Source organism: Nocardioides asiaticus, assembly GCF_040049175.1.
GTDB lineage: Bacteria > Actinomycetota > Actinomycetes > Propionibacteriales > Nocardioidaceae > Nocardioides > Nocardioides cheoyonin.
In genome coordinates this window covers 115344-327377 of record NZ_JBDZDM010000007.1, presented here as the reverse complement: position 1 = coordinate 327377, position 212034 = coordinate 115344, and the positions used below count along the sequence as shown (strand labels likewise).

Here is a 212034-nt window from a genome sequence, read left to right as displayed (position 1 = left end):
TCCTCGGTGTCGATGAGCTGTCCGAGGAGGACAAGATCATCGTCTCCCGGGCGCGGCGGATCCAGCGGTTCCTCTCGCAGAACACCTACGTGGCCAAGCAGTTCACCGGCATCGAGGGCTCGACCGTGCCGGTCTCGGAGACCATCGAGGCGTTCAACAAGATCGCCGACGGGGAGTACGACCACGTGGCCGAGCAGGCCTTCTTCATGTGCGGCGGTCTGGACGACGTCGAGCGGAAGTGGGCCGAGATCCAGAAGAGCCTCTGATCATGGCGGACACCCTGCACGTGGAGCTGGTCTCCGCCGACCGCACCGTGTGGTCGGGGGAGGCCGCCCAGGTCAACGCGCGGACGGTCGACGGCGACATCGGGGTCCTGCGTGGCCACACGCCCATCCTGTCCCTGCTCGTGCCGAGCGTCGTCGAGATCGTCCCGGCCAGCGGTCGGCGAGTAGTCGCGTCGGTCGACGGGGGCTTCATCTCGGTGGCCCACGACCGGGTGTCGATCCTCTCCGAGCACATCTGGCTCGGGCAGGAGATCGACGCCGCGCAGGCGCGCGCCGACCTCGACGCGGCCAGGTCCGCGGCGGGGGCAGGCGCCGACTTCGACCCCGCCGTACTCCTGGCCCAGGCCCGGGTCGACGCCGCGACCAAGACCTCCTAGCGCTGAGAGCGGCTCTGGATGGCGTGGTGGGAGTGGTCGCTGGAGGCGGCCGGCATCCTGCTCGCGCTCATCCTGGTGTACGCCGTCGCGCTCATGGTGCGACGGCGTCTTCTCAGCCGGCACGGCGGCACCTTCGAGCTGAGTCACCGCGTCCGGGGCGGCCGCCCCGGACGCGGTTGGCTGCTCGGGGTCGGTCGCTACTCCGGCTCGTCGCTGGAGTGGTTCCGCATCTTCTCGCTCTCGCCCCGGCCCAAGCGGATCTGGTACCGCCGCGAGCTCACCTACCTCTCCAGCCGCGCACCCGAGGGACTGGAGCAGATGTCGCTCTACCCCGACCACGTGGTGGTCGTGTGCCGCTCCGGCCCGCGGACGCTGGAGCTGGCCATGTCGCCGGAGTCCCTCATCGGCTTCCAGTCGTGGCTGGAGTCCCGCGACCCCGGCGCCGACTGGTCGCGCTGAGCGCGGAGCCGGCACCGGGGCCGAGGTGGGGACGCCTCAGTCGGTGACGCGGCCGCCCTCGTAGAGCCGCGGCACCGGGTGGTTGGCCGCGAAGACGCCGTACGGGTCGACCGCCGAGCGGATGCCCTTCAGCTGCAGCCAGGCGTCCGACCGGTAGGCGGTCTTCGTGTCGACCGGGTCCTCGGCGAAGTTGAGGTAGGTCCGGCCGTTGGCACACGGCGCCAGGGCGGCGACGACCCGGCTCGCCTCGGCGCGCATGAAGCCGCCGATCTCGGCGGTGGGCGCCATGCCACCCGCGAAGAGGACGAAGTCGCCCTCGAGGTGGCTCAGCACGCCCCCGCCCTCGGCCGGTCGGCCGACGGCGCCGCCGATCTGGCGCAGCTCCACCATCATGAGCGGCGTCTCGACGTCCGGTCCCGCGGCGGCGAGGAACGCGTCCACGCCCGCCTCGGGCAGGCTGCCGAGCATCGAGCTGTCGGAGGTGAACGGCGCGCCGCCCTCGGGGTCCATGTGGATCCGGGGGAGGGTGTGCACCGGGACCCGGCCGAAGGTGTCGAGCAGCGGCCGGTGCGCCCGCAGCGGCGCCAGGATGTCCCGGGCGCGCTCGTCGGAGCCGAGCACCGCGCCGTCGATGACGGCCAGGCTGCTGCCGCGGAAGCCCTCCGGGATGTCGGGTACGTCGGGGAGCCGCATGGCGCGGAAGGACGTGGAGGCCTCATCCGGGGCGGCGGCCGCCCAGGCGGCGTACTCCCGCAGGACGGGCTCGACCTGCCCGAGATCCCAGACCATCATCCCGGCGTACGCCGTCTCGATCGGGTACATGCGGAACTCCAGCGCGGTGACCACGCCGAAGCTGCCGCCACCGCCGCGGAGGGCCCAGAAGAGCTCCCGGTTGTGCTCGGCGTCGGCGCGCACGATGCTGCCGTCGCCGATGACGAGCTCCACGGCGGTGAGGCTGTTCGTGGCGAGGCCGAGCTGCCGGGCGTACCAGCCGAGGCCGCCGCCGAGGGTGTAGCCGGCGACGCCGACATCGGGGGAGGAGCCGTGCAGGACGGCGTGGCCGCTCTTGGCCGCGGCCTGGACGGCGGGGTCCCACACCACGCCGCCGCCGACGCGGACGATGCCGCGCTGCTCGTCGACGGAGACCTCGTCGAGCCGGCCGGTGCGCACGATGACGACGTCGTCGAGGCAGTGCGCGGCCAGCGGCCCGGCGTTGTGGCCGGTCGACTGCGGCGCGACGCGGAGGCCGGCGAGCGCCGCCGTACGGACGACCTCGCTCACCTCCTCGGGGCTGCGTACCTCGACGACTGCCGCCGGCCGTTGGTCGACGGCGACGTTCCAGGGGACCCGCGCGGCGTCGTAGCCGGGGTCGCCGGCGAGGTGGATGCGGTCGCTCCCGTTGCCGTCCCACAGGGTGCGCAGGGCGGTGGCGGGCAGGATGTCGAGCTGGTTGCTCATCGTCTGCTCCTCGTTCTTCTCCGCGCTCCGTCGCGCGGCTCGGGCCGGCCTCCTCGGTGTCAGGGCGCGGCGTCCTTCTCGGTCGAGGAGGCTGCCTCCCGCAACTTGGGGACGACTGGGAGCCGACTTGGGCCCTACAGTGCGGACGGTGGGGACCGTGGTACGGGCGCCGGTCCTGGCGCGCGTGCTGGGGCCGATCGCTGTGACGCGTGGCGGCGACGAGGTGGACCTCGGTACGCCGAAGCAGCGCGCCCTGCTCGCCGCGCTGGCGCTCTCCCGCGGCCGGCCGGTCTCCGTGGACGCCCTCGTCGACCACTTGTGGGGTGACACGCCGCCACCGGGCGTGGCGACGACGCTGCAGGGCTACGTCTCGCAGCTGCGCCGCGCGCTCGAGCCGGACCGGCCGCCCCGGGCGCCGGCGACGGTGCTCGTGACCGTCGGGGCCGGCTACGCGCTCGCGGTGACGCCCGAGGAGCTCGACGTCGCGGTCTTCGAGGGGGCCGCCAGCGACCAGCACCGCCTGCTGCGGCCGGTCGGGCCGCTCGGCCCCTCGCCGCTGCCGGCGGCGGCGCTCCAGGGCGCCGCGGACGCGCTGGACGAGGCGATGCGGCTCTGGCGAGGGATCCCGTACGCCGACCTCGGCGACGCCCCGGCGGCCGTGGCGGAGCGCGCCCGGCTGGAGGAGCTCCGGCTGCTCGCGCTCGAGGACCGCGCCGTCGTCGACCTCGCCCTCGGCCACCACGGGCCTGCGGCCGCGGAGCTCGAGCTGCTCACCCACGAGCACCCGCTGCGCGAACGGCTGTGGGCCCTGCGTGCCGTCGCGCTGACCCGGTCGGGCCGTCAGGCCGACGCGCTCGACGTTCTGCGCCGGCTCCGGGAGATCCTCGACGAGGAGCTCGGCCTCGAGCCGTCGGCCGAGCTGCGGGAGCTGCAGACCGCGGTGCTTCGCCAGGACCCACGGCTGGACTGGGTCGCCCCCGCGGCCGAGCCGGCCGCCGTCGTACCCAGTCCGCGGTCGTCGGCCCATGACGCTGCGGGCGCCGGCGGGGACGCCGGCGGGGACACCGCGAGGGCGGTGGCGCCCTGGCCGCTCGCCGGGCGGGACCGGCAGCTCGGCGCCCTCGTCGGTGCACTCGAGCGGGCGCTGTCCGGCACCCCGGTGTATGCCGTGCTGACGGGGGAGCCGGGGATCGGCAAGTCGCGGCTCGCGGCCGAGCTGGCCGTCGAGGCCCGCCGACGGGGCGCGCGGGTGGCGACGGGGAGGTGCTCGCAGGACGACGGGGCGCCTCCGCTGTGGCCCTGGAAGTCGGTGCTGGCCGGGCTGGGGGAGCGGCTCCCGGAGGTCGCCGGCGACGACACCGGCGCGGCGTTCCGGGTCTGGGAGCGGATCTGCGGCCAGGTCCTCGCCGCCACGGCCGAGCGCCCCACGGTGCTGATGATCGACGACCTGCACTGGGCCGACGCGTCCAGTCTGCGGGTGCTGCGGCTGCTGCTCGAGAGCGCCGCGGCCGTGCCCCTCCTCGTGGTCGTCACCTGGCGTCCGGACCCTGAGCCGACCGGACCGCTCGCGGACGTCGCAGAGGCGTTGGCCCGAGCCCACGCCGTACGCCTCGAGCTGGGCGGGCTCGCCGCTGCCGCCGCAGCGGACATTGTCGCGGCGGTGTCCGGCACCGAGGTGAGCGCCGAGCAGGGGCAGTGGCTCGTCGAGCGGACCGAGGGGAACCCGTTCTTCCTCGTGGAGTACGCCCGGCTGGCCGCCGAGCGTGGACTCGAGGACCTGCTCGCCGGCGAGGCGCCGCGCGCGGTGACCGAGGTGCTCGGGCGTCGGGTGGCTCGGCTCCCGGCGGAGACGGTCACCGTGCTCGGGACGGCGGCGCTCGCCGGCCGGGCCTTCGAGGCGTCCGTGGTCGGCGCCGCCACCGGTCACCACGTCGACGAGGTCCACGACCTCGTCGAGCCGGCTCTCGCGGCTGGGCTGGTGCGGGAGCGTGGGGTAGACGCCTACGTCTTCGCGCACAGCCTCGTCCGCGACACCCTCCGTGCCGGCCTCTCGGTCGCGCGCCGTGCGCGGGTCCACGCCCGTCTCGCCGAGGCCCTCACCGGCCGCCCCGGCCGCGAGACGGAGATTGCGAGGCACTGGCTCGCCGCTGGCCCGTCGTACGCCGGCCGGGCCTGGCTCGCCGCCGCCGCGGCGTCCCAGGTGGCCCGCCGGCTGCACGCGTACGTCGAGGCGGCGGACCTGCTCAAGGCGGCGCTGCGCGCGCTCGAGGACGACCCGGAGAGCACGCTCGAGGACAGGTACGACGTACTGATGGCGCTGATCGAGTCCTACCGGTGGGCGGCGCTGCTGCCGCCGCTGGTCGAGGCGGCGGAGGAGGCGATCGAGGTCGCCAAGCGGATGCGGGACCCCGAGGCTGTGGCGCACGCGGCGTTCGCCGCCACCCAGTCGGTCTTCTGGCGCTCGGCGGAGCCCGGCGCCGTCAACGACACGGTGGTCGCTGCCTTGCGCGGGACCCTCGACCGGCTGCCCCCGGGCGACAGCGGGCTGCGGGCGAGCAGCCTGCTCGCGCTGGCCAACGAGCTCGGCGAAAGCGTCCCGCTCGACACGCGCCGCCGGTTGGTGGAGGAGGGCATCGCGATGGCCGAGCGGGTCGAGGACCAGCGGCTCGTGCTCGGCGGCTGCCTGGTCGGCAACGTCGCCCTCGGCTCGCCGGCAGACGCCGAGCAGCGGCTCGCCTGGGTGACGCGCGCGGTGGCGCTGGCGCACGAGACCAGCAGCGTGAGGATGCTGCTCGTCTCGGGCGTCATGCGCGCCGGTGTGCTCGCCGAGCTCGGCCGGCCGCACGAGATGCTCGCCGCGGTGGCCGATGCGCGGGCGATCGCCGAGCGACTCCGGATCATCTTCGGGCTCGTCATGCTGGACCAGATCGAGCTGCCGTGGCTGGCGCTCGCCGGGCGGCTCGACGAGGCCGAGGAGCGGCTGGCGGTCCTCCGGTCGCGGGTCCGCGAGCTGTCCCACCCGCACGCCGACGAGGCGGTGCTCTCCACGCTGCTCTGCGTGCGGCTGTGGCAGGGCCGGGCCGGGGAGGGAGTGCCGGTCGTGGTGGAGTTCGACGCCTCGCCGTACCCCTTCGCGGCGAGCGTCGCCGTCTACCTCTGGCGCGCCGGCGAGCACGAGCGTGCCCGGTCGTACGCCGCCGAGCGCGGTGCCCTCGGCGAGGCCACACTCGACCACGAGAACGAGGTGTCGCTGCTCGCCTGGTGCCATGCCGCCGAGCTCGCGCTGTACCTGCGCGACGACGAAGGATGGGACGAGCACGCCGCGGCGGCGTACGACCGCCTGCTGCCGTACGCCGGGCGAAGCTGCTCCACCACCGGTGGCGCGCTCGCGCTCGGGCCGGTCGACGCCTACCTCGCGATGGCCGCCGCTGCCGCGGGGAAGGCCGAGAGCGCCCGCTGCCACGCCGACGCCGCGCTCGCGCTGGCGCTGGACTGGGAGATCCCGGCGTTCGGGGACTGGTTCGCGGGGCTCCGCGCGGCGTACCGCATCTGACGCCGCTCGGCCTTTCGGGCCGACGGGGCACGGACGCCCGAGATCTGGTGGGATGAGCAGGTGACGTCCCCGCTCGCCCGCCCGGTCTCCGAGCGGACCGGCGTCACGCTGGCCTTCACCCTCAGCGGTGTGCTGCTGGCGAGCTTCGTCTCCCGGCTGGCCGACATCCGCGCGTCCCTCGACCTGACCAACGGACAGCTCGGACTGCTGCTGTTCGCGGCGTCGGCCGGCTCGGTCTCGGCACTGCCGCTCGCCGGTCGGGTGGTCGAGCGGTGGGGCACCGCCGGCGCCGTCCGCGGAGCCTCGTGCGCGTCGGCGGCCGCGATGCTCGTGGCCGGGGTCGGGGCCACCGTCGTCGACCTCGCCTGGCTGGCCGCGGCGGGGCTCTTCGTCTACGGCGTCGGCTTCAGCCTCTGGGACGTCGCCATGAACGTCGAGGCCGCCGAGGTCGAGCGGCGCGCCGGGCGCACCCTGATGCCGCGCTTCCACGCCATGTGGAGCGTCGGCTCGATCGCCGGCAGCGTCGTCGGCATCCCGTTCGCGGCCGTCCCCGTACCCGTGGTCTGGCACCTCGCCCTCGTCGGCTTGGTCGTCGTCGGCGGCGCGCTCCGGGGCTCCGCGGCGTTCCCCACTGCGGAGGGCGGCGCGGAGGACGGCGCAGAGGACGGCGCGGCGCCGGATGTCGGCGCGCCCGGGCCCGAGCCGGTCGGCGTACGCGGCCGGTCGGCGTGGCGCGAGCCGCGCACGCTGGCGCTGGGCGTCATGGTGCTGACCTTCGCCGCGGTCGAGGGCAGCGCGAACGACTGGCTGACGCTCGCCGTCATCGACGGGTACGACACCGCGCACTGGGTCGGCGTCGCCGGGTACGCCGTCTTCGTCTGCTGCATGACGCTGGGACGCTGGTTCGGTGGGCTGGCGCTCGACCGCTACGGCCGGGTCCGCACGCTCTGGGCGACCGCCGCGGCCGCGACGGCCGGCCTCCTCCTCACGGTGTACGCCGGCCACCTCGGGCTCGCTCTCGTCGGGGTGGCGGTGTGGGGCCTCGGCGCGTCGCTCGGCTTCCCGGTGGGGATGAGTGCCGCCGCCGACGACCCCGCACGGGCGCCGGCCCGGGTCGCGGTCTTCTCGACCATCGGCTACACGGCGTTCCTCACCGGGCCGCCGGTCCTCGGCTGGCTCGGCGACCACGTCGGCACGCTCCGCTCCCTGCTCGTGGTCGCCTGCCTGATGCTGCCCGCGGCCGCGGCGGCGCTCGCCGCGCGTCCCGCGCCGGGGGCGGCCGGCCGGGTGCGGACGGCGGGCGAGGTCACTCCTCGAACAGACGCCTGATGTCGTCGGCGTCGATGCCGGCGCTCATCGCCCCCTGCCCGTCGACCACCCGCGCGAACAGCTCCGCCTTGCGGCCCTTGAGCTCCATCACCTTCTCCTCGATGGTGTCGGCCGAGACCAGCCGGTAGACCATCACGTGGCGGGTCTGGCCGATCCGGTGCGCGCGGTCGACCGCCTGCGCCTCGGCCGCGGGGTTCCACCACGGGTCGAGGACGAAGACGTAGTCGGCCTCGGTCAGGGTCAGCCCGACGCCGCCCGCCTTCAGCGAGATCAGGAACACCGGCGCCTCGCCCGCCCGGAAGCGCTCCACCACGGCGCCGCGGTCGCGGGTCGAGCCGTCGAGGTAGGCGGTCGCGACGCCCTCCTCAGTCAGCCGCTCGCGGGCGCGGCCGAGGAAGGAGGTGAACTGGCTGAAGACCAGCGCCTTGTGGCCCTCGGCGGTGACCTCGGCGAGGTGGTCGACCAGGGTGTCGAGCTTGGCCGAGCCGACGCCCTCCTGGTCGGTGTCGACGAGCGCCGGGTCGAGGGCGAGCTGGCGCAGCCTGGTGAGCGCGGAGAGGATGGCGACGCGGTTCTCGTCGAAGTCGTCGAGGAGGTGCAGGATCCGCTGCCGCTCCTTGGCGAGGTGGGCGTCGTAGAGCTTGCGGTGGCGCGGTGACAGCTCCACCGTCATCACCTGTTCCTGCTTCGGCGGCAGGTCGGCGGCCACCAGCTCCTTGGTGCGACGCAGCAGGAACGGCCTGATCCGCTTGCGGAAGCGGCGCAGCGCGCCCTCCTCGCCGTTCTTCTCGACCGGCACGACGACCTGCTCCCGGAACTGCCGCGGGAAGGGGTAGAGCCCCGGAGCCACGATCGACAGCAGCGCCCACAGCTCCATCAGGCGGTTCTCGAACGGGGTGCCGGTGACGGCGAGCCGGAACGGCGCCTCGACCCGCCGGACCGCGGAGTAGGTCTTGCTCTGGTGGTTCTTGACCTGCTGGGCCTCGTCGAGGACCAGCCCCGCCCAGGGCAAGGAGGCGAACTGGTCCTGCTCGAGCCGGAGGATGGCGTAGGTCGTCAGGACCAGGTCGGCCCCCGCCGCTGCCGCGGCCACGTCGTCTGTGCGGCGCTCGACGGTCGCGACCCGCAGTCCGGGGGCGTGGCGCTCGGCCTCGGTGCGCCAGGCGCTGAGCACGCTGGTCGGCGCGACGACCAAGAACGGCCGCTCGCTGCCGCCGGCCACCGCATGGGCCACCAGCGCCAGCACCTGCAGCGTCTTGCCGAGCCCCATGTCGTCGCCCAGGATGCCGCCGAGGCCGTGCTGGTGGAGGAAGGCGAGCCAGTGGAAGCCGTCGAGCTGGTAGGACCGCAGCTGCGTCGCCAGCCCGACCGGCTCGGGCCGGGGCAGGTCGATCAGGTCGCGGAGCGCCTGAGCCCGCTCGACCCACTCGGCCGCCTGGTGGTCGACCACGCCGAGCTCGGCCAGCTCGGCCCAGACGCCGAGGTCGACCTTGCCGACCCCGATCCGGCCGTCGGCGCGCTGGTGCAGCTGCGCGGCCGCCTCGACGACGTCGCGCAGCTTGGCGAACTCGGGGCGGTCGGTGCTGAGGTAGAGCCCGCTCGGCAGCACCAGGAAGTCGGCGCCCCGGGTGAGCGCGGCCAGCACGTCGGGGAGCGGGACCGGCTCGCCGTCGACGGTGATGACGACCTGGAGGTCGAGCCAGTCGGTGCCGAGCTCGGGCGGCTCGACCAGCTCGAAGCTGATCTCGGGGTCGTCCTCGGCCTCGCGGAAACGCGGCCGCTCCCGCTCGACGACCTCGACGTCGGGCAGCTCCCGCAGGTCCGGCAGGTCGTGGATGGCGAGCGCGAGGGCGTCGCCATCGGAGGCCTCGGTGAGCGTCAGGAGCCCCGACGGCACCTGCTCCCTGATACGGGTCTCCGCGTCGGCGTCCCGCAGCAGGGCCAAGTCGTCGGTCGACCCGACGGCGTAGACCCGCTCGCCGTAGATCCACTGCCATGCCAGCGTCGCGTGGGTCGCGCTGTCCCACGTCACGGTCAGCCGGAGGACCGGCGGCGGAGTCTCGGGGACCGTCACCGACTCGTCCGGGGAGAGCACCGGCACCAGCCGGGCCAGCGGGCCGAGCAGCGACTCCAGTCGGCCGGTCTCTTCGTCGGGCACGCTCAGGGGCGCTCCGGCGGTCACCAGCGCCTGCGCCTGCTCGGTCAGGCGGTGCTCGAGCCGGCCGAGGAGCAGCGTGCCCTCGTCGGCGACCGCCACGCTGTGGGCGGGCCGCCCGAGGGGCAGCACGGTCGGCCCGGTGAGCAGCCGGTCGGCGTAGGCCAGGCCGAAGCGGAGCTCGGTGCGCCCCTCGGCCCTCCGGACCTGAGCCGACAGGGCGACCGGGGCGTCCAGGACCTCGACGGCGTTGACCCCCGGCCCGGGCAGGAGCGTGACTCCGCCGGCGGAGGCCTGGCCGAGCAGCTCGACCCCGCGGGCACCGAAGTCCTCGAGGGGGACCGCCGACCCGCCGTACCAGTACAGCCGCTCCTGCTGCATCGCCCGGGCGAGCTCCTGCATGGGCCGCAGCTGCGCCCGCGGGAAGTCCTTGCCGGGGATCGCCTTGGTGAGGTCGGGCCAGTCGGCCCCGGTCTTGACCCAGCGCCCTCGGTTGCCGAGCCGCAGCGGCCTGATCCGGACGCTCGGCGGCATCTGCCTGGCGTAGGTCGACCGACCGCTCTCGAGGGTCACCTCGACCGCCAGGGGAGTGGCGTCGGTGTCCGGTCTCGCCTCCTCGGCCAGCTGGGTGAGCAGGCCGCGCAGCTGCTCCTCCCACGCGGGGCCGGTGGACTCCTCCTCGAACGGGTGCGCCAGCGTCACCGCGAGCGCCGCGCCGTGCTTGCAGTCGCGCCGCACCGGGCAGCTGCAGGAGGTCATCAGCCACACGCCGCCCTCGTCGGTGTCGGCGGTGAGCTGCACCCGGTAGGGCACCGGCCGGCTCCCCGCGACGTTGGCCGAGGCGGTCACGAACGTCTCGCCCATGCTCGTGATCCGCGGGCTCGAGACGCGGCCCTCCGCGGCGTAGTCCCGACCGCGGTGCAGCGTCAGCGAGTCGAAGGACTCGCGCAGCACCGCGTCGGTGAGCTCGTCGAGGATGGCCATGCCACGAGTCTCCCAGCCGGTCCCGACAACTTCGAACCCTCGACGGCCCGCCTGTGGAAGACGGTGGCAGGGCGGCCTCAGGGTGATCCCCGATGGTGGCGGGTCCGGCCCGGGTCCACGATCGAGGTATGAGGACGGCCAGCAGCGACTATCGCGCAGGCGACGCCGACCGCGAGACGCTCGTCGACCGGCTCAAGGTGGCGTACGCCGACGGCCGGCTCGACCGCGACGCCTTCGATCTCCGGCTGGAACGGGCGATGACGGCGAGGACCGCCGGCGAGCTGTGGGCGGTCGTGTACGACCTCGACCGACCGGCCCCGACGCGGCCGCTGAACCCCGACGGCTCCCCGCTCGCGCCGCCGACCGACGACGAGCGGCTCATCGGCGCGCTGGCCCAGGCCACCGGCGTCGTACCCGTCCTCGTCGGGCCCGCGCTCGTCCTCGCCACGGCGGGCCGTCGCTCGGCCTTCGTACGCCATCACGCGGCCGGCGCGCTCAACTTCCAGTTGACGCTGCTGCTGGTCGCGATCGTGACGTTCGGCCTCGGCGCGGTGCTGTACGCCGTCGCCTGGATCGTCGCGGTCGTCGCCGCCGTCGTCGCGCTCACCGGCTCGACGTTCCGCTACCCGTGGGTCCTGCGGGTCTTCGGACGGCGCGGCCCCTACCCGACGACGTAGGCGAGAATGGCCGCGTGCCCGCGCGGATCGTGATCACCTACTGCACCCAGTGCAAGTGGTTGCTGCGCGCGCAGTGGTACGCCGGTGAGCTGCTCCAGACCTTCGCCGACGACGTGGGCGAGGTCGCGCTCGCGCCCGGGAAGGGCGGGATCTTCCGGATCGACGTGACCGCCGACGGCGCCGAGCACGCCGTGTGGAACCGCAAGCGCGACGGCGGGTTCCCCGAGATCACCGACCTCAAGCGCCGGGTGCGCGACCTGGTCGCTCCGGAGAAGTCGCTCGGCCACGCCGACGGTCAGGGATAGGGGCGCGGCGTCGCCCGAGCCGGCACGTACAGCGGGTGCCCGGGATGCCCGCGCTTCGTGAGCCGCAGGCAGGACAGCACGGTCCCCGCCTCCTCCAGCATCCGGCGTACGACGACGTCGCGGCCGCGCCAGGCGCCGTGGTCGCCCCAGGCCGCGACGACCAGCCCGGCGTCGCGCGCCGCTGCGAGGACCGCCTCGTCGTTGCCCGGCCCGACCGGGTCATCGGCGTACCGCAGGGCCGCGGGCACGGTCGCCCGCAGCCCGAACACGTTGACGACGTCGACGCCGCCGTACCCCCACGACCCGGCGAAGGAGGCGCAGCGGCGCACCGTCGGGTCGTCGGTGGTCGCGTCGGCGGCCGACGGGTTGAGCATGACGAAGCAGCAGCGGGGGAGCTGCCCGGACCAGACCCGGGAGAGCAGGTAGCGGTAGCGGCCGGTCGGGTCGAAGACGGCGCTCGCCGAGACGCGGCGGCCGCTCGCCGTGGGCACTCTCGTCACGGGCCCATCCTCGCGCGGAGGCACGGGGGCCGAAATGGAAGGCACCGCTCCGGTTCGAGCGGGGGGATTCGAACCGAAGCGGTGCGTTCGCATCAGTCTGCCGTAAAGCCGTCAACTAGTCAGGACTAGGATGCTGGCGGGAATGCGCAGTGTCGTATTGCTGCCACCTCGAACCGGGTCGACGCGCGGCTCCGAGCCATCGAAGGAGCGCAGGATGTTGGACGTGCTGGGACTGCAGGGTGCCGAGGAGCTCGCCTACCGGCACCTCGTCGGGGTCACCTCCAGCAGCACGCCGGAGCTGTCCGAGGCGACCGGGCTGGACGCGCTCGAGGCGGCCCGAGTGCTCGCGTCCCTCGAGAGCAAGGGCCTGGTGGCGCGGGCGTCGGCAGGCCGCGAGCGGTACGTCGCGTCCCCGCCGGCCGTCGCGCTCGGCGCGCTGCTCGTGCAGCGCCAGGAGGACCTCCGCCGGGCGCAGGTGGAGATGGCCGAGCTGGCGGGTCTCTACCGCGGCGCGGTCGCCCGCCGCGAGGTCGCCGACGTCGTGGACGTCGTCCACGGCCCGGACGCGATCGCGCAGCGGTTCGCCCAGCTGCAGTACTCCGCGCGCAGCGAGTTCCAGACCCTCGTCCGCAAGGAGGCGGCGGTCGTGACCCGCGAGCAGAACGACGATGCCGAGCGCGCCGCGGTCGAGCGCGGGGTCCGGTTCAGCGTCGTGCTCGAGCGGTCCTCCTTCGAGGAGCCCGGCTTCTACCGGAACGCCGAGATCGCCCTCGAGATGGGCATCGAGCTGCGGGTGGTGCCCGCCGTACCCCTCCGGCTCGTCATCGTCGATCGTGAGCTCGCGCTCATCCCGATGACACCGCGCGACGGCGAGGAGCCGGTGCGCGACGCCCTGCTCGTGCACCCCAGCGGCCTCCTCGACGCGCTGTTGGCGGTCTTCGACTTCGTCTGGCGCAGCGCCTCCCGGATCGTGCCGGCCACCACCGGGGTCAGCGAGCTCGGCGCCGACCGGCTCGAGCCGCTCGACACCAAGGTGCTCTCGCTGCTCCTCGCCGGTCTCACGGACGCCTCGATCGGCAGCCAGCTCGGGCTCTCGCTGCGCACCGTCCAGCGCCGGGTCCGGCAGATGATGGACCGCGCCGGCGTCGACACCCGCCTCCAGCTCGGCTTCGAGGCCGGCAAGCGCGGCTGGGTCTAGCCAGCGCCGCCTGACGGCGCGTCTGCGGCGTTCTCGTCGCTCGACGGCCCGCTCCGCTCAAAGGCCGCCTTCGCTCCTCGGCCTTGCAGCCGCGCGCGTCAGACGACGCTGTGGCCGTTCACCGGTCGCCGCCGGGGACCCAGAGGACGTCGCCGCGCTCGCGGTTGGCGTAGCGGGCGAGGATGAACAGCAGGTCCGAGAGCCGGTTGAGATAGGTGATGGCGAGCCTGTTCATCGTCTCGCCGTGCACGGCGTACGCCGCCCAGGCGGCCCGCTCCGCCCGGCGTACGACGGTGCGGGCGACGTGCAGCTGGGCGGCCGCGACGGTGCCGCCGGAGAGGATGAAGGAGCGCAGCTTCGGCAGCGACTCGTTGTAGTGGTCGCACCAGCCCTCGAGCCGGTCGACGTAGGCCTGCTCGACGCGCAGGGGCGGGTACGCGGGGTCGTCCACCACCGGGGTGGACAGGTCGGCGCCGACGTCGAAGAGGTCGTTCTGCACGGTCGTGAGGACGGTGACGACGTCCTCGTCGAGCCCGCCGGCGACCGCCGCCTGGGCGAGCGCGACGCCGATCGCGGCGCCGGCCTCGTCGGTGGTGGCGTACGCCTCGAGCCGCAGGTCGGTCTTCGCCGTCACGCTCATGTCGCCGAGCCGGGTCTCGCCGGCGTCGCCGGTGCGGGTGTAGATCCGCGTCAGGTTGACCATGACGGCAAGCCTAGGAGATCCCGTAGGCGGCAGACTGGCCCGCGTGAGTCCGCCCGACGTACGCCCCGCGCTCGTGACGATGGTCGGCGTGCTGGTGACGTGGTACGCCGCCTGGCCGATCGAGCGGGCCGCCGGGCTGCACCTCGACGTCGTCGTCCTGGCGACCGTCCTGGCCCTCACCCTCGCCCGGGTGATCAGTCGGGAGCGGGCCTGGGGCGGGGGCCGGCTGGTGGCTCGGGCGGTCGCCCTGCCGCTGGTCGCGCTCGCCGCCACGGAGGTCGGCCGGCTCATCGCCGACCATCGCTGGCTGGGCGGCGCGGTGTTCTGCCTGGTGCTCGCGCTCGCCGTCTGGGTCCGCCGCTTCGGCCGCGCCTGGACGGTCCTCGGCAGCCTCGTCGCTCTGCCGTTCGTCTCGCTGCTCGTCGTGCCGGTCCCGGTCGGGCCGGACACCGCACGCTCCCTATGGCCTGCCGCGATGGCGCTGCTCGCGTTCGCCGTCGTCGGCGCCGTCCACCTCCTCGCCTGGCGCACCGGGTTCGTCGACCCGCCGCTGCACGCGCCGTCGCCGCAGCGCCCGACGACCAGGCGGCTGCCGGCCAGCACCCGGATGGCGGTCCAGCTCCTGGTCGGCCTCGCGGCGTCGTACGCCGTCGGTCGCTGGCTCTTCCCCGACCACTGGCCCTGGCTGGTGCTCAGCTGCTACGTCGTGTGCAGCGGCAACCGGGGTAGGGGCGACGTGCTCCACAAGGGCGTCCTGCGGCTCGCGGGTGCGCTGGTCGGCACGGCGTCGGCGACGCTGCTGGCCGGCGCGTTCCCGGCGGGCGACCGTACGGCGATCGTGCTGCTGTTCGTCGTGATGGCGCTTGCGCAGTGGCTGCGGCCGCTGAGCTATGCCTACTGGGCAGGGGGTGTGACGGCGATGCTGGCGCTGCTGCACGGCTACTTCGGGATCGGCGGCACCGGCGAGCTCGGCGACCGGCTCCTCGGTGTCGCGCTCGGGGCGGTGGTGGCGGTCGCCGTCTCGTGGTGCCTACTGCCGGTGCGCAGCAACGACGTCTTCCGGCGGCGCTGGGCTGACGCGCTCGCCGCGCTGAGCGGGCTGCTCACCGCCCTCCGCGAGCGCCCCCACGACGCCGCGACCGAACGGGCCGCCTTCGCGACGGCGGCCGGACAGGTGGAGCAGCTGGAGCCGGCGTACCGCTTCCACCGCCGCACGCTCCACCAGCTCCTCGCGCCGCACGCCGACGCCCACCCCGCCGACCTCGCGACGCTGCTGCGGTCCGTCCGGGACGCTCTCGCCGCCGTCGGGCCCGAGCGGCTCGGCGACCACCGCGCCACCCTCGTGGCGTGGGCGCGCCAGGTGGGCGGCGTACGTCGGCGGATGCGCGGCGAGCCGGGTGGGCCGACCCGGGCGGCGGCCGCCGGGGACGCCGCGGTGGACGAGGTGAGCGAGGCCCTCGCGCTCCTCGACGCGGCATTCACCCCGGCCGTCTGGCAGCGCCTCGGCGGCGCGCCGCCGGCGCCGCCGGCACCGTCCGGGGCCGACGAGGCCGAGGAGACCGTGCGCGGCGGATGAAATTCGTCTGCGCGGCATGAGATGTCGCTGGTGTGGTGCAACCAAACTCCGGGACCGTCGCGTCATAGTGGTTGGTATCCGGCGTCTCGACGGGTACGAGGACCAACGAGGCTCCGGCGGCGTCACTCTCGGGGGAACGGGGGCAGGGCAGATGGACATCCAGACTGTTGGACCGACGCTCGTGCTGAGTGGGGACTTCGACGTGCGCAGCACGTGGGAGGTCCGCAACGCGATCTACGACCACCTGGAGAGCCACCACGACGAGGACGTCGTCGTCGACCTCTCCGCTGTCACGACCGTCGACGTCACGGCACTCAAGGTGCTCGCCGTGGCCACGCGACGCGCCCTGGCCCAGGGACAGCAGCTGACCGTGCGCGGGTGCGGTCCCGCCGTACGCCGGATGCTGCACCTCTCGCGGCTCTATCCGGCGCTCCACCTGGAGTCCGGCCTGATCAGCGCCTGATCCGGCCGAGTGGCATTTTCCACAGCGATGACCGGTTACCAAGTGGTAACCGAGGGCCTACGCTCGCCCGTATGACGGAAGCCACAGCGAAGGACCGTCCGTGGGTCATGCGGACGTACGCCGGCCACTCGACCGCCGAGGCGTCCAACGCGCTCTACCGCACCAACCTCGAGAAGGGCCAGACCGGTCTCTCGGTGGCCTTCGACCTGCCGACCCAGACCGGCTACGACCCCGACAGCCCGCTCGCCCGCGGAGAGGTCGGCAAGGTCGGCGTGCCCGTCCCGCACCTCGGCGAGATGCGCACGCTGTTCGACCAGATCCCGCTCACCGAGATGAACACCTCGATGACGATCAACGCGACGGCGATGTGGCTGCTGGCGCTCTACCAGGTCGTCGCGGAGGAGCAGGCCGGCGTACCCGAGGGGAGGGCCACGCCGGAGGAGGTGGCCGCCCAGCTCGCGGGCACGACACAGAACGACATCATCAAGGAGTACCTCTCCCGCGGGACCTACGTCTTCCCGCCCGAGCACTCCCTGCGGCTGATCAGCGACATGATCGCCTACACCGTCCACCAGATCCCGAAGTGGAACCCGATCAACGTCTGCAGCTACCACCTGCAGGAGGCCGGCGCGACGCCGGTGCAGGAGATCGCCTACAGCCTGTGCACCGCGATCGCCGTGCTGGACGCGGTGAAGGAGTCCGGGCAGGTGTCCGAGGAGGACTTCGGCAAGGTCGTCGGCCGGATCTCGTTCTTCGTCAACGCAGGCGTCAGGTTCGTCGAGGAGATGTGCAAGATGCGCGCCTTCGTCCTGCTGTGGGACGAGATCACCCGGGAGCGGTACGGCGTCACCGACGAGAAGATGCGCCGCTTCCGCTACGGCGTCCAGGTCAACTCCCTCGGCCTGACCGAGGCGCAGCCGGAGAACAACGTCCAGCGGATCGTGCTCGAGATGCTCGCCGTGACGCTGAGCAAGAAGGCGCGGGCTCGCGCCGTACAGCTCCCGGCGTGGAACGAGGCCCTCGGCCTCCCGCGGCCCTGGGACCAGCAGTGGTCGCTCCGCCTGCAGCAGGTGCTCGCCTTCGAGTCCGACCTGCTGGAGTACGACGACCTCTTCGACGGCTCCCCGGTCGTCGAGGCCAAGGTCGCGGAGCTGGTCGAGGGCGCCAAGGCGGAGATCGACCGGGTCCAGGCGATGGGCGGCGCGATCGCCGCCGTCGACTCCGGCTACATGAAGCAGGAGCTGGTCTCCTCCCACGCGCGACGCCGCGCCGCGATCGAGTCCGGCGAGGAGACCATCGTCGGGGTCAACAGGTTCACGACCACCGAGCCGTCGCCGCTGACCGCCGACCTCGACACCGCGATCATGGTCGCCGACCCGAAGGCCGAGGAGGCCGCGCTCGAGTCGGTACGCGCGTGGAAGGCCCAGCGTGACGAGGCCGAGGTCGCCGAGGCGCTCGCCGCCCTCGCAGCCGCCGCGAAGACCGACGAGAACCTCATGTACCCCACCCTCGCGGCAGCCCGTGCCGGCGCGACCACGGGGGAGTGGGCGCAGACCCTGCGCGGCGTGTTCGGCGAGTTCCGTGCACCGACCGGCGTCTCCGGCGCCGCCGGCGGCGTGTCGCAGGGCGGCGCGGCCGGCGCCGAGCTGACCAAGGTGCGCGAGCGGGTCCGGCAGACCGGCGAGGAGCTGAGTGGCCACGGCGGCGGGCGGCTGCGACTGCTGGTCGGCAAGCCCGGTCTCGACGGCCACTCCAACGGGGCCGAGCAGGTCGCCGTACGCGCCCGCGACGCCGGCTTCGAGGTCGTCTACCAGGGCATCCGGCTCACCCCGGAGCAGATCGTCTCGGCCGCCGTCGCCGAGGACGTCCACTGCGTCGGGCTCTCGATCCTCTCCGGCTCCCACATGGAGCTGGTGCCGGCCGTGCTCGAGGGCCTCCGCGAGGCCGGGATGGGCGACGTACCCGTCATCGTCGGCGGGATCATCCCGGACTCCGACGCGAAGCGACTCGTGGAGCTCGGCGTCGCCGCGGTCTACACCCCGAAGGACTTCGGCCTGACCGAGATCATGGCCGACATCGTCGAGGTGATCCGCAAGGCCAACGGACTGGAGGACTGACCCGGCCGCTGAAGTCCGTGGACCGGTCGGAGGTAAGGCTGCCCTAATCCGGTGCTAGGGTCTCGGCCGTGGGGAAGAGGAAGCCGCCCAAGCTCGAGTGCTGCGTGTCGAAGAAGCGGTGCAGCCGGTGTCCGATCAGGATGCTGAAGGAGGGCACGCTGCCCGACGGGTATACGGTCAGGAAGCGCAAGCTCGTCAGGCTCGACGGCAGACCGGTCTCGAAGAAGCGACTCGCCGCAGTCTGACCCTCACGCGACTGGAGCACCCCTTGCCCGCCGACCGCTTCGTCAAGCAGCTCAACACCCAGATCGGCAACGAGCTGGCCTCCCACAACCAGTACCTCGCCTGCGCGGTCTACTACGACGCGCTGACGCTGCCCCAGATGGCGGCGTTCTTCTACCGGCAGGCCGCCGAGGAGCGGGACCACGCCCTGATGATGGTGCAGTACCTCCTCGACACCGACGCCCGGGTCGAGATCCCCGCCGTGCCCGCCGTGGTCAACGACTTCGCCGACGTCGTCGCGCCGGTCGCCTTGGCGCTGGAGCAGGAGAAGCGGGTCACCGAGCAGATCAACGATCTCTACCGGATCGCCCGCGAGGAGGTCGACTTCGCCTCCGAGCAGTTCATGAGCTGGTTCATCAAGGAGCAGGTCGAGGAGGTCTCGACGATGAGCGACCTGCTCAACGTCGTGACCCGCAACCGTGACGACGTGGAGCAGATCGAGGAGTACGTCGCCCGCGAGGCCGGCACCGAGGCCGCAGACCCGACCGCGCCGCCGGTCGCGGGGGCCTGAGCGTGGCCGAGGAGCGGGCCGTCGCGCCCGATGCCGGGCCGCGGGTCACCGTGGTGGGCGCCGGCGTCATCGGGCTCAGCTGCGCGCTGCGCCTCCTCGAGGAGGGGTACGCCGTCGGCGTACTCGCCCGCGAGCGCACCACCGCGACGACGTCCGCCGTCGCCGGCGGGTTCTGGTTCCCCTATCTCGCCGAGCCGCGCGAGCGGGTGGCGGCCTGGGCGACCCACTCCTTCCACGAGCTGGCCCGGCTGGCGCAGGAGGCGCCCGAGTCGGGGGTCCGGATGGCGCGCGGCACCATGGCTGCGCCCGAGGACGACCTGTGGTGGGCGGCGCCCGTCACCGATCTGGTCCGGCACGACGGCGGCATCACGTTCACCTCCCCGGTGGTGGAGATGCCGGTCTACCTGGCCTGGCTGGAGCAGCGGGTCCTCGACGCCGGCGGGACGATCACCACGGCCACGGTGAGCGACCTCGACGCCCTCGACGGCGACGTCGTCATCAACGCCACCGGGCTCGGCGCCCGCGAGCTGGTGGGTGACGGCAGCGTCTTCCCGGTGCAGGGGCAGGTCGTCGTCCTCGACCAGTGCGGACTCACCGAGTGGCTGGAGTCCGACACCGCGGACGGGCCGGTCTACGTCTTCCCGCGCGGGGGCGACATCCTGGTCGGTGGCACGGCCGTCGAGCACGCCGAGGAGTTGACGCCGGACCCGGTGGTCGCCGACACGATCCTGGCCCGCGCCGCCGAGGCCGTGCCCCAGATCGCCGACGCCACGGTGCGGACGCACCGGGTCGGGCTGCGCCCGGCCCGGCCCTCGGTCCGGCTGGAGCGCGAGGGCCGGGTCGTGCACTGCTACGGCCACGGTGGCGCCGGGGTCACCCTCAGCTGGGGATGCGCGGAGGAGGTCGTCACGCTCGTGCGCGAGGCAGCAGCCTCGTCAGCCCGGCGATGACGAGCATGACCGCGGCGAGGAGGTACGCCGTACCGGCGAACCCGTCGGCGCCGCCCCAGGACAGGTAGATCGAGCCGACCACTGCGGAGCCGAGTCCGAGGCAGGCCTGCTGCGTGGTGATGAGCAGGCCGCTGCCCAGGCCGGCCATGTGGCCGTGGACCTGGCTCAGCACGATGCCCATCAGCGGCGGCATCACCAGGCCGAGCCCGAAGCCGCCCACCAGCATCGGCACGAACTGGTCGCCGAGGGTGAACGAGCCGTCGGTGTGCGCGACGGTCCAGCCGACCGCGGCGTACCCGAGGACGGCGATGACCGAGCCGACCGTGAGCACCGAGGCGCCGTAGCGCGGCACGAGTCGGCCGGCGAGGAGCGAGGCGGCCAGGAAGGCGATCGACATCGGCAGCAGGCTCACGCCAATCCGCAGTGGCGTCATCCCGGAGACCTGGGCGACGAGCGAGTAGATGAACATGAACCCGCCGAAGGCGACGAAGAACGGTGCCGCGATGCCGAGCCCAACGCCGATGCTGCGGAAGCGGAAGAGCGTCGGCGGGACGAGGGGGAGACCGCCCCGCCGCTCGAGCCGCGTCTGCCAGCCGACGAGGGCGACCGCGACGGGCACGAAGGCACCGAGGCAGATCCAGGTCCAGGTCGGCCAGCCGAGGGCGCGGCCCTCGGTGAGCGGGAGGATGAGCAGCGTCATGGCGCCCCCGAGCAGCGCGGCGCCGACCAGGTCGAGCTGCGACCGGCTCGGAGCCTTGCTCTCGGGCAGGTAGCGCGCGATGCCGACGAGCACGACGGCGGCGATCGGCGCGTTGATCCAGAAGATCGCCCGCCAGCCGAGCGTGGAGTCGGAGAGGCTGCCGCCGAGCAGGAAGGCGAGGCTGGTCGCGATCCCGGCGGTCGCGCCGAACCACGCGATGGCGCGGTCGCGGTGGTGGCCGTCGGTGCTGGCGTGGATGGTCGCGAGCACCTGCGGCATCACGAAGGCGGCGGCGACGCCCTGGACGAACCGGGCGCCGACGAGCTGGATCGGGCTCTGGGCGGCGGCGCAGAGCAAGCTGGTCAGGGCGAAGAGCACCAGCCCGACCATGAGCATCCGCTTGCGGCCGAAGGAGTCGCCGAGCCGGCCGCCGATGACGACGAGCGAGGCGTAGACGACGCCGTAGGCCGCCACGACGAGCTGCAGCATGCCGGCTGACGCGTCCAGCTCGCCTCCGATCTCGCCGAGGGCCACGTTGACGCTGAAGAAGGACATGACCGGCACCATCACCGCCATAAGTGCGGCGGCGAGGGCGACCGGGTGCATCCGGCGCGGCTCGGCCGCGGTGGCGGCGGAGGCGCCGGGGAGAGTGAGGTCGGTTGCCATGTCATCCACGATCCGCGCCCTCGCATCCTGGTGGTGAGAGCCTGGTGATCCTGGTACTGGCACTACCTGGAAACCGTCTCCGTTTAGGGTGACGATAGTGGCATGACGTCCAGTGCCACCGCCCGCAGGACCGAGCTCGCCGACTTCCTGCGGACCCGTCGACAGCGGATCACGCCCGACGACGTCGGCCTCCCGGCCGGAGGCCGGCGTCGTACGCCGGGGCTGCGCCGCGAGGAGGTCGCGATGCTCGCCGGCGTCGGGGTGACGTGGTACACGTGGCTCGAGCAGGGCCGGGAGATCAACGCCTCCGTGCAGGTGCTCGAGGCGATCGCCCGGACCCTCAAGATGGACAACCAGGAGCGCTGGCACCTCTTCCAGCTCGCCGGCGTGACCGTCGTCGGGCCGACGAGCCAGTGCACCACGATCAGCACCGCCGGCGCGGAGATCCTCGACCAGCTCGACCCGTTCCCCGCGGTCGTGCTGTCGCAGCGCTACGACATCCTCGCCTACAACCGCGCCTACAACCGGATGGCCGGCGACCTGGACTCGATGGAGCCCGGCGAGCGCAACCACGCCTGGCTCTTCTTCACCCACCCCTACTGGCAGGACCTCTGCCTCCACGGCAAGCGCGAGGAGGCGGCGACCCACCTCGTCGGCACGATGCGGGCAGCGATGACCCAGCATCTCGACGACCCGCTGTGGACCGAGCTGGTCCAGCGGCTCCGCGAGGCGTCGGAGGAGTTCGACGCGATCTGGCGCCGCCACGAGGTGGTCGACCGCGCCGTGCCGGCCAAGGACTTCAAGAGCCCGGTCGGCGACCTCCACCTGACCGCCACCCGGTTCGCCGTCGGCAACGACGGCTTCACCCGGATGACCGTCTACTCCCCGCGCGATGAGGAGACCCGCGCGCGGCTCGTCCAGCTGGTGGCCTACGACGACGCGCAGAGGCTGCGTGCGGTCTGAGCGGCGTACGCCGGTGGGACCGGGCCCAGCCGCCTCAGGCGTCGAGCCTGATCAGCAGCTCGGAGAGGTAGCGGGTGAGCGCGTCCAGGTGGCGCTCGATCGCCTCGATCCGCGCGTCGGTGGCGTCGATCTTGCGGTCGACGCTGCTGACCCGGGCCTGCACGGCCCGGAACTCGGCGATGTGCATCTGCTGCATCGTCAGCAGGTGCCCCATCATCTCGTAGACGGCGCTGACGTCGTCCTCAAGTCGGCGTACCCCCATGCCTGACCCGCTCCCGTGGGTTGACATGGGCGGAAGTGTGACACGGGCTCAGAAGAGCCGGTCGCTGGGGTCGTCGAGACCCCGCAGCGCGTCGTAGTCGACGACGGTGCAGGTGATCCCGCGGTCGGTCGCGAGCACCCGGGCCTGCGGCTTGATCTCCTGCGCCGCGAAGATCCCGCGCACCGCGCCGTTGACGGTCAGCAGCGGGTCGCGGTTCAGCAGCGCGAGGTAGCGGGTCAGCTGCTCGACGCCGTCGATCTCCCCGCGCCGCTTGATCTCGACCGCGACCGAGACGCCGTCGCCGTCCCGGCACATCAGGTCGACCGGACCGATCGCGGTCGGATACTCACGGCGTACGAGCGTCAGGCCCGGCGCCAAGGTGGTGGGATGCTCGGCGAGCAGCTCCTGCAGGTGCTTCTCGACGCCGTCCTTCTGCAGCCCGGGGTCCACGCCGAGCTCGTGCCAGGTGTCGTGGTGGATCTCGTCGATGAGGATCCGCAGCGTGTCGTCCGGCCCTCTGGTCGAGCTCTGACTCGTGACGGTCCACTCCACCCGGCCGTCCTCCGCGGTGCCCTCCTTGAGCGTGCACGGCGGCGACATCCAGTTGAGCGGCTTGTAGGAGCCGCCGTCGGAGTGGACGAGCACCGACCCGTCGGCCTTGAGCATCAGCACCCGGGTGGCCATCGGCAGGTGGGCGGTGAGGCGTCCGGCGTAGTCGACCTGGCACGTTGCGACGACGAGTCTCACGCGGCCTGAATCTACAGTGAGCGCCGTGACGTTCGTACGCCCTCCGACGCGTGCCGACCTCCTCGTGCTCGCCGAGATCGAGGTGGCCGGCGACCGGCAGTTCGCCGACTGGTTCGGCCACGACCCGGGCTGGGACCCGCCGCCGTCGGGGGAGCACCGCGCCGCCGAGCCGGGCTTCCTGCTGGTCGCCGCCGAGAAGGCGGGCGGGCCGGCCGTCGGCTTCGTCCACGTGCTGGAGCTCGAGGGGTGGGCCCACCTCGAGCAGGTCTCGGTGAGGCCCGAGCGGCAGCGGCGCGGCCACGGCCGGACGCTGGTCGAGGCCGCCAAGGCCGGGGCGGCGGAGCGCGGCCACGAGCGGATCAGCCTGATGACGTACGCCGACGTCCCGTGGAACGCCCCCTTCTACGCGACCTGCGGCTTCGTGGAGGCCGAGCCGGCCGCGCCACTCCACCGCCGGCTGGTCGAGGTGGAGCGCGCCCTCGGGCTCGACCGGCACGGCCGTCGGGTCCTCATGGTGGCGCGTCTCACAGCCGATCGGGTTACCAACGAGTAGCAAATTGCGGCACGCTTCCGCAGCATGAGCGCACTGACCTCCGGCCCGGTCGGCCCTCGTCCGGCCTCACAAGGTGAGCCCCAGTCCACCGCCGAGGGAGCGGTCCCGAGGGAGTACGCCGCGGCTGCGCGTGGGGGCGGCCGCGGCGTACGACCGATGTGGCGGGTGGCATAGTGCCGGTCATGAGCGCGCGCACCTTCTCCACCGTCGGCGTCGTCGGCCTCGGCACCATGGGTGCCGGGATCGCCGAGGTCTTCGCCCGCAACGGGTTCACCGTCGTCGGCGTCGAGCAGAACGACGAGGCCGTCGACCGCGGCCGGGCCCACCTGCAGCACTCCACCGACCGCGCCGTGAAGCGCGGCAAGCTGTCCACCGGGGACCAGCAGACGCTGCTCGGCCGGATCAGCTTCGCGACCGATCCGACGGCGCTCAAGGACGCCGACTTCGTCGTCGAGGCGGTCGTCGAGTCGCTCGAGGTCAAGAAGTCGATCTTCGCCACGCTCGACGACATCGTCTCGCCCGAGACGATCCTCGCCACGAACACCTCCTCGCTCTCGGTCACGGAGATCTCCACGGCGAGCAAGCACCCCGGTCGGGTCGTGGGTGTGCACTTCTTCAACCCGGCACCGGTGCAGAGGTTCGTCGAGATCGTCCGCACCGTCGTCACCGAGCCCGACGTCCTCGACGACGCACGCGCCCTCGTCGAGAAGGTCGGCAAGAGCCCCGTCGTCTGTGGCGACCGAGCCGGCTTCATCGCCAACACGCTGCTGTTCGGCTACCTCAACCACGCGGTCTCGATGTACGAGGGCCACTACGCCACCCGGGAGGACATCGACGCCGCCATGCGGCTCGGCTGCGGCTACCCGATGGGGCCGCTGGCGCTGCTCGACCTGATCGGCCTCGACACGGCCTACGAGATCCTCGACACGATGTACCGCCAGGGCCGCGACCGCCTGCACGCGCCGGCCCCGATCCTCAAGCAGATGGTCACCGCCGGGATGCTCGGCCGGAAGACCGGCCGCGGCTTCTACACCTACGAGGCGCCGGACTCGCCGATCGTCGTCGACGACGCGCTCACCCCGGCGTCCGGGGCGGCCCACGACCTGGCCCGCCCGGTCTCGACCGTCGGCGTCGTCGGCACCGGCACGATGGCGACCGGCATCGTGGAGGTCTTCGCCAAGGCCGGGTACGACGTCGTGTTCGTCGGCCGCTCGCAGGCGAAGGTCGACGGCGTGGTGGCGACCGTGACCAAGTCGCTCGACAAGGCGATCCAGCGCGGCAAGCTCGAGGAGGATGCCAAGCCGGAGATCCTCGCCCGGCTGACCGGGACCACGCGGCTCGACGACCTCGCCTCCGTCGACATCGTGGTCGAGGCGATCGCCGAGGAGCTCGGCGCCAAGACCGCCCTCTTCGAGAACCTCGACGAGATCTGCAAGCAGGGTGCGGTCCTCGCGACGACGACCTCCTCGCTCCCGGTCATCTCCCTCGCGAAGGTCACCAAGCGGCCCGAGGACGTCGTCGGGATGCACTTCTTCAACCCGGCGCCGGTCATGAAGCTGGTCGAGGTCGTCTCGACGGTGTCCACCTCGGAGGAGGTCGCGGAGACGGTCCGCGGGCTCTGCGAGAAGGTCGGCAAGCACCCCGTCTCGTGCGGGGACCGGGCCGGCTTCATCGTCAACGCGCTGCTGTTCCCCTACCTCAACGACGCCGTCAAGATGCTCGAGGCCCACTACGCCACGGCCGACGACATCGACACCGCGATGAAGCTGGGCTGCGCGCTGCCGATGGGTCCCTTCGAGCTCCTCGACGTGGTCGGCAACGACGTCTCGCTCGCCATCGAGCGGGAGCTCTACAACGAGTTCCGCGAGCCCGGCTTCGCGCCCGCCCCGCTGCTGGAGCACCTCGTCACCGCCGGCTACCTCGGCCGCAAGACCGGCCGCGGCTTCCGGGACTACAGCCAGCGCTGACCGGCGTACGCCGGCCGGCACGTGCCCGCGCCTCGGGCCGGGTACCGGCTCGGCATGAGTGTCGAGACCGGCCGCATCACCACCGACATCCCCGCGCGGCTGGACCGGTTGCCGTGGGCGCGCTGGCACTGGATGGTGATCGTCGGGCTCGGCACCGTCTGGATCCTCGACGGCCTCGAGGTGACGATCGTCGGCTCGATGTCCGACGCGCTCCGCTCGCCCTCGACGGGGCTCGGGATGAGCAGCTGGGACGTCGGCTTCGCGGGTGCGGCGTACGTCGCGGGGGCGTGCCTCGGCGCGCTCGTCTTCGGGCAGCTCACCGACCGGTTCGGTCGTAAGCGGCTCTTCCTGGTCACGCTCGGCGTCTACGGCTGCGCGACGGTGCTGACCGCCTTCGCGCCGGCACCGTGGTGGTACTTCACAGCCCGGTTCCTCACCGGCACCGGGATCGGCGGTGAGTACGCCGCGGTCAACTCCGCCGTCGACGAGCTGATCCCGGCCCGTTACCGTGGACGGGTCGACGTCACGATCAACGGGTCGTACTGGGTCGGCGCCGCGCTCGGGTCGCTGCTGACGGTGCCGCTGCTCGACCCGACGATCGTCGACGCGGCCTGGGGCTGGCGGATCGCGTTCGCGCTCGGGGCGACGCTCGCGGTCGGCATCCTGCTGGTCCGGCGCAACGTGCCCGAGTCGCCGCGCTGGCTCTTCATCCACGGCCGCGAGGACAAGGCGGAGCGGATCGTCAGCGGGGTCGAGCAGCGGGTCGCGGAGGAGACGGGGGAGCGGCTCCGCGGGGTCGACGAGACGATCACGATCCGGCAGCGCCGCTCGATCGGGTTCGGCACGATCGCGCGGACGGTCACGACCCTCTACCCGCGCCGGACCGTGCTCTGCCTGGCGCTCTTCATCGGCCAGGCGTTCCTCTACAACGCGTTCTTCTTCACCTACGGCGACACGCTCACGACCTTCCTCGGGGTGAAGCAGGCCGGCTGGTACCTCGCCGTGTTCGCGGCCGCCAACTTCGCCGGGGCGCTCGCTCTCAGCCCGCTCTTCGACCGGGTCGGCCGGGTGCGGATGATCACCGGGACGTACGTCGTCTCCGGGCTGCTCCTCGCCGTCACCGGCGTCCTCCTCGGCAGCCTGTCGGCGATCACCCTCACGGTCGCCGGGGCCGTGGTCTTCTTCATCGCCTCGGCCGGCGCGAGCTCGGCGTACCTCACCGCCAGCGAGGTCTTCCCGATGGAGACCCGGGCGCTGTGCATCGCGTTCTTCTACGCCGTCGGCACCGCGGCCGGCGGCATCTCCGGCCCGCTCTTCTTCGGCTGGCTCATCGACCGGGCCTCGGCGAGCAGCGACATCACGGGGATCGCGGTCGGCTACTTCGTCGGCGCCGCGCTGATGGTCACAGGCGGGATCGCCGAGGCGTTCCTCGGCGTACGCGCGGAGGGGCGCTCGCTCGAGAGCATCGCCCAGCCGCTCACCGCCGAGGACGCCGGCGACTCGCGGGACGGCGCCCAGCCGGCCCCCGCCGGCGCCGGCTGAGATCATCGGGGCATGCAGAGCAGTCGCCTCGAAGCGTTCAGCGACGGCGTCCTCGCCATCATCATCACGATCATGGTGCTGGAGCTGCACCTGCCCGACGAGCCCACCTTCGACGCGTTCGTGCACGAGACCGGCCTGCCGCTGCTCACCTACCTGCTGAGCTTCATCTATGTCGGGATCTACTGGAACAACCACCACCACCTGTTCCAGATCGTCGAGCACGTCGACGGCATCGTGCTGTGGGCCAACCTGCACCTGCTCTTCTGGCTCTCCCTCTTCCCGCTGTCGACGGCGTGGATCGACGAGGAGCACGTGACCCGTGACCCGGCGATCCTGTACGGCGCGAACCTGCTCGGGGCCGCCGTCGCGTACTACCTGCTCCAGCTCTCGATCCAGCGGCTGCCGTCGGGCAAGCGGCTCGCCGAGGCCCTCGGGCGCGACGTCAAGGGGAAGATCTCGCCGGTGCTCTACCTGTGCGGGATCGGTCTGGCCTTCGTCGCCCCGAGATTCTCGATCGTGCCCTACGTGCTGGTGGCGCTGATGTGGCTGGTCCCGGACCGGCGGCTGGAGCACTGGCTGCAGGAGAACGCCGCAGACTGACGGCCGGGCCTCACACCCCGACCGGCGGCTGCCACGGCTTGACCCACGGCGTCTCGGGCCAGCCCTCGCGGCCGGCGAGGAGCTCGATCATCTGGGCGCCGTCGATGCCCTCCCGGATGATGTCGGCGTGGCCGGCGTGGCGGGCGAGCTCCTCGAAGAGGTGGAACCACACCCAGCGCACCGACCAGGCCTCGACGTCCTTCGGGAACCACGGCGCGTCGGGCACCGGCGCCGGCGTGTCGAGGTCGAGCGTGCGGACGGCGTCGAGCACCCGGCCGCACACGTCGTCGTACGCCGCCAGCGCGGCCTCGAGCGTCTCGTCGTCGCCCCAGCGGAACGCCGCAAGCCACTCTTCGTAGGCCTCCTCGCCGGAGTGCTCCAGCGCCTTCTCGGGTGCGGCGAGGGCGATGGCGAGCCAGTCCTCGGAGACGAGAGTGAGGTGCTTGACGAGCGTGCCGATCCGGAGCTCGCTGGGCGAGGACTTCATCCCCGCTTGGGCATCGGTGAGCCCGTAGGCGGCGTTGCGGAACGCGTCCTGCTGCTGGTGGAGGAAGCCGACGAGAGCGGAGCGCTCGTCGGGGGCGACGGGGGCGTGTGCGGGCATGTCAGAGGGTCCTTCCGCTGGTGTGGAGGTAGAGGTCGCGCAGCAGCGCGACCTCGGACAGGTGGTGGATCGCTTCGCGGTTGATGTGGAGGACGAGGGCGGCCTTGGGAAGCTCGGCGAACGCACCCTCGGCCGGGCCGATCGGCTCGACGAGCCGGTCATCGCCCCAGTCGGCCACGCCGGCGCTCCAGCTCGCCAGCTGGGTCTCGAGCTGGTCGAGCGCCTCCTTGGCGGTGCCGGCGTACTCCCATGTCTCGTACGACGCCGACGGGCCGCCGAAGTGCGACGCGTTGCGCGCCGCGAGCACGCCGACGACGACGTGGCCGAGCCGCCAGGCGATGGTGGTCACGGGCGCGGGCTCCGGCTCCGGGAAGGCCCAGTCGATGGTGTAGTCGCCGCCACCGGCGGCCATCGGAGCGGTGGAGGTCCCGCGGGGACGGACGTTCCAGGCGCCGGGGACCGGCTCCCAGAAGTACTCGTCGTCGGTCAGGCCCTCGAGGCGGGGCCTCAGCTGGTGGGTCCAGTGCCACTCGAGCTGCTCGCGCAGGAGTGCGTTCCATTCGGTCATGGGCCCAGTCAACCTCCCTTAGCGGACAGATTCGGTCCGCTAGCTGTGACAGGCTGATGGTATGAGCGAGACGGGTACGACGGAGCGGGTGCTGCGCCTGCTCGCGCTGCTGCAGCAGCGACCGGTGTGGACCGGCCCTGAGCTGGCCGAGCGGCTCGGGGTGACGACGCGCAGCATCCGCCGCGACGTCGAGCGGCTGCGGTCGCTCGGCTACCCGGTGAACGCTGCCCAGGGCGTAGGCGGGGGCTACCAGCTCGGCGCCGGCAAGGCGCTGCCGCCGCTGCTGCTCGACGACGAGGAGGCCATCGCGACGGCGGTCTCGCTGCGGCTCGCTGCGGGAGGCACCGTCGCGGGCGCCTCCGAGGCCGCCGTACGCACGCTCGCCAAGCTCGACCAGGTGCTCCCGGCCCGGCTGCGCGCGGAGGTGCGCGCGCTCCACGACGCGATCGCCACCCTCGAGGGCGCCCGGATCGAGGTCGACGCCGATGCGCTGCTCCAGCTCGCCAAGGCGACCCGGGACCGGCTCCGCGTCGAGTTCGGTTACGACGCCCGCGACGGAGCGGCCACCGTCAGGCGGGTCGAGCCCTACGCAATGGTCGCGACCGGCCGGCGGTGGTACCTCATGGCGTTCGACCTCGATCGCGACGACTGGCGCACGTTCCGGCTGGACCGGCTGCGCGACCTGCGCACCTCGACGCTGCGCTACCGGCCGCGCGACCATCCGGACCCGGCGCAGTTCGTGCAGCGGGCGATCAGCTCGTCGTCGTACGCCCATCCCGCGCGGATCAGGCTGCGCGCCCCGGCCGCGGCGGCCCGCGAACGGATCCCGGCCTGGATCGGAGGCATCACGCCCGAGGGCGAGGACCACTGCGTCCTCGAGACCGGCGCGCACGACCTCTGGGCGCTGGCCCTCCACCTCGGCCTCCTCGGGATCGACTTCGAGGTGCTCGAGCCGGCCGAGCTGGGCGAGTACGTCGCCCAGGCCGGCGCCCGGATGACGGCGGCCGCCGGGCGACCACCGGCACCGTAGGCTGTGGCCATGGGAAGCATCGTCCTCCTCCTGGTCGTCGTCGCCGCCGTGGTGGCGATCGTGATGGCCAACAAGCGCAGCAAGGCCAACGCCCTGGAGCGGAAGCGCCAGGCGCTGGAGCCCGTCAAGAGGCTCGCCTTCGAGGACGTGACCGCCCTCGGTGAGGAGCTGCAGCGGCTCGACCTCGAGCTCGCCGGGACCGAGCTGGACACGGCGGCCCGGGCCGACTACCAGCGCGCGCTCGACGCCTACGAGGCCGCCAAGCAGTCCGGCGACGCGATGGCGAAGCCGGAGGACATCTCCCACGTGACGAGCATCGTCGAGGACGGTCGCTACGCGATCGACTGCGTGCGCGCGCGGGTGAAGGGCGACCCGCTGCCGACCAAGCGGGCGCCCTGCTTCTTCGACCCGCGCCACGGCATCTCCAAGACCGACGTGTCCTGGACCTTTCCGGACGGCACCGTGAAGCAGGTCCCGGCGTGCGCCCTCGACGCCGACCGGCTGCGCGTCGGCGCCATGCCCGACATCCGGCAGGTCATGGTCGGCCCGCAGCGGGTGCCGTACTGGCAGGGCGGACGGCAGTACCAGCCGTACGCGCGCGGCTACTTCTCCGGCTTCGGGCCGATGGAGTGGCTCTTCGTGGGCATGTTCGCCGACGACATCCTGTGGGGCCTCGGCGGCCTCGCGGAGGGCATCGGTGACGGGATGGGTGACCTGATCGGCGGCATCGGGGACGGCATCGGCGACATCGGCGACGGCATCGGCGACCTCTTCGACGGGTTCGACTTCTGACAGAACCGGACGTGCGGTGAGCGGCCCCGTCTGCTTCTGTTGACCGGTGACCCCACTACGCTGACGGGTGTGACCCGGCCCTCCCTGCACACCCTGACGATGGGGGAGTCCGGGACCAGGGTCGTCTTCCTCCACGGCCTGTTCGGGCAGGGCCGCAACTGGACGACCATCGGCAAGGCGCTCGCCGACCGTCACCGCGTCCTCCTCGTCGACCTGCCCCACCACGGACGGTCGCCGTCGTCCGAGCGCTTCGACTACCTCGACGTCGCCGACCACGTCGCCGAGCTGGTGGAGGCGCAGGGGTCCGAGGACGACCCGGCCGCGGTGGTCGGCCACTCGATGGGCGGCAAGGTGGCGATGCTGCTCGCCCTCACCCATCCCTCGCTCGTCGAGCGCCTGGTGGTCGCGGACATGTCGCCGGTCGCCTACCCGACCGCCCGCGACTTCGTCACCTACACCTCGGCGCTCCAGTCGCTCGACCTCGACGCCGTGACGCGGCGCGAGGACGCCGACCGGCTGCTCGAGCCGGCTGTGCCGGACCCCACCATCCGCGGCTTCCTGCTCCAGAACCTCCGCCGCCACGGCGACTCCTGGCGCTGGCAGCTCAACCTCGACGTGCTCGCCCGCGGCCTGGCCGAGATCGGCGGCTGGCCCGAGGACCGGCTGGCCGGCACCCCGCCGTACGACGGGCCGGTGCTCTGGCTCGCGGGGGAGCGGTCGGGCTACGTGAAGGACGAGTACGCCGACGCCATGCGGCGCTGGTTCCCGCACTACCGCAAGGTCACGATCAAGGGCGCCGGCCACTGGCTGCACTCCGAGCGGCCCGACGTCTTCACCGCGGCCCTGCGTCAGTTCCTCGGCGACTGAGTCGAACCCGGCTGCCACAAACGCTCGCGCAGCGGCGTCAGTCGTGCGTGGATGTGGGTGTGACGGAGCGACCGGCGACGGCGCCGAGCTTCGACCAGTGGGTCGAGGCGCGGGCGCCGGCGCTGCTGCGGTTCGCCTACCTCGTCACCGGCACCCAGGCCGAGGCGGAGGACGCCGTGCAGTCGGCGCTGGAGCGCGCGTACGTCCGCTGGGACCACGTCGTACGCGCCGACGACCCCGAGGCCTACGTCCGCCGCATGGTCGCGAACGAGCACGTCTCGCTGTGGCGCCGAGGCCGGCGCCGGGAGTGGCCGGTCGCCGACGTCAGGGGCTCGGACCCGCGCGGCCAGGGCGACGGGGACCCGGCCGAGGAGGTCGCCCTGACCGAGGCCGTACGCCGCGTGTGCGACGGCTTGCCCCGCCAGCAGCGTGCCGCGGTCGTGCTCCGCTACTACGAGGACCGCGACTACGACGAGATCGCCGACCTGCTCGGCTGCTCCGAGGCGACCGCCCGCTCCCACGTCCACCGTGCCCTCGTCGCCCTGCGCAAGGAGCTCTCCGATGACTGAGCCGACCGACCAGCAGCTCGAGCAGGTCCTCCGGGCAGGCCTCCAGCACCTCGCCGGCGAGCCGGACGTGACGGTGCCGGTGGCCGACCGCGCCCGGACCGAGGCCGTACGCCGCCGACGCCACGCGCGCCGCTCCCGCCTCGTCGGCGGCGCCGCAGCAGCCGCCGTGGTCGCTGTGGTCGCTGGGACCCTCGCCGTCGTCGACGGCCGCGACGACGGGTCGCCGACCCCCGCGGCGAGCGAGCCGGCCGATGCCGGCCCGGCCGGCTTCCGGCTCGAGGTCTGGCACGACGTGATGGTCTACGTCCCCTCCGACTGGGGCTGGGGAGCGGCGCCGCCGGCGTGCGGCGTCGACGAGCGGGTCGGCGCGGACGGCCACCGGCGTACGCCGGGCGAGGCCGTGCACGGGTATGTCGGCCGGCCGGTCTCGCAGATCCCGCGCTGCCCCACCTCGACCCCCGGCACCCAGCCGCTGCCGACCGCGCCGTACGTCTGGCTCGGCTCCAACCAGCCGACCGGCACGGTCGAGCTCGGCGGCGGCTGGACGCAGGAGACCATCGCGGTGGGCGACGAGACGGTGACCGTCGCGACCCGCGACGACACCCTGCGCCGCCAGATCCTCGACTCGGCCGCCCCCGCGCACGGCCAGTGCTCCGCGCGGCTCGACTCGCCGCCCGTCGTCGGCAGCAGCGCCGAGGACGCCCCGCTCTTCTCCCCGCAGTCGATGACGGTCTGCGCGTACGCCGCGGACGCGAGCATGTCGCACTACGACCTGCTCTACGAGCAGAGCCTCGAGTCCGGTCCGGCCAAGCAGCTCGCCGACGCCGTGGCGGCGGCCAAGCCGCTGGGGGAGTACAGCTGCTACGCCGCGCGCGGCGGTGAGTGGGCGCTGCTCCGCCTGAGCAGCGGGCCCGCGCACCGCGACTACGTCGTCGACCTCAGCTGCCCGAGCATCGCCGCACCCGACGGCACGCAGCACGAGCTCACCGCCGCGGACGTCCTGCCCTGGGCCGTCGACGGCGTCAACGCCGTGCTCCACGCCCCGGCCGGCGTGAAGGTGCCGGGCCGGTTCGTCCCGTCGTACTGAGCTTCGCGATGAGGCCGGTCATCCGGCGACCTTGCGCGGCGGCTCGCCGACGACCTCCGGCTCCGGCAGATCGCGCGGGGACGGGCTCGTCAGCCGATCGGCGAGCACGACGCCCGCCGCGACGAGGCAGGCGAGGAGGCAGCCGGGCCACAGCAGCGCCGGCGCTGCGGCGTACACCGCCGTGCCGATCGGCGCGGCGAGCATCGTGCCGCTGGTCGCGGCGCCGGTGTAGAGGCCCTGGTACTGCCCGACCAGGTGGTCGGGGGCGGCGTCGAGGACGTGCGCGGTGGCCGTGGTCTTGTAGAGGATCTCGCCGGCGGTGAGGACGACCATCGCGAGCGTCGCGGTGGCGACCGAGACCGGAAGCCCGAAGCCGACCATGCCGAGGCCGACCAGCGCGTAGCCGGCGGCGATGATCGGGTACGCCGACCGCCGTCGCAGGCGGAGCGCCACCGGGACCTCCAGGGCGAGGATGAGGCCGGAGCCGAGTGCGATGATCGCGGTGTAGAGGCCGACCGGCTCGCCGGCGTCGCGCAGCCGCAGCGGGACGGTCGTGTAGAGCTGGCGGTAGACGACGTCGGCGAGCACGACGGCCGGCAGGAAGCCGAGCAGCGCCCGGTCGGCCCTCAGCGCCTGCCACATGCTCGGACGCGGACCGGCGGGCGCGGGGCGGGTCCCCGCCTCCCGCGGCAGGGCGGGGACGGTCGCGAAGCGGACCGCGAGGGTCAGCGCGCCGTCGACGACGAAGAGGGCGCCGTAGGAGTGGGCGGCGATGACCGCGCCCAAGGGCGGACCGAGCACGAACCCGGCGTTGGAGAACGCCCGCCCGATCGCCACCGACGTACGCCGGTCCCCGCGCTCCACCGCGAGCGCCGACATGGCGCCCGAAGAGACCGAGGCGGTGGCGGCGAGGTACGCCGATACCGGCAGCACCACGGCGAGCACGCCGACCGGCTGCCAGGGGACCGAGGCCACGCCCACTGCGGCGGCGGTCGAGCACCACACGAGCACGCGCCGGTGCCCCAGCCAGTCGCCCCAGCGACCGCCGGTGAAGCTGCCGAGCAGCATGCCGACGCCGTATGCGCCGGCGAGCAGACCGGCGAGAGGCGCAGCGAGGTCACGCGGACCCGTCAGATACAGGGTCAGGAAGAGCATCAGGAAGGAGGACGCGGAGCCGAAGAAGCGGCCGACGGCCAGGACCCAGACGGTTCGCGGCACGTCGCGCAGGTCCACCGTTTGCTCCTCGGAGTAAGTTCCTTTTCGAAACTAACTCTTACCATGGCAGGGTCGGAACGATGAAGGGGGCCTCGGTGCGGGACGTGGAGGCGGTCGACCCCGACTGTGCGATCGCGCAGGCTCTCGGGGTCGTAGGGGACTGGTGGACCCTGCTGGTCATCAGGGACGTCGCCGGCGGTCTCCACTGGTTCGACGCCCTCAGGGCCGACCTCGGGATCAGCCGCAAGGTCCTCGCCGAGCGGCTCCGCGCGCTCGAGTCGGACGGGGTGGTGGAGCGGCGGCAGTACTCCGCTCGGCCGCCACGCTTCGAGTACCACCTCACCGAGAAGGGCAGGGGGCTGCTCCCCGTCCTCGTCGCGCTGCAGGACTGGGGGACCCGCTACGTCCTCGGCGACGGGAGCCTCGACGCGAGCAGCGCTCCCGACTCGGGGGAGGCGCGCCGCGCGCAAGGTCTCGTCGGGCGCGCCGTGCCGCAGCTCCGTCCCGATCCGCTCGCGCACGCCGGCTCGACGGTCGTGTACTTCTTCCCGGGCGCCGCACCGCCGGGCACGCGGTTCTACCCGCCCGGCTGGGGCGACATCCCGGGCGCCGCGGGCTGCACCCTCGAGGCGACCACCTTCCGGGACGCGTACGCCGAGTTCCGGGACGCCGGCGCGCAGGTCGTCGGGGTCAGCACCCAGCGCCAGGACCAGCTCGACGCGCTCGCCGACCACCTCGGCCTGCCCTTCCCGCTGGTCTCGGACGAGCGGCTCGACCTCGCCGCCGCGCTGCGGCTGCCGACCTTCCGTGCCGGCGGCGAGTCGAGGTTCAAGCGGCTGACGATGCTGGTCGGCCCCGACAGGGTGATCCGCGAGGTGCTGTTCCCGGTGACCGACCCGGCCGGGACGGTGAAGGACGCACTGGACCTTGTGCGGACGGCGACGGGATAGGCCGGCCGGGCCGGCGGACGGTCAGTCGGCCGACGCGCCCGAGCGCGGCCGGGAGAGCGCGGTGGCCCCCTCGACGACCAGCTCGCCGAGCTCGGCGAACCGCTCTTCGGGCAGCCGGTGGCGCGGGCCCCAGATGCTGAGCACCGCGAGCGGCCGGCCGGAGCGGTCGAGGACCGCCGAGGACACGCCGTACGCCGTCACCTCGTACTCTCCCCGGCAGACGCTGTAGCCCCGCGCGCGGTCCTCGCCGATCACCGCCCGCAGCTCGGCCGGGTCGGTGATCGTCGTCGGGGTGAACCCCTCGAGCGGCATCCGCAGCGCACTGTCCACGAAGTCGTCGCCGGCGTACGCCAGCAGCGCCTTGCCGGTGGAGGTGGCGTGCAGCGGCACCGTCCGGCCCTTCCAGTGGACCGAGACGATCGAGGCCGGCTCGACCTCCTCGATGTACCGCAGCCGGCCCGCGGCGGGGAAGGCGATCGCGGCCGTCTCGCCGGTGTCTCGCGCGAGCTGCTCGAGGACCGGCCCGGCGTCGCGCACGAGAGTGTCGGTGTCGTACGCACCGACCAGGTCGAGCAGGCCCGGGCCGATCGACCACTGCCCGGTCACCCGGTCCTGGCGCACCAGCCCGTCGGCCTCGAGGGTGGTGAGGATCCGCCAGGCGGTCGCCCGGTGGAGCCCGCACGCCTCGGCGAGCTCCCGGACGGTGGTGTCGCGAGGGCACGCGGCCGAGGCGACGGCCCGCAGCAGCGCGGAGGCGCGCTCCACCGACTGGACCCTTCCCGAGCGGCGGGCACCCTCGTCGGCCATGTCGGTGAAACCTCCTTTTCACCGGTCGTTGGCCCTTGACCCCGCCGACGACCGGCCAATAGGTTCGCATCGCGCGAAAGGTGCTCGCATGACGAACCGACGCTCAGAATACGCATCCCAGGCGCAGTCCGGGAAGCAGATCTCGCGCCGCGACGCACTCCGGTGGACCGCCACCGCGGTGGGCGGCGCGGCCGCCGCGCGAGCCCTCACCGCCTGCGGCGTGCAGACCGCGCCGGTCGACGCATCCGCCCCGCGCAAGCGCGGGGGCGTGCTGAGCCAGGGCGCCACGGGCGGTGGTCTCACCGATACCCTCGACCCGCACTTCCCGGTCACCAACCCCGACATCTCGCGCTGCAACAACCTCTACGAGCCGCTGCTGCTCTGGGACGCGAAGTACCAGGTGTCCCCGGGGCTGGCCACCGAGGTGACGCCGAACGGGGACGCGACCGTGTGGACCGTGCGGCTCCGGCCGGACGTCACCTTCCACCACGGCAAGGACCTCACCCCCGCGGACGTGCTCCACACCCTCAGTCGCGTGACGGACCCGAAGAACACCGCGCCCGGCGGCGTCGAGCTGGCCGCGATCCTCGACCTCAAGAACGCCAAGGTCCGCGACAAGCGCACGATCGAGCTGCCGCTCAAGTCGCCGTACGCCGTCCTCGACCAGCTGCTCGCGGAGTACACCGTCGGCATCATCCCCACCGACTTCGACCTGAAGAACCCGGTCGGGACCGGCGCGTTCAAGTACAAGTCGTTCACGCCCGGGCTGGTCTCCCGCTTCGAGCGGTTCGACGACTACTGGGGCGAGCCGGCGTGGGTCGACGAGCTCTACATCTACGACTTCAGCGACGACGCCGCGAAGGTCAACGCGCTGCTGGCCGGTCAGGTCCAGGTGGTCGACAACCTGCCGACGTACCTCGTCGACGCGATCCACCGGCAGGGCGCCTCGCCGCTGATCTCGGAGACCGGCGCGTGGGTGCCGTTCACGATGCGCGTGGACGTGGCGCCGTTCAAGGACGTCCGGGTCAGGCAGGCGCTGCGGATGGTCGTGGACCGGCAGCAGATGATCGACCAGGCGCTCAGCGGCTACGGCATCCTCGGCAACGACCTCTACGCGCCGTTCGATCCGGCGTACGACAAGAGCCTCCCGCAGCGCCACCAGGACATCGACCAGGCGAAGTCGCTGCTGCGCCAGGCGGGCCACGCCGACCTCCAGGTCGAGCTGGTCACCTCAGACGCCGTCGGCAGCGGTGGCGTCGAGTCGGCCAACCTCTTCGTGAGCCAGGCGCGGCAGGCCGGCATCGACGTACGCCTGCGGAAGACCGAGGGCAGCATCTTCTACGGCGACCGCTACCTGTCCTGGAACTTCGCCCAGGACTTCTGGAACACCCGCAACTACATCCCGCAGGTGGCCCAGTGCGCGCAGAAGAACTCTCCCTACAACGAGTGCCACTTCCAGAACGACGAGTTCGACGCGCTCATCGCCCGGGCCCGCCGCGAGCCCGACGAGGCGAAGCGCACCGACCTGTGCCACCAGGCGCAGAAGATCGAGTACGACACCGGCGGCTACATCATCTGGGGCTTCCGGCGCCAGGTCGACGCCTACTCCAACCTCGTGACGGGGCTGACGCCCCACCGCTACCTGCCCTGCTCGTCGTACAAGTTCCACAAGGTCTCGTTCGTCTAGACCCCTGCCGCTGAGCCCACCGACACCAGGAAGCCACCGTGACCGACACCGCCACCGCCGTCCCGGCACCGACGCCGACCGCGCCTGCGCGGTCGGCGCCGGTCGGCGGCGCCTGGGTCCGCTGGGTGCTGCGGCGGATCGGGCTCGCCGTCCTCACCCTCTGGCTCGTGTCGCTGCTCGTCTTCGCCGCCACGACCGCGCTCGGTGACCCCGTGCGGGCGATCCTCGGCCGCGACTACGAGGCATCGCCGGGCCGGGTGGCGCAGCTGCGCGAGCAGCTCCACCTCGACTGGTCCTGGCCGCACCGCTACCTCGACTGGCTCGGCGGCCTCTTCACCGGCGACCTCGGCACCTCGGTCTCCAACAACCTGCCGGTCAGCAGCCTCATCGGCGACCGGATCGTCAACAGCGCGGTGCTGGTCGCGGCCGCCGCGATCGTCGCGATACCGGTCTCGTTCGGCGTCGCCCTCCTGTGCGCGCGGTTCCGGCAGGGCAAGCTCGACCAGGGGGTCCAGGTCGGCCTGCTCGGGCTCGCGGCGCTGCCCGAGTTCGTGATCGGGATCCTGCTGGTGGCGCTGCTGTCGACCACCGTCCTGCACTGGTTCCCGGCCGTGACGATCAGCGAGGGCGGCTCCGCACCGTGGCACCACCCGGTGTCGATGGTGCTACCGGTGATCACGCTCGTTCTCGCCGTCGCGCCGTACATCATCCGGATCCTGCGCGCGACCCTGCTCGAGGTGCTCGACAGCGACTACGTCGAGCTGGCCCGGCTCAAGGGGGTCCCGGAGCGGGTCGTGCTCCGCCGGCACGCCCTGCTCAACGCCGTCGTGCCCGGCATCCAGGTCATCGCGCTGCAGCTGGCCTGGCTGGCCGGAGGCGTCGTGATCGTGGAGTACCTCTTCTCCTACCCGGGCATCGGGGCCAGCCTCGTCGACAGCGTCACCAACAGCGACTTCCCGATGGTCCAGGCGCTGAGCATGGTCATCGCCGCCGTGTACGTCGTCGTCAACCTCGTCGCCGACGTGCTCGCCATCCTCTTCACGCCGAAGGCGAGGACGGAGATCTCGTCATGAGCGTCATGACCGCTGTGAGCGGAGTCGGCGGCCGGGTCAGGCGCGGCCTCGGCCAGCCGCGGCTCGCCGTCGGGCTCGCGATCACCCTCGTGGTCGTCCTGGTGGCCGTCGTCGGGCCGTGGGTGGCGCCGTACGGCGAGCAGACGATCGTCGGCAGGCCGTTCACCCACGAGGGCTCCTGGCTCGGCACCGACTACCTCGGCGAGGACGTCTGGAGCCGGGTGCTCCACGGCGGCCGCTCGATCCTCGTGATCGCGCTGCTCTGCACCCTCGTCGGTATGGTCGTCGGGGTGCTGATCGGCATCATCGCGGCGTACGTCGGCGGCTGGCTCGACGAGCTGATCATGCGGCTCAACGACGTGGCGCTCGCGTTCCCGCAGATCCTGCTCGCCCTGCTCGTGCTGGCCTCGGTCGACGAGCCGAAGTGGTGGATGATCGTCGCGATCGTCGGGATTTCCCATGCACCGCGCGTCGCCCGGCTCGCACGCGGCGTCGCGATCGGGCTGGTCGGCCGCGACTTCGTCGCCTCGGCCGAGGCCCTGGGCGAGTCCCGCACCCGGGTGCTGCTCGCCGAGATCCTGCCCAACATGACCGCGCCGCTGCTCGCGGAGGCCGGGCTGCGGCTCACCTACTCGATCGGGATGGTCGCCGGCATCGGCTTCCTCGGCTTCTCGACGAACCCGTCGGCGGCCGACTGGGGCCAGATGATCAACGAGAACCGGCTGGCGCTGCTCGTGCAGCCCTGGGCGGTCCTCGCCCCGGTGATCATGATCGGCATCTTCGCGATCGGGACGAACCTGATGGCCGACGGGATCAGCCGGATGGCGGCGACGAGGAGCGACTCATGACGACGACCGAGCCCGTCGAGGAGACCACGCCGGCGTACGGCGTCAGCGTCGAGGGCCTCCGCGTGGGGCTGACCGCTCGACCCGGCGTCGACGTCGTCGACGACATCGACCTGCTGCTCTCGCCCGGCGAGGTGGTCGGGCTGGTGGGCGAGTCCGGCTCGGGCAAGACCACCGTCGGGACCGCGATGCTCGGGTACTGCCGCGACGGGGCGATCGTCGAGAACGGCAAGGTGCTCCTCGGCGACCGGGACATCCTCGGCCTCGGGACGAACGAGGTCCGGATGGTGCGCGGCACGGAGATCGCCTACATGCCGCAGGACCCCGCGTCCGCGCTCAACCCGGCGATCCGGATCGGCCGCCAGATCGTGGAGCTCCTCGAGCTGCGCGGCATCGGCACCGCCCAGGAGCGCGACGAGCGGGCCCGCGCGGCGCTGGTCGAGGTCGGCCTGCCCGACGACGACGGGTTCCTGCGCCGCTACCCGCACCAGCTCTCCGGTGGTCAGGTGCAGCGGGTGGCGCTGGCGATGGCGTTCCTGCCCAGGCCGAATGTGCTGGTGCTCGACGAGCCGACCACCGGCCTCGACGTCACCACCCAGGGCATGGTGCTCGACAGCATGAACCAGCTCTGCCGCAGCCACCAGGTGGCCGCCCTCTACGTCACCCACGACCTCGCCGTCATCGCCAACATCGCCGACCGCGTCGCCGTGATGTACGCCGGCCGCATCGTGGAGATCGGTCCGCGGGAGGCGATCTTCACCGACCCCCGCCACCCCTACACCCGCGCCCTGCTGGACGCGATCCCCCACCTGTCGCAGGCACGGGCTCTCGGCGGGATTCCGGGCAACACGCCGTCGCCCGGGAGCAGGCCGACCGGGTGCCGCTTCCGCGACCGCTGTGCCTACGCCCAGGACCGCTGCGCCGAGGAGCCGCCGCGCCTGATCATCGGCGACGCCCACGTCGTACGCTGCGTGCGCGCCGAGGAGCTGCCGCCCTGGGACATCAACGTCGGCCGCGTGCCCGACGCCGATCCCGAGCGGGTCCGGGAGGCGGTGCTCAAGGTCGACGGTCTCGATGTCTTCTACGGCCGCAAGCAGGTCGTCTTCGACGTCGGCTTCGAGATCGCCCGAGCCGAGTGTGTCGCGCTGGTGGGGGAGTCGGGATCGGGCAAGACGACGATCTCGCGCTGCGTCGGCGGGCTCCACAAGGACTGGACGGGCACGATCGACTTCGACGGCCACCCGGTGGGGCACGGGTCGCGCCGGCGCTCGGCGGAGGACCGCAAGCGGATCCAGTACGTCTTCCAGAACCCCTACCAGTCGCTCAACCCGCGGCTCACGGTCGAGCAGATCATCCGCCGCCCGATGGAGCTCTTCGGCGTCGCCAAGGGGCGCGCCGCCCGCGACCGCGTCGCCGAGCTCCTCGACGCGGTGGCGCTGCGGCCCGCAGTCGCACGGGCCAAGACCCACCTGCTCTCCGGCGGCGAGCGGCAGCGGGTGGCGATCGCCCGGGCGCTGGCCGCCGAGCCCGACATCCTCGTCTGCGACGAGATCACCTCGGCCCTCGACGTCTCGGTCCAGGGCTCGATCGTCGCGCTGCTCGAGGAGCTGCGGCAGAGCCGCGGCATCTCGATGCTCTTCGTGACCCACAACCTCGCGCTGGTCCGCTCGATCGCGGCCCGCGTCCAGATCCTCAACGCGGGCCGGATCGTCGAGTCCGGCCTGGTCGCCCGGGTGCTCGACTCCCCGCAGGAGGACTACACCCGCACCCTGCTCGCCAACAGCCCCCGCATCGACGTCGTCGACCGGTAGCGCACCAGCCTCCGCGCCGGCGTACCTGCACCAACAGCACAACCCCAGGAGGTCTCCGGTGAACCGGAACGTCATCATCACCTGCGCCCTGACCGGGGCCGGCGACACCGTCGGCAAGTCCGAGCACGTCCCGGTGACTCCCGAGCAGATCGCCGAGTCCGGCATCGAGGCGGCGAAGGCCGGCGCCGCCATCGTCCACGTCCACGTCCGCGATCCGCGGACCGGCCAGGGGTCCCGCGAGGTCGGGCTGTACGAGCGGGCCGTCGAGCTGATCCGCGCCAGCGGCGTGGACGTCGTCATCAACACGACTGCGGGGATGGGCGGCGACCTCTACCTCGACCCGGCGGACCCGACCACGATCCTGCCGGGGACCGACCTCGTCAACGGCGTGGAGCGGCTCGCCCACGTCGGTGTGGTGAAGCCGGACATCTGCACGCTCGACTGCGGCAGCCTCAACTTCGGCGAGGGCAGCCTGGTCTACGTCAGCACCCCCGACATCCTGCGCGACGGCGCCAAGCGGATCCAGGAGCTCGACGTCCGCGTCGAGATGGAGATCTTCGACACCGGTCACCTGTGGTTCGCCCGTCAGCTCGTCGAGGAGGGCCTCATCGACCCGCCGCCGATGTTCCAGCTCTGCATGGACATCCCGTACGGCGCCCCCGCCGACCCGCGCCTCCTCGCGGCGATGGTCGACCAGCTGCCGGAGGGGGCGGTGTGGACGTCGTTCGCGCTCGGCCGGATGCAGCTGCCGTGGGTGGCGCAGTCGGTGCTGCTCGGCGGCCACGTCCGGGTCGGCCTCGAGGACAACCTCTACCTGGCCAAGGGGGTCAAGGCGACCAACGCCCAGCTCGTCGAGCGGGCCCGCACCATCATCGAGTCGATGGGTGCGTCGGTCGCGACGCCCGACGACGCCCGCGAGATCCTCGACCTCGCCCCGCGGGGTGCGCTGTGACGGGCGGGGCGATGGCCCCGTCCGAGATCACCACCGTCACCTGCGTCGGCGCCGGCGTCATCGGCGGCGGCTGGGCGGCGTACTTCCTCGCTCACGGCTACCGGGTCCGGGCCTGGGACCCGGCCGAGGACGCCGAGCCGCGGCTGCGGCACCTGGTGTCCAGCGCGTGGCCGGCCCTCACCGAGCTGGGTCTCGCCGATGGGGCCTCGCTGGACAACCTCAGCGTCCACGCGGACCTCGCGGAGGCCCTGGCCGGCACCGGGTTCGTGCAGGAGAGCGCGCCGGAGGAGCTCGAGCTCAAGCGGGACCTGCTCGCCCGCATCGACGAGCTCGCCGAGCCGGACGTGGTCATCGCGTCCTCGACCTCGGGCTACGGGATGTCGGAGATGCAGGTGCGGTGCGCCCGGCCGCAGCGCACCGTGGTGGGGCACCCGTTCAACCCGCCGTACCTCATCCCGCTGGTCGAGGTCGTCGGTGGCGAGCGTACGTCGGCGGCGACGGTCGACTGGGCGGCGGCGTTCTACCGGGCGGCCGGCAAGTCGGTGATCACCCTGGACCGGGAGGTCCCCGGCTTCATCGCCAACCGGCTGCAGGAGGCGATGTGGCGCGAGGCGCTGCACATGGTCGCCGCGGGGGAGGCCACGGTCGAGCAGATCGACCTGTCGATCACCGACGGGCCGGGGCTGCGCTGGCCGATCCACGGCCCGTGCCTGACCTTCCACCTCGCGGGCGGACAGGGCGGCATGGCCCACATGCTCGACCACTTCGGGCCGTCGCTGAAGTCGCCGTGGACCCGGCTCGAGTCGACAGAGCTGACCCCGGAGCTGCGCGCCGCGATGGTCGGCGGCTGCGAGGCGGAGGCGGACGGACGCAGCATCGACGACCTCGTCGCCGAGCGCGACCGGGGCGTCATCGCGATCCTCCGGGCGCTCGGGCGTGCCTGACCCGGTCGCGGCCGACCCGCTCGCCGTCCACCGCGAGCCGGTGCGGCCGGAGTGGATCGACTACAACGGCCATCTCAGCGAGGCCTACTACGTGCTCGTCCTGGGCCACGCCACCGACGCCGTGATGGCGGCCGTCGGCCTGGGGGAGGAGCACCGGTCGGCGTACGACGCCTCGCTCTACACCGTCGAGGCGCACGTCAGGTACCTCGCCGAGGTGCCCGCCGGCGTCGATCTCGAGGTGCGCTCCCGCGTCATCGGCGCCACCGGCAAGCTGCTGTGGATCTGGCACGAGCTGTACGCCGAGGGGCGGCTGCGGGCGACCGAGGAGATCCTCGGCGTCCACGTCGTCGCCGGCCGGTCGGCGCTGTTCCCCGAGGACGTCGCGGCGCGGATCGCCGCCGTGCTCAGCGAGCCGCCCGAGGCGGCCGGCGGGCGGATCGGGCTGCCTCAGCCGGTGGAGCGCCGGGCGCGGTAGGCGGCGACCGCGTTGCGGTTCGTGCAGGCGGTGGAGCAGTACCGCTTCGACCGGTTGCGCGAGAGGTCGAGCACGATGCCGTCGCACTCGTCGTCGGCGCAGATCCCGAGCCGGGACAGCTCGTCGTCGCGGATGACGTCGATCATCGCCATGGCCGTCTCGACCGCGATCCGGCGGGCGAGCGGATCCTCGGGCGAGGTCGCGTGGATGTGCCAGTCGTACGCCGTGTGACGGACGAGCCGCGGCACCGCCTGCGCCTCGGCGAGGATGCCGTTGACCAGGTCGACGGCGTCGTCGCGGTCGCTGGTGAGCAGCGTGCGCAGCGGACCGCGCAGCGCCCGCACCTCGTCGAGCTCGGCCGACGTCCGGTCGTGCCGGCCGGTGTAGTCGAACCGGTCGAAGAACGCGTCCAGCTCGGCGACCGACGTCAGTGTGTCCGGGGACACGGCCGAGTTGACCAGCGCCGCGGCGGCCTGGAGCCCGACCTCCACGTCATGAGCGAAAACCATGTTGACAGATTACACCCGCCGACTCTAGCGTCACTTGCCATGAGCGCTATTGCCGATGACGTGACCGAGATCCGAGTCGCCCGCGGGGACGGCGCAGGCCTCCTCGCCGCGCTCGTCTCGGCCACCAGCTTCGGGCTGTCAGGGCCGCTCGCCCGGGGCCTCCTCGACACCGGCTGGAGCCCCGGCGCCGTCGTCCTCGTGCGGGTCGCGCTCGGGGCGATTGTGCTCGCCCCGCTCGGCGTCGCGTCGCTGCGCGGCCGCGCCGCCGCCGTACGCCGCAACGTCGGGCTGGTCCTCGTCTACGGCGTGATGGCGGTGGCGGCCTGCCAGTTCTGCTACTTCTCCGCGGTCCGCCACATGCAGGTCGGGCCGGCCCTGTTGATCGAGTACGCCGCGCCGCTGCTCGTCGTGGCATGGATGTGGCTGCGCCACGGCCACCGGCCCGGCCGCGTGACGCTCCTCGGTGCGGCGCTCGCGGTCGTCGGCCTCGTGCTCGTGCTCGACCTCGTCGGCGGCGCGAGCGTGAGCGTCGCCGGCGTCCTGTGGGCGGTGGGCGCGATGGTCAGCGTCACGGCGTACTTCGTCATCAACGGCGACGACACCACCGGCCTCCCGCCGCTCGCGCTGGCCTGGCTCGGCCTCGTCGTCGGCGCCGCCGGGCTCGCGCTCCTCGGCGTGACCGGGCTGATGCCGCTGCACGGCGGCGGGGGAGAGGTCGCCTTCGCCGACGGGCGTACGCCGTGGTGGCTGCCGCTCCTCCTGCTCGGCGTCGTCACGGCGGCGCTGTCGTACGCCACCGGCGTCGTCGCCGGCCGGCGACTCGGCTCGCGAGTCTCCTCCTTCCTCGGGCTCTTCGAGGTGCTGGCCGCCGTGCTGTTCTCGTGGCTGCTGCTCGGCGAGCTCCCCGGACCCGTCCAGCTCGCCGGCGGCCTCCTCGTGCTGGCGGGCGTCGTCGCCGTCAGGCTCGGCGAGAGCGGCGTGGCCGCGCCGGGCACGCCGGAGGCCACCGGATCGGCGTGAGCGGGGACTGAGCCCTATCCGGCGAGGATCGCCGCTCGGTCGAGACCGAAGACGTCGATCGCGATGTCCTGGAAGAACGCCATCTTCTCGGCGTCGCTCAGCGGTAGGGCGTCCTGCATCCGGACCTCGTCGGCGACGTACTCATAGGGGTAGTCCATCGCGTACATCACCCGGTCGGCGCCGAGCACCTCGCGGCAGAACATGATCGGCGGCGCCCACGGCATGCCGCTGGTGGTGATCCAGATGTTGCGGCGGAAGTACTCCGGGATGGTGAGCTCCAGCGGCTTCATCGCGTCGTACCTGTTCGAGACGACCTGCCCCCGGTGCATGTAGTCGAGCCGGTAGAGCCAGAACGGCAGCGCCTCGCCGAGGTGGCCGACGACGATCCGCAGCCGTGGGAACCGGTCGAGGACGCCGGAGGTGATGATCCGCAGCAGGTGCATGCCGGTCTCGACCGCGAACCCGTAGATCGCCCCGTCGAGGCCCGACGCGGTGAGCGTGTCGATCATCGTGTCGTTGGGGGTGTTCGGGTGGAGGTAGAGAGGTACGTCGAGCGCCTCGGCCGCCTCGAGGATCGGGGCGAACTGCGGCTCGTCGAGGTAGTGGCCGCGGATGTGGGAGTTGCAGATCAGCCCCTTCAGGCCGAGGTCGCCGACGCCGTGCTGGAGCTCCTTCACCGCTGACTCGGCGTCCTCGAAGCCGACCGCCGCGAGCCCCGAGAAGCGGGCGGGGTGCGCGCGGCAGGCCTCGGCGAGGAGGTCGTTGGAGAGCGTCGCGATCTCGCGGGCGGCGTCCGGCTCGAGCACCTGGGTGCCGGGCGAGGTGAGCGCGAGGACCGCGTGGTCGATGCCGGTCGCGTCCATGTCGGCCAGCCGCTGCTCGCCGATGTCCTGCAGCCGGTCGCGGACGAACCGCGGCCGCTCGGCGTCGCTGGCGAGGTAGTGCCCCATCAGGCTGTGGAACCCGGTCCCGCCCTTCCGCTCGTCGAGCAGTCGGCGGTACAGGTCGAACATCTCGCGCGGCCCCCAGGCCTCCTCGGTCGCGATCCGCCGGTAGCCGGCCGAGCCGCCGGTGGCGAGGGTGGTCGGCGGGGTGTCGGTGGTGGTCATCGTGTCCTCTCGTCTGGGGTCGTGCGGGTCCGGGCCTCAGTGGTCCGGGGCTTCAGTGGGCGGTGACGCCGTCGGGAGCGATCGCGTCCGGCGCCGTGGCGGGGCCGGGCAGCGGGATGTCGGGAGCGCGGACCGGCGTACGCCGCAGCGCGAGGGCGGCCATCGTGGCCGCGCCGAGCGCCGTCGCGACGCCGATCGCGACGAAGACCAGCCAGGTGCGGCCGTCGGTCCAGTCGAGGATCCAGCCGATGAGGTAGGGACCGAGGATGCCGCCGACCCGGCCGACGCCGAACATCGAGCCGGTTCCGGTGCTGCGCAGGTGGGCGGGGTAGCTCTGCGCGGCCAGGGTGTCGAGGACGGCCTGGCCGCCGATGATCCCGAAGCCGGCGAAGCCGACCATGACCAGGTCGCCGTCAGCGCCGGTCCCGATGCCGACGAGCGCGACCGCGACGGTGGCGATCCCGAGCAGGATCGCGATGCCGGCGGGGAGGCCGAGCCGGGTGCGGTCGCAGAGCACGCCGATGACGATCCCGCCGACGATCCCGGCCGTCTGGAGGATCGTCAGGAAGGCGAACGACGCCGCGAAGCCGTTGCCGCGCTCCTCCATCGCCTCGGGGAGCCAGCCCGACAGGCCGTAGATGCAGAACAGCACCATGAACGCGCAGACCCACAGGCCGATGGTGGTGCGCAGGTAGTTCGCGCTGACGAGCGTCCGGAGCATCTCGCCCGTCGCGGCGCGCTCGCGCGGTCGGGCGAAGACGGCGCCGTCGTACGCCGCGGCGCGCTCGGGGCGGATCCGGGCCAGCGTCCGCGCGATCCCGGCATGGTCGCCGTGGAGCACCTGGAACTGCACCGACTCGGGCAGCACCGGCGCGATCAGCGCGGCCAGGAGGACGGAGCCGCCCCCGATCCAGTACAGGACGTGCCACCCGTGGTGCGGTGTCGCGTAGATGCCGACCAGCGACGCCGCGACCCCGCCGAGGCAGTAGCCCGAGATCGCGATGATGACGACCCGGTTGGCGGAGCGGGCGGGGGTGAACTCGTTGATGTAGGCCGTGCCCAGCGGCATGATCACGCCGAGGAACAGCCCGGTCAGGAACCGCAGCGTCACGAACGATGCGAACCCGTCCGCGAGCGCCGCGGTGAGCATGCTGAAGATCCCGGAGCCGACCAGGGCGGTGAGCAGCACCGGCCGACGGCCGACCCGGTCGGCGATCGGGCCGTGCGCGAGCGCGCCGACCAGGAACCCGATCAGCCCTGAGGAGACCAGGAAGCCGGTGTTGCTGTGGTTGAGCCCCCACGGCCCGGCGACGAAGTGGATGACGTACGACGGGTTGAGCGTGTCGTACCCGTCGAAGAGGGTCGCGAGCATGACGGCGGCGACGAGCAGCACGTGGAATCGGCCGAAGCGTGCCGTCCGCAGCTCCTCGACGGCGTCCGTCGGGGCCCCGCGGCGCTCGGACCGGCTCGGACCGGCCGTTGTCGACATGCTCTCCTCCTGGTGCAGTGGATGTGACCCCCGTCTCACTGAAGAGCACAGCACGCCCGTTCGCCCAAGCGGAACCGTTGGCGCCTACGATTCCGCTATGCCGAAACGACCCCATAGCTCGGTCGACAACGCCCTCCAGCTCGTCAGGCTGCTCGTCGAGCACCGCGCGCTGCGGGTCTCCGAGGTCGCCGACCTCCTCGGCGTCGCGCCGTCGACCGCGCACCGGCTGCTCGGCTCGCTGTCGGCACAGGGCTTCGCGGAGCAGGCCGCGCGCGGCGCGCCGTACCTCCCCGGGCCGGTGCTGCGCGAGATCGGTCAGGCAGCGCGGAGCGGCTTCGACCTGCGCCTCGCCCTGCGTCCCGCCCTCGAGGCGCTCGCCGCCGACACCGGGGAGACGGTGAGCGCGTGCGTGCTGGAGGGCCACAACGTGAGGTTCATCGACGGGATCGAGAGCGAGCAGGTCGTCCGCGTCGCCGACCGGGTCGGCGTGCTGATGCCCGCGCACGCGACGGCCGCCGGGAAGGCGATGATGGCGCACCTCTCGGACTACGAGCTGGAGCGTCGGCTCGCCGGGCGCGGGCTGGAGCGGCGTACGGGCAACACGGTGCAGAGCCGGCAGCAGCTGCTCGACGAGCTCGCCGACGTGCGCCGCGCGGGCTTCGCCATGAACGTGCGCGAGGGCACCCACGGCGTCAGCGCCGTCAGCGCGGCCGTCACCGACACCGTCGGGGCGCCGGTGGCCTCGATCAACGTGGCGCTGCCGTCATCGAGGATGCCGACGAAGAAGGTACGCCGCGACCTGGTCGCCCGCGTCCTCAGCGCCGCCGAGCAGGCGTCGGCGTCCGTGCGGGCCTGGCACTGAGGGTCGGGCTACCGCTCGTCCTGCGCCCTCACGAAGACCTCGCGCACGAGCATGAGGATCGCGGCGGCCGTCGGGATCGCGAGCAGCGCGCCGACGACGCCGAGCAGCGACGCGCCGACCAGCGCGGCGATGACGGTGACCACGCCGGGGACGTCGACCGAGCGCGACATCACCCGGGGGTAGATCACGTAGTTCTCGACCTGCTGGTAGGCGATGTAGAAGATCACCGCGATGATGCCGGTCTTCACGTCGGTGGCGAACGCGATCGCGCACACGATGACCGCGCCGATCGTCGCGCCGATCATCGGGATGACGTCGGTCAGCATGACGACGAAGGCGAGCGCCACGGCGTACTCGCCCATGCCGACGACGAAGAGGAACACCAGCGACGAGAGCCCGGCGCAGAGCGCGACGATGAACGCGCCGGACACGTAGCCGCCGATGCCCTCGAAGATCCGCTCGCCGAGCTTGCTGACGCGGTCGCGTCGGGACGCCGGAGCGAGGCTGAAGAGCGCCTTCTTCGTCTTGTCGTACGACGCGATGAAGTAGAGCGTCAGGACCGTGATGACGAAGGCGTTGAGCACGAAGCCGAGCACCGCCAGGCCGACACCGAGCACGCCGCCGAAGAGGGAGCTGACGAAGTCGCCGTTGGTGACGAAGTCCTTGATCTTGTCGAGGACGTGGTACTCGTCGTCGAGGTCCTGGATCTTCTGGTTGTGCTCCAGCCGGTCGAGCCAGTCCGGGACGTTGTCGCTGATCCGGGCGACCTGGTCACTGATGACCGGCACGAGTGCCACGACGAAGAGCGCGACCACCGCCAGGACCACCACGATGACGGTCAGGACGGCGTACGGCCGCCGCATGCCGCGGCGCTCGAGGAAGACGACCATCGGGTTGATCCCGGCCGCGATGAACAGCGCGACGACGACCTGGACGATCACCCCGCTGATCGCCATGACGATGTTGCCGATGGCCCAGGCCGTCAGCAGCCCGAGACCGGCGAGCAGCCCGACGAGGTACGGCGCCCGTCGTGAGAACGGCGGCCCCGGCGTCCCGAGGACCTCCGCGTCGGTGCCCGGCCCGACAGCCTCGTCGGCGGGCTCTCCGCCGGCGGCCGTCCCGGTCGTCTCGGACGGCTGGGACGGCTCGGCGGTCTCGTCGGCGGATGCCGCCGGGTCACTCACTCGGTGGTCTCCGCGGAGGCCTTCGCGTCCTCGGCGGTCTCGTCGGTGGTGTCGGTGTCGGCGTCGTCGGCCTCGGTCGCGGCGTCGTCGGCCGCCGGTGCGGCGGCGGTGACCTCGGCCGACGCGGCGTCGGCGTCGTCCGAGTCCGCCGTGGAGGCCTCGTCTTCGTCCTCGGCGTCGTCGTTGCGCCCGAAGCCCGCGACGAGCTCGGTCAGCGAGGAGAGCTGGACGGCGATCGCGTCGCGGCGCTTGGTGAGCCGCTGCAGCTCGGCCTGGATGACGGCGCGGGCCCGCTCCGCCTCGAGCGTGGCGGTGGAGGCGATGTGGTCCGCCTCGGCGCGGGCGGAGGCGAGCAGCGACTCCGCGTCCCGCTTGGCCCGGCTCAGGAGCCCGTCGGACTCCTGCTGGGCGGCGGCGCGCTGGTCGGCGATCTGCTGGGTCGCGACCCGGGCCCGCTCCTCGGCGGCGGCCGCGCGGGACTCGGCCTCCTCGACGAGCCGGCGGGTCTCGGCCATCGCGGCGTCGTGGTGGTCGGCCGCCTCGCGGGCGAGTCGCTCCTTCTCGACGCTGAGCATGCGGCGGGCCTCCTGGACCTCGCGGTCCGCGCCGGCCCGGGCCTTCTCCACCTCGCGCTGGGTGGCGGTGCGCAGCTCGGTGACCTCCTGCTGGGCGGCCAGCCGGAGCTGGTCGGCCTCGCGTCGCGCCGCGGCGATGTGGTCGTCGGCCTCGCTCAGCGCGAGCTGGCGGGTCTGCTCCGCGTCGGCGGTGACCTTGGTGCGGTGCTCGTCCATCTCGCGGTAGTGGGAGGCGCGCAGGGCCTCGATCTCCTTCTGCGCCGCGGCCTTGGTCGCGGCGGCCTCGCGCTGCGCCTGCTCGCGGATGACGGCGGCCTCCTTCTCGGCGGCCTCCTTGACCTCCGCGGCCTCCTCCTCGGCCAGGCGCAGCATCGCGCTGGCGCGGCCACCGAGGCTGGCGTACGACGGGCTCTGCGACTCGGCGAGCTCGGACTTGAGCGACTCGACCTGCTTCTCGAGATCGGCGACCCGCTGCTGCGCCGCCTTGAGGGCGTTGGCCGCGGAGGCCTGGGCAGCGGTCAGCTCGGAGATGCGCTGGTCGACGGCGGTGGTGTCGTAGCCGCCGCGCCGGACGACCGGGAGCGGCGACTGGGAGGCGACCGGGGCGGTGACGCGCGGGAGAACCTGAGTCTCCGTGTCGTCGGCCGACGGCTTCCTCGGCTCGTCGTCGAAGATGGACAGGCCCTGGTTGGTCATGACTGGGGGTTCCTCTTCCGTGTGTTTCGTGGCGTACTGCTGCTCGGTGGCTCACGCCCATCCTTGCCGGTAAGCGTCGCACAACCCAGCCCCCCGTCGGCTCAGGATCGCTCGTGCCGCCGCGTCCGTGGGGAGAGCAGACGATACGAACGCGGCGGCACGAGAGGGCCGACGGTCGCTCGCTGGCGCTCGCTCGTACCGTGGCGCCCTTGTGAGAACGACGACAGGGCCGGCCACGGGTCACCCGCGGCCGGCCCCGGTCCGGGCCTGCTCAGACCCCGCGGAAGCGGTTGATCTCGTCGAGGTGCTTGGCCCGCATCTCCTCGTCGCGTACGCCGAGGCCCTCGTCGGGGGCGAGGCACAGGACGCCGACCTTGCCCTGGTGGAGGTTCTTGTGGACGTCGAGGGCGGCCTGGCCGACCTCCTCGAGCGGGTAGGCCTTCGAGAGCGTCGGGTGGATCTTGCCCTTGGCGATCAGCCGGTTGGCCTCCCACGACTCGCGGTAGTTGGCGAAGTGGGAGGAGACGATCCGCTTGAGGTTCATCCACAGGTAGCGGTTGTCGTACTCGTGCATGAAGCCCGACGTGGAGGCGCAGGTGGTGATGGTGCCGCCCTTGCGGGTCACGAAGACCGAGGCGCCGAACGTCTCCCGGCCGGGGTGCTCGAAGACGATGTCGATGTCCTCGCCGCCGGTGAGCTCGCGGATCCTCTTGCCGAAGCGGAGCCACTCCTTGGGGTTCTGCTCGGTGCCGTCCTCGTTCCAGAACCGGTAGCCCTCCTCGCGGCGGTTGATGATCAGCTCCGCGCCCATGCTGCGGCAGATCTCGGCCTTGTCCTCGCTGGAGACCACGCAGACCGGGGTGGCGCCGCCGTTGAGGGCGTACTGCGTCGCGAATCCGCCCAGACCGCCGGACGCACCCCAGATGAGGACGTTGTCGCCCTGCTTCATCGCCCCGCCGTTCTTCGAGACCAGCTGGCGGTACGCCGTGCAGTTGACCAGGCCGGGGGAGGCGGCCTCCTCCCAGGTCAGGTGGGCCGGCTTGGGCATGAGCTGGTTGGCCTTGACCAGCGCGACCTCGGCGAGCCCGCCGAAGTTGGTCTCGAAGCCCCAGATGCGCTGCTCGGGGTCGAGCATCGTGTCGTCGTGGCCGTCGGGGCTCTCCAGCTCGACCGAGAGGCAGTGGGCGACGACCTCCTGCCCGGGCTTCCACAGGTGTACGCCGGGGCCGGTCTTCAGCACGACGCCGGCGAGGTCGGACCCGACGATGTGGTAGGGCAGGTCGTGCCGCTTCGCGAGCGGCGAGAGCTTGCCGTACCGCTCCAGGAAGCCGAAGGTGGGGAGCGGCTCGAAGATCGAGGTCCAGACGGTGTTGTAGTTGATGGCGCTCGCCATCACCGCCACGAGCGCCTCGCCCGGTCCGAGCTCGGGGAGCGCCACGTCCTCGACGTGGAGCGACTTGCGCGGGTCCTTCTCCTTGCTCGGCATCCCCTCGAACATGTCGACCTCGTCCTTGTGGACGGTCGCGGCGCGGTAGTGGTCGGGGATCTCGAGACTCGCGAAGTCCTCGCTGCTCGCGTCGCCCGCGAGGATGGCGTCGAGAATGTGCTGCACGTCGGCTCCTGCGTCGTTGAGGGTCGACCCGGCGTACCGGGCGTTGAACGGTGCTGTGACCGGACATTACTCAGCGGTAACAGGGAGTGTCACCCGCTGTGACGGAGGCCACTTCGAACGCTCCATCCTCGCGCCTCGAGGGGCGGTCCGGTACCCCACCCGGTTTGCGAAGGGACGTCAGGTCGCGTAGGCAGGTGGCACATGGATGCGACAGCAGAGAACGCGACGAATCCTCAGGACCCGCCGACCGGCCTGCTCCGCAGGGCCACCGCCGGCGCAGCGATCGGGAACGCGACCGAATGGTTCGACTACGGCGCCTACGCCTACGTCGCCACCCAGATCACCGACAACTTCTTCCCGAACGCCGGCTTCGTCGGCACCGCCCTCGTCTTCGCGGTGTCGTTCGTGCTGCGCCCGCTCGGCGGCCTCTTCTGGGGCCCGCTCGGCGACCGGATCGGGCGGCAGCGGGTCCTGGCGATGACCATCGTCCTGATGGCCGGCTCCACGTTCCTGGTCGGCTGCCTGCCGACGTATGACACCGTCGGCGCCTGGGCCGTGGTGCTCCTGGTCCTCCTGCGGGTCGTCCAGGGCTTCTCCACCGGCGGTGAGTACGGCGGGGCCGCGACCTACATGGCCGAGCACGCGCCCGACCGGCGGCGCGGCTTCTTCGGCAGCTTCCTGGAGTTCGGGACGATCACCGGCTTCACCGCCGCGATCGCCGTCGTCTCGCTGACGCAGGCGATCTTCGGCGACGCCGCGATGACCGACTGGGGCTGGCGGGTGCCGTTCCTCATCGGCGGCCCGATCGGGCTGATCGGCCTCTACGTCCGCATGAAGCTCGACGAGACGCCGGTGTTCCAGGAGCTCGAGGAGGCCGACGCGGTCGAGGAGGGCGCGACGACCGCGCTCAAGGACCTCGTCGTCGGCTACTGGCGCCCGATCCTCACCCTGATGGGCCTGGTCGCCGCGCTCAACATCGCCAACTACACGCTGCTGGCCTACATGCCGACCTACCTCACCGACCATGCGGGCTTCTCGGCCGGACAGGCCGACCTGCTGGTCATCCTGGGGCAGGTCGCGATGCTGCTGTTCATCCCGATCGCCGGCGCGCTGTCCGACAAGGTCGGGCGCAAGCCGATGTGGGGCGGCTCGTTCGCGCTGCTCGTCGTGCTCGCGGTGCCGATGTTCCTACTGATCGCGCAGGGCTTCTGGCCGGCGGTGGTCGGCTTCGCCGTCCTGGGCATCGTGTACGTCGCCCAGCTGGCCACGATCAGCGCGACGTTCCCGGCGATGTTCCCCGCACATGTGAGGTACGGCGGGATGGCGATCGGCTACAACATCTCGACCGCCCTCTTCGGCGGCACCGCGCTCTACGTCAACGACTGGCTGATCGACCTCACCGGCGACGACCTGATGCCGGCGTACTACATGGTCGCCGGATCGGCCGTCGGCCTGGCCGCACTCATGTTCGTCATCGAGACGGCGGGGAAGTCGATCCGCGGGACGGAGGTGCCGGGGACGCCGGAGTCCGAGGCGGAGGTCGAGGAGCTCGAGCCCGCCGGCTGACCGGCGCGGGCGTACGCCGAGCTCGTCGAGGCACCCCGACGAGCTCGGCGTACGCCTCACGCGTCACGCGTCGCGGAGCTCGCGGCGCAGGATCTTGCCCGTCGTGGTCTTGGGCAGCTCGTCGAGGAGCTCGATCGAGCGGGGGTACTTGTACGCCGCCATCCGCTCCTTCGCGAAGGCGATCAGCTCCTCGGGGCTGACCTGCGAGCCCGGCTTGAGCGAGACGTAGGCCTTGACGGTCTCGCCGCGGTACTCGTCCGGGACGCCCACGACGGCGGCCTCGCGGACCGCCGGGTGGCCGTAGAGCACGTCCTCGACCTCGCGCGGCCACACCTTGTAGCCGGCCGCGTTGATCATGTCCTTCTTGCGGTCGACGAGGTAGAACCAGCCCTGCTCGTCCATGAAGCCGACGTCGCCGGTGTGCAGCTCGCCGCCGGGGATCGAGGTGGCCGTCGCCTCCGGCTTCTGCCAGTAGCCCGGGACCACCTGGGGGCCGGAGGTCACGATCTCGCCGACCTCGCCCACCGGAGCCTCCTTGCCGTCGTCGTCGAGGATCCTGACGACGGTGTTGAAGACCGGCACGCCGACCGACAGGGCGCCGGAGGTCGGGTCGACCGGCGCGCGCACGCCGAGCGGGACGGCGTGGGACGGGCTGTTGGTCTCGGTGAGGCCGTAGATGTTGTGGATGTAGAGGCCCGTCTTCTCCTCGAACTGGTCGGTCACCGCCGGTGCGATCGGCGCCCCGCCGGAGTAGACCTTCGCGAACGACGCCCAGTCCTCCTTCGAGGAGATCCCCGAGAGCGCGATGAAGACGGTGATCGAGCCGACCGTGAAGGTGGGCCGGTGCTCGCGGATGGCGTCGAGGACGACGTTCGGCTCGAAGCGGTGGGCGAGCACCAGCGGGCAGCCGACCAGCATCGCGACGGCGACGTGGCCGACCAGCCCGGTGATGTGGAAGAGCGGCGCCACGCCGAGCACCCGGTCGCCGGGGCCGAGCTCGATCCAGTCGCGGTAGGTCTGGGCGTTGAAGGCGAGGTTGCCGTGGGTGTTCATCGCGCCCTTGGGCACCCCGGTCGTCCCCGAGGTGTAGGTGAGGATCGCGACGTCGTCGCCGGTCTTCGTGACCGGGTCGGGCCGGCGGCCGGCGTACTCCTCGAAGAGGCCGGCCAGGTCGAGGGTGCCCTCCTGCGGAGACCGGGTGACCCCGGCGAAGAGCCGCTCGTCGTCGCGGGTCTGCTCGTCGAGCGCGGAGTAGGTGACGACGGTCGTCACCCGGGTCTCGCCGCCGGCGACGACGTCGCGGGCCACGTCGGCGTACAGCTCCTCGAGGCAGAGCAGGGCGGTCGCGCCCGAGTCGGCGAGCAGGTAGGTCAGCTCGCGCGCCTTGTTCATCGGGTTGACCGCCACCGCCGCGCCACCGGCCTTCCACGCCGCCAGCAGGCCGATCACGAACGCCGGGTCGTTCTGCGCGTAGAGGGCCAGCCGGTCCCCGGGCGCGAACCCGCGGTCGACCAGTGCCGACGCGAGCGCGTCCGAGCGCGCGTCCACGTCGGCGTAGGTGAGTGTGCCGTCGAAGTAGTGGATCGCGGGCGCCTCGGGCGATCGCGCGACGGTCGCCGCGAGCAGGTCGAGCATCGAGGTGAAGTCGGGCGTGATGTCGCCCGGCTTCCCGGAGGGATAGAGCGCCAGCCAGGGGCGTTCGGTGTACGTCGTCACGGGCGGGTCGCCTCTCACTTGATCGCGATCGGGTTGACCGGGGAGCCGCTGGCGCGGTGGACCTTGAGCGGTGCCGCGGCGTAGAGGAAGGTGTACTGCCCGTCCTCGGCGCAGTGGTCGGCCAGCTTCTCCAGGTCGCAGATCTCGGTGAGGGTGACCCCGAGGTTGCGCATCAGCGCGCAGTGGAGCGGGAGCGCGGTGCCGTTGTTGGGGTCGGTCGTCACCTCGTTGGCGATCGTGTCCGTGACGAGGTTGGGGATCTCCATGTCCTGGAACCACGCCACCAGCTCGGGGCTGTAGACGAGCCCGGGCTCGCAGAAGCCGTCGTAGAAGGCGTTCCCGAGCTCGAAGAAGAGCTGGAGGAAGTTGGTGCGGATGACCAGGATGTCGTGCTTCTCGATCTTGGTGCCCTGGGCCTCCGCGCAGGCCATCAGGTCCTCGTGGGTGAAGGTCTCGGCCTTGTCGAGCGCCTTCTTGCCGCGGTGGCGGGCCATGTCGAGCAGGATGCCCCGACCGGCGACGCCACGCTGGGCGATCGGCTCGACGCTGGCCCTGTCCAGTCCGCCGACCGTCGTACGTGCGTCGTAGCCGTTCCAGATCTGCCCGCCGTACCAGACGTGCCCGAGGGCGTCGTACTGCGTCGAGCCCTGGAGGAACGCGTCGATCTTGTCGTCGGCGTAGTGGAGGCCGCCGGGGAACGCGGGCGCGTCCTCGCCGTCCCAGGAGGACTCGTCGAGGATCATCGTGCGGGTGGCGGGGGAGCGGCCCGGCCACACCGGGTCGCCGGCCGGGTCGCCGATCAGCCGCTGCAGGGTGAAGACGGACCCGCTCCTGATGCTCTGGACTCCGCGCAGCACCTCGCTGTTGTCCAGGTAGTTCAGGGCGCCGACCTCGTCGTCCGGACCCCACTTGCCCCAGTTGGTCGGGGCGTCCTTGAGCAGCTCTTCCATCGCGGGCGCTTCGGTCATCGTCGATCCTCCAGGCAGGTAGATGCACGTCGGTGGGCGGGTCGCGGCGGCGACAGAGCGATCGCTCGGCTCGCCGGGCGAGACGGTGATCAGCGTCACACGAGCGAGTGGCGCTGTCAACGGTCAGATCGGCCGTCCGTCTGCGCATCTCGGTGACCCGCTGCCCGGAGACGCGGTGTTCGGCTAGGCTGAACACCATGGATCTCGCGACGACGGAGGCGGACGGCACCGGTCGACTGGTGCGGACCCGCCGCGAGGCGGCCGGCGTGTCGCTGCGGCAGCTCGCGACCAGGCTCGGCGTGAGCCCGGCGACGATGAGCGCGATCGAGCGCGGGCGTACGCCGGTCACCGTCGACCGTCTGCGTCGCATCGCGGAGCTGCTCGACACTCCGCCGGAGGAGCTGCTCGGGAGCCGACGGCGCGCGATACCGGCCGCCGCGTCGACCGTCGCATCCCCGACCGGGCACTGGCGCGACTTCGCCCCGCTACCGGTGCCGGCCGTGCTCCAGGGTGCGATCCGGGCCTTCGTCGCGGTGGGCTACCACGGCGCGAGCATGCGGCTGATCGCGCAGCTCGCGGAGATGAGCGTGCCGGGGGTCTACCACCACGTCCCGAGCAAGCAGGAGCTCCTCGTCCGGGTCCTCGACCTGACGATGGACGACCTGATCTGGCGGCTCGAGCAGGCGCGCGACGAGGGCGGCGAGGGCCGCGAGCGACTGGCGCTGCTCATCGAGGCGCTGGCGCTCTTCCACGCGCGGCGCAACGACCTCGCGTTCATCGGCGCGAGCGAGATGCGCAGTCTCGAGCCGGCGTCGTACCGGCGGATCGCCGCGCTCCGCAACCGGGTCCAGCGGATGCTCGACGAGGAGGTCGAGTCCGCCGAGGCGGTCGGAGTGATCGAACCGCCGTCCCCGCCCGACGCCGGCAAGGCGATCTCGACGATGTGCACCTCGCTCGCGCAGTGGTTCCACCCCGAGGGGCCGCGGACCCCGGAGGAGATCGCGGCGGAGTACTCCGAGCTCGGCCTGCGCATGCTCGGGGTCAGGCGCTGACGTCCCTCAGTGGGCGGTGCCGGCCGGCTCGACGAGCTCGACGAGGACGCCACCGGCGTCCTTCGGGTGGACGAAGTTGACCCGGCTGTCGGCGGTGCCCCGGCGGGGCGCGTCGTACAGGAGGCGTACGCCGCGGTCGCGCAGGATCGCGCTGACCTGCTCGACGTCGGTCACGCGGTAGGCGAGCTGCTGCAGGCCGGGGCCGTTGCGGTCGAGGAACTTCGCGATCGTGGAGCTGTCGTCGAGCGGCGCGAGCAGCTGGATCATGTTGTCGGAGTCGCCGACCGCGATCATCGCCTCTTCGACGCCCTGCTCCTCGTTGACCTCGCGGTGGGCGAGCCTCATGCCGAAGGTCTTCTCGTAGAACGTGATCGCCTCGTCGAGGTCGGGCACGGCCACGCCGACGTGGTCGATCTGGGTGAAGAGGTGCTCGGGGATCTGCACGGACGTCATGGGTCCACTCTGGTCCGGCCCGCCTGAGCGCGCGAGACTGTGTGACCATGGGCACAGTCAGGCCGGGCCCGAGCCCCTCCCGCTCGCGGTTAACGCTCGTTACCCTCGGCCGTACTGCCAGCGTCAGAGCCTTTGGAGGCGACCCAGCATGTCCAACACCGTCGGATCCGTCATCGTCGCGGGAGCGCGCACCCCGATCGGCCGCCTGCTGGGCGGGCTGAAGAGCCTGTCGGCCGCCGAGCTCGGCGGCATCGCCATCAAGGGGGCGCTCGAGAAGGCCGGCGTCGCGCCGGACAAGGTCGACTACCTGATCATGGGCCAGGTCATCCAGGCGGGTGCGGGCCAGAACCCCGCCCGCACCGCCGGCGTCGCCGCTGGCCTGCCGCTGAACCTCCCGAGCATCACCATCAACAAGGTCTGCCTCTCCGGCCTCAACGCCATCGCGATGGCCGACCAGCTCATCCGGGCCGGTGAGGTCGAGATCGTCGTCGCGGGCGGCATGGAGTCGATGACCAACGCGCCGCACCTGCTGCCGAAGTCGCGTGAGGGCTTCAAGTACGGCGACACGGCGCTGGTCGACTCGATGGCGTACGACGCGCTGTACGACCAGCTGACGAAGCAGGCGATGGGTGGCCTCACCGAGCAGGTCAACGCGGAGGGCGTGAAGCTCACCCGCGAGGAGCAGGACACCTTCGCCGCGACGTCGCACCAGCGCGCGGCCGCCGCCCAGAAGAACGGCCTCTTCGACGACGAGATCGTCCCCGTCGAGATCCCGCAGCGGAAGGGCGACCCGATCGTCGTCTCCGCCGACGAGGGGGTCCGCGGCGACACGACCGTCGAGAGCCTCAGCAAGCTGCGCCCCGCCTTCTCCAAGGAGGGCACCATCACCGCCGGCTCGGCCTCGCAGATCTCGGACGGTGCCGCCGCCGTGGTCGTGATGAGCAAGGCCAAGGCCGAGGAGCTGGGACTGGAGTGGCTGGCGGAGATCGGCGCCCACGGCATGGTCGCCGGCCCGGACTCCTCGCTGCAGCACCAGCCCGCCAACGCCACCGCGAAGGCGCTCGAGAAGGAAGGGCTGACCGCGGCCGACCTCGACCTGGTCGAGTTCAACGAGGCGTTCGCCGCGGTCGGCATCGAGTCGACCCGCAAGCTGGGCCTCGACCCCGAGATCGTCAACGTCAACGGCGGCGCGATCGCGCTCGGCCACCCGGTCGGCATGTCCGGCACCCGCGTGGTGCTGACGCTCGCCCACGAGCTCAAGCGCCGCGGCGGCGGCGTGGGCGCGGCCGCGCTCTGTGGTGGCGGCGGCCAGGGCGATGCCCTGATCGTGCGGGTCCCACAGAGCTGAGCTTGCGGCGTACTGACCCAGCCGCTGTCGACGAACTGGTCGCGCGGGCCCGGGGCGGGGAGCCCCGGGCGGTCGCGCGGCTGGTCTCCCTGGTGGAGGACGCGCCCGTCGGTGGGGGAGACGCGCTCCGCCGCGCGATGGCGGCCCTCGCCCCGCACACCGGCCACGCCCACGTCGTCGGCCTGACCGGGGCCCCTGGCGTCGGCAAGTCGACGACCACCTCGGCGCTCGTGACCGAGCTGCGGGCGGAGGGCCGCCGGGTCGCCGTCCTCGCCGTCGACCCGTCGTCGCCGTTCTCCGGCGGGGCCCTGCTCGGCGACCGGATCCGGATGGCCGAGCACGCCACCGACGCCGGGGTCTTCATCCGATCGATGGCGTCCCGCGGCCATCTCGGCGGCCTGTCGTGGAGCACCCCGCAGGCGATCCGCGTGCTCGATGCGGCGGGCTTCGACGTCGTCCTCGTCGAGACCGTCGGCGTCGGCCAGTCGGAGGTGGAGATCGCGTCGCTGGCCGACTCGACGGTCGTGCTCGTCGCCCCGGGCATGGGCGACGGGATCCAGGCCGCGAAGGCCGGGATCCTCGAGGTCGGGGACCTGTACGTCGTCAACAAGGCCGACCGCGACGGTGCCGACCGGGTGCAGCGCGACCTGCGCAGCATGCTCCGGCTCGCCGACCGGAGCGCCGATGACTGGCAGCGGCCCGTCCTCGCGACCGTCGCGCAGTCGGGCACGGGCCTCGCCGACCTCGTTGCTGCCCTCGACCGGCACCACGAATGGCTGTCGTCGAGCGGGGAGCTCGCCCGTCGGCGTACGACTCGGGCGCGGGCGGAGATCGAGGCCGTCGCCGTCGAGACGCTCCGGGCCCGCTGGACTCGCGTCGGCTCGGCCGACGCGCTCGACGTCCTCGCCGCCGCGGTCGTCGCCGGCGAGCAGGACCCGTACGCCGCCGCGGACTCCCTCCTCGACGCCTGAGTGGGGATCGGACACGGTCCGCGTGCCTCCCGCACCCTGCGGGAGGCCTTTGTCATCATGTCGGCCATGAACCTGAAGAAGGTCCTGTTTGCCGTGCTCGTGGTGTTCCTCGGGTTCTGGCTGTTCACCGATCCCCACGGCCTGGCGGTCACCGCCAAGGACGTCGGCGGTGCTGCCTGGGTGGGACTGACCTCGCTCTTCACCAAGGTCATCGACTTCATCGGGTCCCTGTGAGCAGGACGCAGTGAGCCGTGCCGGTTTCGGCGCTCCCGACATCTCCCGCCACCTCCTCCGCGACGAGGGGGAGGTCGTCGTCGACGAGGTGGCGCACCACTGGGTCGCCTTCATCCGCCCCGTACTGGAGGGGGTCCTCGGCCTCGCCCTGCTGATCCTGTCCGCGGTCGTCTCGCTCACCATCGGCTGGCTCTTCGTGCTCCTCTCCTGGGGCCTCCTCGTCCACGCGGGCTGGGGCGCGCTGCGCGAGCAGCGCGACCGCTTCGTGATCACCAACATGCGGATCTTCCGGATCCACGGCGTCCTCTCCTCCAACCTCGCGACCATGCCGCTGGCGAGGGTCCTCGACATCACGGTGCAGAAGCCGTTCATCGGCCGGGTCCTCGGTTACGGCCACTTCGTCTTCGAGTCGGCCGCCCAGGAGCAGGGCCTCAAGGCGATCAGGTACGTCGGCCGGCCGGACGAGCGCGACCTGACCATCCAGCGGGTCGTGCAGCGGGCGGGTCTCCGCGGCCAGCTGCGGTGAGGCCGGACGTCGAGCCCGTCGAGACGATCTCGGTGGCTCCGACGGGCTCGGCCGACGGATGATCGGGACATGGTCACCGCGGACGACGTACGCCGCGTCGGGCTCGCGCTTCCGCGCGCCTATGAGCGCGAGGTGCGCGGTCGCTGGAAGCTCAAGGTCGGCCAGATCGTGTTCGTGGCGTTCTCGCGCGACGAGGAGTCGATGGGGTTCGGCTATCCCAAGCTGGAGCGGGACGGGCTGATCGCCTCCGACCCGGACACGTTCTTCCTGCCGCCGACGGCGGACCTGCGCTACCAGTGGGTCTGCGCGCGGCTCGGCCGGCTCGCCCAGGACGAGATGCGCGAGCTGGTGACGGATGCCTGGCGGATGTGTACGCCGCGGATGCTGCACGACCTGCCCGACCTCCCGGAGCCGACCGCGCGGGCGTGGTCGCTCATCGACGGGGGCAGGCTCGGCGACGTACGCCCCCTGCTCCACCCCTACCTCCGCTGGACCGACGGTGAGATCTCGGTCCGCGGTCGGGTGAAGGTCCTGGCCCACCTCGCTGACCATCCCCGTCCCCGACCGCCGGCGTACGTCGAGGTCCGCGACGGGCAGATCTACCGATGGACGCGACCGGATCGACGGTGATCCGGGGCTGCTCGGCGTACGCCGCCGTCAGTGGACGTCGGCCAGCTCCGCCCTCTCGACGAACGCCGCGGTGTGCTGCCGGCCGCCGAGCATGACCGCCGCGATCAGGGCCGCCAGCAGCGCCGAGAGGCCGCAGATGAGGAATCCGAGGGAGTACGCGTGCGACAGCGCGTGGAAGGCGACGTCCTTCAGCGGGTTCGGCGGGTCCGGGATCGCGTTGGCGCCGAGGGGACCGGAGTGGACGGCGCCCTTGACGGCCGGCGGGATGTCGCCGGACGTGTCGAACTGCTTCACCGCGCTGGCGAGCGACCCGGACCCGGCGATCTTCGCACTGATCGCGTTGGCCGCGTTGGTGAGCGCGACGGCGCCGACGATCGCCGGACCGAGGGTCAGGCCGAAGTCGCGGAGCATGCTGGTCGCGCCGCTGGCCATGCCGGCCTTGGAGGTGGGGACGCTGTTGACGGCCACGACGGTGATCGAGGTGACGGCGGTCTTGAACCCGGCCCCGACGACGAGCAGCGGCACCGCCACGGCGGCCAGGCCCAGGTGGGTGGCGGGGATCGCCGAGATGACGACGTCGCCGATCCCGATCAGGGCCATCCCGACCGCGAGGACCCAGCCGGGGTTGAACCGCTCCAGCATCTTGCTGCTCACCGGGAACAGGACGACGCCCATGATGTTGAGCAGGACGAAGCCGACCGAGGTGGTCAGCGGCGAGTAGTTCTGGATGGCCGAGAGCCGGATGCTGGTGGCGTACGCCGTGCCGAGGTAGGCGAACATGCCGAGGATCGTCACGATCGCCGAGACCGTGAACATCCTGTTGGCGAACAGCTCGAGCCGGATCAGTGGCCGATCGACCCGGAGCTCGACGGCCACGAAGAGCGCCAGGAAGACGACCGCGACGACGAAGCTGCCGATCACGGTGGCGCTGGCCCAGCCGTCGTCGGCGCCCTGGATCACGCCGAACAGCAGGGCGAACAGCGCGATCGCGACGGTGATCTGGCCGGGCCAGTCGAGCGAGCGCCCCTGGGGCGCGGAGGAGTTCTTGGCGACCGCCAGGGTGATGACCACGCTGGCGAGGGCGAGGACCGCCTCGGCGAGGAAGGCGTAGCGCCAGCTGGCGTGCTCCCCGCCGGAGTGGTGGATCCTGGCGAGCAGTCCGCCGACCACGGGCGACATGAAGCCGCCCGTCGTGAGGGCGGCGGCCCAGAGCGAGATCGTGTGTGCGCGGTCGCGCACGGTGTGCGTGCCGGCGGCGAGCATCGCCACCGAGGTCGGGAAGAGCGCCGCGGCCCCCAGGCCGCAGATCGCCTGGCCGACCAGGAGGACGCCGACCTTGCCGGAGGGGGTGAGGAAGGCCATCAGCGCCCCGGCCGCCATCAGCACGCCGCCGATCCAGAGCAGCCGCTTGCGGCCGAAGAGGTCGCCGAGCACGCCGAAGGTGAGCTCGAAGAGGGTGACGGGCACCATGAACGCGTCCGAGACCCAGGTCAGCTGGGTGGGGCTCGGCAGCAGGTCCTCGTTCACGTAGCCCTGGATCACGGCGGGGATGCTGACCCCGAACTGCGCGACGAAGCAGGCGAAGACCGAGGCGACGAGGGTGCCGGTGGCCAGCACCGGCAAGGCGCGGGAGGTGTCCTGGGTGACGGAGGTCTCACTCATGGAGCCAAGACAATCATGTAGGAATCCTGTTGGACAGGATCTCTAACAATTTCTCAGACAACGCCCGCTCCGTCGGACGCGGTGGCTCCGACCACGTCGGGACCGACCTCTAGGATTGGCCTCATGTCGCAGCAGCCGTTCACCCGTCCCGGTGCCGTCGACCTGTCGGCCCTCAAGCGTCCCGCCCAGCCCGCCCCCGGAGGGCCCGGTGCCCCCGGCGCACCCTCGGGCGGCGGAGCGACCGGGTCCTACACGGTCGAGGTGAGCGAGCAGAACTTCCAGTCGGTCCTCGAGTCGTCGATGACCGCGCCGGTCGTCCTGGTCTTCTTCTCGCCCGGTCGCTCGCCCGAGAGCGCCACCTTCGCGCGCGACGTCTCGACCGTCGCCGAGGAGTACGAGGGTCGGTTCCTCGCCGGTCTCGTCGACATCGACGCCTCGCCGCAGATCGCCCAGGCGATGCAGATCCAGCAGATCCCGCTGATGTACGTCCTGCTCGACGGCCGCCCGGTCACCCAGCCGATCCCCGGCGCGCCGCCGATCGACGAGCTGCGCGCCTTCTTCAACCAGCTCGGCCAGCAGCTCACCGCCCAGGGCATCAGCGGCCGCCACAAGCCGCAGTCCGCCCAGACCGCGGAGCCCGCGGCGGAGGGGGAGGAGCCCGCGACCGACCCGCGCTACGCACCCGCCGAGGAGGCGCTCGCGTCGGGCGACGTCGACGCCGCCATCGCGGAGTACCAGAAGCTCGTCGACGCCAACCCCGCCGACTCCGAGGCCGGCGTGGGCCTGGCCCGCGCCCAGCTCATCAAGCGCACCCAGGGCGCCGACCTCAATGTCGCCCGCGAGGCCGCGGCCGCCAACCCCGACGACGTCGACGCCCAGATCCTCGTCGCCGACCTCGACCTCCTCGGGGGCCACGTCGAGGACGCCTTCAACCGCCTAGTCGACCTCGTCCGGCGTACGACCGGCGACGACCGCAACGCCGCCCGCGAGCACCTCGTCAGCCTCTTCGCCGCCGTCGGCAACGACGACCCGCGCGTCCTCAAGGGACGTCAGGCGCTCGCCAGCGCTCTGTTCTGACCCGGGTTGAGTCGCGGCTTTCGGTGGCTTCAGTCGCGACCTTTGGCGGGCTGAGTCCGGCCCTTGCTGCGCCGGCCCTTTCGTCGCCTTTGCTATCCAGGATTCCTTTTGCCTCGCTAATGTGCCTGAGTAAAGACGACGATCCAGGAGACATTCATGGTCGAGGAGTCGTGGCAACAAGCGAGGCTGATTCCGACCTCGGGGATATCCGGTGCAGAGGAGCAGGAACGTCGCGCGGCGTCCGCGTTCCTCGCGGTGCTGCCGGCGGTGAAGGAATTCGGCAGAAGCCTGTTGTCATCAGTCGGGGCGCCTGCGGGCGCCATCGAAACGTACGTCGAGGTGCCGTTCAAGCACGGTGAGAAGACGTGGCGGCCCGACGGACTGATCCGGGTGACACGTGGAAAGCGGGCTTGGGTCGGACTGGTCGAGGTCAAGACTGGCAAGAACGAACTCACCGTCGAACAAGTCGAGGCGTACTTGGACGTGGCCCGCGAGCAAGGCTTTGACGCGCTCATAACGATCAGCAACCAGATACCACCGAGCCCGAATCAGCATCCGACAGCAGTCGACAAACGGAAACTGAAGAAGGTCACGCTCCATCACTGGTCGTGGTCTTCGGTCGTGTCGAAGGCGATTCTCCAGAAGGAGTATCGGGGCGTGTCGGATCCGGACCAGGCGTGGATTCTCGGCGAGTTGATCCGTTACCTCGAGCACCCGAGGTCCGGTGCACTCGAATTCGAGGATATGGGCCCGGACTGGGTGCCGATCCGTGAGCAAGTGTCAGCCCACACTCTCCGAGTGAGTGACAAGGGAATCCCAGGCGTTGTCGCACGCTGGGATGCCCTTCTCACCTTTGCCTGCCTGCAGCTCGGCCGCAGACTCGGAACCGACGTGTCACTCCAGTTGTCACGCAAGGAGCAAGCGGATCCGACCATTCGCGCGTCCGCGCTGAAGGCGTCTCTGGTCGAGAACGGCACACTGACGGGCACGTTGCGCATACCGGGGACCGTGAGCGACGTCGTCGTGACAGCCAACCTCCGTGAGAGCAAGGTGACATGCCACCTCGACATCGAGGCACCGAGGACTGGTCGTGCCAGCACCCGCGTCAACTGGCTGACTCGGCAGCTTCGAGATGCTCCGGACTCCCTACGGATCGAGGCGTTCGTCCAGAACCAACGGGGCTCGACCATGGCCGACCTGCTCGGCAAGGTGCGAGAACAGCCCGAACTCCTGATCAGCGACCCTAAGAAGGAGATCCGCTCCTTCCGAATTGCGCACACGGTCTCGATGGGCTCCAAGCGCGGGCGCGGGCGTGGCGCATTCATCGACTCTGTACTCACGGCGATCGACGACTTCTACGAGCCGGTCGTTCAGCGACTCAAGGCCTGGGTGCCTTCGCCACCGAGGCTACGCAGCGAGCAATCGCTCGGTGCTGATGAGTTGGAGACCTCGGCGCTCTCGTCCCAGGACGAGCCCGCAGCAGCACCCGAGGCACCAGCCCGTACGCCAGCCTGACACGGGGGCGGGCAGGAGATGGACTGATCTCCTCCTCAGGAGACCTTGAGTGTGTGTGGCTCTTCGGCCGGAGCACGGCTCTCAGCGGGACTCGCGCCGGCGAGGGCGGCGAGCACCGCCGCGACGGCGGGGGAGGCGGCCATGCTGTGCCGGTGGAGGGCGATGATCTCGCGGACCGGACGCGGCTCGGCGGCGGGGACAGCGACGAGGTCGTCGCCCAGGGCCGAGCGGCCGAGCCGCGGGATGAGCGCGATGCCGAGACCGGCGCGCACGAGCGCGAGATGGCTCTCGAACTCCATGGAGACGTGAGCGATCCGGGGAAGCCGGCCGGTGCCGTCGTACATCCTCGTCAGCCACTGCCGGCAGATCGTGCCCTCGGGCGTGGCGATCCAGCCCTCGTCGACCAGGTCGGCCGGAGTGACGACGGACCGGCCGGCGAGCGGGTGGTCACGGTGCACGATCACGTCGGCGACGTCCCGGGTGAGCGCGGTGGTGACGAGATGGCCGGGGATCTCGAGGGGCACGTCGCCCCAGCTGTGCACCACGCCGAGCTCGGCCTGTCCCGTGGCGACCTCGTCGATGGTCTCCCAGGGCTCCTGCTCCGTGAGGGTCAGGGAGAGGTCCGGGTGGGCGGCGAGCAGGTCGCGGACGACCGGCGCCACCAGCCCGCGCATCGCGGTGGAGAAGGTCGCCAGTCGCACCCGCCCGGCGACCGCGCCGGACTGACGGTGCAGGCCCGCCTCGAGCGCCTCGAGGTCGGTGAGCAGCCGGGCGCCCTCGTCGACGAGGTGCCGGCCGGCGTGGGTCAGCATGACGCCGCGGCCGACCCGCTCGAGGAGGCGTACGCCGGTCTGCCGCTCGAGCCGCTTGACCTGCTGCGACACGGCGCTGGGCGTGAAGCCGAGGGCGGCGGCCGCACCGACCACCGAGCCCTGCGTCGCGACGGCGCGAAGCGCCGCGAGGGCATCAAGATCGATCATGAACGGATGCTACCTGATCAGGTGCATGACAATTCGATGGTCCTTCACAGTCGCGACCCGCAGGCTTGATCCCATGAACCGCCGCGACTCCCTCCTCGCCGTCCTCGTCGCCGCGCTGTGGGGCTTCAACTTCGTCGTCATCGACTGGGGACTGGGCGACCTCCCGCCGCTCCTCTTTGCCGCGGTCCGGTTCACGCTCGTCGCGGTCCCGGCGGTCTTCCTGCTTCCCCGGCCGGCCGCGCCCTGGCGGACGATCGCCGCGGTCGGGGTGTTCATGAGCCTGGGCCAGTTCGGGCTCCTGTACTCGGCGCTCGCCGCCGGCCTCCCCGCCGGGCTCGCCGGGCTCGTCCTGCAGGCGCAGGTGGTATTCACGATCGTGATCGCGTCGGTCGCGCTGCGCGAGCGCCCGACCACGGCGCAGGTCGTCGGCGTCGCGGCCGGAGCCGTCGGCCTGGTCGTGGTGGCGCTCGGGCGCGGCGGGCACGTTCCCCTCGGCGCGCTGGCGCTGTGCGTCGTCGCGGCGCTGTCCTGGGGGATCGGCAACGTCGTCTCCCGCGCCGCACGCGTCCCGGGGGGCCTGTCGCTGACGGTCTGGTCGGCGAGCGTCGTGCCGGTCCCGCTCGTCCTGCTCTCCCTCCTCGTCGACGGGCCCGGCGGCGTACGCGACGCGGTCGCCGGCTTCGGCTGGCAGGCGGCGCTCTCCACGCTCTACACGGTGGTGCTCGCCTCGTTCGTCGGGTACGGCGTCTTCAACTCGCTGCTCGCGCGCCACCAGGCCTCCTCGGTCGTGCCGTGGATCCTGCTCGTCCCGCCGGTGGCGATCGGCTCGGCCTGGCTGCTGGCGGGGGAGCAGCCGAGCCCCGGCGAGATCGCCGGCGGGATGCTCCTCGTGGTCGGTGCGCTCGTCGCGCAGGGCGTGCTCGGCCGCGTCCGCCCGCGCCGCGAGGCCTATCTGCTCGCGCGCCGCCCGGGTCAGCGACCGGACTCGGTGTAGCCCGGCCCGTCGCCGCGTACGCCGGCCAGCGCCGCCTCGATGCGACGCGCGGTGAAGTCCGCCGCCCGCTCGCGGACCTGCTCGACCGTGCAGAACTCCGCCGACCGGATCTCCCGGGCCTCGTGGACGATCTTCTCCGTCAACGACGCGTCGTGGACACCGCCGTCGAACACGAGGCAGACGGCGTCGTCCCAGCCGCTCCACGCCGGCAGCCAGTCGGTGAGCAGGAGCCCGCCCGGGTCGAGGGTCAGCGCGAGCTCCTCCTCGACCTCCCGGGCGACGGCGACCCGCGGCGACTCGCCGACCTCGACCACGCCGCCGGGCAGGTCCCAGTCGCGCTTGTAGGTGAGCTGGCACAGCAGCACCCGCTCCTCCGGGTCGCGCACCAGCATCTGGCTGATCGCGCGCTTGCGCGGGAGGAAGGAGTTGAGCAGCGCCCTGAAGCCCTCGGGCTGGTCGACGGGCACGTCGGTGGCGAGCCGCGCGTACAGGATCCGGTCGACCGGCTGACCCTCGATCGTGACCCCGCGCATCACGCCCTCCCGGTGCAGGCCCGCCCAGGTGGCGGTCCGCTGCGCCTGCGCGTCGTCGGGGTCGACGAGCGCCTCGACGCGGGTGTGGGTCAGCAGCGCGGCAGCCACCTCGTGGCGTACGACGTCGATCGGCTCGCCAGGCTCCCAGCTGATCCGCGCGACGCCGTCCGCGATGGTCGTCACGGTCGTCTGCGCCTCGGTCACGCGGTCCACCCTAGTGGCCCGACGGGCGCGTGCACGGTGCGTCGGCCGGTGTCACAACCGGAGCGTGACCGGTGTCTCCTGAGCGAGAAGGATTTCCGGACAGCAGGAGGCACGAATGCCCAGCACCAGCAGGTTCCGCATTCCCAAGGCCGAGATCACGGGTCTGTACGGCGCGCTCGTCAAGCGCTTCGCGAGGAAGATGGTCGGCGAGGTGCCGGACGGCGCCTACGTGTACTTCCACAACAAGCCGGTGCTCAAGGCCGTGCTCGGCTTCGAGGGCAAGGTCGAGAAGTGGGACGCCCTCGACCCGACCCTGAAGTCGTACGCCCAGCTCGCGAGCGCCGCGGCGATCGGCTGCAGCTGGTGCCTGGACTTCGGCTACTTCAAGGCCCGCAACGACAGGCTCGACCTGGCCAAGATCAGCCAGGTGCCGGTCTGGCGCGAGTCCGACGTCTTCACCGAGCTCGAGCGCGACGTGCTGGAGTACGCCGAGGCGATGAGCGCCACGCCGCCGACCGTGACCGACTGGATGGTCGAGAAGCTGGTCGACCAGCTCGGCGCGCCCGCCGTCGTGGAGCTGACCCAGATGATCGCGCTGGAGAACATGCGGTCGCGGTTCAACTCCGCCGCCGGGCTCTCCAGCCAGGGGTTCTCCGACGTCTGCGAGATTCCGCTCGCGCAGCCGCCTCTCCGCGCGGTGGAATCGTCCGCATGACCGCAGAGTCGGGGCCGGACCGGGCGACGGACGCGTTCGTCACCCACCGCAACCTCCTCTTCACCGTCTCCTACGAGCTGCTCGGCTCGGCGGCCGACGCGGAGGACGTGCTCCAGGAGACCTGGCTGCGCTGGTCGGAGGTCGACACGAGCGAGGTGCGCGACGAGCGGGCCTACCTGGTGCGCATTGCGACCCGGCTCTCGCTGAACCGGCTTCGGACCTTGGCGCGCCGGAAGGAGTCGTACGTAGGGCCGTGGCTGCCGGAGCCGCTGCTCACCTCGCCCGACGTGGCGGAGGACGCCGAGTTGGCCGACAGCGTGTCGATGGCGATGCTGCTCGTCCTCGAGACGCTCTCACCGCTCGAGCGGGCGGTCTTCGTCCTGCGGGAGGTCTTCGACGTCCCCTACGACGAGATCGCCGCCTCGGTGGACAAGTCGCCCGCCGCCGTACGACAGCTGGCGCACCGGGCCCGAGAGCACGTCGCCGCCCGGCGGCCGCGGGAGTCGGTCTCGCAGGCCGAGGCGCGGCGCGCGCTGGAGGGCTTCCGCCGGGCCGCCGAGACCGGCGACCTCCAGGCCCTCCTCGACGTCCTCGCCCCCGACGTCGTGCTCGTCAGCGACGGCGGCGGCGTCAAGCAGGCGGCGCTGCGGCCGATCGTCGGCGCCGACAAGGTGGTGCGCTTCCTCGCCGGCGCCTCCCGGAAGGGCGGTCCGGTCCAGATCGCGTTCACGTCCGTCAACGGCGCTCCCGCGCTGGCGCTGCGACAGGACGGCGAGCTCGACGGCATCGTCACCGTCCGCGTCGAGGGCGGACTCGTCACCGGGCTCTACTACGTCCGCAACCCGCACAAGCTCGCCCGCGCCGAGGTCGAGACGACCCTCACCCGCTGAGCCGCCGGAACCGCCGACTCGACGCGCCACAACTGGCGACTCGACGCGCCCGAACCGGCGACTCGACAGGCCACAACTGGCGACTCGACGGGCCACAACTGGCGACTCAACCCTCGCGCTTGCGGAACCAGATGGTGGCGAGCGGGGGCAGGATGACGGTGGCCTGGGCGGGCTGGCCGGAGACGCCGCCCTCGACGGCGGTGAGGGCGCCGTAGTTGCCGACCCCGGAGCCGGTGTAGACCTCGGCGTCGGTGTTGACGACCTCGTCCCAGACACCGGCCGACGGCAGGCCGAGCGGGAAGCTCTCGTGCGGGACCGCCGAGAAGTTCGAGACGCAGACCAGGTCGGGTCCCTCGCTGCCGCGACGGATGAACGAGTAGACGTTGTGGTTCGCGTCGTCGGCGTCGATCCAGCTGAACCCTGCGGGGTCGCCGTCGAGGGACCACAGCGCCGGGGTGGCGGCGTACGCGCGGTTGAGGTCGCGGACGAGGTCGTGGACGCCGCGGTGGTCCGGGTTCTCCAGCAGCCACCACTCCAGCTCGCGCGACTCGGCCCACTCGGCGTCCTGGGCGAACTCGCCGCCCATGAAGAGCAGCTGCTTGCCCGGGTGCGCCCACATGTAGGCGAGGTACGCGCGCAGGTTGGCGAGCTGCTGCCACCGGTCGCCCGGCATCTTGCGGATCAGCGAGCCCTTGCCGTGGACGACCTCGTCGTGGGAGAGCGGGAGGACGTAGTTCTCCGACCAGGCGTAGGTCAGCGCGAAGGTCATGTCGTGGTGGTGCCACGAGCGGTGCACCGGGTCGTACCGGAGGTAGCCGAGGGTGTCGTGCATCCAGCCCATGTTCCACTTGAAGCCGAAGCCCAGCCCGTCGTACGCCGTCGGCCTGGTGACCCCGGGCCACGAGGTGGACTCCTCGGCGACGGTGACGATGCCCGGGACCCGCTTGTAGACGGTGGCGTTCATCTCCTGCAGGAACTGGACGGCCTCGAGGTTCTCCCGGCCGCCGTGGACGTTGGGCGTCCACTCGCCGGGCCCGCGGGCGTAGTCGAGGTAGAGCATCGAGGCGACGCCGTCGACGCGCAGCCCGTCAGCGTGGAACTCCTCGAGCCAGTAGATCGCGTTGGCGACGAGGAAGTTCCTGACCTCGCGCCGGCCGAAGTTGAAGATGTGGGAGCCCCACTCCTTGTGCCAGCCGCGCTGCGGGTTCGGGTCCTCGTAGAGCGGCGTGCCGTCGAAGCGGGCCAGCGCCCACGCGTCGGTGGCGAAGTGGCCCGGCACCCAGTCGAGGATGACGCCGATGCCCGCCTGGTGGAGCGCGTCGACGAGGGCGCGGAAGTCGTCGGGGTCGCCGTAGCGGGAGTCGGTGGCGAAGTACGACGTGACGTGGTAGCCCCACGACCCGCCGTACGGGTGCTGCATCACCGGCATCATCTCGACGTGGGTGAAGCCGAGATCGGCGAGGTAGGGGACCAGCTCCTCGGCCAGCTGCCGGTAGCTGCGGCCGCGGCGCCAGGAGCCGAGGTGGAGCTCGTAGACCGACATCGGCTCCGACACCGGCTGCTTGGTGGCCCGCTCCGTCATCCACTCTCCGTCGCCCCAGGTGTAGGTCGACTCGAAGACGACCGAGGAGGTCTGCGGCGGCACCTCGGCGAACGCGGCCATGGGGTCGGCCTTCTCGCGCCACTGGGCGTCGGCGCCGAGGACGACGAACTTGTACTGCGTCCCGGAGCCGACGTCGGGCACGAACAGCTCCCACACGCCCGAGGTGCCGAGCTGGCGCATCGGGTGCTCGCGGCCGTCCCAGTGGTTGAAGTCGGCCTTCACCCGGACACCCTTGGCATGCGGCGCCCACACGGCGAACGCCGTCCCGGTGACCGGCGGCGCCCCGATGCCCTCGTAGTGGTGCACGTGGGCGCCGAGCACGTCCCAGAGCCGCTCGTGGCGGCCCTCGTTCACGAGGTGCAGGTCGAGCTCGCCGAGGGTCGGCAGGAAGCGGTACGGGTCGTCGAGCGCGATGGTGTGCCCGTCGTACGTCACCCGGACGCGGTAGTCGGGGACCTCCTCGACGGGGAGCACGCCGACCCAGATGCCCTCGTGCTCGTGGGCGAGCTCGACGTCGGTCGTCTCGCCCGTCACCGGGTCGGTGTAGCGCACCTCGACCGTCCTGGCGAGCGGCTTGAGCACGCGCACCGTGACGCAGCCGTCGCCGGGATGGGGGCCGAGGACGGAGTGCGGGCTGCCGTGCCGGCCGCTCGCGAGCAGGTCGAGCTCGTCGACGGGGACCTCGAGGGGGCGGAGGGGGATGGTCATGACGCTCCAATGCGGGCGATCGCGGCGAGGGGGATCTCCAGCCAGGCCGGGCGGTTGCGCGACTCGTAGACGCACTCGTAGACCGCTTTGTCGGCGACGTACGCGTCGAGGAGCACCCGCTGGTCGGGGGTGAGTTCGCCGCCGGCGTACGCGACCACGAAGAAGTTGCGGTTGCGGTTGGCCCACTCGACGGCCCGCAGCCGGAGCTGCTCGGTCTCCTCGCCGGACGTCATCTGGTGGATGACGGCGTTGGGGGCGTAGTCGAACGATCGCAGCATCCCGGCGACGTCGCGCCAGCGGGAGTCCGGCCGGAGCCGCTCGGCGAGCGGCTTGGCGGGCTCGCCCTCGAAGTCGACGATCTTCCAACCCATCGACGTCCGCAGCGTCTGGCCGAGGTGGAGGTCGCCGTGGATGGTCTGGACGGTGAGCTCTCCGAGCTCCGCGACCCGGGCGTACGTCGACCGCAGGCCCTCGGCATGCTCGGCGAGCTGCGGCACGACGGCGAGCGCCCGGTCGAGCCGCTCGGTCATGCTCGCGGCGAGCGCGGAGGTCGCCTCCGCGCCGAGCGTCTCGACTGGGAAGTGGTCGGCGAGGGCCTTGTGGACCTCGGCGAGCGCCTCGCCGAGCCGGCTCGACTCACCGGCGAAGTCGCCGCCCGAGTCGGTCGCGTGCTGCTCGGGCTCGGCGAAGAGCGTCCGAACGCTGGCGAGGGCGAGGTCCCAGCCGTCGCTGGCGGTCCGTAGAAACGCCTGCAGCATCGCGAGCTGCATGGTCGCCCCGCCCTCCACGGAGGTGTCCGGGAGGACGACGTCGAGCCAGCCGTAGAGCGGCGCGACGTGCTCTGAGCCGGCGTTGGTGAGCACCTCGTGGATCTGGATGTCGGGGTTGACCCCCGGCGTCACCTTGCGGAACACCTTCATCAGCGAGTCCTCGCCGAACGCCACCGAGGAGTTCGACTGCTCGCCGGAGAAGAGCGTGGAGTGGGCCTCGAGGTCGAGGTCGTGGCCCGGCAGCCGGTGGAAGGCGAGCACCGACTCGGGGTCGATCTGTCCGTCGGCCGCTCGGGCGAACGAGCGCAGCCAGCACGCCATCGCCTCGCGGTCGTGGAGGGCGTCGTACGCGTGCACCCAGCCGTACGCCGGGTCCTCCCACCAGCCGATGAACGCGTGGTCGAGCCGTCCCTCGGGGTGCTCGTAGAACGACAGCGGGACCTGGTAGAGCTCCTTGTCGATCGTGGCCGCTCCCTCGGCGTACGTCACCTCGACCAGGTAGATGACCACGTGGGGACTGGTCTCGACCCGGCCGGGGACCTCGCCGATGGCGATGATGTCGGTGACCTCGAAGGTGCGACCCTTGCCGCCGAACCAGCGGGTCCGCAGCAGGTAGTCGTGGAACAGGTCGCGGTCGAGGTGGGTCGTGCCGCCGCTCGGGCCGCCAGGGGTGGTCGTCACAGCAGCGCTCCCTCCTCGCCGAGCCCGGCGTCGACCGGCTGGGTGAGCCGGAACCAGTAGAACCCGTACCCACCGAGCGTCAGGAGATACGACAGCTCGCCGATCCGTGGGAACGGCACCCGGCCGATCACCTCCACCGGCACCATGCCCTCGAACCTCCGCAGGTCGAGCTCCACCGGCTGCGGGAACCGGGAGAGGTTGTTGACGCAGACCATGATCTCGGTCGAGCCGTCCGGGAAGGTGTGCTCGCGCGAGTACGACAGCACCGACGGGTTGGACCCGCCGAGGTCGTGGAAGCTGCCGAGCCCGAACGCGGGGTGCTGCTTGCGGGCGTGGATCATCCGGCGGGTCCACTGGAGCAGCGAGGACGTGTCCTCCAGCTGCGCCTCGACGTTGACCGCCTGGTAGCCGTAGACCGGGTCCATCACCAGCGGCCGGTCGAGCTTGCCGGGGTTGGCGGTGGAGAACCCGGCGTTGCGGTCCCCGGACCACTGCATCGGGGTGCGTACGCCGTCGCGGTCACCCAGCCAGATGTTGTCGCCCATGCCGATCTCGTCGCCGTAGTAGAGCACCGGCGAGCCGGGCAGCGACAGCAGCAGGGCGGTGAAGAGCTCCATCTGGTTGACGTCGTTGTCGAGCAGCGGCGCGAGTCGCCGGCGGATGCCGATGTTGGCCTTCATCCGCGGGTCCTTGGCGTACTCGTTCCACATGTAGTCGCGGTCCTCGTCGGTGACCATCTCGAGGGTCAGCTCGTCGTGGTTGCGCAGGAAGATGCCCCACTGGCAGCCGCTCGGGATCGGCGGGGTCTGCTCGAGGATCTCCGAGACCGGGAAGCGGCTCTCCCGGCGTACGGCCATGAAGATGCGCGGCATCACCGGGAAGTGGAAGCACATGTGGCACTCGTCGCCACCCACGGAGAAGTCGCCGAAGTAGTCGACGACGTCGGCCGGCCACTGGTTGGCCTCGGCGAGCAGGACCCGGCCGGGGTAGTTGTCGTCGACGAACTTCCTGACCTTCCTGAGGAAGTCGTGGGTCTCCGGGAGGTTCTCGCCGTTGGTGCCGGGCCGCTCGTAGAGGTAGGGCACGGCGTCGAGCCGGAACCCGTCGAGGCCCATGTCGAGCCAGAAGGTCATCGCCTCGAGCATCGCGTCGTGGACCTTCGGGTTGTCGAAGTTGAGGTCCGGCTGGTGGGAGAAGAAGCGGTGCCAGAAGTACTGCTGCCGGACCGGGTCCCAGGTCCAGTTCGACGGCTCGGTGTCGACGAAGATGATCCTCGCCTCCTGGTAGAGCTCGTCGTTGTCGGACCAGACGTAGAAGTCGCCGTACGGCCCGTCCGGGTCGGAGCGGGAGGCCTGGAACCACGGGTGCTGGTCGCTGGTGTGGTTCATGACGAAGTCGATGATCACCTTGATGCCGCGCTCGTGGGCGGCGTCGAGGAACTCACGGAAGTCGTCGACCGAGCCGACCAGCGGCAGCACCCCGGTGTAGTCGGCGACGTCGTACCCGCCGTCGCGCAGCGGGCTGGGGAAGAACGGCGGCAGCCAGAGGCAGTCGACGCCCAGCCACTGGAGGTAGTCCAGCTTCTCGGTGAGGCCCTTGAAGTCGCCGGTGCCGTCGCCGTTGGAGTCCTTGAACGACCTGACCAGGACCTCGTAGAAGACGGCCGTCTTGAACCACTCTGCGGCGACCTCCGGAGAGTCCTCGAAGCTGCTGTCGTCGCTGGCCGGCTCGACGGTGACGGTCTGCTCGGTCAACTGGTCCTCCTGACGGTGAGCACGTGGGCGGGTTCGTCGCCGGGGTCGAGCCTGACGTAGTTCTCGCTGCCCCACGTCCAGTCGGCGCCGGTGATCTCGTCGTGGACGGCGTACGACTCGGTGCCGGGCGGCAGGCCGAGCGCGACCGGGTCGAGGCGGACCATCGTCTCCCTGGTCGCGTGCGGGTCGAGGTTGACGACGACGATGACCGTGTCGAGCGGATCCGTCGTGCTGACCGGGGGGACGCCGTCGTCGTACGCCGGCGGCGCCGTGGTCTTCGAGTAGCAGATGATGTGGTCGTCGAGCGTCTCGTGGACCGTGAGGTTGCGCAGCCGCTGCAGTGCCGGGTGGTCGCGGCGGACCTGGTTGAGCCGGGTGAGGTACGGCGCCAGCGAGCGGCCCTCCCGCTCCGCGGCGGCCCAGTCGCGCGGCCTGATCTGGTACTTCTCCGAGTCGAGGTACTCCTCGCTGCCCGGTCGTACGGCGACGTGCTCGAACAGCTCGTAGCCGGAGTAGACCCCCCAGCTGGGGGAGCCCGTCGCCGCGAGCACGGCGCGCAGCTTGAACGCCGCGGGGCCGCCGTACTGCAGGAAGGCGTGCAGGATGTCGGGGGTGTTGACGAAGAAGTTCGGCCGCATCAGGTGGTCGGACTCGTGCGACACCTCGACGAGGTAGTCCTCGATCTCGGTCTTCTCGTTGCGCCAGGTGAAGTACGTGTAGGACTGCTGGAAGCCCACTGCGCCGAGCCCGTGCATCATCGCCGGCCGGGTGAACGCCTCGGAGAGGAAGACGACGTCGGGGTCGGTCGCGCGGACCTGCGCGAGCAGCCACTCCCAGAAACCGAGCGGCTTGGTGTGCGGGTTGTCGACGCGGAAGATGCGTACGCCGTGGGACATCCACAGCCGGACGATCCGCAGGACCTCCTGCGCGATGCCGGACGGGTCGTTGTCGAAGTTGATCGGGTAGATGTCCTGGTACTTCTTCGGCGGGTTCTCGGCGTACGCGATCGTCCCGTCGGCGCGGGTGGTGAAGAACTCCGGATGCGTCTGCACCCATGGGTGGTCGGGGGCTGCCTGGAGGGCGAGGTCGAGCGCGACCTCGAGCCCGAGGCCGCGCGCCCTCGCGACGAAGGCGTCGAAGTCCTCGAAGGTGCCGAGGTCGGGGTGGATGGCGTCGTGGCCGCCGTAGCGCGACCCGATCGCCCACGGCGACCCCGGGTCGCCGGGCTGCGGGTCGAGGGTGTTGTTGGGGCCCTTGCGGTTGACCTCGCCGATCGGGTGGATCGGCGGCAGGTAGACCACGTCGAAGCCCATCCCCGCGACGGCGTCGAGCCGCTCGGCCGCCGTACGGAACGTCCCGGAGCGGAGCCTGCCGGTCTCGGGGTCCGGGGTCGCGCCCTCGGACCTGGGGAAGAACTCATACCAGCTGCTGAACAGCGCCCGCGGTCGGTCGGCGTACGCCGGGAACGGGCCCTCGACGGTGACGAGCTCTCGCAGGGGGTGGGCGTGCAGCACCTCCACCAGCTCGGGCGACTCGAGCACCGCGAGCCTGGCCTCGGGCGGGCGGCCGGTGTCCTCGGCCGCCTCGATCCCGGCCTGGAGCGTCGCGGTCTCCTGCGCCGTCGGCTCGGTGTAGGAGTGGGTGCCGTTCCCCTTCAGGACGCGCTCCAGGAGCAGCCGGGCCTCGGTGAACATCAGCTCCACGTCCACGCCGGCCCGGATCTTGATCGGCCCGTCGTGCAGCCAGGTGCCGAGCGGGTCCGACCAGGCGTCGACCTCGAACGTCCACGGCCCCTCGAGGTCGGGCACCACCCAGGCCTCGTACCGGTCGGTCCCCGGAGCGACCTGCACCATCCGCAGCGGCGGCCGGCGTACGCCGTCGGGGCCGGTCGCCACCACCTCCGCACCGAGCCGGTCGTGGCCCTCACGGAACACCGTCGCCCTCACCGGGAACGGCTCGCCGAGCGTCGCCTTCGCAGGGAGGCGGCCGCTGTCGACGACCGGGTGCACGTCCATGACGGGGATGCGTCCGACCATGGGGACCAACTTATCCAGATCGCGAGTCCGCCATGCGGGCAGGCGGCTCCGGCTTACGAACGATCCAAGATCTCGCTAGCGTCTCGACCATGCGCGCCATCCGACGCTTCACCGTCCGACCGGTCCTGCCGGAGCCGCTGCACGCGCTCAGCACGCTCGCGGGCAACCTCCGCTGGGCCTGGCACCCGCCGAGCCAGGACGTGTTCGCCGAGATCGACGGCGACCTCTGGGAGGCCACCGGCCACGACCCGGTGCGGCTCCTCGGCGAGGCCGACCGCGGCCGCCTCGACCGGCTCTCGACCGACGAGCGGTTCCTGCGCCGCCTCGCCGAGGTCGAGGACGACCTGCAGCGCTACCTGACCGAGGACCGGTGGTACCAGCGGTCGGTGCCCGACGGACCCCGCGCCATCGGCTACTTCTCGCCCGAGTTCGGCGTCGCCGCGGCCCTGCCGCAGTACTCCGGCGGTCTCGGCATCCTCGCCGGCGACCACCTCAAGGCGGCCAGCGACCTCGGTGTCCCGGTCGTCGGCGTCGGCCTGCTCTACAAGCACGGCTACTTCAGCCAGTCCCTGTCCCGCGGCGGCTGGCAGCAGGAGAGCTACCCCGTGCTTGACCCCGACGAGCTGCCGATCTCCGCGCTGCGTGAGGCCGACGGGTCGCGGGCCACCATCTCGATCGCCCTGCCCGGCGGGCCGCCGCTCGTGGCCCGGATCTGGGTGGCCTCCGTCGGCCGGGTGCCGCTGCTCATGCTCGACACCGACGTGGAGGGCAACCCCGACCACTACATCGACGTGACGGACCGGCTCTACGGCGGCAACTCGGAGCACCGCCTGCGCCAGGAGCTGCTCCTCGGCGTCGGCGGCATGCGCGCCCTACGCACGTACTCCCGGATCACCGGCGCCCCGGCGCCGGAGGTCTTCCACACCAACGAGGGCCACGCCGGATTCCTCGGCATCGAGCGGATCCGCGAGCTCACCGCGGCCGATGACGGACCGAAGCTGGACCTCGACAGCGCGCTCGAGGTCACCCGCGCCTCCACGATCTTCACCACCCACACGCCGGTCCCCGCCGGGATCGACCGCTTCCCACGCACGCTGGTGGAGCAGTACTTCGGCGGCAGCTCGGGGGAGGCCGGCGCGGCCCCCGGCGTACCCGTCGACCGGGTCCTCGCCCTCGGTGCCGAGACGTACGACGGCGGCGACCCCAACGTCTTCAACATGGCGGTGATGGGATTCCGGCTCGCGCAGCGCGCCAACGGCGTCTCGCTGCTGCACGGCCACGTCAGCCGGGAGATGTTCAACGGGCTGTGGCCGGCCTTCGACGAGGCCGAGGTGCCCATCGGGTCGATCACCAACGGCGTCCACGCGCCGACCTGGGTCGCCCGCGAGGTCTATGCGCTCGCCGAGCAGGAGGGCGCCGACGAGAGCGACCCGGACAGCTTCTGGGCCGCCGTCGACAAGGTCCCCGGCGGCCAGATCTGGGCGGCGAAGCGGGCCCTGCGCGACCGGCTCGTCCAGGACGCGCGGCGGCGGCTGCGGGCGTCCTACCTCAAGCGCGGGCTCTCGCCCGCGGAGCTCGGCTGGATCGACGACGCGCTCGACCCGGACGTGCTGACGATCGGGTTCGCGCGGCGGGTGCCGTCGTACAAGCGGCTCACGCTCATGCTCAAGGACCCCGAGCGGCTCAAGTCCCTGCTGCTCCATCCCGAGCGGCCGATCCAGCTCGTGATCGCGGGGAAGGCGCACCCGGCCGACGACGGCGGCAAGAAGCTCATCCAGGACATGGTCCGCTTCGCCGACGACCCCGAGGTGCGGCACCGGATCGTCTTCCTGCCGAACTACGACATCGCGATGGCGCAGCCGCTCTACCCGGGCTGCGACGTCTGGCTGAACAATCCGCTGCGGCCCTACGAGGCGTGCGGCACGTCGGGGATGAAGGCGGCGCTCAACGGCGGCCTGAACCTGTCGATCCTCGACGGCTGGTGGGACGAGTGGTACGACGGCGACAACGGCTGGGCCATCCCGTCGGCCGACGGCTACGACGACCCCGACGCCCGCGACGAGCTCGAGGCGGCGGCGCTCTACGACCTCATCGAGCACGAGGTGGCTCCGCGCTTCTACGACACGGACGGGGAGGGCGTGCCGCTCAGGTGGCTCGAGATGATGCGCCACACCCTGAAGTCCCTCGGGCCGAAGGTGCTCGCCACCCGGATGGTCGGTGACTACGTCACCCGGCTCTACGCCCCGGCCGCCGCGAAGGCGCGCTCCCTCGACCCCGACTACCGCGGCGCCGTGGAGCTGGCCGCCTGGAAGAAGCGGGTCCTGGCGGCCTGGCCCGGCGTACGCGTCGAGCACGTCGAGGGCGAGGGCATCGGCGACGTCCCCCAGGTCGGCGACACCCTCGCCGTCCGCGCGTACGTCGCCCTCGGCGACCTCACGCCCGACGACGTCGAGGTACAGCTCGTCCACGGCCGCACCTCCGCCGAGGACGAGCTCGTCCGCACCGCCTCCACGCCGCTCACCGTCGTCGAGACCTACGACGGCGGACGGTACTGCTTCGCCGGCTCCGTCACCCTCGCCCGCTCCGGCCCCTTCGGCTACACGGTCCGCGTCGTCCCCCGCAACAGCCACCTCGCCTCCATCGCCGAGCTCGGGGTCGTCGCCGTCGCCTGACCGCCGAGTCGCCGGCTCCGGTCGGTCGAGTCCCCGGCTCCGGTCGGTCGAGTCGTCACCGCTGGCGAGGTCGAGTCGCCATCGACCGTCACCTGCGCGCTGCAGCGTCGTTCGATGGATAGGGCCCGAAGTGGTCGGGTCCACTCCCGGAAGGTGGCATCGTGCTCCGACGCTCTGCCCTGCTCCCGCCGGCCGCCGCCGGTGCCCTCGTCGCCGCCGCGCTGACGATCTCGTCCGCGCCGGCCACCCACGCGAGCGCCCCGGCGACCGAGCGGCCGGCACTCGCCTCGACCCGCAACGTCCTGCCCGGCCTCGCTCGGGCCACCGACCTCGGCGCCGTCCCCGCCTCGACGCGGATGCATCTCGTGGTGACGGTCCAGCGACCCGATACCGCGGCCGAGAAGGCGTTCGTGTCGGCCGTCCACGACCCCTCCAGCCCCGACTACCGGCACTTCCTCACCCCGGCGCAGTTCCGGGAGCGGTTCGGCGTCCCGGCGGAGCAGCGCGACGCCGTACGCGACTTCCTCTCCTCCGGCGGCCTCACGGTCGACTCGGTGTCAGCAGCGGGCGACGTCTTCGGCATCCACGGCACGGCGGCGCAGGTCGAGTCCCTCTTCGGGACCTCGATCCGCTCCTACTCCTACGGCGGCAAGCGCTTCCTCGCCAACACCGCCGCTCCGACGTACCCGGCCTCGCTCGGGATCAGCAACGTGGTCGGCCTCAACACGCTGCAGCAGTTCAGCCTGCCCTCGAAGCTTCACCACGCCCAAGGTGACTGCCTGCCGGTGGTGGGCTGCACCGGCGGTACGACGCCGCAGGACCTCTGGTCGGTCTACGAGCGCCCCGACACCGCCACCGGCACCGGCCAGGGCGTCGCGGTCTTCGGCGAGGGCGCGACCGACGATGTGGTGAGCGACCTGCGGCAGTTCGAGGACAAGTTCGGCCTCCCCCAGGTGCCGGTCACGGTCAAGCATCCCGAGGGCGACACCGACTTCAGCGACGACTCCGGCCGGGCGGAGTGGAACATCGACACCCAGGCCTCCACGGGGATGGCCCCGGACGTCGACGACCTCACTCTCTACTTCGGCACCGACCTGTCCGACGCGGACGTCGCCTCGGTGTTCAGCGAGTTCACCGACGACCCCGACGGCCCGCTGCAGGCCTCCGCGTCGTACGGCGAGTGCGAGACGATCCCGTATCTCTCCTCGGCCCTCGCCGACGTCCCGCTCGTCGGGCTCGGCAACAACATGGATGCCACCCTCGACCAGATCACCCGCCAGGCAGCCGCGGAGGGCAAGTCGATCTTCGTGTCCACCGGTGACACCGGTTCCTCCTGCCCGGTGGTGGCGCTACCCGTGATCGGGGCGGGCAACGGCCTCGTCAACCAGGGCCTGCCGGTGACGAACTCGCCGGCCTCGCTGCCGTACGTCACGGCCGTCGGCGGGACCGTCCTCTACACCGACGGCGAGGGCAACCGCTCGCGCGAGTACGGCTGGGCGTTCGGGGGCGGCGGCTCGACGCTGTTCACTCCAGCGCCCGACTACCAGCAGGGCGTGTCGGGCGTCGACCTGCCCTGCGTCACCGACCCGTCGGTCACCTGCCGCGGGATCGCCGACGTGGCCGCGCAGTCCGGCGACGTCGTCGGCAACGGCTACGACATCGTGATGGAGGGCAGCTACACCGAGGCCGGCGGCGGAGGTACGTCGCTCTCCGCTCCCCTGATGCAGGGGCTGTGGGCCGACGTCCAGACGGAGGCTCCGTCGGGCGGGCTGGGCTTCGCGAACTACGGCCTGTACTCCGCCGGGAAGACGGACGAGGACCAGTCGTACTTCGATGTCACCTCGACCGACACCGAGACCGGACTGCCGGCGACCAACGGCCTCTACGTCACCAAGCCGGGCTGGGACTACGTCACCGGGTGGGGTACGCCGAAGGTCGGCGGGCTGATCTGCGTCCTCGACCAGACCGGCTGCTGAGCCGTCCGGCTCAGTGCCGGGCCGCGATCCGGTCGACCACGGTGTCGAGGTCGCCCGGGTCGAGCGTGGTCGACAGCGGCCGGTCGTCGCGGCGTACGAGGACCTGGCCCCAGCACGTCGGCTCCAGGCGGTAGGCGAGGGCGCCCTCGTCGGTGTGGAAGGTGACGACGTCGGTCTCCCGGACGTGGCCGGCCGGGCACTCCCGGTAGCCCGTCACCGTCGTGCTCCCGGCCAGTGCGTTGACCGCCTCGGCCAGCGCGGCGACGTCGGCGGCGTCGGCGGTCGCGGACAGGTGCACCGTCGGTAGCGGCCCGGCCGCCCGGTCGGTGCTGTCGGTGCCCGCCGACCGGACGATGTCGACGGTGCTGACCCGGCCGGTCACGTAGCTCTCCGCGCCCCGGACGAACCGTGACGTGGTGTACGTCGACGCTTTCAGCAGCGTGCGGCCGCCGAGCGCGCGCCACTGGAGGAGCAGCTCGACGGGGGAGTACGCCGCCGGCTCCCGCGCGCGTGGCTCGGCGTACGTCAGCGTCATCGAGCCGTCGGGCCCGTGGCTCACGTCGTCGACCTGCTCCATCCCGGCGGGCGTGTGGGCCGCGAGGTGCACCCCCAGCCGGAGCGGCGTCATCGGCACGACGTACCACGCCGTCCGGCCCAGGAGTGGGTCGTGCCCGCTGAGCGCGAGCCAGTAGTGGCCCCACGCGGCCGGCGGTTCGGAGGGCCGCCTGACCGACCCGGCGGGCACGTCGACCAGGCCGAGCACGCGCTCGGACTCGCGCGCGGCCAGCGCGCGGTTCCGGGCGTCCGACCCGGTGGGGACCGGGGCGACCAGGCGGGGCAGCGGGGTCGGGGTGCGGTCGTCGCCGTTCCGCGAGACGGCGTACGCCGCCCCGGACCCGAGCAGCATGATGACCGCCACACCGGCGACCGCCGCGGGCCACCGCCTCCTCGGCCGCGCCTGCGCCCCGATCCGCTGTGCGGTGAGCGGGTCGGCGAGCCCGGCCCGGGACGCGAACGTCTGCTGCAGCAGGCCTCCGAGCTGCTCCTCGGTCCAGGATGTGCCGGCTGAAGCGGCCGAGTCGGTCGCGGCAGTCCCGCCGACCGTCGCGCGCAGCGCGTCGAACGCGCGGTCCAGGTGTTCGCGGACGGCCCCGTCGTCGCAGCCGAGCAGCCCGGCGGTCCCGGCGACCGACAGCGCCTCGTGGAAGCGCAGCACGAGCACCGCCCGCCGCGCCGGCGACAGGGTGTCGAGCCACTGCCACACCTCGTCGCGCAGCCCGCCGCCGGCCGGCGGCACGGTCGCCTCCACCAGCTCGATCCCGGACACCTGCCCGGCGCGGCGCAGCCGACGCGCCCAGGACACGTGCTCGCGCACCATCAGCGCGCGCAGCTCCCCGACCGGCCCGCCCGGTGCGGTGGTCGCGGCGATCCGGTCGCCGTGCCGGGCCGCGTGTCCGAGCGTCGAGCGCAGCAGCTCCTCGCCGTCGACCGCCTCGCCGGTCAGCATCACGGCCAGGCGCAGCAGGGCGGGAGCGTGCTCGGCCACCACGGCGGCGTACGCCACCGGCGGTCCTGCCGTCACCGGCCGGGTGATCGCACCCATCTCCACGCTCCCGCGGGACGCGCGGCATCGTGGCCCGCGTCCCTTCCGACAAGGATGCGCCGCCCGCGGACGGTTGGCTATGTCAGCGGCTCTGGATGACCACGAGGGCGTGCCGCCCGACGGTCATCCGCTCGCCGGCCTTGACCTCGGTGCCGACGGGGAGCCTGACGTCGGTGGAGAGGACCACCGTGCCGGCGGTGACCCACTCGTTCTCGGGCAGGACGACGGTGAGGGGCTTGTCGGAGGCGTTGGGCCAGATCACGAACGACGCGTCGACGAGCTGCTCGCCGTGAGGGCCCGGCGTCCGCAGCGGGGCGCCGGAGACGAAGGTCCCCACCGACTTGAGCGAGGTGTCGGCCCAGTCCGCGTCGGTCATCTCCCGGCCCGACGGGTGCAGCCAGGCGAGGTCCTTGGGGCCGCCGACGATCGTCGGTGCGCCCTCGAACCAGTGCCGCTGCCGCAGCGCCGGGTGCTCGCGACGCAACCGGAGCGCGGTCTTGGTGATCTCGTACAGGTCCAGCCAGGCGTCGTCGGGCCGCCAGTCGACCCAGGAGATCTCGTTGTCCTGGCAGTAGGCGTTGTTGTTGCCCCGCTGGGTCCGGCCGCGCTCGTCGCCGGCGGTGATCATGGGGACGCCGTTGGAGAGGCAGAGGGTGACCATCAGGTTCGCGGCCTGCCGCCGTCGGAGCCGGACGATCGCCTCGTCGTCGGTCTCGCCCTCGACGCCGTGGTTCCACGAGCGGTTGTTGTCGGAGCCGTCCCGGTTGTCCTCGAGGTTCGCCTCGTTGTGCTTCTGGTTGTAGGACACCAGGTCGCGCAGCGTGAAGCCGTCGTGGGCGGTGACGAAGTTGACCGAGTTGTAGGCCGAGCGGCCGTCGTCGGCGTACAGGTCGCTCGACCCGGCCAGCCGGGTCGCCACGTGTCGTACGCCGTCGGAGCGGCCGCGCCAGAAGTCGCGGATCGCGTCGCGGTACTGGTCGTTCCACTCCACCCAGGGAGCCGGCATCCGGCCGACGAGGTAGCCGTCCATCGAGACGTCCCACGGCTCGGCGATGAGCTTCACGTGGCGCAGGATCGGGTCCTGGCCGATCGCGATGAGCAGCGCGTTGTGGAAGTCGATGTCGTAGCCGGACCGCGTCAGCGCCGACATCAGGTCGAAGCGGAAGCCGTCGACGTGCATGTCGGTGACCCAGTAGCGCAGCGAGTCGAGGATGAGCCGCAGCGCGAGGTCGTTCCAGGTGTCCACGGTGTTGCCGCAGCCGGTGACGTCCCAGTAGGTGTCGTCGAACTGCGTCCCGCCCGGCCCGTCGAGCGGCAGCCGGCGCTTGTAGAAGCCGCGGTCGTCGAGCCCGCGGAACGAGATCGTCGGCCCGTCGGGTCCCGCCTCGGCGGTGTGGTTGTAGACCACGTCGAGGATGACCTCGATCCCCGCCCGGTGCAGCGCCTTGACCATCTCCTTGAACTCGGTGACCTGCTGGCCGCGGTCGCCGGAGGAGGAGTACGACGCGTCCGGGGCGAAGTAGGAGACCGAGTTGTAGCCCCAGTAGTTGACCAGGCCCTTCTCTAGCAGGCGCGGCTCGGAGAAGAACTGGTGCACCGGCAGCAGCTCGACCGCCGTCACGCCGAGGTCCTTGAGGTAGTCGACGACATGGGGCGTGGCCAGGCCGGCGTACGTCCCGCGGAGGTGCTCGGGGACCCGGTCGTGCAGCTTGGTGAAGCCCTTGACGTGGAGCTCGTAGATCACCGTGTCGCGCCACCGGGTCCGCATCGGGGTGTCGCCATCCCAGTCGAACGCCGGGTCGACGACCACGCTGCGGCCGGTGACCGGCGCCGAGTCGGCCGTGTCGGGCCTGCACGGGTCGTCCCGGTCGTAGCCGAACAGGGCCGGCTCGTTGCGGATCGTCCCCGAGGTCGCGAGGCCGTACGGGTCGAGCAGCAGCTTGTCGACGTTGAACCGGTAGCCGTTGGCCGGGTCCCATGGCCCGTCGGCGCGGAAGCCGTAGCGCTGCCCGGGCTCGATGTCGGGCAGCGCGCCGTGCCAGATCCCGAGCGACTGCTGGGTCAGCTCGTGCCGGGTCTCGTGCTCCACGCCGTCGGCGTCGTCGTCGAAGAGGCAGAGCCACATCGCCGTCGCGTTCGGGGCATAGACCGCGAAGTTGGTCGACTCGGGCGTCCACGTCGCCCCCAGCGGCCAGTTCCGACCCGGCCAGACCGGGGCGGTCTCGCCCAGGTAGCTCCACATACCGCGTTCCACGCGCGGCATTCTCCCCGAAAGACCCCGCTAGGGTGCGATTCATGACGACAGCCGAATTCATCAGCCTCGAGGTCGACGATGGCGTCGCGACCCTGCGGCTCGACCGCCCCAAGATGAACGCGCTCAACGTGCAGGTGCAGGAGGAGATCCGCGCGGCGGCCCTGGAGGCCACCGAGCGTGACGACGTGAAGGCGGTCGTCCTGTACGGCGGGGAGCGGGTCTTCGCCGCCGGCGCCGACATCAAGGAGATGGCCGACATGTCGCACACCGACATGGTGAAGCGCTCCGGCCCCCTCCAGTCGGCGCTGACCGCCGTCGCGGAGATCCCCAAGCCGGTGATCGCGGCGGTGACCGGCTACGCCCTCGGCGGCGGCTGCGAGCTCGCGCTGTGCGCCGACGTCAGGTACGCCGCCGAGGACGCCGTCCTCGGACAGCCGGAGATCCTCCTCGGGATCATCCCCGGCGCCGGCGGCACCCAGCGGCTGTCCCGGCTCGTGGGGCCGTCGAAGGCGAAGGACATCATCTTCACCGGCCGGTTCGTCAAGGCCGACGAGGCACTCGCGATCGGCCTGGTCGACAAGCTGGCGCCCGCACCGGACGTCTACGCCGAGGCGGTCACCTGGGCGCGGCAGTTCAGCACCGCGGCGACGTACGCCCTGCGGGCGGCGAAGGAGTCCATCGACAAGGGGCTCGGCGTCGACCTCGCCACCGGGCTCGAGATCGAGCGGCAGCAGTTCGCGGCGCTCTTCGCCACCGAGGACCGCACCATCGGGATGCGCTCGTTCATCGAGAACGGCCCCGGCAAGGCCGTCTTCGAAGGGCGATGACCGTGAGCGAGGAGGGGGAGCGGAAGTCGTCGACCGCGCGCGACGCGGCGGCGGTCGCCAAGGCCACGGTCTCGAAGGTGCGCACCTACCTCGGCCGGCTGATCTGGCTGGTCTGCGTGCTCGCCGCGCTGGCGCTCGCGATCGGCGCGCTGATGGTCGCGCTCAAAGCCAACCAGGACAACGGGCTGGTCAAGGGCGTCCTCGACCTGGCGGACACCGCCGACCTCGGAGTGTTCTCGCGGACCAACGGGATCAAGGAGTTCTCCCCGCCGGACGCCGACATCAAGAACGCGCTGTTCAACTGGGGGATCGGGGCGCTCGTCTGGCTGGTCGCGGGACGCATCTTGGTGTGGGTCGTGCGCCCCCGTTCCTGACCCGCGAGACCGTGTGACATTCTCAACCGAGGGACCGGTACCACTCGTTGTGACTCACGGGTAACATCGGCGGGCGAACTACGACCATTCAGGAGGGGCCGTCCAGGCCGACCACCATGAACATTGTTGTGCTTGTGAAGTACGTCCCGGATGCCACTGCCGACCGGCAGTTCGAGGAGGACAACACCGTTGACCGGGTGAACGTCGATGGTCTTCTCTCCGAGCTCGACGAGTACGCCGTCGAGCAGGCGCTGCAGATCAAGGAGAAGCGCGCCGGTGCTGAGGGGGGTGAGGAGGTCGAGGTGACGGCGCTGACTGTCGGTCCCCAGCCCGCCGAGGCCGCGGTACGCAAGGCGCTGCAGATGGGTGCCGACAGGGCGGTCCATGTCGTCGACGACGCGATCGCCGGCTCGGATGCTGTCGCCACCTCGCTGGTGCTTGCGAAGGCGATCGAGAAGCTGGGCTCGATCTCTGGGAGCTCCCCGGATCTGGTGGTGTGCGGGATGGCGGGCACCGACTCGATGATGAGCGTGGTCCCGGCGATGCTGGCCGAGCGGCTCGGGGTGCCGCAGGTCACGCTCGCGTCGGTGGTGGAGACCCAGGGCAACCAGGTCCGGATCAAGCGTGACGGCGACACCGCGACCGAGGTGATCGGCGCGACGATGCCGCTGGTGCTGTCGGTGACCGACCAGTCCGGCGAGGCCCGCTATCCCTCGTTCAAGGGGATCATGGCGGCCAAGAAGAAGCCGCTGGAGACCTGGTCGCTCTCGGACCTCGGTGTCGACGCCTCGCAGGTGGGTCTGTCGGTGGCGTGGAGCGAGGTCGAGGAGACCGCCGCCCGCCCGCCGCGCACCGCCGGTGAGATCGTCAAGGACGAGGACGGCTCGGGCGCCAAGGCGCTGGCCGAGTTCCTCGCGTCGAAGAAGTTCATCTGAGCGCCGGGTCGGGAAGAGGAGACATAGACATGGCTGAAGTACTCGTTCTCATCGACCACGTGGGCGGTCAGGTCAAGAAGCCGACCTTCGAGCTGCTCACCCTGGCCAGGCGGCTCGGTGAGCCCTCGGCGGTCTTCATCGGCGCCGCCGACCAGGCCGCCGGCGCTGCGGAGGCGGTCAAGAAGTACGGCGCGGAGAAGGTCTACGTCGTCGACGACACCGAGATCAAGGGCTACCTGGTGGCCCCGAAGGCCGAGGCGCTGGCCCAGCTCGCCGCCCAGGCGGGCGATGGGTCTGGGCCGGCTGCGATCCTGCTGCCCTCGTCGGCGGAGACCAAGGAGATCGCGGGCCGGCTGGCGATCAAGCTCGAGTCCGGGCTGATCACCGACGCCGTCGACATCGCCGACGGCGGTGTCACCACCCAGTCGGTGTTCGCGGGCAACTTCACCGTCAAGGCCAAGGTCACCAAGGGCACCCCGATCATCACGGTCAAGCCGAACTCCGCCGCCCCGGAGGAGGCCGCCGGCGCCGGCACCGTGGAGCAGGTCGCGGTGACCGTCTCGGATGCGGCGAAGACCGCCCAGATCGTGGCCTCCCAGCCGCGCAAGGCCTCGGGCCGCCCGGAGCTGACCGAGGCGGCGATCGTGGTCTCCGGCGGCCGCGGCACCGGCGGCAACTTCGAGCCGATCGAGCAGCTGGCCGACGCGCTCGGTGCCGCGGTGGGAGCCTCGCGGGCCGCGGTCGACTCGGGCTGGATGCCGCACAGCTTCCAGGTGGGCCAGACCGGCAAGACGGTCTCCCCGCAGCTCTATGTGGCCAACGGCATCTCCGGGGCGATCCAGCACCGTGCCGGGATGCAGACCTCCAAGACCATCGTGGCGGTCAACAAGGACGAGGAGGCCCCGATCTTCGAGCTCGTCGACTTCGGTGTCGTGGGTGACCTCCACACCGTCCTGCCGGCGGTGACCGAGGAGATCAACCAGCGCAAGGGCTGACGAGCGGGCGCTCGCGATCCGCGGGACGTCATACGGTCGGGGACTGCTCCCCGCGAGGGCCGGATGACGTCCCGCGGCGCATTTCGGGAGGATGGCGGTCGTGGAGTTCGCATCGCTGGAGCCGCTGGAGGGCGGCTGGTCGGGTGAGACCTTCGTCGCCGAGGCGGCGGGGGAGAGGACGGTCGTCCGGATCTTCGCCGACCCACGCCACCACCCGCAGGCCGCGGAGATCCAGGAGGCGCTGCTCCGGCTCGTACGCGGCCTCGTGCCGGTGCCCCGGGTGCTCGAGCTGCGGCACGCCGACACCGCGACGGGGGCGCCGCCGCTGCTCGTGACGGAGTACGTCGCCGGCGTACGCGGGGATCTGCTGGTGCCGACCCTCGACGACGCGTCCCTCGGGGTGCTCGGGGAGCGGCTCGGCCGGATCGCCGGCACGCTCGCCGGCATGCCGCAGCTGGTGGCCGGTACGTTCGCCGACGCGGAGCTGCGCGTGGAGCCGTTCGCACTCGACCTGAGCGACTGGGTGGCCTCCCACGAGGAGCGGCTGGAGTGGTCGGAGGCCGATCTGGACGGTCTGCGCGCGGCCGCCGCCACCGCCCAGGACCTGCTCGACACCGTCGGCCGCACGTGCCTCGTCCACAGCGACCTCAATCCCAAGAACGTCATCGTCGACCCCGACTCGCTCGAGGTGAGGGCGCTGCTCGACTGGGAGTTCGCCCATGCCGGCAGCCCCTACACCGACCTCGGCAACCTGCTGCGCTTCGACCGCGTTCCGGCGTACGCCGACGGAGTGCTGCGCGGCTACACGCTGCTGCGCGGCGGGGAGCCTGCAGAGGCACTGGAGCTGGCCCGCTCGGCCGACCTGGTCGCGCTCGTCGAGCTGGCGGCCCGCAAGGACGCCAACCCGGTCGCCGCAGGAGCGCACGAGCACCTGCTCGCCATCGCGCGCACCAGCGACCCGCATGCCGTACCCTGACGGCCCGGCGCGCCCGTTCGTCAAGGTATGCAGGCGAGTGGTCACTCCCCAACCGGAACTCCGCCAGGGGAGTGCACCTTCGGCTGCATACCTTGACCAACGGCCGGTCGCCGATGAAACGCCCGCGCGGGGCCTGCGCGACCGCTCTAGGCTTGGACCCATGAGTGCCGAGGTCGAGGTCCGAGAGGTGGCGCTGCGGGCGCGCGAGGCGAGCTACGAGCTCGCGGTCGCGACCCGGGGCGTCAAGGATGCCGCGCTGCACGCGATGGCCGATGCCCTCCTGGCAGGCGAGCCGGAGATCCTCGCCGGCAACGCCGAGGACGTCGCCCGGGCGGAGGCCACCGGCAGCCCGGCCAACATCATCGACCGGCTGCGGCTGAGCCACGACCGCCTCGACGGCATCGCCACCGCGCTGCGCGAGATGGCCGCGCTGCCCGACCCGGTCGGCGAGGTCGTCCGCGGCAGCACGCTCGCCAACGGTCTCGAGCTGCGCCAGGTCCGGGTGCCGTTCGGCGTGGTCGGGATGATCTACGAGGCCCGGCCCAACGTCACGGTCGACGCGGCCGGCATCTGTCTCAAGTCCGGCAACGCGGTCCTGCTGCGCGGCTCCTCCGACATCGCCGCCAGCAACGCGGCGATCGTCGCCGCTCTCCGCGGAGCAGTCGGGTCGGTCGGGCTGCCCGCCGACGCGGTCCAGCTCGTCCCCGGCCGGGGCCACGACGGCGTCAAGGCGCTGATGCGTGCCCGCGGCCTCGTCGACGTACTCATCCCGCGCGGCGGAGCGGGGCTGATCCGCAGCGTCGTCGAGGAGTCGACGGTCCCCGTGATCGAGACCGGCGTCGGCAACGTGCACGTGTACGTCGACCGGGCGGCGGACCTCGAGAAGGCGCTCGCCATCGTGGTGAACTCCAAGACCCAGCGCACCAGCGTCTGCAACAGCGCCGAATCGCTCCTGGTCCACCGCCACGTCGCCGAGGAGTTCCTCCCGAAGGTGGTCGCCGCGCTGCAGGAGCACGGCGTCGCGATCCACGGCGACAGTGCGTTCGCCGCCTTCGACGGCGTCTCGCCGGCCACCGACGACGACTACGCGGCGGAGTATCTCGCGCTCGAGATCAGCGCCGCCGTCGTACCCGACCTCGAGGCGGCCATCGCCCACATCCGGCGCTGGTCGAGCGGTCACACCGAGGCGATCGTCACCGAGGACCTCACGGCGGCGCGACGGTTCACGGCCGCCGTCGACAGCGCTGCGGTCATGGTCAACGCGAGCACGCGGTTCACCGACGGTGGCGAGTTCGGGTTCGGCGCCGAGATCGGGATCAGCACCCAGAAGCTGCACGCCCGCGGCCCGATGGGGCTGCCGGAGATGACGTCGACCAAGTACGTCGTCACCGGCGACGGGCAGGTGCGCGGGTGATCGGCGCCCACCGGTAGGATCGCGCCCATGTCGACTCCACTCGTCACGCGCATCGCCGCCGAGGCCGCCGAGCACTCCGAGAAGGTCAACCACTGGATCATCGGCGTGGCGGCCCTCGTGATCCTGCTCGGTGCGCTCCTCGCCCTGCTGTTCTTCGCCGGTGGTCGCGAGCACTCCTGAGCCCGGTCTCGAAGGACTGACGGGCAAGCGCCGGGTCGGGGTGATGGGTGGCACCTTCGACCCCATCCACCACGGCCACCTCGTCGCCGCCTCCGAGGTCCAGTCCTTCTTCGACCTGGACGAGGTCATCTTCGTGCCCACCGGGGCGCCGTGGCAGAAGGCCCATCGCGAGGTGTCGCCGGCCGAGCACCGCTACCTGATGACGGTGATCGCCACCGCGGCCAACCCGAGGTTCACCGTCAGCCGCGTCGACATCGACCGCGGCGGGCCGACGTACACCATCGACACGCTGCGCGACCTCGCTGCGGCGCTCCCGGAGTCCGAGCTGTTCTTCATCACCGGTGCGGACGCGCTCGCCGAGATCTTCACCTGGCGCGGCGCGGAGGAGCTGTTCCAGTACGCCCAGTTCGTGGGCTGTACGCGCCCCGGCTACACGATGGACGGCGACGTGCTGGCCAAGATCCCCGGCGACCGTGTGACGATGCTGGAGATCCCCGCGCTGGCGATCTCCTCGACCGACTGCCGTGAGCGGCACCGCCGCGGGGAACCGGTGTGGTACCTCGTCCCCGACGGCGTGGTGCAGTACATCGGCAAGCACGACCTCTACCCACCCACAGACTCCACGGATTGACGCAGGTATGACCGCCACCGAGCATGCCCAGCAGCTCGTCGTGACCGCCGCCCGGGCGGCGTCGGACAAGCTGGCCTCCCAGATCATCGCCTTCGACGTGAGCGACCAGCTCGCGATCACCGACGCGTTCCTGCTCGCCTCGGCGCCCAACGAGCGCCAGGTGCAGTCGATCGTGGACGAGATCGAGGACAAGCTCCGCGGCGCGGGCGCGAAGCCGCTACGGCGCGAGGGCCAGCAGGAGGGCCGCTGGGTGCTGCTCGACTACGGCGACATCGTGGTCCACGTCCAACACGAGGAGGAGCGGCAGTTTTACGCCCTCGAGCGGCTGTGGCGCGACTGCCCCACGATCGACCTGCCCGCCGACGTCGTCTCCCACGAGCGCTGAGGTGGCCATGTCCGTTCGACCGCGACGCATCGTCCTGCTCCGCCACGGGCTGACCTCCTGGAACGCCGAGCGCCGGTTCCAGGGGCAGACCGACATCGAGCTCACCGAGACCGGCCACCTGCAGGCCAAGGCCGCCGCGATGGCGCTTGCGGCGTACGAGCCGGCCGTGCTGTGGTCGTCCGACCTCTCCCGCGCGCTCCAGACCGCGGAGTACGTCGCCGAGGAGACCCAGCTCGTCCCCGTCCTCGACGAGCGGCTCCGCGAGATCCACGTCGGCCGCCTGCAGGGGCTGACCAACGACGAGGTGACCGAGCGCCACGGCGAGGGCCCGTGGGTGTACGCCGAGCACGGCGGCGAGTCCGAGGCCGAGGTCGCGGCCCGGATGCTGGCCTGCATCGAGGAGATCGTCGACGGGCTGGAGGAGGGCGACACGGCCGTCGTCGTCTCGCACGGCGCCGCCATCCGGCTCGGCGTCGCCGCCCACCTCGGCTGGTCGGCCGAGACGCTCGCCGCGCTCGGTCCGCTCGACAACTGCGGGTGGGTCGAGCTCGCCGAGGGACGCAGCGGCGTGCTCGCCAGCTCGCCGTGGCGGGTGGCGGCGTACAACCGCGTGGCCCCGATTTCCTGAAGTCACCGGCGGTCGGCTAATGTTCTCGTCGTTGCCGAGGGAGCATCCCGGGGACACCACGCTGGAGCGATCCGGCTTGGGGCTGTGGCGCAGCTGGTAGCGCATCTGCATGGCATGCAGAGGGTCAGGGGTTCGAGTCCCCTCAGCTCCACCAAAGGTTCCTCACTGGAACCCCTGACATCGGCAAGGCCGAGATAAGAGACACCGCCGGGCTCCTGAGGGCCCGGCGGTTCTGTTTCTTCGTCCTGGAGGCTGTGCTCCGCGAGCTTGCGAGCGGCCTGGAGCGCTTCGGCGAAGACCGTGCGCTCGGCTTCGGTCATGGGCGGCTCATCGGGGTCATCCGGGATGGTGTCGATGTAGATGCGGGTGAACCAGGCTTGGTTGAACCTGCGGCGGTCGGCATCGCAGAGCTGCTGGTAGGTCGGCGACGGCTCGGTGATGAGGTCGAGGACGGCGTCGAGGGTGGCCCGGGTATCGATCCCGGCACGCTCGAGGGCGTCGAGTTCGGCTTCCAGGGCGGCAAGCTGGCGGGCGAGCTGCTCCTGCTTCTCGCGGGCGATGTCGGCTGGTACGACACCGTCCATGGCGTGCTCGGCCCACTTGTACCGATCGCGGCGGATCTTATCGATGCGCTTCTGGAGGCTGCTGCTGTCCTTGTGAGCACCCTCCTGGAGCGCCCGCAGTTGCTCGTGGAGCCGTTCGCGGACCTTCGGGGTGACTTCGGTGCGCCATGGCTTCTGCTCGGCGTCCCAGAGCGCTCCGATGGCCGCTTCGACCCGGTCGACGGCGATGTAGGGCGCCCGGCAGTCGTTGGACTTGGTGTGGTGTCCGGAGCAGACGAAGTACTCATAGACGCCACCTCGTCCACGGCTCTGGCTGTAGATCATGCGGGAGTGACAGTTCCCGCAGTAGAGGCTGCCGGTGAGGTAGTGGAGGTGCTTGCGTTCGCGGTTGCCCGCGGCCCGATTTCCGGCCAGACGCGCCTGGACGGCACCGAAGAGCGCATCGTCGACGATCGGCTGGTGGGTGCCGGGGTATTCGACGTCGCGCCAGGTGACGTATCCGGCGTAGTAGCGGTTAGTGAGCATGCGGTGAACCTGGCTGCGGAGCAGCGGCCGTTCGGATTGCTTCTTGGTGGCCTTGATGGTCAGTCCGCGGGCTTCGAGGAGCTCGGTTATGCGGGTGAGCGTCATGGTGGGGTCGCCTGCGTAGGTCTCGAAGGCCCAGCGGATGTGGTGGGCACGCTCGGGGTCGAGTTGGATGACGCGTGCCTCCCGGCCGTTGATGACCGTGCGGACGTTGAGATAGCCGACCGGTGCCCTCGTCGGGGTTCCACCCTGGCGGACCTTCTCTTCCATGCCCTTGACGACCTCCTGGGCGAGGTTCTTGCTGTAGAACTCGGCCACCGAACTGAAGATCCCGTGAACCAGCTGGCCCTGGGGCGTCTCGTCGACGTTCTCGGTAACGGAGATGAGTCGGGCGCCGGCCTCGCGGATGGCGAGGTTGATGGTGACGTCGTCGTACCGGTTGCGCGCGAGCCGGTCGAGCTTGTGAACGATGACGTACTGGATCCGGTTGGCGCGGATATGGCCGAGCATCTTCTGCAGCTCGGGGCGGTCGGCGGTCTTGGCGGATTCGCCAGCCTCGACGAACTCCTTGACGATCTTGGCGCCGATCGCCTCAGCCTTGCCCCTGATGGCGGACCGCTGCGCTGGAAGAGAGAGTCCTTCTGCCAGACCGCCCCGGTGGGCCTGTTCCTTGGTGCTCACCCGGATGTAGCTGACCGCGCTGGCTGCGAGGCCTTCGGACTGCAGGGCCGACATCTCATCCTCGTTTCGTTGTAGGAATCGCTGGAACAGGTTCATGCGGCAAGGTCTCCACGACCTTCCTGGTCATCAGCCTCGGCCTGGAGGCGCTGATACAGCTCACGGATCAGCCATTCGGTGCTGTGGTCGTGCGGACAGCTGGCGTGTGTCTTCGCGAGGTCGACCGCCGAAAGCGCTTCGGTGAGGCGAGCGCTGAATGCAGCATCGTGGGTAGCAACGTCACCGGCTTTCTGCAGAAGCACGGTGTCACCGGGAGCCGACCGCTCCCCGATTTCGTCGTGGTTGACGGCAAGTCTGACGGCAACGTGTCCGAATCGCTGCAACGTTGTACGAGCCTGAACACCGCTGTTTACGGTGGTGGGGCAGCTGCCCACACTAGTCTCTGAGCGTCCTGAAGAGCCTTGTGTCCCCAGTTCAAGTCTGGGAGGAGCCACCAAAGAAACCACCGACCCTACCGGGGTGGGTGTTTTCTTTTTCCCGAAGTTTGAATCTGAGGATCTGGCCTCATTGGGGGTTTGACGGCAAATTTGACGGCAACGCCCACTGTCATCGGCTTCCTTGAACAGCAATTCTTCCACCTTCTCCAGGGCGGCGCGCTTGCTCGCTAGGTCGACATGCTCATATATGCCGGTAGTACGAACGTCACCGTGGCCGAGGATGGCCTGAATATCGCGAGAGTGCACCTGTAGGCTCTTTTGTGCCGTGGCATTGCTATGGCGCAACCCATGGATGGTGATGCGTCGTAGACCGTTCTGCTGGCAGATTCGGAAGAAGGAGCGGGCGAGGTTGTGGGATTCGACGGGACGCCCACTCCTGGTAGTGAAGACCAGCTCGTTGTGGTCTCCGGTGCCGTGCCAGTCGCTGCCCGCTTCGGATCTCGCTTGGTCTTGCAGATGACGTTGGGCAAGGAGCACCTCACGAGCTTGGAGGAGCAGCGGCTCGTCGCGTCTGCTCGACTCCGTCTTGAGCCCTACCTGCTGCAAGCTGCCGTCGATTCGCTGGATCTGCTGGCGGATATGCAGCACGCCGTGCTCGAAGTCCACGTCGCGCCACCGAATGCCGAGGACTTCACCACGACGCAGGCCGTAGAGCGCCAGCAGAAGGAACGCAGCGTGCAACGGGTCGGACTTGGTGGCGTTCAGGAACCGGACGAGTTCGTCGGGGGTCCAGTGCTGCGCTTCCTGCGGGATATAACGGGGAAGTTCCACCAGGCGGGCGACGTTTCGCATGACGATCTCTTGTCGCATCGCGTACGTCAGGGCCGAACTCAGCACCTTGCGAACCTGATGAATCGTTGCGATCGAGGTGCCGTTCGCCAGAAGGTCATCGAAGAAGCCCTGAGTCATCCGGACGGTGAGGCTGTCGAGGCTATGTCGTCCAAGCGCTGGCTTGAGGTACCTGCGAACGATCTGCGCATGCCGCTTGATCGTAAGAGGGCGGCGCTTTTCGCGTTCAAGCCAGAAGTCGAGGTATTCATCAACCCGCCAGTTCCGTTCAAGTGCGAGTACCCCTCGGCGTGCATCCTCGATTATCCCCGTCAGTTTCTCGTGCGCTTCGCGACGTGTCCTCGTGTACACGCGCATGCGCTTCCGCTTGCCGCTGGCGGTCAATACAGTGACAGCGCCCTCGTACCGGCCGTCAGCGCGCCTATAGATGCTTCCTTCTCCGTTGGCGCGCTTGCTAGATGTCATCGCGACCTCCTTGCCGGCGGCTGGCGATGAGCGCGTCCAGGTCAGCCTCGGTGACGAGGCGTCGGCGACCGATTTGGACGGTGACGAGTTCACGGTCGTTGATCAGCTGCCGGAGACCCCAGCGGCTAATACGAAGTCGGTCGGCCGCTTCCTCCAGGGTCAGGAGGCGAGAGTGCCCCTCCTTCGGCTCGGCTGCGCCGGTGGTTGCTTGTTGTGTGGATATGGTCATTTCTTGCCTCCTTCCATTTATGTCAGTTGGCTGCCCGCAGTTGGGTGACTCTTTCCCTCGGATTCAGATATCTCGATCCTCGGTTTTCGCCCCATCTCTATTGAGAATAAAGGATGTGCCGCCGGAATCCAATAGGAATTGACTTAAATACATCGGATATTCGGAGATTCCTCATCCCAACTGGTCGATCTCTTGAAGATGTGCTTTATCGTTTGTCGAATAATCGGTGGACGACATGCCTGGTTACTGGGGTCGGTCACTTGTTGAACAGGTAGAACCTCCCCTGGTACGCGACGACGTCGTAGGCCTCGCGCGCCAGGCGGAGCACCTTGGCGGGGTCGATCGAGGCGAAGTAGTCGACGTCGGAGTCGGCCAGGGCCTGTTCTAGGTCGAGGGACTCGATGGTGTCGGCGATCAGCTGGCTGGGGTCGGCGAACGAGGTCACGTACGACTCGTGGAACAGGTCGCGGGCGTTGTCCTCGGTGATGTCCGGCAGGCGCAGGAACGCGGCGAAGGCCGGTCCGAGCTCGCGGATGGCATCGAGGGTCTCCTGGCGGTACTGCCCGGTGATCGAGTTCGCCGGTGATGGGCCGCGCAGCTCCTCGGCTCGCCGGACGATGTAGGTACCGAGCCAGTTGGCCCACTCGGCCGCTTCGACGCTGAGGCTGCGATCGGAGAAGACCCTCGCCAGCTCATCGGACATCGGGCCGAAGTCGGCGTTTGCGGTGACGGCGAAGTGGTGGAGCGCGGTGCCCTGGTCGCCGAGGTAGTCGGCCAGATACCGAGCGATGGCCCGGGCCCCGATGTTGCTGATCTCGCCGCCGTGCCTCTTGGCGGCCTCGATGGCCTCCTCGACAGTCTCACGCAGTGCTCGGTAGGTCGGCGTCGCTCCGGTGAAGTCCAGTTCGCCTGGGTTGAGCCGCTCGGCGGGTGGCCCGGTGAAGCGGTGCTCGTCGTCGGGCTGCTCTGGCGGGGTGTTAGGCCGTTCCATCGTCGGCCTCCGCTTGTGGGTCGATGGGCGTCGCCAGGCAGCGCAGGGTGAGCTCGCGCCAGACGACGAGTCCGTCGGCCTCATCGTCGTCGGGCTGCTCCTGGTGTTTGAGGTATTCGGCGAGCAGTCCGGTGCAGGCGGCGACGGCGACGCGGCTGTCGTTTCGCACCGCGAAGCCGACCAGCTCATGCGCGAGTCGGCTCAGGTCGGCCCGTCCGGTGACAGCGAAGTGGTGCAGCGCGGATCCGGAGGCGTCGAGGTTGTTGGCGAGGTAGCGCGCGAGCACACGGGCGCCCCACTCGGGGATCTCGCCGCCATTCGCCTGGGCCTCGATGAGCGCATCCGAGATGGCGTCGAAGAGCGGGCTCGGATCTCGGTTGACTCCGGTGAGGTCGATCTCTAACTCCGGGAGGCGCTCGGCGGCCGGCACGTGGCGCTGCCAGTCGCCTTCGTTGGGGAAGCGGTTAGGCCCTTCCATCACCGGCCTCCTCGGCGGCACTGGCCGTTCTCAAGTAGTCGGCGAGGGCGCGGCGCCAGGGTTCGGGGATCGAGCCGTGCGGCAGCGCCTGCAGCTCGGCTTCGGCGCCGTCGCCGACGTGGCCGGTGGTCGCGAAGCGCTGCAAGGGGCTATCCGGGCCGCTGTGGACTGCGGCGGCGATGAGCCGCGCGGTGGCTGTGTGGATGCGCGTGCCGTGCTTGTGGGCGCGTTTCGTGGCGCGGACGATCCGGCGCCATGCGAGCCGCTCTTCAGGCGACTCTGGCCCGCACAGCAGCGATCGGGGGGTGATGCGGACGCCAGGCAGGCTGGGGTCAATTGGGGTGGTGCTCATGAATTCCTCCTTTCGAGAAGTGTTGTAAATGTTGCAATATACGAATAGGCGAAGCTCATATATACTCTGAGTATGCATATGACGCATCGATTATGGCGGCCGAAGAGGATTTGTAAGTCATTCTGTCTAGGTGTCTTCGGATTCATGTTGGTCGTTTCGATGCTTCTCCCCGCCAATGTAATTCAGGCTGCTGATTCATCACAGGCTGCTGATTCATCGGAATCTAACGACTGCGGAACTCCAACGGCTTGTGCTTTAGAAGGAGTGCGTACTGCTGGAGGGGTTGACGAGGATGGGCTTGACCAGAATGGAAAAGAGCCGACGACCCTTCCGGAGTATATTCAGATTGTAGTCAACGTACTGCTATTCATCATTGGTGCTATTGCCGTCGTGATGCTGGTAATCGGCGGTCTCCGATATGTCCTCTCGCAAGGCGACGTCAATCAGGCGAAGTCTGCGAGGGACACTGTGCTTTACTCCGTCATCGGCATCGTTGTTGCACTCTTGGCTTATGCGATCGTTAACTTCGTGCTGACGCAATTCGTGGCCAAGGACTAGGGCGGAACGCCTTCACTCGCGTGATTCGCGATGATTGCGGCGGTGAAGTCGCCTAGGAGCACGACGCGGTGCACTCCAGGCGTCAGGCCTGAGGTGTGTGCGATGGTTCGCTCCAGTGCGGCGCGCCGCGGTTCGTCATCGACGACCCACAGCACGCTGGGGAAGATCCCGTGCTCGTCCTGGTAGGCGCCGGTCGCGTAGTAGCGCTGGTAGACCTGCGCCTTGCGGGCAATAGCGGGACCGTGCTCGCTGCCGAGATCACGCTCCAGGAGCCAGTGGTTCTCGAACTCGCCGGCCACGGTGATCGCGCTCAGGTCGGGCTTGAGGATCTCGGCCCGCCCATACGGGCCGAGAAAGCGACACCAGTTGTCCGGTTCGCTGTTGAGCGAGACCTCCTCGAGCTGGCCGGCTCTTACCGCCTCATGGAGGCGCACGGCCAGCTCGGTGACCGCGACGCCATGCGAGATGAACGCCCGTCCCGGCTCGACGTAGCGGCGGCGGTGGTCGCCATCGATGACTGAGAGCAGTCGGTCGCCCGTCGTGGCCAGCTGCCAGACGATGCTCTCGGCGCCGCGGCGGGCGCCGCCTAAGCGTTGTGAGAGGCGTGCCAGTAGGCCGTGGCGCTCCAGTCGGGCGAGAACTCGCTGGCAGCTGCGGAGCGATGCCTCGTCGCTGGTGAAGCCGTCGACGAAGTGCCAGCGGCGCAGCTGCTGGGTCGTTGCCAGCCGATGCGTCCGCAGGGTGCGTAGGACGGCGAGGTCGCGCGGCCCGAGCCTGCCGCGCAGCCAGCGGACATCGACCCGCCTCATGCCGTCCTCCGGAATCTGTCGGTGACACGACTGCTGGCGGCTGGTAGGTGGTGGTGCTGATCGTTCCGGCGATCGTTCCGGCGATCGCTGCCAGCAGGCACACCTCGCTCGAATCTGGCCCACGACCGGCGATAGCGTCGGTGTTCCAGATGGGACTGACCCGCTTTCAGCGGGTCTTCTTCGGCCCCTCTTCGGTCGACAGCTCGTGTCCCTCCATCTGCCTGTCCTCCAGCTGCAGCTCGTTCCTGTCCTGGCCTCATCGCTGCCTCCGCTTCCGCCCGGTCGGCGGCGCGTCGGCGCCCGCCCCCGCTGCAGCTGTGGGGAGGGCGGCTGCCGCCTGCGCTCCGTCGGGCGCGCTGGTGGCCGTTTGCGGCGCCTTCGGCGCGACACCCGGCCCAGGTGCCGGTGCCGGGGCTTCTGGCGCCGCTGCGGCCCACCTGGCGCGGCTGTGCGCCCGCATCCGTGCCGCGTCGCTAATCGGCTTGCTCGGCGGCAGCGTCCGGATCAGCGCCCAGCCTTGCGGGTGGCCGTCGGCGACCAGGTTGGCGTAGGCCTCGTACTTGCCCAGCGACATGAAGTCCTCACTGGTCAGGTCGCGTACGCCGCGAGCGAAGTGGTTGGCGTCTTCGTACTCGGTGCGGAAGACGATCTTGCTGCGGGCGTTCATGTCGACCGCCGAGCGCATCTCGGTGGGGAACTGTCCGGCAAACTGCGCGGCCAGGAACCAGCCGACGCCGAGCGAGCGGCTGACGGCGAGCGCGTCCGCAAGGCTCGCCGGGAGGTGCAGGAAGCGCGGTGCCTCGTCGACGTAGACGACCCCAGGGCGCTTGTCGGGGGAGGTTTCGGCGGCGCGCTCCTGGATGGCGAGCCACAGGTCGGCTACGACGAGGCTGCCGAGCATGCTGGCGGTCCCGGCCCCGATGAGTCCCTCGTTGAGCGGCACCAGGACGATGAGGTTGTCGCGCCAGATGTTGCGCAGCGAGAACGTCGTCTCTCGCTGGTCGAGCATGCGCAGCAGGGCGGGTCGCAGCAGCAGCTGCCGCAGTCGCGACAGTGGCGCGGCGATGGCTGCCGCCTGGGCGGCGGGCGACTGGTTGTCGTACCAGGCCCAGAAGCTGGCGAGGCTCTCGTCGTGCTGTAGGTGGCCCATGACCTCGCGTCGGAACGTCGCGTCGGTCAGGATGCGGGGAACGTCGGCGAGAGTGGCGGGTACCCCGGTGGCGACGCTGGCCCGCGCCAGCGAGCGCAGCGCACCGGAGAAGATGTCGAGCGTCCGCGGGCCCCAGCCGCCAGCGAACAGATCGCCGAAGACGGCCATGATGCCGTCGACGATGACGTCGGGGTCACGGTCGCCGACCCAGAGCGGATTGAAGCCGGTGGAGTCTTCAAGCACGACGAGCTGGTCTCGCCGCTCAGCAGGGATGCGGGCCAGGACGTCGTCGACGAGCTGACGTTTCGGGTCGAGCACGACGACGGGCCGTCCCTGTCGGATGTCCTCCTCGATGAGGTGCAGCATCGCGGTGCTCTTGCCGGACCCCGAGGGCCCGTAGGCGACACCGTGGAACAGGGCGTCGCTGGCCGAAACGCCGACCAGTCGGTCCTCACCGAGTACCGCCGAGCGGGCGAACACCCGGTCGTCACCGTGCACCGCGGCGCTCGGGCGCAGCGGCTTCGGATGCGGGCTCGGGATACCAGGAAGCTCGTCCTCTCCCAGCGGCCAGGCCAGCAGTCCGACCAGCTCGGCGCAGCTGAGCTCGAGCGCCATACGCGAGCGGAGGTGGACGGTGGTCAGGGCGCGCGGGTTGTCGCGGAGCAGGTCCATGCGGAGGCCGGGGGTCCTGGCGGTCGTGACGGCGCCGAGCAGGTGCCGGATGAGCCGGTGCCGACGGCCGGGTTCCGGTGAGGCGCTACCGAGGCGCACGGTTGCCGCGAAGCTCGGTTCCTCCGCTCGTACCCGCAGCGCCTTTCGCTCCTCGGAGTTGGCTGGACGCGTTGAGCCGGTGAGCAGGTGCCACCAGCTTGCGGCCGGGGGCGGGGTGTCGGCAGGCAGCAGCCTCGGTGACTGCGGTTTCCCGAGCACGATCTGCACGACGACCGCTTCGGCTTCGTGCAGGGGCACGTTCGCGGCCGAGAGCAGCGCCCTGGTGATCGAGCGCGGCGCGTCTGTTCGCAGCGGCAGGCCCCGTGGTCGCAGATCCAGCCGGCCGGCCAGATCGACGGACTCCCGTCCCGGAGCCGCAGCGAACATGACGCCTGGCAACTCGTCTCGAAGCAGCCGCTTGACCGTGTGCACCGCGGTGCGATCGCATCCGAGCAGGTGCACTAGCCCGGTACGGTCACCGCGCAGCTCGAAGACCACCGGCGTGCCGAGCCGCTGACTGGCGAGCCCCACCAGCAGGGCATGGACGCGGTCCTCGTCGAGCGGCCGAGGCAGATGCAGGCGAGTCCAGACGAGTTCAGGCTGAGGCATCTGGATCCTCCTCGGCGCGACCGACACCCTCCTCGACATCCGGACGCGCCGTCGGCGTCTGTGACTTCAAGTAGTGGTTGAGCGTGGTCTCGGTGATGCGCGAGATGTCGGGGGACACGCGACGTACACCGCGGGCGACGACCCGGAAGCTGCGCTGGCGCCGGTTGCGGCGCCGGAAACGATTGGTCATGTCAGATCACCTCCTTTCGATCTGGTTAGGGCGCCCGCGTCGAGCACGAGCTGGTCATGAACGCCGAGCCCGGCCTCACCAGCGACGCTTGGCGTCATAGAGCCGCCAGGCGACGTAGCCGCCGCCGGTGACGAGCGCGAGGCCGGCGATCCACGGCAGCACGTCGGCCAACAGGGCGAAGGCCAGCTGCAGGGCGATGGCGACGCCAAGGACCATGAGGGCAGCATTGAAGAGCCACTGGACGGGATCGCGCACCGGCTTCTTCTCCGGCTCCCTGGACCTGCTCACGACGCTGACTCACTCGGCTCATCGGTGCGACGGACGCGGTCGGTGTAGACCGGCACGGGGAAGCCGGGAATCTCGACGTCGCTCGGGACCTGGTTGCCCCAGACGCTCCAGTCGGAGCTGGAGAGCGGCCGGCGCCGCGCGAACAGCTCGAGGTACGGGCCGGGGGAGACCCGCTCGATGAGCGCGAACTGCTCCTCGGGCTTGTGGCTGTGGTCGCTGACCGGGGCGTTGATCCAGGTCGGCTGCGCGCGGTACTGCACGGGTGCCTTGCCGCGGGTGGCGAAGAGCAGGTGCTCGGTGCTGTTGCGCAAGTAGTTGCCGAGGCCGAGCTTGAATTTGACCCAGGTCAGCGGTGAACGCACCGTGAACCCCCACGCCTCGGCAACGTTGTATCCCTCGCGCAGCGTGGCGTTGGTGACCCACAGCCACAGGTGGGCGTCGTCCTCCATGAGGTCGGCGATCGGCATCTGCTTGATCCGGTCGAGGGTCATGAGGTTGTAGTGCATCTGTGCACCGCGGGCGCCCTTCTGCTGGATGTCCCAGGGCGGGTCGGCCAGCAGGGTCCTGAACTTCCTTCGGGGCTGGGCTCTCTTGTTTTCGGTCATGGTCTGTTCCTCTTTTCGGGTTGGTAATTGGGATCGCGGAGCCGCATTAGACGTAGGGATCTACGCCGGCGTCATCGCGGGAGCGATGGGCCGGACGATCTGTGGGTGTGGGCGCCGCCCGCCGGGCCGGGGTCAGCGCGGCGGGCGGCGCTGGTTCACAACTCCCTGATGGGTGCTGCTTCGATGACGTCGAGACCCTGGTCGTTGAGCCACTTGACGTACTCATCGGCCAGGGGAAGCTCGACCTCGGTCCAGCACAGGTGACGCCGGTCGACCACGTAGAGCCGGGTCAGGCCGTGAAAGCGCGCCATCTCCACGATCGCGACGGGGATTGAACGGCCTTCCCAGACCTTCTCCTTCTGGTCGTTGCTCAACAGAAGACCCTGGAGGTCCTCGATCTTCGCGGCAGTGAGTGCTCGCTCGACCGTGGCCTCTTGGTCCTCCAGCGGCTGACCACCGAGGAAGTCCGGGGCGTTCGTTTCCGTCGCCGACCGTGTCCTGACGAGGAACAGGCTGTCCCGACTCTCCTGCCATTCGGCGTCCTCATGGTTGATGTGTCGGTGCATTGCGTGTCCCTCCTTTCGGGTGCGGGCTCGGGCTATGCCGATTCCGCATTAGTTGTGATGTCCCCTTGCGGGGTCCTGCTCCGGCCACTGCGAGGCGCCGGAAGAGCACGGGATATATGTCGACTGGGTGGGCGGGGCAGGCACCATGCGAGGCAGCTGCCCCGCCCGATGGGCGCTACGACTGCTTGTCGTGCGGGCAACGCAGATCGAAGACGTGGATCGTCTTGTCGATGCGCACGAATCGCCGACTGGTCGTGACCGTGTCGAAGAACTCGCGCGCGAGGCGGTCGGGATCACCCCCCTCGGCAGACTTGCCGTCAGCGGCCAGCTTCGCCAGCGCCACCGCCTCCTTGATCGTCGCGGTCCGAGCCTGCTCCCAGCTGTCGTAGCTGCCGAAGTAGCTGTGGCTGAAGGCCTTCTGGTGCTCTTCGTCTGCCGGTATCAGGTCCTTCGGTCTCGCTACGGCCGCCAGGTAGGCAATGGCTGGAAGCCCGTGACGTTGGTAGAGCTCGTGCGCCGCGTACGCGATCACTGGTCGCGCCATGAGCAGCGTCAGCACCGTCAAGATGCGATTCGACGGCTCGGTGACGACTGTCTCCGGCAGGACACTGCGGTCCTTGATTGCGGTTTCTGCTTTCATGAGTGATTCCTCCTTCCCGTTTGCTTGTTCTTCGCCGGGCTGCCTCGGGAGGCAGCGCGCCCGGACTGTGGGTGAGAAGGCGAGTCGGAGCCTGAGGCGAACTACTCCGCGAGGTTCCGCCAGCCCTGCTTCGCCCGGACGTTCATCTCCATCCGCGCCTGCCGGTGCTTCGCGGCCAGCTGCTGGTCGGCCCGAAGAACCGCTACCCGGGCAGCCGCGCGCTGCTGCTCCTCTCGGCGCCGACGCTGCGCATCGCGAATGGCGGCGACGACGCTGTTGGCCACCACGACCCCGCCCGTGCCGATGACGGCCACCGTCAGCAGCACGCTGACCACCGTGCCCAGCGCGTTCACCGCGCCTCCTCGAGCCGCCGCAGCCGCTCCCGCAGCTCCGGGTCACCGTCAGCCAGCGCATCGGCGTACTCGCGCAGCTGCTCGTGCACCCGCCTGGAGTGCAGCGCGAACTGCCCGGCGATAGACCTCTCCTCGGCCTCACTCAGCTGGTGTGCGTCCACGTCGGGGCAGAGCCTGCCCCGCAGACGGAGCCACACCGCTCCGCCTGCGAGCAGCGCCCCAACAACGCCGCCGGCCAACGTCAGCCCGGAAAGCGTCACGGTGTCCATCGCGATCACCGCGGGAAGGCACTGCCCAGGTGCCGCTGGATCGACAGGACGGACTGCGCGTAGTTAATCTCGACCTGCTGCAAGATCGCGTCGAGGACTTCGTCATTGCCGGCGAGGGCCTTTCTGAGACCGTCGAGATCCACGATCCTTTCCATTCCCCTGGCGGCCACCGCTGCTCCGGCGTCCGCCCACAGCCCGGCGATCCGGGCCTCGCTGACGATGGCCGCCCGCTGGGCGTTCTCGGCCCGCTCGAGCTTCGACGGGAATCTCGCACCGCCACTCGCGAAGGTGGCGAGGCTGTTGCTCGGGTTCATGTGCTTGGCTCCTCAAGCTGGTCCGGTAGCGGGAGGGGTTCCTCCACTGCCTCAACCTTCGGGACCGCAGATGCGACCCGTCAGCCCATGCGCTCTCCCAAATCCGCCCACCGCGTCCGAAAGAATTGGGGAGGATCTGGGATTGCAGCGCGACCGCCCGGTCGTCGACGGCGGAACTAGAGAGGTGTGTAGGTGACGAGCAGCGATGAAGATCTTGAGCGCCTGACGGCTCAACTACTGGCGCTTCGTACCGGCCCGGGCATCACCGCCGCGCGGGTGCCGCGAGATGCCGAGATGCTGCTGAAGTTGCCGGTGACCACGATGACCTTGAAGGAGGGCCAGCGCCGAGGTGTCTACCCACGAGGCAAAGGCACTGCCCACCTCGCGCACGCTGCCGTGGAGGCGACGCGGTGCGCTATTGGACGGGTCCGTTCGCTCCGCTATCAGGTCGTGCTACGTCACACGCTGAGTTTCGAGGCGAGCGGTCTTGACCTCGACGCGAGACGTGGCGCCGCCGGGGCGGTGATCAATCGGACGATCAAGACGGTCATCGCTGACGAAGGCGCCGCATACGCGGAACTCGCGGACTATCTCTACTTCGCCTCCGAGCCGCCCTGCTTCAGCGAGCCGAAGGCCGCTGAGCGTGCGGAGTCGCTCCAAACCATCGTGGCCGAGGTGAAGCAGGCACTCCTGGCCGAAGTCATGGCGTGGCTCGGCAGCCAGGCAGACCCGACGCAACGCGAGTTTGCGTTCCGAGCCGTCGAAGAAGCACACCTGCCTATCGGGGCGCGGATCGTCAGAGCTGCGCGCCCTGGCCGCTCGTCGCCCTTCGCGCTGGTGACGTTGATCGAGTTCCTGCGCTCCACCGACTACGACGAACGCGAGAAGTGGGCGCACGGCTTTCCGCTGCTTCCCCTCCGAGCCCTTGCGACATTCATAGCCAGACCTCGCCCGGCCGACCACCTAGATCTTGCCCGGAGCCTCGACGAGGAGCATAGCTACGGAGGCACGCACCTCAACGTCGAGCAGAGCGCTCCAGGATGGCTCTTCTGGAGCGAGATCGGTCGCAGCCTGCGCCCGCTCGCGACCGAACTCATCTTGATGGAAACTCGCGGCTGGCCCGGACTCCGCGAATGGCTCGACGCACCGCCACAGCCAGCACGTCGGGTCACGCCGCGGCGGTAGCGGTCAGGCGGTAGAAGACCGGTGTCACCTCGTTGCCAATTCCACAACACTCAAAGCGGGGGGGTGCGGTAAAATTGAACTAGCTACAAACCATAAGCAGGAATACCATGCGTGCGCCTACCGACACCCGCTTCACCTCCCCAACAACGATCTAGACTCAACGCCACTGGCTTCACCCTCGTCGAGCTTCTCATCGTCATCGTAGTAATCGCGATTCTTGCAGCGATTAGCCTCGTGGCGTACAACGGAATTCAAGACAGGGCCCACGATGCCGCTATTCGATCGGATCTAGCAAACTTTCGCGAAGCAATTCAGGTACACATGTTGGAGGTTGGCGCGTCGATACCGCCACCGACTAATGGGCTCGGAAGCAGTTTGACCACCGAGCTGGCCAGTCTTGGATGGAAGGCGACGCAGAGCGCGTATGACACGAGCGTGGCACGCAATGTCATTTACTGCTATTCCGAAGGAACGGCCCCCGATGAACAGCGTACGCACTATGCGCTTGTCGCACTCAGCAAATCCGGAAACGCCTTCTATGTGACCGACACAACGGGTCCCACGACCTACAGTGCGTCCGTCTCTCTACCGTTCGACGCCTCGGAACAGACGTGCTCGATCTTATCAAGCAACGCCACGAGTGTGGAATACACCAATCGATTCAATGGATGGTTTTCAAGCGACACGACCACTGGGCCTTGGCGTGCATGGACCAGCGGAGTTTCTCAGACCTGATAGACACGCAGAAGGGCGCATCGGTCATGTCTTGTGATTCCGCGGCACGGCAGTTGCTCCACACATCTCTCAACGCCTCGTGTGACGTAAAGAACGGCCAGCAGCCAGTCCGGCACTGGGGCAGTGACACGCGGCGCGACAACCTCGGACTCACTCCGTTCCCAGCACCGTGTCCGCGAACGCCTCGGCGATCGCGGCGTACTGCGAGTCGGTAAACCCGTTCGCACCAGGCGAGAGGCGCTTCGGCAGGTCGAGGTGGTGCTTGATGGCGGCGACCGCTGCTCGGACTCGATCTTCCGGTCCGAGCTCCTCGTGGACAAGGATCGCCGCTTCTCCATCGGGGTAGTAGAGCGCCGCGCTTGGCGTCGGCAGGTCGGGCGTGATGCTGATCGGTGTGCCGATGGCGTCGGCCAGTCGGTCGAGAGTCGGTGGTCCCTCACCGGCGAGCTGGAGCGAGAGCAGCACCGCCTGTTGGCGGGTGCAGTGGAGCGCCCATTCGAGGTCGCCGGGTGGCGTTGACTCCACGCCGCGCATGACGTCGAGCAGCGACAGTTCCGGTCGTTGCTCTGGTTGATTGTGATGTCGTTCGATGTGTCTACCCTCCCTTCGTTGGATAAATGCGTTGATGAAAAGGGGCGGGAGCCGAAGCACGCTGATGCAGCTGCGCCGGCTCCCGCCCGTTCCCCGTTGGTGCCGTCAGGCGAGTGGCCCGACAGCGGCGTCACGTTTGGACGGCGACGACCCGCAGGTCCTCGATCTCCCGACGCCGCATCGTCAGCTGGAGGCCCCATTCGGCGGCCGTGAAGAGGTCGTCGAAGGAGACGTCTTCGCGGTGCCACCTGCTGGAACCAGTGACGCTGACTTCGACGGCGAACCTGGTCCCGACAGGGAACAGGAGCTTTCGAACCGTCTCAGGGACATCTTGTGTGCGTCCCTCCTGGTCGGTGGGGCCGACCAGGACCGCCGGTCCGTTGATCCAGTCCACACCTCTGGCAGGCGGCAGATTTAGCCACCACAAGAGCGTGGCGCGCATGTTGATCGGCGTGCCGACCAGCTTGGCCTCGTCGTGCGCGAACAGCGTCATGCCGTCGCGTCCGACGTCGATGGCCTCGATGTAGCCGCCGACGGCTCGCTGGTAGTCCTCCAGCTTGTCGAAGCGCATGAGGACGAGCGGCTCTCGCTCGTCGAGCGGGATCAGGATTCCCAAGGGCATGGGACGTTCACCTCTTTCGTAGGCGCGGCTCTCCAGTCGGGGATGACTGGAGAGCTCGGCCAGCGAGGAGAGAGCGGCGAATCCGGCTCGCAGCAGAGTGTCTGCCGGATTCGCCTATTTGGTCGCCGCGGCGCGAGGCGCGGTTCCTCATCCGAGTTGGTGATGCGGACGAGGGCACCCATGCAGACGGCTGTCTGCACACCTCGCTCGTAAGCGTGGTTCTCCAGTGAGTGCTCACTGGAGAGGTCTGCCGACGAAGGGCGAGTCGTCCAACTTCGGTGGAAGCCGCTACCCCCGATCTATGTGTAGAGGCGGGCAGCCTGGGGGTGCGCTTCCACCGAGGCGCCGCGAGATTGAGTGCCTGCGGCGCGCAATGGATACGGTCCACGAGACCGTGAGAGATGATTCCGGACCAGGGTCTGAACCCTCCAGTCAGTGGCCGGAATCGTGCTCGACCTCCAAGCGGAGCGGTCGGGCTAGCGGCGTCGCTGCTACCGGGTCGTGGACGGTGCTCCCCAGCCATGACTGATGTCGCTGGGGAGTGGCGGGCACGACGGCGTCGACGCCAAGGAGGTGGCGGAGCCCCGGTGCGGTGTCGAACCACCTGCACCGGGACCCCGCGTCGGCTCCACTACGACGAGCGCTTGGCGCTCGAGCCGGTGGAACGGGAAGAGGGGGACTTCCCCCGGAGGAGCCATCCCCGCTGAAGATCGCGGCGATGGCGTTGCGGCGAGTCTGAGCCTCACGTTCGATGTCGGCTCGGACCGCTTCGGCCTTCTTGAGCACCTCCGGATCGCTCTTTGTCTTGGCGATCCAGTGCTCGATGGCCAGGCGGATCTCTTCGGTAGCGCTGCGACCGGTGAGCTGGGCGATGATGTCCAGCTGGGCACGCAGGTCTTCCGAGATCCTCACCGCCAGAGTTCTCATCTGGCTGGCGCCACCCGAGTTGGGCGGCGGAATGGTGTCGCTCATTGGCGACCAACCTCCTCGGTGAATTGCGGCTGATCACGGTATGTGATCGGTGAGGCCGCAGGACTCCGACGAGAAGCTCCCTCCTTCAGCGAGAATGCGTCTAAACGCCGTTCGCTGATAACGATTCGGATTATGAACAAAGATTGACAAATTGTCAATAGTTTTGGTGCATATTGCGGCAATCGCGATGCATTTGCCGACCGCGACGGTTGAGTGTAACAGTGGTCAGGCGCTCCGCGACCCAATATTGTGGAATTGACAACGATAAGCGCAGGACAACAAAAAAGCGCCTCGCGGACGGGGCGTTGACTGAGCTCGTAGTGAAGAAGAATTTGGTAAGCGGAAAATTCAGGGAGTGCCCGTGAGTCGGGAGAGCCACGTTGCTCATCCGACCCACGGGTTCGGTCACTCCTACTACTTGTGGCATCCGTGGGGAGCCACCGCGTGGCCCGTCAGGGCAAGAAACGCGGCATCCTCGAGCACGAGGAGTGTGCAATCCACAACCGACATCAACGATGTCAGCGTCCGGCGCGCCAGCTTTGCCAGGCTGCCCGACACGTGCCATATCTGGTGCATTGACCGCTCGAGTACCAACGCGGCGGCCGTGTCCAGGACTAGTGTCGTGCCAGGGTCATTAGCGACCCCTGCCGTCTGTGCCATGTCGAGCCCGATGACGAATGTCGTCACGAGCGCTGCGGTCAGTGCGGCTGTGAAGCTGATGCGTAGTGCAATCAATGAAGAGACTCGCTCTCACCGAGATCCGATGGATAGGTCCACGATCGGGATTGGTCGTGAACCGTCACACCACGTACTGCTGATGGGTGTGACATCAGCGAGGGCAAGCGCGTCACCCGAGCTGATGCCACACCGCTGCGGATCTCAGTTGAGGATGCGCCGCAATGTATAGTAGAAGCGTTGTCTGGGGCGTGCTTCCGCGAGCGATCATCGCTTCAAGCGGGAGCCTCAAGAACCCACACGACTCTATTGTGTGCAATTCGAGTTGGTTTCCACTCGAATTGTCACAATAATACAACAATGGGAACAATAAGTCAACAATATTGCTCGACTTTGAGAAGCGAGATCGGCCGCTCCGCTCCACTGCTACGGCGTCTCCGGCCAACCATCGTCGCTCGGTACAAGCGAGCCATCGTGGAGCATGACGTACCGCCGCACGGGACGGTCGTTCGTCAACCGGCTCTGAAGATCAAGGGCAGCTCTCGCACCCTCGATGCTCCGTGCCTCGCCAACCTGGCGATACATCTCTTGTTCGCACGCGCGGATGACCTGCAGCAACGATTCTGGTGACGTCACGATCTCGCACACGGCTGCAAGGTCGCGCGGGTCGAACCGTGTCCGGGTTACTTCGACTCCGTTCTCCTCGTGTACTTCAAGCACGGCCGAAGCGATGGCCCTCTGCACGCGGCGGGCAATCTCTGTTGGTGCCATGCGAGAAAGCATGAACCATTCCGGTGTGGAAGAGAAGACTTGGCGTAAGGTTTTTGTAAGTCATAATCCAATTGAGGAAATATCGACGTCTTTGGCACATCGAGTCCCCAAAAAGATTGCGTCACTTGAAAGACGATCTCAGCCGCCAAAAGGTGGCAACTAGGCATGGCTTCGCACCTCCCGAAGTCTTGAGAGAGCGAGAGATTGGGAGGGCGCATCGCTCGAGTACGAGGCGCCGCGCGTGAAACGGAGGCTTGCGTGTCGGTACCGGACGCGTGACGCGGCTTCCGGCGATCAGGTGGCGCTTGCGGTGCTCCTCCGCGGCGGGACGGTCCGGGTCCCCACGGCTGAAGGCCGGTGCCGCTGGTCGACTTGGGGTGATCGTGAGCTGGCTGGGTGCGGGCTCACGCGTCCCGTTGTCGGATCGACCGTCGGCGCAACCTTCAAAGCCACGCACGGGTGTTCGGGGGTGAGTAGCGATGCCAGACGCTCTACGCTGCGGGCGTGACCCTGACGGCTGATCAGTGCGGCGTCATTGCCCAACTGCTTCCGGTGTTCCTGCTGGCGATTGTCATCGAGCAGCGGTCCGTGATCGCGCGGTGGCGCGTCGGGCGGTGGGACCGCAACACGCTCTCAGCCCCGATCTACACCGCCGTGGCGGCTGGGTTCCTCACCAATCTCATGGGCATTGCGGTCGCCATCGTCGGGGTCGCGAACGGACTCGACGGCATCTGGGCGCTCTGGCTGGTCGTCACGACCGTGGGAAGCGGCACCTTGCTGGGTGTGTTGACGGTGTTCGTCACATTGGTTGAGCAGTCGCGGCCCGACGGCGACCAGCCGTAGGTTCGAGACCCGCGGGTCGGTCCGAGGCAAGGGCCCGGGCCCTAGGCTCGGAAGTTCGCTCGCAAGCGTGCATTCCGTTTGCAGGATCCGGCAGTGGGACTACCATTTGCCTTTCTGGGCCTTGCTATCCCGCCATTCTCTGCCTACCTTTGAATGCTGCAAGGAATGTTCGGGCCAGCGTCCGAACTGGCCAGATTGTTGAACTAGGGAAAACGCAAGAATTAAGGCTAGTGATTCGCCGCCTGTTGCTTCGTAAGTGAAGCGGCAGGCGGCTTCTCGCATCTTTCGGAACAAAACTAAGCGATTCGTGTCGCCGTTCTTAAGGAGAACGAGCGCGGCAGCAACGAGAAATTAGCAATTGGAGAAGATAATGTTTAACGTTAAGGAGCGGCCGTTCACGGCTTGGCTACGAGAGCTCTACCACCGCGGCGGGGCCACCTATGCCTCGGTGTCTCGGCAGTGTGCTCATGCCCGCAGTGCAGACTGGATCGGTCGGCTCATCCGCAGTCGTGAGCCGTGGGCAGTGAACCCCCCGACGAAGGAGACGTTCGCTGGGTTTGCACGAGCCTTCGGCGTGCCAGAGGAGGATGTGCGAGCAGCCATTGCCCGCGAGTGGTACCAGGTCGGCACTGTCGTCCCGCCAAGCCCAGATGAGATCGGGGAGCTCTACGGCGAACTCACAGCCGCGAGGCAGGGGCTGTTCGCGGCGTTCGCGCTCGAGCTCGTGGCGAATGCGAAGGATGCGTCCACGCCGGACGACGGGGAGGCCGCGTAGTGCCGCCTGTCGACGGGCCTCGCTAGCGAGGCTTAAGGCCTTCGCGTTCGGGCGCCCGATGCAGGGCCCGCCGCCCACGCCGGCGACACCCATGCGGGTCTGTGGATGCTGTCGACCTGCCGTTGACCGGCGGGAGCGGTGGGCCATACTCGCCGAGCGGGTGAGTCACCCTCACCCAGTTGCGCAGTTCTGGACTCACCAGCACGAACAGAGACAAAGCACTCGCTGGCCTCGATTGTCCTTGGCGGCTCAGTAGCGCCAGAACCATGCACGGCTGGAACGGGCCAGTTGCTGAAACGGCGCCGGTCTCGAACGGCTCGCAGTAGCATTCGAGCGTTCGCGCGGAGGAGGGTGACGATGGCGGACCCGTATCGCAGCTCGAAGGATGCATATTTCCGCATCGTCGATGCCCTCGCCGGGCAGGGCCTGCGGTTGTCCGAGCAAGACCTCAGGCGACTGCAGCACGTGTTGAGCCGCGCCTTTTCTGAGAAGGCGGAAGGGCTGAAGGACCCCGACGGCCAACGCGACCGCGCCATTGCAAGTCTCTCAGGGGCTCTCATCGCCGGAGCAGCCTCGGTGACTGTCGGCGGCGACGTGAAGCCGTCGGAGGGCGAAGTGCTGGAGCTCCCCGCTGGCTACGTCGACTACGTCATGCGGTCCTTGTGCCCGCTCTGGCCCATCTGCTAAAGGCTGGACATGGCCGACTGGAGCGAGCGCACCTTCGACCTGGTTTCGGAGATAACCAAACAGGTCATCACGCTGTCCACTGGTGTAATGGCGTTGACGCTGACCTTCTGGAAGGACTTCGCGGGCCATACCTCCGGCGTAGCCCGCGTGGTGCTCGCGGTGTCCTGGCTCCTGTACATCCTTTCCATTCTGTTCGGCTTCCTAACGCTGATGGCCAGCGCTGGCGTCCAGGATAGGAAGGGCAAGGCGCTAGCCGTTGCGGAAGCCAGCCGCAGCGATAACGAGAAGGCGGCCGGGGCAGCAAGCATCTACTCGGATAATCTCCGGGTCTTCGGCGCGATCCAGCTTGCTTTCTTCTTAGTCGCGATCGTTCTGACCGTGATTGCCGGCGCTATCGCGCTGTAGCGTGCCGACATGCTCGGGCCGGGCGAGATTCACTTTGTCGCCAATTCCACAACAACCAAAGCGGGGGGGGGTGCGGTAAAATAGGAGTCAGATAGAAACATAAGCAGGAAAACTATGCGTGCGCCTACCGACACCCGCTTCACCTCCCCAACAACGATCTAGACTCAAGGCCACTGGCTTCACCCTCGTCGAGCTCCTCATCGTCATCGTAGTCATAGCGATTCTTGCCGCGATTACGCTTGTGACCTATAACGGCATTCAGGACCGAGCAAACGACGCGGCTGTACAGAGTGACTTGCAGCAGTTCGTTACCGCTCAGGAGATATACCGTCTCGACAACGACCGCTATGCCTATGGGAACGAAACAACCGCTAGTCTTAAGTTCAATGCGACAAAACGCGCGTACATGACGAACGTGTGGAACCTACTTATCTGCATATCGCCTGATGCGGAGGACTACGAGATCCTCGCGGTCAGTAAGAGCGGCAAGCAGTTCCACGCGAATCCGAGCGGAGTGCACGAGTACACGGGTGACGCTGTGTGGCCGAGCCTTCAACTTGCAAGTCTTTGCGCCACCGTGCAGAACGGTCACGGTGCCACACTTTCGTCGAATGGCGCTGGTTACGGGACGTCTGACAGCGGCGCGACCTGGGGCTGGCGCGCATGGGTTGGGGGCGACTCATGACGACGCTTACAGTTCCAGGGAGATAGCCACTCAGGCGGCGATGGCGAGACCGAATATTCTTCTGCAACATGAATGGCAAAACAGGCTGGTAGTCCTTCGTGCATGTGTAGTCGCAGCCGGTCAGCGAGGCGTCGCATCGCTAGCCGGTTCGCAGCTCCATGTCGGCGAATCGGATCGTGCAAGAGCCCGTAAGCAGCCGGGCCGACCTCTACCGGAGGTTCAGCGTTCGAAGAGCCGTTCTGAACTGAACCGGCGGGTGCCGCGGCCGAGTTGGTTGCGACAACGTCGCCGACCCGTGGCGGCTACCGGGCGTTGTCGGTGGCAAGTGGTGCAATCGGTTCGGAGGTGCATGCCGGATGCTTCGTTGGAGTGGATTGGACCCGCAGCGGTTTGAGCGAGCCGCGCAGCTGCTACTGCGTCGCCTGTACCCGGGCTGGTGAGCCTCGACGGCGGCGGCGGAGACGGTGGTGCCGACGCACGACTCGTCACTGAAGACGGCCTCACCGTCTTCGAGTGCAAGTACTTCCATGATCGACTCAACAACGGTCGTCGTCGCCAGATCGAGTCTTCGCTTCGGACGGCAGTGAAGAATGCCCCGAAGATGCGCACCTGGGTGCTGGTGGTGCCGCTGAACCGCACGCCGTCGCGTGCTGGATCGAAGTCGAGCGAGGAGGCGTGGTTCACCGGGAAGCTCCAGGCGTGCGCGCCCGGCGTGCAACTGGAGTGGTGGGGCCAGGACTGGCTCGACGGTCAGTTCGCCACGCATCGCGATCTGCGGCGCTATGTCGAAGGAGAACAGGCAGAGCTGCTCGAGTTGGCTGGCGCCTATGGTCACGAAGCAGCGGTTCTTTCCTCGGGTGGGCAGGATCTGGCCGAGCGCAACCGAACTCTGAGGCGCGCCATCGATGAGATCTCCCCGTTCTGGACGCTGGATTGGACGGAGGAACGGGGGACCACCATCAACACCCTGCGGGCTAAGACGCCGGACGCCCCCGAACTCGATCCTGTTCATCTGCTCACGACGTTCCGCTTCGACGCGCCCGGCAGTACGGCGCTTCGAGCCAAGTACGAGGAGGTCGTCAGGTTCGGTGGCTCGGTGACGCTGCCGTCAGGCACCGTGGATGTCCGTCTGGACGCCTCATCTGAGGTGCGGCGCCTGCTGAGCGGGATTGAAGGGTCGGGGGAGGTGCAGGTCAGGAGCGCCGTCGAGACGCTGGACAAACCCACTCGCGGACAGGTGCAGATCCTGAGCGAGGTTGAGGATCGGGTGATCGCGTCGGTCGACGTGTACCTGCATCAAAAGATGAGCGGCAGCCATGGCGCGACCCTCATGGGCGGTGATGCGGGCGGTGCCCTGTCCGTGACCGTTCAGCTCCCACGGCCGGACAACCTTGGGGAGCCGCAACTTCTCCCCGGCGGTGGGCTGACGCTCAACTTTGCAGCCTTCGCCAACTTCGATCTGGCTACGGTTGTGCCGCTGCTTGAGTTCCAGGCGGCAGCGACCGAAGGTCGGCGCCTTCGATTCCGGGTGCCGGGCCTGGTGTCGCAAGCTGAACGCATCGATGAGTCGGCGTTCGGGTCGGTCGATCGCCTCGCGCGGGCGGCACGGCTGCTGCGTCGACTCGAGGAGCTGCTCGACCTGACCCTCCGAATCCCGCTGGAGTTCGCTGGGCGTGACCTCCAGATGCTGCAGGCTGCAGTCGACGCGCTGGAGGACAAGCAAGGGGAGACGCCCTATGACGACTTCACGGCCACCGTCATTCCCGGCAAGCAGCGCGAGTTCGTGGCGCAGTTGACGGCAGACCCCTTCGGCATGCGTTTCACGCGTGAAGACTTCGTGCTCGACTTCGGCGATCTTCATATCCCCTACGGCCTGGTGGTGTTCTATGCGCCCAGGGTCACTCTCGCCAACCGCGACGAGTTGCTCTCAGGCAAGGGAGTGACTAGCGCGCGCTTCAGGTCCGAGGACGGCCCGTTCCGGCTTCTGCCGCGATCTATGGCAGCTGAGGTTCACTCTGCCGACCTCAAGAAGCAACTGAGCGCGTAGCGGCTCCGAACGGGTGCTGGCCGGTCCGCCAATCTTCCAGCGCCCTCGGGAAGCAGCCGTCGTGCGGAAGCGGCGTGATGTCCGGTCAATGTCGGAGTCGGCTGCCATGCTTGTCTTCGCCGCAGACCTACCTCTTGTCGACAAGAACGTCGCACATATGTTCGAACTTTTTGGTAAAATGAGGACACGATGAGAAGACCTGTCAGCACCCGACGCATGGACGCCTCCGTGGGAGAGGTTGCTTGATGCCGCCCGTCACGAAGGAGGGTCAGCGCGCGGAGCTGCACAAGACGATCTGGCGCATCGCCAACGACCTGCGCGGCAGCGTCGATGGCTGGGACTTCAAGAGCTACGTGCTGGGCACGCTCTTCTACCGCTTCATCTCCGAGAACCTCACCGCCTACTTGAACAAGATGGAGCGGGAGGCCGGCGACACTGACTTCGACTACGCCAAGCTGAGCGACCGCGACGCCGAGTTCGGTCGCAAGGACACCGTGGAGGAGAAGGGCTTCTACATCCTCCCGAGCGAGCTGTTCGTCAACGTCCGCAAGCGCTCCGCGAGCGACGAGAACCTCAACGAGACGCTCGAGTCGGTGTTCAAGAACATCGAGGGCAGCGCGGTCGGAACCGACTCCGAGGACGACCTGAAGGGTCTGTTCGACGACCTCGATGTCAACTCCGCCAAGCTTGGCAACACCGTCGCCCGGCGCAACGAGAAGCTGGTCAAACTGCTTAGCGCCATCGGTGACCTCAACCTCGGTGACTTCAACGACCACGCGATCGACTCGTTCGGCGACGCCTACGAGTACCTGATGACGATGTACGCCTCGAACGCTGGCAAGTCTGGGGGCGAGTTCTTCACCCCGCAGGAGGTCAGTGAGCTGCTGGCGCGGATCACGGTGGTCGGCAAGAACTCGGTCAACAAGGTATACGACCCGGCGGTCGGCTCAGGATCGCTGCTGCTGAAGTTCGCCAAGGTGCTCGGCAAGGACAACGTCCGTCAGGGCTTCTTCGGTCAGGAGATCAACCTGACCACCTACAACCTGGCGCGCATCAACATGTTCCTGCACGACATCAACTACGAGAAGTTCAATCTGGCGCACGGCGACACCCTGACCGACCCGGCGCACTGGGACGACGAGCCGTTCGAAGCCATCGTCAGCAACCCGCCGTACTCGATCCAGTGGGCTGGCGATGGTAATCCGCTGCTGATCAACGATCCACGGTTCGCGCCGGCGGGCGTACTCGCACCGAAGGCGAGAGCGGACCTCGCCTTCACCATGCACATGCTGTCGTGGCTGGCCGTCAACGGCACGGCGGCGATCGTCCAGTTCCCTGGAGCGCTCTACCGGGCCGGAGCAGAGCAGAAGATCCGGCAGTACTTGGTCGACAACAACTACGTCGACACTGTCATCGAACTGCCGCCTGACCTGTTCTTCGGTACAACGATCTCGACCTGCATCCTGGTGCTGAAGAAGTCGAAGAAGGACAGTTCCGTGCTGTTCATCGACGCCTCGGCCCAGTTCAAGCGCCTAGGCAACAAGAACAAGCTGCTGCCGGAACACCAGCAGAAGGTTCTCGATGCCTTCGTCGCTCGCGAGGACGTCGAGCACTTCACCAAGCTTGTGGCGAACGAAGAGATCGCCGCCAACAACTACAACCTGACGGTGTCGTCGTATGTCGAGGAGGAAGACACCACCGAGGCGATCGACATCGCCGAGCTGAACGAGCGGATCGCAGGCATTGTCAAGCGACAGACCGAGTTACGTACGCAGATCGACGCCATCGTCGCCGACCTCGAGGGTGGCGCATGAGCCGGATCGATCAGCTCATCCAGGAGCTCTGCCCGAACGGCGTTCCGGTCAGGTCGCTCGGTGATGTAGGCGAACTCGTGCGCGGAAACGGACTCCCCAAGACAGATTTTCAAGACTCGGGCGTCGGGGCGATTCACTATGGCCAGATCTACACCTATTACGGCACGTGGGCCACGGAGACGATCTCTTTTGTAGCGCCTGATGCTGCAGCCAGGCTTGCGAAAGTCGATCCGGGCGACGTCATCATCACGAACACCAGCGAGAACCTGGAGGACGTTGGCAAGGCAGTCGCGTGGCTCGGCGCCGAACAGATCGTCACGGGTGGCCACGCCACTGTCCTCAAGCATCATCAGGATCCGAAGTTCATCGCCTACTGGCTCCAGAGCCCAGGCTTCCAGATCCAGAAGAAGAAGCTCGCAACTGGTACAAAGGTTATCGACGTGTCGGCGAAAAGCCTCGCGAAGATCAACATTCCAGTGCCGCCTCTCGAGGTGCAGCGCGAGATCGTCAAGGTACTCGAGACGTTCAGTGATCTTGACCTGGAGCTGAAGGCCGAGCTCCGAGCTAGGAATCGCCAGTACGCCCACTACCGGGACTTCCTTATCGGCTCCTTGGATGCGGACGTCCCGAGGTTGCCCCTAGGCGAGATCGCAACCATTGTTCGCGGCGCATCGCCGCGGCCTATCCAGGCATTCCTAACGGATGCTGAGGATGGCGTGCCGTGGATCAAGATCGGAGACGTTGCGGCGGGCGGCAAGTACATCACGACGACCGAGGAGCGGGTCACTCCCGCGGGCGCGGCGAAGTCCCGACGCGTCTATCCGGGTGACTTCGTGCTCTCGAACTCCATGAGCTTCGGCCGCCCGTACATCTCGAGGATCGAGGGTTGCATTCACGACGGTTGGCTCGCGATCAGTGACTTCGCGGAGTCATTCGTTCATGACTTCCTCTATCATCTGCTTCGCTCAGCTCCGGTTCAAGCGGAGTTCATGCGCCGCGCAGGCACTGGCGCCGTTAGGAACCTCAACGCGAACATAGTTAAGTCGGTTTCCGTCCCCGTCCCTCCGCTCAATGAGCAGGAACGTATCGTGTCGATCCTCGACAAGTTCGACTTGCTCGTAAACGACCCAGAATCTGGGCTACCGGCCGAAATCGGCGCCCGTCGCAAGCAGTATGAGTACTACCGCGACAAGCTACTCACGTTCGAGGAGTTGCCGGTATGACCGAGGGCACCGCGACACGCTTCGAGCCGATCGCCGCCTCCGCCGAGAGCACGGTCGTCGCCGAGTTCATCCCCGATGCTGTTGGCGCGACCGCGTATCAGTCCGAGGCCGAACTAGAGCGGGAATTCATCAAGCTCCTGCAGTCGCAGGAGTACGAGTACCTCCAGATTCACTCGGAGGCGGAACTCGTCGCGAACCTCCGGAAGCAGCTTGAGGTGCTCAACGACCTGACGTTCTCGAAGGCTGAGTGGGAGCAGTTCTTCAGCCAGCGGATCGCCGGGGAGCGGGATGGCATCGTTGAGAAGACCGTCCGCATCCAGGAGGACTACGTACAGGTCCTCAAGCGCGATGACGGCACCACGAAGAACGTTCGCCTCATCGACAAGGCGAACGTTCACAACAACAAGCTGCAGGTCATCAACCAGTACGAGGTCGGTGCGGGGGAGGGCGGTGCCAAGCACGCCAGCCGCTATGACGTGACCGTGCTGGTGAACGGCCTCCCGATGGTGCATATCGAGCTCAAGCGCCGCGGCGTCGACATCCGTGAGGCGTTCAACCAGATCCGGCGCTACGACCGGGACAGCTTCTGGGCAGGCTCAGGCCTCTTCGACTATGTGCAGCTGTTCGTGATCAGCAACGGCACGCTGACGAAGTACTACAGCAACACCACCCGCCGCCAGCACGTCAATGAGGCGACGGGCAGCAAGCGTGTGCGGAAGACGAGCAACTCGTTCGAGTTCACCTCATGGTGGGCGGACGCCACGAACAAGCCGATCCAGGACCTGACCGCCTTCGCGACCACCTTCTTCGCGCGCCACACGCTGCTCAACATCCTGGCGAAGTACTGCGTCCTCACGGCCGATCGCATGCTGCTGGTGATGCGCCCGTACCAGATCGTGGCGACCGAGCGGATCCTGCAGAAGATCGAGATCTCGACCAACTACAAGAAGCTCGGCACCGTCGAGGCGGGTGGCTACGTCTGGCACACCACCGGCTCGGGCAAGACGCTGACGTCCTTCAAGACGGCTCAGCTCGCGTCCAAGCTCCCGGACGTCGACAAGGTCCTCTTCGTGGTCGACCGCAAGGATCTCGACTACCAGACCATGCGCGAGTACGACCGCTTCGAGAAGGGCGCGGCCAACTCGAACACCTCGACGCGGGTGCTCAAGAAGCAGCTCGAGGACCCGGGCGCCAGGATCATCATCACCACGATCCAGAAGCTCTCAACCTTCATCGCCGCGAACAAGGACCACCAGGTCTTCGGCGGCCACGTGGTGATCATCTTCGACGAGTGTCACCGCTCGCAGTTCGGCGACATGCACACCGCCATCACCAAGGCGTTCAAGCGCTACAACCTGTTCGGCTTCACCGGCACACCGATCTTCGCTGTGAACGCCGGCAGCGGCGGCAACGTGCAGTTGCGCACCACCGTGCAGGCGTTCGGCTGTTACTGGCATGGCGACCCACGGAACTGCCCGCCCGAGGCGCACGCAACCGCGTTGCACACCTACACCATCGTCGACGCGATCACCGACAAGAACGTCCTGCCGTTCCGCATCGACTACGTCAACACCATCAAAGAGCGAGAAGGCATCACCGACCAGCAGGTTTCGGCCATCGACACCGAGCGGGCGCTGCTGGCGGAGGAGCGCATCACCCAGGTAGTTGGCTACATCCGGGAGCACTTCGACCAGAAGACCCGGCGCGCTGAGCACTACTCGCTCGGCGAGCGCCGCGTCCACGGCTTCAATGCGCTGTTCGCGACCGCCTCGATCGATGCGGCGAAGCGCTACTACACCGAGTTCAAGGTGCAGCAGGAGATCCTCTTCCCGGATCAGCGGCTCAAGGTCGGGCTCATCTACTCCTACGCCGCCAACGAACCCGTCGAGGACGGCGCACTGGAGGAAGAGGGCTTCGAGACGGGCGCGCTTGACCAGTCGTCTCGCGACTTCCTGGAAGGTGCGATCCAGGACTACAACGCCACGTTCGGGACGTCGTTCGACACCTCCGCCGACAAGTTCCAGAACTACTACAAGGACCTCTCGCTCAAGCTCAAGCAGCGCGAGATCGACCTGGTCATCGTGGTGAACATGTTCCTGACCGGCTTCGACGCCACGACGCTCAACACCCTCTGGGTCGACAAGAACCTGCGCGCCCATGGGCTCATTCAGGCCTACTCGCGCACCAACCGCATCCTGAACTCGGTCAAGACCTACGGCAACATCGTCAGCTTCCGGAACCTCGAGGACGCCACCAACGACGCCATCGCGCTGTTCGGCAACAAGGACGCTGGCGGCATCGTGCTGCTCAAGCCGTACGCCGAGTACTACGAGGAGTACGCCGAGAAGGTCACCGAGCTCTTGCAGCAGTTCCCGCTCGATCGGCCGATCGTGGGGGAGAGCGCCCAGAAGGCGTTCATTGCTCTGTTCGGGCAGATCCTGCGGCTGCAGAACATCCTGACGTCGTTCGACGAGTTCGCCGGCAACGAGATCCTCACCGACCGCCAGGGCCAGGACTACCGCAGCGTCTATCTCGACCTGTACGCCGAGTTCCGCCGCGATCAGGATGCCGACAGGGAGTCGATCAACGACGACGTCGTCTTTGAGATCGAGCTGATCAAGCAGGTCGAGATCAACGTCGACTACATCCTCATGCTGGTGCAGAAGTACCGCGAGGCGAAGGGCGACGGCGAGGACAAGGAGATCCGGGCAACCATCTCCCACGCCATTGACGCCAGCCCGAGCCTGCGCAACAAGAAGGACCTCATCGAGGAGTTCGTCGACCGCGTCTCGGCCACCGGCGACATCGACGAGGAGTGGCGGAGCTACGTCGCTCAGCGCCGCGCATCGGAGCTCGACAAGATCATCAATGAGGAGGGTCTGCGGCCAGACGAGACGCGCAAGTTCATCGACGCGTCGTTCCGCGACGGCGCGATCCAGGCCACCGGCACGGCAATCACCAGGGTGCTGCCGCCCGTCTCGCGCTTCGCCGCCGGCGGCGGCCACGGTGAGAAGAAGCAGCGTGTGCTGGCTCGGCTGGGTGAGTTCTTCGAGCGGTTCTTCGGACTGGGTGCTAACGGGAGCGAAGAGTGACTGGGGTGGCCGGAAGCGTTGATACCAGCCGCGCGCCGAAGGGGGAACTCGCAGCGAGAGCCCTCATCGACTCCGTCATCGCGACCGACGACCGGATCGAGCGGCACTACCTGGAGATCAAGAGCACCCTCGACCTAACCACCAAGAAGGACCAGGCAAAGCTCGCCAAGTTCATTCTGGGGGCGGCGAATCGGATGCCTGACCAGGCAGCCAATGCCTTCGAGGGCTACGGCGTGCTCGTGATCGGCGCTTCGGAGGGATTGGCCACAGGTGTTCCGCCGATCGAAGCCTTGGATCTCCAAAAGGCAGTCTTGCCATTCATCGGCGCAGACGGACCGCGCTACGACCTCGTGCGCGTCCCCCTGGACGGCAGCGAGAACGAGGTGTTGGTCTTCCTTGTCGAGCCGCCCGAGTGGGGCCAGCCTCCTTTCATCTGTCACAAGGACGGGGATGAGAAGCTTCGAAACGGTGCGGTTTTCGTTCGCGCCGACGGCGAGACCCGTGAAGCGCGCGCGGACGAGCTACAGCAGCTCATCCAGCGTGGGCAGCGTTCGACCATGCCTGTTGACTTCGCCGTCCGAGTTATCGGGACGGTCCGGCCGGTAGAACTCGACAACGAGGCAACACTTGAGGAGTACATCTCGCTCCAGCGAAATCGACTCCAATCGGCGCTTGAGCGTGACACTGCCGCAGCAGACGATGGCTCGATAACTGATCCCATTACCAAGGCGGTCATGCCAACTCTTGCAGCCATCCAACAAGCGCAGTCCGCGATGCGCGCCTTCAGTGAACCCGAACATCGGAGCGAGGAGGAGTACCTTGCGTCGATCGACGACTGGGAGCGGCATTTCCGTGCGGCTTGGCCGGCGGCGGTGCTCCGCCTCATCGGCGGGTTGGCAGATCCGGTTGAAGTAGAGGTGAACAATCGTGAGAAGACCTTCTTCCACGACGTCGAGCTGAAGGTACACCTCGATGGGAATGTGTACGGCGCGGGAAACTGGGAGCCGAGTGACGACGACATAGATCTGCGTGACTTGGGCGACTTTCCCGCACCACCTCGCCCGTGGGGCCCAACGAACAAGCTTGGCCTTGGTGGTGTCACCATGCCGACAATCACGCCTGCCTGGCACTACGCGCCATCGGCGATCGACTTCCCGTCGCGAACAGCCTGGCAGAACTCCGGGTCCGTCGACTGGGTCTATTCCGTCGGTGATCTCCGGCCAAAGGGGAACGACGTTTCCAATGACGAGGAGTTCGTTCTCTACACGCTTGACCCGTCGATGACCGCTGTCGACGGGACGTGGCAGATCACGGCTCGGGACCACCACGACGTCTACACAGGCGACCTCCAAGTCGAGATTGGTGAGACGCTCGACCTGACGCCCGAAGTCAGGCGCATCCTGGGCCTAGAGGAGACACCGGCATGACAACGGCCGAGTCATGGCTCGCTGACTTAACCAGCCTCTTCACCCCAACGTCGACGCAGTTCGACGCTGCCAGAGGCCACCGGTATTCGATAGAGACTCGGCTAGACACGTACCCGAGCAGGGTGAGACTCCACTTGGGATGTCGCAACCGTCACCGAGTCTGTCGGTGCTCCGCTGCACACTTTGGTTCAGGTCGTCACTGTGGGGGCGGGAGTAGGCATGTTGCGTCGGTTCGAGTCCATCAAGGACTGCGGGATCTTTGAGGACTTTCGATGGAGCGTGTCGGCCCCGGACTTCGAACGCATCAACCTCATCTACGGCTCCAACGGAGTTGGCAAGACGTCTCTCGCTCGCGCGCTCGATCGGCTGAATGCCGAGAGTGGCGGCTTCACCAGCGTCTCCATCCGGATGAGTAGCCCCGACAAAGCCAACGAGCGAGCGAGTGTCCAGCGGCACGATGACGAGTTCGACCGCGTCCATGTCTTCAGTGAGGCGTACGTCGACCGGAGCCACGACTTCAAGGACGGAGCTGAGGTCGAAGCAGTCCTCACGCTCGGCGAACGAACCGTTGAAGATGAGGACCGGATCGACGAGTTGAAGCAGCTGATCGACTCCACTAGCGAGCAACTGGACGCCACTACTCGTGCTGCAGCTAACGCAGATCGCGCTCTCACCAATGAGTACACCGCCATCCGTGACCGAGTAGTCAGTTCGCTCCGCCGCGCTGGCGGGCAGTACGCATCGAACTCGAATTACAGCGTTCGCACGGTCCAGAACCGGTTCGAAGACTCACATGACGCTTGGAAGTTGCTGAGCGACGAACAGAAGGATGCCGACCTCAACACCGTCAACTCAGACGAGCGTCAAACAGTCCCGACGAGGTCCTACTCGTTCTCTGTCAGGGCTGGCTTACGCGAAGAGGCTACCGCGGGGCTCGCTACGTCTCCGGTGTCGGTTGTCCTCGACACGCTCCAAGACCACCAGGGGGCGTCGAGCTGGGTCGACCAGGGTCGTCACCTCCACGAGGGACTGAACACGTGCGTCTTCTGCGGCGGACAGCTCACCAACGAGCGAAAGACTCAGATCGAGCAACACTTCTCTGACGAGGTCGAGGCCGCACAACGATCTGTCGACGGCCTCATCGAAGAGGTTAAGGCGCGTCAGGAGTCCCTCCACGGACTGCTTGGTGACGGCGCGATTGCGGGTTCCCTTTTCGACGACCTACGCGACGACTTCAACGCAGCCCACGCCGATGCGACTACTCAAGTGCGCAAGTTGGACGAGTGGCTCGAGGGGCTGCTGGACGCCCTTACGAGGAAGCGCGCCAACGTACTATTGCAGGTGGACTACGAGATCGCCGGTCCGCCGGCGGTTGATGGCACCGGCATCGAGCGTGCATTGACAGCCCACAACGAGCGGGTGGCCCGGCACGCCAGTCTCGTGCGCGAGGCAACCAGGCGCGTCGAACTGCACATACTCAAGGAGTCGGAGGCGAAGGTTGCTCAGCTGGTCGAGGCAGCCGAAAGAGAACGGCAGTCCAAGCTGGATCTGGAAACGACTCTCCGTGACTACCGCGAGGAAGTCGCCTCCCTCGAGAACGTCGAGGGTGACCCACTCCCGAGTGCCGAGGTGATGGCAAGGGAGCTGACCCGAATCCTCGGGCGCAGTGAACTGTCCTTCGAGTTACTTCCGGATGGTAAGCACTACCGTGTCACGCGCCACGGTGAACCCGCCCGGGACCTAAGTACAGGTGAGCGCACGGCTATCACGCTGATTCACTTCCTGGAGCGTGTGAAGAGGGCCGATACGACCAGCGGCAAGCCCATTGTCGTCATCGACGATCCGGTCTCGAGTCTCGACGGCAACGCCTTTACAGGAATCTCGACCTACATCTGGAGTGAGGCCGTCTCTAAGTCACACATCGAGCAAGTTTTCCTGCTCACACACAACTTTGAACTATTCCGACAGTGGGACATCCAGCTCGGCGGACTCCCTGGAGCGCGCGGCGCGACCAACGGTAGGGGCTTCACTTCCAACTGCTACGAACTCGTCGCGCCGCACAAGACGGTGCGTGGCACTTTAAAACGAGTGCCCGAGTTCATGACGTGGCCGCCGAGCGAGGAGGCTCGCGTTAAGGTCCGCTCGACCTACCACCACGCATTCATCACTGCGGTGCGTGCGCAGACCGCTCTCCGTGAGGACGAGACGATGGAGAAGAAGCTCGACGCCCTTCTTCTCTACCCGAATGTGCTGCGCCGGATGCTCGAGACTTTCCTCGCGTTCAAGAGTCCGACTTCGGCTGGCGACTTCACAAAGGCGATGCGTGACGTCGGCAACACGCTTGAGGAGCTCGGCTACGAAGGTGATGCGGACGCGCTACGACTTCAACTGACACGCTTTACACACTCCAACTCGCACGCCGAATCGCCAGAGACAGACGTCGCGGTGAGTCCCGACGAAATCGGGACGATCATCGCCGCGGTCTTCACGTTCATGAATGCCGTAGATCCCAAGCACTTCGAGGGCCTCTGCGCGGTGATTGGCGTCGATCCGTCGAGTCTCCTCCTGCAGGCCCCACCAGTCATAGAGATTCCAGCAATGCGCAAAGTAACCACTTCGGCAAGTGAGCGGCTGTCGTCGGCACATGTTCGCGTGAAGACCGGACCTAGTGCCGAGGGCTGACTCAGAACAGCTGGCGTACCACTGCCAGAAAGAGCAAGGTTGAGACCTATGGGGCTCAGAGCGACACAACCTCAACAAACTGGCCCTCTATCACCTTGAAGGCGGCAGGGTCCCTTTCGCTCGACGTACCCGAAAGCTGGATGCGCCCCTAGCATCTGGCGTCTAGCGGTGTGACTTCGTCTGGATGCCGTAAGGGCCGTTGCACCGAGGCTTCGGCGGCCAAACTCTGTAATATATGCTGCACTGCGAAACAAGCATTCACTGGGAAGGAAATTGTCGTGGCTCAGAAGGTGCAGATTCTTCTCGAAGACGACATCGACGGCGGCGAGGCGACGCAGACGGTCACGTTCGGCTTCGACGGCACGACGTACGAGATCGACCTTAATGACAAGAACGCCGCCAAACTCCAGAAGGCGCTGACGCCCTTCATCGAGGCGGGCCGCAAGGTCAGCAAGACGGGCGGTCGTGCCAAGAAGGCCACGACTGGAGGAGCTTCCGCCGCGGAGATCCGCGCCTGGGCGAAGTCGAACGGCTACGAGGTTCCGGATCGCGGCCGCATCCCAGCGGAGGTGCGCTCGGCCTTCGACTCCGCGAGCTGATCGCGCGATCGCCTGACAGTGACGTTGCCGTCAGGCATACTCGTTTACAGAGCCCCGCCGGTGACCCGAGACGCTGGCGGGGTTCTTCCTGTCTGGCGGGTACTGCAGGCGTGGCAGATGCCCCATTGACGGCGCCTCGAACAAATGTTCGACTACTGCCGTGGGCGCATCTGATCCTGACAAGTTGTTCCAGACCGGCTACGCGGACGCCAGGGCGGTCTGCCTCACGATGGGACCCGAAAGTGCTCGCCGGTGGCTCACGGAGCACGCATCACCCGTTTCTGACCTATACGTCGCAGGCTGGGCGAATGGGGTGGCTGACTACCTCGACGCGAACGGCCTCCCGGCGGTGGCCGAGACGGAGTGGAGGCAGCGGTGGGCGTGAGCAGGCGGCGCCCGGGGCTCGAGCCTGACAAGGCGCTCGAGATCGCCCTAGATGGCGCGGCGGTTCGCCTTCAGAACGGCGCTATGAGTCACGACGAGATCGTGGCCGAGCTACGCCGTTTGATAGGGGAGCGGAGCGACCTTGCGGCCTTGGCCGGAGCGCGTCATCTCGCGAACGTCCTGGCGGGAGTGCCGCGGGCTGACAGTCTCTATGCCGCCGCATTGCTCGCGCAGGCCGGCGCTCAAATGGAGGTGCTGCGTGACGAGGCGCTTACGGTCTCCGCACGACTACGGACAGGCCGATACACGTGAGCTGGCCAGGTCGGACACCACGAACGCTCAATGTTCTTGAGCTATCAGGTCGCTGGACGGTTGCGTCGGATGATCGCCCGCACCGTCTCTACGTGGATGCCGTATGCCTCGGCCAGTTCCCGTTGGAGCGCCCCGTCTCGGTGGCGTCGAACTAGCTCTTCCTGCTGCTGTCCCGACAGGCGGACTTGCTTCTGCTTCGGCTTGGGGGGGTTCTCCTCGGGCAGATGGGGTCTGACCTGCGGCTTTTCGATGCTGAGCAAACCGGCCAGTTCAGGCGAGGGGTTCGATAGTTGTCCTGTTAGGTCCACCAAACGTGCAGGTCGGGGCCGTGTTCTGAACCCGAATGAAGGGGTTCGAGCATGGCCCGGTCTCATTGAGGCAGCACAAAACAATCCACTCTCGGTGGTTCGCCGACCCGTCTCGGGTCGTCTCGCCGCGGTTCGGCGGGCTTCGCACACGGAGGAGGACGCCGCACGGCACGGGGCGATGTACCGGTGACCGGCCGGCCGCGCACCTCCATCGGCACCTACGGGACGGTGAGCATCCGGCGCACCGGGACTCGGGCATCAGCCCGCGCTGGTGTACCGCTGCACCGGTGCCACGGTGCTCGCCCGCGGTGTCGGGGTCGACGCTGCCGCGACGCATCTGGGGCACACCTCGACCGCGATCACCGAGCGGCGCTACATCGAGCCCGACACCAGCATCGACTTCGGTCCCGCGAAGGTCTCGAGCTCACCCTGCGGCCGGTCGACCCCGACCTGACGCTGCTCGCCCAGCCCGTGACGGACGAGGAGGAGGCCGTGACCGACGACCTCCTCTCCGCCGACCAGCAGGACGAGGGAGGCGATTCCGATGCCGCCTGAATGCGACGAGTTCCGGCTCTTCACCGGGACACTTCACGACCTCGAGGCCGAGGTGGGCCGGCGGGCCTGACCCGCGCTGGTCGGTCCGTAGGCCGGCTCGGCGTACTACGAATTGTTCTGCGGTAACGCAGAGCGTCCACTCTTGGCGCCGCGACACGGCCTCGGCGCCTTCGTGAATTCGATGCAAGCGACGGCGCCCGAACGCATCCGTCTTAGTCGTCTGTGATTCGGCATCGGCTGACCCAGCCGTACCGACGCGCGCTTCCGCAGCAGGACGAGGGCCGGGACCGTGGCCCACAGCGCTAGTACGGCGGGTGCGGCGATCCTGCCGAGTTGGTCGGCGAGGTCGGCGACCGGGTTGGCGAGGCCGAGGCGGGCGCCGAGCCAGCCGAGGGCGGCGACTGCGGTGGCGATCGCCGCGGCGACGCGGAACCTGCTGTAGCCGCGGCGGCGGGCCAACACGATCAGTGGCGGTAGCACCAGGGCGACGACGATGAGCTGCATGGCTTCGATGCCGAGGTTGAATCCGAGCAGCGCCAGCACCAGGTGGGTCCCGGACAGGTCGAGAGCGCGGAGGGTCTCGGAGAACGCGAGGCCGTGGACGAGTCCGAACGCGGCGGCGACCGCGGCCTCGCGGCCGGGGAAGAGGGGTCTGATCGCGTGGGCGGCGGCTACCAGGATGCTCACCGCGATGGCCGCCTCGACCAGCTGCTGGGGCACCGGCACGCCGAGCGCCCCGAGGGCGAGGGTGATCGAGTGGCCGAGCGTGAACGACATCGTGATCGCGGTGATCCGGTGGATGGCGCGTCGGGCCGAGACGGCTGTGGACCATTGGCGGTTGCGGGCCAGCAGGGGCGCCGGGAGCAGCAGGGTGAGCAGGAAGAGCTGGTGGTCGGTGCCCTCCTTGATGTGGCTCATTCCGAGCTTGACCATGTCCATGACCGCGGACTCGCGGCCGCCCGAGCCGAGGTCGATGTGGAGGCCTTCGACCTTGTTCGTCACGGTGTCGCGCTGGACGGTGCCGACCTCGTAGGCGCCGTCGAAGTCGGCGTCGGTGGCGTCTGAGGCGACAGTGACGATCACCGTATGGGTCGCGACCTTGTCGACGATCGCGTCGTAGCCGAGGTCGAACGAGCTCTCCTCCTCGGTGGCGTCGGTGCCGGCCGGTGGTGTGAGCGTGAACGTCGTCTCGAGCTCGTCGTAGATGCCGGTGGTCGCGGCGTTGCCGGCGCTGCCCACCGTGAGCGAGCCCTCGGTGACGGTCCAGGCCTGGCCGTCGTCGCTGGTCGGTGTGAAGTGCCCGAGCAGGTAGGCCTCGATGGCCTGGGCGTGGGCGTCGATGTCGGCCTGGGTCTCATCGGCGAGGTCGAGGCCGGTGGCGGCCTCGAGGTCGGAGAGCGGGATGTCGACCGTGGCCACGATATGGGCGTCGGTCACCGCGAGCTGGATGGTGGAGGTCGGTACGACATGGGCCGACGCCGCGGTCGCCATCACCACCACGGCGACCAGGGAGGCCACCGCGACGGCGACCAGCGCTGCCAGCCGGCGTACGGCGCGGACCATCAGCTCTGCGTGCCGCCGTAGTCGGTGGTGCGGTCACGCCACACCGAGTGCGGGTGGTTGCCCGAGAGGACGATCCCGGCCTGCATCGAGAACTCGATCCACACCGAGGGACCGTCGATGCGGATGTAGTCGTTCTTCTCGGTCAGCGCAGTGGTGCCGGAGTAGGCGAGGTAGGTGTCGTCGAGCCCGGACTTGTACCTCTTCAGGATCGTGGCGGCGTCGGCGTCGGCGATGTCGTTGACGTAGGTGGCGATCGTGGCCAGGACCAGCTTCTTCTGTCTGGCGGAGAGGCTGGAGACCTGGATCCCTTCGTGATCGGTGGGGAAGGCCCAGTCCTTGCCCGGACCGAGCACGAGGTCGGTGTAGACGTCGGACAGCTTCGCGGTCGCGAGCTGGTCACTGGACAGGCCGGCCAGGAGCGCGGTGAACGCGGCTTCCTTGACCCTTAGCGCGTTGTACTTCACGCCGTCCTGTGTGAAGTCACCATTGGGCTCGATCCCGCGGAAGGACGGGGTGGCTCCGACCAGCTTCCCGTCGATGTAGGTGTTGGCCACCGCGAGGTGGTGCCCGCCGAACTGGAACTCCCAGGTTCCGCTGTCCTGCGGACTGCCCAGGAGCGCGACATAGAAGTTGTCGCGGCCGTAGGTGTCGCCGCCGCCGTGGGCCTCGAGGTAGTCGTCCGCGGCGAGGTGGGCGGTGACCTCGGCGTACCCGAGTCCCGTCGCCGTGCCCGTGGCCGCCTTCAGCAGCTTGTAGAACGCCTTGAGCTGCTTGTCGCTCAGCTCGCCGAGGTTGATCCCCACCCGGGCCTGGCTACTGCCGCCGGTGCCGCTGCTGGTGCCGGTGGCCGCTCCGCCGCTGCTGTCACTGCCGCCGCCACCAGGAGCACCGCTGGGCGGCGTGCCGCCCGCGGAACCGCTCGGAGGGGTACCGCCCGACGCACCGCTGGGCGGCGTGCCCCCGCCACCGGTTCCGCCGGTGCCGCCGCCCGTGATCAGCCCCTGCGGCAGGTTGGACCACCGCGCGGCATTGCTGAGGCTGTACTCCAACAGCGTCGTCGCCTTCTGGTCATCGTCCAGCGTCGCATAGAACGCCTGCGCCAGCGCAGCGACGGAGCCTGCCGCCGCAGCTCCGGTGGCGCTCAGCGAGCCGGAGGCGCTCGCCGATCCGCTGCTGCTGGAGCTCGATGATGAGCCGGAGCTCTCGGAGGCGCATCCGGTGGCCACCAGGGCCGTGGCGGACAGGCCGGCAAGGAACCAGCGGCGCGAGACTGCTCGGCGGGCGAGGGAGGCGTTCTCTGTCATGCCGAGGAACCTAAGGAGCGTGCTTGGACGGACTCAGTGGGTTGTCTGTGAGGTCTCTGTGCTCGCTGACCGGGGTCGTTGCGTACGGATTCGCCGCTCTTCGAGCGTGCGTGCGACCGCGAGACCAAGGTTCGTCGGGCGCCGAGCGTTGGCGGCGAGGATGATGCCGGCGCCCCGGACTCGTCCAGCAGCAGAGTGATCTCACCCTCGAGGACGATGCCATGGTCGATCGAGGCCGTTCGGTGTACCCGGGGGACCGGCGGCTGTGTACGTCCAGGTGGCCAGGTGCGAACTCGTCGATCCGGATCCTGGTCCCACCCTTGGGCGGCGGCACTCTCACGTCGTGCCGGGTGACCACACTCCAAGACACCGCGGGCTCGGAAGCCGTCATCGGTGGGGTCATCCCGCCACCTTCACGATGATGGGGTCGCCGTACCCACCCGTGATGGTCTTGCCGACCAACTGGTCGGGCGTGTAGGTCGTGCCGCCCTGGGTGATGGTGACCTTGCCGCCATGGCCCACGATGCGCGAGTGCTGATCGATGGTCAGGCTGGTCAGGTACGACGTTCCGGTGACTCGCCACGTCGAGCCGTTGGCCAGGTTGACGATGACGCCGTTGTTGACCGGGGAGGAGACGGTGTTGGTCACCTCACCGATGTTCTTGTAGCCCTGGCCGTTGTCGTAGGAGATGGTCGGCACCTTGTGCACCGAGGTGCTTGAGGAGATGACCCCCGTGACCGCCGAACCGTCGAGGTTCATGACCATGTTCTTGGGCACGGTGTTGTAGACGGCGTTGTAGAAGTTGCCCGTGGTGGTCAGGTCGGTCAGATTCAGCGTCGCCGGCTTGTTGCTGCTGGCCGTGTTGGCCAGGTCCCAGCTGGTGTCCCGGGTCGCAGTGACCCCGGGGTGGCCGTAGACCGGGTCGGTGTAGACCGAGGTGGTGCTCAACCCTCCGGGGTCGTCGCTCTCCATCAGCTGGAAGATCACACCGGTGCGACTGGTGACCCTGGCGCCGTGCGAGCCGTCCAGGTTCAGGGTGACGCCGTTGGCCTTGTCCTGGAACGTGGTCTCGCCGGTGTTAATCCGCGTCGCGCCGCCGATGTCGACCGTGCCGGCGTCGATATCGCTGGTGCCGCCACCGTGCCACATGATGCCGAAGCGCCCTGAGTCGATCGAGGTCGCCCGGCTGGTCACGCTGGCGATGTCGGCGGCGGTCAGACCGAGGTTGTCGGCGCTGTTGAGCGCCCTCACGGCCGCCTTGCTGGCGTCGCCGATCCTGATCGTGCCTCCGGTGCTGATCACTCCGTAGTCATCGACGTCGAACCTGGTGCCGAGGAAGGTGTCGGTCACGCTCGCGCCGTCGGCATAGGAGCCGTAGCCACCGTTCACCGTGGTCACCTTGGTACCGATCGAGGTGAGGAAGCTGTTCGATGTCGAGTCGGTGGACAGCACACCCCAGTTGGTCGAGGACACGTCATCGTTGAGGTAGGTGGCCCGCGTGCCGCTTCCCACCATGTTGGTGGCACGGACGTTTCCTGTCAGGCCCAGCGCCCAGGGGACGGCGCGCATGTTGGGAGGTGGCGAGAGGGTGTAGTCGCTCGGCAAGGTGCCGTCGTGCGTGGCGATGGTGGAGTTCTTCACCACCGCCGCGGCGCCGTCGGTGACGACGATCCCGGAGCGCACGGCGCCGGAGTTGTTGATCTTCGCGCCGTCGACGCGCACGTTCGTGCCGGAGTTGGCGATCCTGATCCCGGCGCCGATGCCGGCGAAGTCCAGGCGACCGTTGCCGCGCAGGGCGATGCTCGGACGAGTGATGGCGTAGTCGCCGTCCTCGACATCGATGCCGGCCATGCCGTCGCCCTTGGACCTGATCGAGACACCGGCGGCGCCGGCGCTGTTGTAGGTGCCGCCCGACACCGCCTGGGTGACCGAGGCGGACCTGTCGAGCCCGGATGAGCCCACCTCAAGGGCCTGCCGCAGGGGGAAGGTCAGGCCGAACATCGAGTACTGGACCGCGGAGGTCACGACCAACTCCACGCCGGTCCTGCTCCTGCTCGAGTAGGTGCCAGGCACCAAGGCGGGCGCGGTGACGTTTCCCCCGTCGTAGGCCTGGCCGGTGTCGGCACCATCGACGACGATGCTCAGCACGTCGCCGTCGGGGACCGTGATCTGCGAGGTGTCGTCGGTGATGACGAGCTTCTGCAGGCTCGTGGTGGCGCTGACCTCGCAGGTTTCACCGGAGCCGACCGTCAAGGTGCCGTGCGAGAGGGAGTCGCCGCCGTCGCAGGTGATGTTCTGCGCGTCGGCGCCGAACCCGGCCGGCGCCTGGAGCACCGGCAGTACGAGCGCTGCCAGCCCGGTCGTGAGCAGGGCCGGGTATCGACGTCGAAGCCGGCTTCGCCATGGTGTGACCGAAAGGCGCATAAGGGTTCTCCTCGTTCGTGGGTCGAGCTCCGGCGAGCTTGACGCTTCCCGAGAGTCCTATCCCGCCGCGTGTGTGACCAAGAACACATCTTCTGGCATGCCTGTCATATGAACCGACGATGCGCCACGCACACCTCACCGCGAGTGTCGGCAAAGCGGCGTCCGCAGCTGCGCCCATCAACGCCGGTCGACGATTGACCCCCTTGGTGTCATGCTTCTTCGGTTGTGATGCCTGGGGACGCGGCCCAGGTCGCGGTTCTTGAGTCGGTAGGAGTCGCCTTCAAGGCGACGACCCCGGCGCGGTGGACGAGTCGGTCGTCATGGCTGCGGCTACGACGTCGCCGCCGAAGACCGCGCCCCAGCGGCCGAACGGCTTGTTGGACGTGACGATCAGGCTGGCCCGCTGGTAGCGGCTGGACACGAGCTGGAAGACGAGGTTGGCGCACAGAGTGGTCGCGGGCGAGCGTTGCCGCCACCGAGGAGACCACCTGCTGCAGACCTAGTCCCTCGGGCCGCCGTGCATGAGCCCGGCCAGGCCGTCGGGCAGCGTGGGGGTGAGGGCGTCGTCGAACGCACCGTCGACGAGCACGAAGACCACCTTCGCGGTGACGTCGCCGCGGTTGGCCCACGCGTGGCTGGTGCCGCGCTGCACGATGACGTCGCCGGCGCGCAGCGTCACCTCGGTGTCGTCGAGGATCAGGACGATCTCACCCTCAACGACGATGCCGTAGTCGATCGAGGCGGTGCGGTGCACCGGCGACTGCAGGCCATCCTCGTCGAGGAACCCCGGCGCGAACTCGTTGATCCGGATCTTGGTTCCGCACGGCGGCGGCGGTACGGCGAGGGTCCGCTGTGTCGGCTCGTCGGCCTCGACGGCGGTGATCCGCGCCGGGGCGCCCTCGGTGTTCCAGATCTCGTGGAAGTGGACGCCGTCCTCCGGCAGGTGCCGGCTGACCGGCACCGGCCCGTCGGAGACGACCACCGAGACGCCGTCGGGGGTGTGCCCGGTGACGACGCGGCGCGGGGCCTGGTGCTCGGTGCTCATGCGTGGGCTCCGATCGGCCCGCCGTGCAGCGCGAGCATCTCGGTGATGACGCCGCAGTTGTTCACCATCCAGCCGCCCTCGGGCTGGATGTAGGCGCACACGCCCGTCGCCAGTTCCCGCAGGTGCGGCGTTCCGTCGTCCCAGGTCACGCTCGGTTCTTCCTCTCCGTGGCTGCGGTCACAGTCAGCCCGAGAAGGGCACCTTGCGGCAAGGGGGAGGGTCATCGCCAGGACCGATCACCGGCATCGGCGATCGCAGACGCCGCTCAGGAACGCTCGTCCTCCACAGTGACGGCCACGTCATACAGCAGCCGGCGCAGCCAGATCACCGAGGGGTCCTTCTCCCGGCGGGGGTGCCAGTGCGCTGCCTCGGTGATGTTCACCGGGCCCAGGGGGGTGCGGGCGGGAGTGAGGTCGAGTACGTCGAGGCAGCGTCGGGCCAGCCGCGACGGCACGAAGCAGCACATGTCGGTGCCGGCGACCGCGAACGGGAGGGTGAGCAGGCTGCGCACCCGGACGAGCACGTTTCGGTCCTCGATACCGTGCCGCTCCAGCTCGACCTCCAGCGGCCGTCGCACGGCGCCGGCGGCGGTGAACTCCGCGACCGCGTGCGGCATCTCGTGCAGGTCCTGCAGCGTCAGCGCCCCGTCACGCAGGCGGGGATGGTTGCGGTCGACCAGGCAGACCAGCTCGTCGCTGGAGACCGGCTGGGAGCGGCCGGGGAAGTCGAAGCCGAGCGGCGCGATGATGAGGTCGCGACGCATCAGCTGGGTGTCCATCTGCTCGCGGTCCAGGTCGAGCGGGTCGAGCGTGATCGTGCAGCCGGGCGCCTGCTCGGTGAGGATCCGGGCGAGCGGCTCGGCGAGGACGGTCATGGCGTACTCCGACATGCTCACCGCGAACCGCTTGGCACTCGTCGCGGGCGCGAAGGCGCGCTCGTTGCCAAGCAGCGCCTCGGCCGCCTCGACCGCGTCGCTGACCGACGGCCGTAGCCGCTCGGCGGTGGGGGTCAGCTCGAAGCCGCGGCCCGACCGTACCAGGAGCTCGTCGTTGAAGTGCTTGCGCAGTCGGGTGAGGGCGCCGCTCATCGCGGGCTGGCTCATCATCAGCCGTTCTCCGGCGCGGGTCAGGTTGCGCTCCTCGAGCAGCGCGTGCAGGGCGAAGAGGAGGTTGGCGTCGACCTCGCGCAGTCGCTCACGCGTCGCGTGCTCGTGTGTGACCATGGCCATGGCACTGTAGTCGCCACCGCTGAGAGTGGAGGCTGAGCAGGGCGCTGGACGAGGGCACTGAGCGAGGGCACTGAGCGAGAGAAGGGTGCGCCATGGCGTTGGGCGGGACAGACCTCAACCTGCTGCTCCCGTTGAAGGTGCTGCTGGAGGAGGGCAACGTCACCCGGGCCGGGCAGCGACTCTCCCTGAGCCAGCCCACGATGAGCGCGGCGCTGGCGCGGCTGCGTCGCCGCTTCGACGACGAGCTGCTGGTGCGCGCGGGGCGCGAGTACGAGCTCACCCCGTTCGCGCGCGATCTGTTGCCGGAGGTGCAGCAGGCGGTCCGGCTGGTCGGCGTGGCCCTCGACTTGGAGGACGCGTTCGACCCGAGCACCAGCAAGCGCACGTTCCGGCTGGTGATGAGCGACTACGCCCTGGCCGCGATCCACGAGCCGCTGGTTCGGCTGGTCGAGGCCGAGGCGCCCGGGGTACGGCTGACCGTCGGCAACCTCGGCGCCGGCGCCCATCTCTCCGAGCAGCTCCTGGTGGACAACGACGCGCTGGTGGCGCCGATGGGCTTCGGGTTCCACGGGGTCTCGCGGCCGCTGTGGACGGACCGGATGGTGCTGCTCGCCGACCGGAACAACCCGCGGCTGGTCGACGGCCGGCTCACCCTCGAGGACCTCAGCGAGCTCCCGTATGCCTCGGGCACGTTCGGCGCGGGCGTGCTGACGCCAGCCGATCGGGTCTTCGGCGAGTTCCACATCAGTCACCGGCCGGTGCTGCAGGTCTTCGGCTTCCTGCCGCTGCCGTTCGTCATCGAGGGCACGGACATGTACGCCGTCGTCCCTGAGATGCTGGCGCGGCTGCACGCCCGACCCGGCTGCCCCCTGGTGATGGTGGAGCCGCCGTTCGGCGAGGCGCTGCTGGCCGAGGGCTATTGGTTCGCCGAGCACCGGCTCTCCGACCCGGCGTACCGCTGGCTCTTCGGCCGGCTCGAGGCGGCCAGCGCCGAACTCTCGCTCGGCGCCGACCCGATGCCCTGAGCCGCCGCTCAGCGCGGTGGTGTCACAGCCAGTGGTTGGCGTTCGTGGCGCCGTCGGCGCCGGCGAGGTAGCCCACGAACAGGTCATCGGGGTCGCGCTCGGCCCGGATCTTCTGCAGCCGCTCCCAGGACTCATCGGAAAGGAACCGCAGCTGCCGGTGGGAGAGGTCGCTGTCGCCCAGGTACTGGCCGACGGTGACCGGCTCCAGGTCCGCCATCGCCCGGTCGAGCCAGGCGCGGTGCTGCGCGTCCTCGGCGGGGTCCTCCCACAGCACGTACGACGCCAGGTAGATCTCCGACTGCACCGAGAAAGCCATGTCGGGCAGCTCGCGCAGCGGCGCCATGCTGAACCAGATGGTGAACGCCTTCTCGTTCGGAAGCGTGGTGTAGGCGCGGCGCATCGCCGGCACCACCTCGGCCGCCGTCCCGGAGAGCCAGGCGTTGTCGACGACCCAGCGGTGCCCCTCGGGGTTGGCCCGGACCTGCTGGGCCCGCTCCGCATCGAACGTCGTCGGCTGCGCGTCCACCACGAGCAGCGCCCGTACGAGCGCCGGGTTGTCCCGGAACGGCGCCAGCGCGGCGTCCGCCTGCTGCTCGTCGTCAACCATCGCCACCCCGGTCACCAATAGCACCGGGTCGGGGGAGATCTGCGGGTCGGTCATGGTGAGTGCCACGATCTCGACGCTGTCGGCGATGCTCCCGTGCGTGTCGTGCAGCCAGGTCATCACCTCGTCGAAGTCGTCGAGCCGGAAGGCCTGGACGGTGTGGGCAAGGTAGCCCGGGTGGGGACGCGTGCGGAGGTGGAACCGGGTGACGACGCCGAAGAAGCCCGGTCCAGCGCCGCGAGCGGCCCAGTAGAGGTCGGCGTGCTGGGTGGCGTCGGCACGGACCAGCTCGCCCTCGGCGGTGACCACGTCGATGGCCTCGACATACTCCGCCGCCCAGCCCCAGCCGCGCGCGTTCCACCCTTGGCCGCCTTGGAGGAGGAAGCCACCGATGCCGACGGTGGGGCAATGGCCGCCGACGAAGAACCGGCCGCGCTCGGCGAGGTAGGGGCCGAGTTCGCTGCCGCCCTTGACCGCCGGGGAGGCGGTGACGATGCCGGTGGCCTCGTCGTAGGCCATCTCCTTGAGCGCGCCCAGGTCGAGCACGAGCGCGTCGTCGCGCACCGACCACTGCGCCCAGCTGTGGCCACCGGAGCGGACCGCGACCTTCCAGCCGCGCTCGCGGGCCAGGCGCACGCCGTTGACCACGTCGCGCTCGCTGGCCACCCGCAGCACGGCCGCGGGGGAGCGATCGGTGAGCCGGCGGTTGAAGATCCGGTCGACCCGGGCGTCCCCGAACCCCGCGTCACCGCGGAGGAGAAGCTCGCCGTCGAAGCTGACGTCGACGTCGAGGGTGGGCCGCGCGCTCACGCCGTCGCCACCAGAGCATCGAGCGTCTCGCCCATGAGGCGGCCCGGGTCGGCGCCAGGCGTCTCGGGGTGAATCTCCCACTCGGCGAGGATGAGACTGTTATCCAGCACCATCTTCACGCGGGGGAATCGGCGCTCCCAGAACGCCGGCAGCACCTCGTCGACCCTCTGCCCGTCGGTAAGCATCTCGGCCAGGATCACCGCGTCCTCGGCGCACATCGCCGCCCCCTGGGCGATCAGCGGCGGGCAGGCGTGGGCGGCGTCGCCGATGATGATCGTGCGGCCGCGGAACCACGGCTCGTCGACGCAGATCGCCTCGATCCACTGGTAGTTGACGACCGCGTCGTCGGTCAGGCTGTCGCGCACCTCGCCCCAGGTGCCGCCGTACCCCTGACCGTGCTCCTTGAGCTCCTTGCCGCGCGGGCCCTCGCCCAGGTAGGAGCGGTCGAGGTTCTCCTCGAGGAGGAACGCGTAGCAGAGGTCCTCGGAGATCGGCGTGTAGCCGGCCTTGTACTTCGGGCCGCCGTAGTACATCTCCGAGCAGTCCATCTGCGGGGGCCGCTTGGCAACGGTGCGCCAGATGCCCATGCCGACAGGCTTGGGCTCGGTCGCGATGCCGATCATGCCGCGCACCCTGGACCGGATGCCGTCGGCGCCGACCAGCAGGTCGACGGTCTCGGTGCTGCCGTCGGAGAGCGTGACGGTGACGGAGTCGCCGTGGTCCTCGATCGCGGTCAACGTCGTCCCGAGCCGTACGTCGACGCCCGCGGCGACGACGCTGTCGGCCAGGATGTCGGCGATGTCGCCGCGCACGGCGCCCATCGTGCCGGGCAGGTCCGGGCCACCCATCGGCGGGGTGGCGATCTCAGCGATGAGGCTGCCGTCGGCGCCGCGCAGGCGCAGCTTGTTGAACGGGTACGCCCGCTCGGCGAGACGGTCGTAGATCCCGACGCTGCGGAACGCCTTCAGGGCGTTGCCCTGCAGCGTGATGCCGTGACCGACGCCGCGCAGGGTCTCGCGCAGGTCGACGAGCACAACCTCGACGCCGCGCTGCGCCAGCGCGAGGGAGAGTACGCCGCCGGTGATACCTCCACCGACGATCAGGACCCGACTGATGCGGGACTCGGACATGGGGCCTCCTTTGTGTCATCGGTCACAGGAAACAGGCCCGTCCGCGGCTCGGGAACCCCGTCCTCGCTGATGCCAGCCATCGTCCGCCGAGGTCCAGGCTCGGACGAATGGTTGGCATTCGTAGCGGTGTTTTCCCCTCTGCTGCGACGTGCGTCACGCTCCATCAGTGACCTCAGTCACACGGTCTCGGATGGGAGGCGGCGACGCGTGCCGTCCGTTCACGAAGGAGCAGAAATGAGCCAAGACCTCAGCGCAGACAGCCGCACTACGCGGCCGACCTGGCTGCGGAGCGGCCGCCGGGCGGGCAAGCTCGTCGCCGTCGGCGCCGTCGTCGCCCTCACCGGTGCGTCGCTGATCGGCTGCGGCAGCTCGGGCTCGGGCTCGACCGACGGCGACACCACGTCGAACAGCCTCAGCCCGGCGGCCCAGCAGGCATTGGACACGGCGTACAAGGGGCTGGGCTCGGACCTGGCAGACCTGCCCGCAGTCACGCCCAAGGCGGGCGTCAACTTTTACGTCATCTCCTGCGGCCAGTCCGTCTCGAGTTGCTCGGCACCTACCGAGGCGATGATGGCCGCCGCCAAGGCGGCTGGCTGGTCGGCCCACATGGCCGACGGCAAGCTCAGCCCCGACGGCTTCGCCGCCGCCATCCGCCAGGCCATCGCCGGCGGCGCGGACGTGATCGTCCCGGTCGGCTTCGACTGCCAGGCCGCGCAGGCCGCCTTCCAGGAGGCCAAGAAGGCCGGTATCACGGTGGTCGGCGGCGGCGGCCCCGACGACTGCAAGCCGCAGCTGTGGGCCTCCGAGCGCCCCTGGGTCAGCGGCTACACCGGCGTCGAGGAGTGGAACACCTTCGGCAAGTTCGGCGCCGACTGGGCGTACGGCCAGAACGATGGGAACGTCAAGGCGATCACCCTGACCGCCTCCACCAACAGCTGGGGCCAGTGGATCACCGACGGCTTCAACGCCGAGCTGAAGAAGCTGGGCAACAGCACTGTCGAGCAGAACATCGACATCTCCGACCCGGAGACGGCTGACGGCTCGTTCGTCCAGAAGGTCACCACAGCGCTGCTGGCCCACCCCGACGTCAACGTCCTCCAGGTGCCGGTCGGCGGCTGGCTCAACGCCGGCCTCTATCAGGCCATCGTCTCCTCGGGCCGTACGGACCTAACGATCGTCGTCGGCGGCCAGTCGGACGCCTCGACGATGGACCTGATCCGCAAGGGCACCCAGAACGGCATCAACCTGGGCGCCACCCCGCAGGCCCAGGAGTGGGGCGCCTGGGGGTCGATCGACACCGCGATCCGTGTACTTGCCAACCAGAAGCCGGTCGACATCGGCGAGGAGATCCAGGCCGTCGACGCCGACCACAACCTGCCGAAGTCCGGCGCCTACCAGGGCAGCATCGACTGGAAGTCCGCGTTCCTCAAGTCGTGGGGCAAGGCCTGATCATGGGATCGACGACAGCGCACCAGGCGGCAGCCGGGGGTACTCCCTCGGCTGCCCGCCGGCCCGACCTGCCCGGCGACGTCGCACTGCGCGTGGCGGCGCTGAACAAGAGCTTCGGCTCGGTGCACGTCCTCAAGGACGCCTCGCTCACCGTTCGCCGGGGCACGGTCCACGCCCTGCTCGGCGGAAACGGGTCGGGCAAGAGCACCACCATCAAGATCCTCGCCGGAGTCTATCAGGCCGACGCCGGCGACCTCGAGATCGGCGGCCGGTCCTACGACCTCGACGGCTACGCGCCGGCGACGGCCGAGAAGGCCGGCCTGCGGTTCGTCCACCAGGACCTGGGTCTCTTCGACCAGCTCAGCATCGAGGAGAACTTCGCGCTCGACGCAGGCTACCCGCGTAATGCCGCCGGAGGCATCGACTGGAAGTCGCTCCGCAAGCGGGTTGCCGCCCTGATCGAGGCGTACGGCATCGAGGCCCGCCCGCGGACGCCGGTGAACCGGCTGCGTCCCGCCGACCGCACGCTGGTCGCGATCGCTCGAGCGCTCCAGGACGACGAGTCCGGCGAGTGCGTGGTCGTGCTCGACGAGCCGACGGCCTCGCTGGGCAAGAAGGAGTCCGAGGAGCTGCTCGGCCACGTGCGCCGTCGCGCCGACCTCGGCCAGACCTTCGTCATCGTCAGTCACCGCATGCAGGAGGTGCTGTCGGTGGCCCAGGACTTCACCGTCTTCCGCGACGGGGCCGTCGTCGGCGAGCTCGTCGACGCGCACCCGACCGAGGACGAGATCGTCGCCATCATGGCCGGGCGCACGGTCGCGGCGCTGCGACCGACCGGCTCCACCAGCCACGCCACCGCCGAGCCGGTGCTGGAGCTGCGCGGCATCGGCGGCGGTCCGGTGCACAGTGTCGACCTCACCGTGCACCGCGGGGAGATCGTCGGCATCGCCGGGCTCGCCGGATCCGGGCGCTCGACCCTGCTGGGCATGGCGTTCGGAGCCCTACGCCCCGCGTCGGGAACGATGCTGCTGGAAGGACGGGCGTTCGCGCCCCGCTCCATCGACGAGGCCATGGGGGCCGGCATCGCGCTCGTGCCCGAGGACCGCGCCCACGAGGCCGCGTTCCCCGACCTGACCATCGACCAGAACCTCTCGATGAGCGTGCTTCACCGGCTGTGGCGCCGCGGCCTGATCCGCCGTCGCGACTCCCGTTCCAACGCCGAGCGGCTGATCCAGAAGTTCGGGATCAAGGTCGCCGGCCCGGACGCCCTGTTCAGCTCGATGTCGGGCGGCAACCAGCAGAAGGTCGTCCTGGCCCGCTGGCTACAGCGCGACCCGAAGGTGATCCTGCTCGACGAGCCGACCCAGGGCGTCGACGTGATGTCGCGCGCGGACATCTACGGCGTGATCCGCCAGGCCGCGGGCGAGACCGGTGCCTGCGTGCTGATCGCCTCCAGCGACCTCACCGAGCTGCACGCCCTCTGCGACCGGATCGTCGTCCTGGGTGGCGGCCGGATCACCCGCGAGGTGGTGGCCAGCGAGGTCAGCGTCGACGACCTGACGGCGCTGGTCCTCAAAGCATCCAACACCCCTAGCCACACGGAAGGCAGTCCGGCATGACCGACACCTCGCAGGCCCACACCGTGCCTGCACAGAACAGCCCGTCGGCACCGACGCCCCCCACCGGCCGGAGCGCCTCGTCGTCGACCCTCGGTGCCGCGAACGTGATCCGCTTCCTCGAGAGCTACGCACTGGTGCTGATCACGGTCGCGGTGGCGATCTTCTTCGCCGTCATGCCGCCGGCCGACGTCGCCTTCCCGACGATCAACAACGTCAACGTGGTGCTCGGCAACAACGCCGTCGTGCTGCTGATCGCGCTGGCCGCGCTCTTCCCCCTGGTGAGCAGCTTCTTCGACTTCTCCCTCGGGTCGACCGCCGTCTTCTCCTCGGTGCTGTGCGCCGGGCTGCAGACCAAGTCGGGACTGCCGCTGGTCGTCGCGATCATCATTCCGCTGCTGGTATCGGTCCTGATCGGCGTGGTCAACGGCCTGTTCGTCACGAAGTTCAAGATGAGCCCGTTCGTGACCACGCTGGGCATGGCGACCCTGCTGTCAGGCATCACGATCTGGTACTGCAACGGCCGCACGTTCGTGCTGGACGGCTCCTCGGCGCTGATCTCGTTCGGATCCTCGCGCTGGTTCAACCTGCCGGCGGTCTTCTTCGTGGTGCTGATCGTGGCGGCGGTGGTCTGGTACTTCTTCCGGCACACGCCCTACGGCCGCTCGCTCTACGCGATCGGCTCGAACGCCGCCAGCGCGCGGCTGGTCGGCGTACCGGTGGACCGCAACGTGTGGACCGCGTTCGTGGTCTCAGCGCTGATCGCGGGCCTGGCCGGCATCCTCCAACTGGGCCGGCAGGGGAGCGCGACGGCCGTGGACGGCGGCACGCTGCTGTTCCCGGCGCTGGCAGCGGTCTTCCTCGGCGCGACCGCGATCATCCCCGGCTTCTTCAACGTGGTCGGCACCGTGATCAGCGCGATCTTCGTCTCGATCGCGGTCAGCGGCCTGACCCTGATGGGCGCCAGCGGCTGGGCCACCAACGTATTCAACGGTGCGGCGCTGCTCGTCGCCGTCGGCCTGTCCACCTACCTCGGCCGACGCAAGCTGAAAGGGAAGGACTGACGGATGGACAAGGCCTCCTTCGACGACTACATCACCCGCTTCAAACGCCGCGACACCACCGCCTTCGAGGACTACCTCGCCGACGACATGCACATGAAGAACGGCACCCTCGAGTACGACGGCGTCCAAGGCATGAAGGACCGGTTCACCGCCGAGAGCGACGATCCGGAGTCGCTGTTCGGCCCGGTGCTCGAGGGGAGACCTTCGAGTTCCGCGGGGTCATCTCCTACCGCCTCGACGAGGACGGCCGGTTCGCCGACATCCTCGTCGCCTACAACTCGTTCACCGGCACCAGACGCGACGGCAGCACCATCGATCTGGGGCTCCCCGCACTGATGCCAACCATCGCTCGAAGCGCGTTCCGCCGGGCATCGCCCCGTCCTAGCGTGAACCACACCCCCCACCTCTCCCGGGTCGCCGCCGGCGCCCGTTCCCTTTATCCCGAAGACCTCTGAGGAGAACTCCCATGGCCTACGTTGTCAGCGCTACCTGGACCGCCCAGCCCGGCAAGGAGGACATCGTCCGCGACGCGATCGAGAAGCTCACCCCGCCCTCGCGGCAGGAGCCGGGCAACCGGTTCTACCAGGCGTTCCAGGACCCGGCCGAGCCGCTCGTGTTCCGGCTCTTCGAGGTCTACGACGACGAGGAGGCCTACGTCGCCCACGGTGCCTCGGAGCACTTCGCCGAGTACGGCCACGGTCTGGCCATCCCCGTGCTGGCCAACCGCGAGCGCGCCTTCTACGAGACGATCGGCTGACATGCGATGAGACTGGCCGCTTTCCGCCGTGCCGACGACCCGGCCGGCACCCGCCGCGTCGGGCTCGTCGTCGGCGACCGCTCGGGGTGGTGGCTGCACCCGTTCGGAGAGGGCGCCGACCTGATCGCCCTGCTCGCGGCCCCGGTCGCCGAGCGTGAGGCCGCCGGGGACGCGGCCGCCCAGGGCGACGGCCTGCACCCCGACGAGGTCAAGCTGCTGGCCCCGGTCTACCCGAGCGCGATGCGCGACTTCCTCACCTTCGAGGCGCACGTCGACGGGATGGAGCGCGGGCACGGCAACCCCGGTCCACCGGGGGAGTGGTACGACGCGCCGGTCTTCCTGTTCATGGCTCCGCACGCGGTCATCGGCGCGTACGAGGACGTGCCGATGCCGCCAGACACGGAGCGTTTCGACTTCGAGCTGGAGATCGCCGCCGTCATGTGCCGCGACGTCCGCAACGCGACGCCCGACGAGGCCCGCGAGGCGATCGGCGGCTACTGCATCATGAACGACTGGTCGGCGCGAGACGTGCAGGGCAAGGAGATGAAGCTCAACCTCGGCCCGTCCAAGGGCAAGGACTTCGCCACCACCATCGGGCCGTGGGTCGTCACCGCCGACGAGCTGGAGGACTGCCGCGACGCCGACGGGTTCCTGGATCTCGAGATGACCGTGAAGGTCAACGGCCGGCAGGTCGGTGCGGACAGCTCAGGCAACATGGGCTGGTCGTTCGAGCAGATGGTCTCGCACGCCTCGCGTGCCTCGTGGGTCAAGGCCGGCGAGGTCTTCGGCTCCGGCACCTGCGCATCCGGCTCGCTGGCCGAGTCGTGGGGCCGCAACGGCACACTGACCCCGCCGCCGCTGCAGGTGGGCGACGTGGTCGAGATGTCGATCGAGCGGCTCGGGACGATCCGCAACCTCATCACCCCGACCCAGGCGACCGTCGCACCGGTGGCGCCAGCCCGCCGTCGTACCCGTCTGGAGGAGTCGGCATGACGCACACCCCGAACCCGGTCGTCACCCGCAACCCCGCCACCGGCGAGGTCCTGGCGACCTACCCCGCGCACGACGAGGCCGGCATCGAGCAGGCGATCGCCGAGACGTACGCCGCCGCGCAGGTCTGGCGCGACACCGCCCTCGAGGACCGGCTCGCGCTGCTGCGCAGCGTCGGCAAGCTGCTCAGCGAGCGCCGTGAGGAGTACGCCGCGCTGATCACCGCCGAGATGGGCAAGCCGATCACCGAGGCCCTCGGCGAGATCGAGAAGTGCGTCTGGAACTGCGAGACCGTCACCGAGAACGCGCCGCAGTGGCTCGCCGACCATGAGCTGGTCTCCGGTGCCACCCGCTCCTGGCTCTCCTACGAGCCGCTTGGGGTCGTGTTCGCCGTAATGCCCTGGAACTACCCGTTCTGGCAGGTCATCCGGGCCGGCGCCGGCGCCATCGCCGCCGGTGACGCGTTGCTGCTCAAGCACAGTCCCGACGTCACCGGCGCGGCCCTGGCGCTCGAGCAGCTCCTCGCCGATGCCGGTGCGCCCACCGGTCTCCTCCGGTCGCTGGTCGTGGCGCCCGAGGACGTCGCGGCGGTGTCCCAGCGCGTGGTGGACGACCCGCGCGTCGCCGCCGTCACGCTGACCGGCAGCGAGCGGGCGGGCTCCTCGCTGGCGTCGCTGGCCGCGGCCCAGATCAAGAAGTCGGTGCTCGAGCTCGGCGGGTCGGACCCGTTCGTGGTCCTCGCTGACGCCGACATCGAGGCCGCCGCCACCGCGGCCGCCAGGTCCCGCTTCGGCAACGTCGGTGAGAGCTGTGTGGCCGCGAAGCGGTTCATCGTCCACGAGTCGGTCGCGCACGAGTTCGTCACCGCCTTCCTGGCGCGGGTCGCCGCGCTGGAGGTCGGCGACCCGACGCTCCCCTCGACCACGCTGGGTCCGATGGCACGGATGGACCTGCGCGACGGGCTGCTGCGCCAGATCCGCGAGACGGTCGCGCAGGGCGCCACCCTCGTCTCCGGGGGCGAGCCGATCGAGGGTCCCGGTGCCTTCATCCAGCCGACGGTCCTGGACCACGTCACCCCGGGCATGACCGCCTTCGTCGAGGAGACCTTCGGCCCCGCGGCCGCGATCGTCCGCGCCCGCGACGACGACCACGCCGTCGAGCTCGCGAACGACACCGCCTTCGGGCTCGGCTGCGCGGTGTGGGGCGAGGCCGACCACGCCTTGGCCATCGGCCGACGGATCCGCTCCGGCGGCCTGTTCATCAACGCCATCGTGGCCTCGGACCCGCGGCTGCCGATCGGCGGCATCGGCCGCAGCGGCTACGGCCGCGAGCTGTCCGCCGAGGGCATGCGCGAGTTCACGAACGTCCGCACCGTGGTCGTGGCATGAGGCTCGACCACGTCGGCCTGACCGTCGCGGACCTTCCGGCGATGAAGGCCTGGTACGCCGAGGCCCTTGACCTGGCCGTGGAGTTCGAGTTCAAGCTCGACCACGTCGACTTCACCGGCGCGATGCTGCGCTCGCAGGACGGGTGGCGGCTGGAGCTGCTGCACCGTCCGGAGGGCAGCCCCGGCCTCCAGGCTGGCGGCCCGGTCGAGGCGGCGTTGACCCACGGCTTCGGCCACGTCGCCCTCGACGTACCCGAGGTCGACAGCGCGTACGAGGCGCTGCTCGTCTCGGGTGCGAGCGAGCGGATGTCGCCGCGGCCCTCGCCGGAGCCCGGCGTCCGGATGGCCTACGTGGCCGACCCAGAGGGAAACCTGATCGAGCTGCTCGACCGCACGACCGCAGGAGCAACCACATGAGTGGACGTCTGGAGGGCAAGGTCGCCCTCATCACCGGGATCGGCGGCGGGATGGGCCGGGAGGCGGCCCGTCGGTTCGCCGCCGAGGGCGCGAAGGTCGTGGGCTGCGACCTCGACGTCGAGGGCCTGGAGGAGACCGTCGCGCTCGTGCGGGCCGAGGGCGGGGAGATCACCGGCAGCGCACCGGTCGACTGCGGTGACGCGGTCGCGGTGGAGGAGTGGATCAACGCCGGCGCGCAGGTCCACGGCGGGATCGACATCCTCTACAACAACGCCTCCATCCAGCGCTTCGGCGCGATCGACGAGATCTCGGTCGAGGACTGGGACTTCGCCATCGACATGGAACTCAACATCGTGTTCTACGCGGTGCGGGCGGCGTGGAAGCACCTCAAGCAGCGCGGCGGCGTGGTGGTCAACATCGGCTCGATCGCGGGCACCCGCGGGGTGGAGTTCATGCCGCAGAACGCGCACGGCGCGGCCAAGGCCGGCGTGATCAATCTGACCCAGCAGCTGGCGGTCGAGGGCGGCCCGCACGGGATTCGGGCGGTCTGCATCTCGCCGGGCTTCGTGCAGACCCCGGCCACGAAGTTCCTGGTTGACGACCCGCCGCCGGCGATGAAGGCGACGTGGGACCGGATCCCGCTGGGCCGGGTGGGGCAGCCCGAGGACATCGTCAGCGCCGCGGTGTTCCTGGCCTCCGAGGAGGCCTCGTGGATCACCGGCATCAACCTCGTCATCGACGGCGGCGGCTCGGTCCTCGGCTGACCGCCTCATCACCATCAGTAAGGAAGAACCCATGAGCAGCCACCTCAACGAGCACGGCATCACGCACTTGCGTCACGTCGACCTCGCCGTCCCCGACTTCGAGAAGCAGCGGACGTTCTACAAGGGCACCTGGGGGCTGACCGAGGTCGGCACCGACGGCGACCTGTCCTACTTCGCGGCCGAGGGCTCGCCGGAGCAGTACATCGTCCGGCTGCGCAAGGACGCTGAGAAGCGCCTCGACCTGATCTCGTTCGGCTCCGAGAGTCCCGAGACCGTCGACGCGCTCGCCCAGAAGCTGGCCAGCCAGGGCATCCAGCTCGTTAACGAGCCCGACAAGCTGCAGACCGCCGGCGGCGGCTACGGGTTCCGGTTCTTCGACATCGACGGCCGCACCATCGAGATCAGCTCGGACGTGGAGATGCGCGCCTTCCGCGAGATCGAGGAGAAGGAGGCCATCCCGGTCCGGCTCTCGCACGCGGTGATGAACTCCCAGGATCCCAATCGGACCCGGGACTTCTACGCCAACGTGCTCGGCTTCAAGCTCTCCGACACGCTCTGGGGCGAGCACATGGGCGAGATGATGCACTTCATGCGGTGCAACGACTGGCACCACAGCCTGGCCATCGCCCGCGGCCCGCACACCGCCGTGCACCACGTCTCCTTCGAGATGCGCGGCCTGGACGAGTACCTCTACGGCACGGGCCGGGTGATGCGCGCCGGCATCAAGAAGATCTGGGGCCCGGGTCGCCACCACGCGGGCAACAACACCTTCACCTACTTCCTGGACCCCAGCGGCAACACGATGGAGTACACCACCGAGCTCGAGCGGCTCACCACCGACCAGTGGCACCCGCACGTGTACGACATCGCGGACCCCAACACTCAGGACCTGTGGGGCATCGCGGACCCGATGAGCGAGTTCATCGCCCGCGATTCCTTCAACGACCCCGACAAGGGCGTCTTCGTCGCGCCGCCGGTTTGATCGACACCGTCACCACGCTGGTCGAGGTGCGAGCGAAGCGCGCTCCGAGACCCGAGACAGACAGGAAGCCATGAGACTGCAGGACAAGGTCGTCGTCGTCACGGGTGCGGCCCGCGGCCAGGGGGCGGAGGAGGTCCGCGCACTCGCCGCCGAGGGCGCATACGTCGTCGCCACCGATGTGCTTCCCTTCGATCCGCGCGACGAGGCGTGGGACGGCGGCCGGGTCGTCGAGCGGCACCTCGACGTCACCGACACCGACGGCTGGGCCGAGCTCGCCGAGTGGATCCGTGCCGAGCACGGCCGGGCCGACGCGCTGGTCAACAATGCCGGCGTCGCGGCCCGCGAGCGGCTGCCTCACGTGTCGCTGGAGGGCTGGCACCGGGCTTTCGACATCAACGTCACCGGCCCGCTGCTCGGCATCCAGGCGCTCGCACCGCTGATGCCGCAGGGGTCCAGCATCGTGAACATCTGCTCGGTGGCGGCGATCTCGGGCCACGCCGCCGCGGCGTACACCGCCAGCAAGTGGGCGCTGCGAGGCCTGACCCGCTCGGCCTCGCTCGAGCTGGGTCGCCAGGGCATCCGGGTTAACGCGGTGATGCCGGGGCTCGTCGACACCCCGCTGATGGCAAACGCATCTCCGGCGTTCAAGGACGCCGCCCTGACCGAGATCCCGCTCGGCCGGGTCGGCGTGCCGGCCGACATCGCACCGACGATCGTCTTCCTCTGCTCTGACGACTCGGCCTACTACAACGGGGCGGAGATCGTGATCGACGGTGGTCTGACCGCTCACGTCTCCCACAAGCACATCGCCGATGCGACGAGGTCACCGGCATGAGGCTCGCCACCGTGAGTCGTGCTTCGCGGCGCTTCGCCGCGGTCGTCGATCAGGCTGCCGGGACGATCCACGAGATTGCCGACCGCCAGCTCGACGACCTGGTGCGCGCCGGCTTGAGCCAGGCGCTCGAAGCAGGAGAGCGGGCGTTGGCCGAGCCAGGCATCCCGCTCGTCGACGTGGCGCTGGAGTTGCCCTACCAGCCGGCCAGCGTTCGGGACTTCGTCACGTTCGAGAGCCACGTCGAGGGCGTACGCCGCAGCATCGAGAAGTCGGCCGGCATCCCCGAGGCCTGGTACGACGCGCCGACGTTCTACTTCACCAACCCGCACGCGCTCTTCGGCCCGGGTGCGCCGATCCGGCGTCCGGTGCTGTGCCGCACGCTGGACTTCGAGCTCGAGGTGGGCGTGGTGCTCGGGCGCGACGGCAGCGACCTGACCGAGACGGCGGCCGAGGAGGCGATCTTCGGCTACACGATCGTCAACGACTGGTCCGCCCGCGACCTGCAGGCCCGCGAGATGCAGGTCGGGCTCGGCCCGGCGAAGGGCAAGGACTTCGCCACCTCGATCGGACCGTGGATCGTGACCGCCGACGAGCTGGCGCCGTACCAGGACGAGCACGGCTTCCTCGACCTCGACTGCCGGGTCGCGGTCAACGGCGCCCAGGTCGGGCAGGATCGGCTGGCCAACATGGGCTGGACGTTCGCGCAGATGGTCGCCTACGCCTCGCGCGACTCGCTGGTCCGTGCCGGCGACCTCCTCGCCTCCGGCACCACGGGAGGTGGCGGCTGCCTGGCGGAGCTGTGGGGCCGCCACGGCGATCTCACCCCGCCACCACTCGAGCCAGGCGACGAGGTCCACATCCTCGTCGAGGGCATCGGCGAACTCATCACGACGATCAAGGACTGAGGACATGTTCGAGTACTTCACCGGCCCCAAGTACGTCTGGAACCTCGGGGTCTGCGCGACACTGAACAACGGTGGCCTGATCGACGAGGTCGATCGCGCCTGCCGGCCCGCGCGGGAAGCGGCCGACGTCGACTCGGGGAGCAAGCTGTTCATGCAGTCGTGGAAGGCGGTGGCGGACCAGGTCGCCGACCAGGCGCGCGAGTCCGAGGCCAGGGGACACCTGCGTACGGCGGGTCAACAGTGGTATCGCTCCGGCCTGTACGTGTGCCAGGCCGAGCGGATGCTGAGCAAGGCCGACCCGAGCCGACGCGCGTTCTACCAGCAGGCGCTGGACGCATTCGAGAAGGTCTTCGAGATCGCCGACCCCGCCACCAGCCGCGTCGAGGTCCCGTTCGAGGGGACCACGCTGCCGGCGTACTTCTCCAATGCCTCCAAGAACGGCGAGCCGGTGCCGTGCGTGATCATGTGGAACGGCCTGGACTCCACCAAGGAGCACATGTACGCCTCCGGCTGGGCGCAGGAGATGCGCGAGCGCGGCATTTCGGTGCTGATGATCGACAACCCCGGATCGGGCGAGGCGCTCCGCTTCGGTGATCTGAAGTCCCGGATCGAGTCCGAGGACTGGGCCAAGGCGCAGGTCGACTACCTCGAGACCCGCTCGGACGTGGACAGCGAGCGGATCGGCCTGGTCGGGTGGTCGCTCGGCGGCTACTACGTTCCGCGCGCCGCCGCCTTCGAGAAGCGGATCAGGTTCATCGCCGTCTGGGGCGCCAACCACAACTGGGGCGAGGTGCAGAAGAAGCGCCTGCAGCGCGAGGGCGAGAACCCCGTGCCGCACTACTGGGAGCACGTCCTGTGGGTATGGGGCTTCGACGACGTCGACAAGTTCATCGCCTACGCCGAGGGCGTCCACCTCAACGGCGTCGTCGAGAAGATCACGGTGCCGTTCCTGATCGCCCACGGTGCCAACGACCGGCAGATCTCGGTCGACTACGCCCACCAGTCCTACGACCAGGCGGTCAACTCACCCAAGCGCGAGCTGCGGATCTTCACCGTCGACGAGGGTGCCGCCGAGCACGTCGGCCTCGACCACATGCCGCACATCAACGCCTACATCGCCGACTGGGTCGAGGACACCCTCGCCGAGCTCGCCGCCGCCGAGTGATGCGGCCGCCTCGCCGGCCGCATCGCGGTCATCACCGGCACGGCCGGCGTCGCGCACACGGTCACCAAGGCGGCGTCATCGCCCTGACCAAGCGGCTCGCTGCGGAGGGTTTGCCGTACGGCGCCACACGCGGCGACCTGCCCGCCGACGACCACCCGATGCGGCGCATCGCCGCCGCCATCCCGCAGGGCCGGATCGGACCGTTAGCCGCGATCGGCGGCGGCCGCGTCGCCAGCGCGGTCCACCGGCACCCTGACTGCTTCCGGATCGAGCTGCTGCAGCGCCCCGAGGCGGCCATGGGCCCGCTGGACAACAGCGGCTCGGACGAGGCCACGCTGACGCTCGGCTATGGCCACCTGTGCTCGCGCAGCAGCGACGTGGCCGCCGACCACGACCGGCTCGTCGCGCTGAGTGCCGTTTCGCGGATCGCGCCGCGGACTTCGCCGAACCGTCCCGGCGCGACCATCTGCTTCCTCGCCGACCCCTGGGGCAACCTCCCCCAGATCCTCGGCCGCCCCGAAGAGCGTGCCTAGCCGCTCACTCGAACGATGCTGGTGGCATCGCCAGGTCGTCGATCTCCTCGGCGATCTCTCCCAGCACGCCGAGCAGCCACCGCAGGCCGGCCTCCTCTGTGTTGACCGGGTGCCAGTGGGCGGCCTCCACCAGCGTGGGGATCCGCAGCGGCGTAGTGACGGTGCGGAGCCCGAGGGAGGGCCCCATCGCCAGCGCCAGCCGCTCGGGGACGAATGCGAACATCTGCGTCCCGGGCAGCAGGAACGGCAGGGTCAGCAGGCCGGGCGCCTGCTGGGCCGGTTCGAGCCGCACGCCGTGCTCGGCGAGGGCGTCGTCGACCGGCGTGCTCACACCGGCGCCGAACCACGCGCTCAGGTAGGGCATCGCCGCGAGCTCGGCAAAAGTGGCCGACTCGCCGACCAGCGGGGTGTCGACATCGCTGACGACGCAGACGAAGCGGTCCCGGAAGACCTCCTGGCGCCGACCGGGGATGCCGCGGCCGACACCGCCGATGACCAAGTCCCGGCGCAGCAGGTGGGTGGCGAGGTCCTGCGGCGCGGGCAGGGAGTCGAAGGCGACCTCGACGCCCGGCGCCAGCTCGACGAGCCGACGCTCCAGCCGCGGGCCGAGCACGTACAGCGCGTAGTCGGAGAGCGAGACGGTGAAGCGCCGGCTGCTCGTCGCCGGGTCGAAGTTGCGCGAGGCCGCCAGCGTCCGCTCGACCTGCTCGAGGGCCTGCCGCACGAGCGGCAGGAGCTCCTCGCCGACCGGGGTCAGCTCGAATCCACGCCCGACCCGGACGAGCAGCTCATCGCCGGTCAGCTTGCGCAGCCTGCCCAGCGCGCCGCTCATGGCGGGCTGGGTGATGCCCACCCGCTTGGCGGCGCGCGTCAGGTTCTGCTCGTCGAGGACCGCCTCGAGCGCCACAAGCAGGTTCAGATCGATCTTGCGGAGATCGGCCACCGGGCCAGCGTAGAGGTCACCTGGGCGTCGTCGCGGGTTGTGCACCGCGCCGTCGGCCGTGGCGTCGTGCCGAGGATCCGCTGGTGAGCGTCGCCGGCACCGACCTCAACCTCTTGGTCGTCCTCCAGGCCCTGCTCGAGGAGCGCAACGTCACCCGGGCCGGCGAGCGGATCGGGATGACCCAGCCGGCGATGAGCACGGCGCTGCGGCGCCTGCGACGCCGCTACAACGACGAGCTGCTGGTCAAGGTCGGGCGTGACCTCGAGCTCACACCGCTAGCGCGCACGCTGGTGCCGCTGCTGCAGGAGACGATGCCGATGGTGGAGCGCGCGCTGCGCCTCGACCGCCGGTTCCGACCGCGCGAGGCCAGCCGGGCCTTCACCGTGTGCGTCTCCGACTACGCGATGGTCGTCCTGGCGCCGCGGCTGCGTCGGCGGCTCGAGGGTGAGGCGCCGGGCGTGCGGATCAACTACCGCCCGATGCCCGCGGGCCTGGTCGCCAAGCCGCATCTGATGTCCGAGGCCGATGTGATGCTGTGCCCGCGCGGGCTCGGGGTGCAGGGCAGCAGCCTCGATGCCTTCGAGGACCGGTTCGTCTGCGTGGTCGATCCCGGCAACTCCCGCCTCGTCGGCGGACAGCTCGACCTCGAGGCGCTCGCCGAGCTGCCGCGAGTGCGCTCGGTGCTCGGCGCCGACCACCTCACGCCCGTCGACCGGCGGCTCGCCGAGCTCGGGCTGGACCGGGGGAGCGGGGTCACGGCGCGCGGCTGGCTGCCGCTGCCGTTCATCGTGTGTGGGACCGAGCTTGTCGCGATCATGCCCGAACGGCTCGCTGCGAAGGTCTGCCCGCTCGCCGGGACGGTCGTGGTGGCCGCGCCGTTCGGGGAGGTCACGCTCAATGAGGCGATCTGGTGGCACCCCTCCCGTGACCATGACCCGGCGCACCGCTGGCTGCGCACTGTGCTGGCCGACGTGGCGCAGGAGGTGGCCGAGGACGTGGCGCAGGACGGCGGACATCGGGACGTGGTATGCGACCCATGCCGATGAGTGACTTCCGTCACGTCCGGTGCTGACGGTTCAGTAACGGCGAAGCACGCCCCACCGACCCAGGAGCTGTCCACATGAGAACGACCACCGTCCACAAGGGCCTCGCCCTGTTCCTTCCCCTCGCCGCCGCGGTCTCGCCGGTGCTCACCTCGCCGTCGTACGGCGCTACCGCCCACCACGCAGCGAACGGCACCTCGGTCACCCTCGATCCAGGACAGACCTGGCAGATCACTGGCACCACGGTGCTGCGCAAGCTCGTCGTCCCCACCGGCGCCTCCGTCACCGCCCCCGACGGCAAGGTCGTCGTGATGACCGTGAACGGCGTCGAGGCCGGCGGCGTCCTCGACTCGACGGCCGGCACCGCAACTGTCATCGGCCCCGGCACCTACCGCGGCAACGTCGTCCTCCATGTCGTCGATGCCAACGACGTCGCCTGGGCCGGGCTGACCTATCCCGAGCGCCAGGCCGTCTACGTCGGTGCCGACGGCGTCGACCGCACCAAGTCGGTGCTGGACGCCGTGCGTGGCCGCGTCGGCGACGACACCGCCGTCGGCACGTCGGTGAGCTCGACCGGCCAGAACTTCACCGGCTACTACGTCGCCGACCGTGACTACACCATCAAGGGCGCCCGCATCGGCGAGTCCGGCAACGGGCGCTCCGACTTCGCCGGGTACGGCGCCGGCATCGTCGCGGACGGCAGCCGCCTCGAGGTGGACGACTCCCAGATCCAGAACACCGGGGCGGCCCGGGTCGGCCTGCTCGCCGCCAACGGCGCCAACGTGGTCGTGAAGCGGTCGCGGATCCACACCGAGGGAACCGCCTTGCCCAGCGACTACCAGCCGACCGTCGACCTGGCCCAGATGCGCTCGGCGCCGTGGATGCTCGGCATCGCCGGCACCGCACGGGCGACCAACATCACCGGCGAGAACACCAAGGCCACCTACATCGGCTCCGACGTGTCCTCCAACGGCTGGGGCGTGCTGTCCACCGACAGCGGCTCTAACGCCCAGCTGACCTCGATCAACAGCTACGTCCACACCACCACCAACACCGGGTACGGTGCCTATGCCATCGGCAACGCGACCGACCGCTTCCTCGGCTCCCAGGTCGACGTCGGCACCTACGGCGCCATCGTCACCGGCGGCTCGGTGGAGTACGGCGACACAACGCCCGGCGCGGTCTCGACCCTCAACGAGTCGCTGGACCTGGGGCTGAGCGCCGCCGAGATCCACAAGCTCGGCACCCGCCGCACCACCGTCGACTCCGACGGCTGGGGCGTCATGTGGCACGGCCAGGGCACGGCCACGGTCACCGGGCACACGGTGATCAACACCAAGCGTTCGACGTTCCTGGACAAGGGCCAGCAGGTCGCCATCGACGTGGACGGCTCCGACGGGGCAAGGCTCAACCCGCGCAACGGCGTAGTCCTTCAGATGATGCAGAACGACGACCCGGGCCCGGTCATGGTCGACGGCAAGTTGGTCAACGCCGGCGTCTACACCGAGCCCACCTCTGCGCCGACCAAGGACAGCACCTTCGACGTCACTACGGTGCACAACACCGACGCCGTCGCGGACTTCACCGACATCGACCTCGCCGGTGACTTCTACAACGGGATGCGCGAGGGCAAGAACATGGCGCTGACCTTCGACGGTTCGACCGTGCGCGGCGTGATCTCGTCCTCGGTGACCAAGCACAACCAGAGCACGATCACCTCGGCGGACTACCGCCAGCTCGGCGTGGTCTCGAACACCACCGGGGCTGTGGTCAACAACGGCGTCATCGTCGACCTCACCGGACACAGCACCTGGACGGTCGCCGGCACGTCGTACCTGTCGAAGCTGACGATCGACAGCGGCTCGAAGGTCGTGGCGCCGAAGGGCAAGCAGGTCACGATGACGGTGGACGGCGTCGCCACGCCGATCGCAGCCGGCACGTACACCGGCAACATCGCGCTGAACGTCTCCTGAGCCGGCATCTGAGCCGGCACCGCCGGGGTCCTCGGCCATCGGCTGAGGACCCCGGCCGTGCCGGGCGTTGAGTTTGCGGCGCGGCCGCTGGTACAAGACTCTGTGCTCGGCCTGCGCCGCCCGACGTCCTCGGGGCCCGGGTTCCGGCCGCTGGTCTCGAAAAGGCAGCACAATGCCCATCAAGAGCTCTCCGACATCCAGCGCGCCTACCTGTCGCAGACGCCGATGGGTGCCGAGGAGGCCGAGGGCTACCACGCGACGCAGCTGGAGACGTTGAAGGAGGCCGGCGCGGACCTGGCGTGGGTGTTCACGATCGGCAACGAGGCCGAGGCACTCGGCGCGGTTCGTGCGGCCGGCACGATCGGAATCCCGGTGGCGGTCTCGTTCGCTGTCGGGTCGGATGGGCGGTTGTTCGGCACGGGTACGCCGCTTGCGGACGCGGTGGCCTACGTCGACGATGCCTCAGAGTCGTACGCGTCGTTCTTCGGCATCAACTGCTCGCACCCGGTCGAGTTCGAGCCGGCGCTATCGGATGGACCGTGGCTGTCCCGGCTGCGTGCGCTGCGGCCGAACGCTTCGAAGATGGACAAGATCGCGCTGTGCAAGATCGGGCATCTGGAGGAGGGCGATCCGGTCGAGCTCGGGAAGCTCATGGGCGACCTGGCGACGCGGCTGCCGGCCGTGGACATCTGGGGTGGGTGCTGCGGCACCACCGCCACCCACCTCGACCTGCTCGCGACGGCAGTGACGGCTCGACGCGGCCCGAGCAACGACTGAACACGGGCGCGTGCTCATAGTGTGAGGAAGCCGTCGCGCCAGCTCGGGTGATGAAGAGACAGCCCCTGGCTGCGGGCTCGTGCGTTCGAGACGGGCCGGCCGACGTCGCCGGACAGTGACGTCGCGGGGGCGGGGGCGCCGACGGCTGCGGCGAAGTGTGGTGCCCACTCGACGCCTGGTGCGGGTGCATCATCCACGACGTTCCAGATCCCGACGGGCCAGTCCAGGGCCGACGCGATCGCCTCGGACGCATCGGTGGTGTGGATGAACGAGGTCACCGTCTCAGTCGCGGGAAGGCGGCCGTCCCGAGCAGCCTGCCCGAAGCGTCCGTCACGGGAGTACCAGGTGTCGGGTCCGTAGAGCTGTCCGAACCTCAGCACGACGCCGTCCGGCATCTCCTGCACGGCGCTCTCCAGGACGCTGACTCCGGCGATGGTGGTTCGGCGCGGCTCGGCAGCCTCGAGGTCCAGCGGTTCGTTCTCGTCGGCCGCGGCGGTGCCGGGCGGGTAGACCCAGGAGATGCTCTCGGCCACGATCCTGTCGACATGGGCGCGCTTGGCCGCGTCGACGAGGTGACGGGTGCCGATCTCACGCAGCCGTGAGTTGCTGGCGCCGGGTTGCCCGTCGTCAGATCGGTGAGCAGATGTACGACGGCATCCGGGTGTGCGTCGCCCACCGCTCTCGCCACGGCGTCGCGGTCGACGGCGTCGGCGACGACCGGCACGGCTCCCAGGTCGGCCAGGAGCGCCTGCTTGTGGGCCGACCTGGTCATCGCGGTCACCTCATGACCGGCGGCGGTCAGCAGCGGAAGGACGGTGCGGCCGAGAACGCCAGAGGCTCCGGCGACGAACACGCGCATTCCAGATCCTCTCAACAGGGGCTTCGAACGTAGACACAGACTGGACGGTCAGAAGGGTCCAGAACAACGCGAATACATCGGTCTGCGGACTATCTGCCGTCGGGGCGACGACCGAGGAGGCGGAGCGCGTCATGCCATGGGTCGTGTCCGGTCTCGGCGTTGGCCGCGGAGAAGACGCCCGGCGTGCCTCCGGGACGGGCGGCGATGAGGCGGGCGAAGTCCAGGACGTACGTCACGACCTCGTCGGTCGGGCGGTAGGTGCGGCCGAGGGAGGTCGCCACGTCCCAGCCGTGCACGGCGGTGTCGAGGAGCTGCATGCCGAGGGCCAGCTCGGCGGTGACGTCCGAGTCGAGCTGGGCGAGGTGGACCGGGTCATCGGGTCTCGCTCGGGCGAATGCGGCCGCCAGGCCGTCCGCCGACGTCTGCCAGAGGCGGGGGAGGTTGTCGGTAGTGACGGTGGGACCGGCGTACGCCTGCTTGGGGGCGTTGCCATGGTCGATCGCGAGGGTGAAGCCCTCCTGCTCGCCGATGATGTGGGACAGCAGGTCGGCCAGGTCCCAGCCGTCGCACGGCGTCGGGACGGTCAGATCGGCGTCGGCGGCCGCGAGGATCACCCGGCCCGCCGAGTCCGTGGTCTCGCGATGGAGCGCGAGCAGCTCGTCGAAAGTAGGCATCTGCCGATCGTACGCATATGTAGATGATTGGTCCGAGCGAGTTTAGGATGCGGTGCGTGGACCGCCCCGAGCTCGGAGTACTGCTCAGCCGCCTGCGGCGCGAGGTGCTGGCCCGTGAGACGCCGATCCTCGAGCGCGAGGGCCTGCCGATGTGGGACTACGTGGTGCTGAGCGCGCTCGGCGGCGGACAGGCGCCGACCCAGGCGCGGCTCGCCGCCGCCACCGGCCGGGACAAGACCCGACTGATCGCCAACCTCGACCACCTCGAGTCCCTTGGACTGGTCGCACGTTCGCCAGACCCGGCCGACCGCCGCAACCGGATCGTCGCGATCACCCGTGCCGGGGAGCGGACGCTGCACCGGTGTCGGGCCGCGATCGCTTCGATGGAAGACGACCTCCTCGGCGACCTGGACGCCAGCGCCCGTGAGACGTTCGAGTCGGTGCTGGTCGACCTCGCCGGGCGGCTCGGACCGACAGAGGCGTTGCGGTGACTGGCTCCACATCAGGGTGTGTCACGAGTTGGTGAGGATGGCCAGGAGGTCGTCAGGAGCGTCGTTGTAAACGGCGTGGGTGATCGGCAGATCGTGGCCGCAGAGTGTGATCGGCCCCGGGGCGCAGACGTCGAGCACGGTCCGCACGCCGTCGACGTGCGTGTCCAGGTCCGTGGCCGCGCTCGCGGGGAGCACGGTCCACCTCGAGACTGTCGAGGTGATGGCGACCGCCTCCGTGACCAGCTGCGCGCAGGCTGGCTGCGAGGCCATCCCAACCCATGCGCCGTGCCACGAACCGGGGACCAGGACGAAGGGCCCGCCCCGGTCGGGGCGGGCCCTGCGCGCTCCTCAGCCGAGGTTCTCGTGGAAGAATTCGATGAGCTTGGTGACGGCGGTGGCGACATAGGGGTCGCGGTCGTAGAGATCGACGTGGGTGGCGCCCTCGACGAGGAAGAGCTCGGCGTTGCCGGGGCTGTCGGCGACGGCCTTCTCGGAGAAGCCGCGGGTGAAGGCCTCGGTGCCGGCGATCATGAGCAGCGGTCGGGGCGCGATCTTGGCGACGTCGGCGAAGGAGTCGAACTGGTCGAGCAGATCAGCGCTGCGGGTGACCATCTCGCCTGTCGAGCGCGGGTGGCGGCCGCGCGGGGTCTTGTAGAAGTCGATGAACTCGGCGACCGGGGCCGGGGTGTCGGCCTCGGCCTTCTCCGGGAGGACGGGGAAGGTGGTGGCGGGTGCTCCGGCGGCCTCCTTGCTGCGCAGCTTGCCGGAGCTGGCGACCATCTGGTTCCAGCCCTCGGGGTCGGCATCGCGGAAGAAGCTGGGGACGTCGGTGCCGGAGACGCCAGCGACGGCCCTCATCCGGTGGTCGGTCTGGGCGACGTACGGCACGTAGGCGCCGGAGCCGCAGATGCCCATGACCCCGATGCGGTCGGGATCGATGTCGTCGCGGCTGGTCAGGTAGGAGACCGCGGCGCGGAAGTCCTCGGCGCGCTGGAAGGGGTCCTCCAGGCCGTGCGGCTGTCCTTCGGACTCGCCCTGGAAGGCGGCGTCGAAGGTCAGGATCGCGAAGCCCTCCTCGACCAGCCGCCGGGCGTAGACGGCGGGCGCCTGCTCCTTGACGCCGGTGGTCTGGTGGCCGATGACGATCGCGGGCAGGGGACCCTCGGCGTTCTCGGGCAGGTTGTCGGGCAGGTTGTCGGGCAGGTAGAGGTGGCCCGCCAGCTGCAGACCGTTGGTGGGGAAGCGGACATCGGTCCTCATGGGTGATCCTCCGTGGACTGGTGGAGACGGTGCCGGCCCGTCGGTGGGCCGCGACTCCAACCTCCGACCGTTGCCGGCCGCGGAGAAGGTCGGGCTCGTTCCTAGGAACGAACCCTCCTAGGTTGACCGGGCGCGCTCGTGCCAGCCTGGAGAAGTGGTCGACTCTCCCCATCTGCACGAGCTCGGCGAGTTCCTCAGGCTCCGCCGCGGCGAGCTCATTCCTGCCCAGGTCGGGCTGCCCGAGCTCGGCCACGGTCGGCGCCGGGTGCAGGGCCTGCGCCGCGAGGAGGTCGCCCAGCTGGTCGCCATCAGCACCGACTACTACATGCGCATCGAGCAGGGCCGGCTGGCGCCCTCGCCGCCCGTGCTCGCCGCGCTGGTCCGGGAGCTCCGGCTCACCCGCGACCAGGCGGCCTACGTCGAGGGGCTGGTCCGCCAGGCCGGACAGGAGGGCCGTCGTCCGACACGACGGCGCAGGTCGCGCCCGGCGGTGCATCCTCACCTGGCCCGGCTGATGGGTGAGCTGCACGGCACGCCGGCGCTCGTCTTCGGACCCCGCCTCGACATCCTCGCCTGGAACGACCTGGCGGCAGCGCTGCTCCACGACTTCGCGGCCGTACCCGACCGGCAGCGCAACTACGTGCGGATGGTCTTCACCGACCCGGCGATGCGCGAGATCTATCCCGACTGGGAGGACGTCGCCCGCACCTGCGTCGAGGTGCTGAGGATGGAGGCCGGCACCAACCCCACCGACCCCGCCCTCTCCGAGCTGGTCGGTGAGCTCTCCATCGCCGACCCCGACTTCCGCACCTGGTGGGCCGAGCACCGTGTCGCCCACCAGGACTTCGGCAGCAAACGGATCGCTCACCCGCAGGTCGGGGAGCTCACCCTCGACTGGGACACCTTCCGCTACGCCGGCGCCCCCGACCAACAGCTCGTCCTGTGGTCCGCCGAGCCGGGCACCACCTCACATCAGCGACTCGAGCAGCTTGCGCGCACGTTATAGGGCCGCGGCCGGATACCGGGCCGACTGCGGCGACGCGTCGAACGATGGGGCCGGGTGACGAGCCGCCGAGGAGCTCTGGACCAGCGGTCCGGCGTACTGATCTGATGTGGCACATGGCAGACAGACGGTCCGGGCCTCGACGCAGCCCTCGCGCCAAGCCGACGATCAGTCCCGGGCGCCGTGAGCCCGGCGAGCAGGTCTACCGCTATGCATGGGCGAACAGCGAGAAGGCGCGCTGGATCATCGCCCTAGGGCTCATCGTGATGATGCCGGTGTGCGCCGTGGTGGTCGGCGTCGGGGTGCCGCTGCTGGCCGCACTGTTCGGCCGGGAGGTCGACGGGGGCGTCATGGCCGCCCTCCTCGTGGGTGCGATGCTCGCCCCGATCGGCGTCGCCGCTGTGATGGGCGGGATGGCGATCCACCGGCTCGGCTGGATCCCGGGCGTGATCTTCTTCGCCGCCTTCTTCCTGATCCTCGTCGGTGGCCTGTTCGGGCCCTGGGGGTACGTCGCCGGTATCGGACTCATGGTCGTGGCGGTCGCTGCGTTCTGGTTGGTCGGCTCCATCCGCGGCGTGCCGATGTACGTCGGAAATGCCCTGGTCGGGAAGGTGCCGGTGACCGACGGCACCGTCGACGGTGAGCTCTCGCCCGGCGTCAAGGACCCCGACTGGGAGCGCCGGCAGCAGGAGCGGATCCCCTTCCCGACGGAGTGAGACCCGACGGGCGGAGGTACGCCGCCGCGCCGCCGCGGGCCGTGCGGGGATGGCCCGCCGCGGCCGGGGACGACAGGATGGGGCCATGCCGAAGCTCGCACCCGAACCCGTCCGTGACCCGATCGCCGACCACCTGCTGACGCCGCAGAACTGCGCGGTGGCGCTCATCGACTTCCAGCCGGGGCAGTACGCCACCGTCACCTCCGCCACACGCGAGGAGATCGACCTCGGCGTCATCACGCTCGCCAAGCTCGCGGCGGTGTACGAGATCCCGATCGTGGTCTCGACCGTGGCCGTCGACATGGGGGTGAACGAGCCGACGGTGCCCCAGATCATGGCCGAGCTGCCGGGCGTGGAGCAGATCGACCGCACGGGCGTGAACGCCTGGGAGGACGCCGACTTCCGCGCCGCGATCGAGGCGACGGGCCGCAGGAAGATCGTCATGGCGGGCCTGTGGACCGAGGTCTGCCTGAGCTTCCCGACGCTGGACATGCTGACGGAGGGGTACGACGTCTACCCGGTGGCCGACGCCGTCGGCGGCGTCAGCAAGGTCACCCACGACCGGGCCTTCGACCGGATGATCCAGGCCGGCGCCCACCCGATCACCGCGATCGCCTTCGGCTGCGAGATCATGCGCAACTGGGAGCGCGAGGACGCCGACAAGCTGCGCGGCGTCTTCAACTGGTACTTCGGCATGAGGCGCCAGCTGGGCCTCGGCGACGTCGAGAAGCTGCCGTCCTCGGGCGGCTGAGCCGGGTCCTCACCCGGCGAACAGCATCCGCATCGCCAGGTCGGTGACCGCGGCGGCGTCCGCCGCGGAGACGTCGCCGGTCATCGCGACGCGGTGGAGAAGCGTGCCGACGACGACGTCGAAGGTGATAAGGGGGAGTCGCTCATGGCCGAGAAGGGCCTGCTCGAGGAGATCAGGGACGCCGTCGCCCCACGGACGGTGATGCTGGTCCTCGGCGTGCTGCTCGTGCAGCTCGCGTTCGTGGCGTCGTACGTCGGCGCGTTCCACCACCCCACGCCGCACGATGTCTCGCTCGGCGTCGTTGCGCCGGCCTCCCGGTCCGAGCAGCTGGTGCAGCGCCTGGACGCGACGAAGGGCCATCCGGTCTCGGCCGAGGCGGTCTCCTCGAGGGCCGAGGCCGTCGCGCGGATCAAGAGCGCCGACCTCGCCGGTGCGATCGTGGTCGACCCCACGTCGAAGACCGATGAGCTGCTCGTCGCCTCGGGCGGAGGCGCCTCCCTCGTCACCGCGCTCGAGCAGCTCGCGGAGCAGTCCGAGGCGCAGCAGGGCAGGCAGGTGACCGTCACCGACGTCGTGCCCCTCGAGGCCGGCGACGCCCGCGGTCTCAGCGGCTTCTACCTCGTCATCGGCTGGCTCGTCGGCGGCTACCTCGTCGCCGCGCTGCTCGGCGTCGCCAAGGGGGCGCGGCCGGCCAACCCGAGGCGGGCCGCGATCCGGCTCGGGGCGGCGGTGCCGTACGCGGTCCTCTCCGGCCTGGGCGGCGCCCTCATCGTCGACCAGTGGCTGGACGCGCTGACCGGGCACTTCTGGGCGCTCTGGGGGCTGGGCACACTCCTGGTGCTCTCCTCGGCGACGGTCACCATGGCCTTCCAGGTGCTCTTCGGCACCGTCGGGATCGGCCTGACCGTGCTGCTGTTCGTGGTGCTCGGCAACCCGTCGGCGGGCGGTGCGTACCAGACCCAGCTGCTGCCCGCCTTCTGGCGCCATGTCGGTGGCTGGATCCCCAACGGCGCCGGCACCGACGCCGTACGCCGGATCGTCTACTTCGCCGCCAACGGCGTCGCCGGCGAGGTCTGGCTCGTCGCGGCGTACGTCGTCGTCGGCGCGGCCGTCACGATGGCGGCCTCGCTCAGGTCCGCCCGCCGGGCCTGACCAGCCCGGACTCGTACGCCACCACGACCGCCTGCACGCGGTCCCGGACGCCGAGCTTGGCGAGGACGCGGGCGACGTGCGTCTTGACGGTCTCGACGCTGAGGAAGAGCTCGGCGGCGATCTCGGAGTTGGACAGGCCGCGGGCGGCGAGCAGGAGGACCTCCTGCTCGCGGTCGGTCAGCGTCCCGACGGCCGGGTGCCGGTCGGCGCGCCGGGTGAACTCCGCGATCAACCGCCGGGTGATCGACGGCGCGAGCAGCTCCTCGCCCCGGTGCGCCGCGCGGATGCCACCGACCAGCTGCTCGCCGGGGGAGTCCTTGAGCAGGAAGCCCGTCGCCCCCGCCACGAGCGCGTCGTACACCAGCTGGTCGCGGTCGAACGTCGTCAGGACGACGACCCTGGTGCCGGGGCAGCGCGCGACGATGCCGCGGGTCGCGGCGATGCCGTCGAGCCGCGGCATCTTGAGGTCCATCAGGACGACGTCGGGCAGCAGCCGGGCCGCCTCCGCGATCGCCCGTACGCCGTCGTCGGCCTCACCCACGACGCGTAGGTCGTCCTCGGCGCCGAGGATCATGCGCAGCCCTGCGCGGACCAGCGCCTGGTCGTCGGCGAGCAGCACGTCGATCATGCCGGCAGCACCGCCGTCGGCATCGTCGCGCGTACGACGAATCCGCGCGGCTCGAGCGGTCCCGCCTCGAGGCGGCCGCCGACGGCCGCGAGCCGCTCGGCGAGCCCCTGCAGGCCGGTCCCGGTCCCGGTCGTCGCGGGCGCCGTCTCGGTGGCTCCGGTGTCGCTGACCTCGACGGCGACACCGTCGGGCGAGCCCGCGATCGTCACCGTGACGTGGGCGCCGGGTGCGTGGCGGGCGGCGTTGACGAGCGCCTCGCGCACGATCCTGGCCGCGAGCGTCCGGCAGTGGTCCGGCAGCTCGCCCGCGACCATGAGGTCGACCCGGACACCGGCCCGCCGCGCGCCCTCCACCACCGTGTCGAGGTCGCCGACCCGGTCGGCGGTCGGGGCCTCCGGCGGACCGTCGAGGACGTCGAGGCTGGCGCGGAGCTCGGCGAGACCGTGGCGAGCGGTGGCGGCGATCGTCGCGAGGGCGGCGTCGACGTCGGGCGGCTCGAGCAGCCGCCGGGCTCCTACCGCGTGCAGGCAGACCACGGTCATGGCCGCCGCGACCGAGTCGTGGAGGTCGCGCGCGAGCGCATGCCGCTCCTGGGCGGCGGCGAGCCGGGCGGCGGCGTCGCGGCCCGCCTCGAGCTCGTCGACCAGCCGTCGGTGGCGGGCGACCCGTGCGCTCCTGCCGGCCACCGCGGTCCCGGCGCCGACTGCGGCGAGGCACCAGAGCAGCGTCGGGACGAGGCCGTCGAGATCGCGGCCGGAGGCCGGGCTGACGGCACTCAGCAGGGGTACGCCGAGGGCGAGGACGCCGAGCCCGGTCACCCGCCCCCGGCGCCGCCGCGCGTGGGCGCCGACGGCGTACGACGCCAGCAGGAGCGGCAGCAGCGACGTGACGGTGGCGGGCACCGGCGTCAGCACCGCCGACATGGCGGCGGCCAGGGCCAGCACCGCCGCCGCCGACGCCGCCGGGTGCCGCCGGCGAAGCACCAGCGGTGCGCCGACGGCGACGGCTGCCACGACGTTCGCCCACGCGGGGCCGCGGGCAGCGTCCCCGAGCGTCGCCTCGACCGCCAGCGGCACGCCGGCCAGCGCGGCGAGGAGGTCGGTGGGACCGAGCTCCGGGCGCGGCCGGCGGGGAAGATCGCCGCCGCCCGAGGGCGCCGCCTCGGCGACAGCTGCCGGCTCGCGCAGCGTCCCGACCTGGGCCCGGAGCTCGTCGAGCGCCCTGCGGGCGGAGCGCTCGATCGCGTCGAGCGCCCGGCGTACGTCGGCCGGGTCTGCGGTACGCCGGGCCCCGTCGGCCTGCACGACGATGGCGCCCATCGTCTGGATGACGCCGTGCTGGACGGCGGCGGCGACAGCGCTCTGCTGCTCGAGCCGGGCGGCGTCGGCGCCGGCGTCGCGCTGCTCCTCCACCTCCCGCGCCAGCCGCCGCAGCTCGGCGAGCTGCCGCCCGCGGGCGGCGACGAGCGCCCCGACCACCGCCGGACCGCCGAGCAGCAGCAGGTAGAACACCACGTCGCTCGGGACCGAGTCGGCGCCCGGCCGACCGACCTGGTTCGCCGCGGTGAGCAGACCGGCGCCGAGCGCTCCGGCGGCCGCGGTGGCCGACGGTGTGCTCGTCAGCCCGACGGCGAGGCCCGCGCACGCGGCGGCGACCAGCGCCACGGTCGTGTCGGCGACGGCGTCGAGCGTCAGCGCGTCCGCCAGCGTCGCCGTACACACGGCGAGGAGCAGCGCGACGGCGCCCGCCGCCCGCGACCGTCGTGCCCCGGCGACCACACGCACAGCCCGACGATAGGGCCGCGGATGTCACCGCACATCACTCTTGCGAGGGATGGCCCCGGCCGCCGTCCGGCCGAGGCTGACGCCATGACAACACGTACCGCACTGATCGCCTCCCTCGCCTGCGTCGCCTCCTGGGCGGCGAAGGCCCTCGCCATGGCCCTGGCCGGCGGCCTCGGCCGCAGTCCGCTCGAGGACCCCCTCTTCTACGTAGGCTTCCTGGCCCTCCTCGTCGCCGCCGGTGCGTACGGCGCCTCGCTGGTCGCGCACCGCGGCCGCTGGCTCCACGTGGCCGGCGCCGCCGGCGGCCTGATCGGCGCCGTGGTCGTCACGCTCGTGGCCGGCAGCCTGGTCGGCGTCCTCGAGCCGGCCCACGCCGGCTGGGTCTGGGGCGAGGTGAACCTCTGGGTGGTCGCCCTGGTCGTCCTCCTCGCGGCCGTCTCCGGCGTACGCCGGGGTGTGACGCGCGCCGGAACGGCGTGACGCGGAACGTCACGCAGGAAGGGTGTCCGAACACTTCCGGCAACCAGGAGGACACCATGCCCAAGGCCACCAGGGCGACCACGCCGGTCGCCATCGACATCGACGAGGTCGAGGGCCGCTACGCCGAGCTCGGCGACTACACCGTCGCCTTCGAGACCTTCGCGCAGGACCTCGACACCGAACCCGTCTTCAAGGGGCTCCCCGACGACCGCTGCCAGTGCCCGCACTGGGGGTTCGTCACGTCGGGTCGGATCACCTTCCGCTGGGCCGACCATCTCGAGACCTACGTCGAGGGGGACGCCTACTACGCCCCACCCGGTCACCTTCCGTTGATCGCGGCCGGGACGAGCATCGTCGAGTTCAGCCCCACCGCGGAGCTGGCGACGACGATGGCCGTGATCGACCGGAACCTGCGCGCCGCCGGGGTGATCTCATGACCGCGACGCGTACGCCGGCCGCCGACCGCGCCACGGCCGTGGCGAACCTCGTCCACTGGCTCGAGACCGGGGAGGGTGCCGAGGCGACCTTCGCCGAGGACTGCTTCCTCGACCTGTCGCTGCCACTGTGGCGGCTCCAGGCGGACTCCCGCGCCGACCTGGTCGCCGTACGCGCGGAGAGCCACCCGGTCCCCGGCAGCGTCCGGGTCGAGCGGGTGGACGAGACCGACGCGGGCTTCGTGATCGCGTTCGAGGAGCGGTGGGCCACGGGCGCCCAGGTCTGGTACTCCCGCGAGCTCATCCGCGCCGACGTCGAGCAGGGCCTGATCGTCGAGCTCGCCGTCGCGTGCACGGGCGACTGGGACGAGGAGGTGCGGGCCAGGCACGCCCGCGAGGTCACCCTGCTCAGGCCCTGACCGCACGAGCCCAGAAGGGCCTAGATTGGCCCTGGACAGGTAGTGAGATGAGCGCGCCGACCCCGCTGGCTGATCTCCTCGCTCGGGCCGACGCCGAGCGTGCGGCCGGGCGGGGGGAGGACGCCGCCCGCCTGTACGACGAGGCGGTCGCCGAGGCCCGCGGGGCCGGGGACCTCGCCGCCTGGACCAGGGCCGCCCTCGGGGCCGCCTCCGTCCACCTCTTCGGCACCGACCCCGGGAAGGTGCCGGCGCAGCTCCACGACCTGCTCGCCCGGACGACGCGGGACGCCGACCGGGTCCGGCTGGCCGCCGCGCTGGCGCGCTGCTGGGCCTACAGCGGCCGGCCCGCGCGGGCCGAGCGGTTCGCCCGCGAGGCCCTCGACCGGGCCGAGCCCACCGGCGACCCGGCGCTGGTCGCCGACAGCCTCGATGCGATGCTCGCCTGCCACTGGGGCCCCGACGACGCCGACGTACGCACGGCCCTCGGTGCGCGCCTCGACGAGGTCGCCGCCCACGTCCTCGAGCCCGAGGCCCGCCTCCAGGCTCACCTGTGGGGCCTCCAGGTCGCCTGCGAGTCGCTCAACCTGTCGGCGATGCACCGCCACCTCCGCGCCCTCGACCGGCTGGGCGAGGAGTCACCCCGGGCCCGCTTCTTCGCCGCGTCACGGCGGCTGATGTACGACCTCCTGCGCGGCCGTACCGACACCAGCGGGGCGCTGCTCGCGGCAGCGCAGGAGGCGGAGGGCCGGGCCCGCCTGGCCGACGGCTGGATGGTGCTCAAGGCGATGAGGGCGTACGCCGCGCTGCACGCCGGGGACCGGCGTACCTGCGCCGCGATCGCCGCCGAGGCGGAGGCGTTCGCCCTCGCCGAGGGGGTCGCCGAGGTGTGCGCCGAGGCCGCCTGGATGTGGGTCGGCGCCGGCCGCCTCGACCGGGTGGGCCCGCTCGTGGAGACGCTCGGCGGTCGCGCGCTCGAGGAGCTGCCCCGCGACGTCAACTGGCTGCTGGCGCTGCAGTGCGTGCTCGAGGCAGCGCTCGCCACCGGCCACCGCGACGTGGTCGAGCAGGCCGCCGGGCTCCTCGCGCCGTACGCCGGCCGGCCGGTCTTCAACGCCGGCGCGGTGATGTTCCACGGGCTCACCGACGACACCCTCGCCCGGGCGGCCGCGCTCACGGGCGACCTGGGCGAGGCGGAGCGTCTGCGCCAGCGCGCGCTGGCGACGTACGTACGGATCGGCGCCGACTGGTGGCACGACCGGCTCCGCGCCTGGCGACCGGCGCCGCCGGCCCGCGACGGCCGCGACGGCCGGGCCGGCCCGGCCCGTGCCCGGCTCCACCCGACCGGCGACGGCGTCTGGCTCGTGGGCGCGGAGCCCGGCACGCCAGTGAGACCGGTGCGCGGCTTCGCCCATCTGCAGGCGCTGCTCGCGCGGCCCGGGGTGCGGATGCCCGCGATCGATCTGGTCACCGGTGGCAGCGGCACCGTCCTCCAGAGCGCTCCGGGAGTGCAGGTCGACCGGCAGGCCCTGGCGGCGTACCGCAGGCGGCTGGCCGACCTCGACGCCGAGCTCGACGAGGCGCAGGACTGGGCCGACGTCGGCCGGGCGGAGGCGCTCGAGGACGAGCGCGAGGCCCTCCTCGCCGAGGTCGCGCGCGCCGCCGGCCGCGGCGGACGCCCACGCACGAGCGGCGCCACCCACGAGCGTGCGCGGGTCGCGGCGACGAAGGCGATCGCCACCGCCCTCGACCGGATCGAGCGGGTCGACGAGGCGCTCGGCCGCCACCTGCGCGAGACCGTGCACACCGGCACCGAGTGCGCGTACGAGCCCGACCCCTCGAATCCGGTTGACTGGGTGCTGTCCGCCGACGGTTGACTGTCCGCATGCAGCTGGTGTCGCCGCGCAAGGCCGCCCCGGGCGACAGGGTCGCCGTGCTGTCGCCGTCGTTCGCCGCGCCGGGCTTCGCCCCGGCCGTCCACGAGCAGGCGATGAAGCGGCTCCAGGACCTCACCGGGCTCGTGCCGGTCGAGTACCCCACCACGCGCAAGCTGGGCGCCACGCCCGAGGAGCGCGCCGCCGACCTCAACGCCGCGTTCGCCGACCCCGGGATCCGGGCCGTGCTGGCGACGGTCGGTGGCGAGGACCAGATCACCGTCGTCCCGCACCTCGACGCCGACCTCGTGCGGGCCGACCCCAAGCCGTTCCTCGGCTACAGCGACAACACCAACCTGCTGAGCTGGCTGTGGACCAACGGCGTGGCCGGGTTCTACGGCGGCTCGACCCAGGTCCAGCTCGGCCCGGGCCCGGCGATCGACGAGATCCACCGAGCCGCGCTGCGGGCAGCCCTCCTCACCGGCGAGCGGCTCGAGATCACCGACCCGGGGGAGTCCGAGGACATCGGCAAGGACTGGAACGACCCCGCCGCACTGACCGACTACGGCGATCGCGAGCCGACCGAGCCCTGGACCTGGGCGGGCCCGACCAGGCCGGTCACCGGCCGCACCTGGGGCGGGTGCATCGAGATCGTCCAGTGGGTCCTCACCGCGGGCCGCTTCCCGGCCGAGCCGGACGTGCTCGCCGGCGGCGTACTCCTCCTGGAGTCGTCGGAGGAGCTCATCCCCGCCCGCGAGTTCGGCTGGATCGTCCGGTCGCTGGGGGAGCGCGGCCTGCTCGCGGCGGTCGACGCCGTCGTCGTCGCGCGACCGCCGACGATGTCCTTCGAGGTCCAGCCGACGCCCGCCGAGCGGGCCGCGCGGCGCGCCGAGCAGCGCGACGTCGCCATCGAGACGGTCGCCCGCTACAACCCGGACGCGGTGGTGGTCGTCGGCGTCCCGTTCGGCCACACCCGGCCGCAGTGGATCCTGCCGTACGGCGGACACCTCACGGTCGACGGCGCGTCGCAGCGGATCTGGGCCGACTACTCCTGAGTTCTCGGATCCTGAGACGCTTCTCCACGATGTGAGACCCGAGGTGGCGACGGCGTACGCCGACCGGCAGGATCCCCGCCCAGGTCACGACTGCCAGCGCGCTCGGCCACCCGAGCGCACAGCCCCGGCTTGCTGGCGGGCAACCCTCCGACGCGGCGGGGTGCTCCGGGTGACGACCAGGCCCTCGCCGATGTGGCGACGGGCAAGCGCGCTCGCGGTCCCCGTGGGCCCGACCACGATGGAGTTGTCTTGTCCCACGTCAGCCCCCTGCTCCCGCTCGTCGGCGCCGAGACCCGGGTCCCGCTGCTCGACGGCCGCCTGGTCACCTACGCCAACCTCGACGTCGCCGCCTCGGCGCCCGCGCTGCAGGCGGTCGCCGACCGGGTCGCCGAGGTGCTGCCGTGGTACGCCAGTGTCCACCGCGGCGCCGGCTACCTGTCCCAGGTCTCGACCTCGCTCTACGAGGAGTCGCGCCGCCTGATCGGTGAGTACGTCGGGGCGCGGCGGGACGCGGACGTCACGGTCATCACCCGCAACACCACCGACGCGGTCAACCTGCTCGCCGGCTGCGTCCCGGGCCGGACGCTGGTGGTCGACGTCGAGCACCACGCCAACCTGCTCCCGTGGCAGCGCTCGCGCGCCGGCGCGACCGTCGTCACCGGCGGGGAGAGCGTCACGGCCACCCTGCAGGCAGTCGCCGACGAGCTCGCGGCCGGCGACTACGCGCTGGTGGCGCTCACCGGCGCGTCCAACGTCACCGGGGAGGCGCTGCCGCTCCGCGAGGTCGTCACACTCGCCCACGGGCACGGTGCCCGGGTCTTCGTCGACGGCGCCCAGCTGCTCGCCCACCGGCGCTTCTCGCTCGCCGCGACGGGCACCGACTACATCGCCTTCTCCGGCCACAAGCTCTACGCGCCGTTCGGCGCCGGCGCGCTCGTCGGTCGCCGCGACTGGCTGGACGCCGGGACGCCGTACCTCGCCGGCGGGGGAGCGGTCTCCCACGTCACCGTCGACGACGTCGCGTGGGCGCCCGCGCCGGCGCGTCACGAGGGCGGGTCCCCCAACGTGATCGGCGCGGTGGCCCTCGCCGCCGCGTGCACGACGCTCACGACCGTCCCCGCCGGCGACCTCGACGGCCACGAGGGCGTGCTGCGGGACCGGCTCGTCGACGGGCTGGCGGAGATCCCCGGCGTGACGGTGGTCCGGCTCTGGGAGGACTCGGAGAGCCCGGTCGGCGTCGTCACCTTCGCGCTGGACGGTGCCGACCCCGGGCTGCTCGCGGCGTACCTCTCCGCCGAGCACGGCCTCGGCGTCCGCGACGGGCGGTTCTGCGCCCACCCGCTGCTCGCCCGGCTCGGTCTGCCCGCGGGCGCCGTCCGGGTGAGCCTCGGCGTCGGCACCTCCGGCGACGAGATTGAGCGACTGCTCGCCGGCGTACGCGCCTTCGTCGCCGACGGCCCGTGCGGCAGCTACGCGATCGAGGACGGCTGCTGGGGTGTCGTCGGCGACCCGCGTCCCCCTGCCGGGGTCCCCGGCGTGGCCGCCCTGGCCGCCACGGCCGGCGCCTGCCGAGGCGCCGCCGTCGTCTGACCGAGCCGCCCATCGACAGGCTATGTAAAGACTCTGTTCATCGGCTGTCTATGTAGCCTGCACCTCGCCGTTCGCGGCTGATCCAAGACTCTCGACCGCCGCGCCTCCCCCCGAGGGCGCGGTCGGGAAGGTTGCGGTGAAGAGTACGGAGAATGCCGCGCCCGCCGACGTGGCCGACGACGGCACCGCGGCTGGCCAGGACGGCGGCAGCACGGACGAGCAGGTGGACCGGCGTCCCCTGTGGCGCAGCCCGAAGGTGATCGTCCCGATCGCTGCCATCGCGGCGATCGCGGCAGTCGTGGGCATCAAGGCCGGGACCGGCGGTGACGACGACGCCGTCGCCGCGGCACCACACGCCGACGCCTCGGTGCCGGGCACGCCGATCACCGTCGGGACCGACGTCTGCGGCCAGGGCTGGACCGGCGGCAAGGCGGGACGCCAGACCTTCGCGCTCTGGAACAACTCGATCGAGGGCATGGAGGTCTACCTCCAGGACGTCGCGACCCGGAAGGTCTACCTCGACGTCGAGGCACTCGGCGCCACCGCCACGCGCAGCGCGAGCGCCGACCTCGGCCCCGGCACGTACCGCTTCTTCTGCATCCCGGAGGAGTCCGAGCCGCTCACCGGCCCGGAGGAGAAGCTCACCGGCACCTACGACGGCCCGGTCACCGCCGGGGTCGTGCCGATCACGCCGAACGACCTCGCGCCGGCGCTCCGGAGCTACCTCGACTGGGTGCGGGGCCAGCTCCCGACGCTGAAGCGCCAGGCGCAGGCGGTCGCCGACGACGTACGCCGCGGAGACCGGGACGCCGCCGAGCGCGACTGGCTCACAGCGCACCGGACCTACGAGACCCTGGGGGCGGCGTACGACGCCTTCGGCGACGACGACACCGCGATCAACGCCGTCCCCTCGACGACCGTCCCGGCCGCGCAGGACGACCAGCTCACGGGCTTCCACCGGGTCGAGGCGCTGCTCTGGTCGGGCGCCCCGACGGCGCGGATCCGGCAGCCCGCCGCGGCGATCGTGACAGCCGTCGGCCACCTGCGCGCCGACCTCTCCACCCCGAAGCTGCAGACCCAGGACATCGGCCTGCGCGCCCACGAGATCCTGGAGAACGCGATCCAGTTCGAACTCACCGGGCGGACCGACGCCGGCAGCCACACCAACCTCGCGACCATCGACGCCAACCTCACGGGGACGGCGAGGACGCTCTCGTTCATCAGGCCGCTGCTCGTCGGCCGCGACCCGCACCTCGGCGAGACCGAGCGCGACCTCGCCGCCGCGCAGCGCCTCGTCAAGAGCTTCGACCACGGGGGCCGGTGGACCCCGCTCGACCGGCTCACCCGCGGCCAGCGCGAGGCACTCGACGCCCGTCTCGAGGAGACCGTCGAGCTGCTCTCCCAGGTCGCGGTCATCACCGACCCGCGCAAGACAGCAGGAGAGACCCAGTGACCACCCCGGGGACCGGCTGCCCCTTCCACCCCTCGCCCGCCTCGGGTCCCGCTGGGAGCCCGTCGACCAGCCGTGACCGGGGCGTGAGCCGGCGCGGACTCTTCGGCGGCGCCCTCGGCGCGGCAGCCTCGGCACCGGCGGCGGTTCTGCTCGCCGGCGCCGCACGCGGCGACAGCCCCTCGCCGTCCGGCTCCGGCGTGGAGGTGACCGACGGGGCGGCGTCCTACCCCTTCCACGGCGAGCACCAGGCCGGCATCCTCACTCCGCAGCAGTCGGCGGCGGCGTACGTCTCCTTCGACGTCACCGCGGAGGACCGCGCCGGGCTGCGCGAGCTGCTCCAGACCCTGACGACCACGGCACGGTTCCTCACCAGCGGCGGCACGCCGCCGGACGACGGGCTCCTCGCGACGGCGTGGGACAACGGGGTCGTCGGCCCGGAGGTCGCCGCCGACGGGCTGACCGTCACCGCCAGCGTCGGCTCGAGCCTGTTCGACGACCGCTTCGGCCTCGCGAAGGCGAAGCCGGCCCGGCTGCGCCCGATGGACGAGTTCCCGAACGACGCGCTCGACCGGTCCATCTGCGACGGCGACCTGCTGCTCCAGCTGTGCGCGCACCACCCGGACACCGTCAACCACGCCGTACGCCAGCTGATGCGCACGACCCGCGGGGGGCTCCAGGTCCGCTGGCGGCAGGACGGCTTCCAGTCGCCGCCGCGGCCGAGCGGCACCCCGCGCAACCTGCTCGGCTTCAAGGACGGCACCGCCAACCCGTCGGTCGACGACGCGAAGCTGATGGACGACCTCGTCTGGACGCACGGCGGGGGAGCGGAGCCGGCCTGGGTCGAGGGCGGCAGCTACCACGTGGTCCGCAAGATCCGGATGCTCGTGGAGTTCTGGGACCGGGTCTCGGTCCGGGAGCAGGAGACGATGTTCGGCCGGGACAAGGCGAGCGGTGCCCCGCTGACCGGCGCCGAGGAGTTCGACGACCCGGACTTCGGGAAGGACGCCACCGGCGAGGTCATCCGCTTCGACGCCCACATCCGGCTGGCCAACCCCCGCACCGTGGACACCGAGAAGCAGCGCTTCCTGCGCCGCTCCTTCAACTACGACGCCGGGACCGACCCCAACGGCCAGCTCGACATGGGCCTGGTGTTCACGGCGTTCAACCAGGACCTCGAGCGGCAGTTCGTGACGGTTCAGAAGCGACTGATCGACGAGCCCCTCGTCGACTACATCTCGCCCGTGGGCGGTGGCTACTTCTTCGCCCTGCCAGGGGTGCGGAGCGAGGACGACTGGTTTGGCCGGGAGATGTTCACGTGAGCGGGCCGAGACCGCTTCGCGTACCCGGTCGGTTTCGGGAGAACGACACCCTCGAAAGGAAATCCCGAGAGATGAGAATGCCCAACGTACGCCGCTCGCGCGCCCTCAAGGGCGCCGGCGTCGCCGTGGCGGGAGCGGGACTGATCGGCGCGTCGCTGACGTACGCCGCGAACCAGTCCGCCTCCGCCCACGGTGGCGCCTACGCGAGGACGCCGATCAAGCACGTGGTCGTCATCTACGACGAGAACGTCTCCTACGACCACTACTTCGGCACCTACCCGAAGGCCGCTAACACCGACGGGACCACGTTCAAGGCGAAGGCACACACGCCCTACAACAAGAACCTCGTCGCCGACAACGCCATCAAGAACAACCCGAACTCGGTCGCGCCCTTCCGGCTCACCCCCGACGAGGCGCTGACCTGCGACCAGAACCACGGCTACACCGCCGAGCAGCAGGCGGTCGACGGCGACGCCAGCGGCACCCCGAAGATGGACAAGTTCCCGGAGAGCGTCTCGCGCGACTCGTGCAGCCCGCTCTTCGGTGCCGAGGGCCTGACGATGGGCTACTACGACGGCAACACCGTCACGGCGATGTGGAACTACGCCCAGAACTTCGCGATGAGCGACAACTCCTGGGACGCCACCTTCGGCCCGTCCACGCCCGGCGCGATGAACGTGATCGCCGGGCAGACCTACGGCGGCATCTCGTACGACCCGGCCTCCGGGACCGAGAACCCGACCCCGGCCACCGGGGCCAGCGGGCTCAACGCGGTCGATTCGAGCACGGGCGTCGGCACCGTCATCGGCGACCCCGACCCGGTCTACGACGACTGCTCCGACAACAACCACACCTCCTCCTCCAAGCTCGTCGGGATGCAGGGCAAGAACATCGGCGACCTGCTCAACGAGAAGGGGCTCACCTGGGGCTGGTTCCAGGGCGGCTTCTCCGCGACCACGCCGTACGCCGGCGCGGGCACCTACGCCCAGTGCGGTGCGTCGCACACCAACGTCGGCGGCTCCTCGTCGGTGGACTACTCGCCGCACCACAACCCGTTCGCCTACTACAAGTCGACGGCCAACCCGCACCACGTCGAGCCGGCGAGCGAGGCCGAGGTGGGTCACAACGGCCGGGCCAACCACAACTACGACCTGAGCTGGTTCGACAAGGTCGTGAAGGACGGCAAGCTGCCGGCGGTGTCGTACGTCAAGGCGGCGGAGTACCAGGACGGCCACGCCGCCTACTCCGACCCGATCGACGAGCAGCACTTCCTCGTGCACACCCTCAACGAGCTGCAGAAGTCGCCCGACTGGTCCTCGACCATGGTCGTGATCGCGTACGACGACTCCGACGGCTGGTACGACCACGTCGCGCCGAAGATCACCAACGGCTCGAGCACCTCCGACGACGTCGCGGTCTGCACCGCGGCGGCGGCGAAGTCCGCGCCGATCGCCGGTCAGCAGGACCGCTGTGGCCCGTCGCAGCGCCTGCCGCTCATGGTGATCTCGCCGTACTCGAAGACGAACTACGTCTCGCACTCGGCGTCGACGCAGGCCTCGGTCGTGAAGTTCATCGAGGACAACTGGGGTCTCGGCCGGCTCGGCGGAGGCTCGTTCGACGCCACGGCCGGATCGATCACCGACATGCTGAACCTGCACGCCAAGCCGCACACCAGCAAGGTGCTCCTCGACGAGGACGGCTCGTACGCCACGTCGCCCAAGCCGGGCCACGGCGGCAAGCCGCGCACCAAGGGCTGAGGTCTCCCACCCCAGCACGGATCAGACGGGCCCGGTCGCCTCGGCGGCCGGGCCCGTCGTCGTGCGCGGGGTCGTGCGCGGGTCGTACGGCGGCCGCAGCAAAGGCCGCTCACAGGTCACATCGCTTTAACGTCGGTGTGAGCGAACGTAACGATTCGGCAAGGGGCTATGTAACAGGGGCTCCGGAGGATCGTGGGCTGTGACAGCCTCCGAAACGGTAGCCCCCACGACCACTCCACCAGCGGTCGAGACGCTCCGTACGACCCGCGGCGGGACGTTCGGCCGCCTGCTGCGGTTCGCGGCGGCGAACATCCGCCGCCGCCCGGAGCGGTTCGTCCTCGCGGTGCTCGGCATCGCGCTCGCGATCGCGGCAGTCACCGTCGTACGCACGATCTCGGCGAGCTTCGCGATCACCGGTGCCGACAGCGTGACCCGCGCCGTCGGCGACCATGCCATCTGGGTCGTCCCGGCCGCCGGCGTCGAGTACGACAGCAAGGCCGACGCCCTCGTCGCGAAGGGCGCGCCGCCGGCGCTGACCCTGCCGGACGGCTGGACCGGGCACCAGACGATCGCCGGCCTCTGGAAGAGCCCGCACGGCCATGTCGCGGTGTACGGCGACGAGAGCCTCAGCGGCACTCAGGCCACCCTCGGCACACCGCTCGCCGACCGGCTCGGCGTCTCCGACGGGGACACCCTCAGCCTGCCCGGGCAGGACGTGACCGTCTCCGTCAGCGGCGACAGCCCGATCCTGAGCGTCGCGCCCGACGTGGCGAGGGCGGTCGTCGGCGACGAGGGCTGGTGGACCGCCGACGAGCCGGCGAAGGACGAGGGCCGCAAGGATCTCGGCCCGCTGTTCGGCACCGCCGTCGGGCTGCCCGCGACCACGAACCCGTCCGAGACACCCGCCGCCGACGGCAAGGGCCTGGTCTACGACATGACGACCGGCAGCGGAGAGCTGAGCTTCGCGCAGAAGTACGCCAGCGTCTTCTCCGGCAAGGTCACCAACTCCGCCCTCGGCCTGATCTCGATCATCGGCCTCATCCTCGGGTTCGTGATCGCGATCTCCTCGTTCCTCGCCTCCGTGCAGGAGCGCCGGCGCGAGTTCGGGATCATGTCGAGCATCGGCCTCGCCGACGAGGTCCTCTACTTCTTCCTCGTCGAGTCGGCCCTCGTCTTCGTCGCCTCGTGGGCGATCGGCGTCGTGGGCGCGGGCATCGCGGTCTGGGCGGTGCTGCCCCACCTCGCGACGCCGGTCGCCTGGCTCCAGGCCTCCGCCACGGTGCTCGCCTTCCTGCCGGCGATGGCCATCGTCGGCGCGATCGTCCCCGTCCACCGACTGCTCCAGCAGCGCCCCGTCGCGCTCCTGAGCGACTCCTGACCCGGAGGAGCCGAGATGCTCAAGTACGGCCTCGCCTACGGGCTGCTGTCCTCACGCCGCCGCGCCAGGCAGATGCTGCTGCCGGCGATCACCACCGCGACCGGTGCCTTCCTCGTCGTGGTCGTCTTCGCGATGTCCGCCGGCATCAAGAAGCAGTCCGCCTCGCTCGGCCACGCCGACGAGATCGGCCACGCGATCGTCCTCATCGCCGTCACCGTGCTGCTGGTCGGCGTCGTCGAGGTCGCGGTGGCCACGACCCGCACCATCGCCCACCGCACCCGGGAGCTCGGCGTCCTCGGTGCGACCGGCGTCAGGCCCGAGCCGGTGCTCGTGGCGCTCCTCGTCGAGCCGGTGGTCTCCGCCTTCTACGGCGCCCTGGGCGGGGCCGTGCTCGGAGCCGTCGTGGCCTTCGTCCTGCAGGCGCTCGGCCTCGCCGACTCCGGGGTCTCCGTCGGCGGCGCCGTGACCGGCATCGTCGTCGCTGTCCTCGTCAGCCTCGTGGCCGCCGTCGTCACCAGCGTCGTCCCCACCTGGCGAGCCGTCTCCCGCCCGCCGATCAAGTCCCTCAGCGCCAGCTGAGCCGAGCACGACCGACCGATGCAGCAACCCGATGCAGGAGGACCGATGACCGTCACCGAGCCCACCCACGAGAGCACCTCGCCCCAGGGCGCGCCCGTCGTCAAGGTCTCGGGCGCCTGGAAGCTGCACAAGCTGGGCGACGAGGTCGTCAAGGCGCTGATGGACGTGGACCTCGAGGTGATGCCCGGAGAGTTCGTCTGCCTGATGGGTCCGTCGGGCTCCGGCAAGTCGACCCTGCTCAACCTGATCGGCGGGCTCGACCGGCCGACGAAGGGCTCGGTCGAGATCAACGGCCAGGACACCGGGAGGATCACCGAGAGCCAGTTCGCTGCGCTCCGGCACGACTCGATCGGCTACATCTTCCAGAGCTACAACCTGATCCCGTTCCTGTCGGCGGTCGAGAACGTCGAGCTGCCGCTGATGTTCGAGCCGTACGACCGCAAGGCGCTGCGGCAGCGTGCCGTCGACCTGCTGGAGCTGGTCGGGCTCGGCCACCGCCTCGACCACCAGCCGACCCGGATGTCGGGCGGCGAGCAGCAGCGTACGGCGATCGCCCGCTCGCTGATCTCCGACCCGACCCTCATCCTCGCCGACGAGCCCACCGCGAACCTCGACCACAAGACCGGGGAGCTCGTCGTCCAGACCCTGCGTGACCTGTGCTCCCGCCTGGGCGTCACCGTCGTCGCCAGCACGCACGACCCGACCGTGGCCGAGAAGGCCAGCCGGGTGGTCCGCATGCAGGACGGCCAGATCCTCCGCGACTGAGCCGTCCATCCCCGCAGTCCCCGAGAGTCACCATCCCCGAGGAGAGACACATGACAGCGGCCCAGGAGAGCAATGCGTCGCGTGACGCGCTCATGACGACGGAGCTGGTCCCCGAACAGATCCTGCCGAAGGTCCTCGGAACCTTCGGCCTCACCGCGACGTACGTCTTCATCATCTGCTGGATCTCCGGCTCGTCGGTCATGGCCACCGGCGGCTGGCAGGCGATCCCGTTCTGGATCCTCGGGGTGATCTTCTTCCTGCTGCCGGCGGGCCTGGCGGTGGCCGAGCTCGGCAACCTGTGGCCCGGGCAGGGCGGTGTCTACATCTGGGCCTACCGCACCATGAACGAGAACCTCGCCTTCGTCGGCGGGTTCCTGTCCTGGGTTCCGGTGATCCTCAACGGCGCATCCGGACCCGCCACCGTGCTCCAGCTGCTGCTGCTCGCGTTCCACGCCTCGCTCGGCACGACCGTCAGCGTGATCCTGCAGCTGGTCATCCTCTGGGGTGTCGTCGGGATGGCGCTCGCGAAGCTGGCGGCGAGCCAGAAGGTGATGAACGCCGTCTTCATCATCTACGGCGTCCTGACCACCGTGATCTTCATCGCCGGCATCATCTACGCCTCGCGCCACGGCGGCCCGGCGACGCCGTTCCACGGCAGCGACCTGGTCAAGCCGAACTTCGCCGTCAGCGGCTTCCTCTTCGGCACCGTGCTGCTCTACCTGGTCGGCGTCGAGACGCCGTTCAACATGGGTGCGGAGTTCCTGTCCGTGCGCAAGAGCGCCACGCGGATGATCCTGTGGGGCTCGGTCGCCCTGATGGTGATCTACCTGCTCACCACGATCGGCACGATGCTCGTCCTTCCGACGGCGAAGATCGACAGCGTCACCGGCGTCATCGACAACCTGGACACCTCCGGCTTCCCGGGCCTCATGGAGATCGCCGCCGTGACGATGGCGGTCATCGTGTTCGTGGCCCTGGCGACGTACGCCATCGCCTACTCGCGACTGATCTTCGTCTCCGGCCTCGAGCGCCACCTGCCGCGGATCTTCACCCACCTCAACCCGCGGACCCGCAACCCTGTGACCGCGATCCTGATCCAGGCCTCGATCTCCTCGGTGATGATCGTCGGCCTCTTCAGCCAGGGCAGCCTCGAGCACGTGACGATCTACCTCACCGGTTCGCTGAGCGTGATCTGGCTGGCCTCCGGCCTGTTCTTCTTCATCCCGCCGCTCATCGCCCGGGTGAAGTACGCCGACCGGTACGAGAGCGAGGACTTCTGGCGGATCCCCGGCGGCAAGCCGGTGGTCTGGCTCGTCTGCCTCGTCGGGATCGTCGGCACCCTCGCCGGCATCTACTACTCGTACGCCGAGCCCTGGACCGACGTCTCCAAGGGGACCTGGATGACCTGGCTGAGCGTGATCATCGTGGTCACCCTGGTGGTCATGGCGGTCGTCTACATCTTCGGCCGCCGCTCCGCCGCCAAGCTCACCGAGACCGACGCACTGGCGCAGTTCGCGAAGTTCGACCTCGACGGCGAGGCCCCCGACGCCGTCTGACCGGTCCGCCCCGGGACCGAACCGACTGAAAGGTTGTGAAGCATGGCAGTAGACGTTGCGATGAGCGACGAGGTCGGCACGGCGACCACGGCGCACCCCCTGGACCCGCTCTCGGGGGCGGAGATCGAGAAGGCGTCGGCCGTCGTCAAGGCCGACGAGCGCACCAGCGAGACCGTCCGCTTCGTGATGATCTCCCTCGCGGAGCCCGAGAAGCCAGCGACGCTCGTCTTCGACCAGGCCGCGCCGCCGGCCCGCAAGGCGTTCGTGGTGGCGTACGACCGCAGCGAGAAGCTCATCTACGAGGGCGTCGTCGACCTCGGGGCCGGCGTGCTCGAGTCGTGGGTCCCGGTCCCGGGCCGGTTCCCGTCGTACCTCGCCGATGCGATGGAGAGCGTGGAGGTCGAGGTCAAGAAGGACCCGCGCTGGCAGGAGGCGATGCGCAAGCGCGGGGTCACCGACTTCGACCTCGTGATGGTGGACCCGTGGCCCGCCGGCTACTACGGCGCCCAGGACCACTACGACGGCAGTCCGCTGGTGTGCCGGCCGCTGTCGTTCGTGCGGTCGGCGCCGAGCGAGCACGGCTACGCCCGTCCGGTCGAGGGGGTCATCGTGACCTTCAACATCGACACGATGAAGGTCATCGACGTCGAGGACCACGGCGTCGTACCCCTGCCGCCGAAGGCCGGCAACTACTCCGAGCAGTTCATGTTCGACAGCGAGAACCGGCCGGCGTTCACCCAGTTCCGCGACGACGTCAAGGACATCGTCATCACCCAGCCCGACGGTCCGAGCTTCACCGTCGACGGCTGGGGGGTGTCGTGGCAGAAGTGGAGCCTGCGGGTGGGGTTCAACCCGCGCGAGGGGCTGGTCCTGCACACGATCTCGTACGACGACAAGGGCGTGGAGCGGCCGATCATGTACCGCGCCGCGCTCTCCGAGATGGTCGTCCCGTACGGCGACGTGGCGCCGACCCACTGGAACAAGAACGTCTTCGACATGGGCGAGGTCGGAATGGGCCTGATGGCCAACCCGCTCACCCTCGGCTGCGACTGCCTCGGCGAGATCTTCTACTTCGACGGCACCGTCAACGACGCCGACGGCAACGCGGTGACGATCCCGAACGCGATCTGCATGCACGAGGAGGACTACGGGATCGCCTGGAAGCACACCGACTTCCGCACCCAGGAGGTCGAGGTGCGCCGCTCGCGGCGCCTGGTGATCTCGACGATCTGCACCGTCGGCAACTACGAGTACGGCTTCTTCTGGTACCTCTACACCGACGGCTCGATCGAGTACGAGGTCAAGCTGACGGGCGTCCTCACCACCGGCGCGGTGGAGGAGGGCGTGGTCCCGAAGTACGGCAACCTGGTGGCGCCGGGACTCTACGGCCCGCACCACCAGCACTTCTTCAACGTCCGGATGGACATGGCGGTCGACGGGCCGAACAACTCGGTCTACGAGGTCGACTCGGTGGTCGAGGCCGACGAGCTCAACCCGCACCGCAACGCCTGGTACACCAAGGAGACGCTCATCGCCTCCGAGGCCGAGGGCGCGCGGGACTGGAGCTACGAGACCAACCGCTACTGGAAGATCGCCTCGGACAAGACCAACGAGCTCGGCGGCAAGACGGCGTACAAGCTCGAGCCCAGGGGAGTGGTGAAGTCCTTCGTCCAGCCGGGCTCCTACGTCTACGACCGCGCGCGGTTCGTCCAGAAGCCGGTCTGGGTGACGAAGTACGACCCGAAGGAGAGGTACGCCGCCGGGGACTACATGTACCAGTCCGCGGACGTGCAGGGCCTTCCGGTCTACCTCGAGGACGACGCGCCGCTGGAGAACACCGACGTCGTCGTCTGGTACACCGTCGGCACGCACCACATCGTGCGTCCCGAGGACTGGCCGGTGATGCCGTGCGCCTACATCGGCTTCCACCTCAAGCCGGTCGGCTTCTTCGACGGCAACCCTGCGCTCGACCTGCCGCCGACGACCGCCGCCTGCCACACCCCGGCACCCGGAAGCAACGGCCACTGCCACTGAGCCCGAACACCTAGCCTCTCGACCCCCTCACCCGAGGCGGTCGCGGTCACCGGACCGCGGCCGCCTCGTGGTGCTGCCACCACAACGCTCGGGGTGGCAGGTCCGCGGCGTACGACGAGTTCCCGCCACGACTTCGGTTTCAGTCGTGGTGCGCCCGGAATGCAAAGAACTCCGCCGCCCAAGGCGGTCAGAAGGATGAGATGGGGGGGTCCTCATCCGGGTGACCGGACTCTCGAGCGGCGGAGCCCGGCAACTATTACACGGCTACCCCAGCGGATCAACCCCCGGTCGCGGGCGTGTCCCGTCACCCGACCTGACGGCATCGGCGCAGGTGCAGTAACCTTGGTCTATGCAGACCATCACCCTGCTTCTTCGCCAGCCGCGCTGAGCGAGACCCGGCCCGAGACCGGATCGGAGCACAGCGCGGCAACCCCTCCTGCGAGCGAGGGGTTTTTTCATGCCAGGAAGGTCTCGGCACCCTCGACCACCAGAGAAACCCGAAAGACGCAAGAGATGACCCAGGAGCAGACCGAGCAGGCGACGTACGACGTCACCGCGCTGCAGGAGAAGTGGCGACCCGTCTGGGAGAAGCTGGACCCGTTCCGGGCCGGCCGCCGACCCGGCGCGGAGAAGCGCTACGCGCTCACGATGTTCCCCTACCCCTCGGGGGACCTGCACATGGGCCACGCCGAGGTCACGGCGCTGCACGACGTCTTCGCGCGCTACTGGTGGCAGAAGGGCTACGACGTCCTGAACCCCATCGGGTGGGACTCCTTCGGCCTGCCGGCGGAGAACGCCGCGATCAGGCGCGATGAGAACCCCGCGACCTGGACCTACACCAACATCGAGACCCAGGCCGAGTCGTTCCGGCGCTACGCCATCTCGTTCGACTGGTCGCGGCGGCTGCACACCTCCGACCCGGACTACTACAAGTGGACCCAGTGGCTGTTCCTGAAGTTCCGCGAGCACGGCCTGGCCTACCGCAAGAACAGCCCGGTCAACTGGTGTCCCAACGACCAGACCGTGCTGGCCAACGAGCAGGTCGTCAACGGCCTGTGCGAGCGCTGCGGAGCAGTGGTCACGAAGCGCGAGCTGAACCAGTGGTACTTCAAGATCACCGACTACGCCCAGCGGCTGCTGGACGACATGGAGCCGCTGGAGGCCACCTGGCCCTCCAAGGTCCTGGCGATGCAGCGCAACTGGATCGGCCGCTCCGAGGGCGCCCACGTCGACTTCGACATCCACCTGGCCGACGGCTCCACCAGGCGCGTCACCGTCTTCACGACGCGTCCCGACACGCTGTACGGCGCGACCTTCATGGTGGTCGCCGCCGACGCCAAGCTGGCCGAGGAGATCGTCGCCCCGGACAGGCGTCAGGCCCTGGAGGACTACCTGGTCGACGTACGCACGGAGACCGACATCGACCGGCTGGCGACCGACCGGCCGAAGACGGGTGTCGACCTGGGCGTCACCGCGACCAACCCGGTCACCGGCGAGCAGATCCCGGTGTGGGCGGCCGACTACGTGCTGGCCGACTACGGCACCGGCGCGATCATGGCGGTGCCCGCCCACGACCAGCGCGACCTGGACTTCGCCAAGGAGTTCGGCCTGCCGGTGCGCCGCGTCGTCGACACCGGGGAGGAGAACCCCGAGGAGACCTACGTCGCGACCACCGGCGACGGCGCCTACGTCAACTCCGGGCCGCTGGACGGCCTGACCGACAAGGCCACCGGCGTCCGGACGATCATCGAGAAGCTGGAGGCGCACGGCCGCGGCAAGGGCACGGTCAACTTCCGGCTGCGCGACTGGCTGCTGAGCCGCCAGCGCTTCTGGGGCGCGCCGATCCCGATCATCCACTGCGAGAGCTGCGGCGAGGTGCCGGTCCCCGAGGACCAGCTGCCCGTCGTGCTCCCGGAGCTGAAGGGTGCCGACCTGAAGCCCAAGGGTGTCTCGCCGCTGGCAGCCGCCGAGGAGTGGGTCGCCGTCGACTGCCCGTCGTGCGGCGGCGCGGCGAGGCGCGACACCGACACGATGGACACCTTCGTGGACTCGTCGTGGTACTTCTTCCGGTTCGTCTCGCCGCACTACGAGGGCGGGCCCTTCGACCCCGAGGCAGTGCGCGAGTGGATGCCCGTGACGCAGTACGTCGGCGGCGTCGAGCACGCGATCCTGCACCTGCTGTACGCCCGGTTCTTCACCAAGGTCATGCACGACCTGGGCATGATCGACTTCGTCGAGCCGTTCTCGGCGCTGATGAACCAGGGCGAGGTCATCAACGAGGGCCGCGGCATGTCGAAGTCGCTGGGCAACGGAGTGGACCTGGGCGAGACGATCGACGAGTACGGCGTCGACGCGGTGCGCCTGACGATGGTGTTCGCCGGCCCGCCGGAGGCCGACATCGACTGGGCCGACATGTCGCCGGGCGGCTCGCTGAAGTTCCTGCAGCGCGCCTGGCGGCTGGCCGGCGACGTGGCCTCGGAGCCGGGCGTGGACTTCTCCGCCGGCGACGTCGAGCTGCGGAGGGTGACCCACAAGGTGGTCGCCGACGCCGAGCAGCTGATCGAGTCGCAGCGGTTCAACGTCATGGTCGCGCGCGTCATGGAGCTGGTGAACGCCACCCGCAAGGCCATCGACACCGGCTGCGGCCCGGCCGACCCCGCCGTACGCGAGGCCGCCGAGGCGATGGCGATCCTGCTGAGCCTGGTGGCTCCCTACACCGCGGAGGAGGTGTGGGAGAGGCTGGGTCACGAGCCGACGGTCGCCCTGGCGGGCTGGCCGACGGTCGACCCTGCGCTCCTCGTGGAGGAGACCGTCACCGCCGTCGTCCAGATCCAGGGCAAGGTCAAGGCCCGGCTGGAGGTCCCACCCTCGATCACCGAGGCGGAGCTGGAGGCCCTGGCGCTGGCCGACGAGGCCGTCGTACGCGCGATCGACGGGCGCGAGGTCCGCAAGGTCGTCGTACGCGCGCCGAAGCTGGTCAACGTCGTCGTCTGACCCGGGTCACTCCTCGTCGACGTCGTCCCAGTCCGGCTCTGCGTCGGCGTCGGTGCCGCCCGTACGCAGCCCGAGCGCGGTGCGCGTCATCTGGTTGCGGGTGTCGAGGAGGTCGTCGACCGCAGCGTCGAGGTCGTCGGCCGAGACGTGCAGCGGCAGACCGTCGACCGGGCCGGTCTCGCGGTCGGCGGCGATCACCGCGGCGCGGCGCAGCAGCTCCTTGAGGAAGGACGCGGTGACCCCCTCGGTGCGGTCGAGGACCCCGTCGAGCCGGCTGAGATCGAGGTCGAGGCGTCCGCGGTAGAGCTCGATGAGCTTGCGCCGTGCGTCGCGGTCGGGCCGGTCGATCCAGACCGCCTGGTCGACCCGCCCGGGGCGCGACGCGAGCGCATCCTCGAGCAGGTCGGCACGGTTGGTGGTCAGGAGGAAGACGACATCGGCGTCCTCGTCGAGTCCGTCCATCTCGTTGAGCAGCGTGAACAGCGGTGACGCGTCGCCGTCGTAGTAGTCGCGGTCCTGCGCGATGAGATCGACGTCCTCGACGACGATCATCGCGGGCTGGAGCGACCGGGCGACCGAGCAGGCCTCGCGCAGCGCGCCGAGCGACTCCCCGCTGAGCTCGACGACGGTGGTGCCGACCAGCTCGCTCATGAGGTAGCGGACCGAGTGGGTCTTGCCGACGCCCGGGGGACCGTAGAGGAGCAGACCACGCTTGAGGTGCTGCCCCGCGCGCCGCAGCCGCTCGCCGTGACGGGCGACGCCCACGACCTGCCGGCGCAGGTCCGCGAACGTCTCCTCCGGCAGGATCAGCTCGTCCGCCGACATCGTGGGTCGGTCCTCGAACCTCAGCAGTGAGCCTCGCTCCCCGAAGACGTCGTGGCCGAAGCTCACGACCTGCCCGCGGTAGACGTTCAGCTCGAGCGCACGCTCCCGCAGCTCCTGGCCGAACGCCCGGGCGACGCGCTCCTCGGTCGCCATCGTCTGCACGCGTACGCCGCCGCCCTCGTCGGGGTCGGAGCCCATCACGAGGACGGCGAGCCGCTCCTCGCCCTGCGTCACGAGCACCACCGCCGCCTGCAGGCACTCCCGGGTCGCACCCGCCGGCCCGCTGGGCAGTCTCACCCGGGTGACGTTGCCGGGGCGCAGGCCGAAGTCGAAGTCCTCGCCGAGGAGGTCGGCGAGGTCGAAGCCGCCGTGATGGCGCCAGTTCGTGATCCCGCGACCTCGTGCTGCCGGTCCGGGCGGGCGAGCGCGGCGTCTAGCGCGGCCTGGACGTTGACGTGCTCGTAGGCGGGCCAGCGCTCCGCCACCACGGGCAGCCCGTCGGGCCGGACACCGAGATGGTCACGGACGACGGCGCGGAACGACGTCCGATCGGCGGTCCGCGCCACGGACACGAAGCGACGCAGCCGGAGCCGCGCGTAGCGGCGCACGTCGGCGAGCTCGAAGCGCGCGTCCTCCGCGGCGGGGACCGCAGCCGCGTGGACGCTGAGGAACGAGGAGTGTCTCGGCACTCTCGGAGGCTAGGGCGCGCCGCGGTGGCTTGTCAGTGGCTTTCGCCCAGGGCCTCAGACGACGAGGAGCGCCAGCGCGATCAGCGCGACCGTCATGACGAGCATGAGGAGCACCCCGAAGAGCTCGGGCGGACCGTCGGTGTGCTCGCGTTCGCGGAGGTCTGCGGTCATGTCTTCCCCTCGGGCCGTGTGGCTTTCGGTAGTAGCCACCTGTGGCCGGGACGTGCCTGCCAGCGATCGGTGACGCCGTTCGAGGTACCCCCGTAGGTAAAGAACGATGCCCGGCCGCGGCGGACACCGCGGCGAGGACGCACTGGGGGCTGGATAGGGTTGCATCCCATGGCGGGGAAGGTTGCGATCGTCACCGACTCCTCGGCGATGCTGCCGGAGCCGGTCGCGTCCGGGATCACCGTGGTGCCGCTGCAGATCATCGTCGACAGCGAGGCGTACGCCGACGGCGGGCCCGAGACCTCCGCCGAGGCCGTCACCCGTGCGCTGTCGGGGAGGCGGTCGGTCTCGACGTCGCGGCCCGCGCCGGCGGCGTTGGGGCAGACCTACGAGGCGCTCGCGGCCGAGGGGTACGACGAGATCGTCTCGATCCACCTCTCGGCGGAGATGAGCGGCACGCTCGACTCGGCGCGGCTCGCGGCGAAGACGTCACCGGTGCCCGTCGTCACCCTCGACACCCGCGCGGTCGGCCCGTGCCTCGGCTTCGCCGTGCTGGCCGCCGCCAAGGCGGTGGACGAGGGTGCCGGCGCCGAGGACGCCGCGGCCGCCGCCCTCGCCCGGGCCGAGGCGACCCGCTCGCTGTTCTACGTGGACACGCTCGACTATCTGCGTCGCGGCGGCCGGATCGGGGCGGCGGCCGCGCTGCTGGGCTCGGCGCTGGCGGTCAAGCCGCTGCTCGCGATCGAGGACGGTCAGGTGGTGCTCCACGAGCGGGTGCGTACCGCGGCGAGGGCGCTGTCGCGTCTCGAGGAGCTCGCCGTCGAGGCGGCGGGCGAGCGCGACGTGGAGGTCGTCGTCGCCCATCTGGACAGCCCTGAGCGGGCCGGCGTACTCCGTGAGCACCTGGCCGAGCGGCTCGCGCCGCAGCTCGGCGGCCGGGAGGTGAGGTGCGGCGAGCTCGGCGCGTCGCTCGCCGTGCACGTCGGGCCCGGGATGCTCGCGGTCGTGGTCTCCCCGGCCCTGTGAGCCCCCTGCGCGCACAGGACCGGGGAGAGTCTGTGGGGCCTCAGAGCGACTGGCGCCCGAGCGCCCGGTGGGTCCAGCCCTCGCGGGTCCAGAGCTCGCGGTCGAGGGTGTTGCGGCCGTCGACGATGCGCCGCTCGCGGACGACGGCGGAGAGCTCGGCGGGATGCAGCTCCGCGAACTCGCGCCACTCGGTCAGATGGAGCACGACGTCGGCGTCGACGGCGGCATCGACCGCGCTGTCGGCGTACGCCAGCGTCGGGAAGGACGTCCTGGCGTTGTCCATGGCGTACGGGTCGTAGACGCGTACGGCGGCGCCCTGCTGCTGGCAGGAGAGCGCGACGTCGAGCGCCGGGCTGTCGCGGATGTCGTCGGAGTCGGGCTTGAACGCCGCGCCCAGGACGCACACGCGCATGCCCGCCAGCGAGCCGCCGCACATCTCGCGGGCGAGGTCGACGGTCCGGGCCCGACGGCGCTGGTTGATCGAGTCGACCTCCTTGAGGAAGGACAGCGCCTGGTCGACGCCGAGCTCGCCGGCGCGCGCCATGAACGCGCGGATGTCCTTCGGCAGGCAGCCGCCGCCGAAGCCGAGTCCGGCCCTCAGGAACCGGTGGCCGATCCGGGCGTCGTGGCCGATCGCCTCGGCGAGGCTGGTGATGTCGGCACCGGTCGCCTCGCAGACCTCGGCCATCGCGTTGATGAAGGAGATCTTGGTGGCGAGGAAGGAGTTCGCGGCCACCTTCACCAGCTCGGCGGTGGCCAGGTCGGTCGAGATGACCGGTGTGCCCGCGGTGACCATGGACTCGTAGACGTCGAGCAGCGTCTTCGCCGCCCGCTCGCTCGTCGCCCCGATGACGATCCGGTCGGGCCGCAGCGTGTCCTCGACGGCGAAGCCCTCGCGGAGGAACTCCGGGTTCCACACCAGGTCGGCGTCGGCGGCCTCGACCTGCTCCAGCAGCCGGGCGGCGGTGCCGACGGGCACCGTCGACTTGCCGACGACGAGGCTGCCCGCTCTCAGGTGCGGCACCAGCGCCGCCATGGCGGCGTCAACGTAGCGGAGGTCGGCGGCGTACTCGCCCTTGCGCTGCGGAGTCCCGACGCACACGAAGTGCACGTCGGCGTGCGCCCCCGCCTCGGCGGCGTCGGTCGTGAACCGGAGCCGTCCGGACGCGACCTGGTCGGCGAGGAGCTCGGGGAGGCCGGGCTCGTGGAACGGCACCGTGCCGCTCTGCAGCATGGCGACCTTCGCCGCGTCGACGTCGACGCCGAGGACCTCGTGGCCCAGCGACGCCATCGCGGCGGCATGGGTGGCCCCGAGATAGCCGGTGCCGATCACTGACAGCTTCATGAGCCCTGCTCCCGAGATTCGCTGGACCGTGGTTGTGCTGCTGGTGGGTTGGCGACGAGGCTAGGCAGTGCCCGGTCGGCGATGGGTGACGCGCGATCGGACTGTCGGTAAACGCTGTGTAAGACCGCCCGAATCGGGCGTGAGTTCGGTCACGGAGGGCCGGGAGGCGTCCACAACGAGGCCCCGGGAGGCGGCCCTCCACAGGGCGCGCCGGCCCAGCCGCCGTACGTCGTCGGGCGCGCCTAGCGTCCCCTGCATGCGAACGCGATCGACCCCCGACCACCAGGACGCCGTCCACCGGCGGCTGGAGCTCCTGCGCGCCGAGCTCGCGCAGGAGTGGGCAGCGCCGCCGCCGGACCCGGTTGACGACGACGACGAGGACCCCTGGTGGGCCGGCCACACCCGGCTGGCGGGGCTCGATCCCGCGACCGCGGCGCCGGAGGGGCCGCCGCGCGCGGAGCCCGACGAGACGGTCGCTGCGACGCCGCTGACCGGGACCCCGGCGCCCGGGCGCCACGCGGCCCGACGCCGCCGCGTGCTGGCGCCGCAGGCGCTGGTCACCGAGCCGTTGAGGGGGCGGATCGGGGTCGGGCCGTGGCACCTCGCGGTGGTCGCGCTGGTGGTGGCCGCCGGGCTGGCCGCGACCTGCTGGTGGGTGATCCGGTCCGACGCGGCCCCCGTGCCCGCGCCGGTGAGCGCCGCGAGCGCGGCGCCCCTGGCGGCGCTGCCGAGCACGCCGAGCGCGTCCGCCGGATCGGCGGCCGGTGCGGACGGATCGCCCGTCGCGGTGACCTCGCCGTCCGCCGCGGCGAGCGCCGGGGGCACGGTGACGGTCGACGTGGAGGGCAAGGTGCGGCACCCCGGCATCGTGGTCCTGCCGACCGGCTCGCGCGTGGTGGATGCGGTCAAGGCCGCCGGAGGCGCGCTCCGGCGGCGGGCGCTCGGCGGGCTCAATCTCGCCGCCGTTCTGACCGACGGGCAGCAGATCGTGGTCGACGGCACGGCGGCGGGTGCCGGCGTGCCCGCGCCGTCGGGGACCGCCTCCTCCGGTGGGCCGGGCACGCTGGTCAACCTCAACACCGCCACCGCCGAGGAGCTCGACGCGCTGCCCGACGTCGGGCCCGTCACCGCCCAGTCGATCCTCGAGTGGCGCGAGCAGAACGGCGGCTTCACCTCCGTCGACGAGCTCCTCGAGGTCGACGGGATCGGGCCGGTGACGATGGAGAAGCTGACCCCGCTCGTGACCGTCTGACCGGCGACCGGGGGTTGGGGTGAAGGACCTGCGGCTGCCGGCGCTCGGCGCCGCGGCGTGGCTGGGCGCGCTCGCCGGCCCGGTCGTGGCGGGCGACGGGGCGGTGGGCCTGCGCCTCGGGGTCGGCTCCGCTGTCGCCCTCGGCGTCGGCCTGGTGCTCGGTGCCGGCCGGCGTCGAGGTGCCCGGGCCACCGCTGCAGCGGTCGTCGTGGTGCTCCTCGCTGCCGGCGGGGTCGCGGCCCTGCACATCGCCCGCGTCGACCGCAACCCGGTCGCCGCCCTCGCGCGGGCAGGGGCGCTCGTGCACGTGACCGCCGAGGTGACCTCCGACCCGCGCACGGTCGTCGGCGCCCACGACACCGAGCAGCTCCTGGACCTGTCGGTGCGGGAGGTGAGCGGTCGCGGGCAGCGCTACCAGCTGCACACACCGGTGCTCGCGCTCGGTGGCGACGCGTGGCGCGAGGTGCCGCTCGGGGCGACGGTCCAGGCCCGTGGCGAGCTGGCGCCGGCGCGGTCCGACGACGTGGCCGCGCTGTTCGTGGCCGAGGACCCCTCGGTCGTCGCCGACCCCGGTCCGTGGTGGGGCCTCTCCGCGGTCCTGCGCGGGTCGATCCGCGACGCGGTCGCCCACCGGCCGGCGGACGAGCGCGCACTCGTCCCGGCGCTGGTGGACGGCGATGACGCCGGCGTCGACGACGCGCTGGCCGACGAGTTCCGCACGACCGGGCTGACCCACCTGCTCGCGGTCTCGGGCACCAACCTCACCCTGGTGGTCGGCTTCCTCCTCGTCGTGGCCCGGTGGTGCAGGGCCCGCGGCCGCTGGCTGTACGCCGTCGGCGCGGTCGGCATCGTCGGGTTCGTCCTGCTCGCGCGGACCGAGCCGAGCGTCGTCCGCGCCGCCGCGATGGGCGCCGTCGGCCTGCTCGCCATGGGCCACAACGGCCGCCAGCGCGCTCTGCGCGGCCTGGGCGCCTCCGTCCTCGGCCTCCTTCTCCTCGACCCGGGGCTGGCGCGCTCGATGGGATTCGCCCTGTCGGTCGTCGCGACCACCGGGATCCTGCTGCTCGGGCCACCCTGGCGCGACGCACTGGCCCGATGGCTACCGCGGTGGCTGGCCGAGGCGATCGCCGTCCCGGCGGCCGCCCAGCTGGCCTGCACGCCGCTCATCGCCGCGATCTCGGCGAAGGTCAGCCTGGTCGCCGTCGTCGCCAACCTGCTCGCGGAGCCGGCCGTCGCCCCGGCGACGGTGCTGGGCCTCCTCGGCGGCGTGCTGGGACTGGCGTGGGCCCCCGTCGGCGCGCTGGCCGGCACGCTCGCGTCGTGGTGCGTGGGCTGGATCATCGCCGTGGCCCACCACTGCGCCCGGCTGCCGACCGCCGACGTCGGCTGGGGGAGTGGTCCGATCGCGCTGCTCCTCCTGGTGGCACTGTGCTGCGCCGTCGCCGTGCTGGCGCCCCGGGTCCTGCGCCATCGGCTGGCGGGCGGGGCGTGCTGCGTGCTGCTGGTCGTCGCGCTCGTCGTACGCCCTCCGACCCCGGGCTGGCCTCCGGACGACTGGGTTCTCGTCATGTGCGACGTCGGACAGGGCGACGGGCTGGCGCTGGCGACCGGACCCCACAGCGCCGTGATCGTGGACACCGGCCCGGACCCGGACCCGATGGACCAGTGCCTCGACGACCTCGACGTCACGAGCATCCCGCTGCTCGTCCTCACCCACTTCCACGCCGACCACGTCGACGGGATCGACGGCGCGCTCGACGGGCGCACGGTCGGCGAGATCTGGACGACGCGGCTGCAGGACCCGCCCGAGGGGGTCGCGGAGGCATCCGGGGCTGCGGCTGGCGCCGGGCTGGTGCTCCGGCCGGCGCCGTACGCCGGCACGGTCGCCATCGGGCCCGTCACGCTCCAGGTGCTCTGGCCGCTGCCCGACTCGCCCACCAAGGGTCCCGGTGACGGCTCGACGGCCAACGCCGCCAGCGTCGTCCTCCTCGTCGAGAGCCACGGCCTGCGGATGCTGCTCACCGGCGACGTCGAGCCCGACGGGCAGGAGGCGCTCGCCCGCGCCCTGCCGGGGCTGCACGTCGACGTCCTCAAGGTGCCTCACCACGGCTCGCGCTACCAGGACGAGGACTGGCTGCTGTCCCTCCACCCGCGCGTCGCGCTCACTTCCGTCGGCGCCGACAACGACTACGGCCACCCCGCCGCCTCGACCCTGGACCCGCTCGAGGCAGCCGGCGTCGCCGTCTACCGCACCGACGAGGACGGCTCGGTGGCCGTCGTCGCGACCAGCGACGGGCCGGCGGTCGCGACGCACTGACCGGTTCGTGTCGTGCCGGGCGGCTGGCCGGGCCGCCGGCCTCGGCGACTGGTGTCGGCGCGCTGTGGCAGGCTGGTCGCACCATGGCAGCCGCACCCTCGCTCTCCCGCGCAGCAGACGTCCTCGGCCGGGTCACGCTGGTGACCGGCAAGGAGGAGTTCCTCTCCGAGCGGACCGTCGCCGCAGTGCGGTCGGTGGTGCGCGCCCATGACGCCGAGGCCGAGATCTCCGATGCCGGCGCGGCCGATCTCACCCTCGCCACCCTCGGCGAGCTCAGCGCGCCGTCGCTGTTCTCGAGCATCCGGTGTGTCGTCGTCCGCGGGCTGGAGAACCTCCCGGACGAGTCGGTGCCGGGCCTGCTCGACTACGCCGCCGCGCCCGCCGAGGACGTCGCTCTCGTCCTCGTCCACGGAGGCGGCCCGAGGGGCAGCGGCACCCTCGCCAAGCTGCGCAAGCTGCCTGCGGTGGCCGAGCACAAGTCCGAGGAGCCGCGGCCCTCGGAGTTCCCGAGGTTCGTGGCGGGCGAGGTCAAGGCCCACGGCGGCCGGATCGACCAGGCCGGCGCCGAGTTCCTCGTCCAGGCCGTGGGCCAGGACCTCCGCGGCCTGGCCGCCGCGGCCGCCCAGCTCGCCAGCGACTTCCCGGGTGAGGCACTGACCGAGGACCATGTGAGGACGTACTTCGGGGGAAGAGCCGAGGTCAAGAACTATGTGATCGCCGACGCCATGATCAGCGGCAACCGGGTCAAGGCCTTCGAGGAGCTGCGCTGGTCGCTCGAGGGCGGCACCTCACCGGTCTACATCCTCTCGGCGGTCGCCGGGCAGCTCCGCTCGGTCGCCAACCACGTGGCGGGCAATCGCGACGGCGGCATGCCGCCGTGGAAGCAGAAGTCCGTGGCCGCCCTCGCGCGGGGCTGGTCGCCGGACGGGATCGCCCGTGCGATCCGGGCGGTCGCAGCAGCCGACGCCGACCTCAAAGGCGCCGCCGGCGATCCGTCCTACACCATGGAGCGACTCGTCCTCACCGTGGCCGGCCTGCGCTCCCGTTGAGTCGGGGGTTCTGACCCGTCGAGTCCGGGCCAGCGTCCGGATGGCGAGCCACAATCCCCGAATGAAGCGGGCACAATCCCCGAATCAACGGACGAAGGCCCGCCCCTCACGGGACGGGCCTTCGGAAGAGCTTCAGCGGGCTCGGCTCAGAGCGAGGCGGCCTTCTTGGCGATCGCCGACTTGCGGTTGGCCGCCTGGTTCTTGTGGATGACGCCCTTGGAGGCGGCCTTGTCGAGCTTCTTCGCGGCGTCGCGGCCCAGCGCGACAGCGGTCTCCTTGTCGCCGGCCTCGGCGGCCTCGCGGAACTTGCGGACGGCCGTCTTCAGACCGCTCTTGACGGCCTTGTTGCGCTCGTGGCGCTTCTCGTTCTGCTTGTTGCGCTTGATCTGCGACTTGATGTTCGCCATGTGGGTCGTGTTCTCCAGAGTTCGACGTGTGGTGGTGCGGGCTCTCATCCGGCCTCCCAGATTTGGCAGCACAGCGGGCGTGAGAGGGGAGAGGCCTACGCGAACACGCGACCACCAAGATTAACAGCGCCGCCTCCGGGCCCTCAAATCCGTGATGGGCCCCGAGACCGACGGCTCACCGGGGTCACCAGCCGCGCCGCTCGGAGAGCCACGACCAGCAGACCTCACCCTGCCAGCGCTGGACGTCGCGGAGGTACGGCGACGTCGGCGGCACCGGGTCGCCAGCCGACTTCAGGAAGTAGCCGGTCACCAGTGCGAGGACCGAGTCGATCGCCTCCGGATCGACTGCCGACAGCAGCGGATGGGCGGCGAGATGCGCCTCGACGTCGATGCCGTCGCCGCGCGGACCGATGAGCAGTAGCAGCGAGTCCAGCCAGGCGGCCCCGACGACCGGCCAGTTCCAGTCGCAGAGGACCGCGGACCCGTCCGGCCGGATGAGCACGTTGTCGTCGCGTACGTCGACGTGGACGAGCGTGTCGCCGGCGGTGACGTCACCGAACCGGGCGGCCAGCGAGGCCGCCTCGTCGGCGTGCGGCAGGTGTCCGAGCAGCTCCCAGTACGACGGGAACGCGGCGTGATCCTCCGCGAACGTCGCCCACCCGCAGCCCGGTGCCGGCGTCAGCCGGCCGGCGGCCTCGACGAGCAGGTCGGAGACGGCGCCCAGGTCGGTGTCGGTCCACGGCCGCTCGGGAGCCCGACCCTCGACGTACTCGAAGCCCAGGACGACCCAGTCGTCCTCGTCGCGCACCCACCGCAGTGCCGGTGCCGGGATCCAGCCGGCGAGCTTCCTCAGCTTGAGCGCCTCCTCGCGGTAGGCGGCGGCGAACACCCGCTGCGCCTTCACAGAGGCGGCCTTCACGAAGTGCCGCGACCCGTCGGCGCAGGTGAGCACGGACGCGAAGCCGGGGGTGTAGCCGCCGGTCCGCGACTCGGCGTCCATGACCCGGGAGCCGAGCCGCCCCTCGATCGCCGCGCGTACGACGGGCGGCAGGTGGGCCCACTCGAGCCGGCGGGCGGTCCGGCCGTGGGGCAGGGTCGTCGGGATCGGCGTCGGGCTCACCCGCCCATCTTCGCCGGTGGGCGGATGAGCCCGGCAACAGGGTTTGCCGGCCGTTGATCAGCGCCGCTCGGGGTCGAGCGTCTTGGTGAACAGCGCCTTGCCGTCGACGTCCTTGAGCGTGACCGTTAGCTGCTGGGTGCGCGCGTCGATGTCGACCTGGCCGAAGAACTGATAGCCCTCGAGCGGCGAGGCCGACTGCCGGTCCGGGGCCGCCACGAAGACCTCCTCCGGACCGAAGGTGGCGTCGAGGGCGTTCGGGCCGAACGCGCCGGCGTTGAGCGGGCCGGAGACGAACTCCCAGAACGGGTCGAAGTCCTGGTAGACCGCGCGGTCGGGGTGGTAGTGGTGGGCGGCCGTGTAGTGCACGTCCGCGGTCAGCCACACGTGGTTGCGGATGCCCGCCCGCTTGAGCTCGGTGAGGATCTTCGAGAGCGCGATCTCGCGCCCGAGCGGTGCGCCGCTGTCGCCGTTCGCGACGGCCTCGATGTTGCTCCCGTCGGCGACCACGAGGCCCAGCGGCAGGTCGTTGGCGACCACCTTCCAGGTCGCCGTGGACCGCTTGATCTCCTTGAGGAACCACTCCGTCTGCTCGCTGCCGAGGATGCCGCCGTCGTCCTCGGTCTCGAGGTCGGTCGTGTTGGGGTCCTTGTAGGTGCGCATGTCGAGGATGAAGAGGTCCAGGAGCGGGCCGAAGGAGAGCTTCCGGTAGATCCGGCCGAGCCGGTCCGGCGATGCGGTGCCGACCGGGATGTACTCGTGGAACGCCTGCCGGGCGCGCGGGGCGAGGTCGTCGGCGCGGGTACCGTCGGGGAAGCCGGCGCGGCCGACGAGGACCTCGCCGGGATACCAGTTGTTGAACACCTCGTGGTCGTCCCACTGCGCGATGATCGCGGTGCTCGCGAGGAACTCGCGCCAGTTGTCGGCCAGCAGGTTGTACCTGAACTGGCCGCGGTACTCGTCGAGCGTCTGGGCGACGGCGCTCTTCTCCTCGGTCACCAGGTTGTGCCACGTCCGCCCGTCGGGCAGGTCGACGGTCTCGGTGACCGGCCCGTCGGCGTACACGTTGTCGCCGGAGGAGAGGAAGAAGTCGGCGTTCGCCGCCTTCATCGCCGGTGCGATCCGGAAGCCGCCGAGATCGGGATTCACGCCGTACCCCTGGCCGGAGATGTCACCGGACCAGATGAAGCGGATGTCCGTCCGCGAGGTCGTGCCGGTCCGGAACCGGCCGACCAGTGGCTCCGACGTACGCCGGTAGTCGTCCAGATCGACGGCGGTGATCCGGTAGTAGAGCTCCTGCCCCGACGGGAGCCCGCGGACCGGGATGGTGCCGGTGAGGTCGCTGTCCGGCGTCACCACGGGGCCGGTGACGCGGCGGACCTTGCGGAAGCTCGGGTCCCGGGAGATCTCGGCGACCAGCCGGGAGGAACGGTCGGCGCGGGACCAGAGCGTCACCTGGCCGCCGACGGGGTCGCCGGCCTGGACCCCGTGGGTGAGGGAGGGACGGTTTCCGAAGGCGCGGGCCGGGCCGCGGCGAGCGGCCGGAGCGAGAGCGGAGGCGGGGGACAGCTGCCCGAGGGAGACGCCGGCGCCCAGCGCGGCGGCGCCCCCGAGGAGCATGCGACGGTTGAGAGAGGTCATGCTCGAAAACCTGCTGGAGACCGGCCAACTCCCGGTGAGCAGCGAGCCAACACCGACCCAACTCGATCGAGCGCGCGGGCCGACGGCCGGATGCGGCCGGGCCACCGGCCGGATGCGAGGATCGATGACGATGCGAAGGATGACGTACGCCGTCGGCGGCCTCATGCTCGCCGCGGCCCTGGCCGCGGGCGGCTGCGGGGGCCGGGCCACCGACGCCGGGTCGGAGCCGAGCCCCTCGGGCGCCGCCGCGCCGCCGCTCGCGACGCCCAGCGGCTCGACGAGCGGCTCGCCGAGCGGCTCGCCGAGTGCCTCCGCCGCGACCCGTCCGCCGCGTCCCCGGGCAGCGGCTGGCCCGACTCGGAGGAGCCGTCGGCGTGGCCGCCGGCCGCGCCCACGTACTCCGTCAGCGTCCCCGACCTCCCCACGCCCTCGAACCGCGGGCTCGTCGAGGGCGGTGACGTCAGCTGGCCACAGTGCCCGAAGGGGATGGGCATCCCGGAGAAGCGGACGCAGGGCAAGCCGATGCCGCTCGCCAGCGCGGAGTTCGTGGTCCTGGGCCTCACCAACGGACCCGGCTTCCACCCCAACCCGTGCCTCGCCGACCAGGTGGCGTGGGTGAAGGAGCGGCACCTGCTCGCGGCGGCGTACTCCCTGATCAGCTACCCCGAGGACCGCTTCGTCAGGGAGTACGCCGACCAGGGGCCGTACGACGCGAGCACCCGGCTCGGCCGGCTCGGCAACCTCGGCTACCAGCAGGCGAGGTTCAACCTCGCCACCATGAAGGAGGCCGGCCTCACGAGCCCGGTGGTGTGGCTCGACGTCGAGCCGGTCAGCCACTACGAGTGGCCGGACGACCCGGTCGGCAACGCCGCGGTCGTCAAGGGCGCAGCGAAGGGCTACGCCGACGCCGGGTACCGCGTCGGGGTCTACTCGATCCAGTCGCTGTGGCAGAGCGTCGTCGGCGACCTGCGGCTCGGCCTGCCCGAGTGGCGGCCGGCGGGCGAGACGGGACGGGCCGGCGCGCTCGACCGGTGCGGGGGCGAGTGGATGTTCCAGGGCGGGGCAGCGGTGATCGCCCAGTGGGTCGAGGACGACCGCGACCGCGACGTCACCTGCCCGGGGCAGTCGACGTACCTGTCGCTTTGGTTCCACCAGTACTGAGCGTGGGACAATCGGCCGAGACCAGTCCGAGCCCGTCGTACACCCGAAAGCAGCCTGTGCCTCCGCAGACCTCCGCGCCGCAGCCCGGCTCCACCAACCCCGCGATCATCCGCAACTTCTGCATCATCGCCCACATCGACCACGGCAAGTCGACCCTGGCCGACCGGATGCTGCAGCTGACCGGCGTGCTCAGCGAGCGGGACGCGCGGGCGCAGTACCTCGACCGGATGGACATCGAGCGCGAGCGCGGCATCACGATCAAGTCGCAGGCCGTGCGGATGCCGTGGACGGTCGCCGAGAACAACGACGCCGGGGCCGATCCCGGGACGTACGTCCTCAACATGATCGACACCCCCGGCCACGTCGACTTCACCTACGAGGTCTCGCGCAGCCTGCAGGCGTGCGAGGCGGCCATCCTGCTCGTCGACGCGGCGCAGGGGATCGAGGCGCAGACGCTCGCCAACCTGTACCTGGCCATGGGCGCCGACCTGCACATCATCCCGGTCCTCAACAAGATCGACCTGCCGTCCGCCAACCCGGAGAAGTACGCCGCCGAGCTGGCCAACCTCGTGGGCTGCGACCCGTCCGAGGTGCTCCAGGTGAGCGCCAAGACCGGCTTCGGCGTCGAGGCGCTGCTCAACGAGATCGTCGCGCAGACCCCGGCTCCGGTGGGCGACCCCGACGCGCCGGCCCGGGCGTTGATCTTCGACTCGGTCTACGACACCTACCGCGGCGTGGTCACCTACGTCCGCGTCTTCGACGGCTCCCTCAAGCACCGCGACCGGATCAAGATGATGTCGACCGGCGCGGTCCACGAGATGCTCGAGCTCGGCGTGATCAGCCCGGAGCCGCTCAAGGCCGACCACCTCGGCGTGGGCGAGACCGGCTACCTCATCACCGGCGTGAAGGACGTGCGCCAGTCCCGCGTCGGCGACACCGTGACCAACAACGGTCGGCCGGCGACCGAGGCGCTGGGCGGCTACGAGCACCCCAACCCGATGGTCTTCGCGGGGCTCTACCCGATCGACGGAGACCAGTACCCCGACCTGCGCGAGGCGCTCGACAAGCTGCAGCTCAACGACGCCGCGCTGACGTACGAGCCGGAGACCTCCGGCGCGCTCGGCTTCGGCTTCCGCTGCGGCTTCCTTGGCCTGCTCCACATGGAGATCACCCGCGACCGGCTGGAGCGGGAGTTCGGCCTCGACCTGATCTCGACCGCGCCGAACGTCGTCTACCAGGTGGTCATGGAGGACGGCAGCGAGCACGAGGTCACCAACCCGAGCGAGTTCCCCGAGGGCAAGATCGCCGAGGTCCGCGAGCCGATCGTCGACGCGACGATCCTGTCCCCGGCCGACTACATCGGCACGATCATGGAGCTCTGCCAGAACAAGCGCGGCTCGCTGCAGGGGATGGACTACCTCTCCGAGGACCGCGTCGAGATGCGCTACACCCTGCCCATGGGCGAGATCGCCTTCGACTTCTTCGACCAGCTGAAGTCGCGGACCAAGGGCTACGCCTCGCTCAACTACGAGTTCTCCGGCGAGCAGGCCGCCGACCTGGTCAAGGTCGACATCCTGCTGCAGGGCGAGCCGGTCGACGCGTTCTCCGCGATCGTGCACCGCGACGCGGCGTACTCCTACGGCGTGATGATGGCCGGCAAGCTGAAGGACCTCATCCCGCGGCAGCAGTTCGAGGTGCCGATCCAGGCCGCGATCGGCGCCCGGGTCATCGCCCGCGAGACCATCCGGGCGATGCGCAAGGACGTGCTCGCCAAGTGCTACGGCGGCGACATCACCCGCAAGCGGAAGCTGCTCGAGAAGCAGAAGGAAGGCAAGAAGCGGATGAAGATGGTCGGCCGCGTCGAGGTCCCGCAGGAGGCCTTCGTCGCCGCGCTGTCCACCACCCAGCCCTCGACGGACAAGCCTGGCAAGAAGTGAGCCTGGTCCCGGCGTCGCTGCAGGCGGCGGCCGCGCGAGGCGAGGACTGGGCGGCGTGGCTAGACCGGCTGCCCCGGCTGGCCGCCGACCTCCTGGCGGAGTGGGAGCTCACCGTCGACGACGACCCGATGAGCGGCTACTGCTCGGTGGTGCTGCCGGTCTGCGGCGCCGACGGCGACGCGGGCGTGCTCAAGGTGACCTTCGACGGCGACGAGGAGTCGCTGCACGAGCCGCTCGCGCTGCAGCGCTGGCACGGCGACGGCGTCGTACGCCTGCTGCGGGCCGACCCGCGCCGCCGGGCCATGCTCCTCGAGCGGCTCGGACCGGAGGACCTCTCGGAGCGCTGGGACCTCGAGGCGTGCGAGATCGTGGCCGGGCTCTACGCCCGCCTGCACGTCCCGGCGCTGCCTCAGCTCCGCACGCTCGCGTCGTACGTCGAGCGGTGGACGGCGCCGCTGGCCGACCTGCCGCGCGACGCGCCGATCCCGCACCGGCTCGTCGAGCAGACGAGGTCGCTCGTCCCCGACCTCCTCGCTGACACCAGCGACCTGCGGATCGTGCACGGCGACCTGCACTACGCCAACGTGCTGGCCGGCGAGCGCGAGCCGTGGCTGGTGATCGACCCGAAGCCGATGGCCGGCGACCCCCACTACGAGCCGGCGCCGATGCTGTGGAACCGCTGGGACGAGCTCGTCGCGGGGTACGACGGGGTCCGTGACGGCGTACGACGCCGCTTCCACACGCTCGTCGACGCCGCCGGTCTGGACGAGTCGCGGGCGCGCGACTGGGTCGTCGTACGCATGGTCCTCAACGCGCACTGGGCCATCGAGGACGCCGCCCGCCAGCACCGCCCCCTCACCGCCGCCGAGCAGGACTGGATCACCCGCTGCGTGACCCTCGCCAAGGCGGTCCAGGAGTAGCAGTCTGGTGCATAGCCGCGCGCCGCGACGGCTACCGGAAGGGCACGACGAGAGGAGTACGACGTGACCCAGACCCACCACCCGCAGACCACCCACACCGCGCACCCCGCGTTCCAGGCCTCCGAGAAGATGGCCGGCGACCTGCAGCGGCTGCTCGTCGACCTGATCGAGCTCTCCCTGCAGGGCAAGCAGGCCCACTGGAACGTCGTCGGCAAGAACTTCCGCGACCTCCACCTGCAGCTCGACGAGGTCGTCGAGGCTGCCCGCGGCTTCACCGACGACGTGGCCGAGCGCATGCGGGCGCTCTACATCACCCCGGACGGGCGCTCCGCCACGGTCGCGCAGCAGACGTCGCTGCCGCCGTTCCCCGGCACGGAGGTCGACACCGAGACCACCGTGGACCTCGTCACCGCGGCGCTGTACGCCGTCGCCAAGACCGGCCGCGACATCCACGACGAGGTCGACGAGGAGGACCCGACCACCGCCGACCTCATCCACACCATCCTCGAGCGGCTCGAGCAGCTCGCCTGGATGGTCGATGCGGAGAACCGCGTCGCCGGGGAGAGCTCGCCCCGCCCGATCGCGCCGTAGCCCCCTCCGGCTGATCCAACGCTCCCGCGCGGCCGGCGCCGCGCGGGGGCCGAACCCTGTCGTCGAGCACGGCCGGCGTACGCGAGAATGCGGCGCATGGCGCGCATCCTCTCCGTCAACGCCGGCACCTCGAAGACCGTCGAGTGGGCGGCCCTCGGGGCGACCTCCATCGACAAGCGACCGGTGGACGGACCCGTGACGGTCGTGGCCCTCGGCATCACGGGCGACACGGTGACCGACACCCAGCGCCACGGCGGGCTCGAGCAGGCGGTCTACGCCTTCGCCCGGGAGGACCTCGACGTCTGGGGCCAGCGGCTCGGCAGGCTCCTGCGGGACGGCCAGTTCGGCGAGAACCTCACGACAGAGGGGATCGACGTGAACGAGGCCGAGGTGGGGGAGCAGTGGCGGATCGGAAGCGTGCTGCTGCAGGTCTGCTCGGTGCGCACCCCGTGCAACGACTTCAAGAACTGGATGGGCGTCTCCGGCTACGACAACGCGCACTGGGTGAAGCGCTTCGCCCTCGAGGCCCGGCCCGGGCCGTACCTCCGCGTCCTCGAGGAGGGCACGCTCGAGGCGGGCGACGAGATCCAGGTCGTGCACAGGCCGGGTCACGGCATCACCGTCTCGACGCTCTTCAAGGCTCTCAACACCGACCACTCGCTGCGTCCGCTGCTCGTCGGGATCGACGGGCTGGGGGACAAGCCGCGCGCCGTCGTGGAGGAGTACGCCGCCAGCGTGGGCTGACCCTCCAACGACTGTTTGACAGTTTCTGGCGCTCAGGCGCACACTGACTCCCAAACACATCTTTGGGGGTTGTCGTGGACGAACGCCTCGCCCGGATGCGGGCCGGCGGCCATCCGGTGCGCCTCCGCATCCTCTCGCTGCTCACCGGCGCCGACCTCTCCGCGACCGACGTGGCGCGGGAGCTCGACCTGACGCACGCCAACGCGTCGTACCACCTCCGGGTCCTCGAGAAGGCGGGGCTCATCGTGATCGCGGGGGAGGAGAAGGTCAGGGGCGGGACGGTGAAGCGCTACCGGCACCCCTGGGAGGAGGCGGCCGGCTGGTCGGCGCCGGAGCCCTCCGACCCCGAGGCGGTCGCGGAGGAGCGGCAGGCCTACGTCCGCGCGTCGGTCGACGAGCTGGTCCGCCGCTACGCGCGGTCGGTCCACGGCAAGGAGGTCGCCACCGACGCGGAGCTGTGGGTGACCCCGGAGGTGTGGGACGAGGTGCGCGAACGGATCACCGAGGCCAGCCACCTGCTCCACGGCCGCGCGCAGGCTCCCCGCTCCCCGGGGACGGTGCACGTCAACCTGACCGCCTTCGCGTTCGTGATGGCCGACGAGGAGGAGCGGCAGTGAACGTCAAGGACAGCCTCGGCGTCCTGCGGGCGCCCAACTTCCGCTGGTTCTTCCTGTCCCGGTTCGTCAACCTGACCGGCAGTGCGATGGCCAACCTGTCGCTGGCGTTCGCCGTGCTGGCGGTGCACGACTCGGCCGGGGCCCTCGGCCAGGTGCTCGCGGCCAGGACGATCCCGATGGTGCTGTTCCTGCTCCTGGGCGGGGTCGTCGCGGACCGGTTCGACCGGACGCTGGTGCTGCAGGTCTCCAACCTGACCAGCGCCGCCACCCAGGGCCTGGCGGCGTACCTCGTCATCAGCGGCGGCGCCGAGATCTGGATGCTGATCGCGCTAGTCGCCGTCAACGGCACCACCTCGGCCGCGAGCATGCCGGCGATGCAGGGGATCGTGCCGCAGCTGGTCGACCGCAAGGACCTGCAGCCGGCCAACGTGCTGCTCTCGATGAGCCGCGGCGCGCTGACCGTCCTCGGGCCGTCGATCGCGGCGGTCCTCGTCGTCGCCGTGGGTCCCGGCTGGGGGCTGGCGATCGACGCGGCCACCTGGGCCGTGGCGGCACTCATGCTCGTCAAGGTGCGGATCCCTCCGATGCCCGCCAAGAACGGTCCGGCCACGTCGATGCTCACCGAGCTGCGCGAGGGCTGGAGCTACTTCCGCGGCACCACCTGGCTGTGGGTGGTCGTCGCCGCCTTCGGACTGCTCAACGCGATGCAGACCGGTGCGCTGCAGACGCTCGCGCCGGCGTACGCCAAGGGCACGATCGGCGTCCGCGCCTGGGGCTTCGCGGAGTCCGCCGAGGCGGTCGGGATGCTCCTGATGACCGTCGTGCTGCTCAGGGCGACCTACCGGCGCCCACTGCGCGCGGGGATGCTCGGCATGCTCGGCGTCGTGGCGCCGTTGCTCGTGCTCGGGCTCTCGATGCACACGGTCCCGCTGGTGGTGGCCATGGCGGTCGCGGGGATGGGCATCGAGGTGTTCAGCCTCGCCTGGAGCCTGGTGATGATGGAGAACGTCCCCGGCGAGATGCTCTCCCGCGCCTACTCCTACGACATGCTCGGGTCGTTCGTGGCGATGCCGGTCGGCCAGCTGATCTACGGTTCGCTCGGCGAGTGGTTCGGAGCCGAGGACGTCTTCGTCACCTCCGCGGTCGTCTATGGGATCGTCGTACTCGCCGCGCTCGCCGTGCCGGCCGTCCGTCGGCTCGAGCGCGCCCCCACCGAGCCTGTCGAGCCCGCCGCCGAAGGAGCCCCTGCATGAGCGAGCGCCAGCGAGCGACCATCGGATCTGTCAGGCCGCCGCGTCCGTATTCTTTCTGCCCTTCCACGGAGGCGGCGGCATGAGCACCGACCTCTCCGCCGTCGACGAGCTGTTCGCGAAGCGCTTCGAGGAGGGGCTCACGCCGGCGCTGGCGTACGCCGTCGTACGCCACGGCGAGATCGTCCACGAGGGCGCGTTCGGCACGACCCGCCTCGACCCCGAGCGGCGGCCGGACGCGGACAGCGTCTTCCGGATCGCGTCGATGTCGAAGTCGTTCATCGCCAGCGCGATCCTGCTGCTGCGCGACCGCGGGCTGGTCGACCTCGACGAGGCGGTGGCGCAGTACCTCCCCGAGCTGGTCGACCAGCCGCCGTACTCGCCCGACAGCCCGGCCGTCACCCTCCGTCTGCTCCTCACCATGGCCGGCGGGCTGCCCAGCGACAACCCGTGGGGCGACCGGCAGGAGTCGCTGTCGTACGACGCGTTCGGCACGTTCCTCGACGGCGGCTTCGCGGTGGGCCGGGAGCCCGGGACCTTCTTCGAGTACTCCAACGTCGGCTACGCCCTCCTCGGCCGCGTCGTCGCCAACGTGACCGGCGCCGACGCACCAGAAGGTGCCGAGCGCGCGTTCGTCGAGGCCGAGCTGCTCGGCCCGCTCGGGATGACCGCGACGGCGTACGACGTCGCCACGGTGGGACCCGCGCTGGTGCCCGGTCACGTGAGGCGCGGCGGCGCGTGGGTGGAGCTGCCGCCGACGCCGCCGGGGGCGTTCTCGGCGATGGGCGGGCTGCACAGCACGCTGCGCGACCTCGCGACCTGGGTCGGCGGCTTCACCTCCGCCTTCGACGCGAAGGCCGACGCCCACCCGCTCTCGAAGGCGTCCCGGCGGGAGCTGCAGCAGCTCCAGCGGATCGAGGCGGTCACCGGCACGCTCTCGGTCGACGGTCCGGAGCCGGGGGTCGGGGCGGTCGCGGCCGGCTACGGCTTCGGGCTGATGGTCGACCACGACGCCCGGCTCGGCCAGATCGTGCACCACAGCGGCGGCTACCCGGGCTACGGGTCGCGGATGGTCTGGCACCCCGACACCGGCGTCGGGGTGGTGACGCTCTCCAACGCGACGTACGCCGGCGCCTACGACCAGGCGATGACCGCCACCCGGCTGCTGGCGCGGGCCGAGCTCGATGCCGGCGGCCCGACCCGCTGGTCGACGGTCGTGCGCGGGCTCCGGCCGCGCGTCGACGCCGCGCTCGCCGCCGCGATCGAGCGGCTGCGGGCCTTCGACCCCGAGGGCGGCGAGTCGTTCGCCGACCCCCGTCTCTTCGCCGACAACGTCGAGCTCGACGTCCCCGACGACGAGCGCCGGACCCAGCTCGGCGCTGCCCGCGACCGGGTCGGGCTGCCGCTCGGCGGTGCGCCGTACGGCTACTGGTCGCGCACCATGGGCCACGCCTTCGCCGTCGTACCCGCCGAGCGGGGGAGGTACGACGTCGACCTGCTGCTCAGCCCGGAGGCCGAGCCGCGGATCCAGTCGCTGCGGGCGGTCGCCGTCACCGACGCCACGGCCGACGTCCTCGCGGCGGCCCGGGAGGCGCTGGCCGCCGACACCCCGGTCGCTGCCGCGATGCGCGCGTTCGGCGACCCTGAGCTGATCGAGGCGCCGCTGGCCGACGAGCCGGGGAGACCCACCGAGCTGCTCGTCGTCGCCGGTCCGACGTACTGGAAGCTGCTGGTCGGCCAGGACGTCACCCTCACCGCGCATCCCACCTCGGAGCACGACCGCCTCGGCTACCTCACCCACGCCCTGCGCTGAGCCGTTCCGGTTGACTGCATCGAACAAATGTTCGATGCTGAGGTGTGGCAGCAAGAGCGGCACGTACGGCATCGCGATCGGCCTCCCGCACGGCTTCGCGGACGGGGGAGATCGAGCAGCTCCGCGCGCGCCTGCAGCGCCTCGAGAGGTCGCTCACCGGCCGTGAGATCGAGACCCATCCGGTGCTCTCCGGGCTGGTGCAGCTGCGCGCCGGCGGCGCCTACTCGGTCGACGGCATGGCCCTCGCGATGGCGCTTTTGGCCGGCCCCTCGCGCGCAGGGGAGTGGTGCGCGGTAGTCGGTGCCGACGACTTCGGCGCGGAGGCGGCCGCCGAGCTGGGGATCAACCTCGACCGCACCATCCTCGTCCCCGAGCCGAGGGAGTCCTGGCTCGAGGCGACGGCCGCGCTGATCGACGTCACCACGCTGGTCGCCGTACGCCCGCCGGCGCGGGTGCCCGCCTCGGTCGCCGACAAGCTCGCCGCGCGGCTCCGCACCCGCGGCGCCGCCCTGGTCGCGCTCTGCGACCGCGGCGCCGAGTGGCCGCGTGCCGAGGTGCGCCTCTCCACCGCCGGGCCGCAGTGGTCGGGGGCCGGCCGGGGCGAGGGGCATCTGCGCTCACGGCGGCTGGAGGTGGAGGTCCGCCGAGGGGCTGCCCCCGCCCGGCGTACCTCGGTGTGGTTCCCCGCCGACGACGGTGAGGTCCGCCCGGCCCGGCGCGCGTACGCCGCGGTCCCCGAGCTCGCCGACGAGGTGCCCTTCGGGGAGGCACGGGAGGCGGGATGACCAGGACCCTCGTCGTCTGGTGCGCCGACTGGCCGGTCGCTGCGGCGCTGGCCGAGGCCGGCCTGCCGCGCCACCTGCCCGCGGCGGTCTTCCACGCCAACCTGGTGCAGGCGTGCAACGCGTCCGCGCGGGAGTTCGGCGTACGCCGTGGGATGCGCCGCCGCGACGCCCAGTCACGCTGCCCGGAGCTGCTCGTGCTCGCCGCCGACGAGGCCCGTGACCACCGCGCCTTCGAGGAGGTGCTCACCGCGCTGGAGCGGCTGCGCCCCGGGGTGATGCCGCTGCGCCCGGGGCTGGTGGCCCTGCGCTCGCCCGGGCACTACTACGGCGGCGAGGACGAGGCGGGTGCCGCGATCGCCGAGTGCGTCGTCTCGTTGGGCGTCTGGGATGTCCGCGTCGGCATCGCCGACGAGCTGTTCACCGCCGAGCAGGCGGCACGGTGCGCCGCCCTCCAGGAGACGTACGCCGTCGCGGCCGGCGGGTCGGCGGCCTTCCTGCGGACGCTGCCGGTGAGCGTGCTCGAGGACCCCGACGCCGTCTCGCTCCTGCAGCGCCTCGGGCTGCCGACGCTCGGCGACCTCGCCGACCTGCCCGGCGCCGATGTACGCGCCAGGTTCGGCGCCCAGGCCGACTGGGTGAGGACAGTGATCCACGGCGGCGGCGCGAGACCGGTCGCCGGCCGGACCCCGCCGCCGGAGCTGGACTGCGCGGTCGACTTCGAGCCGCCGCTGTCCTCGGCGGAGACGGTCTGCTTCAGCGCGAAGCAGACCGCCGAGCGGTTCGTCGCCGGGCTCGGCGAGCGGCAGCTGGTCTGCACCGAGGTGCGGATCGAGGTGGAGACGGAGCGAGCGGCGCAGGAGGCGGGCGACGGCCCGGCGTCGGTCCGGCGGTGGCTCCACCCGCGCTGGTTCGGCGCGGTCGACCTGATCGACCGTCTCCACTGGCAGCTGGTCGGGACGCTGCGAGCCGGCGACATCCGCTCGGCGGTCACGCGGGTGCGGTTCGTGCCCGAGGTCGTCGTCCCCGAGTCGGTCCACGCCGACGGGCTGTGGGGCGGCACCGACGCCCGGGTCGAGCGCGGCATCGCCCGGGTGCAGGGGATGCTCGGCCACGAGGCGGTCGTCGCCCCCGTCCTCCAGGGCGGCCGCTCGCCGGGCGACCGGCAGGCCTACGTCCCGTGGGGCGACCGTCCGACCGGCCTGCGCGACCGGACGCTGCCGTGGCCGGGCAGCATCCCGCCGCCCGCGCCTGCCCGGGTGTTCGGCGACCCCTGGCCGGCGGCGGTCCTCGACGGGGGCGGCCGCCCGGTCGTCGTACTCCCTCGCGGCGGCGTCAGCGGCGAACCCGCCAGGTTCCGCCCCGGCGAGCGCGAGGGGTGGCAGCCGGTCGCCGCCTGGGCCGGGCCGTGGCCGGTCACCGAGCTGTGGTGGGAGCCCGGCGGGGGACGGCGGGTCGCGAGGTTCCAGCTCGTCGGGGTCGACGGGCGGGCCTGGCTGGTGACCTACGACAGCGACCACTGGATCACGGAGGCCGCCTATGACTGAGCGCATGACCCCGCGGCGGTGGATGGGCAACCGGTTCGTGGCGACGGTCGGTTGCTGGATCACCGCTGGCAGGCAGCGGCTGTGTGTAGCGGTGCCTCAGCAACCGAGTCGGGGCAGCGGATGGTTGCCAGGTCACCGCTTGCTGGTGGCGGCCATCGACAGCGGTGGCTCAGCAACCGATCTCAGACGTCAGACGGTTGTCCACGCACCGCTGGACGGGGCAGGCTGATGGGCTGGAGCAACCCCGACCTCCCGTGGAAGGAGCTGGAGCGGCGGCTGTCCGGCCGTCCGCCGGAGGACCCGCACGGCGACGCCCCGATCTCGCGCAAGAAACGGCAGCGCCCGACCGTGGTCGAGCGCCCGGAGGGCCTGGTGGTGCCGTACGCCGAGCTCCACTGCCACTCCGACTTCTCCTTCCTCGACGGCGCGAGCAG

196 protein-coding genes, 1 tRNA gene, 3 pseudogenes and 1 riboswitch (1 of these 201 cut by a window edge) are annotated in these 212034 nt (G+C 70.3%); of the genes and pseudogenes, 128 read left to right on the top strand and 72 right to left on the bottom strand.

Going from position 1 to position 212034, the window contains the following annotated elements; all coding sequences use genetic code 11:
- From ABLE53_RS23300 to ABLE53_RS23290, 3 genes are all read left to right on the top strand, one after another.
- The coding region (locus ABLE53_RS23300) for an ATP synthase beta subunit C-terminal domain-containing protein (protein ID WP_484555213.1) at positions 1 to 266 on the top strand (266 nt) is incomplete at its 5' end.
- Positions 267 to 268: 2 nt separating this feature from the next.
- On the top strand, positions 269 to 661 hold the full coding sequence (locus tag ABLE53_RS23295) for a F0F1 ATP synthase subunit epsilon (protein ID WP_348861564.1): 393 nt from the start codon (positions 269 to 271) through the stop codon (positions 659 to 661).
- 18 nt (positions 662 to 679) lie between these two features.
- Positions 680 to 1120: a DUF2550 domain-containing protein gene (locus ABLE53_RS23290; RefSeq protein WP_348861563.1), complete on the top strand. Its 441-nt coding sequence runs from the start codon at positions 680 to 682 to the stop codon at positions 1118 to 1120.
- A 36-nt stretch (positions 1121 to 1156) separates the two neighbouring features.
- Here ABLE53_RS23290 and ABLE53_RS23285 read toward each other — a convergent pair whose 3' ends face one another.
- Entirely contained in the window at positions 1157 to 2578 is a 1422-nt protein-coding gene (locus ABLE53_RS23285) for an FAD-binding oxidoreductase (RefSeq protein WP_348861562.1), read from the bottom strand.
- A gap of 148 nt (positions 2579 to 2726) precedes the next feature.
- Between ABLE53_RS23285 and ABLE53_RS23280 the strand changes: the two genes are divergently transcribed.
- Both ABLE53_RS23280 and ABLE53_RS23275 read left to right on the top strand, forming a co-directional pair.
- Positions 2727 to 6131 (top strand): ATP-binding protein, encoded by a 3405-nt coding sequence (locus ABLE53_RS23280; protein ID WP_348861561.1) that lies wholly within the window; start codon positions 2727 to 2729, stop codon positions 6129 to 6131.
- A gap of 60 nt (positions 6132 to 6191) precedes the next feature.
- Positions 6192 to 7460, top strand: coding sequence for an MFS transporter (locus ABLE53_RS23275; RefSeq protein WP_348861560.1), 1269 nt, complete (start codon positions 6192 to 6194; stop codon positions 7458 to 7460).
- Here ABLE53_RS23275 and ABLE53_RS23270 read toward each other — a convergent pair.
- Positions 7438 to 10599, bottom strand: a complete 3162-nt coding sequence (locus tag ABLE53_RS23270) for a DEAD/DEAH box helicase (protein WP_348861559.1) — start codon at positions 10597 to 10599, stop codon at positions 7438 to 7440. The two genes, ABLE53_RS23275 and ABLE53_RS23270, sit on opposite strands and share 23 nt — an antisense overlap.
- A 128-nt stretch (positions 10600 to 10727) precedes the next feature.
- Here ABLE53_RS23270 and ABLE53_RS23265 point away from each other — a divergent pair, with 128 nt between their 5' ends.
- A complete protein-coding gene (locus tag ABLE53_RS23265) occupies positions 10728 to 11276 on the top strand; it encodes a DUF1707 domain-containing protein (protein WP_348861558.1) in 549 nt (182 codons plus the stop codon).
- 14 nt (positions 11277 to 11290) lie between these two features.
- On the top strand, positions 11291 to 11581 hold the full coding sequence (locus tag ABLE53_RS23260; protein WP_348861557.1) for an Rdx family protein: 291 nt from the start codon (positions 11291 to 11293) through the stop codon (positions 11579 to 11581).
- Here ABLE53_RS23260 and ABLE53_RS23255 read toward each other — a convergent pair.
- Positions 11572 to 12081, bottom strand: coding sequence for a DUF1643 domain-containing protein (locus ABLE53_RS23255; protein ID WP_348861556.1), 510 nt, complete (start codon positions 12079 to 12081; stop codon positions 11572 to 11574). The two genes, ABLE53_RS23260 and ABLE53_RS23255, sit on opposite strands and share 10 nt — an antisense overlap.
- 214 nt (positions 12082 to 12295) lie before the next feature.
- Here ABLE53_RS23255 and ABLE53_RS23250 point away from each other — a divergent pair, with 214 nt between their 5' ends.
- Positions 12296 to 13279, top strand: a complete 984-nt coding sequence (locus tag ABLE53_RS23250; RefSeq protein ID WP_348861555.1) for a helix-turn-helix domain-containing protein — start codon at positions 12296 to 12298, stop codon at positions 13277 to 13279.
- A gap of 118 nt (positions 13280 to 13397) precedes the next feature.
- On the opposite strand, the gene ABLE53_RS23245 is transcribed toward ABLE53_RS23250, so the two are convergent.
- Positions 13398 to 13982: a cob(I)yrinic acid a,c-diamide adenosyltransferase gene (locus ABLE53_RS23245; RefSeq protein ID WP_348861554.1), complete on the bottom strand. Its 585-nt coding sequence runs from the start codon at positions 13980 to 13982 to the stop codon at positions 13398 to 13400.
- Between the two features lie 43 nt (positions 13983 to 14025).
- Between ABLE53_RS23245 and ABLE53_RS23240 the strand changes: the two genes are divergently transcribed.
- The 6 genes from ABLE53_RS23240 (at position 14026) to ABLE53_RS23215 (ending at position 19881) form a co-directional block, all read left to right on the top strand.
- Positions 14026 to 15558, top strand: coding sequence for an FUSC family protein (locus tag ABLE53_RS23240; protein WP_348861553.1), 1533 nt, complete (start codon positions 14026 to 14028; stop codon positions 15556 to 15558).
- Positions 15559 to 15709: 151 nt separating this feature from the next.
- Positions 15710 to 16021, top strand: a complete 312-nt coding sequence (locus tag ABLE53_RS23235; RefSeq protein WP_348861552.1) for an STAS domain-containing protein — start codon at positions 15710 to 15712, stop codon at positions 16019 to 16021.
- A 71-nt stretch (positions 16022 to 16092) separates the two neighbouring features.
- Positions 16093 to 18138, top strand: a complete 2046-nt coding sequence (locus tag ABLE53_RS23230; protein ID WP_348861551.1) for a protein meaA — start codon at positions 16093 to 16095, stop codon at positions 18136 to 18138.
- A 68-nt stretch (positions 18139 to 18206) separates the two neighbouring features.
- Positions 18207 to 18383, top strand: coding sequence for a hypothetical protein (locus ABLE53_RS23225; protein WP_348861550.1), 177 nt, complete (start codon positions 18207 to 18209; stop codon positions 18381 to 18383).
- A 23-nt stretch (positions 18384 to 18406) separates the two neighbouring features.
- Entirely contained in the window at positions 18407 to 18931 is a 525-nt protein-coding gene (locus ABLE53_RS23220; RefSeq protein WP_348861549.1) for a ferritin, read from the top strand.
- 2 nt (positions 18932 to 18933) lie between these two features.
- The gene (locus ABLE53_RS23215; RefSeq protein ID WP_348861548.1) at positions 18934 to 19881 is read left to right on the top strand and encodes an FAD-dependent oxidoreductase; all 948 of its coding nucleotides are present in this window, start codon (positions 18934 to 18936) and stop codon (positions 19879 to 19881) included.
- Here the strand turns inward: ABLE53_RS23215 and ABLE53_RS23210 are convergent.
- A complete protein-coding gene (locus tag ABLE53_RS23210; RefSeq protein ID WP_348861546.1) occupies positions 19838 to 21247 on the bottom strand; it encodes an MFS transporter in 1410 nt (469 codons plus the stop codon). The two genes, ABLE53_RS23215 and ABLE53_RS23210, sit on opposite strands and share 44 nt — an antisense overlap.
- A 102-nt stretch (positions 21248 to 21349) precedes the next feature.
- Here ABLE53_RS23210 and ABLE53_RS23205 point away from each other — a divergent pair, with 102 nt between their 5' ends.
- The gene (locus ABLE53_RS23205) at positions 21350 to 22210 is read left to right on the top strand and encodes a helix-turn-helix transcriptional regulator (RefSeq protein ID WP_348861545.1); all 861 of its coding nucleotides are present in this window, start codon (positions 21350 to 21352) and stop codon (positions 22208 to 22210) included.
- Between the two features lie 34 nt (positions 22211 to 22244).
- Here ABLE53_RS23205 and ABLE53_RS23200 read toward each other — a convergent pair whose 3' ends face one another.
- On the bottom strand, positions 22245 to 22499 hold the full coding sequence (locus ABLE53_RS23200; protein WP_348861544.1) for a hypothetical protein: 255 nt from the start codon (positions 22497 to 22499) through the stop codon (positions 22245 to 22247).
- Between the two features lie 21 nt (positions 22500 to 22520).
- Positions 22521 to 23219 carry an endonuclease NucS gene (gene nucS, locus ABLE53_RS23195; RefSeq protein ID WP_348861543.1) on the bottom strand — a complete coding sequence of 233 codons (699 nt, stop codon included), beginning with the start codon at positions 23217 to 23219 and terminating at the stop codon, positions 22521 to 22523.
- Between the two features lie 25 nt (positions 23220 to 23244).
- Between nucS and ABLE53_RS23190 the strand changes: the two genes are divergently transcribed.
- From ABLE53_RS23190 to ABLE53_RS23175, 4 genes are all read left to right on the top strand, one after another.
- The gene (locus ABLE53_RS23190; RefSeq protein WP_348861542.1) at positions 23245 to 23772 is read left to right on the top strand and encodes a GNAT family N-acetyltransferase; all 528 of its coding nucleotides are present in this window, start codon (positions 23245 to 23247) and stop codon (positions 23770 to 23772) included.
- 182 nt (positions 23773 to 23954) lie between these two features.
- Positions 23955 to 25739, top strand: a complete 1785-nt coding sequence (locus ABLE53_RS23185; protein ID WP_348861541.1) for a 3-hydroxyacyl-CoA dehydrogenase family protein — start codon at positions 23955 to 23957, stop codon at positions 25737 to 25739.
- Between the two features lie 54 nt (positions 25740 to 25793).
- Positions 25794 to 27281 carry an MFS transporter gene (locus ABLE53_RS23180; RefSeq protein ID WP_348861540.1) on the top strand — a complete coding sequence of 496 codons (1488 nt, stop codon included), beginning with the start codon at positions 25794 to 25796 and terminating at the stop codon, positions 27279 to 27281.
- 12 nt (positions 27282 to 27293) lie between these two features.
- Complete coding sequence (locus ABLE53_RS23175; RefSeq protein WP_348861538.1) at positions 27294 to 27881, top strand: TMEM175 family protein; 588 nt, start codon at positions 27294 to 27296, stop codon at positions 27879 to 27881.
- 10 nt (positions 27882 to 27891) lie between these two features.
- Here the strand turns inward: ABLE53_RS23175 and ABLE53_RS23170 are convergent, their stop codons facing one another.
- Together ABLE53_RS23170 and ABLE53_RS23165 are read right to left on the bottom strand one after the other, a co-directional pair.
- Positions 27892 to 28485 carry a DinB family protein gene (locus tag ABLE53_RS23170; protein WP_348861537.1) on the bottom strand — a complete coding sequence of 198 codons (594 nt, stop codon included), beginning with the start codon at positions 28483 to 28485 and terminating at the stop codon, positions 27892 to 27894.
- 1 nt (position 28486) lies between these two features.
- Positions 28487 to 29053, bottom strand: a complete 567-nt coding sequence (locus tag ABLE53_RS23165) for a DinB family protein (protein ID WP_348861536.1) — start codon at positions 29051 to 29053, stop codon at positions 28487 to 28489.
- 61 nt (positions 29054 to 29114) lie between these two features.
- Here ABLE53_RS23165 and ABLE53_RS23160 point away from each other — a divergent pair, with 61 nt between their 5' ends.
- The 5 genes from ABLE53_RS23160 to ABLE53_RS23140 all read left to right on the top strand — a co-directional run bounded on the left by ABLE53_RS23160 (position 29115) and on the right by ABLE53_RS23140 (position 33398).
- Entirely contained in the window at positions 29115 to 30083 is a 969-nt protein-coding gene (locus ABLE53_RS23160; protein WP_348861535.1) for a helix-turn-helix transcriptional regulator, read from the top strand.
- Positions 30084 to 30092: 9 nt separating this feature from the next.
- The gene (locus ABLE53_RS23155; protein ID WP_348861534.1) at positions 30093 to 30875 is read left to right on the top strand and encodes a hypothetical protein; all 783 of its coding nucleotides are present in this window, start codon (positions 30093 to 30095) and stop codon (positions 30873 to 30875) included.
- A gap of 69 nt (positions 30876 to 30944) precedes the next feature.
- Complete coding sequence (locus ABLE53_RS23150; RefSeq protein WP_348861533.1) at positions 30945 to 31742, top strand: alpha/beta fold hydrolase; 798 nt, start codon at positions 30945 to 30947, stop codon at positions 31740 to 31742.
- A 59-nt stretch (positions 31743 to 31801) separates the two neighbouring features.
- Positions 31802 to 32311, top strand: coding sequence for a SigE family RNA polymerase sigma factor (locus ABLE53_RS23145; protein ID WP_348861532.1), 510 nt, complete (start codon positions 31802 to 31804; stop codon positions 32309 to 32311).
- The gene (locus ABLE53_RS23140) at positions 32304 to 33398 is read left to right on the top strand and encodes a hypothetical protein (RefSeq protein WP_348861531.1); all 1095 of its coding nucleotides are present in this window, start codon (positions 32304 to 32306) and stop codon (positions 33396 to 33398) included. Before ABLE53_RS23145 ends, ABLE53_RS23140 begins: the two co-directional genes overlap by 8 nt.
- An 18-nt stretch (positions 33399 to 33416) precedes the next feature.
- Here the strand turns inward: ABLE53_RS23140 and ABLE53_RS23135 are convergent, their stop codons facing one another.
- Entirely contained in the window at positions 33417 to 34631 is a 1215-nt protein-coding gene (locus ABLE53_RS23135) for an MFS transporter (RefSeq protein WP_348861530.1), read from the bottom strand.
- Positions 34632 to 34693: 62 nt separating this feature from the next.
- Here ABLE53_RS23135 and ABLE53_RS23130 point away from each other — a divergent pair, with 62 nt between their 5' ends.
- The gene (locus ABLE53_RS23130) at positions 34694 to 35563 is read left to right on the top strand and encodes a winged helix-turn-helix transcriptional regulator (protein WP_348861529.1); all 870 of its coding nucleotides are present in this window, start codon (positions 34694 to 34696) and stop codon (positions 35561 to 35563) included.
- A gap of 21 nt (positions 35564 to 35584) precedes the next feature.
- On the opposite strand, the gene ABLE53_RS23125 is transcribed toward ABLE53_RS23130, so the two are convergent.
- On the bottom strand, positions 35585 to 36370 hold the full coding sequence (locus ABLE53_RS23125) for an IclR family transcriptional regulator (RefSeq protein WP_348861528.1): 786 nt from the start codon (positions 36368 to 36370) through the stop codon (positions 35585 to 35587).
- 88 nt (positions 36371 to 36458) lie between these two features.
- On the opposite strand from ABLE53_RS23125, the gene ABLE53_RS23120 reads away from it, so the two are divergent.
- Genes ABLE53_RS23120 through ABLE53_RS23090 form a run of 7 tightly spaced genes read left to right on the top strand, consistent with a single transcriptional unit; the run spans position 36459 to position 44157 of the window.
- Positions 36459 to 38057: an ABC transporter substrate-binding protein gene (locus ABLE53_RS23120; RefSeq protein WP_348861527.1), complete on the top strand. Its 1599-nt coding sequence runs from the start codon at positions 36459 to 36461 to the stop codon at positions 38055 to 38057.
- Between the two features lie 38 nt (positions 38058 to 38095).
- Positions 38096 to 39130: an ABC transporter permease gene (locus ABLE53_RS23115; protein WP_348861526.1), complete on the top strand. Its 1035-nt coding sequence runs from the start codon at positions 38096 to 38098 to the stop codon at positions 39128 to 39130.
- Positions 39127 to 39978 carry an ABC transporter permease gene (locus ABLE53_RS23110; protein WP_348861525.1) on the top strand — a complete coding sequence of 284 codons (852 nt, stop codon included), beginning with the start codon at positions 39127 to 39129 and terminating at the stop codon, positions 39976 to 39978. The genes ABLE53_RS23115 and ABLE53_RS23110 overlap by 4 nt, the downstream gene beginning before the upstream one ends.
- Positions 39975 to 41786, top strand: coding sequence for an ABC transporter ATP-binding protein (locus tag ABLE53_RS23105; RefSeq protein ID WP_348861523.1), 1812 nt, complete (start codon positions 39975 to 39977; stop codon positions 41784 to 41786). Before ABLE53_RS23110 ends, ABLE53_RS23105 begins: the two co-directional genes overlap by 4 nt.
- Positions 41787 to 41844: 58 nt before the next feature.
- Complete coding sequence (locus ABLE53_RS23100; protein WP_348861522.1) at positions 41845 to 42738, top strand: beta-keto acid cleavage family enzyme; 894 nt, start codon at positions 41845 to 41847, stop codon at positions 42736 to 42738.
- Between the two features lie 11 nt (positions 42739 to 42749).
- Entirely contained in the window at positions 42750 to 43682 is a 933-nt protein-coding gene (locus tag ABLE53_RS23095) for a 3-hydroxyacyl-CoA dehydrogenase NAD-binding domain-containing protein (RefSeq protein ID WP_348861521.1), read from the top strand.
- Positions 43675 to 44157 carry a thioesterase family protein gene (locus ABLE53_RS23090; RefSeq protein WP_348861520.1) on the top strand — a complete coding sequence of 161 codons (483 nt, stop codon included), beginning with the start codon at positions 43675 to 43677 and terminating at the stop codon, positions 44155 to 44157. The genes ABLE53_RS23095 and ABLE53_RS23090 overlap by 8 nt, the downstream gene beginning before the upstream one ends.
- Here the strand turns inward: ABLE53_RS23090 and ABLE53_RS23085 are convergent.
- Positions 44130 to 44666, bottom strand: a complete 537-nt coding sequence (locus tag ABLE53_RS23085) for a CGNR zinc finger domain-containing protein (protein WP_348861519.1) — start codon at positions 44664 to 44666, stop codon at positions 44130 to 44132. The two genes, ABLE53_RS23090 and ABLE53_RS23085, sit on opposite strands and share 28 nt — an antisense overlap.
- Before the next feature lie 39 nt (positions 44667 to 44705).
- Between ABLE53_RS23085 and ABLE53_RS23080 the strand changes: the two genes are divergently transcribed.
- Positions 44706 to 45686 carry an EamA family transporter gene (locus tag ABLE53_RS23080; protein WP_348861518.1) on the top strand — a complete coding sequence of 327 codons (981 nt, stop codon included), beginning with the start codon at positions 44706 to 44708 and terminating at the stop codon, positions 45684 to 45686.
- Positions 45687 to 45700: 14 nt separating this feature from the next.
- Here the strand turns inward: ABLE53_RS23080 and ABLE53_RS23075 are convergent, their stop codons facing one another.
- Positions 45701 to 46795 (bottom strand): amidohydrolase family protein, encoded by a 1095-nt coding sequence (locus tag ABLE53_RS23075; RefSeq protein ID WP_348861517.1) that lies wholly within the window; start codon positions 46793 to 46795, stop codon positions 45701 to 45703.
- Positions 46796 to 46847: 52 nt separating this feature from the next.
- Positions 46848 to 48284 carry an MFS transporter gene (locus ABLE53_RS23070; protein ID WP_348861516.1) on the bottom strand — a complete coding sequence of 479 codons (1437 nt, stop codon included), beginning with the start codon at positions 48282 to 48284 and terminating at the stop codon, positions 46848 to 46850.
- Positions 48285 to 48381: 97 nt separating this feature from the next.
- Between ABLE53_RS23070 and ABLE53_RS23065 the strand changes: the two genes are divergently transcribed.
- Positions 48382 to 49146 carry an IclR family transcriptional regulator gene (locus ABLE53_RS23065; protein ID WP_348861515.1) on the top strand — a complete coding sequence of 255 codons (765 nt, stop codon included), beginning with the start codon at positions 48382 to 48384 and terminating at the stop codon, positions 49144 to 49146.
- A gap of 8 nt (positions 49147 to 49154) precedes the next feature.
- Here the strand turns inward: ABLE53_RS23065 and ABLE53_RS23060 are convergent, their stop codons facing one another.
- The 3 genes from ABLE53_RS23060 to ccrA form a co-directional block, all read right to left on the bottom strand.
- Positions 49155 to 50330 carry an AI-2E family transporter gene (locus tag ABLE53_RS23060; RefSeq protein WP_348861514.1) on the bottom strand — a complete coding sequence of 392 codons (1176 nt, stop codon included), beginning with the start codon at positions 50328 to 50330 and terminating at the stop codon, positions 49155 to 49157.
- Positions 50327 to 51601: a coiled-coil domain-containing protein gene (locus ABLE53_RS23055; protein WP_348861513.1), complete on the bottom strand. Its 1275-nt coding sequence runs from the start codon at positions 51599 to 51601 to the stop codon at positions 50327 to 50329. Before ABLE53_RS23055 ends, ABLE53_RS23060 begins: the two co-directional genes overlap by 4 nt.
- 271 nt (positions 51602 to 51872) lie before the next feature.
- Positions 51873 to 53213, bottom strand: coding sequence for a crotonyl-CoA carboxylase/reductase (ccrA, locus tag ABLE53_RS23050; protein WP_348861512.1), 1341 nt, complete (start codon positions 53211 to 53213; stop codon positions 51873 to 51875).
- A 201-nt stretch (positions 53214 to 53414) separates the two neighbouring features.
- Between ccrA and ABLE53_RS23045 the strand changes: the two genes are divergently transcribed.
- Positions 53415 to 54779 carry an MFS transporter gene (locus ABLE53_RS23045; RefSeq protein WP_348861511.1) on the top strand — a complete coding sequence of 455 codons (1365 nt, stop codon included), beginning with the start codon at positions 53415 to 53417 and terminating at the stop codon, positions 54777 to 54779.
- 63 nt (positions 54780 to 54842) lie between these two features.
- On the opposite strand, the gene ABLE53_RS23040 is transcribed toward ABLE53_RS23045, so the two are convergent.
- Positions 54843 to 56495 (bottom strand): class I adenylate-forming enzyme family protein, encoded by a 1653-nt coding sequence (locus ABLE53_RS23040; RefSeq protein WP_348861510.1) that lies wholly within the window; start codon positions 56493 to 56495, stop codon positions 54843 to 54845.
- Positions 56496 to 56509: 14 nt separating this feature from the next.
- Complete coding sequence (locus ABLE53_RS23035; protein WP_348861509.1) at positions 56510 to 57463, bottom strand: cyclase family protein; 954 nt, start codon at positions 57461 to 57463, stop codon at positions 56510 to 56512.
- Positions 57464 to 57660: 197 nt separating this feature from the next.
- On the opposite strand from ABLE53_RS23035, the gene ABLE53_RS23030 reads away from it, so the two are divergent.
- Positions 57661 to 58515 (top strand): TetR-type transcription factor C-terminal domain-containing protein, encoded by an 855-nt coding sequence (locus ABLE53_RS23030; RefSeq protein WP_348861508.1) that lies wholly within the window; start codon positions 57661 to 57663, stop codon positions 58513 to 58515.
- A 6-nt stretch (positions 58516 to 58521) separates the two neighbouring features.
- Here ABLE53_RS23030 and mce read toward each other — a convergent pair whose 3' ends face one another.
- Positions 58522 to 58968 carry a methylmalonyl-CoA epimerase gene (gene mce, locus ABLE53_RS23025; protein WP_348861507.1) on the bottom strand — a complete coding sequence of 149 codons (447 nt, stop codon included), beginning with the start codon at positions 58966 to 58968 and terminating at the stop codon, positions 58522 to 58524.
- A gap of 148 nt (positions 58969 to 59116) precedes the next feature.
- Between mce and ABLE53_RS23020 the strand changes: the two genes are divergently transcribed.
- The 5 genes from ABLE53_RS23020 to ABLE53_RS23000 all read left to right on the top strand — a co-directional run bounded on the left by ABLE53_RS23020 (position 59117) and on the right by ABLE53_RS23000 (position 62677).
- Positions 59117 to 60316, top strand: coding sequence for an acetyl-CoA C-acetyltransferase (locus tag ABLE53_RS23020; protein WP_348861506.1), 1200 nt, complete (start codon positions 59117 to 59119; stop codon positions 60314 to 60316).
- Complete coding sequence (gene meaB, locus ABLE53_RS23015) at positions 60313 to 61287, top strand: methylmalonyl Co-A mutase-associated GTPase MeaB (protein ID WP_425474911.1); 975 nt, start codon at positions 60313 to 60315, stop codon at positions 61285 to 61287. The genes ABLE53_RS23020 and meaB overlap by 4 nt, the downstream gene beginning before the upstream one ends.
- Positions 61288 to 61353: 66 nt before the next feature.
- Positions 61354 to 61521, top strand: coding sequence for a hypothetical protein (locus tag ABLE53_RS23010; RefSeq protein WP_348861504.1), 168 nt, complete (start codon positions 61354 to 61356; stop codon positions 61519 to 61521).
- Between the two features lie 10 nt (positions 61522 to 61531).
- Positions 61532 to 62047 (top strand): PH domain-containing protein, encoded by a 516-nt coding sequence (locus ABLE53_RS23005; RefSeq protein ID WP_348861503.1) that lies wholly within the window; start codon positions 61532 to 61534, stop codon positions 62045 to 62047.
- A 69-nt stretch (positions 62048 to 62116) separates the two neighbouring features.
- Positions 62117 to 62677, top strand: a complete 561-nt coding sequence (locus ABLE53_RS23000) for an MmcQ/YjbR family DNA-binding protein (RefSeq protein ID WP_348861501.1) — start codon at positions 62117 to 62119, stop codon at positions 62675 to 62677.
- 27 nt (positions 62678 to 62704) lie between these two features.
- On the opposite strand, the gene ABLE53_RS22995 is transcribed toward ABLE53_RS23000, so the two are convergent.
- Positions 62705 to 64339, bottom strand: a complete 1635-nt coding sequence (locus tag ABLE53_RS22995; RefSeq protein WP_348861500.1) for an MFS transporter — start codon at positions 64337 to 64339, stop codon at positions 62705 to 62707.
- A gap of 123 nt (positions 64340 to 64462) precedes the next feature.
- On the opposite strand from ABLE53_RS22995, the gene ABLE53_RS22990 reads away from it, so the two are divergent.
- Both ABLE53_RS22990 and ABLE53_RS22985 read left to right on the top strand, forming a co-directional pair.
- A complete protein-coding gene (locus ABLE53_RS22990) occupies positions 64463 to 65416 on the top strand; it encodes a co-chaperone YbbN (RefSeq protein WP_348861499.1) in 954 nt (317 codons plus the stop codon).
- 156 nt (positions 65417 to 65572) lie between these two features.
- Entirely contained in the window at positions 65573 to 66931 is a 1359-nt protein-coding gene (locus ABLE53_RS22985) for a hypothetical protein (RefSeq protein WP_348861498.1), read from the top strand.
- 35 nt (positions 66932 to 66966) lie between these two features.
- Here the strand turns inward: ABLE53_RS22985 and ABLE53_RS22980 are convergent, their stop codons facing one another.
- Positions 66967 to 67911 (bottom strand): LysR family transcriptional regulator, encoded by a 945-nt coding sequence (locus ABLE53_RS22980; protein ID WP_348861497.1) that lies wholly within the window; start codon positions 67909 to 67911, stop codon positions 66967 to 66969.
- 73 nt (positions 67912 to 67984) lie between these two features.
- Here ABLE53_RS22980 and ABLE53_RS22975 point away from each other — a divergent pair, with 73 nt between their 5' ends.
- A complete protein-coding gene (locus tag ABLE53_RS22975; RefSeq protein WP_348861495.1) occupies positions 67985 to 68905 on the top strand; it encodes an EamA family transporter in 921 nt (306 codons plus the stop codon).
- On the opposite strand, the gene ABLE53_RS22970 is transcribed toward ABLE53_RS22975, so the two are convergent.
- Entirely contained in the window at positions 68884 to 69642 is a 759-nt protein-coding gene (locus tag ABLE53_RS22970; RefSeq protein ID WP_348861494.1) for an NUDIX hydrolase, read from the bottom strand. The two genes, ABLE53_RS22975 and ABLE53_RS22970, sit on opposite strands and share 22 nt — an antisense overlap.
- Positions 69643 to 69757: 115 nt before the next feature.
- Between ABLE53_RS22970 and ABLE53_RS22965 the strand changes: the two genes are divergently transcribed.
- Entirely contained in the window at positions 69758 to 70357 is a 600-nt protein-coding gene (locus ABLE53_RS22965) for a carboxymuconolactone decarboxylase family protein (protein WP_348861492.1), read from the top strand.
- On the top strand, positions 70354 to 71247 hold the full coding sequence (locus ABLE53_RS22960) for an RNA polymerase sigma-70 factor (protein WP_348861491.1): 894 nt from the start codon (positions 70354 to 70356) through the stop codon (positions 71245 to 71247). Before ABLE53_RS22965 ends, ABLE53_RS22960 begins: the two co-directional genes overlap by 4 nt.
- A 106-nt stretch (positions 71248 to 71353) precedes the next feature.
- On the opposite strand, the gene glgB is transcribed toward ABLE53_RS22960, so the two are convergent.
- From glgB to ABLE53_RS22940, 4 genes are read right to left on the bottom strand one after another with little or no spacing between them, the layout of a single operon-like run.
- A complete protein-coding gene (gene glgB, locus ABLE53_RS22955; RefSeq protein WP_348861490.1) occupies positions 71354 to 73558 on the bottom strand; it encodes a 1,4-alpha-glucan branching protein GlgB in 2205 nt (734 codons plus the stop codon).
- Complete coding sequence (locus tag ABLE53_RS22950; protein ID WP_348861488.1) at positions 73555 to 75009, bottom strand: maltokinase N-terminal cap-like domain-containing protein; 1455 nt, start codon at positions 75007 to 75009, stop codon at positions 73555 to 73557. Before ABLE53_RS22950 ends, glgB begins: the two co-directional genes overlap by 4 nt.
- Positions 75006 to 76763 carry a maltose alpha-D-glucosyltransferase gene (treS, locus tag ABLE53_RS22945; protein WP_348861487.1) on the bottom strand — a complete coding sequence of 586 codons (1758 nt, stop codon included), beginning with the start codon at positions 76761 to 76763 and terminating at the stop codon, positions 75006 to 75008. The genes ABLE53_RS22950 and treS overlap by 4 nt, the downstream gene beginning before the upstream one ends.
- Positions 76760 to 78799, bottom strand: coding sequence for an alpha-1,4-glucan--maltose-1-phosphate maltosyltransferase (locus ABLE53_RS22940; RefSeq protein WP_348861486.1), 2040 nt, complete (start codon positions 78797 to 78799; stop codon positions 76760 to 76762). The genes treS and ABLE53_RS22940 overlap by 4 nt, the downstream gene beginning before the upstream one ends.
- A gap of 89 nt (positions 78800 to 78888) precedes the next feature.
- Here ABLE53_RS22940 and glgP point away from each other — a divergent pair, with 89 nt between their 5' ends.
- Both glgP and ABLE53_RS22930 read left to right on the top strand, forming a co-directional pair.
- Positions 78889 to 81471: an alpha-glucan family phosphorylase gene (gene glgP / locus ABLE53_RS22935; protein WP_348861484.1), complete on the top strand. Its 2583-nt coding sequence runs from the start codon at positions 78889 to 78891 to the stop codon at positions 81469 to 81471.
- A 161-nt stretch (positions 81472 to 81632) separates the two neighbouring features.
- Positions 81633 to 83447 (top strand): S53 family peptidase, encoded by a 1815-nt coding sequence (locus tag ABLE53_RS22930; protein ID WP_348861483.1) that lies wholly within the window; start codon positions 81633 to 81635, stop codon positions 83445 to 83447.
- Positions 83448 to 83457: 10 nt separating this feature from the next.
- Here ABLE53_RS22930 and ABLE53_RS22925 read toward each other — a convergent pair whose 3' ends face one another.
- Together ABLE53_RS22925 and glgX are read right to left on the bottom strand one after the other, a co-directional pair.
- Positions 83458 to 85050 (bottom strand): sigma factor-like helix-turn-helix DNA-binding protein, encoded by a 1593-nt coding sequence (locus ABLE53_RS22925; protein WP_348861482.1) that lies wholly within the window; start codon positions 85048 to 85050, stop codon positions 83458 to 83460.
- An 82-nt stretch (positions 85051 to 85132) separates the two neighbouring features.
- The gene (gene glgX / locus ABLE53_RS22920; RefSeq protein ID WP_348861481.1) at positions 85133 to 87292 is read right to left on the bottom strand and encodes a glycogen debranching protein GlgX; all 2160 of its coding nucleotides are present in this window, start codon (positions 87290 to 87292) and stop codon (positions 85133 to 85135) included.
- Between the two features lie 53 nt (positions 87293 to 87345).
- Between glgX and ABLE53_RS22915 the strand changes: the two genes are divergently transcribed.
- The 11 genes from ABLE53_RS22915 (at position 87346) to ABLE53_RS22865 (ending at position 94803) form a co-directional block, all read left to right on the top strand.
- Entirely contained in the window at positions 87346 to 88131 is a 786-nt protein-coding gene (locus ABLE53_RS22915; protein WP_348861480.1) for an enoyl-CoA hydratase/isomerase family protein, read from the top strand.
- Positions 88132 to 88133: 2 nt separating this feature from the next.
- Positions 88134 to 88505, top strand: a complete 372-nt coding sequence (locus tag ABLE53_RS22910; RefSeq protein ID WP_348861479.1) for a hypothetical protein — start codon at positions 88134 to 88136, stop codon at positions 88503 to 88505.
- A 116-nt stretch (positions 88506 to 88621) separates the two neighbouring features.
- Positions 88622 to 89440, top strand: a complete 819-nt coding sequence (locus tag ABLE53_RS22905) for an electron transfer flavoprotein subunit beta/FixA family protein (protein ID WP_348861478.1) — start codon at positions 88622 to 88624, stop codon at positions 89438 to 89440.
- A 29-nt stretch (positions 89441 to 89469) separates the two neighbouring features.
- Positions 89470 to 90435: an electron transfer flavoprotein subunit alpha/FixB family protein gene (locus tag ABLE53_RS22900; protein ID WP_348861477.1), complete on the top strand. Its 966-nt coding sequence runs from the start codon at positions 89470 to 89472 to the stop codon at positions 90433 to 90435.
- A 100-nt stretch (positions 90436 to 90535) separates the two neighbouring features.
- On the top strand, positions 90536 to 91411 hold the full coding sequence (locus tag ABLE53_RS22895; protein ID WP_425474906.1) for a phosphotransferase family protein: 876 nt from the start codon (positions 90536 to 90538) through the stop codon (positions 91409 to 91411).
- Between the two features lie 160 nt (positions 91412 to 91571).
- Positions 91572 to 92825, top strand: a complete 1254-nt coding sequence (locus ABLE53_RS22890) for a glutamate-5-semialdehyde dehydrogenase (protein WP_348861475.1) — start codon at positions 91572 to 91574, stop codon at positions 92823 to 92825.
- A 27-nt stretch (positions 92826 to 92852) separates the two neighbouring features.
- Positions 92853 to 93005: a hypothetical protein gene (locus ABLE53_RS22885; protein ID WP_348861474.1), complete on the top strand. Its 153-nt coding sequence runs from the start codon at positions 92853 to 92855 to the stop codon at positions 93003 to 93005.
- A 16-nt stretch (positions 93006 to 93021) separates the two neighbouring features.
- Complete coding sequence (gene nadD / locus ABLE53_RS22880) at positions 93022 to 93636, top strand: nicotinate-nucleotide adenylyltransferase (protein ID WP_425474910.1); 615 nt, start codon at positions 93022 to 93024, stop codon at positions 93634 to 93636.
- 7 nt (positions 93637 to 93643) lie between these two features.
- Positions 93644 to 94021 (top strand): ribosome silencing factor, encoded by a 378-nt coding sequence (gene rsfS / locus ABLE53_RS22875; protein ID WP_348861472.1) that lies wholly within the window; start codon positions 93644 to 93646, stop codon positions 94019 to 94021.
- 7 nt (positions 94022 to 94028) lie between these two features.
- Positions 94029 to 94649, top strand: coding sequence for a histidine phosphatase family protein (locus ABLE53_RS22870; RefSeq protein ID WP_348861471.1), 621 nt, complete (start codon positions 94029 to 94031; stop codon positions 94647 to 94649).
- A gap of 78 nt (positions 94650 to 94727) precedes the next feature.
- Positions 94728 to 94803: transfer RNA gene (locus tag ABLE53_RS22865), tRNA-Ala, on the top strand.
- Between the two features lie 667 nt (positions 94804 to 95470).
- On the opposite strand, the pseudogene ABLE53_RS24880 reads toward ABLE53_RS22865, so the two are convergent.
- The 6 genes and pseudogenes from ABLE53_RS24880 to ABLE53_RS22835 form a co-directional block, all read right to left on the bottom strand.
- A pseudogene (locus ABLE53_RS24880) lies at positions 95471 to 96472 on the bottom strand (recombinase family protein); the annotation flags it as partial.
- 38 nt (positions 96473 to 96510) lie between these two features.
- Positions 96511 to 98166, bottom strand: coding sequence for a tyrosine-type recombinase/integrase (locus tag ABLE53_RS22855; RefSeq protein ID WP_348861469.1), 1656 nt, complete (start codon positions 98164 to 98166; stop codon positions 96511 to 96513).
- Positions 98156 to 98395, bottom strand: a complete 240-nt coding sequence (locus ABLE53_RS22850) for a helix-turn-helix domain-containing protein (RefSeq protein ID WP_348861468.1) — start codon at positions 98393 to 98395, stop codon at positions 98156 to 98158. The genes ABLE53_RS22855 and ABLE53_RS22850 overlap by 11 nt, the downstream gene beginning before the upstream one ends.
- Before the next feature lie 256 nt (positions 98396 to 98651).
- Complete coding sequence (locus ABLE53_RS22845; protein ID WP_348861467.1) at positions 98652 to 99386, bottom strand: hypothetical protein; 735 nt, start codon at positions 99384 to 99386, stop codon at positions 98652 to 98654.
- The gene (locus ABLE53_RS22840; RefSeq protein WP_348861466.1) at positions 99373 to 99864 is read right to left on the bottom strand and encodes a hypothetical protein; all 492 of its coding nucleotides are present in this window, start codon (positions 99862 to 99864) and stop codon (positions 99373 to 99375) included. The genes ABLE53_RS22845 and ABLE53_RS22840 overlap by 14 nt, the downstream gene beginning before the upstream one ends.
- The gene (locus tag ABLE53_RS22835; RefSeq protein WP_348861465.1) at positions 99851 to 100216 is read right to left on the bottom strand and encodes a hypothetical protein; all 366 of its coding nucleotides are present in this window, start codon (positions 100214 to 100216) and stop codon (positions 99851 to 99853) included. The genes ABLE53_RS22840 and ABLE53_RS22835 overlap by 14 nt, the downstream gene beginning before the upstream one ends.
- Positions 100217 to 100360: 144 nt before the next feature.
- Between ABLE53_RS22835 and ABLE53_RS22830 the strand changes: the two genes are divergently transcribed.
- Positions 100361 to 100774, top strand: a complete 414-nt coding sequence (locus ABLE53_RS22830) for a pilin (protein WP_348861464.1) — start codon at positions 100361 to 100363, stop codon at positions 100772 to 100774.
- Here the strand turns inward: ABLE53_RS22830 and ABLE53_RS22825 are convergent.
- From ABLE53_RS22825 to ABLE53_RS22780, 10 genes are all read right to left on the bottom strand, one after another.
- The gene (locus ABLE53_RS22825) at positions 100771 to 101583 is read right to left on the bottom strand and encodes a replication-relaxation family protein (protein ID WP_348861463.1); all 813 of its coding nucleotides are present in this window, start codon (positions 101581 to 101583) and stop codon (positions 100771 to 100773) included. The two genes, ABLE53_RS22830 and ABLE53_RS22825, sit on opposite strands and share 4 nt — an antisense overlap.
- Before the next feature lie 256 nt (positions 101584 to 101839).
- Positions 101840 to 104053 (bottom strand): type IV secretory system conjugative DNA transfer family protein, encoded by a 2214-nt coding sequence (locus ABLE53_RS22820; RefSeq protein ID WP_348861462.1) that lies wholly within the window; start codon positions 104051 to 104053, stop codon positions 101840 to 101842.
- Entirely contained in the window at positions 104040 to 104243 is a 204-nt protein-coding gene (locus ABLE53_RS22815) for a hypothetical protein (RefSeq protein WP_348861461.1), read from the bottom strand. Before ABLE53_RS22815 ends, ABLE53_RS22820 begins: the two co-directional genes overlap by 14 nt.
- Positions 104244 to 104318: 75 nt before the next feature.
- On the bottom strand, positions 104319 to 104531 hold the full coding sequence (locus ABLE53_RS22810; RefSeq protein WP_348861460.1) for a hypothetical protein: 213 nt from the start codon (positions 104529 to 104531) through the stop codon (positions 104319 to 104321).
- On the bottom strand, positions 104528 to 105136 hold the full coding sequence (locus ABLE53_RS22805; RefSeq protein WP_348861459.1) for an MT-A70 family methyltransferase: 609 nt from the start codon (positions 105134 to 105136) through the stop codon (positions 104528 to 104530). Before ABLE53_RS22805 ends, ABLE53_RS22810 begins: the two co-directional genes overlap by 4 nt.
- A 155-nt stretch (positions 105137 to 105291) precedes the next feature.
- Entirely contained in the window at positions 105292 to 105702 is a 411-nt protein-coding gene (locus ABLE53_RS22800) for a hypothetical protein (protein WP_348861458.1), read from the bottom strand.
- A gap of 175 nt (positions 105703 to 105877) precedes the next feature.
- The gene (locus tag ABLE53_RS22795; protein ID WP_348861457.1) at positions 105878 to 106342 is read right to left on the bottom strand and encodes a hypothetical protein; all 465 of its coding nucleotides are present in this window, start codon (positions 106340 to 106342) and stop codon (positions 105878 to 105880) included.
- 101 nt (positions 106343 to 106443) lie between these two features.
- Positions 106444 to 106695, bottom strand: a complete 252-nt coding sequence (locus ABLE53_RS22790) for a hypothetical protein (protein WP_348861456.1) — start codon at positions 106693 to 106695, stop codon at positions 106444 to 106446.
- Positions 106692 to 106964 carry a hypothetical protein gene (locus ABLE53_RS22785; RefSeq protein WP_348861455.1) on the bottom strand — a complete coding sequence of 91 codons (273 nt, stop codon included), beginning with the start codon at positions 106962 to 106964 and terminating at the stop codon, positions 106692 to 106694. Before ABLE53_RS22785 ends, ABLE53_RS22790 begins: the two co-directional genes overlap by 4 nt.
- A gap of 5 nt (positions 106965 to 106969) precedes the next feature.
- Complete coding sequence (locus tag ABLE53_RS22780; RefSeq protein ID WP_348861453.1) at positions 106970 to 107278, bottom strand: hypothetical protein; 309 nt, start codon at positions 107276 to 107278, stop codon at positions 106970 to 106972.
- Positions 107279 to 107470: 192 nt separating this feature from the next.
- On the opposite strand from ABLE53_RS22780, the gene ABLE53_RS22775 reads away from it, so the two are divergent.
- Positions 107471 to 108463 (top strand): hypothetical protein, encoded by a 993-nt coding sequence (locus ABLE53_RS22775; RefSeq protein ID WP_348861452.1) that lies wholly within the window; start codon positions 107471 to 107473, stop codon positions 108461 to 108463.
- 111 nt (positions 108464 to 108574) lie between these two features.
- Entirely contained in the window at positions 108575 to 109198 is a 624-nt protein-coding gene (locus ABLE53_RS24875) for a type II secretion system protein (RefSeq protein WP_425474905.1), read from the top strand.
- Positions 109199 to 109348: 150 nt separating this feature from the next.
- Here ABLE53_RS24875 and ABLE53_RS22770 read toward each other — a convergent pair whose 3' ends face one another.
- The 4 genes from ABLE53_RS22770 to ABLE53_RS22755 form a co-directional block, all read right to left on the bottom strand.
- Positions 109349 to 109849, bottom strand: a complete 501-nt coding sequence (locus tag ABLE53_RS22770) for a hypothetical protein (RefSeq protein WP_348861451.1) — start codon at positions 109847 to 109849, stop codon at positions 109349 to 109351.
- 70 nt (positions 109850 to 109919) lie between these two features.
- On the bottom strand, positions 109920 to 110411 hold the full coding sequence (locus ABLE53_RS22765) for a DUF3846 domain-containing protein (RefSeq protein ID WP_348861450.1): 492 nt from the start codon (positions 110409 to 110411) through the stop codon (positions 109920 to 109922).
- A 432-nt stretch (positions 110412 to 110843) separates the two neighbouring features.
- The gene (locus ABLE53_RS22760; protein ID WP_348861449.1) at positions 110844 to 111383 is read right to left on the bottom strand and encodes a hypothetical protein; all 540 of its coding nucleotides are present in this window, start codon (positions 111381 to 111383) and stop codon (positions 110844 to 110846) included.
- 1101 nt (positions 111384 to 112484) lie between these two features.
- Positions 112485 to 112829, bottom strand: a complete 345-nt coding sequence (locus tag ABLE53_RS22755) for a hypothetical protein (RefSeq protein ID WP_348861448.1) — start codon at positions 112827 to 112829, stop codon at positions 112485 to 112487.
- 504 nt (positions 112830 to 113333) lie between these two features.
- Here ABLE53_RS22755 and ABLE53_RS22750 point away from each other — a divergent pair.
- The 13 genes from ABLE53_RS22750 (at position 113334) to ABLE53_RS22690 (ending at position 130566) form a co-directional block, all read left to right on the top strand.
- Entirely contained in the window at positions 113334 to 113672 is a 339-nt protein-coding gene (locus ABLE53_RS22750; RefSeq protein WP_348861447.1) for a hypothetical protein, read from the top strand.
- Positions 113673 to 114030: 358 nt separating this feature from the next.
- Positions 114031 to 114447 (top strand): hypothetical protein, encoded by a 417-nt coding sequence (locus tag ABLE53_RS22745; RefSeq protein ID WP_348861446.1) that lies wholly within the window; start codon positions 114031 to 114033, stop codon positions 114445 to 114447.
- Positions 114448 to 114804: 357 nt separating this feature from the next.
- Entirely contained in the window at positions 114805 to 115134 is a 330-nt protein-coding gene (locus tag ABLE53_RS22740; protein WP_348861444.1) for a hypothetical protein, read from the top strand.
- Between the two features lie 9 nt (positions 115135 to 115143).
- Entirely contained in the window at positions 115144 to 115539 is a 396-nt protein-coding gene (locus tag ABLE53_RS22735; RefSeq protein WP_348861443.1) for a hypothetical protein, read from the top strand.
- A gap of 118 nt (positions 115540 to 115657) precedes the next feature.
- Positions 115658 to 116224 (top strand): type IV pilin protein, encoded by a 567-nt coding sequence (locus ABLE53_RS22730; RefSeq protein WP_348861442.1) that lies wholly within the window; start codon positions 115658 to 115660, stop codon positions 116222 to 116224.
- 436 nt (positions 116225 to 116660) lie between these two features.
- Positions 116661 to 118271, top strand: coding sequence for a hypothetical protein (locus ABLE53_RS22725; RefSeq protein WP_348861441.1), 1611 nt, complete (start codon positions 116661 to 116663; stop codon positions 118269 to 118271).
- 245 nt (positions 118272 to 118516) lie between these two features.
- Positions 118517 to 120085, top strand: coding sequence for a type I restriction-modification system subunit M (locus ABLE53_RS22720; protein ID WP_348861440.1), 1569 nt, complete (start codon positions 118517 to 118519; stop codon positions 120083 to 120085).
- The gene (locus ABLE53_RS22715) at positions 120082 to 121308 is read left to right on the top strand and encodes a restriction endonuclease subunit S (RefSeq protein WP_348861439.1); all 1227 of its coding nucleotides are present in this window, start codon (positions 120082 to 120084) and stop codon (positions 121306 to 121308) included. Before ABLE53_RS22720 ends, ABLE53_RS22715 begins: the two co-directional genes overlap by 4 nt.
- The gene (locus ABLE53_RS22710; RefSeq protein ID WP_348861438.1) at positions 121305 to 124400 is read left to right on the top strand and encodes a type I restriction endonuclease subunit R; all 3096 of its coding nucleotides are present in this window, start codon (positions 121305 to 121307) and stop codon (positions 124398 to 124400) included. The genes ABLE53_RS22715 and ABLE53_RS22710 overlap by 4 nt, the downstream gene beginning before the upstream one ends.
- Before the next feature lie 5 nt (positions 124401 to 124405).
- Positions 124406 to 125827, top strand: a complete 1422-nt coding sequence (locus tag ABLE53_RS22705; protein WP_348861437.1) for a hypothetical protein — start codon at positions 124406 to 124408, stop codon at positions 125825 to 125827.
- Positions 125828 to 126010: 183 nt separating this feature from the next.
- The gene (locus tag ABLE53_RS22700; protein ID WP_348861436.1) at positions 126011 to 128509 is read left to right on the top strand and encodes an AAA family ATPase; all 2499 of its coding nucleotides are present in this window, start codon (positions 126011 to 126013) and stop codon (positions 128507 to 128509) included.
- A gap of 278 nt (positions 128510 to 128787) precedes the next feature.
- Positions 128788 to 129108: a histone-like nucleoid-structuring protein Lsr2 gene (locus ABLE53_RS22695; RefSeq protein WP_348861435.1), complete on the top strand. Its 321-nt coding sequence runs from the start codon at positions 128788 to 128790 to the stop codon at positions 129106 to 129108.
- 1275 nt (positions 129109 to 130383) lie between these two features.
- Positions 130384 to 130566, top strand: a complete 183-nt coding sequence (locus tag ABLE53_RS22690) for a hypothetical protein (RefSeq protein ID WP_348861434.1) — start codon at positions 130384 to 130386, stop codon at positions 130564 to 130566.
- Positions 130567 to 130772: 206 nt separating this feature from the next.
- Here ABLE53_RS22690 and ABLE53_RS22685 read toward each other — a convergent pair whose 3' ends face one another.
- From ABLE53_RS22685 to ABLE53_RS22655, 7 genes and pseudogenes are all read right to left on the bottom strand, one after another.
- Positions 130773 to 132230: a HupE/UreJ family protein gene (locus ABLE53_RS22685; RefSeq protein ID WP_348861433.1), complete on the bottom strand. Its 1458-nt coding sequence runs from the start codon at positions 132228 to 132230 to the stop codon at positions 130773 to 130775.
- Complete coding sequence (locus ABLE53_RS22680) at positions 132230 to 133534, bottom strand: DUF3500 domain-containing protein (RefSeq protein ID WP_348861432.1); 1305 nt, start codon at positions 133532 to 133534, stop codon at positions 132230 to 132232. Before ABLE53_RS22680 ends, ABLE53_RS22685 begins: the two co-directional genes overlap by 1 nt.
- A 399-nt stretch (positions 133535 to 133933) precedes the next feature.
- On the bottom strand, positions 133934 to 135958 hold the full coding sequence (locus ABLE53_RS22675) for an autotransporter outer membrane beta-barrel domain-containing protein (protein ID WP_348861431.1): 2025 nt from the start codon (positions 135956 to 135958) through the stop codon (positions 133934 to 133936).
- A 177-nt stretch (positions 135959 to 136135) separates the two neighbouring features.
- A pseudogene (locus ABLE53_RS22670) lies at positions 136136 to 136400 on the bottom strand (ATP-binding protein); the annotation flags it as partial.
- Positions 136401 to 136457: 57 nt separating this feature from the next.
- Positions 136458 to 137003, bottom strand: a complete 546-nt coding sequence (locus ABLE53_RS22665; protein WP_348861429.1) for a cupin domain-containing protein — start codon at positions 137001 to 137003, stop codon at positions 136458 to 136460.
- Positions 137000 to 137152 carry a hypothetical protein gene (locus ABLE53_RS22660; protein WP_348861428.1) on the bottom strand — a complete coding sequence of 51 codons (153 nt, stop codon included), beginning with the start codon at positions 137150 to 137152 and terminating at the stop codon, positions 137000 to 137002. The genes ABLE53_RS22665 and ABLE53_RS22660 overlap by 4 nt, the downstream gene beginning before the upstream one ends.
- 116 nt (positions 137153 to 137268) lie before the next feature.
- A complete protein-coding gene (locus ABLE53_RS22655; protein ID WP_348861427.1) occupies positions 137269 to 138225 on the bottom strand; it encodes a LysR family transcriptional regulator in 957 nt (318 codons plus the stop codon).
- A gap of 98 nt (positions 138226 to 138323) precedes the next feature.
- Between ABLE53_RS22655 and ABLE53_RS22650 the strand changes: the two genes are divergently transcribed.
- Positions 138324 to 139256, top strand: a complete 933-nt coding sequence (locus ABLE53_RS22650; protein WP_348861426.1) for a LysR family transcriptional regulator — start codon at positions 138324 to 138326, stop codon at positions 139254 to 139256.
- Positions 139257 to 139278: 22 nt separating this feature from the next.
- Here the strand turns inward: ABLE53_RS22650 and ABLE53_RS22645 are convergent, their stop codons facing one another.
- Both ABLE53_RS22645 and ABLE53_RS22640 read right to left on the bottom strand, forming a co-directional pair.
- On the bottom strand, positions 139279 to 140670 hold the full coding sequence (locus ABLE53_RS22645; protein WP_348861425.1) for an FAD-binding oxidoreductase: 1392 nt from the start codon (positions 140668 to 140670) through the stop codon (positions 139279 to 139281).
- Positions 140667 to 141800, bottom strand: coding sequence for an FAD-dependent monooxygenase (locus ABLE53_RS22640; protein WP_348861424.1), 1134 nt, complete (start codon positions 141798 to 141800; stop codon positions 140667 to 140669). The genes ABLE53_RS22645 and ABLE53_RS22640 overlap by 4 nt, the downstream gene beginning before the upstream one ends.
- Positions 141801 to 142034: 234 nt before the next feature.
- Between ABLE53_RS22640 and ABLE53_RS22635 the strand changes: the two genes are divergently transcribed.
- From ABLE53_RS22635 to ABLE53_RS22570, 14 genes are all read left to right on the top strand, one after another.
- Positions 142035 to 143249, top strand: a complete 1215-nt coding sequence (locus ABLE53_RS22635) for a sugar ABC transporter substrate-binding protein (protein WP_348861423.1) — start codon at positions 142035 to 142037, stop codon at positions 143247 to 143249.
- A 2-nt stretch (positions 143250 to 143251) separates the two neighbouring features.
- Positions 143252 to 144868, top strand: a complete 1617-nt coding sequence (locus ABLE53_RS22630) for a sugar ABC transporter ATP-binding protein (protein ID WP_348861422.1) — start codon at positions 143252 to 143254, stop codon at positions 144866 to 144868.
- Positions 144865 to 145929, top strand: a complete 1065-nt coding sequence (locus tag ABLE53_RS22625) for an ABC transporter permease (protein WP_348861421.1) — start codon at positions 144865 to 144867, stop codon at positions 145927 to 145929. The genes ABLE53_RS22630 and ABLE53_RS22625 overlap by 4 nt, the downstream gene beginning before the upstream one ends.
- A gap of 3 nt (positions 145930 to 145932) precedes the next feature.
- Entirely contained in the window at positions 145933 to 146265 is a 333-nt protein-coding gene (locus ABLE53_RS22620) for a hypothetical protein (RefSeq protein WP_348861420.1), read from the top strand.
- Positions 146266 to 146395: 130 nt separating this feature from the next.
- Positions 146396 to 146686 carry a putative quinol monooxygenase gene (locus ABLE53_RS22615; protein ID WP_348861419.1) on the top strand — a complete coding sequence of 97 codons (291 nt, stop codon included), beginning with the start codon at positions 146396 to 146398 and terminating at the stop codon, positions 146684 to 146686.
- Positions 146687 to 146692: 6 nt separating this feature from the next.
- Entirely contained in the window at positions 146693 to 147679 is a 987-nt protein-coding gene (locus ABLE53_RS22610) for a fumarylacetoacetate hydrolase family protein (protein WP_348861417.1), read from the top strand.
- A complete protein-coding gene (locus ABLE53_RS22605; protein ID WP_348861416.1) occupies positions 147676 to 149064 on the top strand; it encodes an aldehyde dehydrogenase family protein in 1389 nt (462 codons plus the stop codon). The genes ABLE53_RS22610 and ABLE53_RS22605 overlap by 4 nt, the downstream gene beginning before the upstream one ends.
- Positions 149061 to 149480, top strand: coding sequence for a VOC family protein (locus tag ABLE53_RS22600; RefSeq protein ID WP_348861415.1), 420 nt, complete (start codon positions 149061 to 149063; stop codon positions 149478 to 149480). Before ABLE53_RS22605 ends, ABLE53_RS22600 begins: the two co-directional genes overlap by 4 nt.
- Entirely contained in the window at positions 149477 to 150244 is a 768-nt protein-coding gene (locus ABLE53_RS22595; protein WP_348861414.1) for an SDR family NAD(P)-dependent oxidoreductase, read from the top strand. Before ABLE53_RS22600 ends, ABLE53_RS22595 begins: the two co-directional genes overlap by 4 nt.
- Before the next feature lie 31 nt (positions 150245 to 150275).
- Positions 150276 to 151226 (top strand): VOC family protein, encoded by a 951-nt coding sequence (locus tag ABLE53_RS22590; RefSeq protein ID WP_348861413.1) that lies wholly within the window; start codon positions 150276 to 150278, stop codon positions 151224 to 151226.
- Between the two features lie 70 nt (positions 151227 to 151296).
- Positions 151297 to 152061, top strand: a complete 765-nt coding sequence (locus tag ABLE53_RS22585; protein WP_348861412.1) for an SDR family NAD(P)-dependent oxidoreductase — start codon at positions 151297 to 151299, stop codon at positions 152059 to 152061.
- Between the two features lie 11 nt (positions 152062 to 152072).
- Positions 152073 to 152966, top strand: a complete 894-nt coding sequence (locus ABLE53_RS22580; protein ID WP_348861411.1) for a fumarylacetoacetate hydrolase family protein — start codon at positions 152073 to 152075, stop codon at positions 152964 to 152966.
- Between the two features lie 4 nt (positions 152967 to 152970).
- Positions 152971 to 154131 carry an alpha/beta hydrolase family protein gene (locus tag ABLE53_RS22575; protein WP_348861410.1) on the top strand — a complete coding sequence of 387 codons (1161 nt, stop codon included), beginning with the start codon at positions 152971 to 152973 and terminating at the stop codon, positions 154129 to 154131.
- A gap of 158 nt (positions 154132 to 154289) precedes the next feature.
- Entirely contained in the window at positions 154290 to 154664 is a 375-nt protein-coding gene (locus ABLE53_RS22570) for a VOC family protein (RefSeq protein ID WP_348861409.1), read from the top strand.
- Between the two features lie 4 nt (positions 154665 to 154668).
- On the opposite strand, the gene ABLE53_RS22565 is transcribed toward ABLE53_RS22570, so the two are convergent.
- The gene (locus tag ABLE53_RS22565) at positions 154669 to 155607 is read right to left on the bottom strand and encodes a LysR family transcriptional regulator (protein WP_348861408.1); all 939 of its coding nucleotides are present in this window, start codon (positions 155605 to 155607) and stop codon (positions 154669 to 154671) included.
- A gap of 83 nt (positions 155608 to 155690) precedes the next feature.
- Between ABLE53_RS22565 and ABLE53_RS22560 the strand changes: the two genes are divergently transcribed.
- The 3 genes from ABLE53_RS22560 to ABLE53_RS22550 all read left to right on the top strand — a co-directional run bounded on the left by ABLE53_RS22560 (position 155691) and on the right by ABLE53_RS22550 (position 159400).
- Positions 155691 to 156653, top strand: coding sequence for a LysR family transcriptional regulator (locus ABLE53_RS22560; protein WP_348861407.1), 963 nt, complete (start codon positions 155691 to 155693; stop codon positions 156651 to 156653).
- A 74-nt stretch (positions 156654 to 156727) separates the two neighbouring features.
- The gene (locus ABLE53_RS22555) at positions 156728 to 158623 is read left to right on the top strand and encodes a hypothetical protein (RefSeq protein WP_348861406.1); all 1896 of its coding nucleotides are present in this window, start codon (positions 156728 to 156730) and stop codon (positions 158621 to 158623) included.
- Positions 158624 to 158680: 57 nt separating this feature from the next.
- Positions 158681 to 159400: a homocysteine S-methyltransferase family protein gene (locus ABLE53_RS22550; protein ID WP_348861405.1), complete on the top strand. Its 720-nt coding sequence runs from the start codon at positions 158681 to 158683 to the stop codon at positions 159398 to 159400.
- Between the two features lie 14 nt (positions 159401 to 159414).
- On the opposite strand, the gene ABLE53_RS22545 is transcribed toward ABLE53_RS22550, so the two are convergent.
- From ABLE53_RS22545 to ABLE53_RS22535, 3 genes and pseudogenes are all read right to left on the bottom strand, one after another.
- A complete protein-coding gene (locus ABLE53_RS22545; RefSeq protein WP_348861569.1) occupies positions 159415 to 159933 on the bottom strand; it encodes an NAD-dependent epimerase/dehydratase family protein in 519 nt (172 codons plus the stop codon).
- Between the two features lie 116 nt (positions 159934 to 160049).
- Positions 160050 to 160259, bottom strand: a pseudogene (locus ABLE53_RS22540) (NAD(P)H-binding protein); the annotation flags it as partial.
- 89 nt (positions 160260 to 160348) lie between these two features.
- Positions 160349 to 160933: a TIGR03086 family metal-binding protein gene (locus tag ABLE53_RS22535; RefSeq protein ID WP_348861404.1), complete on the bottom strand. Its 585-nt coding sequence runs from the start codon at positions 160931 to 160933 to the stop codon at positions 160349 to 160351.
- A gap of 56 nt (positions 160934 to 160989) precedes the next feature.
- Between ABLE53_RS22535 and ABLE53_RS22530 the strand changes: the two genes are divergently transcribed.
- The gene (locus ABLE53_RS22530; protein WP_348861403.1) at positions 160990 to 161424 is read left to right on the top strand and encodes a MarR family winged helix-turn-helix transcriptional regulator; all 435 of its coding nucleotides are present in this window, start codon (positions 160990 to 160992) and stop codon (positions 161422 to 161424) included.
- A gap of 21 nt (positions 161425 to 161445) precedes the next feature.
- Here ABLE53_RS22530 and ABLE53_RS22525 read toward each other — a convergent pair whose 3' ends face one another.
- A complete protein-coding gene (locus ABLE53_RS22525) occupies positions 161446 to 161694 on the bottom strand; it encodes a hypothetical protein (RefSeq protein WP_348861402.1) in 249 nt (82 codons plus the stop codon).
- Between the two features lie 78 nt (positions 161695 to 161772).
- On the bottom strand, positions 161773 to 162684 hold the full coding sequence (locus ABLE53_RS22520; RefSeq protein WP_348861401.1) for an alpha/beta hydrolase: 912 nt from the start codon (positions 162682 to 162684) through the stop codon (positions 161773 to 161775).
- 154 nt (positions 162685 to 162838) lie between these two features.
- On the opposite strand from ABLE53_RS22520, the gene ABLE53_RS22515 reads away from it, so the two are divergent.
- From ABLE53_RS22515 to ABLE53_RS22500, 4 genes are all read left to right on the top strand, one after another.
- A complete protein-coding gene (locus ABLE53_RS22515; protein WP_348861400.1) occupies positions 162839 to 163690 on the top strand; it encodes a helix-turn-helix domain-containing protein in 852 nt (283 codons plus the stop codon).
- Positions 163691 to 163803: 113 nt separating this feature from the next.
- Positions 163804 to 164403, top strand: a complete 600-nt coding sequence (locus tag ABLE53_RS22510; RefSeq protein WP_348861399.1) for a hypothetical protein — start codon at positions 163804 to 163806, stop codon at positions 164401 to 164403.
- 85 nt (positions 164404 to 164488) lie between these two features.
- Positions 164489 to 165154 (top strand): hydrolase, encoded by a 666-nt coding sequence (locus ABLE53_RS22505; protein ID WP_348861398.1) that lies wholly within the window; start codon positions 164489 to 164491, stop codon positions 165152 to 165154.
- Positions 165155 to 165247: 93 nt separating this feature from the next.
- A complete protein-coding gene (locus ABLE53_RS22500) occupies positions 165248 to 166306 on the top strand; it encodes an ABC-2 transporter permease (RefSeq protein WP_348861397.1) in 1059 nt (352 codons plus the stop codon).
- On the opposite strand, the gene ABLE53_RS22495 is transcribed toward ABLE53_RS22500, so the two are convergent.
- Together ABLE53_RS22495 and ABLE53_RS22490 are read right to left on the bottom strand one after the other, a co-directional pair.
- A complete protein-coding gene (locus ABLE53_RS22495; RefSeq protein WP_348861396.1) occupies positions 166284 to 166934 on the bottom strand; it encodes a response regulator in 651 nt (216 codons plus the stop codon). The two genes, ABLE53_RS22500 and ABLE53_RS22495, sit on opposite strands and share 23 nt — an antisense overlap.
- The gene (locus ABLE53_RS22490) at positions 166931 to 168718 is read right to left on the bottom strand and encodes a histidine kinase (protein ID WP_348861395.1); all 1788 of its coding nucleotides are present in this window, start codon (positions 168716 to 168718) and stop codon (positions 166931 to 166933) included. The genes ABLE53_RS22495 and ABLE53_RS22490 overlap by 4 nt, the downstream gene beginning before the upstream one ends.
- A gap of 84 nt (positions 168719 to 168802) precedes the next feature.
- Here ABLE53_RS22490 and ABLE53_RS22485 point away from each other — a divergent pair, with 84 nt between their 5' ends.
- From ABLE53_RS22485 to leuS, 15 genes are all read left to right on the top strand, one after another.
- Complete coding sequence (locus ABLE53_RS22485; protein ID WP_348861394.1) at positions 168803 to 169198, top strand: hypothetical protein; 396 nt, start codon at positions 168803 to 168805, stop codon at positions 169196 to 169198.
- Positions 169199 to 169254: 56 nt separating this feature from the next.
- Positions 169255 to 169635: a cupin domain-containing protein gene (locus ABLE53_RS22480; protein WP_348861393.1), complete on the top strand. Its 381-nt coding sequence runs from the start codon at positions 169255 to 169257 to the stop codon at positions 169633 to 169635.
- Positions 169632 to 170051, top strand: coding sequence for a hypothetical protein (locus tag ABLE53_RS22475; protein WP_348861392.1), 420 nt, complete (start codon positions 169632 to 169634; stop codon positions 170049 to 170051). Before ABLE53_RS22480 ends, ABLE53_RS22475 begins: the two co-directional genes overlap by 4 nt.
- 47 nt (positions 170052 to 170098) lie before the next feature.
- The gene (locus ABLE53_RS22470) at positions 170099 to 171925 is read left to right on the top strand and encodes a hypothetical protein (protein WP_348861391.1); all 1827 of its coding nucleotides are present in this window, start codon (positions 170099 to 170101) and stop codon (positions 171923 to 171925) included.
- A gap of 8 nt (positions 171926 to 171933) precedes the next feature.
- Positions 171934 to 172977 (top strand): S66 family peptidase, encoded by a 1044-nt coding sequence (locus ABLE53_RS22465; RefSeq protein ID WP_348861390.1) that lies wholly within the window; start codon positions 171934 to 171936, stop codon positions 172975 to 172977.
- 82 nt (positions 172978 to 173059) lie between these two features.
- Positions 173060 to 173192, top strand: a riboswitch (SAM riboswitch).
- 34 nt (positions 173193 to 173226) lie between these two features.
- Positions 173227 to 174567, top strand: a complete 1341-nt coding sequence (locus ABLE53_RS22460; RefSeq protein ID WP_348861389.1) for an aminotransferase class V-fold PLP-dependent enzyme — start codon at positions 173227 to 173229, stop codon at positions 174565 to 174567.
- Between the two features lie 136 nt (positions 174568 to 174703).
- Positions 174704 to 176020, top strand: coding sequence for an imelysin family protein (locus ABLE53_RS22455; RefSeq protein WP_348861388.1), 1317 nt, complete (start codon positions 174704 to 174706; stop codon positions 176018 to 176020).
- Complete coding sequence (gene efeB, locus ABLE53_RS22450) at positions 176017 to 177339, top strand: iron uptake transporter deferrochelatase/peroxidase subunit (protein WP_348861387.1); 1323 nt, start codon at positions 176017 to 176019, stop codon at positions 177337 to 177339. Before ABLE53_RS22455 ends, efeB begins: the two co-directional genes overlap by 4 nt.
- Before the next feature lie 71 nt (positions 177340 to 177410).
- Positions 177411 to 179096 (top strand): phospholipase C, encoded by a 1686-nt coding sequence (locus ABLE53_RS22445; RefSeq protein WP_348861386.1) that lies wholly within the window; start codon positions 177411 to 177413, stop codon positions 179094 to 179096.
- A 199-nt stretch (positions 179097 to 179295) separates the two neighbouring features.
- A complete protein-coding gene (locus tag ABLE53_RS22440) occupies positions 179296 to 180474 on the top strand; it encodes an ABC transporter permease (RefSeq protein ID WP_348861385.1) in 1179 nt (392 codons plus the stop codon).
- Positions 180475 to 180489: 15 nt separating this feature from the next.
- Entirely contained in the window at positions 180490 to 181053 is a 564-nt protein-coding gene (locus tag ABLE53_RS22435) for an FtsX-like permease family protein (RefSeq protein ID WP_348861384.1), read from the top strand.
- Between the two features lie 45 nt (positions 181054 to 181098).
- Positions 181099 to 181818, top strand: a complete 720-nt coding sequence (locus ABLE53_RS22430) for an ABC transporter ATP-binding protein (protein WP_348861383.1) — start codon at positions 181099 to 181101, stop codon at positions 181816 to 181818.
- Between the two features lie 50 nt (positions 181819 to 181868).
- The gene (locus ABLE53_RS22425; protein ID WP_348861382.1) at positions 181869 to 183374 is read left to right on the top strand and encodes an APC family permease; all 1506 of its coding nucleotides are present in this window, start codon (positions 181869 to 181871) and stop codon (positions 183372 to 183374) included.
- Between the two features lie 42 nt (positions 183375 to 183416).
- Positions 183417 to 185408, top strand: a complete 1992-nt coding sequence (locus tag ABLE53_RS22420; protein ID WP_348861381.1) for a primary-amine oxidase — start codon at positions 183417 to 183419, stop codon at positions 185406 to 185408.
- A 513-nt stretch (positions 185409 to 185921) separates the two neighbouring features.
- Positions 185922 to 188402 carry a leucine--tRNA ligase gene (gene leuS, locus ABLE53_RS22415; protein ID WP_348861380.1) on the top strand — a complete coding sequence of 827 codons (2481 nt, stop codon included), beginning with the start codon at positions 185922 to 185924 and terminating at the stop codon, positions 188400 to 188402.
- A gap of 6 nt (positions 188403 to 188408) precedes the next feature.
- Here the strand turns inward: leuS and ABLE53_RS22410 are convergent, their stop codons facing one another.
- Both ABLE53_RS22410 and ABLE53_RS22405 read right to left on the bottom strand, forming a co-directional pair.
- Positions 188409 to 189524: an AAA family ATPase gene (locus tag ABLE53_RS22410; protein ID WP_348861379.1), complete on the bottom strand. Its 1116-nt coding sequence runs from the start codon at positions 189522 to 189524 to the stop codon at positions 188409 to 188411.
- Entirely contained in the window at positions 189521 to 189916 is a 396-nt protein-coding gene (locus ABLE53_RS22405; protein ID WP_348861378.1) for a hypothetical protein, read from the bottom strand. The genes ABLE53_RS22410 and ABLE53_RS22405 overlap by 4 nt, the downstream gene beginning before the upstream one ends.
- Positions 189917 to 190255: 339 nt before the next feature.
- Here ABLE53_RS22405 and ABLE53_RS22400 point away from each other — a divergent pair, with 339 nt between their 5' ends.
- The gene (locus ABLE53_RS22400; protein WP_348861377.1) at positions 190256 to 191110 is read left to right on the top strand and encodes a DegV family protein; all 855 of its coding nucleotides are present in this window, start codon (positions 190256 to 190258) and stop codon (positions 191108 to 191110) included.
- 40 nt (positions 191111 to 191150) lie between these two features.
- On the opposite strand, the gene ABLE53_RS22395 is transcribed toward ABLE53_RS22400, so the two are convergent.
- A complete protein-coding gene (locus tag ABLE53_RS22395) occupies positions 191151 to 192455 on the bottom strand; it encodes a UDP-glucose dehydrogenase family protein (RefSeq protein WP_348861376.1) in 1305 nt (434 codons plus the stop codon).
- A 256-nt stretch (positions 192456 to 192711) separates the two neighbouring features.
- Here ABLE53_RS22395 and ABLE53_RS22390 point away from each other — a divergent pair, with 256 nt between their 5' ends.
- From ABLE53_RS22390 to holA, 3 genes are all read left to right on the top strand, one after another.
- The gene (locus ABLE53_RS22390) at positions 192712 to 193707 is read left to right on the top strand and encodes a helix-hairpin-helix domain-containing protein (RefSeq protein ID WP_348861375.1); all 996 of its coding nucleotides are present in this window, start codon (positions 192712 to 192714) and stop codon (positions 193705 to 193707) included.
- Between the two features lie 19 nt (positions 193708 to 193726).
- Positions 193727 to 196024, top strand: a complete 2298-nt coding sequence (locus ABLE53_RS22385; RefSeq protein WP_348861374.1) for a ComEC/Rec2 family competence protein — start codon at positions 193727 to 193729, stop codon at positions 196022 to 196024.
- A gap of 83 nt (positions 196025 to 196107) precedes the next feature.
- Positions 196108 to 197073: a DNA polymerase III subunit delta gene (holA, locus tag ABLE53_RS22380; RefSeq protein ID WP_348861373.1), complete on the top strand. Its 966-nt coding sequence runs from the start codon at positions 196108 to 196110 to the stop codon at positions 197071 to 197073.
- Between the two features lie 146 nt (positions 197074 to 197219).
- Here the strand turns inward: holA and rpsT are convergent, their stop codons facing one another.
- The 3 genes from rpsT to ABLE53_RS22365 form a co-directional block, all read right to left on the bottom strand.
- On the bottom strand, positions 197220 to 197480 hold the full coding sequence (rpsT, locus tag ABLE53_RS22375) for a 30S ribosomal protein S20 (RefSeq protein WP_348861567.1): 261 nt from the start codon (positions 197478 to 197480) through the stop codon (positions 197220 to 197222).
- A 184-nt stretch (positions 197481 to 197664) separates the two neighbouring features.
- Positions 197665 to 198600, bottom strand: coding sequence for a phosphotransferase family protein (locus tag ABLE53_RS22370; RefSeq protein WP_348861372.1), 936 nt, complete (start codon positions 198598 to 198600; stop codon positions 197665 to 197667).
- Positions 198601 to 198657: 57 nt separating this feature from the next.
- A complete protein-coding gene (locus tag ABLE53_RS22365; RefSeq protein ID WP_348861371.1) occupies positions 198658 to 200238 on the bottom strand; it encodes an alkaline phosphatase D family protein in 1581 nt (526 codons plus the stop codon).
- A 90-nt stretch (positions 200239 to 200328) separates the two neighbouring features.
- Here ABLE53_RS22365 and ABLE53_RS22360 point away from each other — a divergent pair, with 90 nt between their 5' ends.
- The 11 genes from ABLE53_RS22360 to ABLE53_RS22310 all read left to right on the top strand — a co-directional run.
- Positions 200329 to 201399 carry a glycoside hydrolase family 25 domain-containing protein gene (locus ABLE53_RS22360; RefSeq protein WP_348861370.1) on the top strand — a complete coding sequence of 357 codons (1071 nt, stop codon included), beginning with the start codon at positions 200329 to 200331 and terminating at the stop codon, positions 201397 to 201399.
- Positions 201400 to 201455: 56 nt separating this feature from the next.
- Positions 201456 to 203336 carry a translation elongation factor 4 gene (lepA, locus tag ABLE53_RS22355; RefSeq protein WP_348861369.1) on the top strand — a complete coding sequence of 627 codons (1881 nt, stop codon included), beginning with the start codon at positions 201456 to 201458 and terminating at the stop codon, positions 203334 to 203336.
- Positions 203333 to 204256, top strand: a complete 924-nt coding sequence (locus ABLE53_RS22350) for an aminoglycoside phosphotransferase family protein (RefSeq protein ID WP_348861368.1) — start codon at positions 203333 to 203335, stop codon at positions 204254 to 204256. Before lepA ends, ABLE53_RS22350 begins: the two co-directional genes overlap by 4 nt.
- A gap of 129 nt (positions 204257 to 204385) precedes the next feature.
- On the top strand, positions 204386 to 204847 hold the full coding sequence (locus tag ABLE53_RS22345) for a Dps family protein (protein ID WP_425474909.1): 462 nt from the start codon (positions 204386 to 204388) through the stop codon (positions 204845 to 204847).
- 96 nt (positions 204848 to 204943) lie between these two features.
- Complete coding sequence (locus ABLE53_RS22340; RefSeq protein WP_348861366.1) at positions 204944 to 205591, top strand: MOSC domain-containing protein; 648 nt, start codon at positions 204944 to 204946, stop codon at positions 205589 to 205591.
- 74 nt (positions 205592 to 205665) lie between these two features.
- Entirely contained in the window at positions 205666 to 206208 is a 543-nt protein-coding gene (locus ABLE53_RS22335) for an ArsR/SmtB family transcription factor (RefSeq protein ID WP_348861365.1), read from the top strand.
- A complete protein-coding gene (locus tag ABLE53_RS22330) occupies positions 206205 to 207461 on the top strand; it encodes an MFS transporter (protein WP_348861364.1) in 1257 nt (418 codons plus the stop codon). Before ABLE53_RS22335 ends, ABLE53_RS22330 begins: the two co-directional genes overlap by 4 nt.
- Before the next feature lie 79 nt (positions 207462 to 207540).
- Positions 207541 to 209271 carry a serine hydrolase domain-containing protein gene (locus tag ABLE53_RS22325; RefSeq protein ID WP_348861363.1) on the top strand — a complete coding sequence of 577 codons (1731 nt, stop codon included), beginning with the start codon at positions 207541 to 207543 and terminating at the stop codon, positions 209269 to 209271.
- Between the two features lie 44 nt (positions 209272 to 209315).
- Positions 209316 to 210056 (top strand): hypothetical protein, encoded by a 741-nt coding sequence (locus ABLE53_RS22320; protein WP_348861362.1) that lies wholly within the window; start codon positions 209316 to 209318, stop codon positions 210054 to 210056.
- A complete protein-coding gene (locus ABLE53_RS22315) occupies positions 210053 to 211600 on the top strand; it encodes a DNA polymerase Y family protein (RefSeq protein WP_348861361.1) in 1548 nt (515 codons plus the stop codon). The genes ABLE53_RS22320 and ABLE53_RS22315 overlap by 4 nt, the downstream gene beginning before the upstream one ends.
- 228 nt (positions 211601 to 211828) lie before the next feature.
- Positions 211829 to 212034, top strand: the 5' end (the start) of a protein-coding gene (locus ABLE53_RS22310) for an error-prone DNA polymerase (RefSeq protein WP_348861360.1). 3274 nt of this gene lie beyond the right edge of the window; the window shows 206 of its 3480 coding nt (coding positions 1–206); the start codon lies at positions 211829 to 211831; its stop codon lies off the right edge, out of view.

What these genes read in the sequence shown, in the direction of transcription:
- ABLE53_RS22960 (WP_348861491.1), top strand. Translation starts at nt 70,354, where the DNA reads ATGACCGCAGAGTCGGGGCCGGACCGGGCGACGGACGCGTTCGTCACC.
- ABLE53_RS22905 (WP_348861478.1), top strand. Translation starts at nt 88,622, where the DNA reads ATGAACATTGTTGTGCTTGTGAAGTACGTCCCGGATGCCACTGCCGAC.
- ABLE53_RS22755 (WP_348861448.1), bottom strand. Translation starts at nt 112,829, where the DNA reads ATGGCACCAACAGAGATTGCCCGCCGCGTGCAGAGGGCCATCGCTTCG.
- ABLE53_RS22465 (WP_348861390.1), top strand. Translation starts at nt 171,934, where the DNA reads ATGCAGCTGGTGTCGCCGCGCAAGGCCGCCCCGGGCGACAGGGTCGCC.
- glgB (WP_348861490.1), bottom strand. Translation starts at nt 73,558, where the DNA reads ATGACCATCCCCCTCCGCCCCCTCGAGGTCCCCGTCGACGAGCTCGAC.
- ABLE53_RS22325 (WP_348861363.1), top strand. Translation starts at nt 207,541, where the DNA reads ATGAGCACCGACCTCTCCGCCGTCGACGAGCTGTTCGCGAAGCGCTTC.
- ABLE53_RS22680 (WP_348861432.1), bottom strand. Translation starts at nt 133,534, where the DNA reads ATGACAGAGAACGCCTCCCTCGCCCGCCGAGCAGTCTCGCGCCGCTGG.
- ABLE53_RS23165 (WP_348861536.1), bottom strand. Translation starts at nt 29,053, where the DNA reads ATGACCGAATGGAACGCACTCCTGCGCGAGCAGCTCGAGTGGCACTGG.
- ABLE53_RS22525 (WP_348861402.1), bottom strand. Translation starts at nt 161,694, where the DNA reads ATGGCCTCGCAGCCAGCCTGCGCGCAGCTGGTCACGGAGGCGGTCGCC.
- ABLE53_RS23230 (WP_348861551.1), top strand. Translation starts at nt 16,093, where the DNA reads ATGACGGAAGCCACAGCGAAGGACCGTCCGTGGGTCATGCGGACGTAC.
- ABLE53_RS23265 (WP_348861558.1), top strand. Translation starts at nt 10,728, where the DNA reads ATGAGGACGGCCAGCAGCGACTATCGCGCAGGCGACGCCGACCGCGAG.
- ABLE53_RS23105 (WP_348861523.1), top strand. Translation starts at nt 39,975, where the DNA reads ATGACGACGACCGAGCCCGTCGAGGAGACCACGCCGGCGTACGGCGTC.
- ABLE53_RS22685 (WP_348861433.1), bottom strand. Translation starts at nt 132,230, where the DNA reads ATGGTCCGCGCCGTACGCCGGCTGGCAGCGCTGGTCGCCGTCGCGGTG.
- ABLE53_RS22445 (WP_348861386.1), top strand. Translation starts at nt 177,411, where the DNA reads ATGAGAATGCCCAACGTACGCCGCTCGCGCGCCCTCAAGGGCGCCGGC.
- ABLE53_RS22890 (WP_348861475.1), top strand. Translation starts at nt 91,572, where the DNA reads ATGAGTGCCGAGGTCGAGGTCCGAGAGGTGGCGCTGCGGGCGCGCGAG.
- ABLE53_RS22395 (WP_348861376.1), bottom strand. Translation starts at nt 192,455, where the DNA reads ATGAAGCTGTCAGTGATCGGCACCGGCTATCTCGGGGCCACCCATGCC.
- ABLE53_RS23285 (WP_348861562.1), bottom strand. Translation starts at nt 2,578, where the DNA reads ATGAGCAACCAGCTCGACATCCTGCCCGCCACCGCCCTGCGCACCCTG.
- ABLE53_RS22585 (WP_348861412.1), top strand. Translation starts at nt 151,297, where the DNA reads ATGAGACTGCAGGACAAGGTCGTCGTCGTCACGGGTGCGGCCCGCGGC.
- ABLE53_RS22845 (WP_348861467.1), bottom strand. Translation starts at nt 99,386, where the DNA reads ATGGAACGGCCTAACACCCCGCCAGAGCAGCCCGACGACGAGCACCGC.
- ABLE53_RS22435 (WP_348861384.1), top strand. Translation starts at nt 180,490, where the DNA reads ATGCTCAAGTACGGCCTCGCCTACGGGCTGCTGTCCTCACGCCGCCGC.
- ABLE53_RS22915 (WP_348861480.1), top strand. Translation starts at nt 87,346, where the DNA reads ATGACGACAGCCGAATTCATCAGCCTCGAGGTCGACGATGGCGTCGCG.
- ABLE53_RS23085 (WP_348861519.1), bottom strand. Translation starts at nt 44,666, where the DNA reads ATGGTTTTCGCTCATGACGTGGAGGTCGGGCTCCAGGCCGCCGCGGCG.
- ABLE53_RS22340 (WP_348861366.1), top strand. Translation starts at nt 204,944, where the DNA reads ATGGCGCGCATCCTCTCCGTCAACGCCGGCACCTCGAAGACCGTCGAG.
- ABLE53_RS23055 (WP_348861513.1), bottom strand. Translation starts at nt 51,601, where the DNA reads ATGACCAACCAGGGCCTGTCCATCTTCGACGACGAGCCGAGGAAGCCG.
- holA (WP_348861373.1), top strand. Translation starts at nt 196,108, where the DNA reads ATGGCAGCCGCACCCTCGCTCTCCCGCGCAGCAGACGTCCTCGGCCGG.
- ABLE53_RS22590 (WP_348861413.1), top strand. Translation starts at nt 150,276, where the DNA reads ATGAGCAGCCACCTCAACGAGCACGGCATCACGCACTTGCGTCACGTC.
- ABLE53_RS22855 (WP_348861469.1), bottom strand. Translation starts at nt 98,166, where the DNA reads ATGACATCTAGCAAGCGCGCCAACGGAGAAGGAAGCATCTATAGGCGC.
- glgP (WP_348861484.1), top strand. Translation starts at nt 78,889, where the DNA reads ATGCGCGCCATCCGACGCTTCACCGTCCGACCGGTCCTGCCGGAGCCG.
- ABLE53_RS23210 (WP_348861546.1), bottom strand. Translation starts at nt 21,247, where the DNA reads ATGGCAACCGACCTCACTCTCCCCGGCGCCTCCGCCGCCACCGCGGCC.
- ABLE53_RS22485 (WP_348861394.1), top strand. Translation starts at nt 168,803, where the DNA reads ATGACAACACGTACCGCACTGATCGCCTCCCTCGCCTGCGTCGCCTCC.
- leuS (WP_348861380.1), top strand. Translation starts at nt 185,922, where the DNA reads ATGACCCAGGAGCAGACCGAGCAGGCGACGTACGACGTCACCGCGCTG.
- ABLE53_RS23095 (WP_348861521.1), top strand. Translation starts at nt 42,750, where the DNA reads ATGGCCCCGTCCGAGATCACCACCGTCACCTGCGTCGGCGCCGGCGTC.
- ABLE53_RS22825 (WP_348861463.1), bottom strand. Translation starts at nt 101,583, where the DNA reads ATGAGGCGGGTCGATGTCCGCTGGCTGCGCGGCAGGCTCGGGCCGCGC.
- ABLE53_RS22400 (WP_348861377.1), top strand. Translation starts at nt 190,256, where the DNA reads ATGGCGGGGAAGGTTGCGATCGTCACCGACTCCTCGGCGATGCTGCCG.
- ABLE53_RS22675 (WP_348861431.1), bottom strand. Translation starts at nt 135,958, where the DNA reads ATGCGCCTTTCGGTCACACCATGGCGAAGCCGGCTTCGACGTCGATAC.
- ABLE53_RS23235 (WP_348861552.1), top strand. Translation starts at nt 15,710, where the DNA reads ATGGACATCCAGACTGTTGGACCGACGCTCGTGCTGAGTGGGGACTTC.
- ABLE53_RS22665 (WP_348861429.1), bottom strand. Translation starts at nt 137,003, where the DNA reads ATGAGCACCGAGCACCAGGCCCCGCGCCGCGTCGTCACCGGGCACACC.
- ABLE53_RS23295 (WP_348861564.1), top strand. Translation starts at nt 269, where the DNA reads ATGGCGGACACCCTGCACGTGGAGCTGGTCTCCGCCGACCGCACCGTG.
- ABLE53_RS22740 (WP_348861444.1), top strand. Translation starts at nt 114,805, where the DNA reads ATGGCGGACCCGTATCGCAGCTCGAAGGATGCATATTTCCGCATCGTC.
- ABLE53_RS23205 (WP_348861545.1), top strand. Translation starts at nt 21,350, where the DNA reads ATGACGTCCAGTGCCACCGCCCGCAGGACCGAGCTCGCCGACTTCCTG.
- ABLE53_RS22795 (WP_348861457.1), bottom strand. Translation starts at nt 106,342, where the DNA reads ATGAAAGCAGAAACCGCAATCAAGGACCGCAGTGTCCTGCCGGAGACA.
- mce (WP_348861507.1), bottom strand. Translation starts at nt 58,968, where the DNA reads ATGACGTCCGTGCAGATCCCCGAGCACCTCTTCACCCAGATCGACCAC.
- ABLE53_RS22985 (WP_348861498.1), top strand. Translation starts at nt 65,573, where the DNA reads ATGGTCGAGGAGTCGTGGCAACAAGCGAGGCTGATTCCGACCTCGGGG.
- ABLE53_RS22430 (WP_348861383.1), top strand. Translation starts at nt 181,099, where the DNA reads ATGACCGTCACCGAGCCCACCCACGAGAGCACCTCGCCCCAGGGCGCG.
- rsfS (WP_348861472.1), top strand. Translation starts at nt 93,644, where the DNA reads ATGACCGCCACCGAGCATGCCCAGCAGCTCGTCGTGACCGCCGCCCGG.
- ABLE53_RS22495 (WP_348861396.1), bottom strand. Translation starts at nt 166,934, where the DNA reads ATGATCGACGTGCTGCTCGCCGACGACCAGGCGCTGGTCCGCGCAGGG.
- ABLE53_RS22715 (WP_348861439.1), top strand. Translation starts at nt 120,082, where the DNA reads ATGAGCCGGATCGATCAGCTCATCCAGGAGCTCTGCCCGAACGGCGTT.
- ABLE53_RS22835 (WP_348861465.1), bottom strand. Translation starts at nt 100,216, where the DNA reads ATGAGCACCACCCCAATTGACCCCAGCCTGCCTGGCGTCCGCATCACC.
- ABLE53_RS23270 (WP_348861559.1), bottom strand. Translation starts at nt 10,599, where the DNA reads ATGGCCATCCTCGACGAGCTCACCGACGCGGTGCTGCGCGAGTCCTTC.
- ABLE53_RS22610 (WP_348861417.1), top strand. Translation starts at nt 146,693, where the DNA reads ATGAGACTGGCCGCTTTCCGCCGTGCCGACGACCCGGCCGGCACCCGC.
- rpsT (WP_348861567.1), bottom strand. Translation starts at nt 197,480, where the DNA reads ATGGCGAACATCAAGTCGCAGATCAAGCGCAACAAGCAGAACGAGAAG.
- ABLE53_RS23130 (WP_348861529.1), top strand. Translation starts at nt 34,694, where the DNA reads ATGAAGGGGGCCTCGGTGCGGGACGTGGAGGCGGTCGACCCCGACTGT.
- ABLE53_RS22800 (WP_348861458.1), bottom strand. Translation starts at nt 105,702, where the DNA reads ATGCACCGACACATCAACCATGAGGACGCCGAATGGCAGGAGAGTCGG.
- ABLE53_RS23010 (WP_348861504.1), top strand. Translation starts at nt 61,354, where the DNA reads ATGAACCTGAAGAAGGTCCTGTTTGCCGTGCTCGTGGTGTTCCTCGGG.
- ABLE53_RS23290 (WP_348861563.1), top strand. Translation starts at nt 680, where the DNA reads ATGGCGTGGTGGGAGTGGTCGCTGGAGGCGGCCGGCATCCTGCTCGCG.
- ABLE53_RS22965 (WP_348861492.1), top strand. Translation starts at nt 69,758, where the DNA reads ATGCCCAGCACCAGCAGGTTCCGCATTCCCAAGGCCGAGATCACGGGT.
- ABLE53_RS22720 (WP_348861440.1), top strand. Translation starts at nt 118,517, where the DNA reads ATGCCGCCCGTCACGAAGGAGGGTCAGCGCGCGGAGCTGCACAAGACG.
- ABLE53_RS22735 (WP_348861443.1), top strand. Translation starts at nt 115,144, where the DNA reads ATGGCCGACTGGAGCGAGCGCACCTTCGACCTGGTTTCGGAGATAACC.
- ABLE53_RS22345 (WP_425474909.1), top strand. Translation starts at nt 204,386, where the DNA reads ATGGCCGGCGACCTGCAGCGGCTGCTCGTCGACCTGATCGAGCTCTCC.
- ABLE53_RS23000 (WP_348861501.1), top strand. Translation starts at nt 62,117, where the DNA reads ATGGTCACCGCGGACGACGTACGCCGCGTCGGGCTCGCGCTTCCGCGC.
- ABLE53_RS23140 (WP_348861531.1), top strand. Translation starts at nt 32,304, where the DNA reads ATGACTGAGCCGACCGACCAGCAGCTCGAGCAGGTCCTCCGGGCAGGC.
- ABLE53_RS23080 (WP_348861518.1), top strand. Translation starts at nt 44,706, where the DNA reads ATGAGCGCTATTGCCGATGACGTGACCGAGATCCGAGTCGCCCGCGGG.
- ABLE53_RS22360 (WP_348861370.1), top strand. Translation starts at nt 200,329, where the DNA reads ATGCGGCCGGGCCACCGGCCGGATGCGAGGATCGATGACGATGCGAAG.
- ABLE53_RS22425 (WP_348861382.1), top strand. Translation starts at nt 181,869, where the DNA reads ATGACAGCGGCCCAGGAGAGCAATGCGTCGCGTGACGCGCTCATGACG.
- ABLE53_RS22535 (WP_348861404.1), bottom strand. Translation starts at nt 160,933, where the DNA reads ATGCCTACTTTCGACGAGCTGCTCGCGCTCCATCGCGAGACCACGGAC.
- ABLE53_RS22870 (WP_348861471.1), top strand. Translation starts at nt 94,029, where the DNA reads ATGTCCGTTCGACCGCGACGCATCGTCCTGCTCCGCCACGGGCTGACC.
- ABLE53_RS22780 (WP_348861453.1), bottom strand. Translation starts at nt 107,278, where the DNA reads ATGAACCCGAGCAACAGCCTCGCCACCTTCGCGAGTGGCGGTGCGAGA.
- ABLE53_RS22475 (WP_348861392.1), top strand. Translation starts at nt 169,632, where the DNA reads ATGACCGCGACGCGTACGCCGGCCGCCGACCGCGCCACGGCCGTGGCG.
- ABLE53_RS22365 (WP_348861371.1), bottom strand. Translation starts at nt 200,238, where the DNA reads ATGACCTCTCTCAACCGTCGCATGCTCCTCGGGGGCGCCGCCGCGCTG.
- ABLE53_RS22555 (WP_348861406.1), top strand. Translation starts at nt 156,728, where the DNA reads ATGAGAACGACCACCGTCCACAAGGGCCTCGCCCTGTTCCTTCCCCTC.
- ABLE53_RS22765 (WP_348861450.1), bottom strand. Translation starts at nt 110,411, where the DNA reads ATGCCCTTGGGAATCCTGATCCCGCTCGACGAGCGAGAGCCGCTCGTC.
- ABLE53_RS23170 (WP_348861537.1), bottom strand. Translation starts at nt 28,485, where the DNA reads ATGCCCGCACACGCCCCCGTCGCCCCCGACGAGCGCTCCGCTCTCGTC.
- ABLE53_RS23175 (WP_348861538.1), top strand. Translation starts at nt 27,294, where the DNA reads ATGCAGAGCAGTCGCCTCGAAGCGTTCAGCGACGGCGTCCTCGCCATC.
- ABLE53_RS23075 (WP_348861517.1), bottom strand. Translation starts at nt 46,795, where the DNA reads ATGACCACCACCGACACCCCGCCGACCACCCTCGCCACCGGCGGCTCG.
- ABLE53_RS22625 (WP_348861421.1), top strand. Translation starts at nt 144,865, where the DNA reads ATGACCGACACCTCGCAGGCCCACACCGTGCCTGCACAGAACAGCCCG.
- ABLE53_RS22420 (WP_348861381.1), top strand. Translation starts at nt 183,417, where the DNA reads ATGGCAGTAGACGTTGCGATGAGCGACGAGGTCGGCACGGCGACCACG.
- ABLE53_RS23245 (WP_348861554.1), bottom strand. Translation starts at nt 13,982, where the DNA reads ATGGTCAACCTGACGCGGATCTACACCCGCACCGGCGACGCCGGCGAG.
- ABLE53_RS22630 (WP_348861422.1), top strand. Translation starts at nt 143,252, where the DNA reads ATGGGATCGACGACAGCGCACCAGGCGGCAGCCGGGGGTACTCCCTCG.
- ABLE53_RS23125 (WP_348861528.1), bottom strand. Translation starts at nt 36,370, where the DNA reads ATGGCCGACGAGGGTGCCCGCCGCTCGGGAAGGGTCCAGTCGGTGGAG.
- ABLE53_RS23045 (WP_348861511.1), top strand. Translation starts at nt 53,415, where the DNA reads ATGGATGCGACAGCAGAGAACGCGACGAATCCTCAGGACCCGCCGACC.
- glgX (WP_348861481.1), bottom strand. Translation starts at nt 87,292, where the DNA reads ATGTGGAGCTACCTGGGCGAGACCGCCCCGGTCTGGCCGGGTCGGAAC.
- ABLE53_RS22620 (WP_348861420.1), top strand. Translation starts at nt 145,933, where the DNA reads ATGGACAAGGCCTCCTTCGACGACTACATCACCCGCTTCAAACGCCGC.
- ABLE53_RS22990 (WP_348861499.1), top strand. Translation starts at nt 64,463, where the DNA reads ATGTCGCAGCAGCCGTTCACCCGTCCCGGTGCCGTCGACCTGTCGGCC.
- ABLE53_RS22850 (WP_348861468.1), bottom strand. Translation starts at nt 98,395, where the DNA reads ATGACCATATCCACACAACAAGCAACCACCGGCGCAGCCGAGCCGAAG.
- ABLE53_RS22885 (WP_348861474.1), top strand. Translation starts at nt 92,853, where the DNA reads ATGTCGACTCCACTCGTCACGCGCATCGCCGCCGAGGCCGCCGAGCAC.
- ABLE53_RS22975 (WP_348861495.1), top strand. Translation starts at nt 67,985, where the DNA reads ATGAACCGCCGCGACTCCCTCCTCGCCGTCCTCGTCGCCGCGCTGTGG.
- ABLE53_RS23200 (WP_348861544.1), bottom strand. Translation starts at nt 22,499, where the DNA reads ATGTCAACCCACGGGAGCGGGTCAGGCATGGGGGTACGCCGACTTGAG.
- ABLE53_RS22820 (WP_348861462.1), bottom strand. Translation starts at nt 104,053, where the DNA reads ATGCCTCAGCCTGAACTCGTCTGGACTCGCCTGCATCTGCCTCGGCCG.
- ABLE53_RS22480 (WP_348861393.1), top strand. Translation starts at nt 169,255, where the DNA reads ATGCCCAAGGCCACCAGGGCGACCACGCCGGTCGCCATCGACATCGAC.
- ABLE53_RS22650 (WP_348861426.1), top strand. Translation starts at nt 138,324, where the DNA reads ATGGCGTTGGGCGGGACAGACCTCAACCTGCTGCTCCCGTTGAAGGTG.
- ABLE53_RS23035 (WP_348861509.1), bottom strand. Translation starts at nt 57,463, where the DNA reads ATGACCGAAGCGCCCGCGATGGAAGAGCTGCTCAAGGACGCCCCGACC.
- ABLE53_RS23160 (WP_348861535.1), top strand. Translation starts at nt 29,115, where the DNA reads ATGAGCGAGACGGGTACGACGGAGCGGGTGCTGCGCCTGCTCGCGCTG.
- ABLE53_RS22595 (WP_348861414.1), top strand. Translation starts at nt 149,477, where the DNA reads ATGAGTGGACGTCTGGAGGGCAAGGTCGCCCTCATCACCGGGATCGGC.
- ABLE53_RS22830 (WP_348861464.1), top strand. Translation starts at nt 100,361, where the DNA reads ATGTTGGTCGTTTCGATGCTTCTCCCCGCCAATGTAATTCAGGCTGCT.
- ABLE53_RS22760 (WP_348861449.1), bottom strand. Translation starts at nt 111,383, where the DNA reads ATGAGCGACACCATTCCGCCGCCCAACTCGGGTGGCGCCAGCCAGATG.
- ABLE53_RS22600 (WP_348861415.1), top strand. Translation starts at nt 149,061, where the DNA reads ATGAGGCTCGACCACGTCGGCCTGACCGTCGCGGACCTTCCGGCGATG.
- ABLE53_RS23250 (WP_348861555.1), top strand. Translation starts at nt 12,296, where the DNA reads ATGTTGGACGTGCTGGGACTGCAGGGTGCCGAGGAGCTCGCCTACCGG.
- ABLE53_RS23020 (WP_348861506.1), top strand. Translation starts at nt 59,117, where the DNA reads ATGTCCAACACCGTCGGATCCGTCATCGTCGCGGGAGCGCGCACCCCG.
- ABLE53_RS22520 (WP_348861401.1), bottom strand. Translation starts at nt 162,684, where the DNA reads ATGAGGACCGATGTCCGCTTCCCCACCAACGGTCTGCAGCTGGCGGGC.
- ABLE53_RS22470 (WP_348861391.1), top strand. Translation starts at nt 170,099, where the DNA reads ATGAGCGCGCCGACCCCGCTGGCTGATCTCCTCGCTCGGGCCGACGCC.
- ABLE53_RS22710 (WP_348861438.1), top strand. Translation starts at nt 121,305, where the DNA reads ATGACCGAGGGCACCGCGACACGCTTCGAGCCGATCGCCGCCTCCGCC.
- ABLE53_RS22655 (WP_348861427.1), bottom strand. Translation starts at nt 138,225, where the DNA reads ATGGTCACACACGAGCACGCGACGCGTGAGCGACTGCGCGAGGTCGAC.
- ABLE53_RS22805 (WP_348861459.1), bottom strand. Translation starts at nt 105,136, where the DNA reads ATGACCGAAAACAAGAGAGCCCAGCCCCGAAGGAAGTTCAGGACCCTG.
- ABLE53_RS22815 (WP_348861461.1), bottom strand. Translation starts at nt 104,243, where the DNA reads ATGACCAATCGTTTCCGGCGCCGCAACCGGCGCCAGCGCAGCTTCCGG.
- ABLE53_RS23070 (WP_348861516.1), bottom strand. Translation starts at nt 48,284, where the DNA reads ATGTCGACAACGGCCGGTCCGAGCCGGTCCGAGCGCCGCGGGGCCCCG.
- ABLE53_RS22635 (WP_348861423.1), top strand. Translation starts at nt 142,035, where the DNA reads ATGAGCCAAGACCTCAGCGCAGACAGCCGCACTACGCGGCCGACCTGG.
- ABLE53_RS22840 (WP_348861466.1), bottom strand. Translation starts at nt 99,864, where the DNA reads ATGGAAGGGCCTAACCGCTTCCCCAACGAAGGCGACTGGCAGCGCCAC.
- ABLE53_RS23180 (WP_348861540.1), top strand. Translation starts at nt 25,794, where the DNA reads ATGAGTGTCGAGACCGGCCGCATCACCACCGACATCCCCGCGCGGCTG.
- ABLE53_RS22785 (WP_348861455.1), bottom strand. Translation starts at nt 106,964, where the DNA reads ATGGACACCGTGACGCTTTCCGGGCTGACGTTGGCCGGCGGCGTTGTT.
- ABLE53_RS22570 (WP_348861409.1), top strand. Translation starts at nt 154,290, where the DNA reads ATGCGGCGCATCGCCGCCGCCATCCCGCAGGGCCGGATCGGACCGTTA.
- ABLE53_RS23185 (WP_348861541.1), top strand. Translation starts at nt 23,955, where the DNA reads ATGAGCGCGCGCACCTTCTCCACCGTCGGCGTCGTCGGCCTCGGCACC.
- ABLE53_RS23030 (WP_348861508.1), top strand. Translation starts at nt 57,661, where the DNA reads ATGGATCTCGCGACGACGGAGGCGGACGGCACCGGTCGACTGGTGCGG.
- ABLE53_RS22980 (WP_348861497.1), bottom strand. Translation starts at nt 67,911, where the DNA reads ATGATCGATCTTGATGCCCTCGCGGCGCTTCGCGCCGTCGCGACGCAG.
- ABLE53_RS23065 (WP_348861515.1), top strand. Translation starts at nt 48,382, where the DNA reads ATGCCGAAACGACCCCATAGCTCGGTCGACAACGCCCTCCAGCTCGTC.
- ABLE53_RS22900 (WP_348861477.1), top strand. Translation starts at nt 89,470, where the DNA reads ATGGCTGAAGTACTCGTTCTCATCGACCACGTGGGCGGTCAGGTCAAG.
- ABLE53_RS22995 (WP_348861500.1), bottom strand. Translation starts at nt 64,339, where the DNA reads ATGAGTGAGACCTCCGTCACCCAGGACACCTCCCGCGCCTTGCCGGTG.
- ABLE53_RS22315 (WP_348861361.1), top strand. Translation starts at nt 210,053, where the DNA reads ATGACCAGGACCCTCGTCGTCTGGTGCGCCGACTGGCCGGTCGCTGCG.
- ABLE53_RS22575 (WP_348861410.1), top strand. Translation starts at nt 152,971, where the DNA reads ATGTTCGAGTACTTCACCGGCCCCAAGTACGTCTGGAACCTCGGGGTC.
- ABLE53_RS22940 (WP_348861486.1), bottom strand. Translation starts at nt 78,799, where the DNA reads ATGGTCGGACGCATCCCCGTCATGGACGTGCACCCGGTCGTCGACAGC.
- ABLE53_RS22615 (WP_348861419.1), top strand. Translation starts at nt 146,396, where the DNA reads ATGGCCTACGTTGTCAGCGCTACCTGGACCGCCCAGCCCGGCAAGGAG.
- ABLE53_RS22505 (WP_348861398.1), top strand. Translation starts at nt 164,489, where the DNA reads ATGCCGAAGCTCGCACCCGAACCCGTCCGTGACCCGATCGCCGACCAC.
- ABLE53_RS23110 (WP_348861525.1), top strand. Translation starts at nt 39,127, where the DNA reads ATGAGCGTCATGACCGCTGTGAGCGGAGTCGGCGGCCGGGTCAGGCGC.
- ABLE53_RS22510 (WP_348861399.1), top strand. Translation starts at nt 163,804, where the DNA reads ATGGCAGACAGACGGTCCGGGCCTCGACGCAGCCCTCGCGCCAAGCCG.
- ABLE53_RS22605 (WP_348861416.1), top strand. Translation starts at nt 147,676, where the DNA reads ATGACGCACACCCCGAACCCGGTCGTCACCCGCAACCCCGCCACCGGC.
- ABLE53_RS23120 (WP_348861527.1), top strand. Translation starts at nt 36,459, where the DNA reads ATGACGAACCGACGCTCAGAATACGCATCCCAGGCGCAGTCCGGGAAG.
- ABLE53_RS22925 (WP_348861482.1), bottom strand. Translation starts at nt 85,050, where the DNA reads ATGGGTGCGATCACCCGGCCGGTGACGGCAGGACCGCCGGTGGCGTAC.
- ABLE53_RS22390 (WP_348861375.1), top strand. Translation starts at nt 192,712, where the DNA reads ATGCGAACGCGATCGACCCCCGACCACCAGGACGCCGTCCACCGGCGG.
- ABLE53_RS22640 (WP_348861424.1), bottom strand. Translation starts at nt 141,800, where the DNA reads ATGTCCGAGTCCCGCATCAGTCGGGTCCTGATCGTCGGTGGAGGTATC.
- ABLE53_RS23155 (WP_348861534.1), top strand. Translation starts at nt 30,093, where the DNA reads ATGGGAAGCATCGTCCTCCTCCTGGTCGTCGTCGCCGCCGTGGTGGCG.